Source organism: Paenibacillus sp. MABNR03 (assembly GCF_050455445.1).
Lineage (GTDB): Bacteria > Bacillota > Bacilli > Paenibacillales > Paenibacillaceae > Paenibacillus > Paenibacillus xylanilyticus.
Window position 1 is genome coordinate 173,015 of sequence record NZ_JBCIYR010000002.1, and the last position, 230,686, is coordinate 403,700.

Genomic DNA, 230,686 nt, shown 5'->3' on the forward strand with positions numbered 1-230,686 from the left:
GCGGGCAAACCATCTGCTGACGTTAAAGCTTCGCATGTAGTTGTTCCTCCAACCGTTGTCGCATCTGTATAAGATCGGGATCGTAGACCATGTCCGAGTGTCTCGGACGGGGCAGAGGCACCGTGATGTCCAGCAGCTGCCGACCGCCAGGAGTCAGAAGGACAATCCGGTCACTTAATAACAGGGCTTCTTCGATATCATGCGTGATGAACAGCACCGTTTTGCCGAGGCTTTCCCACAATTCTAGCAGCCAGCGATGCATCTCCCGCTTGGTCATGGCGTCAAGCGCGCCAAAGGGTTCGTCCAGCAGCATCAGCTGTCCTCCTGTCAACAACGTGCGAAGCAGGGCAACCCGCTGCTTCATGCCGCCGGACAGTTCGTCCGGGTAGGCATGCTCATAGCCGGATAAGCCGAATCTGTCGAGTCCGGCCATAATGTCAGCGCGCAGCTTCACCTTGTCCTGCTTCCTCGGGGCAAGCTCCGAGGGAAGCAGGCAGTTCTCCATAACCGTCCGCCAGGATAACAGCAAATCCTTCTGCGGCATGTAGGCGACTCGACCAAGTCGCTGTCCTGGCGGCACCCCAGCAATTTCGATCGTGCCGTCTGTCGGTTCAAGCAAGCCTGCCAGCAGCTTGAAGAGTGTACTCTTGCCCGACCCGCTGGAGCCGATCAGCGAGACGAATTCTCCCTTTTTTACACACATCGACACATTGGAGAGCACGGGGGAATGTCTCTGATCCGGAAAAGTAAAGGTCATGTTGTCAATCTGTACATCGTTGCTCATTTGGTTTCTTGACCCCCTTGGAATAAAAACTGCCTGAAAGGAAATGCACGTTATTTGCGATCTGTATGTAAGTAAACGCGAAAAAGCCCGCCCATTTCCGGAGAAATGAGTGGGCCTGTTAAGTTCAACCGATATTCATGTTCATATGAATATGAAAAAATCCGTTAACTGAAAGTCCGCTCCACTTCCCTCCGCTGGTATGATCCAGATCAGGTTCAAAGGGTCCGAATACATTCATTCGTCTCAGCCGCAAGGCTCCCCTAGTGCAATCGTTCAAGATATGCAGTTGTGTACACAGCATATATCACATTCCCGCGAGATGTAAAGAGGGCGGCTTAAAAGAAGTGTGCGTAAAGAAGTTAGGAAAGTGACCTATTCTAATTGTTTGAATGTAACAGTGAATCAAGCTCACCGATCAGACGGGCAATCTGTTCAGGTGTGCCAATCGTAATCCGAAGCCAGGAAGGCATGCCGAATTCGGCACCGCCGCGGACAGAGATGCCTCTGTTTAACAATTCTTTGGTAATCGGGCCACTATCCTGCAACAGATCCACCATCATGAAATTCGTTTCGGAAGGGATGTAGGGTAACTTCCAATGATCAAAGGACTGCATTAACGTTTCCCGTCCCTGACGATTGTAGTGCAGGCAATGAGAAACAAATTCATGATCATCCAGGCTGGCTGAAGCAGCGGCTTGGGAGGTGGCCGTCAAACTGATGGGCAGCTTGACCCGGTTAATGCCTTCAATGATGCTTTCATTCCCGATGCCATATCCAATTCGCAGGCCGGCAAGTCCATATATTTTGGAGAAGGTTCGCAAAATAATCAGATTATTATACTGCTCCAGCAGCTTAACCGTATCAGGATAATCTTCACTTTCCGCAAATTCATAATACGCTTCGTCCAGGACAACCACGACATGGGAGGGCACATGTTCGAGTAAACCAAGCAGGGCATCTGCCGTGAAAATGGTTCCGGTTGGATTATTCGGATTGCACAGCCAGATGATTCGGGTAGAAGCATTGATCCGCTGCCGGAATTGCTCCAGGTCCAGTGAATGGTTGACCAAAGGCACTTCATGAATAACCCCGCCTGCCAGCAGCGTAGCGCCCTTATACCAGTTAAAGGAGGGGACCGGAATGAGTGATTCCTCGCCGGGATTAAGAAAGGCTTGGGCGGTAAGGGTTAGGAGCTCGAATGATCCACTGCCAAATACCAGTTGGGAGCTACGCACACCCAGACGTTCCGCAAGTTTGTCACGCAGCAGTTGGCTGGAACCGTCGGGGTATTGAGCCAGAAGATCGGAGCTCAGCGATCTGACTGCTTCCGCTGCCAGGGGAGAAGAGCCAAACGGATTCTCGTTCGCTGCAAGTCGATCTACACTTTCCAGTCCCAATTCCCGCCGGATCTGTTCCATGGATTTGGCAGGTGTATAAGCCGGAATTTGATTTAACAGATCTTTAACAGGAGGAGAGGGAACGGTTGAGAGGGATTGCATAATCATACCTTCTTTCCAGTGGAATTAGATCGAGAATGATATCTGTTTCTGGGCTATCTGCTGTGGTGTCTCTTGTGGAGGAGTCAACAAGCGATTTAGAATAAGATTTTCAAAATGAGCAAACCCGCTGTCCCGAACACGTGGACGCTCCAGCGTAATTCGGGTATCCATCGTTATATGACCATCCTCGATTAACAGTACCCTGTCAGCCAGCGCAACCGCCTCACTGACATCATGAGTGACCAGAATGACAGTCAGATCTTCTTCTACCCACAAGCGTTCGATTAATTGCTGCATCTCAATTCGGGTCAATGCATCCAATGCACCCAGCGGTTCATCCAGCAGCAGTAAACGCGGATGACTTGCGAGTGCCCGTGCCAAGGCAACACGTTGTTTTTGTCCGCCAGATAATACCCCCGGCCAGTCACCTTCACGCTCTCCAAGTCCTACATTGCGAAGTGACTGGCGTGCATTTTCCTTGTTCTTGTCTGGGATTCCCAGCCGTACATTGTCGAGCACGGATTTCCAAGGCAGCAGTCGGGCTTCCTGAAACAGAAACCGTGTCTCTGGTGCTGTACTGCCAAGCTTTCTGTTGCCCAGCATAACGCTTCCGGAAGAGGGGTATTCCAGCCCGGCGATCAGACGCAGCAAAGTGCTTTTGCCACAACCACTTCGTCCAACGATGGCTACAAATTCCCCTTGTCTTACATTGACATTGATGTCGGATAGAATTGTCCGCTGATCATACGATTTCTGAACCCTATCTACTTGAAGAAAAGGACTGATCTGACTTGTGCTCATGGATCAATTCACGCTCCTTTGGCTTTACTTGCGGGATAGAGCCGGGTTCCAGCGCAGCCAGCGCCGTTCCAGCCATTTGGCGATGGTATCGGACAGCTTGCCCAGCAGGGCATATAGCAGAATGCTTAAGACGATTACATCCATCTGCATGAATTCCCGCGCATTCATCGCCATGTAGCCAATCCCCGCATCCGCCGCAACCGTCTCGGCTACGATAAGGGTCAGCCACATAATGCCAAGTGCATAACGAATACCCACGAGAATGGAAGGCAGTGCACCAGGTAGGATAACGTCTTTATAAAGGGACCAACGGCTGAGGCCATATACTTTGCCCATTTCAATCAGACCGGGATCGACCGATCGTATGCCGTGGAACGTATTCAGATATACCGGAAAGAATACACCCAGGGAAACGAGAAATAATTTTGCTTCTTCACCGATCCCGAACCACACAATAACGAGGGGGATCAATGACAGATGCGGAATGTTACGAATCATCTGTACCGAGGAGTCGGCGATCTTTTCCGCAAGGGAGGAGATGCCGTTCAGCACTCCCAGCAGAAAACCCAGACCCCCACCAATGAGGAATCCTCCCAAAGCTCGTCTGGCGCTAATACTGATATTGTTCAGTAGTTCACCGTTACCAAGCAGACGAATGAAGGCCTCCAGTACTTGAGCGGGACGGGGCAAAATATTGGCTGCAACAACTCCGGATGCAGTCAGCCATTGCCACAGAGCCAGAATGAGTAGTGGTACAACAAAAGGAATGAACTGGTTAAACCATGCCCGGTTAAAGGTTTTGGACCGCACGTTATGCCTACCTCCTTGCTTCCTTCGTTATTGACTACCTGGAGCTGGAAGTTGATCTTGAAGTGCACCACTCCAGAATGTGCTCACATCGACTACCTGCCCAAAAATTCCCGCTTGCTGAAACGTATCTGCTACGTCCTGTTCGGACTTGATGGCCTCATCAGAAATGGCAACAATACGTGATGGGCGTTGTGCTTCTCCATCCGTGTAGGTTTTAAGGGCTTGTTCCACCGGCTGGTGGGTATTGTCTGCTGTAATTTGAGCCCACGCATCCTTATTGGCACGAGCCCAATCATTGAATTTGTTGATTCGCTCCAGATAATCGGCTAGGGCCTCTTTCTGTTCCGCATTTGCAATAGCCTGATCGGACGCGGCTACAAGGAAGCTGCCTGACAGGATATCTTTGGCGCTGGCGAGCGTTGTTGCTTCATTCTGATGTGCGGAGATGATGGCATTGCCGTAACTGGCAAGGGCATCCACTTTCCCGCTAATCAGGGCGCTGAGTCCGTCGGCTGTTGAAAGTTCGACCGGACTGATTTCACTCCAGGTTAGTCCGGCTTCCTCCAGCATTTTGAGCAGGAAATAGTGGGCTGTTGTATTTTTTACGAAAGCAACTTTCTTGCCTTTCAGGTCAGCAACTGATTTGATAGAAGAACCTTTGGGAACAACGACCTCCTGATTTAAGGTGCTGCCTTGTTGTACCGCAATAATTTTGAAGTTTCCACCATTGGCAGCCTGAGATGCAAAAATGGGCGGAATTTCACTGGTCACACCAAAGTCCAATTGATTTGCAGCCATCGCTTCGAGGATCAGGTTACCTCCCTGAAATACGTTATAAGTGACTTTATAGGGGGTGTCATCGAGTCCGGCGGCTTTTAGCCCCAATTCGAGATTGCCCCATCCGGTCTGACCAACCCGAATAGTAACGTCTTTATTCGAAGCAGCTGATGCTACTGTCGGTGTTGTGCCTGTACCGGCGGCCTGATTATCAGTTCCGGCAGAGCAGCCGGAAATCAGCAACAACAGAAGCGCGCTCAGAAAGGCAGTTAAGGGAAGAGTGTACTGGCGGTTTGGACGGATCATAGGGAGGAAACCTCCTTGGTGTATGTACTGCTTTCACTAGACTGACTGGATTCTATGAATGTTTGGCCGATGCGGTCTGCCTGAAGGATGGCTTCGGTTACCTGCGCCGTGCTAACTCCGAAGGAGAGATGTGCCGCACTGCCTTCCCGCAGCTGTAGTCCTGCTGCAATGTGCGCAGCAGCTTTCTGAGGCTGTTGTTGTATGCCGAGTTGGGCAAGAGTGATAGGCAGATTCAGCTTATGTAACAGAGTGGTCAGCTCCTGAAGCTCATCCCCTGCTTTGCCTTCAAGGATCCACTGGGTGAAAAGTCCAAAGGCTACCTTTTCTCCATGCAGTGAAGCGTGTGTTTCGGGTAATTTGGTGAGGCTATCATGTAGCCCATGAGCAATTGCGGCATGAAGTGATCCATCGCTAATGCTGCCTACAAGGCCTGCGAGCACAATAATGGCGTCGGCAACATCACGGAATTGAGGTGTACTACCGGTTGTATCAGTGGATTCATAGACATCGATGGCGTGCGCTTCGAGAATATGGAGTGCAAGCTTGGCAGTGCTGACACTGTTTCGGAGAGTGAGGCTGGTGGCGTTGCCACTTAGATTAACGGCGAACTCATGCCATTTTACGAGTGTGTCACCGATCCCAGCGGCCAAATACCGCCTTGGTGCACTCGCCAGAATATGAGGATCAGCCAGAACAAGATTAGGCGAACGGCGCAGCGGACGATATCCTGCAGATTGGCCCTGTTCATCATAGAGCACGGTTAAGGCAGACCAGGCAGCGCAGGTTGCAGCAATCGTTGGGACCGTTACAATGGGCAATTGGGCTTGCTCGGCCACCGCTTTGGACAGATCGAGCACTTTACCACCACCGACGCCGATAATCAGATCAACATCCAGATCGAAAGCTTGCTGCGTAAAAGTATCAATCTGGCCTATCGTAACCTCACCGTAAAACAATTGCACATGGAACTTGATCTTATGCTCCTCCAGTGAAGGAAGAAGGTAAGGCTTTACGGCTTTTAATGCAGACTCACCGGCGATGATCAGAACATGCCGCCCAAGCTGTGCAATCCGTGGACCACTTTGCTCAAGAATGTTAGCTTCGTGTACATATACTGCAGGTGCCTTAACAGTAATCATGAATACACTCTCCTCATAGCTTATTATTCTTACGTTTTAACTTGGTTTTAAATTGTTTAGATTCTAGCATTGCGTTTCGGCAACCACAATAACCCGGACAATCAATACATCCTATACTTCGATTGAAAGAATCTATAGGTGAACGTAATTAATGGATTCGAGGAGAAAAGGAAATTAACAGGCTGGTCGATTTACCTTGGCTTCCTAACCCGATATAATGGTAAAGGCGCATATGAGCCGGATTATAAATGAGGGTGGGACTGTTCTCCCTCCTAAGCAGAATGGGGACCCCGAGTTGAAAACGTTCAAAAAAGTATATATTGAAATTACAAGCATATGTAACCTGGCATGCAGCTTCTGTCCACAGACCAAACGTGCCAAAGGATTCATTGACCCTGAAGTCTTCAACAATATATTGGATCAGATTAAACCACATACCAAACATATTTATTTGCATGTCAAAGGGGAACCGTTACTTCATCCGAAAATTGATCTGTTACTGGATTCCGCGCACGAGAAGGGATTCAAGGTTAACATTACAACGAACGGTACGCTGCTGCCCAAAACCCAGCACAAGCTTCTTGGCAAACCGGCCTTGCGGCAAATGAACTTTTCGCTGCACAGCTTCGATGGGCACGAAGGGTCGACGGACCGTGAGGGGTACTTGAGCAACATTTTATCCTTTGCCCGGGAAGCTGTGAAACACAATGTGATCATCTCGTTCCGACTCTGGAACCTGACGCAGGATAACTTTACGAATGCCCAGATGAATCGCAATCGGGAAACCCTGGAGGTACTGGAGCGCGAGTTCAACCTGGATTTCCGCATTGAGGAAAAGGTGGTTCCAGGCAGCGGCGTCAAAATCGCGCCGAATGTGTACCTGAATCAGGATCACGAGTTCCAGTGGCCAAGTCTGGATGCACCGGAAGATGACGGCAAAGGCTTCTGTCATGCGCTGCGAAGTCAGGCAGCAGTTCTGGTGGACGGAACGGTTGTCCCATGCTGTCTCGATGGCGAAGGCGTCATTAATTTGGGCAACGTTCACGAGAAGTCATTCTCTGAGATTGTCGAAGGCGAACGAGCGAACAATCTGGTTTATGGTTTCTCCAAGCGTGAAGCCGTAGAGGAACTTTGCCGGAAATGTGGATATCGCCAGCGGTTTGGAGCTTAATGAAATAAAATATATTTAAAAGCGTGCTCTTCGAATTTTGTTTCGATGTGGCACGCTTTTTGCTTTTTTATAGCAGAATAGTTTAGATAATAAAAATTGAAATCAATTCAGGATAACAACTTTTTTGTAAAATCATAGTTTAATAAGCTTGTTTTTACGAGTTTACATGGTATTATTATCCTATTGATCAGGAGGTGATGTAGTTCCATAGATTCATATATTATTGTTTTTACCTACTAGAAGCCTACTGAGGAGTGTGTTTTAGTTTTGAATTCAAAATGGAAAAAGTTTAATCGCAAACTATCGTTAATGCTTTCTACGTCGTTGGTTGTCTCCATGTTAGCTCTTAATTTATCTGTATCGGCAGAAGTGGCTGCATCTAAAACTTCTTTTACTGATATTGATCATTCGTATGCCAAAACGGAAATAACCAAATTAGTGGAACAAGGAATTCTGACAGGTTTTTCGGATGGAACCTTTAAGCCTTCTGATTCCGTAACACGAGCTCAATTGGCAAAAATTATGGTCGGTGCACTTAAGTTGCAGCCTGATACATCTGAAGCAAGCCAATTCAAGGATGTAAAGGAAGATCAATGGTATGCCGGCTATGTAGGTGCACTGGTCAAATCCGGGATTGCTCAAGGCACTTCCAAAGATAGCTTTTCACCTAATAAGAACGTGACAAGAGAAGAATTAGCTGTATTTTTCGTTAGAGCTTTTGGTTGGAACCAACAAGACGTAACGAGCCAAACCTCCAAACCTCAACTTTTTGATTTGGATCAAGTATCGAACTGGGCGAAAGATTCTGTATCATTGGCTTACCAATCTGGCTTCATCAAAGGATTACTTCAAAAAGATGGAACAGTAAAATTTAATCCTTCAGGAATAGCAGATCGCCAAGCGTTAGCGAGACTTGCCTATGAATTCGTAATGAATAAGTCTACATATGATAGTTACATGACTCCGGCCAAGACAGAGGACGGAACTGAAGATTCTAACGAAGCAAAACCGGAAACGACAAAACCTTCTGAAGGCAGCAGTAAAGGAAATAGCGGCAGTAGTTCCGGAGATAAAGGGAACGGTAGTAACAATGGTGGAAATAATGGGGGCGGGGAACAAGCGCCTAGTAAAAACCTCACCTCTCCAGGTGTGTATACTCTTGGGGATGTAACTGGGAATGTAACCATTAGCTCTCAAGGTGTCACTCTAAAAAACACTAAAGTAAACGGTAATCTGAAAATACTTGAGTCCGTAGGAAACGGTGATGTAACTCTTGATAATGTTAATGTTACGGGAACCACTGAGATTCAAGGTGGAGGCCCTAACAGTATTCATGCGTTGAACTCCGTTCTTGCAACAGTGATTGTTGACAAAGCAGATGGCAGTATTCGTTTGGTCCTTGAGGGTGGAAGCGATGTTCAGCAGATTGAAATTAGATCTGGTGCGATCGTACAGAATGTTTCCACGGGTGAGGTCGGACCGATCGATATCGCAGAGTCGGTTCCGCATAATGCTTCGGTAGTGCTGAGCGGAAGTTTCGACTCCGTAATGGTTCATGCGGAGCAAGTTTCAGTGGAATTTGGAGATAACTCCACCATTGGCAATCTCGAAGTATTCGAACAAGCATTGAACACCGTGTTTAAAATTAACCATGGTGCTGTAGTGAATCGGGCGATATTGAATGCAATCGTACAATTTTCTGGAGAAGGAACATTATCTTCGGCTCTGGTCAATGTAGAAGGCATTGATTTCAGTCAACTGAGTCAGCCCCCAACCATTGAAGCAGATCCTACAGTGACTAGTGTAGTTTATTCGCCTGAAGCAGCAGAGTTTTCAGCAATTGATTCGACACGTCAGATCGTGCTCGCGGGCAATGCTGGCTCAGCGTTCAAAGATATTACTTCCTTTGCAACATGGAGTGTCGACGATAGCTCCATCGCCGTCGTTAACTCAGGCAAGATTCAAGCCAAAGGTAACGGTACGACAGTTGTGCAGGCCAAATATGGAGAGTTCGAGATCCATGTTCCAGTAACTGTTGCAGTTTATAACGAAGGAGCAGCCTATCCAACACTCACAGGGATTCAAGTTACCAATGGAAGTGCAACATTGGAGTTTACTGAAGGTTTTGATATCTCTGAACTAACAGCAGATGATTTTGTAGTTCATGCCTATTTGAATGGTGCGGAACAACAATTGAATAATTTGCAGTACGATAATGGCGAGTTTACTTTTGACGCTGTTAACAGTTACGGGTCCACATTATACATCACTGTAGAGTCTGATGTTGATAAAACACATTTTGCAGGAAGCCAAAGTGGTGCAATCAAGCTGACCGGATTCGGCGGTCACATCAAGGATGTTGCTGGAGAAGCGGTTGCCAATTTGCAAATTTCCTTTAGAAAAGGCCTGGATAACAAAACAGGTGAAATTGTTGGATCCGTTACTACAGATACTTATGGAAACTATCAAATTTATCTTCCACCAGGCATCTATACAGGTGAACTCGGAGGGGGAGATACGAAGTATATTAAAACGTATCTCATTGGTGTTTCCGCAGTAAATGTGGAGAATAAAAATGAGAATCAAACGGCTATAGAAATACCTACGCAAGATGAAACACGCATTGTATTGACTTGGGGGAAAGACCCGGGTGATTTGGACTCACACCTTGTAGGTCCTGCAGGTGACAACGGCGTGTTCCATACGTTCTTCGCGGATAAGCAATACTATAACAATGACGAACTTATGGTGGATCTGGACTTGGATGATGTTACGTCCTACGGACCTGAAACGACAACAATTCGTCAATTGCTGCCTGGGACGTATACGTTCTACGTGCATCATTTTTCAGGTGCGAGTACAATCAAGAGTTCCGGAGCCAAAATTGAAGTGTTCCATGGAGCAGTTGCTACACCGAGTGCATCGTTTACGGTAGAGGAAGGAAGCGGTAGCGAAATATACTGGGTCGTTTTCAAAATGAACGTAGCAGATAACGGTACAGTAACATTTGAGACTGTGAATGAATTTACAGATACTAACCCGCTCTATTCACTTCAACCATCCATTGAAAATAGTGGTGAAGAATTGTAGATAGAAATAGCAATTGGCAACCATGATGACACTGTAGTATCTATAGAAACCCTGTCTTTCATAGACCAGGGTTTCTTTTTTTGTTCTACGGATTTTTTACTGGTTGTAAATAGAGCACACCCGAAGTTGAGATCAGCACATCTCATGCGGAGGCGATTAGCTGAGAATGCGGAGACAGCAGGCAGCAAGCCGCAATGGATACACCTAATCTAATGATTATTATCGTTACACTCCTTTTTTGGTAGGATCAGGATAGGTTCCAGAGCAGAGGTGCACCTCTGGGGTTCCGGGAAGACAAGCTGGCTTGAACACCAATATATCTGAATAAGGGAGGATTTATGCATGAAAAAAATGTTAGCGTTGCTGTTGTCCGCAGGTCTGGTCGCTTCCGTATTTGGTGCATTACCCGTGTCTGCTGCTCCCGAAATTGTAAAGACAACGATTATCGTCAAGAAGGGCGAAACTTATGATGGTAAAGGAAAAAGTGTAGCCGCAGATCCAAACACATTGGGAGATGGTAGTCAGGCCGAGAACCAAAAGCCCATTTTCCGTCTCGAGGCGGGAGCTACACTGAAAAATGTAGTCATCGAAGCACCGGCAGCCGATGGTGTACATTGTTATGGCAACTGCAATATTCAGAATGTGACCTGGAATGATGTTGGGGAAGATGCACTTACGCTTAAATCTGCGGGGACTGTAAATATTACAGGCGGGGCAGCATACAAAGCCTACGACAAGGTATTTCAAATGAATGCATCGGGAACGATTAACATTAAAAATTTCCGAGCTGATGATATCGGCAAGCTGGTACGCCAAAATGGGGGAACCTCTTACGCGGTAACGATGAACGTAGACAGCTCGAATATCTCCAATGTCAAAGATTCCATTCTGCGCACAGACAGCAGTTCTACAGTGGGCAAAATTACGAATACCCGTTACTCCAAAGTACCTACGCTGTTCAAGGGATTTGCTTCAGGCAAAACAAGCCAATCCGGAAATACACAATATTAAATATCAGGATTATAAAAGGTGTCCGCGAGGATGCCTTTTTTTGACGTATAAAGGTTATGCTGTCATGCCAGAATACTGCCTGTAAGGGATTGCCACAAATACCCATGTGGTGTACATTAGTAGCAATGAAATAAAGTGAACCGGGAGCTCAATGAAGTTGGGCTGAGATTGCGGCCTTGTGCCGCTGACCGTATATCTGATCTGGGTAATGCCAGCGTAGAGAACATGGATTCATGATGAGTACCTTGTGTGGAAAATTGGAACGGATCATCTCTGATTGCGAGCGGGAGTATGCTTGCTGGTGAAAGGACCCGCTTCGATTTTGTTCTGCATGGCTCGAATCGTGATGATTGTATACTATACGTATGGCCTGCCCGGAACCGGGGAGGCTTTTTTGTTTTCATTCTATAACCCGTGGGGAGCAGAGGAAGGAAGTAGAGAACATGTCAACAGCAATACGCAGCAACAAATTAAAGTTAACCGATATTTTGGTGACCATTGTAATCGCGGTTGTATTCGGGGTCATCTACAAAATATGGGGACCGACGTATGATCTGATGAAGCCTTTCGGCGTTCACGCGGAACAGATGATTTATGGCATGTGGTTTATGGCGGGCACGTTCGCCTATATCATCATTCGCAAACCGGGGGTGGCCATTCTGGCTGAAGTCGCGGCTTCAACCGTGAGTGCTTTTCTCGGGAGTGAATGGGGGATGTCTACTTTGGTGTACGGTTTGCTGCAGGGCCTTGGAGCAGAAATCTTCTTCGCCGCGTTTTTGTACCGGAAAACGAATCTGTTCGTTACCTGTCTTGCAGCCATCGGGGCAGCAGCAGCCTCTCTTTTGCTGGACTACCAATACGGTTATATTGATTCACTCTCCGCGTGGAACTATACGCTGTTTATCGGTTTCCGCTTCATTGGAAGCATCCTGATTGCCGGTGTGTTTGCTTATTATCTTGCCAAAGCATTGGAACTCACAGGCGTCACCCGGTCTTTGAGACCTGTCTCCAAGCAGGATTATGAGGCATTGGACTAAATGAACGGAGAAGGGAATTCGCAGGCGGTAGGTGTCACCAATCTTAGATGCAAGTTCCCGGGAGAGCAGGACCTGGTATTCCAGGGCTTGTCTCTCTCTGTGTGTAAAGGGGAAAAAGTGCTGCTGCTCGGGCCAAGCGGCTCAGGCAAGTCCACGCTGCTGCAAATTTTGAGCGGCCTCATTCCGCGGTCTGTAGAGATACCGATGAAATGTGATGAGATCCAGGTACCCACCCAGTCGGGTATTGTCTTTCAGGACCCGGATACCCAGTTTTGCATGTCCTATACGGATGAAGAGATTGCCTTTGTACTCGAAAACCGGAATATTCCACGGGAACAGATGCCGGATCTAATCCAGCAGGTTCTGGAGCAGGTAGGGCTTTCTATTGAACATCATCGTGTATTGATTCAATCCATGTCACAGGGTATGAAACAGCGCCTTGCCATCGCCTCGATCCTTGCCATGGAACCGGATGTCCTGTTCCTGGACGAACCAACGGCACTGCTGGATGATGAAGGAACAACTCAGGTATGGAATACGGTGAAGCAGATCGCACGGAACAAGACGCTCATTATCGTGGAACATAAGATTAGTGAGGTTGTGGATGTGGTTGACCGAATCATCGTACTGTCGCCCGATGGGAAGATCGTGGCAGATGGCCCGGCGAATCAGGTGTTTGCCAATGAACGGAATATGCTCAGGGAGTACGGCATCTGGTATCCGGGTGTGTGGGAAGAACGTGGAGCAGGGAGGATGGAAGAAAAGACACCTATTTCTGAAAAGGATCTCACATATCCGCCCTTCGTTTGTGTGGATGCCGAGAAGGGTGATTCCAAGGCACCTGGTTCACTCCAGCCTGCACTGGAATTGAAGCAATTCACCGGATGGCGCGGGAAGAGCCCGGCAGTGCAGATTGATCAGGCTGAAGTGTTTCACGGAGATTGGGTAGGGATCGTTGGAGCCAATGGCGCCGGAAAAAGTTCATTATTGCTTTCCCTGATGAATATCCTGAAAACGACGGGTCATTATCGTGTGGAAGGACAGCATCCAGGCAAGACCAGAGAGCTGGCTGACCGCATCGCATTTGTTTTTCAGAATCCGGAGTTCCAATTTGTTACGAACTCGGTTTTTGATGAGGTGGAATTTTCATTGCTCGGCGGAGAGCTTACTGCGGAAGAACGGCGTGCCCGGACCCACGATATGCTGGAGCAATTTGGACTGGGAGAGCTATACGGGCGGCATCCGTATCAGTTATCGATGGGACAGAAACGCCGTCTGAGCGTAGCCTCTGCCATGGTTCGGAAACAGCGGATATTGCTGCTGGATGAACCCACATTCGGGCAGGATGCACGCAATACGTTTGCGATGCTGGGACAGCTGGAGCGTCTGCGACATGAGGGGACGGCCATTGTAATGGTTACGCATGATCAGGAGATCGTAAACAGATATTGTACTAAAGTGTGGACCGTAGACGAGGGGAGGGTTGCGCATGCAGCTGTCGTTTCCTCACCGTGAAACCTGGCTGCACGCCGTCAATCCGGGACTAAAAGTTATTTTTCTGACGCTGATGTTTGTCTTGGTTATCCTCATTCACAATCTGAACGTTATGGTTAATGTAGCTGTTGTGATGCTTCTGTTACTATGCTGGACGGGTCACCCTTGGTACCGATTGCTCCTGTATGCATCGCCCTTTATATTGATATTTATCTCCACCTCTACAGGCATGATGATGTTTGGTAAAGGTGAGACAACATGGTATGAATTTGGATTGATACATATCACGGAAGAGAGCTTCTATCGTGGACTGCACCTGGGATTTCGATCTCTGAGTATGGCGGCTGCGGGGCTATTGTTTGGTCTAACTACCCGCCCGGTTCGTTTATTCTACTCCCTCATGCAGCAATGGCGGCTTCCACCCAAGTATGCCTATAGCTTTCTGGCCGCAATGCGCATGATTCCGATCTTGCTGGATGAGTTCCAGACGCTGCGTTATGCGATCCGTATTCGCGGCACGCAGCAGCGTGTCTCGCACTGGAACGTATACGGAACATTGAAGCGTTATGCCATTCCCCTGCTCGCGCAGAGCATTCGGCGGGCAGAGCGGATGGCAATCGCCATGGAGGCAAAAGGGTTCGCAGATGGCGCAAGCCGGACGTATTACATCCGGATCGGGTATTCCCGGGCGGATCTATGGTTTGTATTATATTTTATCGCGTTTCTTACCATAGCTTATACGTTAGGCTGGGCCTTCCCTTATTACCCGGCAATGTTGGATGTTAGGTGAGAGTGGACAGGAGATATTTTTCGCAGAGGTAGTAACTTTTTCTTCTTCAAAACGTCCTTAATGGAAATAACTTCTAACGGATGGAGTGAACAGACGTGAAGACAGGCGGGAACTGGCGCAAGAGGGGTTACCAATGGATTAGCATGACCGGCGTAGCCGCTCTGATGGTTACGGGATACTTGGTGCTGGATTTAAACGTATCCGCAGGTGAAGGGAAGGCCTCAGGCTCAGTTACTCAAGCCTTAGCGGCACAAGTAACCTATAAAGTTGGGGAAACCGTAACATTGGGGAAAGGCCTGCCTTTGTATGCCCAAACGGTTGATAATAGCGTTCCCGTTGATCTGATGAGAATACAGTACTATACGTCCAGTGAAGAAAAAATAAAAGTGCACACTGTTCGGGGAGAATGGCTCAGGTTCAAGGATGACAGTCGAGGGGATCACTGGGTACCTGCATGGTATGCATCCAAAGAGAGCAAAACCTTGAAAAGGTCCACTCCGCAAAATTTTACACTCCGAGCAGGCAGTAAGTTGTATCTGTATCCTGGGAGCCAGACAAGCTGGGCTTCTGCGGATGCTCTAACGGATCATGCCCTAATCGTTGCAACGACGAAGGACTGGTATGGAATATCGATTGCTCCGCGTATCTGGAACAAAGAGTCGAATGTATATCGTCCGGCAATACTCTGGGTTAAGGCGAAAGATGTACAGCAGCGTGCCTATGTAGCTGACGCCTGGTTTGGGGATCAAGCTTCCATGTCTACAACAGATGTGCGTCATCTGACGGATATTATGCTCAGCAAAACCACAACCTCCAAACAAGTCGCACAATGGCTTGGCGAACCGGATTGGAAAGAGAATTCCCAAAATCTGAATGAAACCAATTATTCCATGAGCATTGGACAGACCTGGCGATATGAACGGGAAGATGCACAGTTTCTGGTGACATTCAACAAGGCTGGCAGACTGATGCAAACACGCTGGAACCTAACGCTGGATGATCGAAACAATGTCGTACCTTCCGATTGGCATTTCAGCCGTTCTGACGACTATCAATTCACAACCAAAATTCTCGGCAAAACGCTGCCTTCATCTTTGCCCTGGAAATCAACATGGACCAATCAGGGAGAGTTAAACTATCCTTTTCTGCAAGCAGCAACGGAAGATGTACTCCTGATGAAAGGCGACGATGGTGGATTTAGCGGCATGCATTACGATAAGTCGGTTTATGCCCTTGATCGACGTACAGGCAAAAAATTATGGGAAATACACGCAGGATTCGGGGCACTCCAAGCATATACGGATACCAAGCGCGAGGGTGTAACCCTCTATACGTCTTATGCTCCGGGAGATAAGGAATACAAGGACCGCATACGTCACATTAAACTATCGGATGGGAAAGTGATATGGGAGTACAAGCCGGGCTCCAAACTGTCACTTCGTGGGATTACAGCTGCGAAGAATGTCGTGGTAGTGGATAGTCCGGTTAAGGAAGGCTCCAGTCAGGGACGAATAAAGGTGCTGAATAGCTCTAGTGGAAAAACACTCTGGACAAGGAAGTTAAGTGCCGGATATCAATTGTTCAATCAGTCGGCAGATGACCCGTATGTCATGTACTGGGAGAAAAATCAGCTGATTGCAGCCGACTCGCTTTCAGGCCGAACTGTATGGAGCATCAAGGTAGGGAAACCCACTGTGGATTATATCGAGAATGATCCGTATTTCGACGGAATAACCCGTCTTGATCCGTTCACGGAGGCACTGTCTGAACGTTGGATGCTGCTCGGGGATCAGTGGGTGTTAGTCGATCTGACTTCAGGCAAGAAGCTCGCTCACTTCCCGGCCAGGAACGGGCAGCGTTTCGAAGTGTTGAATGATGGCATGCTGCTGATCCGGGAGAACAAGAAAGGCGATCACTATGGAGACTATTTCGATTTTACAACTACACTGTATGATGCCAAGAACAACAAAAAAAGGTGGACATTGAACGATAAAGTTGAACGGGGGCTTGTGGAAGGTGATCAATTATTTGTGATCAAAAACGGTTACCCGGCTGCGCTGGATTATCATACAGGGGAGACGCGCTGGAATGCACAAAACACCATCTCCTCCTTGAAGTACCCCACTAACCAGGGAAGTTACCTGTTGATTGACGATCAACTGCTGTTACCCATGGGTGAGGACCTGCTGGTCATGAACAAAGAGGATGGTACGCTCATTGGTCGCGTGCATGACGTAGTCATGGGATCACCGGAACACCGGGACAGGGACGCCAAGAATGGAACCATGAATCGGGTAGGGGATGAAGTATACATCGGTTCGTCGAACGGACGATTTAGCTTATATAATGCAGAGGAGTTAAACACAGATATCTCTCGCTAAGGCTTGTCTCACAACGAATGTTGCATTATTATAAATGAACAGGATTGCTCGCGCTCCGGTTATCGGCTGTGCGGGCTTTCTTTCATGTGTTCTCGAAGAACCATGCACGATTAATCGCAGGAGGATTCTCCATGATTTCATTATATGGCGTAAGCAAGCGTTATAACGAACGCGGGTCCCGGGCCGATCAGGGATTCGAGGCGTTAAGCTCTGTCTCGCTTGAAGTGGGACAGGGGGAGATTCACGGTATCATCGGCTCCAGTGGTGCAGGGAAATCGACGCTTCTTCGCATGCTTAATGGGCTCGAAAAACCGGATACGGGTGAAGTAACCGTTGGTGGACAGCACCTGACACGAATGAACGAACGCAGTCTTCGTCAGGCGCGCCGATCCATTGGCATGATCTTTCAGCATTTCAATCTGGTGAGCAACCGGACGGTTAGCGGCAATGTGTGCATGCCTCTTGAACTGGCGGGTGTATCCCGGAGAGAACGGGAAGAACGTGGACTTGAGGTGCTGAAGTTTGTAGGTTTAGAGGATAAGGCGAAGCAATATCCTGCCCAGTTAAGTGGCGGACAGAAGCAGCGTGTGGCGATCGCAAGGGCTCTTGCGAGCCGGCCCGATGTACTGCTCTGCGATGAACCGACATCTTCGCTCGACCCACAGACGACGAATGGTATTCTGGACGTGCTGCGTCACGTCAATGAGACGCTGGGCGTAACTATTGTGCTGGTTACACATGAGATGGAGGTTGCGCGAAGACTCTGCCACCGGATTTCTGTTATGAAGGAAGGACGTATTGTCCGGACGCTGACAGAAGCCGAAGTTCGCAGCATTCCCGCACCACAGCCCGATTTGCTGACATCCCTGCTCACTGGTGAAGAGGCGGCGACGGCGGGAGTGGAGGGCAATGAATGATGATACCTGAATCCGTGTTGAAGTATCAGCATGAAATATGGCAGGCCATCGGAGAGACCTTTGTCATGGTAGGGATCTCGATCGCGGCAGCTGTTCTGATCGGCCTTCCGCTAGGCACCCTGCTGTATCTGTTCAGAAGAGGGCAGCGGTATCAGAACCGGCCCCTGTTCACGATTTTAGGCAGCCTCGTAAATATCATTCGTTCGTTCCCGTTTTTGCTGCTCGTTGTATTCATGATTCCGTTCACACGAATGATCGTTGGAACGGCGATGGGAACGCTCGCGGCGGCTGTTCCACTCTCGGTCATTGCCATTGCCTATTATGCGAGATTGGTGGAACAGGCCCTGCTCGACGTGCCCAAAGGTGTGGTTGAGGCTGCATCATCCATGGGTGCATCGACGATGCAGCTTGTGCTGAAATTTTTGTATGTGGAAGCACGTTCAGGTCTCGTATTGGGGCTGACCACAGCGACGATCAGCTTTATCTCCTATTCCACGGTGATGGGCATTGTGGGCGGTGGAGGCGTTGGTGATTTTGCCATTCGGTACGGATATCAGCGATTTGAGACAGATCTCATGGTATTTACGATCATTGTTATGATCATTCTGGTACAGATGATCCAGTTTACCGGAAGCAGACTGTCCCGCTGGCTCGACCGGAGATCATGACGAAACACAGGGTTTACAGATGAGAAGAATTCAGTATCGCACTACAGATTACATGATGAAGGGGTTAAACGCAGATGAAAGCAAAAATGGTACTTATGCTGCTCGCAGTTATGCTGGTTGTAGCCGCGTGCGGTAAAAAAGAAGAGACACCTGCTGCAGAAGGAAGCAATGAAGGTAGCCAAACCACACAGGAAGTCAACTTGAAAGTAGCTACATTGATTCCGCCAATGACAGATGTGCTTGATATTGTGAAACCTTTGCTGAAAGAAGATGGCGTTAATCTGGAAGTAGTTGTTCTTTCCGATAACGTTCAACCGAACACTGCACTGGCGGACAAGGAAGTGGATGCAAACTTCTTCCAGCATGTACCTTACATGAACCAATTCAACGAAGCAAATAACGCTAATCTGGTCGCTGTACAGCCGATTTACAACGCGATCTATGGCGCTTATTCCAAAAAGTATAAATCCATCGATGAACTGCCTGAAGGAGCAACGGTGGCTATTGCCAACGACCCGTCCAACATTGGACGTTCCCTGGTCATGATGGAACAGAACGGCCTGATCAAGCTGAAAGAAGGCGCCGGTTTCAATGCAACACAATCAGACATCATCGATAATCCAAAAAACTTCAAGTTCCAGGAAGTAGATCTCCTGATGCTGGCCCGCATGCTGGATGATGCAGATCTGGTTGCCATGACACCAGCGTATGCAAGCCCGCTGGGACTTACACCGAAGAAGGATGCGCTGTTCACGGAGAAGGATGATTCCCATTTTGCCATCACCCTGGTTGCACGTGAGGACAACAAGGATTCCGAAGCAATTCAGAAGCTGGCAAAACGTATGGCAGGACCTGAAGTGAAGGCCTTCTTTGAAGAGAAGTATGCTGACATCGCGATTCCGGCGTTTGAATAAAGTTTAATGTGAATAAAGTGATCAGTACCTGATTCAAAAGGACTGACTGATCAATAAGAAGATCCGAGCGGAACCCGCCCGGATCTTTTTTATTGTTGATTATACGTGTTGTTGTAATGCTTAAACGTTAGGATTAGAGTGGCGTTCCTTCTCCCGTTCCATAAGGCGCATCAGTTTCCGCTCGGTTGCTGTATCCTGTGCAGGTGTGTATATGCTGCATCGCAGATCTGTACTTCCCTGAACCTGTAATGAGGTGAGGTCAAACAACATCTTGCCTGCTCGGGAATGTCTGAATTCGATCAGAACATCCGGGGCGCTGCTCACACTGCTTTGTTTCCACAGGGACTGAAATTCCGGATATCGATCCATCATTTCGTTCAGAAATAAATTGTACCATTCATCATCTACATATTGACCGTAATAAGCACGGAAGATCGCAAGGTATCCGAGAACAAAATCCTCCCAGTTTACCGCCAGTCTTCGGAATTCCTTCCGTTCAAACAATAGACTGATCATGTTTCGCTGTTCGGCAGGAATCTGCTCAAAATCGATGAAGACATGGCGGGCTGCGTCATTCCAGCCAACGATGTAACAGCGGCGGTCCGAAATGATGGTGGGACAATTCTGGAGCTCCTGCAGTATCTTTTGCAAGGAAGGGTGAAGCTGATAAGGTTCTTCTTCTCGGATGTGGAGCTCTGAGTAATGCTCCATGGCTAGAGAGAACAAGTACTTTCGTTCATCCGAGGTCAACTTGAGGGCGGACGCAATGTTATCGAGTACCGAATGGGATACCTGGATATCCCTTCCCTGTTCAAGCCAGGTGTACCACGTCGTGCTTACACCCGCCAATTGCGCTACTTCTTCTCTTCTCAAACCCGGTGTTCTACGCCGGGTGCCTTCTGGCAATCCCACCGCCGCCGGGGCAATTTTGGCACGTTGTGTTTTCAGAAATACGGATAATGCCTGAAGCCGGACATCCTGGTTCATCTCATTCCACCTCAACCTCGTTTATCATGGTAGTCATTATACTATTATAATTGACAACTTGTAATAGGATATTGCACGTGCCAATATAAATGCAGAAGTTCAGTTGCAAGCAAGAAGTGTCCAAGGAGGATGATTGGTATATGGAACGCGAACGGGTTGTTATTACAGGAATGGGGATCGTCTCACCACTGGGTAATGATGTAGATACATTTTGGAACGGGCTTGTGCAAGGGAAATCGGGCATAACACGTATTGATGCCTTTGACACAACTTCATATAAAACAAAAATGGCCGGTGTCGTCCGGGATTTTGACGGGGAGGGGCGGTTCGGACGCAAGGAAGCCCGCCGTATGGATCGATTTTGCCAATTCGCTGTAGCAGCAGCTGACGATGCCCTCGTGCATTCGGGTCTGGATATGGAGAAGCTGGACAGGGAGCGAGTAGGGGTATACATTGGATCCGGCATTGGCGGCATTCAAACACTGATGGAGCAAGGAAAGCTGCTGTCAGAACGTGGTCCTGGCCGGGTCAGTCCAACCCTTGTGCCCATGATGATTTCCAATATGGCAGCTGCCATGGTGAGCATGAAGTTCGGATGCTGGGGACCAACCCTTTCACCCGTAACTGCCTGTTCCATTGGCAATACTGCCATAGGGGAAGCATATCGGCTCATCCGGGACGGAGGCGCAGATGTGATTTTTGCCGGGGGTACAGAAGCTGCCATCACTGAAGTTTCACTGGCGAGCTTCGGTAATGCGACTGCATTATCGACAAGAAATGAAACCTATGAAACGGCGAGTCGACCCTTTGACGCAGGGAGGGACGGATTTGTTATGGCAGAAGGGGCAGGGATTGTAGTCGTGGAATCACTGGCACACGCACGGGCCAGAAATGCTCAGATCCTTGCCGAGATTGTTGGGTATGGAGCCAGTTCAGACGCATATCATATGGTTGCGACCCACCCGGAAGGACGCGGAGCATATCTGGCCATGAGAGCTGCGCTGGCTGATGCGAAGCTTCAGCCCCATGAGGTGGATCTGATCAATGCCCATGCGACCAGTACCGAAGCGGGAGATCTCTCGGAGACCAGAGCGATTAAACAACTCTTCGGTGAAGCTGCTTATCGCATTCCGGTAACGGCTAACAAGTCAATGACAGGACACATGTTAGGAGCTGCTGGTGGAGCTGAGGCCATCTCACTGATCCAAAGTTTGCAGCATGGACTCATTCCACCAACGATCAATCAGGAGCAGCAGGACCCGGAGTGTGATCTGGATTACGTGCCAAATGAAGCGAGAGAGGCTGAAGTGCAGGTTGGCATGTCCAATTCTTTTGGTTTTGGCGGGCATAATGCCGTCGTTGTCTTTCGTAAATATTCATCCTGACAAAAAAGAGAACAGCAGCAGCCAAGGGCTGTGCTGTTCTCTTTTCAGGTTATGATGCAGTTACCATATCGTTTATGAAGTGAGGGATGTGGATTCCGTTTTGCTTGTGAAGGAATTTTTCAGCCATTGGCCGCGCCATTTGGACTGCATAATCAGTACCAGCAGCATGGATGCGGCAGCGATAAGACTGAGGATAACGAATCCTGGTGTATAGGATTGGTAGGAGCTGTACAGTTGACCCAGAATCAGCGGAAGTGCATATCCGCCCAAGCCTCCAGCTGCGCCAACAATCCCGGTCATCAGACCGATCTCATTGCCGAATCGTTGTGGAACCAGCTGGAACACGGAACCATTACCGGCCCCAAGACACATCATGCCCAGGAATAACATGACGACGACAACGGGAAGGGGCGGGAGGAAAGACACGCCTACAAGCATGATGCATGCACCAGTATAAAGGAATGTCAGCATGCGTGTACCCCCGATTTTGTCTGCCAGGTAACCTCCGACAGGTCGGAAGAAGCTGCCCGCTATGACGCAAAAGGTTGTGATATCGGCGGCGCGAACAGGGGACAGGCCATACTGGGTGTTAAAAAAGATGGTCAGATAGTTACACAACCCGACAAAACCGCCAAAGGTCACACAATAAAATGCACAGAACACCCAGGCATCTCTTTGTTTCAGCAATGTGCCGTATTCAGACAGCTTCTTCGGTGCTGGTCGGTGGGGACTGTTACGGGCAAAGATGGAGAACAGGATGAACACGACCACGATTGGAATGATGGCAAGCCCGAATACAACTTCCCAGCTGCCAAAATGAGTTGCCAGCCGATTGGCAAACAGGGTAGCAAGTACTGTTCCGCTATTACCTGCTCCGGCGATCCCCATGGCAAGTCCCTGATGCTCCTTGGGATACCATTGTCCTGCCAGGGGTAGAGCAGCGGCAAACGAGGCGCCAGCAACACCGAGCAGAAGAGCAACCACGTACAATTGGCTTAGCGAGTCCACCCACAGCCAGCCCAGCAATAGAGGGACAAGCGTTACACCCATACCAATCTGCGCCGTGAGCTTTGGACCGATATAATCGGACATAAAGCCAAGAACGAGTCTAAGAATGGAGCCACCAAGGATGGGCAGTGCCACCAAATTGGCTTTTTCCAAGGGGGTCATCGGGTAGTCCATTGCAATAACAACCGCAAGTGGGCCCAGCATGCCCCAGATCATAAAACTGATGTCAAAATACAGAAATGCCCCGAAGAGGCTGGGCTTATGCCCGCTCTTCCAAAAACTTTTGCTCTCCATCATTTAGCATCGCTCCTCATCCAATAGAATAATCTTAACCTGTCTATGTGCATGTTTAGGCAGAAAAAGGCCGCAATTCGTCCAGATTTGAACGATTTGCGGCCTCATTGCCGACAGGCAGGACACGTCATTGTGTTCCCGCACCTGATTTGATCACAGCACTGTGATTTTGATTCAAATTATAAAAAGAGAAATTGTTTGTGTCAACAAAAATAACATAAATTTTAAAATAAATTGTTCAGGAACATAAATTCATATTTTAGTGTTAATTTTGTTGACATGTAATAAAGATTGCCGTAATCTGAATTTAATATGAACTCACACAAAGGCGTGTAAGTTCCGGAGGCAACGGTGCCCTTTTCCTAATGAATGGAGAAGGGATTTTTCTGTTTATTTTTAAATCGACATGTAACAGAGACAGGGGGCAGCCCATGAGCAAGAAAAAACTGGTCGTTATCGGCAATGGCATGGCAGGTGTTAGGTGTGTGGAAGAGATTATTGCGCTTTCTTCGGATACCTATGAGATTGTCATCTATGGGGATGAACCGCGGCCCAACTACAATCGGATCATGTTATCGAAAGTGCTGCAGGGAGAGCATGCGTTACAGGACATTATCATTAACGATTGGACCTGGTATGAGCAGCATGGCATTCGGCTGTGCACGGGCGAGATGGTCCACAGAATCGATACGCAGGCCAAAACCATTGAAACGGTATCCGGGATAAAGGAATCTTACGACATTCTGATTTTGGCAACAGGGTCCGCTCCTTTTATTCCGCCTATTCCGGGTGTGGATAAAGAGAGGGTAATGTCCTTCCGGACCATAGACGACTGCACACGCATGTCCGAATATTCCAAGGAGCATCGTAAGGCAGCCGTCATCGGTGGTGGATTGCTTGGATTGGAAGCTGCGCGTGGGTTGCTGCATTTGGGTATGGAAGCCGTAGTCGTGCATAACGCACCCTATATTATGAATCGGCAATTGGATATGCAGGCAGCGACCATGCTTCAGCGAGAACTTGAAGCGCAGGGCATGACATTCCTATTGGCCAAAAACACACAGAAAATTGTTGGCCGGTCACAGGCTCAGGGACTTCTTTTTACGGATGGTTCAAAGCTTGAAGCTCAGGTTGTCGTTGTCGCCGTGGGCATTCGTCCCCATGTTGATGTGGCCAGGCGGAGCGGAATCAGGACCAATCGGGCTATTGTGGTCGACGACTATATGCGTACGAGTGTGCCGGATGTGTACGCCGTTGGGGAATGTGCTGAGCATCGGGGAATCAGTTATGGACTTGTTGCTCCCTTATATGAACAGGGCAAGGTCCTCGCACGCTGGTTGTGCGGACAGGAGACAACAGAGTACGAAGGTTCCATTCCATACTCCCAGCTGAAGGTATCAGGTGTTGATGTGTTCTCGGCCGGCCATATTAGCGGAGACGGAATGCAGACGGCTGTACAGATGCTTGATGGCATTCGCGGAACGTACAAAAAAGTATTAATGAAGGATGGGAAAGTAAGTGGGGCGATCCTGTTCGGGGATACAACGGAAAGCACAAGCTTACTGGGTCTTGTTCAGCGGGGGGCTGAAGTTACTGCGCTGGCTCCCCGTGAAGATGGCCCGGATCCTGCAGAGATGGCTGCAGCGGCATTGCCTGAACAAGAGACGGTATGTGCCTGCAACAATGTAAACAAGGTGGCGATTATGAGAGCCATTCAGGATAAGGGGCTGCAAACGGCAGAACAGGTCAAGGAACATACCAAAGCCTCCGGTTCCTGCGGCGGATGTCGCCCTATGGTCGCAGCACTTGTGAAGCATACCCTGAATCTCAAGAAAAACGGCGGTGATGCAAACGGAGCGGTAACAGCAGCAGGAGCAGTGAAGTCCTTAGAAAGGCCTGTTTGCAGTTGTACGGACCTGGGTCATGCCTCGCTAAAAGAAGCTTTGGATCCGATGTCTTCTGGAGATGGCTGTCTGCTTGAATCTTCAGCAGATCGCGTACGTGAGATCAATAGGAGTGATGAAATGAAAGGGATCATGCAAAGGCTGGACTGGAAAACAGAAGAAGGCTGCCGCATCTGCCGTCCTGCACTTCGTTATTATGTGCTGATATCCAGAAGGCAGATGAACGTGCAGCAGCTTGACCAGGCTGAGACGTGGAACGATAAACATCGGGGTACCTTTACGGGTATCGAAGTCCATACGGATGAGCTGAAGTTCGAATCGTTGGCAGAGCAGCTTCAACTCAGGTGGAGAGGGATAGAAATGCCTTCTCCCGTGAGAGTGGCCGTGTCTGCCGGAGCCGATTCCTGGGTAAGCCCCATCGTACAGGATACTGGCTTGCAGCAATCTCCTGCAGGCTGGGAAATTTACGTGGGTGGTCATGCAGCACATCCGGTGAAGGAGGGGAGGCTCCTTGGACTTGCCGAGATGGAAGAAGATGCAGAACGGCTCTTCTCGGCATGTATGGAGTGGTATCGCCGGACGGCCTGGTACGATGAACCCCTCTGGGCATGGGTAGAGCGATTAGGATTCATGTCGATTCGAGAGAATTTATTGGATGAACAATTCCAGTATGAGCTGGTGGGCAGAGAAGTGGGCGAAGTGACTTTTACTTGATTGAAAGGCGGGGATGGAAATGAAATCGTCAGCTGAGTACGGTTCGGCTGGTTCGAAGCTGTATGTACGGGAGACACAATGTCCTTATTGCAGCGTGCAGTGCAAAATGACCGTCGAAGAAGTTGCTGGACCAATTGCTGGTGAACGCCGTGCCATGTACACGGTTGAAGGTGTACCGAATGAGGCTTCACAGGGAAGATTATGCGTCAAGGGCATGAATGCGCATCAACATGCACTTAGTGGACAGCGACTCCTGAAGCCGCTCATTCGTCGGAATGGTGAGCTGGTACCGTGTTCATGGCCTGAAGCCATTCAGCTGATTACGAAACGCTTTGCCAGCCTTCGAGATCGACACGGAGCAGATACCATTGGAGTATATGGTGGAGGCTCTCTGACCAATGAGACGGCCTACTTGCTTGGTAAATTTGCAAGAGTTGCGTTAGGTACACGATACATTGATTATAATGGACGGTTCTGTATGTCTGCCGCCGCATCTGCCGGAAGTAAAGTATTCGGTATGGACCGGGGTCTGACGTTTCGATTGTCCGATATCCCGCGGGCTCAATGTATTGTGCTCGCAGGGACCAACGTTGCGGAGTGCCAGCCAACCCTGCTGCCTTATTTCAATCAGGCGAAGGAGAACGGGGCTTACATTATCGTTATTGACCCACGCAAGACGGCCACTGCAGCGATCGCTGATCTTCATTTGCAGGTCAAGCCGGGAATGGACGCACTGCTTGCGAACATCATGCTGAAAATAATTATGGAAGCCGGTCTGGTGAACGAGCAGTTTATCGGGGCCAGAACCCATGGGTATGAGCAGCTGCAGAATGCACTGAGCGAGATTGATCTGGAAGAAGCCGCAGTACAATGCGGGGTGGACCTGTCTCTGATCCGCCAGGCTGCAATGGCCTATGGTCAGGCTGAGACAGGCATGATAATGACTGCACGTGGAGTGGAGCAGCAAACGGATGGACATCTCGCTGTCCGGCATTTTCTTAATTTGGTACTGGCAACCGGGAAAATCGGCAAGCCTGGCTGCGGCTACGGCGCAATCACTGGACAGGGAAACGGACAGGGCGGAAGGGAGCATGGACAGAAGGCTGATCAGCTGCCGGGATATCGCTCCATAGAGAATGAGCAGGACCGTGCATATGTAGCAGCAGTCTGGGGAGTGGAGCCTGAAAGCTTACCGGGAAAAGGCGTATCCGCCTACGAAATGATGGAACGGGTTCATGATCAGGAGATTCGTTCCCTGCTTGTGATGGGCTCCAATCCGGTCGTATCCAATCCCAATGTACGTTTGGTAGAAGAGGGACTCCGCAAGCTGGAGTTTCTGGTCGTGGCGGATATGTTTCTGTCCGAAACGGCAAAAATGGCCGATGTGGTTCTCCCGGTCACGGCTTATCTGGAGAACGAAGGCACGCTGACCAATCTGGAGGGCCGGGTTCTTTTGCGTGAACAGGGCAGACCGGCACCTGGTGAAGCACGCCATGATTGGGATATTCTATGCTCCATTGCTGACGGACTCGGCAAAGCTCCCTATTTTCAATATGGATGTGCCGAGGATATTTTTAACGAACTGAGGATGGCGAGCCGGGGCGGGATTGCTGATTATTATGGAATGACCTATGAACGTTTGCGAAGGGAAGAAGGGATCTATTGGCCTTGCTCTTCTCTGGAAGATACGGGGGAAGGCCTGCTGTTCGTTGAGCGGTTCGCCCATGATGACGGCAAGGCTGCATTTACAAGCGAATTGAGCCCGGGCTGGCAAGATGTATCCCGTGAATTCCCTCTGATTCTGACCAATGGCCGCGTTCTTCCGCACTATCTTACCGGCGTGCAGACCCACCGCAGTCCAACTCTGGAAGCCCGTGAATTGGAGAATTTCGTTGAACTACATCCGGCAGCAGCTGCCCGTAATCGAATTATGGATGGTGAGTGGGTAGAGATTCAATCCGTGCATGGCAGCTTTAATGTTCGTGCCCGCATCAAAGAAAATATTCGGGAAGATACGCTGTTTGTACCGATGCACTGGGGAGGCATTCAAAACGTCAATCGGGCGACAAGACCTGATCTGGACCCATACTGCCGTATGCCAGGCTTCAAAACGGCTGCTGTAACGATTCGTCCAATGCGATTGGCCAGATGATCGAAGTTATGTTTCCTTAACACAATGCAAGTCGGATAGACTGCTGAAGTGGCTGGGAGTTCCAAGGTTATTGGAACAGCCCGGCTTTTTTTTGCGTAAGTACGTTAAAATGCAATAGTGCGGAGGGTTCAGGTAAACATGAGAAATGGCTCATGATTGTGGAAGAGATATTGGTTATTATGCTAATAAGGGGTACATGTGTACGTATTTTTTTTGTTTATTCGATAGACAGAGACGTTATTAGTAGTTCAATTTATATAGAAGAAGCGGAGGAGAGCGTAGTGAACGTATGGGTTACGGTCAAAAGCCTGGGCAAGCGTAAACCCGCAATTGCCAAGCAAAGGGCAGAACTTCCGGAAACAACCGGAACGTTACGCCAACTAATCAAGAGCATGGTACGTTTGCAAGTCAACGCTCTTCAGGACAAGCAGAGCAGTGCAGAACTGCTCACTTATCTGATGCCTGAGGATATTCAGGTACAGGAATCCACCGGAAAAGTAGGATTTGGGACGGTGTATAACGAGGTCATGCCCGATCTGGAGCAAGCGGTGCAAACGGCTGTGACAGCACATGAAGATGGGCTATACAAAGTGTTTCTTAATGATGAGGAAGTGCAGGACCTGGATGAACCATTGGAGCTGCAGGAAGATGACGAATTGGTGTTCGTTCGATTTACCATGCTTGCCGGACGTCTATGGTAGTGAGTGATAAGGAGGAGATTGGATGAATCAGAACGATAACGAACAGGTATATATCAAGAGTCTGCAGGAGAAGGCAGTGTCTTTGAAAGGTATAGAGCAGGAGCTCGCGGGATATGTGGTGGAGATGGCCGGATTCACTTATTTGCGCGGAGACGAAAAAGCATACTTGAATACAGAACAGATCCTTCGGGACCGGGCTGCCGAAACGCAGAATTCCTTATTTGAGCCTTTACTGAATGTACTTGGGCATCTGGTGAATGAACCGTTGGTGGAACGATTCCGTTACATTGCTGACCGAGCCACAAATTACCCGTACAGCATCATGTACGAGCGCCGACCATTTCGAAGTTTGGATCCTGAACTGCATATTGGACAGGTCATCCGCAAACTCATTGGTTTGATGCGTATGGAGATACAGGAGTTCTCCCTGGACGAATATGTATCGCTTCGTGAATACAAGTTTGATTATTTGTATGAAATCCGATCTGTACTTCCGGATTGTATTGCCTATGAACTGGACCATCTAAACGGGGGTATGAAGCAGGCATTGCATGAGATCATTTATGGCGACAATCAGTCGGCATTACTCACGGGTGAGATGATCAAAGGCATATTCATGAGTGACCAGGCAGAGGCGTACCAAATGGTGGGTGAACTGCTTGTAGCAGCAAGACTGCAGGAAGGATTGCGTCAGAGTATCGTTGAACGGATGGATGAAGGAACAATTGAGGCGTTTGTATACATATTAAAAGTAATTATCGATCACAATTTAATTCGTTTCAGTTCGGTGGTTAGGGCACTGGCCGTTTGGACAGGTATCGGGATTGACGCAGCGAATGCTCGCGTTGCTGCACAGTTAATCGAGCAGGCTTACGAAGCATTGACCGATACAGGCGTACGTGAAACTTGGATGCAGGATTCGAATGCCAATAAGTTATTTATTAGTCTGTGGGCGACAGCCGTCATTGAAGAGAACAATTTGCAGGATAAACTGATCCACATTATGGACCATGGTCCGTTGTACCAGAAGATCGTCGCTCAATATGTACTAGCGAACAGCCAGAATCGAGAACTGCGGCTTAACATTGCACGTCGTTATCTGGCGGTGCAGGATTTGGAGCTGCTGCATTGGATTGTCCAAAATTATGATGCAATGTATATGCACAACTGGCGTTTCGAGAATGGGGAGAATCAGCGCAGTATCTACATTTCGCCATTGCCTGTTTTTGCAGACAAGACGATACGGCGTCATGACTTCGACCAGTTCAAACAGTTGCTGGCCCTCATTCCCCAGGGAGGGGAAGGTGGACAGTCTGGAGTTCTTGAATATGTCCATTACCGGGTTGATCGGGATGATGTGGTCAAAAAAATGCTGTATCTGGCTGCCTACGATATGGACCCCGACTGGATCGGGGAAGTCATCGCGGTGAAGGACAAGCTGAGCCCGGAACTTCGAGGCGAGCTATTGTCCCAGTTCGTTCAGCACCCCGAAAACGAGGTGCAAAGACAGTTTATTTTTGATAGCCTTTCCGACAAAAGTATAAATAATCGTGAGAGTGCCCTTGCCAAAGCGAAGCAGCTCACCTTAACAGGCGAAGAGCTGAAGCAGATGGAGGCTTTACTTAAACTCAAGACCGGATCGCTTCGCCAGAAGGTTATTCAGGTGCTTTTACTGCAGCCTGTCGAACAACTGAAGGCTTCCGTAGAACGTTTACTGCAAGCGAAGAGCGAACTGCAGCGTCTGGGTGCGCTGGAACTGTTGACGGAAATTGCGGCAGATCCGGAACGGACAGACCAGCACGAGCAATTACAACCGTTAGCCGGACTGATCCAGAAGCCTACGTCGAAGGAGCAAAAACTGCTGGACAAGCTGACGGAGGAGGGCAGCCGATATACTGCTTCGAACGGTTTTGGCCTGTTCGACCCATCCCGGGTGGAGCCACTGCTGCAGGAGAAGCGTGATCTTAGTGGCTTCAGTCCCAAGGATATCTTCACCCTTTCGCTGGAGAAGGCTAAACCCTTTATGGAAGGATTGGACGCTCTGGTTCATCAGCACAGGGATCATGAGTATGAGGTGGAGTATTATGCGGGCTACCGAGAGACGCTCTTGATCGGAGCCAGCCTGCGCTCCATGGTGTCTTATGCGGAACGGAACAATATGAAACAGATGGAGCAATATCCTCTTCACGAAGTATGGGAGGAGTATGTTGCGCAAAGTGATCTGAACGGCCCTGAACTGATGCAGCTTTATTTTGTTTTGCAGTTCAGTACACTGAACTGCAGCTTAAATGAACATTACAGTTATTATCACGATCAATATGATTATAACGAATTAAGCAAGATCCCGTTATTGGAAGGCTGGCGCAAGTCCTTTGCCGAACAGACATATCCGCTTGTCTATATGGAAGAACTGAAACAAATGGCGGCTTCGCTGACATATAAGGATCAGGTGGCTGAATTGATCTCGGCAGCGTTCAAAGACAGCAACCCGGCAGAAACGTTTGAAATGGCGGAGAAGACGTGGGCTTCCATTATCGCAAGCATGCCGGAGGAACAACTGGAGAAGGAAACCGGAATGCTTCATATTCTGACGGAACGGTGGAACTATCTCGTAAGAAGCAGAATATACGATGATGCCAGTTTCCAAAGATTTTTCCAAACGGCTTATCAGTTTATCAACCTTGTGGGAAATACACAGCGTTTCTCCCTGTTATCATTCGAGGATTACCTGCGGGCATTCAAATTGCGTTTGATTGATGATCAGACCATGTACCGTCAGCTGCTGACGGGCGGGGATCGCCTCACATTTATTCGTGATTTGACATGGGCACGGACGGAAGGCATCACAGATGATCCGGAACTCGTAGAATTACGAAATACCGTTGTTGAACGAATTTTGGAGATTGAATTGACACGAGGCGAGCTTTCGACAGAAGTCAGCACACTGGCAATGAAATTTGGAAGAATTGAAGGTATGGAACACTGGGTGCATCTTGTCTCTGCCATGGATAAGGATACCTTTGTACGAGGCTATATTTACAGCTACGGAGATAACACAACACGCAAGGAGACGTTCAGTCATCTGATTCAAGTCTGCCATCCACGGGATGGTGAAGATGAGAAGCTTCTGAGACAATTACTTGAGCAGCATCCCATTCCGGAGAAAAAGTTATTGGAAGCTGCCATGTATGCACCCCAGTGGATGGAGATCGTATCGAAGTATCTGGGATGGGAGGGGCTCCGCAGTGCGGCGTGGTACTTCCATGCCCATATTAACGAACGTTTTACGGCTGAAAAGGAAACCATCGTCGCGCACTATTCACCTATATCACCGCAGGAATTCAACGACGGGGCATTTGATATTGCCTGGTTCGAGGAAGCTTATGCAGCTGTCGGCGAGGAAAGATTCAATCTGTTATATGACTGTGCCAAATATATATCCGGCGGATCCAATCATCGCAGATCCCAGTTGTTTGCCGATGCAGCGTTAGGAAAGCTTCAACTGGAGGATATGCGTCAATCCGTGCAAGACAAGCGTAATAAGGATCATCTGTTAACGTACAGTCTGATTCCATTCCAAGAGCAGCAGGAACAGGATCTGCGTGAACGATATAATTTTATTCAGAAATTCCTGCTTGAGAGCAAGGAATTCGGAGCCCAGCGCCGTGCCAGTGAAGGTGCCGCAGCACAGATTGCTCTTGGCAATCTTGCCCGAAATGCAGGATATACGGACGTCACCCGGCTGATCTGGAATATGGAAGCGAGCAAGCTGGACGAGATGAAATCCTATTTTGAACCAAAGGCTCTGGATGAGACAACGACAGCACAATTGGTCATTGATGAGGAGGGTCAGTCTGAGCTTGTCCTTGTAAGTAAAGGTAAGTCGCTCAAATCTGTACCTGCGCGGTTCAAGAAAGACGGATACATTACGGAGTTGAAGGAAATAAAGGGCGATTTGGTTCAGCAATATCGCCGGGCAAGACAGGAATTGGAGCGTTCCATGACCGCAGAGACTGCCTTTACCGTCCAGGAAATTGCCAGCCTCATGCAAAATCCGGTCATTCGGCCGTTGATTCGTACGTTGGTATTCCAGTCAGGAGAGCGTTTGGGGTATTTTGATAGGAAGACAAGTGGAGGTTGCCTCATTGTACCTGGTCAACAACATGCGACGCATTCATTGACGGATCAGGATAACCTGGTGATTGCACATCCACTGCAACTGCTGCACAGTGGCACGTGGAGCGAGTTTCAGCGGGATCTGTTCACCCGTCAGGAACGTCAGCCTTTCAAACAGGTTTTCCGTGAGCTGTACCTTCCCAATGAAGACGAACTCGCGAATGGAACCGTATCCCGCCGATATGCCGGGTATCAGATTCAACCGAAGAAAGCCGTTGCCCTGCTCAAAGGACGTCAATGGACAGTCAGTTATGAAGAAGGGCTGCAAAAGGTCAGCTATGAGCATAACCTGATTGCCAATCTGTATGCCATGGCAGACTGGTTCTCTCCGGCAGATACGGAGGCACCTACGCTGGAGACGGTACAATTTTATGACCGCAAGACGTATAAGCCGGTAGCCTTGAAAGATGTACCGCCACTCTTCTTCTCAGAGGTCATGCGTGATGTTGATCTGGTGGTCAGTGTTGCACATGTGGGCGGGGTTGATCCGGAAGCCAGCCTGACAACCATTGAAATGCGCCACGTCATTGTCAATGAATCCCTGCGTCTGCTCAAGATCTATAATGTTCGTCTGGATGGAAATTATGCACGGATCGAGGGTGCAATCGGCGAATATGCGGTTCATCTGGGCAGCGGCAATGTATTTAAACAAGCAACAGGTGCACTTTATATCGTTCCTGTGCATAGTCAGCACCGAGGAAGAATATTCCTTCCGTTTTTGGATGAAGATCCGAGAACGGCTGAGATTTTATCCAAAATCATGCTGCTGGCAGAAGATACGAAGATCAAGGACCCACAGATTCTTGCACAGCTGAGAGGCTAGAAACAGCACAAGGTAGACAGGACCAGATCAAACAAGACCCGTTCAAGCAGGACAAGTTTGCATAGATGTATCGGTTTAAGCAAGCTCTGCAAAAAAAAGTTACGATAATACGTTAAGTAATAAGTGGAGAAATAGCAGCCGGAGTACCTGTTAAAAGGGACTTCGGTTGCTTTTTATTTTCGAGGTTGAATGGACGTGTACCGTGCATCCGGTTTCAAATAGACTTTGGGCCCAGAGAATCGAGACAGTTTCCTTGTTTTGATAATTAATTGAATAAATTGTAAAGTTGGATGTGGGACATATCGACTGTTTTTAAAAGTGAATGTTTTGTATGATTTACGTTACAAAAATGTAAATAATTCGTTTTCATATATTGTTATCCGCATTCATCTGGACATAATGCCTAAGAACTAGTTCACTCCATTCGGCCCTATTTCCAAATTTAAGGGGATGCATTCTGCCAAAAGGTCGGCTATCGTAAGGAAGCGAAATTGCTCGCTCGCTAATTGAGCTGCACTTTTCGCAGTGATGTGCAGGGCTGCCTGAATGCTTGAAAGGCTGGGACAAGCCAGTTTGCATTCCCTTGTATACATGTATTCAATATGCATACGAGAAAAATGATCAAGAGAGAAGGAGAGCTTACAAACATGAACAGAAGACTCAACCTGATTTTCCTCAAACGATGGTTTATGCTGTTAATCATCGTGGCGGTTGCGGCGATGCCGCTGCACGCCTTTGCCGCAGAAGCGGAATCCGGGGCAGACCGCCCATGGATGAATAAGTCACTGTCTGCGGAGGAACGTACCGAACTGCTGCTCAAAGCGATGACGCTGGAGGAGAAAGTCGGATTCGTTACCGGTAAAGTAAATAACTATTATGGTTTCTATAATGATGGACTGGAGCGCCTTGGCATTCCGGCATTACAGATGGCAGATGGACCGGCAGGGGTGCGGGTTGCGAACCCGGATATTCAGGACAAAAAGTCCACAGCACTGCCTGCACCGATTGCCCTCGCAGCATCATGGGATACCGATCTTGCCAAGAAATATGGTGACCTGATCGGGCAGGAAGCCCATGACACAACACATAATGTGGTACTGGGCCCTGGCCTGGATATCGCACGTACCCCTTGGGGTTCCCGTAACTTCGAATCCCTTGGTGAAGATCCGCTGCTGGCATCCGGCATGGGTGCGGCATATGTAAACGGGATTCAGAGCAATCCGGTTATTGCTACCGCAAAGCACTACATCCTGAACAATCAGGAGACAGAACGTTTCACCACCAATGCAACAGCCAGTGAACGTGCCATTCAGGAGATTTATACACGTCCGTTCAAGGCGGTGGTGGAGAAAGCGGATCTGGGTTCTGCAATGTGCTCGTTTAACCAGGTTAACGGTACATATGCTTGTGAGAACAAGGAGATGCTGACCGATGTCCTCAAGGACCAGTTCGGCTTCGAAGGGTTCGTCATGAGTGACTACGGTGCCAACTTCAGTACAGTGGAATCCGCGAACGCGGGTCTCGATCTGGAAACACCGGGTGAACCATATGGCAAATGGGGAAGCAAGCTGCTTGAAGCCGTGAACAAAGGTGAAGTCAGCGAACAAACCATTGATGAAAAGGTCAGACGGATCTTGCTTCAAATGTTCGAAAAAGGGCTGTTCGATAACCCTGTAACCAATACACAAATCAATGCGAAGGCAGATGGGGCTAAAGCACGTGAGTTTGCGGAAGAGAGCATGGTTCTCTTGCAAAATAACGACAACATGCTGCCACTGTCGAGCAAAAATCTGAAGTCTATTGCAGTGATCGGACCCGATGCGGATACCGCATCCGCAGCCGGTGGTGGTAGCAGTCTCGTTAATCCGACCTATACGGTGAGCCCGCTTGAAGGGATTCGTAACCGTGCAGGAAACGGTGTAGATGTGCAATATGCAGCCGGAACCGATCCGATCTCGGCAGGAGATGCGTTTAACGGACCGTCCGCGGTACCATCCACGCTCTTGTCTCCAGCGGGTGCTAACGAAAGTGGTTCAGACAATGTGAAAAACGGATTGCATGCCGAATACTGGACAAACAAAGATATGGAAGGCAATCCTTCTCTGGTTCGTACAGATAATCAGGTCAACATGAATCTTGGATTTTACAACTATGAAGGCTTCAATGCACAATCATCCAAGCTTCCAACGACGCCTACGGAGTTCAATGGCAAAATGTCCGCCCGCTGGACAGGTTCCATTAAGGCACCGAAAACAGGTGATTACAAACTGTCCCTGACCAGTCTGGGTTCTGCAAAACTATACGTGGATGATCAGCTGCTGGTAGACAATCAAGGTGCGAAACTGAGCACTACAAAGAAAGAAATTACGCTTAAAGAAGGCGAGTCTCACAACATTCGGATTGAATATCGTACAGATTTCCCGGTACAATCCAGTAATGACATGGGTGCCCAAGTTCGTTTCGGATGGGAAGCTCCTGAAGATGCGGTGGATGCCAAAATGCAAAAAGCTGTCGATCTGGCCAAAAAATCGGATGTCGCGGTTGTCGTGACACGTACGTATGACAGTGAAGGTTATGTAGACCGTTCCGATCTGGAGCTGCCAAATAACCAGGAGCAGCTGATTCGCGAGGTAGCGGCAGCCAATCCGAAGACGATTGTTGTACAAATGAGTGGTCGCGCCGTTGAAATGGACTCCTGGCAGAAAGAAGTGCCATCCATCGTTCAGGCTTGGTATGCAGGTCAGGAACAAGGTAACGCTGTGGCACGTGTTCTGTTCGGTGATGTGAATCCATCCGGTAAATTGCCGGTGACGTTCCCATCTGACGATTCACAAACACCGGTATCCACTGCGGAACAATTCCCGGGTGTGAATGGTGTGGGTAGTTACTCCGAGGGTATCTTTGTAGGCTACAAAGGATATGACAAAGAAGGCATGACACCGGCGTTCGCATTTGGACACGGGCTGTCTTACACCGATTTTGACTACCGTAACCTGCATGTGAAAAACACAGGTAAAGGCGACGATGCTACCGTAGAAGTGTCCCTGAACCTGCGCAATACAGGTAAAGTTTCAGGTGCAGAAGTTGTACAAGTGTACGTAGGCAATCTGCCAACGAGTGTGGAAACACCGGAAAAACAACTTGCTGGCTGGGCCAAGGTCGATCTGAAAGCAGGCAAGCAGCAGCGTGTCAACATTAAGCTCGATCGCAGTGCACTATCCTATTGGGATGAAAAGTCGAATGAATGGGTAATGCCTAAAGGTAAAGTATCTGTTTATGTCGGTAGTGCATCAGATGATATTCGTCTGACAGGCAGTGTGAATATCGGAAGCAAGTCCGGTAAATAAAAGGAAGAAGCAAAGAGTCGTGGCCGAATGGCCGCGGCTTTTTCCACACTTGGAGAGGAGCGTGACATAAGATGAGCTCGCGATGGAGAGAGAAGAAAACAGGGTGGATTATCCTGTTGCTCGCTGTATGCATTGTGGCTGGCTTCGGCAGATGGTGGATGACAAACCGCACCGAAGAGGACGCCATCCCTCCACCATTAGAGAAGAAACCAGCAACAGCTGAAGTATGGCTGACAACCGGAGATCATCAGCATTTGCTGGAACCGCAGCAGCCGCTCCCCTGGATTACATCGGAAGCGAATGATTCCGAAGCAGAATTCACCATAACCATTGATCCGTCCCAAACGTATCAGACCATGGATGGGTTCGGTGCTGCAATGACAGGTTCATCCACCCACTTGATCAACCAGCTTCAGCCAGAGCAAAGAGAACAATTGCTGAAGGAGCTGTTTACGGCAGAAGGCTTGAATTTGGATATGGTGCGTCATACCATTGGGGCTTCCGATTATTCGGTGGATGCATCCGGTCAGCCTTCAAGTTATACGTATAATGATATCGAATCCGGTACCGATTATGATATGAATCATTTTTCGATCGACAAAGACCAGGAAGTTGTGGATATGCTCAGACAGATCATTGGATTAAAGCCGGATATCAAGGTTATGGGCACACCCTGGACCGCTCCAGCCTGGATGAAATATGGCGAGAATACAACGAATGGCTGGTATTTGGATTACAGCAATCCTAAGGTGTATGAAGCGTACGCACGCTATTTCGTAAAGTACATCCAAGCCTATCAGGCCCAGGGTGTGCCCATCTATGGAATGACCTTGCAGAACGAACCGGAGTTCACCTCGCCCAACTATCCGAGCATGAGTATGGGAGCCGAAGAACAGGCCATGTTTATCCGTGATTATCTTGGGCCGGCCATGCAAGAGGCAGGACTGGATACACGAATCATCAGTTATGACCATAACTGGGATCAGGCAGTGGAATATACAAGCAGCGTGCTTGGGGACGAAGCGGCTGCACAATACACGGATGGCTCAGCCTTCCATTGTTATGAAGGGGATCCGGCCTCCATGTCGGAAGTGCATGATCGCTTTCCGGATAAAAATATCTATTTTACCGAATGCAGCGGCGGGGAATGGAGTCCTGATTTTGGCGAAAATCTAAGCTGGCAGATGTCCAATCTGATGATCGGTGCTCCGCGAAACTGGGCCAAAAGCGTCCTGCTCTGGAATATCGCGCTCGATCCGCAAGGCGGACCTACGAATGGTGGCTGTGCGAACTGCCGGGGAGTGGTGACAATCAATCCGGAGAATGGGGACGTGACCCGCAATGTGGAGTATTATGCGCTTGGTCATGTTAGTCGTTATGTACGTCCGGGAGCCTTAAGAGTGGATTCGACCGAAGAACGGGGCAAGCTTGAGAACGTTGCTTTTCGTAATCCGGATGGCACAATGGTGCTGGTTGCAGCTAACACAGAGAACGAAGAAGTTATTTTCCGAGTGGACATGGAAGGAAAGACGTTTCAATACATGCTGCCATCCCAATCCGCTGCCACGTTTCGTTGGAATCTAAATCTGGTCAAGGATAGCCTGAGTAAGGATAAATGACAAGCATAAAGATGAATAGAACCATTTCGATCTAAAATGAAAAATTGGAAGTCGCTTATTGGATTTATGCAAAATGCTCATATAATAGTCACTATAGGAAAGGGGCGAAGTGAAGATGGCAATTATACCATACCGAGAGCAGGATCATGCCAAGCTGGTTTCCATCTGGGAACGTGCTGTAAGGGCAACCCATACGTTTCTGGCCGAAAAGGATATCGTTTTCTATAAGAGTGTGGTGAGTGAGGCCTTGGCAGACATGGAAATATGGGAAGCGGTAGACTCAGCGGATGAACCGAATGGTTTTATTGGGATGGACGGCAAGCACATTGAGATGTTATTCGTGGACGGGGACAAGCATGGACAAGGTCTCGGACGGATGCTTATTACGCATGTTATTCAACTTAAGGGTAATGATCTCAAAGTGGATGTGAATGAGCAAAATGAGGGTGCTGCCCGGTTTTATGCCCGAATGGGGTTTATACAGACCGGCAGATCGGAACTGGATGGATCAGGCAATCCTTTTCCCCTGTTACATCTGGAGATGAAAAAGAAATCCTCCGCAGCCAACATCTTGAGATGAGTGGTTGCGGGGGATTTTGCTACACGAATTAATGTGTTTCATCATCAAGAAATGGTTTGTTCACCGCGTAATACATGAAGCCCATCAGCAGCACGCCTCCCACCAGATTACCGAGGGTTACCGGAACCAGGTTATGGATGACTCCGCCAAATGAGATCGTTCCCGGATGGTTCAGCACGAGTGCAATCGCAAACGTACACATATTGGCTACGCTGTGCTCATACCCCGAGATGAAAAAGCAGAAGACAAAGAGCATCATGGCAAACATTTTGGCCCCGTTCTCCTTCATGAACATCGGCACGAAGAACGCAAGGCATACGAGCCAATTACACAGAATTCCCCGGAAAAAGAGCTGCATCGCCGGAGCCTCCATCTTGTGCTCCACCACACTTAACAGGAACCCGTTGACCTGAGATGAATCGAATAACCCTGTCAGATAGATTAATAGAGCAAAGACAGCAGCGCCCATCAGGTTTCCGCTGTAACTGGCAATCCACAGCTTAACCACTTCGAACCAGCGCAGCTTCTTTCTGAGTGCAGCGTACGTGTAATAAAACGTATTCCCGGTAAACAGGTCCCCCCCGCCATACGCAATCAGGATAATAGCCGCTCCAAACGTAAGTGCTGCCATGGGGTATGTAAATGGGGACTGCTCCATATAAAAGAAATTTCCTGTCTTAAAAGCCACGATTACCCCAAATCCGATAAACATGCTGGCCAGCATGGAGCGTGCAAGGTACCGGATCAAACTTTGTTTGTAGATCTTGTGCTTCTTCAAGGCTAGTTGTTCAACGTTGCGTAAACCTTCCGTTTCCATAATTCGCCTCCGTTTCTCGGTGTAATGTTTACATTATAACGAAAATTTGGAAGAGAGGTGGTATGAGTTTAACTACCACGGCAAAAGTTTAACTAAACAACCATTAAAATCAGGCTGTTCATTGTTATTGAATTCATATCAGACATAGCCGATCGTTCACCTCCTGAAGAACTAGAATTGGGACGGAAGCTGAATGGGGCGAGCAGCTAGCGCTTCTTCTACAATCTGCTCAGGCGTCAGGTCTCGATTATCCCAAAAAATCAAATTACTGATCTCCGCATGAGGGACCTGCAGCTGCAGCTCAGTTAGAATGTCATCCAGTTCCGCTTCGGTCCCTTCAGCATTCATCAGCTTCCGAACCCAATCTACCAATTGTGAATGGTCAGACATAAACAATACCTCCTGAATAATTCATAGTATTACTTAACTAGACTTACACAGTTTAACGCCCGCGTACAACTCCGTTTTCCATAATTATCTTTCATTTTCCAAGTGGATGATTGCATAAACTTACAAATCTCGCCAAGTTCATTTCATTATAACGAATTCTACGACAGAGATACGTTATTTTTAAAAAGAAATCGACGTAAATTTTGATGTGAACACACATTATAAAGGTATATATTGTTTGCATTATTACGACACTTATTTGCACTTAGTTCACTAGAGTTTTCTGATTTTTTTGTATGCGTTGACATAAATCAATGTTAACAGAAGTGATCGTCGAATTATCATTAATAACCTCCTTTTAAATGGGTATTTTGTTAATCATTTTGTTCAGAATCCGTTCAGAGTTCCTTGTTAGAATATGGGCCGAAAAGGAAGTTTTATGGGGAGGAACGGACAATGAATCACGACTGGAAAAAGATGCTGCTTACCGTCACGGTCATCGGAATGCTGTGGGGGAATCAGAACGTCAATGCAGCAGAAGATCAAACAGGAGGAGCAAACAAAATATCGTCTGTTTTTACAGATGAAACCGATATTCGTTCCACTTCCCTGCAAGCCGTGCAAGAGGCAGTAAACCAAGGCTTAATCTCGGGTTATCCGGATGGCTCATTCCATCCACGCCAGTATTTGACCCGGAGAGAGATGGCTGTATTGCTGGCCAAAGCATCACAGTTACCCCTTGAAGAATCAATGGATGCTCGCCTTAAAAGCACAGACTGGGCAGCTCCTTATATAAATGCTATTCGTAAAGCGGGCTGGATGACTGGCGATACTTTGGGGAATTTTCGTGCAAATGATCCAATTCGCCGGGAAGAGCTTGCTTCCATATTGGTAAGAGTTACGGGCACACAAGGAATCAAGGGAGGTCAGCAACAGACGATCTCAGATGAATCCCTGGTGAGCAATTGGGCCAAAGAACAGGTGCAAACTGCACTAAAGCTCGGTTTAATGGAATCCAATGAGGGCAGATTTGAATCCAAGGCTTTGGTTGAACGGCAAGATATTGCGGAGATCCTGGTGGATGTGTTTCAGACAGGAGAGCGGACAGCTTCCTTAACCGAATTGGATGGAGATATTGCATATATCGATGGGCGCCCTTTTGTAATTGGGAAGGAACTGCAAGGCATTTTGAATGAAGGAAACAAAGAAGCATTACAGAATGCTGTGGTTACCTATGATGCACGCACACGCAATCTGTCCTCCTTATCGGAAATCGAGATTACACAGGCGGGTACAGCTGCTGATCCCGTGACTTTGGATCTGAAGGGTTCATCCTATAAGGGTGTGATTTCAGTCTCGGCAGATCATGTGATTTTGAAAGCTGATATCTTGTCCCAAGTTGTTTTGAAATCTGGATCAAGTGCATTAACCATCGAAGGTGATGTTGATGAAGTAACTGTCGATACCACCGACAAAGTAACGGTTCAGGGAAGTGGAACGTGGAAACAGCTTGTACTGAAAGACGTGAAATCGTTAATTCAATTACCTGCGAGTGTGAAGACAGAGAAAGTAATTCTTCCAGAGGGCGGAGTACTATCACAGATCATTCGCAATACGCCTTCGACAACGGGACCATCCACGTCTACAGGGACAAGCACTTCAAATTCAGGTTCAGGTTCATCAGGACCATCAACACCAGACCCAACGCCGACGCCGACACCGGAGCCAACACCAGACCCAACGCCGACGCCGACACCGGAGCCAACACCAGACCCAACGCCGACACCGACACCGGAGCCAACACCAGACCCAACGCCGACGCCGACACCGGAGCCAACACCAGATCCAACGCCGACGCCGACACCGGAGCCAACACCAGATCCAACGCCTGCTCCGGAAGATCATCCTCCAGTGGCTTCAAGTGTTCTGATCTCCGGCAGCAAGCTGGAAGCTGGGGAGACTCTTTCGGGAAGGTACACCTATGATGATCAGGACGAAGATGTGGAAGGTGAAACGACTTTTAAGTGGTATAGGGTGGATAACGACGGTGTCAGCAATCAAACTTTGATTATTGGTGCTAATGAGAAGGACTATACGCTGACAGCCGAAGACAGTGGACATAAAATTATTTTCGAAGTTACGCCTACAGATAACAAAGGCGTGCATGGTTTGCCAACAACCACAGTCACAGATATCGATATTTCCGATCCTGCACCTCTGATCACAGGCCTTTCGGCAAAAACGCCGGAACAGCAATCTTATTTTAATGCTCCGTATACTCCAAGATCGGATGACAAAGACATCGCTACAGCAGTTTTGTGGAGAACAAGTTCTGATGGTTTGAACTATCAGTCCCCGGTTTATGAGTTCCAGTCGACAGACTACCGCCTGGGCAATACGATCTCAATGGACGGTAACTATAAACTTGTCGTAACAGATAAGGGTGGAAACGAGACAACCGCATATTTCACCATAGACCGAATGATTCCAGCGGTTACCGAGGTTGTTCAATCGCAGAATTACGAAAATGATCCTTCTATGTATGATCCTGGTGACGTTATTACGGTCAAATTCAACAACTACATTAAAAAGTTTGATTCGTATGACGAAATGTCTGGGACTGGCAATGCCGCCGAGGCGAAGGGGCTGACTATGGCAGCGCTTGAAGCGGCGGCGCAGCAATCCGGGCACAGCTTCGGAGAAGGAGCGCAATTAACAGCTACTTCTTACATTCCGGTCAATCCACTTTATGGGAATGAGTTTGAAATTACGCTTGGTGAAAATGCTAACCTCCCGATTACAGGATTTGAGCTTGAGCTGGATGCAGCAGATATTTATACTCCATCCAAAACACAAGCGCCAGGTGATACAGTCTCCATAGCCATTCCTGCTCTGGAACAGATCAACCACGCTCCGGTCGTGAACGAGGCTTGGACTGCCCCTGAATTTACGGTAGGTGAAGCTGGAAGCCTGAGTCTAACCGGACTGTTTACAGATGAGGATGCAGATGATGTACTAACTTATTCAATTGAAAATTTGACTCCAGCGATTGCGACAGTTCCGGAAGATTCGGGAGATTTGTTGACCATTACCGCTATTGCAGCAGGTACAGCGGAATTTAAGATTACCGCCAGCGATGGAAAGTCGCAGAAGGATACGGTAATTCAAGTTACGGTGAAGCCGGCAGTTGAGCAGGCAGCTCCTTTTATTTCAGAGATGGTTTGGGGAAGCGATGAGGATATTCAAGCAATCGAGCTTTATAATCCAACGGATTCACCAATCTCACATGTAAGACTGACGATAGGAGGGGATGAAATTGTTTTGGACGAATCCTTTTCAATCCCTGCACACGGGGGGCGTGTAATTGCTGACTGGAATAGTGGCTTAGAATCGAACATTGAGGCAGAAGTATACTATGCTGTTACCGACATGAATTTTGATCCTGACGGAACGGAGCCGCTTGAGGTTGTTTTTTTCATAAATGGAATTCCACTGGATTCCTCAATGTTGTACCCACAACAAACCATGCGCAGAAAAGCAGGCATCACAAGAGGTGCCGCCGCTTATCAAGAGTCGGAATGGGACATTTACCCTGTAGATACCATGGACGGACTTGGAAGTTACGAATAAGGAGAGGAATTATCAATGGACAAGTCAGCAAGCATAAAATATTTCTTGGCCGCGGTCTTAATGACCGCGTCCGTTTCTCCTTTTTCGACGGTCAGTTATGCGGCTACGAGTCAGACACTGAGCGATCTGGCAAAAGTCTCTTCGGATCGGCAGGCCGAAATCACACAGGCGGTGCAGCAAGGACTGCTGGTCGGTGACCCGGACGGCAAGTTTCGACCGTATGACAGTATTACCCGGCAGGATATGGCTGTAATTTTGACTAGAGCACTTCAGCTGCCGACGGTTCATGCCAGAACTTCCGAATTTTCGGACGTAAAACAAACCAATTGGGCCGCTTCTTCTATTGCAGCGGTACAGCAGGCCGGTTTAATGACCGGCAACAACAAGGGGCAGTTCCGCCCTAAAGCTGCCATAACGTACCAGGAATTAGCCGTAGTGTTGAGCCGAGCCGTTCAGTGGAAAGCATCAGGAGAAGAAAATCAATCGAATAACGGTAAATTGAAATCGGCTGCACCATGGGCTTGGGATGCCCTGAACCTTTCACTTGCAGAAGGTGTTTTTAGCGAATTGGAGGTATTGAATGCCGATCAACCGGTGCAAAGACAGGTACTTGCAGGTATTTTGTTAAATTCCTTTTTCCCGGAAGATCGTGCAGCAACGCTGCAGCGAATTAACAATGGAAGCGTACAAATCAACGGCATTACCTATTCGCTTTCCAATCGGGTGAAAAGCCTCCTTGATCCTAGCAATGCGAAAGTGCTGGATGGTGCGAAAATCAAATTTCTAGCCGAAGGCCGGACTATCAGTAGCATAACTTCGCTTGAAATTATTGCAACCGGTTCTGCACCTAAGGGCGGACAAGCTGAGTTTACCGGAAACCTTAAGCTGGATGGCAGTGGGGCAACGCTGGATGGAGATCTGAAAATTTCTGGCGATTATATTTCGGTTTCAAATTTAGAGGTACATGGTGACTTTGAGATTTCTTCAAAACTTTCTCACGATTTTTTCTCAAAGGATTTGAACGTAACTGGACAAACGAGGGTTTATGGCGGTGACAGCAACACCGTTGTCTTTGAGGATGCCTCTCTTGGCCAGGTGGAAGTGAACAAGCAGGACGTGCACGTCGAAGTCACAGGCAGCACCACGATCGATAAAATGGCCCTCCATTCGGATGCGTCGCTTACCTTCGGCGATTCTGCATCAGTCGAACAAGTTAGCCTTCTGGATGGGGCTGGAAACGTCGCACTATCCGGAAACATTGGCACCCTAGAGCTGGCAGGAAGCCAAAACGTTACCCTTGCCGGGAACGCCAATATTAATGAAGTTCAGGTCAACGGTTCGGGTGCCGCTTCGATTAACCTCACAGGCAGCATTCAGCAGCTGAAGGTTAATAATCCAGATGCCACAGTAGCCGTAGGAAACAATACAAAGGTTGAAAGTGTTTCTTTAGGTACGAACGTATTGGCGTCTGCTGTAAGCGGGGTAACTCCAGCATCGGAAACGCCGTCAGCTCCAGCGTCATCAACACCAGCACCGGTTGTCAACCAGGCACCAGTTGCAACTCGTGTTTTGGAGGACCGAACCATCTCGATCTCAGATGGAGTTGTTGTCGATGTAACAGGATTATTTAGCGATCCGGATAACGATAAGCTTACCATTGGCGCACAAACCTCGAATAGAAATGTTGTTAGGACAACATTGAGCGGCAACAGCTTAACCCTTACCCCTGTCGCTGAAGGTAGTGCGATGGTAACGCTTCGTGCCAGCGATGGAAAAGGACATTTGGCTAGCACCTCTTTTAATGTCACTGTAGTGGATGCTCCAGCTACACCGATACCAGATCCAACACCGACACCAGAACCAACGCCGACGCCAGATCCAACACCGACACCAGAACCAACGCCGACGCCAGACCCAACGCCGACGCCAGATCCAACGCCAGCACCGGATCCAACACCGACACCAGATCCAACACCGACGCCGGACCCAACACCGACACCAGATCCAACGCCGACGCCAGACCCAACGCCGACGCCAGATCCAACGCCAACACCGGATCCAATACCGGCACCAGACCCAACGCCGACGCCAGATCCAACACCGACGCCGGACCCAACGCCGGCACCAGATCCAACACCGACACCGGATCCAACACCGACGCCAGATCCAACACCGGCTCCCAATCAAGATCCTGTGGGAATGGATATACCGGACCAAACTTTGGAGGTAGGAGCTCCGGCAAAAGATATCGAATTGACGCAGTATTTTTCGGACCCGGATCAAGATCTGTTGACGTTTTCAGTGTCAGTAACGGATGAGCAAATTGCCACTGCTGTTGTTAACGGCAGTACATTAACGATAACGCCTTTGACAGGCGGTAGTGTAGTTATTACCGTTACGGCATCAGATGCCAAGGGAGGTTCTGCAGCAAAAACCATTAACCTCACAGTCATGCCGAAAGCTCAAAATTCGAATGCTGCTCCAGAGGTAGTGGCAGCCATTCAGACCCAATTGCTAAGTCCGGGTTATACAGATGAACGGAGTTATGATGCTTCCCAGTTGTTTAGCGATCCGGAAGGAGATGCAATGACTTATTCGGCCGTTTCAAGCGATCCGGTTGCTGCTCAGGTCACTGTGGATGGCAGTACGATTACGTTGTCTCCTGGAACGGCAGGGCATGCAGGGGCGGCTGTAGTTACCATAACGGCTACAGACAGCCACGGCAATCAGGCGACTTATGACTTAAATGTAGTGGCTGTTTCCCTTGTTGACAAAGGATTTATTCCAGTCAATACAAAACAAGGGGTACCTAGCCTTACAGTGGATCTGAGTTCTTATTTCCCGACAGATTCAAGCCTGCAGCAATATTGGGCGACACCGGCTCAGACCTTAACAGGTCCTACGCCTATGAACGGGAAAGTTTGGAATGCTTCTCCAATGAACATGGATTACTGGATTGTTGGTGCTAACTATAAAGCGGTTTTAATTCGGGTTTCAGTATCGGCTCAGACTAATTCCAACGCTTACTTCAGCCAGTATATTGACGGAGGGGGTTACAACAAAACGATTCAAATCATGAATCCTTATTTCGGCACAAGTCAGAAGTTCGTAGGCTTCTCGCTTGAAGTTAAGCATTACAATCCGGCGACGAACCAAACAACCAGTGAAACCTACAAAATATTCGATGGCTTACCTTTGGACCAAATAAAGGATCTGAAATACGTTAATTCTATAGACCGTGCATTTTATGATTTTTTTGATCTCATCCCAACTACGTATTACAACAATGAACTTATTCTGAATGTTCCCGGTTCGAAATTAACGGCCATCATTCTGAAGAAAGACGGTCAAATCATGGATGTTCTGGGAGATCCGAATGGTCAATTGGAAATTCTGCCGAGTGGCGGAACGATTATTCGCAAGAGCGCGATCCACAGCTCCTCACCAATATATAACTTGCCGGGTGAGTGGAATTTGTATCCGAAAGGAACTTACCAATATTACGACCAGCAAACGCCATAAGTGACTTATGAATCATCTATTGCAGCCCCCATCTTGGGGGCTGCTTATTTATCTTTGGTTAAAAAAGACTTAATCTACACAACTCGATGGGTTGAGCACTGTTATTAATAGTGAGATGCGAAATTCAATTTCTATTTTTAGTAAAGGAAGGTTTGATCATGAGCATGTGGTTCATACCCAAACTATTAAGTGCAGCGTTCATTGCTTTATCTGGTTCTCTTTCGGTTCCGAATCAAGATCATACAGTGTTGGCCGAGATCAAAGAAAATCATCACGAGATTACATTAAACACATCAACCAAACCTGTTCAAGGAATGTACTCCGGAATCACCGTCTCTTGGAATAACCGAACGAAATCTTTTCCGTGGGAAAACATCAGCGAACCAGCTTTTTACCCAGAAGTCGAAACGAGCAATATCGATGGGAAAGGTCAGGACGAAGCAATTATTATTCTTACCACTGGGAAGGGCATTGGGGCACGGGCTTCAGCGGTTCATGTGATAAAGGATGATTGGACAGAGATTCCCGTTGGGGACGCGGTAACCAAAGCTAAAAATGCGTTGGCTTCCATGTATAAGGAGCACACAGCAACTGTTGAATACACGATGAATATCGCAGGGAACGAGTATGTCTATTCCTATCCTATTGAAGACGCAGAAATGTGGTTTAAGCAGGCAGTTGTGGGCAATATTCTGAGGTACCGGGTTCAGGACAACAAGCTGATTGCTGAAATACCGGTGCAAGTTTCTCCGGGTACGTATACAGGTACGATTGAAGTTGAATTCAGGGAGTACAATGGTGAATTGATTCCCTCAGAAGTCAGTTACATAGAGGACTTCTGAGTCAGTAACTATGTTACACCGGGCTCTCTTGCTTAAATATGGCGCCTGCAACTTCGGTGATCCTGCCCTGTATTCTGTAAAAGAATTGGACTGGGCATACCCCGCATTTGTGGAGGCGTACCGTGAATATAAGAAGGAGTATGACCGGTCTGATGACCTGAACCCGTGCACCTCATTTCAATGGATTAATGGAGATGCTGGCCGAGTCTGCGATATGGGCCCAGGAACAGATGAATGAGTTCAGGTGACAGATTGCTCTTGAATGTATTTGCGATAGAGGGCAGGTGTAATCTCTTCAAACTTTTTGAAAATTTTAATAAAATATCCCGATTCGTTAAACCCCAGCTCATCACTGATCTGTGATATCGGCATGTCGGTAACCTCTAGCAATTGTTTGGCCCACTTGATTTTGAGCTTGGCCAGATAAGTCGTAAAATTTTCCCCTGTCTCTTTGGCGAACAGTCTGCTGAAATAACTTGGACTTAGGTGGCACAGTTCTGCCATTTGTTTCAGTGTGACCTGCTCACTCTTGTGGCTGTGAATGTATTCAAAAGCTGGCTGCAGTGCCGGACTGGTACATGCATTGTCGCTGGGACTGCTTTTGAGATAGGCATCCGCAATGGCGTTGGTCATTTCTTTTTTGATGGATTCAATATTGCGAATGGAATAGCCCGGCAGAATGGTCGAAAGATTAACGGATTCCTGAGACCCTGAGGCCTTTTCGAACATCTCTACGAGCAAATTTTTATTGAGAGCTTCCTCTACAATATAGTTGCAGAGAAGGGACAGCATATTGGAGATTTTCACGATCTCTTCATACGTCATTACAGGCAGTTGGTCATAATCATCCTGTAGTTCCTGCAGCTTTGCTTCATGCATGTGCACATTTTTGGAAGAGACGATCTGTTCCAGATCAGTGCCTTTATCTCGATCTGCAAGTTTAACTTGCCCTGCCAGCACGGCGCCAATGTATTTGCCATCAATGGTGATGGGAATGGCAATATCAATAATATTGAAATGACACAGATATACATAGGGTTCATTTAACCTAACCGCTTCCAGACCGCCGCGTGAATCACATTTTTGGCAGTAGGGAAGCAGTTCGGGATCTTTGCGTACATTCTGGCAAAATGCCTGACAGCTGCTGTGGCTGGTCACTGGAATGCCTTTGTAGTCGACCGTCAGGATGGCCAGTTTGGTTACGGTAGCGAGTGAATCCTGTAGACGCTTCCATTTATTCAGGTCGAGAATTTTATTGATGTGCAAATATTCTTTAATCATTGGGTGGAACCTCCATACGAACCTGATTGCCGGCTCTGGGCCGTAAAAAGGTAGCAACTTGTACATATTAAAATGAGAGGCGAGCGGGTAATGTAAGATCATGTCAGCATTCAACGATCCAATGACAATAAGATACCATGAATTCAGAAAAAAGCAAAAAATTACGATTGAAAATTATAATAATTTGTTATCAAAGTCCACTGTTTCACGAGCATGCATGATATATATTTAGATTAATTGTGAACAATTAAAATTTGATGTTTATACATCAAACACCATACTAACTACGCTATAGGAGGCATATATCATTATGAGAAAAGCATTTATCAGCCCAACCAAATACGTACAAGGCGAAGATGAATTGTTGAACCTCGGTTACTTTGTGAAATCCTTTGGAGATTCCGCATTGTTGATTGCACATCCCGATGATGTACAGCGGGTAAAAGCAAAGCTTGATGCAACAGCTAAGAAATTCAATATTACCTTTGTTGAAAGCGGTTTTAGAGGGGAGTGCTCCCGTCAGGAAGTTGCTCGCCTGCAGGAAATTGCGAAGGAAAAAGGCTGTACATGCACCATTGGTCTTGGTGGTGGTAAAGCTATCGACGCAGCCAAATGCGTAGCGGAAGGCGAAGCATTGATCATTTGCCCGACCATTGCTGCAACCGATGCACCAACAAGCCACTCGGCGGTATTGTACACACCGGAAGGCTCTTTTGATGACTATGCTTATTTCAAACAAAGCCCAAGCGTTGTGCTGGTGGATACAACCGTAATCGCTAACGCACCAACACGCTTCCTGGTGTCCGGTATGGGAGATGCGCTCTCTACGTACTTTGAAGCAAGAGCAACAGCAAAATCGTATTCCCGTGTAAACGCAAGTCTGCCAATGGGTTCCCGCGAAGGATATACTCCGTCTGCTGTAGGTACGAATGCAGCACTAGCGCTGGCAAAGTTGTGTTATGAAATGCTGCTGACTGACGGAGCAAAAGCAAAAGTAGCCAGCGACAGCAATGTGGTGACTCAAGCGCTAGAAAATATTGTTGAGACCAACATTCTGTTGTCAGGTCTTGGATTTGAAAGTGGCGGTCTGGCCGCGGCACATGCAATTCACAACGGTTTGACTGTTCTGGAGGGTACGCATCACTTCTTCCACGGTGAAAAAGTATCATTTGGTACGATTGCACAGCTCGTCCTTGAAAATGCACCGACTGAAGAGCTGCATGAAGTCATGGACTTCTGCATCGCCGTGGGACTGCCTGTAAGCTTGGCGGATATCGGTGTAGATACCATTACGCAAGAAGAGCTGCTCAAAGTGGCCGAGATCGCTTGTATTCCGGAAGAATCGATTCACGCCATGCCGTTTCCAATCACCGTTCCTGAAGTGGCTGCAGCCATTGCAGCGGCTGACCGTATGGGACGGGAATACAAAGCTCGCCGGGAGGCGAAGTAATGAAGAAAATTATCAATCAGGCTGAAAATGTAGTGATGGAAATGTGCAACGGGATTGCGCTGGCGCACCCGGAGCTGGAATTTTTGAAAAAGTATAAAGTCATCAAACGCAGAGAGATTAATGCTGACAAAGTCAGCCTCATCAGCGGCGGCGGAAGCGGTCATGAACCGGCTCACGCAGGTTATGTGGGAAATGGCATGCTGGATGCAGCGGTATGTGGAGATGTATTCGCATCTCCTTCTCAAATCCAGGTGTATCAGGCGATCAAGGCAACAGCGAGCAACAAGGGCACGCTGTTGATCATCAAAAACTACAGCGGCGACATGATGAACTTCAAGAATGCGGCACATCTGGCTGAAGAAGATGGTATCGACGTACAGTATGTACGTGTTGAGGACGACATTGCTGTACAGGACAGCTTGTATACGGTAGGACGCCGCGGCGTTGCGGGAACGGTACTGGTTCACAAGATTGCCGGAGCAGCAGCCGAAGAAGGCCGCAGTCTGGCAGAAGTGAAGTCCGTTGCCGAGAAGGCAGCTCAGAACGTACGAAGCATCGGATTCGGATTTACGTCCTGCACCGTGCCTGCCAAAGGTACACCAACATTCGAAATTGCGGACGATGAGATGGAGTTCGGTGTGGGAATCCATGGTGAACCGGGCATTCGCCGTGAGAAGATCGTTTCTGCCGATGAGCTTGCGGGCCGTATGGTTGGAGCGCTGCTTGCCGATATGAAGCTGGATGGTGACGCATCCGCCGAGATTGCGGTGCTGGTGAATGGTTTTGGCGCAACACCGCTTCAGGAATTATATCTGCTCAACAACTCGGTTCAGCGTGAGCTTGCAGGGCGTTCGGGTCTTCATGTAGCTACGACTTTTGTTGGTAATTACATGACCAGCATCGATATGGCTGGCGCATCCCTGACAATCCTGAAGCTGGATGATGAGCTGAAGTCCCTGCTGTTCAAGGAAAGTGATACACCTGCGTTCAAAGTATCTGGTCCTCCAGTAGCGCAAGTTGCCTATTCCGAAGCATTGGAAGCAGTCGTGACTGAAGATGTGCCTGTATCTTTCGAAGTGGAGACCCCTGCAACGTCTGCGGTAATCAACAACAATCAATTCTCCCTGGATAATATCGTCTACTTGATCGACAAGATGGGCGAGATCATCATCAAGAATGAGGTGCCGTTCTGTGAACTGGATTCCCATGCAGGCGACGGTGACTTCGGCATGAGTGTGGCGAAGGGCTTCCGTCAGCTGAAACGCGAATGGAAGCATATCATCAGCGAAGAGAAGAGAAACATCGGTTCGTTCCTGGATGCATGCTCGCTCGTAATCATGGAGTATTGCGGCGGAGCCTCCGGTCCCATCTGGGGTTCGGCATTCCGTTCGGCGGGCAAGGCAGTAGGCGATAAACAGGAGTTGAACGTCTCTGAGTTTGCCGAGATGATGCAAGCAGCGGTGCAGGGCATTCAATCCACGGGTGAGCGCTCCTTCGGACGCGGGGCGGTTGTAGGTGACAAAACTTTGATCGACGCACTCGTTCCGTGTGCAGATTCCTGGACACAAAGTGCTAGCTCTGGCGATGACTTCAAAACAGCGTTTGCTAAAGGAGCGGAGGCTGCAGTTGAAGGCGCGAAGAAAACCGAAGATATCGTGGCACGTATGGGCCGCGCGGGCACGGTTGGGGATCGCAGTCTGGGCTATCCGGATGCAGGCGCGTATGCGCTTGGTGTTATTTTCACAGAACTCTCCGAGTCGATGAAATAGATGGTTGCTCTACTTTCAAAAGAAGAGGTTAAGTTGAAGACAGGTCGTTCCTATAACTAGGACGGCCTGTTTTTTTTGTGTGTTAGTGTTAGAGTCAGCGAGGATAGGGTAACTTTCTAATCCTTGTGGTGCAAGCCTTCTTGATTTTTTCGATATTCTGAAGGAGTACATTTTTTAATCCGCTTGAACGTTTTGGAAAATAAAAGAACATCCTTATATCCAACAGATCGAGAGATGTCACCGATTTTGAAAGTGGAATTAGTCAACAAAAAACATGCTTTATCCATTCTCAGATTTAACAAGAACTCTTGTGGTGATTTATGAAGACTCTGCTTAAACAACCGGTGAAGATAGGACCGGTCAATAGAAATGTACTTAGCAATATCATGGATTGTAATATGATGCGCATAATTTTGTTCAATGAATAGCAATGCATCTTCGATATATTTTTGTTGTTTGACATCACTGGCAACTTCGCGATTGGGGTAACTTTCACAGAGTAGAAATAGAAATTCGTACAGTTTGGATGTTAATAACAGATCTTTATTAGCAACCTGTTTGGATGCCGCTATGATACCGTCTATACAATGAATAAGCTCATGATCTTCACTAAACGTAAAAATCGGATGGTCCATGGATAGACTGGACCGGTTTAAATATTCTTTTGCTTTCACTCCACTGAAGCCAATCCAGGCATATTCCCATGGGTCTGCAGCATCTGCCTCATAATAAACCAGATGGTTGGGTGTAATTAGGAACCCGTCACTTTTCTCCAAATGGAAGGTCCGATCTCCAACTTTATATATTCCTTTTCCCTTAAGGATATAGTGAACAATATATCCGCTTCGAATTGCTGGACCATAGGAGTAACTGCTGACACATTCCTCTCTTCCACATGTATATAAATTAAGATCTAGATTGTTGAGATACTGATTGGAAAAATTCAACAGCATCATATCACCTCGAATGTTGAAAATTGCTACATGTTATCACATCGTACCATAATGAGTCTACATGCTTCCATATAAGTGAACATTTAAAACGATTAGTATACATGTATAAGCAATATATATTTCTCAATCGTTTATTAAGTTCAGTTAAACATATGGGAGGAAATTATGTCTATTTACATCGATGATGAACATCTCATATTTCATTTGAAAAGCAAGAAGACCAGCTATGTTATGCAGGTTACCAAAGGGGGATATTTAAGCCATTTATATTGGGGGAAAGGCATTAAAACCTATCGAGGCAGTAATCAGATTATATATATTGATCGAGTATTTTCACCTAATCCGGATAGTTCTGATCGGACATTTTCGTTGGATACGCTCCCCCAAGAGTATCCTGCATACGGCAATGGTGACTTTCGGGTTCCCTCTTATCAAATACAACAAGAGAATGGTTCGACTGTCACAGACCTACGTTACAAAGGACATCGATCGTATAGAGGGAAACCAAAATTGAAAGGGCTGCCATCTACTTATGTAGAGACGGACAATGAGGCCGAAACGTTGGAATTGATTATGGAAGACAAATTATTGGGGCTAATTGTCACGTTAACCTATAGTCTGTACGAGGAACGGGATGTCATCACCAGGTCAGTTCAATTTGAAAATCAGGGCACACAGAAGATGAAATTACTCCGAGCCTTAAGCGCAAGTGTGGATTTTCTGGATGATGAATACGAACTTATGACACTGTATGGTGCTGCTCAAAATGAAAAAAATATAGAAAGGCGCAAAATTGTATCTGGAATTCAAATGGTCGACAGCTGTCGTGGTGCCAGTAGCCCTCAACAAGCGCCATTTATGGCATTGGTCAAAAAGGAGACCAACGAAGATCACGGAGAGGTCTATGCATTTAACCTTGTGTATAGCGGGAATTTCACAGCGCAGGTACAGGTTGACCCGTACCGGACTACCAGAGTTTCCATAGGGATAAACCCCTTCGATTTCTCGTGGTTACTGGAGCCGGGAGAGGCCTTTCAAACTCCGGAAGTTGTCATGGTTTATACAACGAGCGGATTGGGGGATATGTCCAGAATCTATCATGAATTATATAGCCAGAGATTATGTCGGGGCACGTATCGTGACACATTACGACCAATACTCATCAATAATTGGGAAGCGACGTATTTTGATTTTACCGCAGATCAGATTGAGAAAATTGCAACTGAGGCAAAAGAGGTAGGGATCGAGCTGTTTGTCCTGGACGATGGCTGGTTCGGAGAACGTAACGACAGTAAAAGTTCTTTGGGCGATTGGGTAGTCAACACACAAAAGCTGCCACAGGGTCTATTCGATCTTGCCAACCGGGTCTGCAACCTGGGTATGGCGTTCGGAATATGGTTTGAACCGGAGATGGTTTCAATAAATAGCGATTTATATAGAAGTCATCCTGATTGGTGCTTGCATGTACCAGATCGCCCACATACATTAGGCCGGAATCAGCTTGTATTGGATTTATCAAGACAGGAAGTCTGCGATTATTTAATTCAGGCGCTCACAGATATTCTATCAAGTGCTCCGATAACCTATGTCAAATGGGATATGAATCGCCACATGACAGATATCGGATCATCCGCGTTAGAGCCTGAGCGACAAAGGGAAACAGCTCACCGCTATATGTTGGGATTGTACAAAATCATGGAAGAAATCACTGCAGCATTTCCAAACGTGTTGTTTGAAAGTTGTTCAAGTGGTGGAGGGCGCTTCGATGCAGGCATGCTGTATTATATGCCTCAGACGTGGACAAGTGACAATACAGATGCGATTAGTCGATTGAAAATCCAGTATGGGACAAGTCTTGTATATCCGCCAATAACCATGGGGGCACATGTTTCATCTGTACCTAATCATCAAGTAGGCAGAGTAACCCCTCTGGATACCAGAGGATATGTTGCTATGGCTGGGAACTTTGGATATGAACTGGACTTGACGAAATTAACAGAGCAAGAAAAAGAATCGGTTAAGCAGCAAATTGCCCTGTATAAAGAGATTCGCCCACTCATTCAATTTGGCAGATTCCACAGAATCGTTAGTCCGTTTGATAGCAATGAAGCCGCATGGAGTTTTGTTTCAAGAGATCAAACCGAAGTTGTACTGAGTTATTTTACAGTATTATCTCAGCCGGCGGCTCCTGTTCAGACCGTTAAATGCAAAGGGCTCAACCCCGAATTCATCTATAAAAATATCGAAACCGGAGAGTTATTCGGGGGAGATGAGTTAATGCATGTAGGCCTTACATTTCCGCGGAAGAAACAAGACTTCACTAGTCGATTCTGGCGATTTAAAAAGCATGAATGATCCATTGATTTGAAATAACCGTGTAAACCGATATTTTATATTTGGAAAGTGGGATGTTGTTTTGAGAAATCCTTATAAACTGTCATATCATATTGAGCCGGAAAGAGGTCTGTTGAATGATCCAAATGGTCTGATCTGGTTCAAAGGTACGTATTATTTTTTTCACCAATGGAATCGATTTGATACGAACCATAGTTACAAAGAGTGGGGATTGTTCACATCAACGAATATGATCGATTGGACCAATCAAAATACGGCTATTCTCCCGGATCGACAATGGGATCGTAATGGAGTCTATTCAGGCAGTGGTATAGAACATGAAGATGAAATGTATCTGTTCTACACAGGTAATGTGAAGAATAACGGAATCAGAAAGAGCTATCAATGTGTGAGTAAATCTGTGAATGGTCAGACTTTTGTGAAAGAAGAGAAGGTAATCGAAACGCCTGCAGCGTTCACAGAACACTTTCGTGATCCCAAGGTATGGAGGGGAAGTGACAGATGGTGGATGATCGTTGGTGCTCAAACGAAAGAGCGAAAAGGCGCAGTGGCTCTCTTTTCTTCAGGTGACTTGTCGGAGTGGACGTATGAAAATATTTTATATGATCAACAGTTGGACAACATGTGTGAATGCCCGGATTTATTCTCCTTGAATGATAGGACCGATATATTGGTCTGTTGTCCGCAGGTAATTCCAGAAGAAGAGGCCGCAACAGGTATAACAAGTTATGCAGCCTTCCTGTCTGGGCAATTTAATGAGCAAACCAAGCAATTTAAGCCGAATGGGTCGTTAGCATTGATTGACTATGGCTTTGATTTCTATGCACCCCAAACATTTACTGACCATAAAGGCAGACGAATCATGGTGGGGTGGATGTCTCGGATGTCTGAGGAAGAGGAACAGCAATGCCCTACTAAAAAATACGGTTATATCCATTGTTTGACCTTACCTAGGGTTATAACTTGGGAGAATGACAGACTAATACAGCTTCCTATCGAAGAAGTGAAACAATTAAGAAAAACGGAAAATACTTTTACTTCTCGTCTGGGAAATTTTGAGTTGGATAGCGGACGGTTTGAACTGGAATTGCGAAGAGAGGACAGTATAAGTGATTTTTATCTTTCTCTAAGAAATGGCGCGATTGAGATTCGTTATATTGGAGAGAAGAATGAGTTTTCGATTACAAGGATAAATTGGGTCAACCATACAAGAGAAACGAAAGTAAACGAGATTCAAAACTTATCACAAATGAGCCTTTATAGCGATAACTCGACCATTGAGGTTTTCGTGAACCATGGTGAATGCGTTTTCTCATCGAGGTATTTTACCGAGGAACATCAGTTACGTGTTGAATATCAGGGGTTGCAGCATAATGGCAAACTTATATATTACTCAATCTAAGGAGAAACTCATATGAAAGATCAGGAATTAGCCAAAAGGATTTTGGAATTAGTAGGCGGCAAAGAGAATATTCATTCGGTTGAACACTGTGCTACACGGTTGCGAATCATGATCGCGGACAAGGATAAAATTAATGATGAAGAAATGGGGAATCTTCAAGGGGTAAAGGGTAGTTTTTTTAATTCAGGTCAATATCAAATCATTCTTGGAACTGGCTTAGTTAATAAAATTTATGCAGAAGTGATGAAGTTAAGGGATGGTACAATACCAGCAGAGGCTCCCGTGAAAAAAGAGGGCAATCGCTTTCAGCGTGCAGTTCGGATATTCGGGGATATTTTTGTTCCAATTATACCCGTTCTCGTAGCGACAGGATTATTTATGGGGTTAAGAAGTTTGCTGACTCAGGCCGCCGTATTAGGTTTAATTGGGTTAACACCTGAGAATGTTCCAGAGGAATTGTTGCTTTTTACACAGATTCTCACAGATACTGCATTTGCCTTTCTGCCAGCCTTAATCTGTTGGTCCACATTTAGGGTGTTTGGTGGCAGTCCGGTTCTGGGGATCGTGCTTGGGTTGATGCTTGTTAATCCGGCCTTGCCTAATGCTTACGCTGTAGGACAGAACCTGGCAGAACCCTTGGTATTTTTCGATTTTATTAAAGTGTTGGGATATCAGGGTTCCGTGTTGCCAGCATTTATTATAGGTATTGTGGGTTCTAAAATAGAAAAGTTTCTACGAACAAAAATTCCGAATTCACTTGACCTTATCTTAACACCGTTCTTAACACTGCTTATTTCTATTGTACTCGCACTATTTATGATTGGTCCGATTTTCCATGAGATTGAAATATTTGTTTTGCATGGAGTTGAATTCTTACTCAGATTACCGTATGGACTGGGAGGCCTTCTTTATGGTAGCTTCAGTCAATTGTTAGGTATCTTTGGAATTCATCATATTATAAGTTTTCTGGAAATTAACATGCTCACGCAAACAGGTTGGAATATGTTGAATCCGATTTCACCAGGGAATGTTGCGGCAGCAGGAGCTGTATTGGCAGTAGCGATCAAAACAAGATCACAAAAGTTAAAACAAATTGCATATCCTTCCAGTTTTTCAGCAGCCCTCGGGATAACGGAACCTGCAGTATTTGGTGTAACGTTACCTCTAGTAAAGCCTTTCATTATGTCGATGATCGGTGGAGGAGTCGGTGGATTTCTAGCTTCTATTTTACAATTAAAAGCTACAGGCATGTCGCTAACAGGTATTCCGGGGATATTGCTCTATTTGAATAATCAATTACCTCTGTATATCCTGGTCAATGTCGTTGCTTTTGCGGTTTCATTTAGTCTGACTTACACGATAGGCTATCGAATCTCAGGCGATAACTCAGATTCCGTAGCCAAAGGTAAAAAGAACTCGAATATCGAAATAATTGAGATCGCTTCCCCGATTAAAGGACATGCAGTATCTCTGGAGTTTGTACCGGATGAAGCCTTCTCAAGTAAAGCCATGGGGGATGGCATGGCAATCATGCCTTCCGAAGGAAAAGTGACTGCACCATTTACAGGTAAGGTCATGCATATTATGGAAAAGAGCAAGCACGCTATAATCATTGAGCATGCTTCAGGTGTCCAGTTACTTATACATGTAGGCATAAATACGGTTTCCCTGAAGGGGAATGGATTCCGAAGCTATGTACAATCAGGCGACATGGTTCAGGCAGGACAATTGATGCTGGAATTTGATATGCCTGTGATTCAAGACGCGGGTTATCTGGTGATCAGTCCGATCATTATTCCGGATGGTCAAGAGAACATTCAAAAAGTAGAATTGCTAGTCGCCAATGAAAGTAGTATTGATGGTCCGATCATGCGTATTTCCATACAGTCTGCTGTATAATACGTTTTTGGATAAGTAATCTTTGGAGACAAGGGTTAACCAGAATATTCTGGTTAACCCTTTTTATTATCATCATGAGGTAACGATGACCTAAGACAGAAATTGGATTAGGTGTGCCAGATAGTGTAATCTGGAGATTATGAAAACCCATTTGAAATGAGAAGGGATTAGGATGATTCATGACGCAAAAAATCTATTATGACTCTGCTTATACAAGAGAGTGGCATACAACGATTACAGGCAGAGTGGACAAGGAAGATGGCGTCTATGTCACGCTCGCGGAGACAGCTTTTTATCCGCATGGGGGTGGACAACCGTGTGATCTAGGACAAGTTGGCGGTATCGCGGTTTTGGACGTAAACATCGAAGATGGAGAAATATGGCATAAGGTCGAGCAGGCACCTGAACAGAAGGAGGTGCACTGCGAAATTGACTGGGAGCGCAGGTTCGATCACATGCAGCATCACACAGGGCAGCACTTATTGTCAGCCATCACATTGAAGCTGGCTGATGCGATGACGCTCAGTTTTCATCTGGGCACTGAATATGCCACGATCGATGTAGCTGTAGCTGAACTGGGACCGAATCAACTGACAGCGATCGAGCAAGAGGCGAACCGCCAAATTTACCGGAATGCCCGCATCAGCAGCTCTTGGGTCACTGCTGAAGAAGCAGCCCGTCTGCCGCTCGTGAAGCAGCCTTCCGTTACCGAGGACATCCGCATTGTTGAAATGGAGGGCGTGGAATACAACGCTTGCGGCGGCACACATGTAGCGGCAACAGGTGAGATTGGCATCATTAAGCTGCTGAAAACCGAAAAGGTAAAGGGAAGCACGCGCATCTACTTTAAATGCGGATTCAGAGCATTAAACGAATTTGCAGCAGCACAGCACGTGTTAAACGGGATTTCGGTGAAATTAAAAACCAGCAGAGAAGAACTGCTTGACCGTATCGACAAAATGGAAACAGATCAAAAACAGCTTCTGTCTGAGCTGAGTGCGGTCAAAGCCACCAATGATACCTACTATGCGCAGGAATTGTTGTCTGCACGGGAAGGCCTGGTCATTGCCCAGGTGTTTGAAGACAAATCCCTTAAGGATATGCAGAGCTTGGCGACCAAATTGACGGAAGAACATGAGGGGATTGTGCTTTTTGCCAGCATATCGGAAGCCAAAGTCGTTCTGGCACAGAACGGGCAGCCGCCTGAGTGGTCTTGTGGACCGTTCTTCAAAGGCAATCTCGGAGCCTACCAGGGCAAAGGTGGAGGCAGTGACAGAATGGCTCAAGCTGGCTTTGCCAGCAGTGAAGATGCCCTCGCCTTTTATGAATTTACGAAGGACCAGCTGGGACATCACTAAGTTGGGCTTTTTCCTAAGATAAGGCATACAGAGTTACGGAGAGCACGTCACGTTGTGGCGTGTTCTTTCACATGAGGGGAAGCCCCGCGCGAAGTTGGGCCAGGATATATCCTGCCATTTTCCTATGTTGTTCTCCGAATTAGAACCAATTAACAACCCAAATCATTCAAATCAATTTTACTTTGATAGAGCGGCTCAAAGAATGGCCAGATGCCTAGTTAAGGAGGGCGGTGTATTTCCTGAGAAAATGACATTTGAATCCTAAGGAGCTGACCTTGATTTGCTTTTTGCCTCACAAGGTTTTTTCTACGGTGGGGTTACCCAGTGTCGAGTAAACCCATCATTCAATCAATAACACATCTAACCCATGTAATTCCTGTGTGACTTCATTGGGATATCCCTAATTGGCCGTGAACGTCAGCGGGAATTAAGAAGAATCAAGCTGACGCTCACGTGCAGGAATTAGATCTCGCTCACTAGATCTGATCAATTACAGCCCCCAATTGTGCATCCTTCTACAATTCTGCAGATGCCTGTGTCAGGAGACCGGCCAGCCATTTGTAATCCGGAGTATCCTTTTCTTTGATTTTAATCGTTTTGCGTTCCTCCGGGCCCTCGAATATGCCGTCTGGCAGTTCCAGTCCGGTTGCATTAAAAATGGTGAAGGATACCGCCTGCTTGGATGGAGAGATGACCGCGGCATATTTGCCGTTTTTCAGAAAGTGTGGCTTCTTGTACTGCATGCGCTCCTGCACGTCCGGGATGGAATCATGCACCAGCTGCCGCAATTGTCTTACAACGTCAACTTGCCACGGGATTGAGATTTGTTCCATAAAATCTGTAACTTCTGCATTCAAGGTCATACTGTTCCCTCCACCTTTGTTGGATTGAGTGCTTCCCATTCCGGCTTCAGAATGCCCATCATCAGGCGGTCATAACGCCGTCCATCACGGTAAACTGCTGAGCGTGCGCGTCCTTCCAGTTGAAAGCCGGCCTTTTCATACGCACGAATACCTTTTGCATTATACGAAATGACGTCCAGTCCCACACGATCCAGATTCAGTTCATGGAACGCATATCGCAAAATCAGATTCAACGCTTCCGTTCCATACCCTTTGTTGCGATGTTCGGCAAGTCCGATGCCAATGGCAAGCTGTCCGCAGCGGTTGTTCCATTCAATGCTGTGAATGACAACAAAACCGATCAGTGTATCGTCCTCATGTGTCCTGAGCCTGAAGTACACTTCTTTGTTTTTCGTTTCGCCCTCATCTTCCAATTGTTTCTCTGAATAGGGGATGGCGATATCGGTATCCACATTTCGAAGATACTCCGGATCTTCATTCCATTGCAGCATCGTCTGAACGTCTTCCGCACGTGGCGGTGTCATTTTTAATCGTTTGCTATAAAACAGGTTGTCCGTTGTCAGAGTCATGTTGATCTCGCCCCTTGGAATCAGATAGCCTCATCATACTGGAAAATTAAGGGGATCACAATACGCAGTTCAGTGGGTTTCCGGAATCTATTGTCAGCAAACCTGCCACAGTAGTAAGATGAAATTATAGGTTTAAATTCAGCGATGGAATATACCAAAATTGTCGGCAGGAGTGGTTGTTATGGAGATCAGAGTGGATGACTTGAGTGGGGATCAGGTCAAAGGATTAATCGCGGAACATTTGCTGGGTATGGCCGAAGATTCGCCGCCGGAAAGCATTCATGCGCTGGATCTGGATGGATTGAAGAAACCCGAGATTACATTCTGGTGCGCTTGGGAAGGTGATGAACTGCTGGGATGCGGAGCCATGAAGGAACTGAATGTCGAGCATGGAGAATTGAAATCGATGCGTACGGTTAATGCCCATCTCAGAAAAGGAGTAGCAAGACAAATCCTGACACACATTATTGAGGTTGCCAGAAGCCGGGGGTACAAGCGGATCAGCTTAGAGACCGGATCGATGGATTCATTTATCCCGGCACGCAGGATGTATGAAGACTTTGGCTTTGAATACTGCGAGCCTTTTGCAGATTATATATTGGACCCGAACAGTGCGTTCATGACGAAGGAGTTATCACCGCTCGGTTAATCCCCTAGTTGTTTCAATCTCGTTTTCAAAAGGGTAATCAACCAGGATTCTGTCTTCACAGGATTCTGGTTTTTTGACGTGGCCGCATGAATTGAATGAATTTGCCATAAGGAACTTCTGTGCTGAGGCATGAACAATAGGGTATACTGGAAATTATGTTATAAAAGCTTGAGAGAAGAATTACAGACGTTGTTGACATCAGGAGGACTTGAATTGGCTCAGACAGAAGGAACATTACAGAAAAAGCTTAAACCAAGACACATCAGCTTCATGGCCATGGGTGGTGTCATTGGAACCGGGATTTTCAAAGGAAGTGCCGAAACGATTGGGCTTGCAGGTCCGGGAGTAATCCTAACGTACATTTTTGCCGGACTATTACTGCTCGTTGTGATGGCTGCAATGGCGGAGATGGCCACTGTCTACAAAAACAAAAACATGAAAGACTTCGTGCAGGAAGCCTTCGGCAGCAGGGTATCCTTTGTGATGGGATGGATGTACTGCTTCCTATGGTTATCCGTGTGTGTCATTGAGGTAATCGCTGCGGGGAGCTTTTTGCAATATTGGTTCTCGGAAGTGCCGCTATGGATGCTGAGTCTGGCGTGCGCCGCATTTATTATACTCGTTAATCTGCTGAGTGTTGGGGTGTTCGGGGAGTTTGAATTTTGGCTGGCAGGCATCAAGATTGCCATGATTATTATTTTTATCATCCTGGGTACTGCATTGATCTTTGGCATTATTCCAAGTGATAACACGCCTTATCTGCATAATTACACGCAAGCCGGAGGTTTCCTTCCGAATGGGTGGTCATCGATCTTCTCCGCGCTCCTGGTTGTGATGTTCTCATATGGAGGCTCGGAGCTCATTGGTCTCACACTGACCGAGACGGAAAATGCGGACAAGGTGATGCCCAAGATTGTGGGCAATTTCATGCTGAGAATTATTTTGTTCTTCACGCTGCCCATCCTCATCATTTGCGGTCTGATTCCGTGGAATGAGCTCGGACCGGAGAGCAGCCCGTTTGTACAAGTACTGGCTTCCACAGGACTGCCCGGTGCAGCGCATATTATGAACTTTATTTTGGTGACCGCCGTTCTCTCTGCTGCAAATTCGGGCATCTACGGTGCATCCCGGATGCTGCATTCCATGGCGGTGGGCGGTGAAGCGCCTAAGGCGCTGTCCCGAACGAATCGTAGCGGCAGCCCGGTGAATACGTTGCTGGTTTGCTCCGTCATTTTGCTCGGAGGTTCCATGCTGGGACTGTTCGCTCAGGATCAATTATTCCGCGTATTGCTCGCAGTGCCCGGGTTCGTCGTGATGCTTGTATGGATCTGCATTGCCACTTCCCAGTTAAAATTGAGGAAGAGATACCCGGTCACACCGACATTCAAAGTCTGGGGATTCCCTTACGTAACCGGACTGGCCGTAATGGCGCTTGGTGTAATTGCGGTGATGTTCATATTCGATGAGGGCAATCGGTTCAGCATCAGTATCTGCCTCGGCGTTCTTGCCGTATTGATCATCTGGTCCTTGATCCGGTTCAGGAAGTCGAGTGGACAGGAAGTTTAAGGTTTGCAGAAGTATGATTGATGAGTAGAGGTATGTATCTCTAAATGGACCAAACATCTCGGCATTGATGCCGGGATGTTTTTTTTATGTGCAAAGGAATGAGCTCAGAGAGTTGAGATCAGGCGGCAACGTGGACTCGCTCTTTCAAGTCTTTTCTATGTTGAAAAGTGAGGCGGAGATCCTTGGCCAGCAAGAAGTCTCTAGAGATCATTGAAACCAGATATGAAAATAGAAGTATATATTTAGAAGAATTAAATATTTTAGTTATCGATTGGAAGAAGGGGGAGGTGGACGAAGCAACATTTTAAATAAAGTTTGGTTACGAAGGACTAGCAGGGGGAGAGTTTAAGCAGAAGTGTAATTCAAATGAACGGTGTGAGTTTTTATGTGATGATTAAATTTGTGTTTGGATACAACCATAGAGGGAGGACGAGTATGCCATTCATTGGAGGAATCATTTTAGTCTTTATCTTAGCATTTATTCTATGGTCATTAATGTTCCCGTTATTCAATATGGTAGGTAGTAGAGTCCTGAAAAGATACAACAAATTCAAACAAGAGGAGAATGTAAATGAAGAATCTAAAGACATTTAAGGTAGGAGCAATTGCAGTAGCTTTAGTGATTATTGTAGGCGTACTATTGGTGAGTTTTTTTGTGACACGAATTCCTAACGGATATGTTGGCGTTGTCTATTCACCAAACGGGGGCGTAAAAGATAATACGCTGAGTCAGGGATGGAAGTTGGTTGGTGCTTTTGATAAGGTGACAAAATATCCAATTCGAATTCAAACCGTTGAATACAAAGATATTCAGATTGCTACTTCTGACGGAAAAAACATCACAATCGATTTTGCGTACAATTATCAAGTAGAACCAAGCCAAGTGTCTTCGATCTTCAATACTTTTGGACCAATTAGCATTCAAGAAATTGAAGATACATATTTGAAAACACGTTTTCGTGATGCTGCCCGGAAAGGTATTTCTAAATTTACTGTAATTGATGTATATGGAGAAAAGTCATCTGAGGCCGGTGTAGACGTTCAACAACGTTTCGCAGACGATGTCAAAGAGCTAGGATTCATTGTATCTAATGTTACCGTTGGTGTTCCTCAACCAGATGCTAAAACCCAAGAAGCAATTGATAAAAGAGTTGAGGCATCTCAAGAGTTGGAACGTAAAACGACTGAGCTTGAAATTGCTAAAAAAGAGGCAGAACGGAAACGTGTGGAAGCACAAGGTAATGCAGACAAACTATTGATTGAAGCAGAAGGTCAAGCCAAAGCAAACAAAGAGCTTCAACAATCACTTACAAGCCAACTTGTTCAATACGAGACGATTAAGAAATGGGATGGTGTGCTTCCATATGTCAGTGGATCAAATACACCAATGATTCAGTTACCAACTGCACCTACAAAGACAGAAGAGGTGAAATAATTGGGGGGAGTTTTCTCCCCAACGGAGACATATATATTCCTTATATATCCAACTGAGAGGTAATTCAATGAATCAACTTAACATTTTACCCTCTGAACCATTCAACGAAGAAACTTTTGATCAGATCCAGCAGGAGCTGGTGCAACGTATAAACTTACAAAACAGCTTCAACAAGGAAGACATTCGTCTCGTAGCAGGAGTGGACCTGGCGTACTGGGAGGAAGAGGGACGAACACGGGCCGTGTGCTGTATTTGCGTAGTGGATTATATCACCCATGTGATCGTGGAGACGAAGTCATTGCAGGATGAGATCAAGGTGCCGTACATCGCTGGATACCTGTCATTCAGAGAACTGCCGCTCATTTTGGATACGTTTAACCAACTGGAGAAAGATCCGGATCTAGTCATGTTTGACGGGAACGGATATCTGCATCCGCGGCATATGGGGATCGCCACACATGCTTCGTTTTACCTCAACAAGCCTACAATCGGGATCGCCAAAAGCTATCTCAAAATTAAGGAAGTAGATTATGAGATGCCTGCCAATGAATCAGGGGCATTCACCAATATTGTCATTAACGATGAGATCTATGGACGAGCACTTCGAACACACCAACAGGTCAAACCAATCTTTGTTTCCTGCGGCAATGGGATTGATATCGATACGTCTACAGAAGTGACCCTGGCGTTGATTAACAAAGAAAGTCGGCTGCCCATCCCTGTAAGACAGGCTGATTTGGAAACGAAAAAGCACAGAGCAGCACGAAGACAAGTGGACGACACTGAAGGCAAACAGGGCCACCATTAAACGGATAGTTCCAAGAAGTGGCCCGAACTTCCATTTTGCTGGGGCATCAAACGAATGAGATGAGCGAGGCCGTTAGAAAAGTAAAAGTAAAGATATGTTACGAACGAGAAGGTACCGAGGCTGCTGGAGACAGGATGTGAAGAGACATCCCCAGCGTATGGCGTACTTTTTTGTTTTGATGGGCATGGATGTTGTAGCGGGTTTCAAGAAAACCCTTAATTCTTTAAGTAATCCAGCTCGATCGCCTGCCTGAACTTCTGGGCAAACCGCTCTGCGGCTGCGGCGACCTCCTTGGACTCGGTTTGTACGAAGCCGATTTGCATCTTGGGCTGGTCGATGGAGGCAATCTCCACCATCTTCACCAGACCTTCCTTCCATAACGAATTTTGATAGAAGGAGAAGTCGTGACCGATGCTGGCTGCTATATTGTTTCGAAGAACCGTGTTGATCGCTTCCGAGTTGTTTGTTTTGAAGAGGATGGACAGCGCTCCATAATCATACGTAAAATCCTGAATGAAATCTTCAATGAAGCCATCGCGGTACAGCGCTAGAGGATGCTCCTTCAGTTGATCAGGCGTCACCCGGTTAAGCTTGGCCAGATCGGACTGATGGTGGGTGCCTACAACCAGTTTGCCGGAATACATTGGGCTGAAATGCAGTCCATCGAATTCACGCAGCTGTTTCGTGTAGATGGCAATGAAACCAAGGTGTGCCTTGTTGTTCCGGATATCTTCGATAATCTCCATGGAGCCTTTCTCTTCAATGGAGATATTCAACCGGGGATGCTCCCGCTTCATATCGGCAGTGGTCTGGACAAGGTAGTGCATGACACTGGGAAAGGTTGATACATGCAGGTCGCCTGTCAGGCAGGACGCTTCCGCATTCAGCGATTTCAATTCATCGACCCGCTGCAAAATGTCCAGCGCCTTGGCAATGAATTGTTTGCCTTCCGCTGTAGGGTGAGTCCCCTGCCGGGAGCGTTCGAACAGAGTCAGGCCAAGCTCCTTTTCAAGACGATGGATAGATTGACTGATGGCTGATTGTGTAACATGCAGGTGCTCCGAGGCGGCGGAGAAGGATTGTGTTTTGGCAATTTCAACGACATATTCAAGCTGTTCCAGATTCATGGGTTCATCTCCGTTTTAGCATTAGTTCTACTAATATTAACATTAGTATCTATAAATATGAATAATACGTGAACGGCGATATAATATATAGACGAGCTATTTTATAAGCTTAACTAAGGGGATGAAATTCATGAAAGCAGCAGTATGGTATGGCCATAAAGATGTTCGAGTGGAAGAACGTGAAGTTCCGGTTGCTGGGGCGGGACAAGTCAAAATTAAAGTGGAATATGCCGGGATCTGCGGCAGTGACTTGCATGCTTATCACCATGGTGTAGGGATTCAGGAAGGCGAAAATCACCCGCTCTCAGGTCAGAAGGCACCATTGACATTGGGACATGAGTTTGCCGGAACGGTTAGTGAATTGGGAAGTGATGTAAGCGGTATCAACGTAGGGGACCGTGTCGTTGTAGAGCCATTGTATCATTGCGGCAAATGCGAATACTGTATCCAGGGACGCTATAATCAGTGTACTCAATTCGGATTCGTTGGATTGAACGGTGATGGGGGGTTTGCCGAATATGTTGTTGTTGAGGCGTATATGGTACACCCATTGCCAGACAACGTTTCTTTTGAAGAAGGCGCACTTGTCGAGCCTACAGCCGTGGCGTTCCATGCCGTTCGTCACAGCAAACTGAAAGTGGGGCAGAAGGTGGCCGTGTATGGTGCAGGTCCAATCGGGCTGCTGACGATTCTATCTGCAAAAGCCGCTGGTGCTTCGACGATCTATGCGGTTGACGTGTTTGAGGAACGCCTGAACCTGGCAGCCAAGCTGGGAGCGATTCCGGTGAACAGTGCCAAAGTAAATGCAACGAAAGTTATCCTGGAGCAATCTGGCGGAATTGATGTTGCCTATGAAGCGGCAGGGGTACAACCAACGATGGACAGTGCTGTAGCGGTAGTCAAAAAAGGTGGAGAAGTAGTTGTTATCGCAGCCATCCCTAACCCGCTGCAGGTGAACTTCTTCGATCTTCTGGTGAAGGAAGCGAATCTGACGGCAACACTCGCGTATCGTCACATTTTCCCTGAAGTGATCTCTCTCATTGCTGAAGGAGCACTCGATGTGAAACAGGTCATCACCAAGAAAATCAAACTGGATAACATCGTGGAGGAAGGGCTTGAGCTGCTGATGAGCGACAAGAGCCATGCGAAAATTTTGGTGAAAATCGGTGGTTAATAAGCACATTTTGAATGAATAGATTTCAATGAACAGCCGCTCGTAATGAGCGGCCTGTTCTGTATTTAACGATTATATGTGCAGAAACTCATATCCTCGTTCGTTCATTTTCCTGCGGTTATGCCCCTCATGTCACAATCCCAGATGAATCACGAATCATAACGATAACAAATGGCGTTGCCTCCACTGTTACGCGGACTGAATTCTTCATCCTCCACAAAACCAAAACGTTCGTATAAACGAATGGCATTAACCATCTGTCCGCCCGTAAACAGATATACCTTGTCTTTGCCCATGTCTTTGGCTGATGCAACACACTGACGAAGGAGCTCGCGGGCAATGCCGTGTCCTCTCCATTCTGGATCCACGCCAAGCAGGCGAATAAACGGATAATCAATAGGGAGTTCAAAGTTGGGATAGGCCTTATGTGCCGTTTCGAACAATTGCACCGTGCCTACGACCTGATCGTCCACTTTGGCGACCCACAATTGCGCGAGGTAGGGGTTATCTAATGATTCCTTCATATCTTTTACGTAGGCTTCCCATCGTTCCTGATCCTGAAAGGTGTCCTTGTACTCCGCGTAACTTGCAACGAGGATATGTACAATCTCTTCATGGTCAGCTTCGGAAGCGGGATGAATCGTGACTGCCGTTGTCGTCATTTCAATTTCTCCTTCGGAAATGGGGTGGATGAAATATAGTTATTCCACATCGTAACACAACTAATTTGATCGGAATAATCAAAATTTTCTATAGATTACGTATGATTTTCTATGAGTAAGTCTATGCCAACATCTTCTCTTCTCATACGAATCCAGCAATTATAAACGATTGAGCTGGGTGGAATACAGGTTGTTGCGATATTCGGTTGGCGTATTGCCTTCGTACTGCTTGAACATGCGAAGGAACAGTTTGTAATCCGAGAATCCGCATTGCCCGGCAATTTCCTTTACACTAGCATTGGTATTGAGCAGCAGCTGTTTGGCACGGTTGATCCGCTCGGTGAGAATGTACGTTTTCAGGCCGATGCCTTTTTCGCGTTTCACCATTTTGGAGATATAGTCCTTGTTAAAACTGAAATGCTCCGCAATCTTGCCTACCGTGATATCCGTATGAAGATGAATATCAACCCATTTGCAGATATGGTCAACGACCGCATTATGGGGCCGATAACCAGCCTCCGCGTTTCGCTCAAGCTCTTTTAACAGCAGCAGAAGTGCCGCTTCTGCCTCTTCGGGAGAGAAGGACGAGACATGTAGCAGCTGCTTGAACAGCTGATTGGCCGTCGAGGGCACCGGGATGGTCGCATGCGTTGGATAACGGTCGAATCCTTCGGTTAAAGGTTCGTAGTGAACCCAGTAAAAGCTGACGGGAGCATCGCTCATCTGGTAACCATAATGGGTATGCCCCGCTCGCAGAAACAGCAGATCATTGGCACGAACCACATAATACCGATCTTCCTCCGCAATATACATCTCGCCTTCCAGCATCAAAATGATCTCATGCACAGGCATGATCCGCTTCATATGTGTCCAATTGCCTTCCGTAATGAACTTGCCGCACAGATAATATTGGATTGGCTTTTGCATAAGACGGATTTATCCACCTTTTCTTGGATTATGAGTCTGATGTAGTTGTATTTTATTTGATAACATGTGGTTAATCAAGGATTGACATGAGGCAGTAATCATACAGTGTATAAATGGAAACACGGATTTTACCCTTTCAACCTGCTTCGGAAAAGCTATTAAAAGTCATCATATCATTACATAACGAGGAGGAATATGAACCATGATTGAAACGAAAAAGGGATTTCTGGGTCCTGAACATGTGCATTTGTTAAACGGGGTTTTCCAAACATCCCAACAGGTCGGGGAACGGTACCTGTTATCACTGGACATCGATCGGTTCCTGGCCCCATGTTACGAGGCACACGGATTAACCGCAAAGAAGGAACGGTATGCCGGCTGGGAAGCGCGGACGATCAGCGGACACTCTCTTGGACATTATCTGTCTGCTCTTGCTGTAACTTACCAGGCGACAGGCAATGAGAAGCTCAAACAAACACTGGATTACGCCGTCACCGAACTTGCAGGAATTCAGCAGGCGACAGGCAGCGGATATATCGGCGGTTTGACCGAGGAAGCCTTTGATGCGGCGTTCCGGGCCGAGCGTATTGGCAGTTTTGATATCAATGGATTCTGGGTTCCGTGGTACAGCGTACACAAAATCTATCGCGGTCTTATCGACGCTTACAAGCTTACGGGCAATCAGCTGGCCCTTGATGTGGTTACCCGGTTCGCGGATTGGGCCGTGGCGGGCATGAGTAGCATGACAGAGGAACAGGTACAGACGATGCTCCAGTGTGAGCATGGCGGCATGAACGAAGTGTTCGCTCAGTTGTACGGAATAACGGGTCAATCCGTTTATCTCAATATGGCCAATCGGTTCACCCACCAAATGATCCTTGAGCCCTTGGAGCAAGAGCGGGATGATCTTCAGGGCAAACACGCCAATACTCAGATTCCAAAAGTAATCGGCGCGGCCGAAATTTATAACCAGGATCATTCGCATGAGAGCTACCGGACGGCAGCGGAATTTTTCTGGGACACAACGATTCACCATCGCTCCTATGTGTTCGGCGCCACGAGCATCTCGGAACATTATGAGGCGAAGGGAATGGAGAGCCTTGGTATCAAAACCGGAGAGAGCTGCTGTACCCACAACATGATGCATCTGACGAAACAACTGTTTGCCTGGAACCCGGACAGTGCCTACATGGACTATTATGAAAACGCCATCTATAATCACATCCTGGGCACGCAGGATCCCGATACAGGCAACAAAACGTATTTTGCTTCCACGCTTCAGGGTCATTACAAAATCTACGGGACACATGATACCGCATGGTGGTGCTGCACAGGGTCAGGGATGGAGAATCCCGGCAAATACGCCGAGGCGATCTATTTTGAGGATGAACAGGACCTGTACGTGAATCTGTATATCGCCTCCCAGCTGGACTGGGCGTCACAGGGCTTATCCTTGAAGCTCGAAACCGATTTCCCTTATTCGGAAAAAGTAAACCTGACGATCACCGGAGGCCATGCCTCGGCCAATCTAAGATTACGCGTGCCCTCATGGCTGCAGGAGCCAATGACGGCAACCGTCAATGGGGATACGGCACATCTGTATACTCGGATGGAACCCGGATATCTCTCCATCGAACGCACATGGTCCGCTGGCGATGTCATCACCATCACCCTGCCGATGTCACTGCGCCAATACACGTCCAGGGATGATACGCACAAGGTAGCGTTCCTGTATGGTCCCATCGTGCTGGCAGGTGCACTGGGAAGCGAAGGGCTGCCGGAAGATACCATTGTGGATGAGACGGCCCTGAATCCGAAGACAGCACCCGTACCCGTGATCTGGACGGAGAAGGAAGATGTCACTGAATGGATCAGAGAGGTGGATTCGGGAACGTTAACTTTTGAACTCAGCAAGGATGTGACGTCTACAGGTGAAGCTGTGAAGCTGATTCCGTTCTACGATGTGCATCATGAGTTTTATACGGTATATTGGCCGTTTAACGATGAAGGCGATGCGCTGGAGAAGGAACTGAATGATATCACCATCGACAGGGTGCAGCCGGACGGCCAGCAGGACGAGATCGGGCATCATCTGGATAGCAACTGCCGTGCAGAACACCATAACGGTTCATACACGGACAGCCGCAACAGGCTGCATATGTGGCGGGAAGCCTTTGGCGTCAGCGGAGCATATTTCAGTTACCAATTGGCTGTAGATGGTTCCGGTTCGAATGTTTTGTGTGTCGGCTATTGGGGCGGGGATCATTCACCATTTGAACGGGAAGGAACGCGGTATACCAGAGAATTCAGCGTTGTTGTGGATGGAACCGTAGTCGGCCAGCAGCGAATTCATATGAACAAGATCGGTGAAGTGTTCTATGCGACCTATGATATTCCTGAGACGGTTACCTCCGGTAAGGACAGTGTGACCGTTACGTTCCTGGCCATTGGTGATCATGGGTGCGCAGGGAAAGTCGTAGAGGTGCGTACAACCCGAAGCAAGCCAAAATCCTTGATCTCATAAATCGGCATCGAATGGAAATCAGCAAACACAAGGGTATAATGATTATACAAAGTCGATTAGGGATCAGGGAGGTTGAATGTGTGGCAAAACCGGATGACAAAAGTATCTATAGCTTTCAGGATTGGCTGACCTGGGAAGGAGCATGGGAACTCATTAACGGCAAAGCCTATAATACGTCCTCAGCACCGACCTCCAGGCACCAATTTATTGTGGGTGAGCTGCACTTCTCCTTGCGAACTTTTTTGCAGAACCAAAAATGCTATGTGTTTGTTGCACCCTTCGATGTGTATTTTAGCGAAAATGAACAATACGATACACCAAATCATGTTGTACAGCCAGATCTGTCCGTCATTTGTCCCAAGGACCAAATCTCCAAAAATGGCTGTCACGGTGCACCGTCTTTGATCTTAGAAGTATTGTCTCCTTCGACTGCCTTGAAGGATTTTAATGAGAAGTTTAATTTGTATCAGAAATATGGTGTGCATGAATACTGGATTGTCGATCCTGGCAACCAGACTGTACATGTTTATACGCTAGAGGATGGAAGCTATCAGGATCGTAGATTGTATACGCAAGATCAGACGATTCAATCGAAGCTGTTCCCGGAACTGGCGATCCCTTTTCAGCAGCTGTTCAGGCTGGAATAGAATATATATGGAAATACTCCGGCGCTCTGCGCCCGGAGTATTTTTTTATGTCTTTTTCCTGCTCGTCCTATATAAAAAATGACACGCAATCTCCACATTCCACGTATTACCTGTAAATCTTTCTTTTTCCGTTACCGGATAATTCCGAGTTTTTCTTCGTCCATATTGGACCCGTTGTCATGAGATTACAAAATTTGTCCACGTGTCCCTGTAGATGAAATGGGATGAGCCTGCGCCACGTATATTTATGAATATCCATATTCACCGACCCGAATGAGGGCAACATCATGTACAATGAAGGATATATCCGATGGTAAATATCGACAATCGGTCCATCATATAGCGAGAAAGGAGGTCAGATCATATACGATGACCAAGTACATAAAATGGCTGGGCCTGATCTTCGGCGTTGTCGTCATCAATGTTCTTTTGTTTTCGCCAGGATTCATTGGACTTGGCTTCAGTGGTGGGGCTTTTGCAACGGCGCTGACCGTAACCCTTCTGTTCGGGAGTGTAATGGCTCTCTTTTATGGAAGTTACACTCTGCTGTTTAAACAGCCCGTGGTCTTGCCCGTTAAGCAGATCGAAACCCATGAAGATTATGTGGAAGCACTGTCCTTTTATAGACGCATTAAAGTGCTTGAAGAAGATATTACGCTGGGATTGTCCCAATTGAGCCGGATGAAGAAGAAGAAAGAAACGCTCCTGAACGTGCTGAATCAGCGGTTCGATCCGGGGGAGCTGAGCTATAAGAAATTTGCCTCCGTCACGCTAGAAGTGGAGAAGCTGCTGTACCTCAACATTCGAAGCGTGCTGAACAGACTCCATGTATTCGATGAAGCCGAATACGCCGCATTGATGAAATCCAAATCCTCCAAGATTCCACCAAAATTATTTCAGGAAAAAACCAAAGTGTATAACGACTATCTATCCTATGTGAAAGACTCGCTCCATACCAATGAAGAAATTCTACTCAAACTCGATCAGCTGCTGCTGGAAATATCACGCCTGGACAGTTTTGAAGCCGGGGATATCGAACAGATGCCCTGCATGCAGGACATTGATCAGTTAATTAAGCACACCAAATTATACAGACAGTGAGGGGTTGCATCTATGGCGAAGAAAGGGAAGTTTTTTTTCATATCGGTTGTGATGTTGGTACTTGTGTTCGGCCTGGTCTATGCGGGAATCACACTGACATCGAACTTCGGTAAATCCAGTACACAGGTGACAACGGAGAACGCAGGCAAAGAGTTGGGCAAGTTGTACGCGGACATTGCACCAGCAACGGCTGAACCCGTGAAGGGACAGATCGATCTGGATCCGGTTGATGTGGCAGAATCGCTGCCGGACATCTCCAAGTTCCCGATTACCGTTGAGAATACGACGAATGAGTATGTCGAGATTTTCTCGTCCATCGAAAAATCCGGGACTGGGGCAGACGGCTGGCTAACCGAGGTCAGTGAAGAATTCAACAAGGCTAACATTACAGTGGGCGGTCAACCGGTATCGGTAAAGATCCGCAATATTGCATCCGGAACAGCAGCCGATTACATCAAGTCCGGCAAATACGTACCCGATGCATACACGCCTTCCAATGAACTGTGGGGAGAGATGGTTGCCGCAAGCGGTGTGAAGACCGAAAAGGTATCCGAACGCCTGGTGGGGAATGTCCCCGGGATTGTTATTTCCAAAGCGAAATATGATTCGCTCGTTGACACGTACGGTTCCGTCAATGTAAAAACGGTCACCGAAGCGATTGCCAATAATGAACTCGCAATGGGGTATACCGATCCGTTTGCCAGCTCTACAGGGCTTAATTTTCTCGTGACAGCGCTGAATACGTACGATAGCTCCAATCCGCTGGGGGAGAAAGCGATTGAAGGCTTTGAGAAATTCCAGGCCAACGTACCGTTTACGGCTTCCACAACCATTCAGATGCGTGAAGCGGCGAAATCAGGTCGACTGGACGCCTTTGTGCTCGAATACCAAACGTATGTTAACACCGCTGATCTGAAAAGCGGATATGTCTTTACACCATTTGGCGTAAGGCATGACAGTCCGCTGTATGCACTGGGGCAGCTGCCGGAGAACAAACAGGAGATCATCCAAAAGTTCGCGGAATTCGTCACCCAGGCGAAATATCAGCAGTCGGCGGAAGAGTTCGGATTTAACGGTTTGCAGGACTACAAGTCCGAGCTGGCGACCGTCGATGGTGGCACGTTATTGTCCGCACAGAAAGTATGGAAAGAGAAAAAGAACGGCAGCAAACCGATCGCGGCTGTATTCGTGACCGACGTATCCGGAAGCATGGATGGGGAGCCGCTGAACCGGCTGAAGGAATCCCTCCGCAAAGGTCAGAAATATCTGGGCACGGACAACAGCATTGGCCTCGTTTCGTATTCCAGTGGCGTAACCGTAAACCTGCCGATTGCCAAGTATGATACCAACCAACAGTCCATGTTCGTGGGGTCCGTGGATAGTTTGCAAGCAGGCGGCGGTACGGCGACCTTTGATGGAATCGTTGTAGCGATGAAGATGCTGGAGGACTATATGGCCGCTGATCCGAACGTGAAGCCGCTGATTTTTGTGCTGAGTGATGGGGAGACCAACGAAGGACATACACTGAAGGATATTCGTGAACTGGTAGAGACATATCAAGTGCCAATCTACACGATCGGATACAACGCAGACATCAAGGCTCTGGAGAGCATCTCCAGCATTAACGAAGCGGCCAGCATCAACGCCGATACCGACGATGTCGTGTACAAGATCGGAAACCTGTTTAACGTGCAGATGTAAATTTAAGGGGGAATTTGGATGTCGTTTTCGATGGAGATACCCAGCCAGAAGGAAATTCAGAAGGTCATAGAGGAAGAGGTGAAGCCCGTCCCGGCCGAGGTGGCAGAGCTGCAGCAAGTGGCAAACGCCAACGTGGAGATGATCATGTCGCTGGATTTGGAGTCACTGGATAAACGCAAGGAGATTTTGCAATCCATTGAAGGCTTTGGCATGAACACGATGAGATCCTCTTCGGAGAAAAACGCGCTGCTTCAAGTCTCTGTTGGACATCTGTCCAAGACAGGAGACGAAGGCGGTCAGGTTGCCAAAGGCCTGACCGAGCTGCACATGCAGTTGAAGGATCTCGACCCCAGCGTGGTCGACTTCGCCAAGACCGGATTCCTTGGCAAGTTGTTCAATCCGCTGCGGGCCTATTTTCTCAAATACCAGAAGGCCGATGCGGTCATCGCTGACATCGTAACTTCCCTGGACAAAGGCAGAGCCACACTTCGGAACGACAATACAACGTTGGAGATTGAGCAGCAGACGCTGCGAGAACTGACCAAACGGCTGCAAAAAGAAATCCAGCTTGGTGTGCTTATGGATGAGTCGATTGACGGACAGATCGAGGCCGCCAAGGTCCGGAATGAGGACCCGGAGAAGGTCCGTTTTATCACCGAAGAGGTTCTGTTCCCGCTGCGACAGCGTGTCATGGATCTCCAGCAGATGCTGGTCGTGAATCAGCAGGGCATCATGGCAATTGAGGTGGTTATCCGCAACAACAAGGAACTGATTCGAGGTGTGGACCGTGCCAAGAACGTGACGATCTCGGCATTGAAAATTGCCGTAACCGTTGCCAGTGCGCTATACAATCAGAAGATTGTTTTGCAGAAGATCGAGCTGCTCAATCAGACGACCAACGATCTGATTGCAGGCACGTCCAAAATGCTGAAGGATCAGGGGATTGCCATCCAGAAGCAGGCGTATGAAGCCAGCATCTCCGTGGATACGATGAAACAGGCGTTCACCGATGTGCTGTCTGCGCTTGACTCCATCAGTCTTTATAAGCAGGAAGCTCTGCCAAGAATGCGGGAGACGATTATCCAGTTTCGTGAGCTTGCTGACACCGGCGAGCAGCAGATCCAGCGGTTGGAGAAAGGGCAGAAGCTGGGGCTGTAATCATAAGAGAGAAATAAATACGCCGTAGATTGTTATCTTTATTTATAATTAGAAAAAGCGACCGTTTAGCATGGGGAATGGTCGCTTTTCTGGGTTTCTATGAAGATGGATACTAGCTGCCATACCCCAAACTTCTTGCATAAGCGTATAACTGTTCTTCACATTGCTCCATTAGAACACCAGCGGTGTTTACTTTGGCATTACCCTGTTTTAGTAACGTGTAATTCACTTTGTTCTTGGATACTGCCTTTTGGTACAGGAGGTACCCCTCGAGCTGAGTGTAGCTTGCCTTGATAAAATATGTCGTGGATTTTCTTGATTTTCGGGTTGGTAGGCTTGATTTGTTTTGCCTTGGATACCAATTTCGTATAATTGGGGATCACCGTATTTGTAAGTTTAAGATACATGGACTTGCGATTCGTTGAAGTTACCTGGGTGTCGATGCTTTCCAAAGCGGTAAAGGCTTTGGCCTCATAAGTTTCAAGAGCAAATAACTGAGTAGTGTACTCTTTAAATTCTTCATAACTCTGATCTGAATATGTAGAGGTTGCTGCATTGGCTGCATTGGCAGAAGCTGCTGGAGAGAGAAGCACTCCGCCAATCAAAACAAAACTGGTAAGCAATGATATAATCCACGACTTCTTCACTTGTAATTGTCATCCTCCTTTAGTTTTTATTCCATTGGATAACCTAACATATAAATACCAGAAATTACAGGAATGTATTTACATCATTTTGGTGGGAAAAGCTTTCTTGAAATTCCTCTCGATCAACATACTATAGGGAAGTATAGCGATATTAATTTTCTTTCAACACGACGTTGTCAGGCCTGTAATGAATGATCTTGAACAACTCTTCGGCCATGTAGACGGGGCTGTGCTTGAAATCCTGTCTGATCCACTCCAAGATCATGCCGAATATCGCATGAGACTGGTAGCTTGCCAGCAGTTCAGGGTTAATGTGCTGTGGGAAGATGTGATTCAGATCCTGTAAGGAGAGATCCCGAAGAACATCACAGATCATGCGTTGAAAGTTGGAAGAAGCCTCTGATTTCACAACCAGCGTGTAGAATTGTGCGTGCTGGTGCACATGCTCAAATATGGTGATTGCCGAAGACGGCATCAGACCAACCTCGAACTCTTTCATACCCTGATAGGGTTTGCGAAAAGAAGTCACCAGATCCTGTATCACATCATCGATGATTTCGTTGAACAGGTCTTCCTTGTACTGATAATGTCTGTAGAAAGTACCTCGATTTAGGTCGGCTCGCTGCACAATATCCGTAATGGAAATTTCCTTAAAGGCATGTTTTTGCATCAAATGGATGAGTGCATCCTTCAATGCAGCTTTTGATTTCTTGATTCTTCGATCCATGGAATTCGGAATTTCAGACATCTATTTTTCTCCTCTCCGGGTTACTCTATCTTTTAAAGTACATTCAGGCTTATAAGTGTTGTTTAACGTACAACTGGACAAGCTTTTACTGATTGAAGTGAAACGCTATGACTTATTATACTAAGGATAGGAGTTAATGAACATTTGTTTGTTAACTTATTGTAAACGAATACACAAAGGAGGATACATGAGATGAAACTTCAAGATAAAGTAGCTGTGGTTACAGGCGCAGGTTCAGGTATGGGGAAAGCAATCGCCACGTTGTATGCACAAGAGGGTGCCAAAGTGGTTGTTTCAGATATTAACGAAGAATCCGCACAGACGGTTGTTAATGAGATCAAAGCCCAAGGCGGAGAAGCCATCGTGGTTCTGGCCAATGTGGCCAAAGAGGAAGATGTGCAAAACCTGATTGATACAACGGTCAGCACGTACGGTACCGTAGACATCCTGGTGAACAATGCAGGGATTATGGATGGCATGGAGCCGGCTGCTGAGGTAACAGATGAAAAGTGGGAGCGCCTCTTTGCAGTGAATACCACAAGTGTAATGCGTACTACGCGCAAAGTCCTTCCCATCTTCCTGGAGAAGCAAAACGGTGTCATCGTTAACGTTGCTTCGGCAGGCGGATTGCATGGTGGCCGTGCGGGAGCTGCATATACGGCATCGAAGCATGCTGTGGTCGGCCTTACCAAAAATACAGGGTTTATGTATGCAGGGCAGGGCATTCGCTGCAACGCCATCGCTCCGGGTGGGGTAGCAACAAATATCAGTTCCTCCATGGCAGGGATCAGCCAATTCGGTGCGTCCAGACAGCAGCTGGGCATGGCGATTAACCCGCGCATAGGAACAAGTGAAGAAATTGCCAAGGTAGCCCTGTTCCTCGGCTCGGACGAGTCCAGCTTCGTGAACGGAACGGTGATTGAAGCCGATTCAGGCTGGAACTCTTATTAATCCGAGAACGGAATGAAATAGGAATTACGGTATGTAAACAGGAAGCCGCATGTGTGCGGCTTCTTTTTTTTCTGCCAGAGACCTTTAATTGCAGCATCTTGGTCTAAATAGGACAAACGTTTGCATTGATGCAATGAGCTTCATAAATGGTTTAAACGGATGCCGGCTTAGACTTCGAAAAGAGAGAAGATTCGCGCACAATCAGACGATGCGGAATAATGACCGGATTTTGAGGCAGTGCTTCCCTGTTCAGAATTTTTAGCAGAACTTGAACTGCAGTATAACCGAGCTGGTAGGTTCCAATGTCAATAGAGCTTAGCGGTGGAGAAGCCAGTTCCGATAAGGCGATGTTGTTAAAGCTAACGACGCTGATGTCTTCCGGCACACGGTAACCAAGTTCGGCAAGAGCTCTCAGCACCCCGAAGGCAACATTGTCATCAATGACAACGATCGCAGTAGGTCTGTCCGGCAAGGCCATGAACAGCGACATGGCCCGAAATCCGCTCTCCTGTAGAAACTCGCCTTCCACAATCCAGTCGTTATTCGCGTGCAGTCCCGCTTCGGCAAGCGCTTTTTCATACCCTCGCATGCGATCATGCGATAACGTAATGTCCGGTGGGCCGCTGACGAACCCGATTCGGGTATGCCCCTGGGCGATTAAATGCTGGGTCGCATCATAAGCGGTCTGCACATTATCGTTATCAACCATGGGTGCATTCGGATGAGCCTCGCTGCGCCCGATCAGCACGAAAGGAAACTTTTCCTCTTCCAAAAAGGAAATGATCGGATCGTCCCGTTTGGAGCCGAGCAGCAGAATGCCATCCACTCTCCGGCCATGAACCAAGCGGGATATCGCATGTAATTCACTGTCAGTGGACGTTTCGGTGGTCAGCAGCAATTCGTAATTCATGCGGGTGGCATGCGTAATGATTCCCCGCAGCAGTTCTCCGAAAAAGTAATTCTGAAACAGCTCTTCTGCAGGGCGTGGAAGCATAATGCCAAGGGTTTGAGTCGTTTTGGACACCAGGCTCTTGGCCATGATATTGGGATGATAATTCAGCTCTTTCATAATTTGCTTCACTTTGAGAGACGTCTCGGTGCTGATTCTGGGATGGTTGGAAATCACCCGTGAAACTGTAGAAGGGGAGACACCCGCCAATTTGGCAATATCTTTGATAGTAATCATGTAAAAAATCCCTTCTGATCAATCATTTCAACATTCTCCTATGGTAATCCAACAGATTCGATAAATCAATTGCAAACTGCAGCATACGGGATGCATCGGAAGTAAAAATAAGGAAGAAAGAGTCAGAACAAGGAAACAGGAAGTTACTGGATCTAGAACAAGAAAAATGGGTAAAATTGAGCGAATATGGCTTGTGCAAACGTTTGTGCAAAGAAAGACTCGTATTGTATGATGTGATTGTTGTTATAGCGCTTACATGAGTGGTTTTTACTTACATCCGAGAGTGTTTCCCCCTGAATACATAACTTCGAAGTAGACTTGTCGTCCATCTGAGCAAACGTTTGTACTAAAGCGAATATGGATTGCAAAACCTGTCATCACACGCAGACCAAAGGGAGAAAAGCGCAAGATTTTTGAACCAAACAGAGGGAAGGGGACATTTTACATGAGAAAATGGCAAGGGGCAACATTGTCCGTTATGATGGCCTTTACACTGGCCGCGTGCTCTGCTGGAGGCGGAAGCACCTCTCCGACGACGGGGACGGGGGGCGAGAATGCAGGGGAGGTTGTAGAGCTGACAGCTGAGAACCTTCAGCCAGAAGAAGGCGCTACCCTCGTTATCTGGGAAGATAAGAACCAACAGAGTTTTGTGGAAGAGAGAGCCAAGAAGTTTGAAGAAAAGTATGGGGTAACCGTCAAAATGGAGGAGCTGCCTCCGACAGATCAGGTAACCAAACTGACTACGGATGGCCCGGCAGGCCTGGCAGCAGATGTTGTTGTGTTCCCGCACGATAAGATTGGAAGCGCTTCAGAGGCAGGGCTTATTTTGCCGAATGATATTTTTGAAGCGGAAACAGTAGCGAACACCAGCGAAAATGCGCTGAAGGCCGTAACGTTTAAGGACATATTATACGGATATCCGTACAGCGTGGAAACGTACGCCCTCTTTTATAACAAGGCGCTTTATCCTGAAGCACCGAAGAACTTTGAGGAAATTGTCAGCTTCGCCAAAACCTTTAATGACGTGAAGTCCAACCAATATGCCCTGATGTGGGAATTGCAGCAGTTCTATTATAATTATGCCTTCCTGGCTTCACAGGGTGGTTATATTTTCGGGGATAACGGAATGAACAGCGAAGATCTCGGTCTGAATAATGAAGGAGCCCAGAAGGGTGGAGAGTTCTTACAGACGCTGAAGTCGGAAGTGCTGCCGCTCAAGATGGGTGACGTGAACTATGATATCAAAAAAGGACTATTCTCCAGCGGTAAGCTGGCTATGGACATCAACGGTCCTTGGACCATTGCCGATTATCGCAATGCGGGCATTGACTTCGGCGTTGCACCACTCCCTGCGATCGATGGTAAACCAATGACATCGTTCTCCGGAGTCAAAGCCTATTATGTGAACGCATTTACCCAATACCCAAATGCAGCCAAACTCTTCGCGGCCTTCCTCTCTAACGAAGAAGCCCAGATGGCCAACTTTGAAATGAATGGTACACTTCCAGCCAACTCCAACGTGGCAGCTGATCCGAAGGTGCAGGAGGATCCGATCAACAAGGCATTCCTCGAGCAATTCAATAACTCGACGCCAATGCCTTCGCTTCCCGCAATGGATAGTGTCTGGGGCCCGATCACTTCAGCTGTTACCGATATATGGGATGGCGGCAAAGATGTGAAGGCATCGCTGGATAATGCTGTGAAGCAGATTCAGGAAAGTCTGGCAACGGTTCAATAAACGGATGAAGCACCAGGTTTGGAGAAGGTGGGGAGGAGAGAGCGAATGAAACAACAGCATGTCCCGTTGTCTGTTAGGCCCAACAGGGAAAAACAGCACCGGATGACAGCGGCCATATGTTCGATCATACTGCAAGGTCTTGGACAATTGTACAATCGGCAATGGATCAAGGGGATTTGCCTACTGTTACTGGAGGGGGCAGGGCTTGCGTACCTGCTTCCCCGCCTGTCACAGGCCGTATGGGGAATATGGACACTTGGGGAAAATACGCAGCGCTTTGTCAAAGTGAATGGGTCCACGGTGCTTCAACGGGGTGACCATTCGATCTTTTTATTGTTAGACGGAATTATCGTACTACTGGTGTTTTTTGTGTTTATCCTGATCTACATCCTGAACATTCGCGATGCGTATTACACAGGACTTGCGAGGGAGGAAGGGAAGAAAACACTGGGAGCGGCAGCTTCGCTCAGAAATATGATGGACAAAAATTTCCCGTATCTGTTTTTGTCCATTCCGGCTTTGGGGGTTCTTTTCTTCACGGTTATGCCGATCCTGTTTACGATGACCCTCGCGTTTACCAACTATTCGGCACCGGATCATATCCCGCCTGCCAAACTCGTGGATTGGGTAGGGTTCAAGACTTTCAGTGATCTGATTCAGCTCAAATCATGGAGTCATACCTTTTTTGGTGTATTAACGTGGACAGTGATATGGGCGATTTTGGCCACGGTGACCACTTATTTTGGCGGAGTGCTTGTGGCGCTGCTGATCGAGCAGCGGGGCATTCGGTTCAAAAAGCTGTGGCGGACCATATTTATTCTCCCTTATGCCATACCACAGATCATTTCCTTGCTGCTCATGCGAAATCTGTTCAATGGCCAGTTCGGTCCGATCAATACGTACATGAGGGCTTTTGGTCTGGAGGGGCTGCCCTGGTTGACCGATCCGTTCTGGGCCAAGGTTACCGTTATCGTGGTTAACATGTGGATCGGTATTCCGGTCAGCATGGTGCTGATCCTCGGCGTCTTGACGGCAATTCCGCGTGATCTGTACGAGGCCGCTGAAGTGGACGGAGCATCCGCATTCCAGAAATTCCGGATCATCACGATGCCATTCATTCTTTTTGCAACAACTCCGGTGCTGATTATGCAGTTTGCCGGAAACTTCAACAACTTTAATGTTATTTTCCTGCTGACCAACGGGAATCCTCTACGCGGCGACTACCAGTATGCAGGGGCAACAGACCTGCTGGTGACCTGGCTTTACAAGCTCACGCTGGACAACAACAAATTCAATATGGCTTCAGCCGTAGGCATCATCATCTTCGTCATTATTGCGTCGTTTTCCATCTGGAATTTCCGCCGCTCCAAATCGTTTAAGGAGGAGGACATGATTCAATGAAGAAACGCAATAACCCGATGCGCCTAACTCTCAGTTATGTGTTGTTGATTATCATCGCCGTTGTCTCCATTTATCCGGTGTTGTGGATCTTTCTCTCTTCTCTGCGACCGGGGGCGGCGCTGTACAGCGAGCGCTTATGGCCGGAAGCTTTCACTCTGTCCCATTACGGAGAATTGTTCAACAACCCATCCTTTATGTACGGCAGGTGGTACCTGAATACGCTCAAAATCGCCTTTTTCACCATGATTTTCTCGACACTTATGGTTACACTCGGCATGTATGCATTATCCCGTTTCCGGTTTCGGGGACGGCAAACCATTCTCTCCACCATGCTGATTCTCGGCATGTTCCCAAGCTTTATGAGCATGATCGCGATCTATATCATTTTGCTGCAGATCAAATTGCTCGACACCCATGCCGCGCTGATCCTTGTATATTCTTCGGGGGCAGTACTGGGCGGATTTATCGTAAAAGGGTTCTTCGATACGATTCCTCGCAGTCTGGATGAAGCAGCACGCATTGATGGCGCAAGTCATCTGAGGGTATTTACCAGCATCATCCTGCCATTATCCAAACCGATGCTGACCTATGTGGCGCTTACCAGCTTTACTGGCGCGTGGATGGATTTTATCTTCGCCCGGCTTGTTTTGCGGACGAAGGAAAACTGGACGCTTGCGGTAGGCATGTGGGACCTGGTCAACCGGTACCAGGACAGTAACTTTACGATGTTTGCTGCAGGGGCCGTACTGATTGCAATTCCAATTACATTGCTCTTTGTATTCCTGCAGCGTTTCCTTGTTCAAGGACTCACTACAGGTGCATCCAAAGGATAATTTTATGCCTTTAACAGCATAGTCAGCCGCCATAATAACGGCCACTCATTCAGGCACTTCCGTGATGTCATGTCTTTCGTCGACTGGCATTGCAGCGGAAGTGCCTGATTTTGCATTGATTCTATTCCGCTGAGCTAAAGTGATTTGTGGCTTATGGGCAAGTTGATTGTGGTTAGCCTGTGTGGGCTCTAAGCCACGTCTCGATATTGCCCCTGCTGCACTAACTGTCCGTGTAACTCATTCTGATCGACGACCCGGACCTAACGTTGAACAGCAAAACCCGGAGCGTACACTGTATAAGTGTGGCTCCGGGCTTTATGAATGATGACTATGAAATAACTATTGCCAGTTCACGGTCACTGTGGCTGTTCCGCTGGTTGGTGTGGTAAAGGTGTGATTGGAGCCACCCTCCCATGTAATGGTTGCGCCGTTCTTTTTGAAGAATTTGAACTCCAGCTGTTTCCCGGCAGGCACGCTTACATCATAATACCATGTCGGGTAGGCATGAATGACCTGATTGAAGGCTGGCCCAATAGCTGCTGCACCTGTGGTCCAGTTCCCCAGTTCTCCCACATTTCCTGTCAGGTAGATGTTCTCACCTAGAGCAGTGGTGGCATTGTTAATCACGAAACGTACGGACACCTGATCACCGCTAAGAATGGTGAAATCGTTGTAGGCATTGCTGTTCACACCATTTGCAGCCACTTTGACTGCGTAATCACCAGCTGCTGCAGCAGGAATGGTGACTTTGATTTGAGTGTCTTCCCAGGATGTGATGGCCGAGCCTGTAACAGCTGTTGTACCGAAGTAAACGGTGCCTTTGGTGGAACCAAATCCGCGTCCATCAATGGTAACCACATTACCTGGTTTGCCCATTACAGGACCCACATGTCCAATGCTCGGTGTTGTTTCGCTAGTGGTATACTCCCAGACTGCCGTAGCTCCTGCCGCCAGCGTGAAGGAAGAGACACTGCCTCCGCTGGAAGTGATGTTGCTGCCATTAAGTGCGCCGCCCAGTACATCGTTATAAGTACCTGTTGGGAGCGAAGTACTCAGGTTCGTGATGTTCGCTGAAGCTGTGAGATTGCGGTTGACGGCAACGACGGCCACACTGCTGCCAAATTTACGTTCATAGATATACACGTCATTGTTGATCCAGCGCTGCTGAGTGGAACCGTAGGCAATGGCCGGATTGGTTTTGCGTAGGGGTGCGAGCTTGCTGATGACGTTGAAAGCGGTGGTGGATTTGGAGAAGGAAGGCATTTTGCCCCGGTTGTCAGGGTCTCCGTTCCCTGTCAAATACTGCTCGGTACCATAATAGATGGCAGGTACACCGCGTGAGGTCAGTGTGAAGGCAAGAGCCTGTTCCAGACGGCGGTTGTTTACTGCACTTGTTTTGAAACGATCCATATCATGGTTATCGATAAATGTGACCTGGTCATTGACCTGGTTGTAGTCAGCTGCTGTAGCCGTAATCATGGAATCCAGCGCGTACATGTTGGACGTGTTGTCCCTGAACACGTTGCGGACAGCCGAGTTGAAACGGAAGTCGAGCAGGCTCATGCCGGATTCGTTGGCAAATTCCGTGTTATCCGCATCTGGTGCAGCCGATCCCAGGAACCATTCACCGAAGGTAAACACCGGTTGGTGCGCATAGATGGATGACATCCAGTTTTTTTGCCAGCCCTGAGGCATGTGCTTCACTGCATCGACCCGGATGCCGTCCACGCCCATATCCAGCCACAGCTTGATTGCGTCTTTGAAGTATGTATCGATCGTGCTGTTATTGTGATTCAGATCGGCCAGATCGTAGAGGTTTTTGTAGATGCCATTCTCAAGGGTGGAGAAATCAGAGCCGCCATTGTGGTGGAAATAGCCGTTCGTATCATTGGTGTATCCGCCAACCAGGTTGCCGTTATCGTACAGCTTGCCATTCTCGGCAAAAGAAGTATCGGTTTCCATGGCAGGCGAAGTATGGTTCGGTGCAAAATCAATAATGATTTTGATGCCTTTCGCATGAGCGGTCGTAATCAGATTTTGAAAATCGGTCATGGTCCCGAAATACGGATTGGTCTTTTTGAAATCCCTTGCCCAATAGCCGTGATAGGCTGTGTTCGTTACGCCGCTGTAGTTAATGGTAGCGAAGATGTTCTCCACAGGTTGGGAGATCCACAGGGCCGTGACGCCCAAATCGCTGAAATAGTTGTCATTGATTTTGTTGATCAATCCCTGCCAGTCGCCTCCGCAATACAGCTTCAGGTTGCTGCAGGTCGCATCATAGGCGGCTCCAGTAGGGTTATTGGAAGGATCACCATCCAGGAAGCGGTCGGTGAAAACTTGATAAATAACATCGGTACTGAAGTTCTGCTTGTTGGTGACAGCGGTATCCGGATCGGCATAGATCGCGGAAGCTGGCAGGAAAGGCAAAGCGCTGCCGGCAAGCAGGCTAAGGGTTAGCGTGGTACTGAGGAGAACGCGTTTGGCCATTTGAAACATGGTAATCCACCCTTCGTGAATGTAGTAGTTTTCAACAAAAACAACTCATCTGGCTCTGAATAATAGCGCTTTCAAGTATAAAAAATGATATTCAGTAGGTTGTAGACTTCCCTCCTTTGACACGCCAACAACCCCGGTACCTCCTTCGGGAGTTACCGGGGTTGTCCTAAACCACTGGGGTTTAAAAGCATGGCCCTCGAGTTATGATCACAAGGTTATCGTAAGAAATATTGGATCTTATGTCAATAACTTTTTTAAGAGAATTATTTTTCCAGATATCTGTGGGTTATCTATAATGAAAGCGGACTGAACGTGCTCAGTGTCCAGCCCGCTTTTTTAGTGGAAAGGGAGGAGAGGCAGTGACAAAATTGATACGCTGGTTCGCAATGGCGGTTGCGTGATGCACACATAACCTGTATTAATGCTTCATGGTGTAGTCTTTGAGGAAGAACCCTGTCAGGCCTCCGCAGGCTGTTTCACATCGAGCTGCAAGAGGGAGAAGCTGTATGCTTCCAGCTCCAGAGACAATTTATTTTGCTTTGCTTCTATAGAAGTGGCTGTAAACAGATCGCGCCAGACGCTCTGATTGGTCAGCGGCAAGTCTATGCTGCAGGATTCTTCACCAGCGTTCAGCACAATGAGGAAACGTTCACCCGCAGCTGAATCCACCCGTTCCATTGCAATACATGGATCTCCAGCTTCGGCATGAAGTATCTTCAACTCGGTGCTGCGCAGTGCAGGGTGCTCTTTGCGCAAGGCAATCGTCTGCTTAAAGAAATCAAGAAGTTCAAGATTTTGTTTGGTTTCATCCCATTCCATGCATTTGCGGCAGCCAGGATCATAGCCGCCATCCAGGCCCACTTCGTCTCCGTAATAGATGCAGGGTGCACCTGGATACGTGAGCAGCAGTGTAACGGCAAGCTTCATCTTGCGTACATCCCCGTCACACAAGGTCAGCAGTCTGGGTGTATCATGGCTGCCCAGCAGATTGAAGGCAACCTCAGTCACTGGCCGGGAATAGGCTGCGAGCAGTTTACCGATCTCATTGGCGAAGCCCAGTCCGTCCAGTTTGCCGTGAACGACATAGTCTAGTACGGAATTGGTGAATGGGTAGTTCATCACCGCATCGAATTGGTCTCCCTGCAGCCACATTAGTGAATCATGCCAAATTTCGCCGAGCAAATAGGCGTCAGGCTTGAGTGCTTTTACCGTTTGACGGAATTCACGCCAGAACTGATGATCCACTTCATTCGCTACATCCAGTCGCCATCCGTCGATATCCATCTCCTCAATCCAGTAACGTGCCACTTCCAGCAGATAAGCCTTAACCTCGGGATGCTCCGTGTTCAGCTTCGGCATGAGCGGTTCAAACGCAAAGGTATCGTAGGTTGGTATGCCATCTTCAATGCGTGGCGGCCAATCCCTCACGTAGAACCAGTCAGCATAAGGGGAAGCTGCTCCGTTTGCGAGTACGTCAGCAAAAGGAGGAAACTCTCTTCCGGAATGATTGAATACGGCATCCAGAACAACACGTATGCCGCGCTGATGACAGGCATCCACCAGTTCCTTCAGTTGTTCATTGGTTCCAAAATGCGGATCCACCTTCATATAATCGGCCGTGTTGTATTTGTGATTGGTCGTAGCTTCGAACAGGGGGCAGAAATAGATCGCATTCACGCCAAGCTGGCTCAGATGATCCAGATGATCAAGCACCCCTTGCAGGTCACCGCCAAAGAAATTCACCGGTGTAGGCTCACCTCCCCAGGGCTCGGCGTTTTTCGGACTAAGGGATGGGTCGCCATTCGCATAACGTTCAGGGAAAATCTGATAAAATACAGCGTCCTTGACCCAGGCAGGCGGTTCAAAAATGTCGACCGGATTCATGAATGGAAAATCAAAGAACTCCAGCGGATGATCCGGCAGGGCGTCCTCGAATCCCCGTTCGGTCATCCATACATTGTTCTCTCCCTCGACCAGCTGGAAGCCGTAACGCAGTCTCCGGTAGGGAGGCTGGGTCTCGACTTCCCAATAATCGAACAGCTCATCCCGGGCAAAGATTCGCATGGGGGTGTGGGTGATGGTTTGCTCCCACGCATACTTATCCCCGGTGATGGCAATGACGGCGTCCAGATCCCCGCGTTTGGAACGAAGACGAAGGTGCATGGTGGAGCGGTCGTAGGCATAGGACCAGTTCAATTTGGGACGGTGGTAAATGGCTTCAAGAATCATGTTGAATCACTCCTTATAGATGAAATTCAGATGACTTCGGCCATGAAAACGCAAAAAAGGCACAACCTCCATTGTTCACGAGGTTGTACCTTTCGGCAGCATAGCCTTTTGATTATACGGCTATTATACGAATTATCCCGGCAAAAGAAAACACTTTTTTTTCCTGAAATCTCATTTTATTTAAAATGAAAAACCAGTGCTGTTATCATACCTTTACCCAGGTTATCCGACTGGAGTTTGCTTCATTAAAAATCATAGCCCAGTTCTTTGGAGTATGCTTGGATTTCTTTTTTGTATTGCTCAAGGATTTTGATGCCTGTGTCAATTTTGGCATTGCCTTGCTTCAGAAGGGCACTGTTTACTTTTGTTTTGGAAACGGATTTCTTGAACAACAGGTATCCTTCAAGCTGTGCGTAGCTTCCTTTGACGAGTTTGGCATGGATTTTTTTCAGTTCCGCATTCTCCGGCTTGATCTGCTTCAGCATGGACACATACTTGGTGTAATTGGGAACCGCAGTATTGTTCAATTTCAGGAAGATGGATTTGCGGTTGGCGGATGTAACATACGTGCTGCCAATGGAATCCAGAGCCTTTTTCTCATAAACCGTTGTTTTCTCCAGGGCGAGCATGTAGTCCAAAAAATCTTCCTCGTCAGCGCTAGGAATCGGCTCTTGTTCCGACGTGTCCACTTCCGTGTAGTTATCTTCCGAATATGTAGTGGTGGTGTCTTCCGCTGCAGCTGCATAGGAACCAGCAGGAGCGAATACCCCGCCCAGCAAAACAAAACTCATAATAATCGATAATACCCAAGATCTCTTCTTCATGTTCCATGTCCCCTATCTATAGATGTGATTTTATTCCAATGGATAATCTAACATAGACCTACAAGATATTACAGGAATTGATTTACAGAATAATGGATATCTTCTTTGTTTCCTGAATTTGAATCCTAAGACTGACCTTAAAGATATTAAAAATAGGTATAAAGGAATATCCATATGTTCAAATATGAACTCTCAGCCGGAGAAGAGCACTGGTCATACCATCCCAAGAGGAGAATCACAGGTGTGGATTGTTCATATATTCTCACCAAAATATGCATAAAATTGACGTACTAGGATTGGTCAGATGGTATAATCGGATGGAGTGTTAATGTCTCGCCGCATATATTCCGAAAAGGTTATCGGTGCGGATCTTTATTCTTTTGTAACCGCAATCATAAATCACACAGAAAGTGAGAATAGCGATGAACCAGAAAAAGCTTTTTAATGATGGATGGCAATTTGCCAAGAGCAACCTGGATGTTACGGGGCCTGAAGGACTGGCGTTTGAACCTGTGGAACTTCCCCATGACTGGCTGATCTACAATACACTCGACCTGTACGAGGACAGCATTGGATGGTATCGCAAGACATTCCCGTACACGAAGGATGAGCAGCAGCTTCTGCTTTGTTTTGACGGCGTTTACATGGACTCTTCCGTTTATGTAAACGGCCAACTGGTAGGGGAATGGAAGTACGGATATTCCGCCTTTGAACATGAAATCACGAATGCATTGGTGGAAGGCGATAATGAGATTGTCGTGAAAGTGGTTCACCAAAGTCCCAACAGCAGATGGTATTCCGGGGCCGGGATCTATCGTAATGTATGGCTCAAAACGAGAGACCGCAATCACATTGTGACCGATGGCATCTATGTCTCGATCAAGCAGCAGCCATCGGGCTGGCAGGTTGAATTGGATACGGAGCTGAACCTTGATCAGAACGCACAGCTTGTGCATACGATCCGGCATGAGGGTCAGGTCATTGCTTCCAACAAAGCGGAGGTTAAGGCAGCTGCTGATGGAGATGCGAATGCAGTAACGGACAGTCAGCAGCTCGTGGTGGAGAACCCGAAACTGTGGAGCACGGATGAACCGAACCTGTATGAACTGGTAACAGAGCTGCAATTGAGGGGTCCCGACCAAAACGTGCAGACCATCGAGTCGGTATCCCAACGTATCGGCTTCAGGGACATCAAGCTGGATGCGAATGAAGGGTTCCACCTGAACGGGGTCAAAATGAAAATGAATGGTGTGTGTGAACACCATGATCTGGGCGCGCTCGGGGCCGCTTTTAACCTGACTGCACTTCGCAGAAGATTCAATCTATTGCGGGACATGGGCGTCAACGCCATCCGGACCGCGCACAATATGCCTGCCAAAGAATTCATGGAGCTCGCGGATGAGATGGGCATGCTAATCGTCTCGGAAGCCTTCGATATGTGGGAAAGAGCCAAAACGCCATATGATTATGCGAGATTTTTCCCGGAATGGGCACACACCGACGTGAAAAGCTGGGTGAAGCGGGATCGCAACCATCCAAGTCTGGTCATGTGGAGTATTGGTAACGAAATCTATGATACCCACGCAGATGAGCGGGGACAGGAAGTCACCCGGATGCTGATGGATTATGTACTGGAATTCGATCCAAAAGGCAATGCAGGCGTAACCATCGGTTCGAACTATATGCCTTGGGAAAATGCGCAAAAGTGCGCGGATATCGTGAAGCTGGCTGGCTACAACTACGCGGAAAAGTATTACGATAAGCACCACGAAGAGCATCCGGACTGGATCATCTATGGCAGTGAGACATCTTCGGTTGTACAGAGTCGTGGAATCTATCATTTCCCGTTTGAGCAATCCATCCTGGCAGATGATGACGAGCAGTGCTCCGCGCTGGGGAACAGTACGACAAGCTGGGGCGCGAAATCGGCAGAATACTGTATTTTGGCTGAGCGGGATCGACCGTATTCACTGGGGCAATTCCTGTGGACCGGGTTTGATTATATCGGGGAGCCGACGCCATATCATACGAAGAATTCCTATTTTGGACAGCTGGATACCGCAACGTTTCCGAAAGATTCCTACTATATCTACCAAGCGGCCTGGACCGATTACAAAAAGAGTCCAATGGTGCATCTGTTCCCTTACTGGGATTTCAGCCCTGGTCAGCTGATCGATGTACGCGTGTGCAGTAATGCGCCGAAGATTGAATTGCAGCTGAACGGCAAGACAATCGGAATGTATGATATTGATCATGCGAACGGCACCCAACTGGTCGGCTGGTGGAAAGTGCCGTATGAAGAGGGTGAACTGAAAGCGATCGCTTATGATGAAAACGGCAGCGTGATTGCAACCGATGTGCAAAGATCCTATACGGATGCGAAGAAGGTTCGTCTGCAGGCCGATAAGGGTCAACTGCAAGCGAACGGTACCGATCTTATTTTCGTGGAGATCCAAGTGGAAGATGAAGCTGGAAATCTTGTGCAAAATGCAAACAACCGTGTACACGTCAATGTGACAGGTGCTGGACGTTTGCTCGGTCTGGATAACGGGGACAGTACGGATTACGATCCATACAAAGGACTCAGCAGAAGATTGTTCAGCGGCAAGCTGATGGCGATCATTGGGGCAACCCATGAGCCGGGCAGCATCCGGATTGAAGTGACTTCCGAAGGATTGGAAAGTGCAGTGGCTGAGTTTGAAGCGAAAGCAGTAGATGGCGAAGTAGGGAGTGCATCCGCATCTGTTGCAATTCAGGGACAAACCGCGTTGACGAAGAACGAGGAACGTCCGGTGCTCACTGGACGCGCACAGGAGATTCCTTTGCGGAAAATCGAGATTATTAGCATAGCGGGGCAGGCATTCGATCCGTCGACCCAGGAAATGGTGGTTACCGCCAAGCTGTATCCAGAGAATACCTCCTACCGTAACATTGAGTGGGCTGTTGTGAACGATGCCGGCATTGAATCCAACATTGCGAAGGTCGAAGCAAATGGACTGGAAGCACGCGTGTCAGCGCTGGGCGATGGTGAATTCCGTCTTCGGGCAACGAGCAGTAATGGTACGGATAAAACGAAACTCATCTCGCAGCTTGAGTTCAAAGCAGCGGGTCTGGGAACAGCCTATAAAGATCCGTATGGCTTCATTACTGGCGGACTGTACGATTACACCAAAGGTGATGTCGGGAACGGTAATGAACGCGGTGTAGCGACAAGCCGGGATGGAGAGACACATGTGGGCTTCCGTAATATCGACTTCGGGCCGTACGGCTCCGATACGATTACGATTCCGATCTTTGCATTGTCGAGTGAGGAGTACTTCATTCAGATCTGGGAAGGCATGCCGGATGAAGAGGGAAGCACAATGCTTGCAGATGTGGTGTATGACAAAGAATCCAGATGGAATGTATATCAGGAGGAAACGTACCAACTGTCCAAGCGACTGAGCGGGATTACGTCGATCTGCTTTGTAACGAAGCAGAAGATTCATATCAAGGGTTTCTCGTTCGAGCGTCAGAGCCGTGCATTCGAGCAGAACACGGCCGCTTCTTGTGATCATCTCTACGGTGATACGTTCAAGATCCAGGATGAGTATGTCGAGGGTATCGGGAATAACGTATCGCTCGAGTTTGAAAATATGGACTTTACGGCAAAAGGTACATCGAAGCTCGTCATCTATGGCCGTTCGCCGATTGATAAAAACACGATCCATATCCGCTTCGCAGGTGAAGAAGGACAGAGCAACCAGCTGGTTGAGTTCACGCAGTCCGAAGGGTATGAGGAGCGGGTGTTTGAGCTTGAGCAGGTATCAGGCGTGCAGAAGGTAACCTTTATCTTCCTGCCGGGAAGTCAGTTTGACTTTGGCTGGTTCCAGTTTGAGAAGTAAGTGGTTTTAAGAGATACACGGTCTTATAGTAGAGTAATTTAAGTAAAATAAAATTAAATCCCCTTCAAGCTGTGTGATTTAAGTTCCAATGAACCTAAACCGTACGCGTGGAGGGGATTTTGGTATGTAAAATATTCGAGAGATTAATGTTTAGCGGAATTGTTCTGCACGTATGGAGAGGTCCATTTCATGCCCTATTCTGCTGTAGATGTATACTTTGACACTAGTGTCCTGTAAGGCAAGGAGATTCACGGTTTTTTCACTGTTTTTGCTGATCGTGGTCTCTATAGGCTCACTGTAGTCGTCGACATACAGGTTCATATACATGGGATGATTACTATGATTTTCAATGATGATGTCCGCAAGTGTTCCATTGTCAGCAACCATCGTGAAGCTGCCGGTGTATGCTGCACGGCCTTCATGATGAGTCTGAAGAATGAGAAGAGCATTCGGATCTGACTTCATGGGAGCTTCTGCAGTGTTGACGATCTTAGGTAGCGGTTCAGCGGGTACGGAACGTTCTGCATCAAGAGTATTTGTAGGCAGCAGCAGGACAGATAAGACCATCCCTGCACTTATCATTTTTTTAAACCACATTAAAGTAATCCTCCTGGAAATTCGTGAGATTTCAATTTCATGTTGCTATTTAACACTTTTAATCGTTAACATCCTTTTTTTCACATCCCAGTTCACATCCAAACCCAGACCCTCGAATACTTCAAAGGGTACGGTTGTTGCACCCGAATAATTGCTTATCGGTTCTGGTAATGAGATGGATTGAGCTGCAGAGGATGTCGCAGATTTCACGATTGCCTTCGTCTCGTTTGGACGGATTGTGAGGGTATGATCCTCATATTTTAACGTATAACCTTCAATTAAACCGTTCGCCATGTGAACTTCAAATGTTGCATCAATTGCTGCAGCTAAGGCTTTGACGGGAACTTGGACGGTATTTGAGGTCTGGACAGCTGAATACATGGACTGGAACAATTCATCGTTAATATACACATCGGTGCCGAGCTTGGCCTGAACGGGTTTGTAAACCATGCCTCCAGATGACGTTGCAGGTGCCCCAGCCTCCTGATACTTGTCACCTCCCCAACCCCAGACAGTTCCATCAGCGGAAAGCGCAAGGCTATGATAATACCCTGCCGAAACATCAGTGATACCGGACAAATGATTTACTTTGCCTTCTTTACCTGTCACCGTACGCCCGTAGCTATACACGTCTCCAGAAGTGGTTAACAAGAGTGTATAGTACGAATTTCCGTCCAGCTTCTTTACACTGAGGTTGTGGTGGAAAGCAAGTGGTTTGCCTTTTTCGTCCAGACCCCAGACTTTCCCGTTCTGATCCAGTGCAAGCAGGGACGTATCTGACCTAGTGATTGAGGAAATGTTGGACAGACCCTTTAACTTGGTTGGTTTGGACGGGGATTTGCCAGGTTGGTTTGATTCGTTCCATGTCCATACGGAGCCATCCTTCTTCAAGGCATATCCTTGTTGGCCAGCTGATCCTACCTGGATGATATCTTTCAATCCACTTATTGCCTGTGGACGGTGCCTTACTTCAGAATCGATTACTTGAGCCCCTGGGCGCTGCCATGACATGACCGTACCGTTCTGGAGAAGGGCGATGTTGAAAGAACCAGCCACCACATCCTTCGCAGAGGTGATGCCTTCGACTTTGTAGGGGAGTTTACCAGCACCCCATTCCCAGACGGTTCCATCCGCCTGAACGGCTGCATTATTGCCACTGCCGGAGGCTGAAATGCTCGTAACATGCTCAAGCCCCGGAATACGAATCGGACTGGACGTATGGCGGTAGCGTATTTTTTCACTGACACCAAGCTCTCCGAACATATTGCGACCCCAAGCCCAGACGGAACCGTCACTTCGCAGTGCGATTGTATAATAATAAGCACCTTCCATAGCGGTATAGTGAAGTTTGTTTTCTGTGGCTGTTGGTGTGGTAAGGACGGTAGATGTACTGCCGGATGGCAACGGATTTGTTGCTGCATATGATATGGAGCCGTGGCCCAGCCCGGTCAAAAGGATTGTGGTTAAACAAGTAGAAGTGACCGCGAGGCGCCATCTACGATCTGTGTTACTTTTTACACAGGAATCAAGCTTTAAGGGGGATTGTTCTTGTACCGCTTTATGATCAGATGGCTTCAGCCAGCGCATGAGATTCGCCTCTTTTTCGTGTGGAATTTGGGGTCAACCACATTTCTATCTTTGTAAACGTTCAAAGGAGTAAAGTAGTTACAAAGAAATGATAAAATTCCTTTATATTGAAAATGGACACAGACCGGAAGTAGCAGGATGGATTCAAACGAGATGCAGTGCCAGATCAATATTGCTCAGAATTTCATATGGATGATCCGCGATTATCAGCATATTGGAATCAATTGATCATGAGAAAAAGATACGGGTTAGCTATACTTTCTTGTATAGTGGAAAAGGGGATATCTGGAATAATGCTGAATCGTTCAGCGAATTATCAGGCATTAGTTTACATTAAATCTCGACTCAATCATGATCCGGATAGGTTTATATGAGTAGCCACAATCAGGAGTATCCAGGAAGGAGAGAGAGTTCATCCTGTGAAGCAATCTTTGTTGTCATTCGCACATACAGCTTTCGCTCATGATGAGGCCAAAGTACAAGAACAAACGACCATGCTGCAGGAAGGTTGGATTCATCGTGCTGGCGAACAATTGATGTGGGTGCTGCTTGCTGTGTTCGTACTGCAGTTACTGTTCTGGATTCGAGATCGACTGCGCAAAGGTACATATACTGACGAGGAAGTGGAGCAAGCTGATCCGTTGTTTCTTGCCTATCTGCGGAGTAAGGGGAAGATCAAGCTAAGGGATACACTGGCTTCCTTGTTTGCCTTAACCCGCTCAGGTGTGTTGTCCATGCGAATCGTACAGGCTAAGAGTCGGTACCGGGAGGACAAGTACGCACCGGACGTAACGCTGGAATATCGGCATGAACTTCCTACAGCGGAGGTGACTGCTGATGAGAAAGAACTCATTCAATGGCTGCTGAAGGACTACGGTTTCGCTAACCGGAAATTTCGTCTGGATGAACTTGCGGGCCCAAGCTCGAAACAAAGCTCGCAGACGGAAGAGATGCAGCATTATCGCCGCAAGGAGAAGGCACTCGGACAGGGGCTACAGCGGTGGACAGCTCAGATCCGTAAGAATAGAGATTGGGAGGGTCTGGTTCGTACACCGATCCTGCTTCGATTGCTCGTTGGCATCGTGTTTCCGCTGTTATGGATTCTAACTGGTTCGTTGTGTATGACAGAAGAATTAAGCATTGAAGAAGGCATTAGTTTGGGCGTTTCGTTGTTGCTATGGTTGTTTGCTGTGAGACGAATACGTTTCCGTTGGCCGTTTCATATGGCAGGAGTAGGACTACTAGTTGCGATTACCCTGGCGGAGCCGAGTGATTCAAGAGGATCAGCAGCGATGATTCTAGCCGTCATACTTACATTACTGGTCCGCATCATACTGCCAGTAAGGGAGATTGCTCCTTCAGCCCGAGAATGGGCAGCATCTGTGAATCGCTGGCGCAGACGGTACAAACAGGGCATTCCAGCAGATCGTTTGCATGAGCCTGCCGAGACGATGGAACGCATTCTGCAGACAGCATTGGTTCTGCGGATTGGTTCACGCTGTGCGCGCAAGACAGATTGGAATAAGCTTGAGGATCATACAGATCCTGAATTGAGTCTGCTGGTACAGCTTAAGAGCGAGAGAACAGCCGTCCCAGCAGACTCATCTCATTTGCACACACCAATGTTGCGGTTGACACTGCATCGTCGTGAAGATTACCGTCCCCTACTCGCGGCAGAGTATCCTTACGAACGTTTGAATTACATTGCAGGAAGTCTGGAATCCGGTTCGTATGGAAGTAGCTCGGTAGACAGCGATAGTTCCGATACGAACGGAAAGCAACATTCGCGTGATCATGTTGGGGGCCATCCCGGTGGGCATGGTCATGGAACGGATGGAGGAGGTTCCGGAGCAGCCGGTGACTCTGGTGGTGGAGACGGAGATTAGGGCTTCATCAATATTTTATTCGAAAAAAAGGCGAACCAGAGCTTCTTCACACAAATATTTGAGTGACGAACAAGAAGGAGGTAGGCATGATCATTATATATGGCAGTTCACCGCTGGATGAGAAGAAGGTGGACGAGAGTTATGAAGAGGAATATGAATGTACGAAGCAGCTTGGCTTCGAGGTGGGGCTGATTAACTTGGAGGATCTCATGGTGAACCAGCGTCCGGATCTCGCGACCAAGCGACTCAGGAATGCTCCGGAGCCGGAAGATGTACTGTACCGTGGCTGGATGTTGAAACCTCAAGAGTATGCACGACTATATGAAGCGCTGGCCTTGAAAGACCTCTATCTGATCAACACACCTGAACAATATAAACATTGCTACTACTTGCCTGAGTCATATGAAAAAATCAAGGGACACACGCCGCGTTCGGTCTGGGTGCCGATGTCCGAGGTAAAAGATTCCCCGGATGCCATTCAGACAGCGGTGAGCCAGTTCGGAGAGCAGCCCATTATTGTGAAGGATTATGTGAAATCCCGTAAACACGAGTGGAAGGAAGCCTGCTTCATTCCAAGTGCTGTGGATGATGAGCATGTGAGGCAGGTCGTACATAACTTTATAACGTTACAGGGCGAAGACTTGAATGAAGGGCTCGTATTCAGGGAATTCGTTCCGCTCGAGTTTCTGTCCTACCACGACCAGAGCGGCATGCCATTGTCCCGGGAGATGCGGGTGTTTATTTTGGATGGGAAACCTGTCTATATATCGAACTATTGGGACGAAGGACAGGATGCGGCGTTCATGGAAGGATTAGGTTCATTTATGGAAATTGCTAGAACGATTGAAAGCCGCTTCTTCACGATGGACTTCGCCAAGCAGGAGGGCGGATCCTGGATCATTCTCGAACTCGGCGACGGTCAGGTGGCAGGATTGCCGGATTATGCGGATCCATTGAGATTTTACGAGCATTTGAAGAGAGCATTCGGATAGACAACAAGAGAGAGTTAACTCATGGTGATCATGAATTAACTCTTTTTCAGTTTTGGTTCATATTGAGAGTGAGTGTTAAGTTCAGACGGTGCGGATTCCTCAGACAATTCAACTGAAAAGTACAGTATGATGGGGAGAACGAACACAATAAGGCCGATGATTATAGCAATGATGATACTTTTTTTGTTCAAGTGGGAATGCTCCCTTCTGGAAAAAAGTTTAGCTTATTGGATCTGTAACATATATTAACCAGTTTATAAGTTTTGGGAGTGATTTTGGGTGTGGAAAAGGTATGGGATACTGTGTCTGTTGGTTCTACTGATGGCAGGATGTAGTTCGGATAATAGAGAGAAAGCCATTGAATATCTGACCCAGTATCAAGTTAATGATGCTTCACTAATTGTGTTTACGGATAAACCCGCAGAGCGCTCTTTCATTACTGATTTGCAGACGAACATGGATTATATTAGTAATCAGAAGCTAAGGGAAGAAGGACCAATCACCAATGTGAATTTCTATAATGTTCGCGACGATCAACAATTCAATTATGAACAGATATTTAATATGAGCACTTATCCGTACATGATCCTTTTTGAAAAAGGTGAGATTACTCTGGAAACACAGGAACCAGAAGAGATCGTAAAGTATTATGAAAAGGATTAAGAGGTAAGAAGTATAACTTCCTTAGCTGAATTGGTGAAGAGGCCTGAAGATGGTATGATTCAAAATGAAAAATTGGAAGGGCATTAAGAACTTGTTGTTAGACTAGATGGTGATACACCTGAATTACAACAAGCTTTTAACGCAGCCTGCTATTCAATCATTAGAATTTAAATGGATAAATCTTTTTTCAACTGGTGTTGATGTAGAGGAGGAAGATGTGCCCATGATTATTGATGTCTAAAAGAATGGGCAGAAACGAATTTAAACGAAGAACAAAAAAATAAAATATACGAAAGGATAGCGGGACTTCGAGATATTTTACCGCGGGCTTTCCAACGTAAAGAGGTAATTGTGTTTATAGGTTAGGAATCTTTATTCTAGACACTATCAGTTGTAGATGGATCTACTTTAAAAGTATAGGAAATAAGAATAATCTATAATATTTTACATTCCACGTTGAGTTGGATTAAGGAAGTGAAAACGCTCTATCCAGAATAGTCAGAGTAAAGACAGATAGAATTCAAGCTAAGATTTGATTGTTTTGTATGAGAGACATTCTTACAAAGTAGTTGTTATGGTGATGTTTAAAACAACGAGAGAAAATAGCTGTAATGAAACATGTGTGCATTTATGCGAAAAGTTATCTCCTAAAGGATGTAGCTGGACTGCCTTCTAACCTATGAGAAAATGAATCCCTCGTTTGATTCCAATCCTCTTTCTGACTTGTTAAAATTTAGGCATATATACTATGGTCAGGTTGGCGGTGAAGATGGAATGCAGCGAATTGAGGTTCATCCCGATGTATTAGAGGAGAAAGCACGGCTTGTTCAACAGAAGAAGCAGGAACTGGAGCGGATCGTCTGGGAACTGGAAAAATCAATCTACCTGTTGCAATCTGATTGGTCGGGTGTTACAGGGGAAAAATTCTTTTGGGACTTTATGCAAGTGAAAGAAGTGTTCCCTACGACACTGAGTCTTTTAAATAAAATTCAGGAGTATTTTAACTATGTAGCAGATAATTTCAGGACAACTGATGGCTCAGGCGAGGTCGCCTTGTATATTCCTGAGGAACTTAAACAGACCTTTGCTAAGGGGCTTGCGGATGGTTCAGTTGGAGAAACGGTAACCGGAATAGGGCAGACGGTGGAGGCCTTCGCCGATAATCCGTTAAGTACGGTGGGCAGTCTGGCCTATGCCTTGACTTTAGGTAAGGTGGTCGATGCTGGCAGAGGGATTAAGTTTGCTTGGGATGCATATTGGGGTAACGGTACGGCCAGATCTGATGTGGAGCAATTTGTAGAAGAGCAGAAGAAACAGGTCAATCAGGATGGATTGGGCTATTACAGCGGCTCGATGGCAGGTCAGGTACTGGCCTATGCTTTCTTCGGCAAAGCGTTTCGGGCTGTTGAGAATAAGCATAGCGATCTGGGAGGATCGGGTGGAGGTAAGTCGGAGTCGGGTGAAAAGGGAAGTCCACCTAAAATCAATGAACCTGTAAAGACTAAAACTAATAAGGGAATAGAGGTTGAATTCACTAATCCCTCAGGGAATACAATTAGCTGGGTTGATCAAAACCCTAAAAATATTCCAAATGCAATTGAAAGTGCGATGAATAGTAGGAATTCCGGCAAAGCAATTGAAGGTAAAGTAGGAGATTTTGTTCAGGGAAAAGTTGAAGTTACAGGATTTGGACTAAAGTTAGATAATATATCCACTGGCAAACCTGCGGGAGATATTGATGTTATGACACACAATCAAATCATAGAGGTTAAGAAGTCAATATCTTCTGTTAAAATGGATCAAATCGATAAGTACGTTAATCCAAATAACTCTCAATTTTTTAACTATGAGGGAAGAAGGGTCGTGCTGTATATTGATGAAAGTTTTGATACCGCAAATAAGCAAACAGATAAAATGATTAAAGAATTCAATAGTAAAGGTGTAACTGTTGTGAATTCACTCGAAGAGCTAGGAGGAGTATTGAAATAATGGGAATGTCATCTTTTGTATTATTTAAACGTGGAGAAAGCATATCAGCAAGTAATTTATTGAGTACTATTAATAATATATGTATAAAAGAGAAACTTTTATTTGATAACGATGAAGAAACTTACAATAGCGAAGGTTCATTAAAATATACTCGACTATATATAAGCGACACGCCATTCAAGGAAAATTACGCAAGGACGCTTAGCTTTAGTGTATATGATGAACCATATGAATTTCAAACCGTTACTTATGACTGGGATAATACGCAAAATGAATATTTTAAAGCAGTAGTTTCTGATGACTTTGATGATAATGAGGATTTATTATTTAAATTCCTTTTTGCTTTTCTGAGCGAATTCCCCGATGCAAGAGTATGGATTGAGGAAGATTGGTTTTACAATTTGGAAGATATGAAAAAGATAAAGGCATCCTACAATAATAATTGGTGTTATATTAATCCAAACAACGTTTAAGTGAAACACAATAATTAAGATTCAGGCACTTCTACCAGACCACAAGTAGAGGTGCTTTTTCCTATGAAATCAAACAACTAATGAAATCTTCCACATGTTGGACGATAATATAGAAGAAGCAATATATAGCTATAACCTGTACATACAGACTAATCCACAACCATCCTACACCCACACGAGGTATTTCCATGAAACAGGGCATATATGAACAGCTTATCAACACCATCACCAGGCAGGAGATTTCTGCTCTGAACCCGGATGTGTATGACGTTGGGACCGAGAAGTTGGATGCGGAGGAAGCTCGGAAACTACTGTCCACGTATTTGGCTGCGGTAACCCGGCGAGCACTGAAGATTGTGAGAGAACAAACCGAAGACAGTGCAGCAGTACTTGCGCAGATCCGCACATGTAATGAAATTATTGCTACTTTGAAAGGTACGCTTGGGGAAGAGGAGTATAGCGAGTTGCAGCTGGATGAGCAGGGAGAGGTACTGACCCATGTGTATTCCAAGCTGAACAGTATTCGGGCTGTACGGGATTCGAAAATTATTCGCCCAGATACACCTATCGCTCAAAGCTCATTATTTACAGGCGCGAAGTCCGAGCCGAGTATGCTTTTGGAGTTGCAAAAAGAGATCGTGACAGCAGACCGGATCGACTGGCTTGTGTCATTTATTAAATTCAGCGGGCTTCGTCTACTTTTGGAACAGCTTCAGCAATTCACGGCGGGCGGTGGGAAGTTGCGGATTATCACGACTACCTATATGGAAGCAACCGACCTCAAGGCCATTACCGAACTCAGCAAACTGCCTAACACAGAGATCCAGATTTCCTATGATACCAAAGTGACACGACTACACGCCAAAACGTACATTTTCCACCGCGATACTGGATTCACTACAGCTTATGTTGGTTCTTCCAACCTGTCCAACCCGGCGCTAACCAGTGGTATGGAGTGGAACCTCAAGGTGACGGAGAAGGATTCACTCGACGTGCTTCGCAAGATTGAAGCGACCTTCGAGAGCTACTGGAATGACCGCGAATTCACGCGATATGTGGCTGAGGATGAGGAACATGAGGCACAGTTAAAGGCGGCTCTGAATCGTAAAAAAGATCAATCCAACCAGTTTCATCTCGACATCCAGCCCTTCGATTATCAAAAGGAAGTGCTGGAACAGCTGCACGCCGAGCGTACGCTGTATGGACGAAACCGTAACCTGATCGTTGCTGCCACAGGCGTTGGCAAAACGGTTATCTCAGCCTTCGACTACAAGCGATTCCTGGCAAGTCACACGGGAGCAAAAATTCTATTTGTCGCACATCGAGAAGAAATTCTGAAACAGAGCCGTGATACGTTCCGGTACATCCTGAAGGATATGAACTTTGGCGAGCTGCATGTGGGGAACCATCGGGCCGAGGCGCTAGACCATCTATTTATTAGCATTCAGAGCCTTAACTCCATGAAGCTGACAGAGATCACAAGTCGGGATTATTACGATTACATCATTGTTGATGAATTTCACCATGCGGCAGCACCCTCGTATCAAAAGTTATTGTCACATTATGAACCGCAGATTTTATTAGGACTAACAGCGACTCCTGAACGGATGGATGGCAAAGATGTTACCGCCTACTTCGATCATACGATTGCCGCCGAGATTCGTCTGACCGATGCGATTGATCGGAGGCTGCTGAGCCCATTTCAATACTTTGGCGTAACCGATACCGTGGATCTATCCCAAGTAAAGTGGTCGCGCAAAGGATATGACCTTAATGAACTGGAGAAGCTGTACACTCACAACAAAATCCGTGCCACTCAGATCATCTATAGCCTGAACAAATATGTGACTGACCTTGAGGAGGTAAAGGGACTTGGGTTCTGCGTAGGGGTGGATCATGCGCTGTATATGGCAAAAATCTTCAACGAAGCGGGCATTCCATCCATGGCCCTGCATGGCGGGTCGAGCGAGCAGGAGCGTCATTCCGTGAAAGGGCAGCTGGTGAGAGGGGAACTGCACATGATTTTTGTCGTGGACCTGTACAATGAGGGCGTGGATATTCCGGAAGTGAACACCATCCTGTTCCTGCGTCCTACCGAGAGTCTGACCGTATTCCTGCAACAGTTGGGTCGTGGACTACGGATTGCGGAGGGCAAAGAGTGTCTAACCGTTCTCGACTTCATTGGACAAGCCCATCAGGAGTACAGCTTCCAGGACAAATTCAGGGCCTTGATCGGCACAACCAAACACTCCATCTCGCACTACGTCGAGAACGGCTTCTCGAATCTGCCTCGCGGCACATTCATTCAGTTGGAGAAACAGGCAAAGGATTACGTCATGCGTAATCTGAAGCAGATGAGCCGTAATCGCAGAGCGTTGATCCAGAAGCTGCAAACATTCCAGCAAGACACGGGATTACCGCTGACGCTGGCTCATTTTGTGGAACATCACGGAATGACACTGGTTGAATTCTATGGCGGGCGTTCGGGAAAAAGGTATTTCCGCGGTATGTTGGCCGAAGCTGGATTGACAGAGCCTATCGAGAATGAGCAAGAGGAATATATCCGCAGAATTCCATCTGTGCTGACGATCAACTCCCGAAGCTGGCTAACGTTCCTGATCGACTATATTGAAAAAGGGAAAGAACCCACGACCGCTGATGAACGTCGCATGTTGATCATGTTCTATTACACCTTCCATCGGGCTGCACCTGAGAAGCTGGGACTGAACAGTATCGAAGACGGTGTGCAGCGTGTACTGTATTGTGAGGCATTCCGGGCAGAGCTTGTGGATATCTTCAAATATAACTTGGCTCATCTGCGATTTGTGGATAAAAGCAATTCATTCCCGTACACTTGTCCACTGGATATCCACTGTATGTACTCCATTGACCAAGTGCTCGCCGCCTTTGGTTACTGGAATGCCGAGCAATCACCTGCCTTCCGTGAAGGCGTGAAGTATTTTGCAGATGAACAGACCGATATCTTCTTCATTACGTTGAACAAATCGGATAAGGATTTCTCACCATCCACATTGTATGAGGATTATGCGATTAATGAACGTTTATTTCATTGGCAGACACAGAGCCGGGTGTCGGAGCATACGGCTACGGCGCAACGGTATATTCATCATCGGGAGACGGGCAACCGGATTGCGTTGTTCGTGCGGGAGTATAAGGAGGAGCATAACTATACATCTCCGTTTGTGTTTCTGGGCGAGGCGGATTATGTGAGTCATGAGGGGAATAAGCCGATGAGCTTTGTGTGGCGATTGCGGGAAGAGATGCCTGCGAAGATGGTGGCGGTGGCGAATAAATGTATTGTTTGAAAACTAGCAGTATTAGAATATGTATGGAGGCAAGGTCATGTGGGATAGAATGTTGGATTGACAATTTTTTAACTAAGTTAGGCGGAGTTGGCGCGGGTGTTGTCTCTTCTTAGTTTTATTTGGGTTTTTTTGAAGAAAAGTCAGGTAATATCATCATTAAGTGGCTATATCCGTATGAGACACGTCAAAAGTGTCTGCGTGATGAAGCCTCGATGCTTAAAGAGCTCGAAATACTGGTTTTCAGAAGTGACTAAATATATGTTATCTCTGAATATGGAAATCTCACCTTGCTAAGGTGAATGGGTTGTCTGAACATGAGTTTCTCCAATTGAAGAGATAAACACTTATATTGAATTTGGGTGCGGATCTATATAAGATAGGAGGGAGCCAGTAGGACCCGTCCGTTCATGACGTCTTTACCCAGTTTGCCTGACGCTTTAAAGAGGGGGGATAAGCGTTGAAATCATTCCTTAAACACAAGAAGATATCGAATGTTTTCAATAGTAAATATTCAGCTTAGTTGCAAAATAAAATCAATATTATTGCGCGGGGGGATCTATGTACTATGAGCATGTTTCATGTTGGTGTAATTAGGAAGTACTTGTTAGAAACATTTGATGGGCTTATTGATCTTGAGGACTACAAAACAAAATCTGCAGAAGAAAGAGAAGATGCATTTTTGACTCGTGCACTTGCTGCATATACAATTATGGCTCTGAGCGAAACTACGCCAGAAGAAGCAGCAAACGCCGTTACTGATGGGTACAAAGATAATGGTATTGATGCAATTTATTTCAACTCTAAAGAAAAGATTTTGTATTTGATCCAAACTAAGTGGAAAAAAGATGGGACTGGAAGTGTTGTGCGTGGTGATTTTCAAAAGTTTCAACAAGGAATAAAAGACTTAACTTTTCCTAGATTCCATCGCTTCAATGAGAAAATACAAAACAGACAGCCCGAAATAGAAGCTGCCTTAACTGATGCGGGAACTAAGTTTATGATACTCTTGGTCTATACTGGTCAAGAAAGTATTAGTGAAGATATTATTGAGGATAGCAACTCATTTTTAGAAGAATTAAATGATGCATCGGAGTTTGCAAGTTTTAAATCATTAAAGCAATCTAGTATCTATAATATGATTGCAAAGGGTGCTCAAGGTCAACCAATAAATCTTGACATAGCACTGAGTAACTGGGGAAATGTTGAAGAACCTTACAAGGCCTATTATGGTCAGGTTGCAGCAAGTGATGTTGCCGTTTGGTGGGAGGAACACTATCCTCAATTATTTGCACCAAATATTAGGATGTTTCTCGGAGATACAGATGTAAACAACAGCATTATTAAAACACTAAAAGATGAGCCTCAGAACTTTTGGTATTATAACAACGGGATAACCGCCCTATGTTCAACCATAAAGAAAAAGCCAATTGGTGGCAATACAAGAGACGCAGGCATTTTTGAGGTCGTAGATATGGTTATTGTTAATGGGGCTCAAACAGTTGGTTCAATTGCTAGCGCCGCTCGAACTGCCGCAGAAAAAGTGGAACTTGCAAGAGTACCGATACGATTTATTTCTGTAAAAGATAGTCCAGAACATTTTGCAAAGAATGTCACTAGAAACACTAACACGCAAAACAGAATAGAAAAAAGGGATTTTTTAGCATTAGATCCCGAACAAGATAGAATTAAAGATCAGCTTAACCTGCATCAAGTATCGTATGTATATAAATCTGGTGAAACAGGAAATGGTAATGTAAACTCCTTTGATATATTGGAAGCTACTGTTGCACGTGCGTGTTATCAAGAAGACATCGATTTGACTGTACAAGCCAAAAGAGAAATCGGTAAACTTTGGGATGATATTACCAAAGCTCCTTATAAGATTTTATTCAACCCCTCTGTTGACGCTATTCAATTATGGAAGTTAGTACAAGTATTACGTGTAGTTGAAAATGACCTATCACAAAAACAATTAGCATGGACTGGACGAGAGAAACTTTATGCATATCACGGGAACCGTTTTGTAATTCATCTTGTCTATCGTGAAGTGGAAGAAATTATTAAGTCAAGCAATATGATCTTGACTGATGAAGATATAGAAAATATTAAAATAGCAACTGATTCTACCATATCTAAACTCATGGACATAGTTGAAGGAGAATATTCAGATTCGTTATTGGCAAGTCTATTTAAAAATTTAACTAAATGTAAAGCTATTCATAAAAAGTTTTTTCCATCCAAAATTGTACGTAAAGCAATAAAAATCCCTCAATAAAAAACTAGTGGTCAACTACTATTTTAAGTACTAGAGATCATTTATGTGTACAAAAACCTAATGAAATTAATTACAAAGGGAACGAATGTACTCATCCCTTTCTTGATAGGGTTGTGGTCAGAGGTCCAAGTCTGTTTACAGATCTTACATGAGAAGAAGCCTTGGTCGAAAGGTTTTTTCTCTATTACAAGGATAAAGAATAAGCGTAGAAACATGGATCAAATACGACAACTACTATCTCTGCAGTTGTGTTAGATAAGGAACAGAGAGACCATAACCATAAAAAAAAGTACTTTTGTAATCCTTTACGACAAATTGATATATTTGAATTGAGGTCTACGTATTTTTCAGTTTAATGTTAATAAAAGCAGTACCTAACCATTCAGCCACTCAAAATACACTTTTAGACCAAGGAATGTCTGTTGGTTTATATACAAGTCATAACAATGACTAAACAAGAGAATATGCTATGTTACTCTTTTGTTTTGTCGGGAATCAATTAGTTAGGATGATTTTGTTTCATTGGAGGGACCATCTCGATTATAAAGGTCGTTTTGGCATTTCTTCAAAAATAGTTAAGAAGGATGAGCCGCTATTGTATAATTTTCGATCGTCAAAACATTAACAGATTAGACATATGTATTAATGACGCTTTTGTGTGTATTTTAATGTCAGTCACAGTTCTAAAGAGATAATTCTCTCAATATCCATGGTGCCTACATAATCTGTTACATTCTTAAGAGGTTGTTTCCCCATAATTCTATTTCATCCGGATCGGATCTCTCCTTTTTGTAATGTTGGCATGTAGAGTTAGAACAATAAATAAAAAAAGTCGCTGCAATGGTCATAACCCTGTCAAGTAGACAGTACAAAAAAAGACAAGATTTAAGCTGCGGCCGTTTCCCGGTATTCTACCGGGGAACGGTCGTTTAGTTTTTTCTGAAATCGGTTTTGGTTGTAAAACAATATGTATTCTCTCACTTGTTGTTCAACCTCTGCTTTATTTGCCGCCTTATTCAAGTATATTTTCTCGGTCTTTAAGTGAGAGAAAAAAGACTCGATACAGGCATTGTCTAGGCAATTTCCACGCCTGGAGTGACTGCCTAGCATGCCGAGCTGTTTCAGTTTACGGTTAAACGGCTTCGAGGTATATTGAAATCCTTGATCCGAGTGCAGGATTACGCCACTTAGATCCACGTGCTGACGGAGTCTATCCAGCGTTTCATGAACTAAAGCAAGGTCATTTCGTTCAGAAAGATGCCACGCTACAATTTCGTTATTGTATAAATCCTGAATAACAGAGAGATACACAAAATGTTCTCCAGCACGAATATAGGTAATGTCGGTAACCAGCTTCGTTCGTGGCGTATCCGCCCGAAACTTGCGCTCAAGCCGATTTGGATTCACCACAGAAGCTTGTTTTCCAAAGAATCGACGTTTCTTTCGAATGACAGAACAGATGCCTAATTGTTTCATTAATCGGTACACCTTTTTGTGGTTGACTCTAAGGCCTTCCCTCCGTAAAGCTACCGTCATTCGAAGATAACCAAAGTAGGGATGCACGCGATGGATGGCAAGCAGGTGTGATTCCAATTCATGTTCTTTTTGTCTACGTTCGCTTGTCGCCTGTCTACTTTTTCTCCACTTATAATAGCCCGAACGGGAAACCGCAGCTAACTTCAAGAGCCAAGCCAGACCATGGCGTGCTCGCAGGTCCTCTATGATTTGAAATCTGGCAGCTTTACTCGTCACTCCTTGTGTAGATTTGGATACTGCTTTTTTAAGTATTCAATCTCCGCTCGCAAGTATGCCATCTCTTCTTCCATACTGGAAAACTTGGTTCTAAGGCGTCCCCGTTTGGATGTAGCAGGTTCTAGACTCATTCCCTGTTTCGTTTTTGCAGCCCATACTTGTACCTGAGATTTATTTTGAATATCCAAACGTTTCGCCACTTCACGTATACTCATGTGTTCCTCGTTGACCAGCCGGGCCGCCTCCAATTTCAATTCCAAGGAGTACCGCCGGAAAGTTTGTCCTTTTTTAGCCATAAAAAATCCCCTTCGTTTGGCAAGATTAAGTCCATCTTAACAGATGTCTTTTTTCTCTTGTCTACTAAAAGGGGATAATACCACAACAGCGACTTTCAATGGGAGAAAGTTTCTTTTCCTCCTCGACCATTTATTCTTCCTTGGTAGTAGTTTGTATATTTTAAATACCTTGATAACATAAATTTTTTTTTTAACTAATAAATCTCATCATCTACACTATCTGCAAAAAGTTTTGAATCTCTCCTGTTTCAGTTTTATTTGAGAAGAACATAAACTCTTGACCTTTAGTAGGGGTTGCAATTGAATAATTTAAGTAATATTTTGTGTAAAGTTGTTTATAATAAAGTTTTTCAATTTCATTAGCAATATCATAAGTAAGGATCCAGTATCTGTTTTTCATCTTTGTTTTTATGATCTTTGCCAATTCAACATGATCTTCATGTGAATAAAAATTAGTGTATAAGTCAGGTCCTCTATCATAATAAGGCGGATCAAAAAAAGTAAGCGAGTATCGCGTTTTCTTAATCTCTTCTTCAATAAAATCCTTTGCATCATAATTACAGACTTTTATTTGATCGGAGTAAGAAGCAATTAACTTAATTTTTTCTATAATAGATTCTTTGTTAAATCGACAATCCAACTTATCAATCTTATCTTGGTTTTTACCACCGATAACACCTGCTTTAATAATTCCTGATCTGTTTGTTCGATTTAAGAAAAGTGTTGAAAAAGCTAGTGATATTTCATCAATACTACCCTTTTGTTTTTGAATTTCTCGTTGTATATACCATTGATTCATATCAATTGGTGTAACCTGAATAAGATGAATTAACCTTTCTGGTTCAGTAACAATAGTATTCCACAAAGCATAAATTCCACGATCATAATCATTAATAATAATTTTTTTTACATCCTTATTTACAAGTAAGCGAAGAGCAACAGCAGCCCCTCCCGCAAATGGCTCTATATATGTTGATATATTATTTATATTAACAAGATGTCTAATATAATTATAAGTTTTATCTTTACCACCAGGATATCTTAAGGGAGATAAAATGGCCATAGTTGTGATCACCTCAGTGTAATAATAGCAGATATCATTCCTACTTGGCCAGCAAAAACTCAAGGTAAGAGTAAGTAGTTATGGAACAATACTAAGATTGGTGTAATTCTTAAATTAACTCTTTCCACTAATTCGTCGTACATGGCAGCATAACTACTATGAGTTATAAGATTTAAGTAATCGTATAATTTGTCAGATTCTATTGAACCTAATAAATTCTTAACAGCCTGGTATCTTAGCTTGTTATCACCATTACATACTTGAGTCAGTAACGTCCTCTCAGATAAATGTTCGACTAAGAAAATTAAATTCTGCTTAGGATTGCCATGGTTTGTAAGGTTTTTTTCTTTTATTACTTTGTCTATTGATAATTCTAACAGCTGCCTGACTGATGAAGCTATCATGTATCTGTAGTCCTGAGCATTCTCCAACGATTGGATCTCATCAATTAACATATTAACATTACTATTTATATTAATATTTACTTCGTCATCAGTAAATGCAGTAAGAGATTTAAAAAACTCATTTTTAGGTTGATTTATTTTGATGCCTTTATTAGATAGAGAAACATTAATTTCAACGCTCTTTGAAACGGAGTGACCGTTATTTTCTAACTTCACCTGTATGGCGTAAACCCCAACTTGTGCATCTCCGGAGAAAATATGTTTCTCTTTTATCAAATTTCCATTCGAATTAAACACTACTTGGTTTAATAAGTTTTCTCCGTTAGAATCAGTCGCAACATCAATTAATTCATTTAAGTCAAAATCATTATACAACTTAAGGGATTTTTTTGTAGATTTTAAGTTTAATATGAGAGCATAGTTTTCTGATTCATTTCCAGCTCTGCTTGCATCAGAGCCAGTCCCAGCCCCAGAGCCAGAGCCAGCACCAGAGCCAACCCCAGCACCAGAGCCAACCCCAGCACCAGAACGAGCATCTGAACCACTCTCATCATTAGCATCTGACTCAGAAACAATGGGTGAAATGTTCTTGAAAAAATTGCTGGCTAAATCAGCAGTATAGACATCGCCGACCGTTGCTTCATTTGATATAAAATATTCAATCATCTCGCAAACCTTATCAAAATGTTTTTTGTTATCTAAGTCCACTTTGATACCACGTTCAAGATTGAATATTCTAGTTCTAATATCCAAATAGCCAAATATACGTTCGAAAGTGGTAGCATAGCCTTTATTATTTATGTTATCAAAGAGCTTTTTATTTTTTATATCGGATTCTAGTTTTCTGTAAATCATATTTCCTATATTGTATTGTTGTCCGATGAATTGAGCAGTAAAAGTGTTTTTTTCATTGGAATCCCAAGTAATCTGACCTGCCCCCGCTTGTTCTCCGGAGTGAAGTTTTATTACATGGTTTGCCATCGCTTCTGGGTTTGTATACACTTTAGCATAAAGAACTAAACTGTTAACATCTATACTATGTTTTACTTTCTCTATGAAACGATATGTGCTTGGATACTTTGTTTTTATAATTTTGGCTGTATCATTAATAAGCAGTTTTAAAGCTGTCAATCTTCTGTTTCCATCATAAACAATGTATTCATTGTTAGTGTGCAGTACTACAAAATCTTGCAGGACACCTTCAGTTTCTATAATATCTTGAATGAGAGCTTCAATTTTCTTAGGACCAACTCTTTTCAAACTAAAAAATGTTAAAATGGCCTCCTCTTCACTATCAACAGGTTTGGGGAATCTAGGGTTTGTCTTTGATAGTCTCAGTTCTGTGGCAAACATTTCTTTGATTATTGGGCGTTCATACATGAATATTAGCACTCCTTACGAACTGGTTCTTTTTAACTATAATAATTTAACGTGTTTCTTTTGTTCTTCTCTTACAACCAACTAAGATCACTATTTTTTCTGTTTTGCTTGTCATGCACATCATGAAAAATTTCAAGGTAATCGAATTTCTTTAAGACATAACTATTGTTTGGTGTTTACCAATTTGGGTCTGTCTCGATGACTATAAATAATTTGTGGAGTATCAGATGGATTTAGTATATTAATCTTATAAATTTGTTCGTATTCATTTTCAATTATATCAATAAATTTAAAACGAATAGTTAATTCACAATTATCTTGAATGGGGATAGGTAAAGAAATATGCTTTGTAAGCATTCCTGTCTGCTGAATAAATGTAACGGCCTGGCTCTGTTGTGTCCAACTATATCCGTCGATTCTTATGTTGAAATCAGCAGCTAAACCTTGTCCAATGTTAAAAATGTTGAGCTTAATAGCAAAATGAGGGTTTTGATTATGGCTATCAAAAAACATCCACGTAATATTTGATAGTGGAACTGATGTAAAGGGGATGATTTCCATTTCTGCATTTAGAAAAGGTATGACTTGATACCTGCGGGCCTCAGATTCACTTTTTTTACCAGATTGCAGTGTTTCTCTGAAAATAAATACAGTGACTGCCGCTCCGATAAATGCACCAGCCAAGTTTCCATAAAAACCAATCCAATCATTATTTTGTACTGTCCTTATCCCCGGTAGAGGAAGTATAAGCAGAGCATTTACAATTATTGCAATTGCTACACTTAAAAAAATGATTATATAAAGAATATTGGAAATAGAAATAGATTCTTTTTTTATTCTTCTATACTTACCAAGCTGCATGATTTATCTCCTTGGCTCAACTCAATCTGGGTTTATAGGATTATCTTTTATAATTACTATTATTGTTCCTCTATGCAAAACAGAAAAACATTAAGAATCACTCTAAAATGCGTTAATTGAATTAAATATGTATTATTTCTGTACTCGATCGTGTTGTATATATGATGTGAGGTTAAGCCTGGGGCACCATAATTTAAAGGTCTAGAGCATATCGAGCCGGGCAGGCATCACATCCATCGATTTTGTTTAGAAAACCTATCAAACTTTATAAAAGAAAAAGAGATGCTATAGGACCTAATAAGTGACTCTTTTGTACTCTCTGTACACCTTCCAATTGGTACTATTATCCTAAATATAACATACAATATCTGATAAATAAATATTTAGATACCATTTATGAACATCTCTATTGATATACTCATCATGATCATCCTGGTGAGTATAAATGTTCACCATAACATATTACGATAAGCTCTGATTGTTACTAAATTTCTCGGTGGTACTGAAGTAAAGGTATCCGCTTTCATTTTGGTAGAAAAGAATAGCATTATCCCCATAGAAAATTTGCTTCTAGACGTGCAAGAAGCTAGTTTGGAAGCAAAGTTAAATTAAGATATTGAGATTCAAGATATAGATTCGGAACAGAATACGCCCTAGGCATTTCGTTCACAGACCAAAAAGAATCAGATCGCGGTTAGATAATTAATAGGATGAGAGTCGGTGTGTATAATGAACCTGCTCCACATCAATACAGAGAATTGGAATGGAGGGATGATGGGTAGATATATTTTAACAAGCTCATTATCGATGGAAGTATATCAAAACCGAAGAGGTCGCGCTTTTGTATCATTTTCTTGTGAGACACTCACTCCTTTTTGAATATTTATGGGCATTTTTATCTCTCCATCCAATCAACTTCTCTATAAAAATCAATCCATCTCTCGCCATAGCAAATGATATAATGACAAAAAGGGAGATTTTAACTCATAGCAGAAAGGATGTTATACCACATGTCTACATACAACAAATTGGTGCGGGACAAGATTCCCCATATTATCACATCCAGTGGTAAGGAATGCCGCACACGCATTCTGGACCCTGAGGAATATAAGCAAGAACTAAGAACAAAGCTGCAAGAAGAATCGAATGAGTACTTGAGCGCTGCGAACGATCAGGAAGCTCTGGAAGAACTGGCCGACATGCTCGAAGTGATCCGGGCGCTGGCGGAGGTGCATGGAGCGAATGCGGCGCAATTGGATAAGCTACGGGCGGACAAGGCTGAGGCACGCGGTGGATTTCAGGAGAGAGTGTATCTGATTGATGTCGACGAAGCTTAACGTTAAACTAATCACCGATAATCTGGCAGATGAACTGATTACCCGGATGCAGCATGCATCCGGGATTTATATTATGACGTCCTTTATTATGCAGTCCGGGGTGAAGTTGCTGGCACCGCATTTAAAGCGTGCCGCTGAACGTGGGGCAGAGGTACGGATGCTCGCAGGAGATTATCTGTATATCACGCAACCGGAAGGACTGCGGGCGCTGTGTGAGGTTGATCCACGGATTGAGGCACGGTTGTGGCGAAGTATGGGAACTTCTTTTCACCCAAAAGCCTATCTGTTCGATCATAACAATGGGGAAGGACTGCTAATCGTCGGATCGTCGAACTTTTCGTTCACGGCGCTGAAGACGGGGTATGAATGGAATCTCGCAATGAATGCAGAGGCAGAACCATATACGTTCCAGATGGCTTTGGACAAGTTCATGCAGAGCTTCTATCATGAGACGACCTTGCCGGTGAACCCGGATTCAATTGCGCTTTATGAAGAAGAGTACCGAAAGTACCACCAGAAGAACCCGGAGATGATCCAGAGGATCACGGAAATGGAAGAAGCGGAGTTTGGCACCGGACTGCCAGAAGAAACAGAGGAAGAAGCCGCCGAGCTGTCGCTTATACCGATCCAGCCGCGGTTTGCGCAGCTCGATGCACTTGAAGCGTTGGAAGGCACGATGGAAGAGCAGTATGACAAGGCGATGGTCGTCATGGCGACCGGGCTTGGCAAAACGTATCTGGCGGGCTTCTTCGCCCAGCGATTCCAAAGGATACTGTTTGTGGCACACCGGGAAGAGATTTTGTTCCAGGCTAAGAAGTCTTTTCAGCGGATTATGCCGGAGCGCAGTCATGGTATCTACAACGGGCAGCATAAGGATGGAGCAGCGGATTGTGTGTATGCTTCGATCTTTACGCTGAGTATGCAGAAGCACCGGGATGGGTTTGCGGCGGATGCTTTTGATCTGATCGTGGTAGATGAATTTCATCATGCGGCAGCGAAGACGTATATGTCGGTCATTGAGCATTTTCAACCTAAATTTCTGCTGGGCATTACGGCTACTCCGGATCGGCTAGATGGCAAAGACGTATATGCGCTCTGTGATGGGAACGTGGCCTACCAGATACATTTTATTGATGCGATCCGGCGAGGATGGCTTGCTCCATTCCAATATTACGGAGTATTCGATGACACGGATTATTCGCAAATTCGCTGGATTGGTACGAAGTATGATGAAGAACAGCTTATGGCGGCTCAGCTACATGAGGAACATGTGGAGAACATCTATTCAGCCTGGACGCGGCATAAACAGACACGAACGATTGGCTTTTGCTCGTCGATCCGTCAGGCAGACTTTTTAGCTGCGTATTTCCGAAGTCAGGGCGTTAAGGTACTTAGTTTGCATTCGCGTACAACGGAGATGTCGCGGGAGGAAGCGATTCGACATCTTGATGCGGGTGAGCTGGAGGTTGTGCTGACGGTGGATCTGTTCAACGAAGGGACGGATATTCCAAGTGTGGATACGCTGCTCTTCGTGCGCCCAACTGAATCACTTACGGTGTTTACCCAGCAGGTAGGCCGAGGTCTGCGGCTGGCGGAGGGTAAATCACATTGTGTCATTATCGACCTGATCGGAAATTACCGAAATGCGGATGTGAAGCTGAGTCTGCTGGATGTGCGTGGCGAGGAGGAACGAAGCGGGAAAGGAATGGATTCGGCTGTGCCGGAAGTTCCAGCCAACTGTGGAATTCATCTGGAGACTCGAGTGGTAAATCTGCTTCAGGAGCTAAGCCGTAAGCGGTTGCCGCGTCGCGAGAAGCTGCAACAAGATTTTCTGGATGTGAAGCGAGAAATCGGGCGTATTCCGACATATCTGGAGCTGCATCTTATGGGACGTTCCAAAAGCATCGGGTATCGGAGCGAATTTGGCTCATATGTTGGGTTTCTTTATTTGGCGGAGATGCTGTCCTCGGTTGAGGAGGAGGTATATGTCCGCCATGAAGCATGGCTTAGGGATGTAGAGAAGACGGTTATGAACAAAAGCTACAAGATGATCGTGCTGCTGTACATGTTGGAGCGAGGCGAAGAGCACTGGATGGACCCAATCACGCCAGGCGAGATGGCTGAGTTCTTCCATACTTATTTAACGGAGAAGGAGTACCGGAAACGGAAGGATTTCTCGGATAAAGACAAGCTTGCGCTCTGGGAGTGGAACGAGAAAACGGCAGCTAGAATAGAGAAATTGATTATCGATATGCCGATGTCCATGTGGAGCGGTACGAAGGGTAGTATGACTCGTTTCGAGGAGGGTGTATTCTCACTGAATCTACAGGTGCAGGATGCGGAAGAACGGTCTCAATTATACCGTTGGACAAAGGAGATATGTCTATATCGGCTGCATGTGCATTTTGAGCGGGGGACAATAAATTAATATAAACAAAGCTGTTTTTGAATTAGTCCATCTGAATTCAAAAGCAGCTTTTTAACTATAAATATGTACGAATTTGCAACTCACTGCGAATTAATCTCTTCTTCACTTTTTCGTTTCTTTATGAAATCCTCCGGTCCACTTTCTGACTTAACTTCGAGAGAAGGGAAATAGTAATATAGAGAAACCTTAGTATAAGGATCCTGTTTAAGGTGACCTTTTAAGACCATAGTTGAGGACATAGGCACATTGATATAAAATTCAGTGAATTCAACTTCAGCGTCATAATATTTTCTGAAGTAGTCTTGACCGATAGGGATTGCCTTTTGATAATACTCCTGCTCTTCTTTATCAGACAGCCCCCCACAAGCAGTTAGTAGAGTGACTAAAACAATAAAAATCAAGCCGTTACGGATATAAGTAAGCAATTGGATTCACACCCTTTATTGGAAAAAAATAAATACTATTGTATACTATACTTCAAAAAGAAGGATACATAAATGAAAAATTACATTACAGAGAAAACTTATCACTTCATTTCCGAAATGGTCTACACGCCAGATTTACAAGCGGGAGAACAACCTAGGGAAATACCGGGTTGGAAAATAGTTAAACCCCAAACCACATTACACGATAAAAAAACAGGGTTTGACGCTGAAGTATTCCATAATGAGAATACTAATCAGATTATTATTGGTTATAGAGGTACAGAGCCGGGAGATCGTCCCTTTAAGGATAAGTTTCCCGATTTAGAGACGGATGCATTGGATGTTGTTTTGGGAAGAGCCAAGCAACTTGAGAATACATACAATCAATCTCAAAGTGGAGTAGAACGGCTCCCCAGCAAGTACGACCAGAATGTAATTAATGAGGGTTATAAGGATACGCAATTTTACCAAGCAGAGGAATTATTCAGAACAGTACAGAAAGAATATCCCACTGCTGAAATAACAACGACTGGACATTCATTGGGCGGCGGATTAGCCGAGTATGTAGCAGTGAGAAATGATCTGTCCGCTGTAACCTATGACCCTGCTAATATATTGCCGGTATTGTCTGATGACATTATTAAGCGAATTGATAATGGGGAATTCAAAGATAAGATTTATTCCATATCACATCCTGGGGATATCGTTAGCTCGGGTATTATAAGTCCTAGGAAAACTGTGGGTACAGGGTTCTTTATCGATAAAACATATAATGAGGCAAACAGAAGAATCTATATACCTATTCTCAAATCTAATAAAAACAGTGAATATAATTTCATGAAAAGTTTCTTGGGTATGAAAGAGAAGTACTACATACCGATTAGCATTCCATTTTTGCATCAAGATCCAATTAGTAAATTCATGAATTCATTTGGAAATGAAAAGACTCATGATCTGAGCTATTTTCAGTTTGATGAACATGGATTCATTCGAAATAAATTGTTTTCAACATCAGATGGAAAACCTGTAACAGGGAATTTGCGTTTCGATGCTTATTTAAATTCTCTGGTTGCCCAAGATAATATGGAAAAAGTATTTGAGCAGCTTTTACATCAATATGGATCTAAAATGGGCGCGTATGGACAATATGCAGCAGCAGCAACAGGAGTAACTATACAACTGTCTGTTGATAATTTGAAGGCAGCTGGACAGAAGATGGACCAGCATGTACAAGAATTTCAGGCGAGTTTGCCAACAACAATTAATTCCATTCTGCGTTTAGTTGAAACGAGTCGGAGTCGGTCATTAGAACCGATTGCAGATCGACTGACACATGATTTACATCATTTTAGTCGCTGGTATGCGGAGGAAGCCCATGCTATAGCTGAATACATTAACAAAAAGGCAGAAGACTTCAGGCTGGCCGACGAGGGATAACAAGGGGGATTAGAGATGTCGGGGAGAATTTTAGTAGAGTTACATGATCTGATACAAGCCGAAAAAGATTTGACTCATTTAATGAATCTGTTAAAAGCGAACAAGGCGCATGTCCAGTCAATTGGGGATAGTATAGGAGACTGGAGAGGTCAAGCAGCAGAAGAACTGAGAAGCAAGATGGCTCATTTTCTAACTGTGTTAACAAGAAGAATTACCGAATTTGAGCATCAACAAATGGATTTAGCAAAGTATACCTACCGTATGGAACGCGCGGATCTTGAAAGGTAGGGTAGTCATCTCTTTTTATCTATTACTGGCTAGATCAGAATTCTCCTTGCCTCACTCCACTACTTGGTGTAAGAAACTGATTACCCGGATGTAGTTCACATCCGGGATTATTAGGTTGACACTTACACACTAGATTGACGGGAGGCTACTTCTCTCACATTTGTAGCTCGAGATAATTTATATTTCCCCAACCTTAACAAAAACCATAATAGCGTCATACAAAAATATCAAAAAATCCTCATCGCCAAACTGCTGAAAATAACCAGCATAGCGGCGATCCGTCGTATACACTTCTGCGATACAGGTCAAAATTTCAGCGTCACACACCATAAATGTCTCAAGGCAGATTTTCCATTCACGAATTAAATGTTGCACCTTAACAGAAGCAGGAGACGAATCCTGATGTTTAGCCAACTCCCGAAATACCTTCTCCATTTTTACCGAGAAACGCTGATATGCTTGTTGTTGCTCTTCTACAGAAAGCTGGTTCACAGTGGCTTCAAAGTCCCGATACTTGTCCGTATCCCCATAGACGAGCTTCGCCTCAGACTCATATTGTTCTTGAATGGACAGGATGGGGGAGTCGTCAAACATGTCGAGATAAACGATATCCGTGCCATCCACATAGTCATCCAATTGGTTGATGATGGTTTCGAGTTTTTGTTTTCGTTGTACGAGTATACTGCGATGCGCTCTTAGAATTTCTTTTTGTTCTTCTTTGGAGAGCTTCATCATGGCTGCAATGTCCTTCAATGAGAAATTCATTTCTTTGAACAATAGAATCGTTTGCAGATTCCCCAGTGCTTCCTGAGCGTAAAACCGATAGCCATTATCCTCAACTTTGCTCGGTTTCAATAGATTGGTTTTATCATAATAATGTAAGGCGCGTTTGGTGACGCCTGTAATCTGAATGATGTCTTTAACGGTGAAATAGGGTTTCTTCATTCCAAAAGTCCTTTGTTTCAGCAAGGATGTCACTTGCCGGAGTGATAGTTGCTTCGGTGATATGTTTGCCTGTTTTGTTCAAATAATATTGGATTAAGTGATAGCCGCAGGCATAGCCAGCAGCATAGGGCATCCCTACGGGAGTGAAGTTTTGCATTCTCGCAAGTTCATCGCCATACAGATATGGATTAATTTGCTCAAAGCCTGTAACATGCAGTTGGTCCTTCATTTTCGGTTTAATGATCGTATTTAGGGTTTCCATATTCGTTTTGGCCACCCAGGGCCCTAATAACTCCTCTCCATACAGGGACGTTGCGAAGCTCTCCGCGAGCCCCTCACTAACGACCATTTCTCCGAGCGTAACCTGCTGGTCCCACTGAATAAACTGATATCTCACATTATGATTGCACTCATGGGCTAACACAGATTGGATACGAGGTAAAGTATACGTACCTGGGATCAGGTTCGCAATAATATAGCCAGGAATTCCACCATCCCCACATATGCCTTCATTCATCTGTAACGTCGGGCTGTTCTGATCTCCTAATAAAATAGTATATAGATATTCCGAAACCGAAAGTTCAATCCCGTTATCCTTAAAGGTGGATAGACTTGTCATAACAGCTTCATGGCATTCTTGCCAAAATGCTTCGGATGAAATGGCTGCGAGCGGTTCGCTGATCTCAGGGGTAATACCTTCAGGAGCTATATTCATAAAGTTATTCATCGTGATCACGTCAAAGCCATGGGTCTCACTTTCTCGAAAGGGGATCTGTTGAATGTTCCACTTTGGCATAAATGGACCCATCATTTCCTGCCGATATAGCTCTAATTTCTCATCTGGTGCAGCATGGATAATCTCTTCATAGATTTTATCCGAGCGTAACGCGGTAATCTTCATAATCAAACTCTCCTTTGTTTAAGCTTGATTTCATTATCAAGTATGACCATACGTAACAGTCAAGGAGAGAAAGCAGAGGGAACCAAAAAAGCCACCCATGAAATTCAGATGGACTGACAGTATTGAAACCGATTCGACACCAAAAATGGATATCTTTGTAGTATAATCCATTTGGTTCTGGATCGGAACCCTGTAACAGAAGAGGAAAGGGGAGATTGGCATTGAAAAAGGAAATAGGTGTGTGGCTACTATGGGGTGCAGTTTTACTTGCAGGATGTGACTCAGTTCCATCAGACGTTGTTCCGCAAAAACAGATCGAGTCTACCACTAAGCAGGTAACAACTCAGCCCAAGCAAGAAACGGATCCAACATTAAATTTGCTCGGATCTTCGGAGGGTGAACAAGTAAAACTTTATGATAATAAGGAAGCAAAAAATTCACCTCATAAATTCACTCTAGAGATAAATGGAAAGACCAAAGACTTTGATTGGTACTATCTTGGGGATATGGGAACGGACCCGCAGGTATTTTATACGGATCTTACGGGGGACGGTAAGGAAGAAGCTGTAGTAATCATTCAGACTGGGAGAGGGACAGGCTTAAATAATTACGAAATCCATGTCGTGAACGCAGATGACTTCTCCGAGATTAAAGTACAGAGTTACGAAGACATCGTAGCGAATTACATTGAATCGCATGTTGCGAAGAACGGAGATGGTACGTTAGCGATTGCAGTTAAAGCACAAGGACAAGCATATAACTTCAATTATGATTTCGATCCAGCTCCGGATTACGATCAAGATGAGCTTGGATTTGGGGGTGTAACGATCTACCGGCTGGAGAATCAGAAAATTCAATTAAATCTCTCCGGATCTGTCGGCATATCTCCTACATATGTGTGTGATTTTAATGTGACCTACGCATATGACCATGACAACAATGAATTTATAGTTGATCAGATTGAAGTTGAACCTGTTGAAAATGGAAAAGGATAGCCCCGTTGCATGACACATCCAGTCATTTCATAAAACGTTTACAAACTTTCAATTCTACCCTACCTTTTCCGGGGCGAAGCTGAGATAATGGGATAGAAATAAGGCATGAAACATTGGCCATACAGCCTCAATCACAGCAGAAAAATAAAGCTACATACCCATAGGAGGAGTAGAGATGACGACACAACCATTACAACTGATCCAGTCCATGGAAGGACAAGCATTGTTTGCCCAAATGTACGGACAGCAGCAGGTAGAGGAACAGACGGCTCGGTACACGAAGCTGAACGCATCGTTCGAACAATACTTTGGCGTACAAGAGGGCAGCAAGTTGTTCAGTGCGGCAGGACGCAGCGAAATCGGCGGTAACCATACAGATCATAACCATGGCAAAGTACTGGCGGGCAGCATTACGCTCGATACGATTGCAGTGGCAGCACCAACCGCGGAATCCGTTATTACCTTTTATTCGGAAGGTTATGACAAGAAATATGTAATCGATCTCACGGACCTGACTCCGAAGGCGGAAGACGACGGTACGACAGCGTTGATTCGCGGTATGGCCGCGGGATTCGGAGAGTTTGGATATAAGGTAGGTGGCTTTCAGGCGTACATCTCCAGTAACGTGTTCTCGGCATCGGGATTAAGTTCGTCGGCGTCATTCGAGATGCTGATTTGTACGATTTTGAATCATTTCTACAACGAAGGAACGCTGGATGTTGTGGTGATGTCCAAGATTGGTCAGTATGCGGAAAATCAATATTGGAACAAACCGTCCGGACTGCTGGATCAGATGGCTTGTGCATATGGTGGTCTGATTGCGATTGATTTTGAAAACCCGGCTGAGCCTGTCATTGAGCCTGTCCAATGGGACTTCCAACAGAATGGCTACTCTCTGGTGATTGTAAACACAGGTGGAAACCACGCGGATCTGACCGAAGATTACGCTGCTGTGCCTTATGAGATGAGAGCGGTTGCTCAAGCACTGGGCAAAGAATATGTTCGGGAAATTACGGCAAAGGCGATTTATGCAAACCTTAAGAAGGTCCGTGAAGCTGCGGGAGATCGTGCGGTGCTGCGTGCGCTTCATTTCCTGGAGGAGAACAATCGGGTGGATGGTCAGGTGCAGGCGCTGCGGGAGGGACGTTTTGCAGATTTCCTGAATTTGATTACGGCGTCCGGGAACTCTTCCTGGAAGTGGCTCCAGAATGTATATCAGAGTGGTTCCGTGAAGGAACAGGAGATTGGGATCGCACTTGCACTAACCGAAAATTATCTGAAAAACTTTGGCGATGGCGCCTGCCGCATACACGGTGGTGGTTTTGCCGGAGTTATTCTGACGATCCTTCCTAACGAAAAAGTGGAGGAGTATATGTCCTGGATGCATGGCATGCTCGAGACGCCAATTATTGTCGTTAATGTGCGTGCACAAGGTGCAGTGTGCCTGAATGCCTTGATCGACAACGCGGGCTAAGGCGGTCACTTGTAATAATTCGAGGTAACCATTAGCTCGGTACCAATAAATATTAGTTCATTCATGCATAGCGGTTCCTCATCTTGACGTGGGTCATGGGAGAGGGCCGCTTTTTGCTATGTTCAATTCTCTATAAAAAGTAAAACTTTGAAGGTTGTTACCGTGTTGATAAGGTAGTGCTTTCAAATTGAGGGATTAAGTGTTGATGTATTGAACATGCATCAGAATGTTATTGCAATATATTTTCGCATGGGGGGATATGGAGAATGACTACAACCACAGTGTCAGGGCAGGAAGAGGAGCGCTTATATGAAGAGCTGTGGCGTGCGCTGGAAGATGTAGAAGAAGGCGAGGAGCGGCAAAGAGTTTTGAAACGCATGATCAGGCAGCTCAAGTTCGCTAAGTGGCAAAAAGAACGAATGCGTAAGTTCAATACCTACTGCGAAAATGTAAGGCCGGCAACACTTTGGATTATTTTAGGTACAGGGGCGCTTACACCAGTTTTGTTATTTAGCATGTTCATATGGGTGTCGCTGTGGGTGGAATGAGGTTGGAGAGTTTACTTCTTTAGATCAAGAAGCTCTTTGGGCATCCGCTGGAAGGAATTTGTGATCTGTGAACTGAACGTCCACTCCATAGTTCTCTTTAAAATAGGCAAGGCGCACTTGCTGGGCTTTCTGTACAATTTCTTTTTTCTCGTCTGACGTACATCCGGCAAATACAAAAGCGCATATGCATAAAAATGAGAATGTAAACGTGAGATGCTTTTTACTGAGAAGGTTCACTTGATTACTCCTTACTGAAGAGGTTTGATTTCATCAGGTACTGAGCCTGTTTTGACTTCATAGGTATCATAGTCCACCAAGGCGAATATCTCCTGATCTTTATTTCCTTTTACATATCCCGTCAGTGATACCGTATGAGACAAATCAGCCGGAATGAAATTCAACATCAATTCCATAGGTCTCTTTAAAATGGGCAAGGCTCACTTGCTGGGCTTTCTGTACAATTTCTTTTTGCTCGTCTGACGTACATCCGGTAAATACAAAAATGCATATCATTAGAAATATGAATATAAGATACTTTTTATGGATCATGTTCACTTGATTTCTCCTTGCATTAATTGCACAAGCGATAACTGTAAATAGAGGTGGAGAGTTTTTTGTTAGCTGCGAGTGCTTAATAGAGAATTACTCCTTTTTTAATTCTTCCGGAAGAGAAACGGTTTCCACTTTTAGCGGATCGTATTCTACAAGTACAAATACCTTTTCAAAATTCAATCACTCCATCTCAAATAACAACGATGTAAACCATTCATATATAACATATTATAAGTTTAATTGGAATTACATAGGAAAAAAGAACCGCTAGCAATCGGATTTAGCATTCCGACCTTAACGATTCTTTGAGTTAGACTTATGTTAGTGCGACACTTGCTAATGCTTACCATCTAAGGTTTGCACCTGTCCTTGCATATACTGATGATATTCACGGAAACTGCTGATGTGATGCAATGCATCGGTTTTGGATGACTGGGTCTTGATTTTTCCGTTTCCTGGGTTGTTCTTCATTTGAGTCAGAACCGTTTTGGATCCTTCGATATCACTGGACATTTCCTGAATTCGCTGGAGCAACGCCGGATGTCCTTCGTGTTGAAGCATCTCAGCGAGGGGTCTCATTTCCTCAAGTTTTTGGCTGGATCGTTCGAGCGTGGTCATCACCTGATCCCCGTCGGTTTTCGCACTCAACGAAACCATCCGGTGAATATGATCTTTCTCCATTCGCTCAAGCGCCTCCAGATGGGAAGCTTCCAGTCGTTTGGGATCGTTCCAGCTCTCGGTTTGAACCCCTGGTTCATTTTGCTGTGATGCCTGGTTTGCGTTATTCCCGTTATTCCCACATCCCCATAGTAAAGATGAACAGGTCAGGATTGCACCGACTGCAATGATGCTTTTCAAGCTCATATTGTCACTCCTTCAATATTTTCCTGAAGGTAGTATGAGCTACAGCCATCAGAATCATGCCTGCTTGTTTCACTTTTTTACTAAAAATTACGCATAACCCCAAATATTCTGGTAGTAACAGCCCATGTTGACTTTGTATTAATTCAATTTATAAGGTTGAAATTGCAGACTATTAGCTTATTTTTGCAGGCCTGCATTTTCGTCTATGTGGTCTTGATTTATAATAAATTTATTTGAATAAAAGGTAATTATTCCAAATGGACTATATCTAGCGGTTGAACAACGTGTTCGATAAGTTTTTTTCGGTCCATATCTAACGAAGTAAGGCGTATTTAATCACTTTTACCTGCAAATCAAGGGAGGGCTATGCACATCTACAACAACCCGATCTGGCGCTGGACCTTTACGCTGCTGTATCCCGCCATTATTTTCATCTATCAGAGCTGGGGGCCAATATTGGATTCGTGGGCAGTTCCCATTATCTTTGTTGCTCTATTTTGCTTTCTGTGGAGCGGGATTGAGGAGATGTTTATTTCGACCGGACTGACCTGGTTTGTGGCTATTCCGTGCTGGTGGTATTTTATCGAGCGTCCGAAGCCGTCTTTCGGTGCGGAGCATTTTGCGGCACATTTATGGTTAATCGTCATCATCTATATCGTTGTTGTCCTCATTCCCCAAGCGCTTATTCTGACCACGCGTTTGCGGATCATGGATTATTTGAATAAAAAGTGAGATAGGAGAGGGCAGCTGTTTGCCTTCTTCTTAGATCATTCAACTCATGCATTGGAGAGATGTAGATTTGCCAAATAAAGACCTAGATCGAAGCAAAGAAAGAAGTTTTTTGTACATTATGATATTCACTTTATTATACGGTTTGACGTTGCTGCTCTGGCCGTTGATCGCTTTTGCCATGGGAATGTCGCTCGCTGCACCGACACCTCCCGAATACGAGGTCGCAAGCCGTCTGGAAGGTACACTGCTTATGACGTATCCCATCGGTGTTATTGCAGCTATAATCTCGGGTTGGGCATCTTATCATGCGAAAAGATATATCTTTCCTTACTGGATCATGCAGCTGCCTCTGTTATGGTTTGCGGCCTGGATATTGGTAAGTTACTTAGGAACAGCGCTATCTGAGGTGCCATTTTTACGGTAGTCTTAATATACATAGCGTTACAACCCAGGGAGGGATGCATATGAATCGCATAAAACGAGTCAACAAACCATATTTCATCTTTCTGCTCTGGAATGTACTTATGGTCTTTGTCGTACACGGGTTAACATTCCATCATGAACCTGGCAAAGGAGTTTCCGGCAACGGTAATCCGGGAGTTCTGGTTCTCTTTCCATCCCTTCTGACATTTGTAATCCTATGTATCTGGACAGTATCACTGTCCAAATGGTGGCTATATGATCAGCGCCAGTACAGGGGTGGGAAAGTATACATAATGGTGCTCCTCTTTGCCATCCTGCTGTGTGTACTGTCTGTCTTCCTGGAGCTTCAAATGATCGAGAATTTACGCATACAGCTTCATGGTTTTACGAATGACCCGGATTCGGCAGTGTACCGTTTTGGCTGGTTGAACCAGTACACGAATACACTTTTTTATAACCTTCCGATCCTGCTGTTCGGGCTGTCATTTTCTACATTGATTGGCTGCCTTATGGAACGGAGGGTGCATAGTAGCAATCAATGAATCCTATCTTCATCTTCCATACCTGAAATGAAAATAATCCGAGTATTAAACAAAAATCCCCTTATTCCGGCTTCAGCCAGACAAGGGGATTTTGCTGCCTTGCTACACTTTCCTGCGGAATTTACCCGTATAAGGAATGGTAATTTTAACTTTCAGCTGCTGGATTGAATCCTCCGTAAGGATCATCTTGGAGCCATCGTCGGAAAGCTTGCGCCACAGGCTCGGATTTTTGCGATATAGCTTTTCCTCAAGGCCATAGATATCGACACCGCGTTTCAGTCCCTGACGGTACGTTTGCAGGATCTGATCCCGTAACGTGTTCTCGCTGAATTGGACCATCTCATCATAGGAGATCGGGTTGAGGTATTCATACAAGGCTGTCAGGTACTTGGCATCAATGTTGAAACGAACTTCATTGCCTTGAATGACAGGCTCAATCTTAAGGCTGGGCAGGCCGACACTAAGGACCCCATAAATGGTTCCTTCATTTTCAATAGCAAGTGGTGCGCGCCGCAGATCCTTGAGCAGCCAGTGGTATCCTGGGAGTTTAGTGCGGGACAAATATTCAAAGTTATTTCCGGTTCTTTCGAAAAAAGCTCCGTCGATCACAAATAGTTCATGACTCTTTTTGTTCTGCGACCAATGATCCTTGTTCAGGGCAATACATGGAAGATAGGTTGTCGTGGACGGATCGTTATGGGTAGCAATCAGCTTGAAGCTGAGCACCGGAGGAAAGAGCGACTCCTCCAGAAAACTGGGAAGCGGGTTATGCAGAATGCTGTCCAGCGGCGACATATTGTATATGGACGTAGCACTTAGAATATCTTCAAGCGGTTCACGAGTGCCGTACACCCAAGTCGTATATCTTGATTCAGGGAAACGTCCGAGCATATCAAACACATCCTTGATATGATTGCTTGTCAGAATATTTTCGGCCATAACGATGGCCGTCACATGTCCCCAGGCAATATGGAGCTGGGCACTGCGGAACAGTTCATTTACAGCCAGATTCAATGTTTTCCCCGCTGCATGTCCCACCCATATGGGAGGAGGCTTCTCATTTTTGGTTGAACTCTCACTTTTGGCTACACTGGCAAAGTCCATAGTCTGTACGTACACTTGATACATTCCGTCCTTATAATCGACGCCGATCGCTTTGGCATAGTCGACCTGTTGAATCTCATAGGCACTCCAACACCCGCTGGTAACGATACACAGAGCAAGACTAAGCAGACCTAACGAACATCGGCGTATCTGCTGTTTCATCAATCATTACCTTCCTTGCGAGGCTTCTGCGTTTCGAGATATACGGGTCTGCGTTTCATCCAGCCCTTCGGCAGCTTGAACATGGAGGCGAGGGCCTGTTTGATATTCAGCGGACTCAGCGGGGTCAGATAAGGGATGCCGAATGACTTCAGATCGGTCAGATAGATCAGGAACAGGATAATGGACAGAATGAACCCATATATACCAAGGGATGCTCCCAATACATAACAGAAAAAGCGCAAAATCAGAACCGAGCTCGTCATGACCTGATTCACGATCGTTGCCCCGGCGACGACCGTTACGGCAATGACGACAATCATGAGCGGGGAGACCATGCCCGCACGAATGGCTGAATCCCCGATGATCAATCCTCCAACGACGGTCAGCGTCTGACCAATGGCGCTGGGAAGCCGTACCCCTGCCTCCCGGAACAGCTCCATCAAAAGCATAATGAGAAACATTTCTACACCCGATTCCATAGGCAATCCCATTCGTCCAACCGAGATCGTGGCTACCAGCGGGAAAGGCAGCTGGTCCATGTGAAATGAAGTAAGGGCAATATAGAAGCCAGGCAGGAATATGGTTACCAATAGTCCGATAAAGCGCAGCATACGGCCCATATTCACCGAAAGAAATGGAAAGCTGGCATCCTCGGGTGATTTGAGAAGCAGAAACAGATTTACCGGGCCAATGATGACGCTTGGATTGCCATCCACAATGAGGACGAAGCGACCGTTCTGTAGACATTCCGCTGCAAAATCGGGTCTGCCCGTGTAATGGGTTACCGGAAACAGGGTGACTTTCGAAGGCGACAGCAATTCTTCCAGCTCATTTGCGGTCAGGATTCGTTCCGTATCAATTTTGCGCAGCCGATTCTTGACATCATCGATCAGATCAGGGTTTGCAATGTTTTTGATATACATCAGCGCTACTTTGGTCACCGAACGTGAACCGATTAATTCAATATTGCAGGCCAAATCGGCTGTCCGCAGACGTGTGCGAATTAACGTGATATTGACGGACAACCGTTCGATAAAGCCGTCCCGGGCTCCGCGGATGGATACTTCAGTCGTGGATTCTTCTGGTGTACGGGTAGGGATATTGGAAATATCCATGCTCCACATCGTCTGAAGGGAAGGGATACAGATGAGCATATGCCCCTCAAATACCCGCAGGGACATCAGTCTCGTTCCCAGAGCCTTATCCTGCAAATCCATGCGGGTCCATTGAAGGTTGATGGATCTCTCAATATCGGATGTACGAACAAAGTGAGTACTCTCGTAGGCCCGCGTCAATTCGGGAAGAATAATATCATAGATGGATTTGCTGTCCACCATGCCGCTGCAATACACGATGATGATCTGTACGGGAGACTCCCCGATCATATGGCTGCCGATGATAACATCGTCTGATCCGGCAAAAAAGGTCGTCAGGTTGTGTTCGTTGATACGAAAAGACTCATCCGGGTGAAGATCCTTCTGGGGTGTGGTTGTGATCGGCATGGGCAGGAGCCTCCTTGTCTTTTTTATGTATGAACGCGGCCAGGGTCAACAGAACTGTGACAACCGACACATAGGCGAGCATTACGGGAAACTGAATGTGGTTCACATAATAATCGACATAGTCAATTCGCCACCACTGTACGGCCACAAAACACATGATGAATGCGACGGACAAAACAGCGATGTATCTCTTTCGGGGTCTGCGAAAATCGAGCAGATCCACAATGAGATAGATGGAGATAGCCACTCTGGCAAAAGAACCACTCAGCCATTGATAGATGGATAGGAAATCCACGTGCTGGAACAGTTTCCCGATATTGACCAGCTTCCATTGTTCATAGGGGCTGTTTCGCTGCTTGGCCGCTTCCTCCGGACCGAATTCAACAATAGCTCCCAGAGTAGGGCCTATCGCCATAGTAATCATGAATAATCCCAGCAATAGAATATGCCACCAGCGAATTTTGCTTTTGACTTTGTGCTGAAAGAGCATCAATATCCAGATCTCCATCAGGCCTGCGAGCGAATAAATCATGCCTTTCAGAACGGGACCGGCACCATATTCCATGATCGGGAACAGCTGGCCATAGTCCTTGTATTTCATGTTGGCTGACATCACGAAGTATCCCAGCAAAATCACGAAAGGGAGCAGGATACTTGAAGTCATGGCAATGGACCGGATTCCTTTGGCAGCCGACCAGGCAGCAACTAACACTCCACCTCCTGCGAGCACGTATGTCGGGGTGAATTGCAGATAAGTGGACACCGTCCAGTTCGTTGTCTCATATAAGGTATGTGTTCCGAGTGCAAGCAGCAGAAGTGAGGCAGAAATACGGAAGATCCAGGAAGGGACAATGCCGAATTCCCGCGTAATCCAGTCCGTCAAACGCTGTCCCCTCACCCGGCGAATGATCACGAACAACATACATAGAAACAACATGAAGAAAGGCGCAGCAGCCGCTACGGATAACCAGCCGTCTCTGCCTGATCCAGAATGGCCGGAATAGACAGAACATGGCATACAAGTCCGGCACTGAGCAAAATGATGGAAAAGGAAAGCCATATCGTGATTTCACCCTTTTCACGGCTCATGGGAATCCTCCTTTCCGTCCAAGGAAGTTTCCGTTAGGTTGTACAGCATATGGGATTTCGATTCCTCTTATCTGCTTTTGAAGCAATTGCTTCATATCATGGCGAACGGACAAATTTTGTCTCCATTTCCGGGGTGTTTGCCATAATGCTGCACATCTTCCCGGGTAGAACGGACATATATTTCCTGCTTCACATCTGCAAAAAATGTCCCTACTGTGCCTGTCATCCAGGGTTTACCGTTAAGGTACATCGCAGACAAGAGGAGGACGATGCGAATGAACTGGTGGTCTTCAAACCGGCTTCGCCTGATTCAAAACAATCTCCGCGAGATTGACGCGGACATGAATGTGGACCTGTTGATGAAGGAGCTCCAAGAATTCCAAGCCAATGTGCTAATGATGAATGCAGGAGGAATGTTTGCCTTTTATCCATCTACATTGGAGCATCAATATGTTACGCCTTATCTTCAAACCGATTTGCTGCAGGAGGCGATCTCGAAGAGCCATAAGCTTGGAATGAAGTTTATTGCCCGCTTCGATTTCAGCAAAGCGCACGAATCGCTGTTTGAGGCACATCCGGAATGGTTTTATCGTGACCGTAACGGACAGGAAGTGAATTACTACGGGATTGTGCATACGTGCCTGAACGGGGAATATCAGCAGGAGAAGTCCATCGAGTCAATTACAGAAGTGCTTGAGAAGTATCCGGTAGACGGCATTTTCTTCAATATGTTCGGTTACCAGCACTGGGATTACAGCTGGAACCACTATGGACCTTGTTATTGTGAGAATTGCAGGCGTCGTTTCCAGGAGGTTTGCGGGGCTGAACTGCTGGACTATACCGGTCCGGAGCATGAATTGCATACAGCGTATCTTCATTTTCAGGAGGTTACCTCCCGAGAGATTCTGAACAAAATCCATGACGAGGTAAAATCCCGCTGGCCTCATGTGGCGATAAGCACCTACCATCCGTATCAAGTCGACATCATTCGTAAGGAATCGAATACATCGCTCACCCGAAGCTTGCCCTTATGGCCGTATTCGGCCTCAGAGAATGTAGCTTCTGTAGTGAGCAGCTGGGACGATAAAAGGGTCAGCAATTGCAGCATCAATGCCATAGATCTGACCTATCGATTCACGGGTGTCTCACCCTATGAGACGGAAGTAAGGTTATATCAAAATATCGCCAGTGGATCCGGGCTCGACTTCTGCATTATTGGGGCGTTCGAGGGGTACCCGGATCGAAAGAACTTTGCGGCAGCCCAGGAGATATTCCGATATCATGCAGCACATGAACATATCTATGGGAGTCTCGCTACAATGGCTGAAGTGATCTTAATTAAACCGAAGGCAGCTGAAGCGTGGACCGAATATTTGGGACTGTTCAAAATGTTAAAAGAATCTCACGTACTGTTCGATGTCATCGTTGAAGATCAGATAACAGCCATGAGGCATAAGCTGGCTGCGGTGAAGGCGGTCATCCTGCCTGGTTTGCAAAGACCCCAACCAGACACCATAGAAACGCTGGGCGATTTGCTCAAACAAGGAGTTGCACTGCTTGCTACAGGAAATGCTTTACGCGACGATGCAGAAGCGTTGTCTGGCTGGTTTGGTGCAGTTCATACAGGAGATACCGACATGCTTCCTGCTGCATACCTTCAAGTGTCGGATGCAGATCGTTTTCCCAGTCTGAAGGAGCGGGAATGGATCACGGTTAGCGGTGGTTTTGCACATGTGCAATTTGATCCCTCCAAAACAGAGTGCTGTATGCCTTATATTGAACCTGCATCCTTTGGGCCGCCGGAACGGGCGTATGGACACCGAGTGGGCGAAAGCTACGGACTGGGGATATCCAACCCGGCAAATGGAGGTACAGCTGCCTATTACACATGGAACCCGGGTGTTCTGTATTACAGACACGGCTTCGAAGACCACAAACATGCCGTGACGGATGTTCTGACTCGGTTGATAGGTGAGAGTCTATTGAAGACGGGGCTGCCTGCCAGTACGGAGCTGTTTCTGAATCGGACGGACCAAGGGCATGTGCTTCTCCAGCTTCTGAACTTGTCCGGCTTCAACGGAACGACATACATGGAAGCGATACCGCTATTCGACCAAATCATTGAGCTGAACACGATGGGGACACCTGCTCGTGCCTACTCATTGTGTTCATCGGAGGCCATTCCAATCAAAGTCGTGGGGAGCAGCGTAACTCTAAGCATTCCCAGGCTGAAGAGCTATGAAGCCATTGTGATCGAGATGGACCCTGCCCTGAAGAAAGAGGTGACATAAACCGATGAAACCCCAGATAACGACGGTGAACCGTGCGACGGGCAAGCTGCAATCGGGCAGTCTTCTGTCACGAATGTATAAACACCGTATGATCTATTTGCTTATTTTGCCGGGGCTGCTGTATTTCCTGCTGTTCAAGATCGTGCCTCTCTGGGGACTGCTGCTGGCTTTTCAGGATTACAATCCGTTCCTCGGGTTTACGGGAAGTGAATGGGTGGGATTCAAGCATTTTAATGAACTGTTTGCCAGCTCCAACTTCTACATCATGCTGCGTAATACACTTGCCATTAATCTGATCGCGCTGGTGTTCCATTTCCCGCTGCCGATCCTGCTCGCCTTGATGTTAAACGAAATTCGGCATGAGACGTTCAAACGAATCAATCAATCTATTGTGTATCTACCTCATTTTCTATCATGGGTCGTCGTTGCCAGTATGACGTTTTTCCTGCTCTCGACGGACGTGGGGATCGTGAACAAGCTGATTGCACAGAGCGGTAAGGACACGATTTCATTTCTATCGGAACCGAATTATTTCTGGGGACTGCTTACAGCTCAAAGCATGTGGAAGGAAGCCGGCTGGGGAACGATCATTTTCCTCGCAGCCATGGCGGGAGTGGACCCTCAGCGGTATGAAGCTGCTGTTGTCGACGGGGCCGGACGTTTCCGGCAAATCTGGCATATTACGCTGCCTGCCATCCGCCCGACCATTATCATTTTGCTAATTCTTCGCCTGGGCAGCATGGCCGATACGGGTTTTGAACAAATTTTGCTGATGATGAATCCGCTGGTTCGTTCGGTTGGAGAGGTGTTTGATACGTATTCCTACACGTATGGCATATTGCAAGGCAAGATCAGCATTGGGGTTACCGTAGGGCTGTTCAAGGGGCTGGTCGGATTGTTCCTGATCGTGGCGGCCAACAAAATTGTGAGAAGACTCGGACATGAAGGGATTTATTAAACTTGGAGGGTTGTTGTTCTTTCCTGAACAGGAGGATAGGTTATGAGCTTTGTTGTGCAGAAAAAGGGGCTGACGCTCTTTGACTGGATCAATTACAGTCTGGTTGCTTTAATCTCGCTGGCATGCATATTCCCGTTTTTGTATGTATTCAGTGTGTCGTTTACGGATCCGAAGGTGTATGTGCCGCTCAAGTTTTATCTGTTCCCGGAGAAATGGTCGCTGGAATCCTATCGATATATTTTATCGACCAACAGTTTTATCAATGCCTTTAAAAGCACGTTGTTTATTACCATCGTAGGTACCATACTGAATATTATCGTATCCTTCACCATGGCTTACGGGTTAACCAAGCGATCTCTGCCCGGGCATAAGTGGATTATGGGATTGGTGATTTTCACATTGGTGTTCAGTGCGGGGATTATACCGAATTATTTGCTCGTGAAAGAGCTGGGACTGCTGAACTCGTACTGGTCCATGATTCTGCCTGGACTGACGAATGCCTGGAGCCTGATTGTGATCAAAAGTTTTCTGGAATCCCTTCCTTCCGAATTGGAGGACGCGGCACAGATTGATGGATGCAGTGATCTCACAGCGTTCTTTCGGATTATTGTACCGTTATCCATGCCAGCGATTGCTACGTTTACACTATTTTTTGCAGTAGGACACTGGAATGCGTATTTCAATGCCTTAATCTATTTGTCCGATTCGAGCAAATGGACGCTGCAGCTGCTCATCAAGACGCTGGTCATTGATTCAAATTCCGTCGCCGTAGCACAGGCAGGCGCAAGTGATGAAAGTGTAGTGCCGCAGGAGACCATTCGAATGGCATCGATCGTACTCGCAATGGTACCAATTCTGATCGTGTATCCATTTTTGCAGAAGCATTTTGCCAAAGGTGTCATGATTGGTTCGGTCAAAGGCTGACTGTTGATGAAGTTGGGCTATTGCCTATGTATAAATGCAAACGCTTACTATATTTCTGACGATAAGGGAGATGACGGCGAATGAACAAGATCAACAAACGATGGACAACATGGCTGTGCATGTTCTTGGCAGTATCCATGCTGGCAGCATGTACGGGAAACAGCGGTTCCGGTGAGACCACAGGCAGCACGAATAGCGGGGAGTCGGGTGGCGATCAGCCGCTGGATATCAAGATGTTTGCAGGCTTGTACAATGAAATTCCCGATATGAACAACGAATACTGGACCGAATGGGAGAAACGTACCAACGCCAAACTCGATATTGAGTGGGTCCCTTCGGGAGATCTGGATACAAAGCTGGATTTGCTTCTCGCCTCGGGCGATCTGCCGGAAGTGGTGGCCTACCAGAATCAGATTCGCCCAACCCTGATTACCGCGATTAAAAATGGTGCTTTTTGGGACCTGACTCCTTTTCTTGGAGATCTCAGTGAATATCCGAACCTGAAGGAGAACCTCGCGCCCGATGCTCTCAAGTACCTGTCAGTGGATGGGGGGATTTACGCCGTTCCACGCTCCCGTTCCCGAGTTGATGGAGGACTGAAAATTCGGGAGGACTGGCTAAAGCAGCTGAATCTGCCCATTCCCAAGACATTCGAGGAATATAGAGAAACCCTGAAGAAAATTGTGGACAGTGATATGGATGGCAATGGAAAAAAGGATACGGTCGGCTTGTTGTTTGTCAACAATCCACCAGCCATGTTCCAGGCCGGATTCGGGGCGTATAACCCGACCTATGATAACGATGGCGGGCTCATGAGCCCCGGTTTAACACCACAATATGTGGAGATGGTCGAGTGGTTCCGCGGACTGTACGCGGATGGGCTGCTGTCCAAGGAGTATGCCGTTATGAAGGAGAGTCAGGCAGAGGAATTGTTCAAGACCAACCGGGCCGCGTCCTACGGACGTCCGATCTGGTGGGATCATGAATGGGAGCAGGCCATGAAACAATCCGGGCAGCCAGATGCCAAAATTCTGAACTTGTCACTGACGGGTCCCCATGGGGATGCAGCGGTCGGACTGGAGACCGGAGTTGCGGGCGGTTTCTATATTTCGAAGAAGGTGCCAGAGGAAAAGGTGAAGCAGCTTCTGAAGTATTTTGACATGACCGCTTCTCAGGAGATGACGGATTTCGCCTACTATGGAATCGAAGGCACGCACTATACGGAGAAGGATGGACAGAAAGTGCTGACCGAGCAGGGTGTCAAAGAAGTCAACACAACCAGCAAAGGGGCGGGAGTGCTCGCGTATGCCAAATGGGGCAAGGTCATTAGTGCTTCCGGCGACAAAGCTTATAATGATGCCAAAATCAAGGAAGTGGAGAACTTCGACGAGATTGGAAAGATCGACTTCTATCGGGTGATTACCTCAGAAGCCTGGAGAGAGACGTGGCCCAAATACGGAGACGAGTACAGTTCCATGATGACGAGAACGATTGTAGGACAGATCAGTGTGGAAGAATTCAAGGCCTACGTGGACAAATTGAACAGCCAGCCAGACATTAAGCAGGCATATCAGGAAATGGCAAAAGCCTATGAGCAATTTAATCAACAATAACGAAGTAGAGGAGAAGCGATGAAAACTCCAAACCCCAATGATAAGGAACAGCGTCCCTGGTGGCAGCAGCCACTGCGTATCATTCAACCGAACATGCAGGTAAAGGACACCGGGAAGATTGATCCCGAACGTCTTGCAGATCAAATGCTGGAGATGGGTGCCAATGCGATGGTGTTTAATGTGGGTGGAATCTACGCCTGGTACCGATCCGATGTGGCATTTCATGTGCACAATGAATACTTGCCCCGCGGCAGCGATCTGCTGCGGGACATGATCCGGAGCTGTCATCAGCGGGGGATTCGCTTTATTGCCCGCTTTGATTTCAGTAAGGCAGAGGATTCGGTCTATTTGCAGAAACCCCAGTGGTTTGTGCGCAGGGAAGGCGGGCAGCCGGATATTATCGGAGCCACCCGTCCAGGGGCTTGGCCTCTTCTGATGTCGACCTGCATTAATGGAGGTTACCGTAACGAAGAGCTGGCTGTTCCTGTTATCCGTGAAGCACTGGAACGGTATGAAATTGACGGTGTCTTTTTCAACGCACCAGGATATGTATTTTGCCAATGCTCCAAGTGTCAAAAGAAATATAAGGACATATATGGCACAGCGCTGCCGGAAACTTCTGCGGAAATGGCATCTGATTTTGCAGCCCGCTGTTTTGATGATAATCTGGGCCGGATGTATGAGGTAATCAAGGCGGTCCGGCCCGAAGTGCCGATGATTCTGTACTATAATCTGCATCGGGATAATCTGGAGAAACGAGTCTCTATCACCGATATGCTCTGTACCGAACCGCAGGACGTCTTGTCACTTGGTCACACTCGCATCCCGGAGTTTTGGCAGCCAGCACTCAGTATTAAGGTGGGGCGGTCCGTTCCAGGCCGTCCTGATCCTTTCGGGATCGTTCACTCTTGTCCAGGCATGGACTGGCGTCACACCGGGCTCCCGCCTGCCGAATACCGGTTCTGGCTCTCGCAGATCCCTGCCAATGGCGGCCAGCTCTGGCATTCATTAACCGGAATCCCGGATACGATTACCGATAAGCGCATTTTGCGTACCGTGACGGAAGTCAACAGGGATGCGGCGAAGCTGGCTGCTTGTATGGATGGGGCGAAGCCAATGAACCAGGTGGCGATCATGTGGAGTGCCAATCGTTCAGCAGAAGGCTTGGCTGAGGCACTAATCCATAAACATATCCCGTTTGATGTGATTTTGCCTGAACAGATGGCGAGCGTGAACCTGCATCTTTATCCGGTTGTTCTCTTGCCTGAAGGATTTGCGTATTCGTCCGACTTTGCAGAGTTGCTCCACGATTATGTGAGTCAGGGTGGCCGCATTATTGCAGAGGGCGAACTGCCGAAGGATGAGAACCCGAATGAATATGTGCTGACGGACCTGTTTGGTATTTCCGGGGAAATGCAGGAGAGTGAGGATTTGGTTGCTTCATACCTGCGGTTTGAACAAAGGCATTTTACAGGCAAAGAAGTGAACCCGCTGCAGCAGAAGCTGCAGGAGACCGAATTAATACCGCATCGCGGCAGGGTCATCTATTGTCAGCCTATCGATGCAGAGGTGCAGGTCCTGGCTACGCTGGTCCCCCCATTTTCCCCATTGGAAAGTGTCGGAGCTCCTCCAGAACGGGCATCACTGGCCGTAAAACAGACAGAACTGCCACTGGCGCTGCTGAGAACGTATGGAGCAGGGAAGACATTATATTTCCCTTTTTCACTCAGCAGCCTGATACAAGAATTTAAATTGGAGGACCACTTCAGATTGTTTGCCAATGCTGTAGATTTGCAGCTGAACGACAGAGCTCTGGTATCGATCACAGAAGCACCCGGATTACAGCTGACAGTTTTCCGCAAGGATCACAACCTGCTGATTCATCTGGTAAACGGAGCAGGGCGCAGACCCTTGTCATCCGTACTTCCGTTACACGATATGGTTATCACGGTCCGTTCAGGGGAGGGAAGTCCCGCCGGCGAAGCTGAAGCATTGATGGCTGGAGTACATCTGAAGACGGAGATGATCGGAAGTGAACTGAAAATTAACGTGCCTACGCTGGACGTTTGGGAGTGTATCCGGGTACCTCTCTTGATATAATGAACCCGAACAGTTTATGGCGAGATGAGTGCAGGACAGCAGCAGACGGGGGTGATTCCATGAGGCGCATGATGCAGACCATCCAATCAGCGCTTGACCGCTGGTTCGCAACGAATGGTTATCTGAAAAGACTGATTTGGTTGGGGTGCATGTCGGTGGTCATTCCGGTCGTGCTTGCCGGAAGCGCTTACTATCATTTCTCCATGATTAAATTGACCGAACAATTCCAGGATAACAATATGGCCTCATTGAATTTGCTCAAAGACAGGGTGGAGAATATTCTAACCAATATGGAGCATGAATCCATGCAGCTTGCCAGTGGTCCGTTAATGCGAAATGCACTGGGGAGTACCCATTATGAGAGTGATTACTTTCTCCATCTGGATCTGCTTGATCTGTTTCAACTGCATAAAAACACCAATAACTTGATTGAAGAAATGATTTATTTTGACGCTAAAACGGATATGGTGTTGTCCCATTATTATGGATTGGTTTCGCTCGCAGATTACAAGGAGAAGCAGGATATGAAGGCTGCACTTGAAGGGAACACACAGGCAGGGTGGGCGTACCTGCCTCAATCCGGAGAAGCAGGCTACATCTCCTATGTCAGGAAACTGCCCGTCATGGGCCAGGGGGAGCCGCGAGGAGTAGTTATCTTGCAGATGAAAGAACAGGAGCTCCGGAGTTTGCTCCGCAGCTATTCCGTCAGTCTGGAGGATCAGTCTCTGGCCATTCTTAATGCAGACCAGCAAATTATTTTGCACACCGACGGGCCTGGCGAGATCGGCAAAATGGCATCGGAGGATGCTGTGCTGCAGCAGATCGCATATGCAGAAGGCAGGGAACGGTCGGGTCATGAAGTGCTGAAGGGTGAACACGGCAATGAGCTTGTGGCATATGCCTCGGCATCGATGGGGAGGACGTATGTGTCCCAGCTCCCTGAGCGGGAGATGATTGCCCAATTGAACTGGATTAAGGTATTAATCCTGATTTCGGTATCCATCTTTGTGCTGGTAGGCATGCTGCTCACCTGGTTCAGTTCACGACTGGCCTATAATCCCATCCAACAGCTGCTGCGATACGGGGAAAATTTGCGCAGGAACGGGCATGAATCTTCTCCGCAAGGAAACGAAATTGAATATATCAGGTCATCACTCAGCTATCTCAATGAACAGACGGAGACCCTGAATCGGTATATCGAAGGCATACAGCCCGATCTGCGCGATCGTTTTCTGCAGAAGTTACTGCAATTTAGCGGTTCATGGAGCGGCAGCAGGCTGGATGAAGAATGCGCCAGACATGATGTGCCAACAGAGGGGCAATTTCTGGTGCTGGTTGTCAAAGTCGAGAATCTGGTGAAGAAAAAACGTTTCTTGCCCAGCGAAGGACCGGTGATTGTATTTGCGCTGAGAAATGTAATGGATGAGCTGCTCAGCCAAGAGCATGACTTGAGGGGATATGTCGTAGACAAAAATGACAGTGACTCGGTAGCCATACTGCACTTCAATCCGGAGATACCTTCTTCTGAAGCAAGACAGAGGGTATGTCGTTACGCTGAGGATATTCATCATGCCCTGGACCAGTATTTATCCTTTTCAGCTGCAGTGGGCGTGGGGCGTCCCGGTCAACTTGCTGGCGTAGCGGAGTCTTTCCGCGAAGCCCAGCTCGCCCTGCAATATCGGTTATTTGACGATGCTGAGAATGTTCTGTTCTATGAAGATATTCTGGCCACCCAGCGTAATCCGGTCTTTATGTATCCCCGGGAGATGGAAGAGGAGATCCTTGAATCCCTATGGAATGGAATGCTTCCCCATGCGGAAGATGCGCTTCACAGGTTTTCCAAAAGAGTTCGTTCCTCCGAATCTTATACTGTCATGATCCAGGGGTATCATATGCTGCTATCGGCGATCATTCAATCCATGGAAACGAAGGGTCCCGGCATGCTGGAACGGCTGGGCGGGAATCTGTTCGATCAGCTTCAGGAGAATCAGACATCGAAGGAAATGCACGACTGGTTTATCGGTGTGCTGTTTCCGTTATGCATTGAAACCAGTCAGGATCTCCGCACCAATTCTTCCCGTCTGATCGTCCAGCGGGTCTGTGAACATCTGAGCAGCAGGCCCGAAGGATTGCAGTCATTATCGGATTGTGCTGAACTGGTGAACGTCAGTCCTTCCTATCTGAGCAGGCTGTTCAAGAAGGAGATGGGGGTATCCTTTATCGAATACTTAATGAATCTGAAGGTGCAAAAAGCGAAGCAATTGCTGCAGGACACCGATTATACCATTACGGAAATTGCCGAACAGGTAGGGTATTCCGAACGTAATTTGAACAGGGCATTTCAGCGTTTCGTTCAGATGTCGCCTAATCAATATCGGATGTCGGTCCGCTAGATTTGATGCAAATGATAGACGGCGGCGTACGAAAGCTATAACATACAGATATAGCGATCCAAGACACAAAAACATAGAGAAACAAGGAGGAAACCTACGATGACAAATACGACGAAGGCACCTGGAGAAACGAAAGTTGGCTTTATCGGTACAGGCGTTATGGGCAAAAGCATGGCAGGTCACATCCAGCAGGCGGGCTACCCACTGCATGTTTATACGCGTACGGCTGCCAAAGCGGAAGCATTGGTGAATGAAGGGGCCGTATGGCATGACACACCAGGAAAACTTGCAGCGGGGTGTGATGTCATTATCACTATGGTAGGGTATCCGAAGGATGTAGAGGAAATCTATCTTGGTGAAGATGGTCTTGTGGCAAACGCCAAGCCAGGTTCAACCCTGATTGATATGACAACCTCCAGCCCCATGCTGGCTGCTCGCATTTTCGAGGCTGCAGAGGCCAAGGGACTGCATGCTTTGGATGCACCGGTATCGGGTGGAGATATTGGCGCACGGGATGGCAAGTTGTCCATCATGGTTGGTGGTACTTCGGAAGCATTCGAAGCGGTACGTCCGCTGTTCGATTGTATGGGCACCAACATTGTGCTGCAGGGCAAGGCTGGTTCAGGCCAGCATACCAAAATGTGTAATCAGATCGCCATTGCATCCGGCATGATGGGTGTGTGCGAAGCACTTGCTTATGCCAAAACATCGGGTCTGGACGCGGAAAATGTGCTGAAGAGCATTGCGACCGGAGCAGCCGGAAGCTGGTCGCTTAGCAATCTCGGTCCGCGCATGATCAAGGGTGATTTTGAGCCTGGATTCTATGTAAAACATTTTATCAAAGACATGGGGATTGCCCTTGAATCGGCCAAAGCTATGGGCATGAAGACGCCGGGTCTTGCGCTCGCGGAATCCCTCTATCAGGAAATATCCAGAAACGGTCTGGATGAGAAGGGTACACAGGTGCTCTATACGTATTATCTTCAAGCTTAATTGAAACTTATCACAAGAAGCAGCGTGTTCTTTTTCTTAGATGGAGAGGGAATACGCTGTTTTTTTAATTTTTGGCCTATCACATGCGTCTAAAGTCACAGTATTGGTTAAATATTCTCTTATACTTTGGTTTATAAAAGAGAAATAGGCCTGTCGCCCTTTAATTTCACCCTACTTTATCCGACATAAGTAATAGAAGTTTACATAATGGAAGTGCAAAGATGTCGTTCAACTGTCGTAACGGTCCCCTGTAACTCATACTATATTAGAACGGAGCTTGCCCATGTTCAAAAAAATCCTGTCTCTGTTCAAGACACAGCCAGAGCTTGCCAATCCGATTACAGCTTCTGCCGGAGCGATGCCGGCAGCTAGTCCAGCGCCTGCACGACTGGTCCGGAGCCGTCGCAAATCCAAGTCAAAATCCAAACACGAATCGGACTGGATCAGAGAGCCGGAAGAACCGAGCACAGCAGATCGGTTGTACAGTCTTCCAGGGCAATACAAGGTCCTGAATGATCTGCTCGTTCCCAATCCGAAATCACGTTCGGGCTATTCCCAGATTGATCATGTTGTCATTGGCCCGCGGGGGATCTTCGTCATCGAAACCCGCAACCTGACGACAGGTGAGATTCGTGGAGGCCGCAGAGAAGCCAATTGGACCGTCAGCACCAGCCGAATCAAGATGTATAATCCTCTGATGCAGCATCGGGGCCATGTTGAGGCCGTTCATGCACATCTCGGAGATTATAAGCGTATGCGCCTGATTTCGATGGTGACCTTCACCAACCGCTGCCGAATCAGCGTGGATCCTGCAGTGAGATATGTAAATTCGGATGAACTGGTAATTTATGATCATGAATTGGTCGAAACCATTCTGCGCAAAACGGAAAAGCTTGAGGCAGATGTTCCTGAGACGTTATACAAGGAACAGGATATTCAGGCCATCCATTCCTTGCTCTCCGCAGCCAATTGCACGGAAGCACAAACCCGAGCAGAACATATAGAGAAGGCCAAAGGTATTAAATAGCTTTTTGCAGACACTGTTATCCTTCGGGATGACAGTGTTTTCTTTGTACTTTGGTTGGGGAATCCAGTCATGACAGCTCACAGAGACAGGTACATCGTCGTATACACCCAAAATTTAACTTATGATAGAATGTAGACCAATGCTTACCTGTGAATATGGCATGTTATCCGAATGTAGATCATATATGGAATATGAATTCAATTTTACATGCCATGGTTAATGTAGTTTATATGCATACATAAGATAAGGGGAAGATTATGCCATGAGATGGACACAACCGATTCGGATGTTTACGGCGATATTCAGCTTGGCTGCGGTTCTGACCGCATGCGGCGGCGGGGCCAAGGAAACTGCCAGTCAAGAGCCTGTTCAGGAGGCGGGTACTGATGCGACAGCGAGCAGCAGCACCGAGCAGTCCGGAGCCGAAACTGCAGCGGCAGAGGAGATCGGGAGTAACACTTCGGAACCAGCCTCCACTGCTACGGAAACGTTGAAAGAACTGCAGGACGAATACGCGGACAAGCTTGGTTATATTCGCATCCCCCTGGACGATCATCCGGTTCGCCGGGTCAGTGAGGAAGGTTCCAAAAATATTAACGTTGCCAATTACAGCGATACAGTGGTGGATATGAATGCGGAGGTGCCGATTCATGCCAATACACAGCGTTTGATTGATGACGCATTTCCCTTTTTTACGACTGTGCAGGCACCTGACGTGTCTTATATAACCTGGGAGGAAGCCACCAATCTGGAACGGGCGATGGTCAAAACGCTGTTTATCTCGCGTGAAGGTCTGCTGATTACTGAAGATGCCATGAATAACAAGGATTACAGCAGCCAATCGTTTCAGGACTCCATGGATTTCTTCAGAGTAACCGCCAAATTTGAATCCATGGCCCCGGTTGCGCAGCACCCATATGACATCACCTTAAGCCAGCTCTATGACAAGGCCCGCAAATCATGGGGCAAGCTGGCAGCCATGGACCCCGAGCAGGATGAGGCAGCGTTTGCCGAGATGTACAAGACGGCGAGAACAGACGCCAATAACGCCATGGGGCTGCTTAACATTTTGCTGTCCACGAATGAGGAAGAGCGCATGGAGCAGACTTACGGAAAATAGAAAAGAAGCTAGCCAATGTATAGACTTGCACGAATATCTTCACCAAAAAATAAAGAAAGGTCCATCTGTGATAAGCAGAATGGACCTTTTCTCGTAATACCCCCATTTAAGGCAGATGAATGGTTTGAACATGATCGGTGTGCATAATCAAGGTATTGCCCTCTGCTTCAACCAGTTCAAGTAAATTGTTGTCTGCAGCTTTCAGTAATCCAGCCCGATATGGCTTGTCACCCAGATTCAGGATGACAAGTTCACCAACCATTTTCTGAAGCTGTTGTTCCAGTGTACGGGAAAGGGGCATGGACGCAGGCTGAATGGGGAAATGCTGCTGACTTAGGGAATAGGGTGTGCTGTTTGTCGGAGAAGGTATAATGTATTTCAGATGATTGATGGAGACGTAGACCGCATGATGTAGTGGAGAGAAGAATATGAAGTAGTCGTTCATAATATTCGTAATATAACCATGCAGTGTGCGTCCGCCTATCGAAATTTCACTGAATCTTCCACGGGCATTCATCAATATTTTGCGATACGATATATTGTTGTGATCCATTTCGGGATCAGGCGGTGGTACGTTGGTAGTGGAGCTAGTATCCTCCGCTTTATTCACATGCATGGATTGAAGGTGATGAAGGGGCACATAGGTGAATCGCTGTTGTCCGTAAACCACAATCAAGTCCTGACCCATATCAATAATCTCACCCTGAATCGGAAATTTACAGCCGGATAATTCCAATTCGATGGATTTTCCAAGCCACATTGTTGGGAATTTCACAGTATACCTCCTCTCAATATAGAATAGAAGTCCAAATATATAGGGAAAATAGGCTGACAATTAGACTAATTGGTATCACAATAAAGGTGACTTTCATATACTGTTTCCAAGAGACTCGCACATGGTGGGTCTTTAAAATATACATCCAGATCAACGTTGCTAGGGTGCCTATAGGTGTCAGTAAGGCTCCAATATCACTTCCCAGAATGTTGGCAAGATAGGCCAGATGCAGCTGTGTATCACTTAACTGAAGATCTGTTACTGCAAATGTTCCGATCATCACAGAAGGCAGGTTATTGAACAGATTGGATAATAGAGTAAGCATTAGCCCTGATACAGCAATGAGGCTGGCGTTACCACCTTCTACCAAAGGTTGCATCCATTGAATGATAGTAGCTGTCATTCCAGCCCGATGAAGACTATCCACAATAATATAAATGCTGAAGGCGAAAAGTAGAATATGCCAGGGCGTTTGAGTGATTACATCCTTAAGTCCAGTCCGGGTGCGATACCAACGCACAGCCAGCATAAGAACAACACCTGTGATCGCGACAACCTCCATACGAATGCCCCATTGCTCAGCGAGAAAGTATCCTGCACGAATAAATACGACAATTCCGATACAGACTCGAAACAGCCACCAGTCCACCTTCTTTGCGCTATCGGTTGGTTGCGTCTCCTGATCTCCTGTTTGCAGCGGATGATACCCCGAACCGGATGGAGATTGCAAGGATATAGGGAAGTGATGAATAACCTTGGGAATACTTTTTCGAAAATAATAGAATAGCAGTACCGTCATCACAATAATTCCCAGCATCGATGGCACAAACATCATCTGGGTATAGGTGTTTAGGTTCAAACCTACCATTTGCAAAGCGATCAGATTGGCGAGATTACTAAGTCCGATTGGCGCACTGGATGCTGTAGCGATGAGCGCCCCTGAGATCAGGTAAGGTAATTGCTGGTGCATTTTCAGGCGAAGTATGGAACAGATTCGCAGGATAATTGGAGTTGTGATCAGTATGCTGCCATCATTGTTGAAGAAGACCGTCATGAGAAAACAGAGTAATAGAATCAACCAGAACAGTCGGAAGCCGGAGCCTCGTGCCTTTTCGATCATATTGATAGCGATCCAGCGAAAAAAACCGATGCTATCAAGAATAATCGACATAACAATGGTAGAGAGAATGGTTACGGCTGCCCCGGAAACAATCCCGAAGATGCCAACGATATGAGCGAAACTGCTCACGCCAGTTAAAACGAGAAGAAGGGCGCCTAGCGAAGTAGGAATGGACTCGTTTAATCCGCCAGGCCGCCACATCAGGAAAATGACAGTGATCATAAATACCCCGAAGGTTAACCACAATTGATAATCAGGCATTTACTGTGATTCACCTCCCAGGGGGAGAAGTCCTGGTGGAGATTGAATCGAATGTTCATGGGTTGGAGTGGGCCTTCCAGGTAAAACGATCCAGTATAAAGGCGCACCGATCAAGACAACGGCAACGAAGATCAACATGAGTATTCCCCCCTTTAAACTGGTTGATAACCTAAGCTGTTACGTGATCATTAAGATCTCTTTTTACCGCCGGATCTGTTACCGCCGGATTTGTTACCGCCAGACTTGTTGCCACCAGATTTATTGCCTTTGGACTGATTGCCTTGATTGCCGCGTGAACGATTGCCCTGAGCTCCCTGGGAACGGTTACCGCGTGATTGATTGCCTTGAGCACCTTGCTGTGCACCTTGGGAGCGATTCCCCCGGGAGCGATTCCCCCGGGATTGATTGCCTTGAGCAGCCTGATTACCCTGGGAACGATTGCCGCGAGACTGATTGCCTTGAGCAGCTTGGTTGCCTTGGCTCGTATTGTTACCATTGTTGTTGCTGTTGTTGGAGTTATTGTTATTGCTGTTATTATTGTTGTTACTACCGCGTACAAGGGATACGGATTTCACATGCTGCATGGGAATGCGGACAATTTCCTGATTTTTCAAAGTCATAATTAACTGGTTCTGATTGGCATCGGCCAGGATGCCTTCGACTTTTTCAGGACCCCCCCGGTTAATCTGAACACGACGGAAGCGGAGTGCTTGCATAACGCCCAAAAACGAGTTGGATGGAATCGGGTTCTCCATGGCTGCATTTCTGTTTCCGCCGGAACGACCTGTGTCTGTTATGCTTTTGACATGTGTTTCATTGACATAGACAATTCCTTCCTTGCAGTTCATCGCCATATAGTCCCACCGTACGTCCATTAAGGTGCCCTGTACGGCATCTGGGCCTCCCCGGTTAATCTTGATTTCTCTTCCCAACAAACCTCTCATACCCTGACCGTTCATAGACATTGTGTTGTTCCCCTTCCGTGATATAAGTTCAGATGGACAAAAATGGCGGATGTTTTGATGATCCCTTCCATTCGTCATTCGTGTCTGTCTGTAGTTTAATCATATGTAACATGCTATTTTGGGGGACTAGCCTGACAACCATTTCTATACTATTTTGGCTATAATCTATGAGAAGAAGGCAATGTTCATAGATTAATGGCTCGAGTATTCCGCATTCCGGAAGGCCTGACTTGTTGGTGTTTTGAATAAACTGTGTATCAGCCCTTACGGCTTGCTGTGCTCCTGCATAGGATGGTGTAACAGCCTACGGGCAATCTCACAGGTCTTCGAAAGGCGGATGGAAATGGCTTTACCTGTTTACCACATCACTGTGTCCGATAACGAATATCAACAGTTAACATCGAACATCTGGTCAGATACGTTTGTGAACGGAACGATGCAGATGGACGGCAAACAGCTTCCAATCCGGATTCGATACCGGGGAGGACACACACGTGGCTATGTCAAAAAATCATTTGAGATTCGAACGTCCAGCCGGACTTTCCATTTTAACGCTGAGTACGATGATCCCTCCCTGCTGCGCAATGCACTCTCTTTCCGTTTTTTTGAATCCATTCGTGTCCCGGCTCCGTCTACACAGCACTGCATACTTTATCTGAACGGGCAGCTCAGGGGAGTCTATGTGCGAATTGAGGGTGTTAAATCGTTCTTTTTTCGGCAGCGAAAGATACCTGTTCGAAGCATTTTCTATGCAGTGAACGATCAGGCAGGATTTGCGATTGATCCGAACTCGGATGAAACAGACACCGATCTACTGTCCGGATATACTCTGATTCGCGGTAAGGACGAGGACCGTACGAGGCTCCGTAACTTTATCCAGCAGCTGAACACGAAATCCAGGCAGGAATTGCTTCGCTATTTGCAGTCGAGAATCGATACGGACAACTATTTGCGCTGGTTGAGTGGAGCTGTACTTACAGGGAATTTCGATGGTTTTCATCAAAACTACACCTGGTATGAGAAGATCAAGACCCGGAAGTATGCCATTTTACCGTGGGATTATGAGGGAACCTGGGGAAGAAACTGTTACGGAGCGAGAGTGAACCCTAACCTCGTTCGAATCCAGGGTTATAATAAACTTACAGGACGGCTGCTGGCCTTTCGCCTTTTTCGTCAGCATTATAAGAGAATGATGAAGCAGCATCTGACGAACGCTTTTACAGAGAAGCGGATTATGCCGATTGTATATCGATTGCACAGCCAGATTCGTGAAGCGGTGGAGCAAGACCCCTACATGAAGTGGCCCCTGAATGTTTTTCACGGTGAACCGGAAAAGATTCGTACCTATGTGGCAGAGCGCCGGGAGCATTTGCAGAAGGAATTACATCGATTGTAGATGTCACAATAGAGGAAAGTGAGAAGCTTTGACCATCGTAAGAAAATGGTCAGGGTTTTTCTGTTTTTTTAAACAGGGGTGTGATATGTTTTTAGGGATAAGATGGGGACGGAATATGGGTGAGGTGCGTGTACAGGATGTGGTGGATCAACTTTTGTAAACGCTTTAAATTTAGGACGAAATTAGTCTTGTTTTTGTCAGCAGCGACGGTATTGATTTCGGGAGTTACGGGACTGATTACGTATCGCATACATATTGCTCTTTTCAATGAAGAAGTCAGTCGGCAGTACAGTCTTACAGCTGAGCAGATCCTTGCACGCCTCGATTCCCGGGTGAACGACATGTACAAAGTCACGGATTACATCACACTGAATCCCTCCGTGAAAAATGCCATCAAGGCACAGGCCGCAGGCATCTCTTCCTATGATCAGATGAAGCTGGAAGATGAACTGGATGATCAGCTGTACCAGGTGCGGCTCGATGCACCGGAGATTATGGGGCTCCGCATTTATGATCTGAAGGAAAACATATTCAATCTTGGCGCCTTTGCGGGGTCGTTTCAACAGATGGATCCTTCCTATCTGGCAGAGATGGTTCATAGACTGGAAGGAACGGGCGGCGAATACGTATGGAATCGCCTGGGACCGGATGCCTTCCTGCAAGAGGAACAATCCAATTGGATTTTGGCGGGACGCTTAATGCGTTCTGTTGACTTGGAGACTTACGGAGTGATGTTAATCCTGTTTAATACCTCGCTGTTCGAATCGTATCTTAAAGACCTGCGGCTAAATGATGAGGTTGCTGTTTATCTGTTTGATGCTGAAGGGGATCTTCTATATGCATTTCATAATCAGGATGCAAACCCGCCGCCGCTTGCACAGCTGAGCATGGGAGCAACCGAAATCAGGGATGAGCAGGGAACCACCCATTTGTATACCAAACAAACCTCGGATAAGGCTCACTTCACGCTGGTCAGCAAGGTATCACTCGCTCAGATTCAGAACAAGGGAAAGATCATCGTAAAAGTTGCCGTGTTCTCTGCGGCAGCCAGCGTATTATGCTCCTGGTTTATCATCACCATCATCAGCGGAAGATTGCTGCGTCCGCTGGCGAGCCTGGTCAACGCAATGAAGAGAGTGCGTGATGGGCGGTTTGATACAAGGGTCCGAATTGAGACCAAGGATGAACTGGGCTTCATCGGTGAACGGTTCAATGCGATGGCATCCCGGATCGATACGCTGATTCATGAGGTATACGAGCGGGAACTCAGTGAAAAGGAAGCCGAGCTCAAGGCCATTCAAGCCCAGCTGAACCCTCATTTTCTGTATAACACACTAAGCATGTTTTTCTGGAAGTTCTATATGCTGGGCGATGAGAAATCGGCTCGCCTGGTCACAGCCTTGTCCGAGATGCTGCAATATACGTTGGAACCGGTGCAGCGACTAACGACACTTCAGGATGAAATGACGCAAATTGATCATTACCTGCAGATTCAGCAGGCACGGTATCAGGAAGCATTGTCGATTGAAATTTCTGTTCCTGCGGAATTGCTTCGCTGTCAGGTGATCCGATTACTGCTCCAACCCATCGTGGAAAATGTTTTTGTTCATGCCTTTGCTGATAAAAGGGATAACCGGATCTTGGAGATTCGGGCTTCGCAGCCATCGGGAAATGAGGCCGAACCGGACATGCTCATCATCGAAATTTCAGATAACGGCTGCGGCATGGACACATCGGTCATTGAACGCATTATGGCGCCGGTGGCGCATGCGGATGAGGAGCGTCAGCACATTGGCATGAGAAGTGTACTTAGACGAATTGAGCTGATTCACGGCGAACCCTATGGTGTCCAGATCGAGTCGGCTGTTGGCGTAGGGACGCTTGTACGTCTTCGTTTGCCATATCAGCTCGGAGAGGGAGTCATGTCTGGGAATTCGGATGGCAGAGAGGAGAAGGTTCAGTGAATGGGCGAATGCTCGTGGTAGATGATGAAGCGTTATTTCGTCAGGGATTGATTCATCTGGTTCGCAACAATCCCCTTGGCTGGGAGGTCGTTGGTGAAGCTGCAGACGGAGAAGAAGCGATACAGGTGGTAAACAGCTGTACACCTGATCTGATTATTACGGATATCAACATGCCTGTGATGGATGGCCTGGATTTGGCCGAACGCATACACGAGAGCGGACAGGACATCATGATTATCATTTTGACCGGGTATCGTGAGTTTGAATATGCACAGCGTGCCATCCGTTATGGGGCGATTGAATTTTTGCTGAAGCCATTTTCCCTTGATGAAGCGTGTCAGGTGCTGCGCAAGGCCCATGAACGGTATCGCCGGAAACAGTCCGACATCCGGATCAGGGAACAATACAGCCAGGTGGACCGGACAGAGAGACTGCGCGAGGAACTGACTTCGCTGCTGCTGGGCCATCAATTCGGGGAGATGATTATACGGCTGGAGGGATTGCTTGACGAAGCCTCCGAAATGCCGCTGCCGCAATGCAAGGCCGAGATTCATGTGCTCATGAAGGTCATGACGGACCTGCTTATACAGCAGCTGCAGCCGCAGGAGTCGGGTGGCTTTGACCAATTTGGTCCAGATCCGCTGCTCTGGATTCATACCGTTCCTGAGGCGATTGCCTGGGCCCGCTGCAAAAGCGAAGAATGGTTGGACTTGATGATGCGGCACACACAGGAACAGCAGGATCATGTAATTACACGTGTCATTCAGTATATTGATATGAACTATTCCAGGACTTGTACGCTGCAGGCCGTGGCTGCCCATGTTCATGTGACCCCCAACTACTTAAGCCATTTGTTCAAAAAGGAGACCGGACAGGGCTTTAGCCAGTATGTTAGCAAACGCCGGATCGAGAAGGCGAAGCTGCTGCTGCACAGCACCCGGCAGAGCATGGCGGACATAGCGGAACAGACCGGGTTCGATAACTCCAGCTACTTTACAACCGTATTCAAACAGATGACAGGATTGTCGCCCCGAGAATACCGCAAGCAGCCAAATGGAAGTAACAGCGAATAGCCATCAGCCTTTATCTGGTTTGTAGCCAAAGTTAAAGAGAGTTTATTTTTTTATAACGTCACGTTTCCAGCGACGGCCCCATCATGTGGGGTTATTTTTGTGTAGAAATTTAAAAAAGAATCGTTAAATAACAAATGTTTGCGCTTACATTTTTATCTAAAATACAACTATAGTACATCAGCAGGCAGAGAGGAGTGATAAACATGAAGGGGGAACTGGCCGCAGGAACGCCGTCTGGATTACAACCGCCGGACAGCGAAATCAAACATCGGCTCCGGCAGCAGCGGCTGCGAAGGTTCAAGACCAATATTCCGTTAATATTGATGTTTATTCCGGTCATTCTGTTTTACCTTACCTTTCGTTATGCACCGATCGGAGGCCTGGTCATGGCCTTCAAGGATTATAACTTCTATGACGGGCTCTGGCACAGTCCCTGGGTAGGCTTTCAGCATTTCGAGACACTATTTAGCGATCCACGGACGGTGGAGATTATCCGTAACACCTTGTTTCTCAGTTTGCTAAGCATCATCGTAGGCTTTCCCATTCCGATCATCCTGGCCATTATGCTGAATGAGGTGCGAAACATGGCCTTCAAGCGGACGGTGCAGACCGTGGTCTACATGCCGCACTTCTTCTCCTGGGTCATTATTGCGATGATGATCATGACCGTCTTCTCCTTGGAAAATGGAATCGTAAACCGCTGGGTCGAAGCCTGGACGGGAGCTCCTTATCCGTTCATGTACAACAAGGGCTCATGGATTGCCGTGTTTGTCGGCTCGGGAATCTGGAAGGACATGGGCTTCAATGCCATCATTTTTCTGGCGGCACTAACGACCATTGATCCGAGCCAGTATGAGGCTGCACAGATGGACGGGGCGAGCAAGCTGCGGCAGATCTGGCATGTAACGCTTCCGGGCATACGCTCCACCATTATTCTGCTGCTCATTCTGTCGATGGGACGGGTGATGGAGGTTGGGTTCGACCAGGTATATATGCTTCAGAATTCCAATGTCAACGAGGTGGCGGATGTCATCAGTACGTATATTTACCGCACGGGTCTTCAGGGAGCGCAGTTCAGCCTGACGACGGCGATGGGATTGTTCGAATCATTGGTCGCATTTATTCTCATATTCTGTGCGAATTATATCGCACGCCGATTTAACGAAGGTCTGTGGTAGGGAGGGAGAACAGCATGAGAAAAACCAGAGGAGAAAAAGTCTTTTATCTGATCAATTATGTATTGTTAACATTGGTTGCCGTCAGCTGTATCCTGCCCCTCCTGAATATCATTGCCTTGTCATTCAGTGATGCGCGAGCCGTCGTCTCCGGCAACGTGGGGTTATGGCCGGTTGACTTCACCTGGTTTTCGTACCACAGCCTGATTACGGGAACGCCAATTCTGAATGCGTTCTGGAACAGTGTGGAGATCACATTAATCGGTACAGGGCTGAGCATGGCGGTGACGATTATGGCGGCATATCCGCTGTCACGCAGGCATTTTTACCACCGCCGCTTTTTTACGATGGCGATGGTGTTCACGATGATTTTTAACGGCGGACTCATTCCGACTTACTTGGTCGTCCAGAATCTCGGTCTTGTGAACAGCTATGGGGCACTCTGGCTGCCAGGATTGGTGAGCACGTATAACATGTTGATCATGCGGTCCTATTTTGAAAATTTGCCTGGGGAAGTGGACGAGGCCGCTCGCATCGACGGCTGTGGTGAGCTGGGGCTGCTGTTTCGAATTGTGCTGCCATTATCCAAGCCTTTGCTGGCGACGATTGCCCTCTTTTACGGTGTGGGGTACTGGAATTCATTCATGAGTGTGATGATTTATATCAATGATACGTCCAAATACAACATGACTGTACTGGTCCAAAATATGATTATGTCCAATCTGAACGTACAGGATTTTACCGATCCAACGATGATCTCCAATCTGACGCCGGAAGGCATCCGGGCAGCGGCGGTTATCGTGATGGTCATTCCCATTTTGGCGGTATATCCGTTCTTGCAGAAGTACTTTGTCAAAGGGGTCATGCTTGGTTCGATCAAAGGTTAAGAATCGCTGTGAGTTATACCGTGTGGGTTCATATTACAGGAGAGAAAGAGGGTCTTATCTATGGCGTTTACGAAGAAGGCATGGATGAAGTCGGGTCTCGTTCTGGGCTTGATCGGCGGAATATTGGCAGGATGCACAGGGGGAAGCGGCGGCAGTGAGCAGGCTGAAGGTGAAAGCGGCAGGGGGAATATCACGTCAACGATCTATGATCGGGGGGCGGTCCCGAGCGGCATGGGCACGATCGAAGACAACATGTGGTCCAAGTGGATCAATGAGAACGGTCCGGCCAATGTGAAGTATACCGCTGTTCCACGGTGGGAATCCCAATCCAAGCTTAATGTACTATTTGCTTCAGGCAGCGCGCCGGATGTCATTTTCGAATTCGGAACGCCCATCCGCAATACCCTGTTTAATCAAAAACAGCTGATGCCGCTGGATGACCTGATCGAGAACTCCAGCGTGGAATACAAAGCGCTAATGGAGAAATACCCCCAGCTGAAGAAGGCCGGCATCAAAAGCGATGGCAAGTTATATGAAGTCGGCCGCATGAACGAGGTGTTTCCGCTGACGAGCTTTTTCATCCGGGAAGATTGGCTGGAGAAGCTGAATCTGGAGGTGCCGACGAATGAGGAAGAGATGCTGGCAGTGGCCAAGGCCTTCACGGAAAATGACCCTGATGGGAACGGAGCGAATGATACATATGGCATCGGCGGGTTCCAGTTCGGGGATACGGCGGGTCTGTTCCGCTATATGTTCAACGCCAACTGGGTTAACGTGGAGGAAGGGGAGATTGTGGTCGGACCCAACAATATGAGGGAAGCGACTGCATTCAAACGTGCCTTGTATGAAGCCGGCGTGGTGGATAAGGATTTTCTGACCGACAAGGACGGCGCCAAGGCGAAGCAGGATTTTCTGAATGGCAAAATCGGCATGTATGCCGCCATGACTTCGGATTATACGGGATTTGCGGCCAAGGAATTGGATACGCTGATGCAAAATGTTCCGGAGGCCAAATTAAAAGTCATCGCTCTGCCAACCACTTCGGTAGGACAGTACACGATGGTGTGGAACAATCCGGTGCAGATGACTGCTGTCGTGAATGCACGCGCCAAAAATCCGGAAGCGGTCATGCAATATATCGATTTTCTGACCAAAACAGAGACGGGCCGAACCTTCAAAAATGGATTTGAAGGTACACACTACACCCTGAATGATCAAGGCTGCCCGCGCATCTCGGATCAGGAGAAATACAAGCAGGAGATCAGCTGGGCAGGGGACTATGCCATGATGTACAGTCGCTTGGAGGAAGGCAAATGCGGATACACTGAAATGCTGTTCAGCGAGGAGATTCCGTCCCAGAAGGAAGGGCTTCGCCTTTTCAAAGAAGCGCGGGAAGTATACATGACGGATCTTCCGGTGGGCGAGGGCGTGACTCACTCCGAACATATGCCGCAGCTGCCCAAGGAGCTCCAGGTGAAGCTCACCAATGTGACGACAGCCATCAACGATATTTTCACCCGTTCCATCATTGGCGGCAGCAAGTATACGGTTGAACAGGCTTCTGCGGAAGCACAGCAAAAGTGGGAACAAGGGGGCGGACCGGAGATTGAAACATGGTACAAGGACTGGTGGAGCAAGGAGAAGGATAATGTTCTGGTCTGGGATGATTTCTATGAAATCTATGAACAGCAGCAGGCGGATTTTAAGAAGTCGGAGTGAATGGAATCTCTGGATCAGTTCTTGATCAGTTTTGATAGGAATCAATTTTAATTAAAGTTAATGATTAAGCCTGGGATGCTGCCCAGGTTTTTTTGTCCTGAATGGATATCCTCTTGTTCATTTCAGGTTAATAATGAAAAGGAAAGAAGATATTAACGATTTGAACGAGTAAAATGCGATATAATAATCGTATTGGGTACGTGAAATTTTACATAGAGTTAAAGAAAGAGACTAACGGAGCTGGCTGCGTAGACACAAAAATGAGTCACGGTAATCAAGCGCTCCGGGCCGGAGGAATGGTAATGATCAAGCTGTTGTACTACTTGAAGAAGTATCGGGTTGCCGCAATCGCAGCACTGGTCATGATGCTGATTGAGCTCGCAGTGGAACTGGCTCAGCCATACCTGATCTCCAAAATCATTGACAACGGGATCCAGCAAGGCGATCTGTCCGTCGTTTGGTTATGGGGCGGCGTTCTCGTCGGCAGTGCCGTAGTGGCATTTGCGGCCGGAATTGCCAGTTCGTTTTTTGCATCACATGCGAGTTTGGGGTTCGGATTCGATCTGCGTGAGAAGCTGTATGACAAAGTGCAAGCGCTCTCGTACGCCGTATTTAACCGCTTTGCCACGTCATCGCTGATTACTCGATTAACCGGAGATGTAACCCAGGTGCAGGATACGGTATTTATGAGTCTGCGGTTCATGACCCGTGTGCCGCTCGTGGTGATCGGAAGCATGATTATGGCCGTCGTCGTGAATCCAAGGTTGGGGCTGCTGCTGGTGGTAATGGTCCCTGTACTGCTCGTATTTGTCATCTGGATGATCAAAAAGGCCGCGCTGCTGTTCCGCAATGTGCAGCGCAGACTGGATGCCGTCAATGGAGTCATCCAGGAAAATCTGACAGGCATTCGGCTGATCCGGGTGTTCGTCCGGATGGGCCATGAGATTGAGCGCTTTGCCGGATTCAGCGGCAAGCTGATGAAGGGCACTATCTCCGCGCTGCGCCTGACGGAGACGACCATGCCATTCATGCTGCTCATGATGAATGGCTGCATCATCGCCGTCCTCTGGTTTGGACGGCGCGACATCTCCACCGGCAATGCAAGCGTTGGTGAAGTGGTTGCGGTCATCAACTATTTGCTCCGCACCATTGGTGCCATGTCTGCTTTGTCCTGGATTCTGGTGACATTCTCCAGAGCCAGTGCTTCGGCGCAGCGGATTAACGAAGTGTTTGACACAGTGGATACCTCGGAGACTGCTCAGGAGACATCTTCAGCACACAATATGGGTTCTGGAGAGAAGAGTAAACGGCCTAAAGCTGTTCAGGGTGCAGTTGAATTCCAAGGTGTAGGGTTCAGCTATCCAAACAGTGATATTACGGTCTTGGAGGATATCACGTTCTCCGCCAAGCGAGGAGAGCGCATCGCCATTATGGGAGCGACAGGTTCAGGTAAATCCTCACTCGTACAGCTTATTCCAAGGCTGTATACCGAGGAACGGGGCAAGGTGTTGATTGATGGCACCGATGCAAATCAACTGGACATTCCCACATTGCGAGGAGCAATTGGTTATGTACCGCAGGAAGTTATCCTTTTCACGGGTTCAGTGAGAGATAATATTGCCTGGGGACGGGAAGATGCAACGCTGGAAGAGATTAAGGAAGCCGCGAAGCGTGCCCAGATTCATGACACCATTGAGAAACTCCCGAATGGATATGACACTCAGTTGGGCCAGCGCGGGGTTAACTTGTCAGGTGGCCAGAAGCAGCGTCTGTCCATTGCGCGTGCATTGATTCGCCGCCCGAGTATTTTGATTTTGGATGACAGCACGAGTGCACTCGATGTGGCGACTGAAGCGAGGTTGCTGGACGCCCTGGAAGAACTGTCCTGTACAACGTTTATTATCACCCAGAAGATCAGCTCAACCACCTCTGCGGATCTGATTTTGCTGCTGGATGATGGGCGATTGATTGGACAAGGCAAACACGAAGACCTGATGGATTCGTCCGAGCTGTATCGCCGAATCTACGGATCACAATACGGGGAGGGTACACCACATGTTCAAAGCGTTCATTGAACCTTTCCGTCAGCCCCCGCCACCACTTGATCCCAAAGCGCTAAAAGCAGGTGGAGGCCGCAAGCCGAAGGCGCGGGCCAAGAACTGGTCCGGCACACTGGGCCGGATCTGGACGTATCTGGCCCGCCGCAAAGTGAAGCTGACGCTGGTGCTGCTGATGGTATTTGCCAGTTCCGCTCTGGCTTTGCTTGGTCCGTACATGGTCGGTGTGGCCGTGGACAATTATATGGATGGAGAAGCGACAAGCTCCAGCTGGATGACGTTTCTGCTGGGTCTTGCAGCGGTGTATGTGCTGTTCTCGCTCACCTCCTGGCTGCAAAATATATGGATGATTGAAATCGCGCAGGAGACCATCTTCCGGATGCGTTACGATCTGTTCTCCCATCTGCACAAGCTGCCAATTCCATTTTTCGGCAAGCGTCAGCAGGGTGAGATTATGAGCCGGGTCACCAATGACATTGAGAATGTCAGCGGGACGCTGAACAGCTCGGCCATTCAGATTTTCTCCAGTGTGTTGACGCTGCTTGGAACGTTTGGCGTGATGCTCTGGTTAAGTCCATTGCTGACCTTGCTGACGTTTATCGTCGTACCGCTGATGGCGATTGGCATGCGCTGGATTACACGCAGAACCGGACCGCTTTTCAAAGAACGTCAACGTAACCTGGGTGAACTTAACGGGTATATCGAGGAGACCTTGTCCGGACAACGAATTATCAAGGCCTTTTCCCAGGAGGAGCGGGTGGTTCGCGGATTCGAAGAGCGGAATACCCGAATTCGGGTATCCGGTTTTTGGGCACAGACCATTTCCGGTTTTATCCCCAAACTGATGAATGGATTGAATAACCTGAGCTTTGCAATCGTTGCAGGGATCGGTGGTATTTTGGCCATCCAGGGTACTGTTACAGTTGGGGTCATTATCATCTTTGTGGAGTATGCTCGTCAGTTCACTCGTCCGCTCAATGACCTGGCGAACCAGTGGAATACGCTGCTGTCCGCGATTGCCGGGGCTGAGCGGGTTTTCGAAGTATTGGACGAGGATGAAGAAGCGAAGGATGAAGGGGCTGCAGTATCTCTGGAAAAGGTTGAGGGTGCGGTGCGCTTCGATAAGGTTTCCTTCGGATATGATGAGGGACGCAATATATTACATCAGATCAGCTTTGAGGCGAAACCGGGTGAGATGATTGCACTGGTCGGACCGACGGGTGCCGGGAAAACAACCTTGATTCAGCTGCTGTCCCGCTTCTATGATCCGACTGAGGGCATGTTGACCGTGGATGGCCGGGATATTACCACCATTCGTCGTGAAAATCTGCGTTCTCACATGGCGTTTGTCCTTCAGGATTCATTCCTGTTCCAAGGGACGATTCGGGAGAATATTCGTTTTGGCCGCCTGGATGCAACAGACGAGGAAGTCGAAGAAGCTTCAAGGCTGGCCAATGCCCATTCGTTTATCATGCGCATGAAGGATGGGTATGACAAAGTGCTTCAGGCTGATGGAAGCGGCATAAGTCAGGGACAGAAACAGCTGCTTGCCATTGCACGGGCCATTTTGGCCGATCCGTCCATTCTCGTATTGGATGAGGCGACCAGCAGTATCGATACCGTTACGGAGATCAAAATCCAGGAAGGGCTGCAGCGGCTGATGCAGGGCCGTACCAGCTTCGTCATTGCCCACAGGCTGAACACGATTCGGCAGGCAGACCGAATTCTGGTGCTGAAGGATGGGCAACTGCTGGAACAAGGCTCGCATGAGGTGCTGTTGGAGCAGGGCGGCTTCTACAGCGAACTGTATCACAGCCAGCTGCGCAAGAAAGCGCAATAGTTGCCTATGGATCAGCGGATTATATAGCATTGAATATTTATCGTTACAACAAAAGAAGAGCAGGGAGGGGGGATAAATGCCCTTCTTTCCTGCTCTTTGCTTATTTCTTGAATGAGAGAAATCATTCGCGTTTATTTCGTCACACTGCTTAGTTTGTAGGCACCGTCTGTCAGCCGGTTTGTATTGGCAAAATCCACACCAGGCTTGTTGGTTTCCGGATTAATGATCGCAATCGCGATATCATAGGTTCCGGCAGCAAGGCCTGAGACCGGAATGGAGTCGGTCAGGGTGTAGGTACCCGTTTTCCATGTGGTCAGATTGACGGTAGTTGTTTTCTTGGCAACCACTGTATTGCCGCTGCGCAGCTGAATCTCAACAGGCCAGGCAAAAGGGAAGTGCTGAACGCCTTTGTTTTCCACTTGGATTGTTGCCGTAAAGGTGTTTCCGCTAATGGTGGAAGGATGGGAAATTTCCTTCACAACAAAGTGATAACCCATTCTTTTCTTGAGTGCATCGATATTCGCCTGCAATGCATGGTTCAAAGGAAGCGAGGCTGGTGAGTTCGGCCCCAGCCAGCTAGGCTTGCTGAGCTCGGTTTGGCGCAGGGTTTCCGTGAATCCACTGCCGCTGGTCAAGGAAGCCAGCATGCCGGAAGCTCCCCCGTAAAATTCTCCACCGGAGATTCGTGTGTCCCAGAAGTTGGCATGTGCAGGCTGCTGCTGACCGATATCATCCCAGTACCCATTCTGGGTGCCCGTGTACCATCCCCAATCCGCATCAAAGCTGTCTTTATGCCCGAAGACATCGTTGAACATGCCCATAACCATGCCTTTATTGTTGGTTTTGGCCAGAGCAATGCTGCGCCGGATCAGCACCTGCATTTTGTCCTCTTTGCCGGCAAAGGCATCAATGTAGTGCTGGACGTACTTGTTGGAGATGTCATTGGTAGGGAAAGCGCCTGTGTAGTTGGTTTCACCATTTGGACCGACATAAGGCCAAGTATGGAACTCGCCCCAGTGTCCAAGGGAACCAATCTGGATAAAAGCAATCGGCCGATCATTGGTGTTATACCTGGCGGCGATGGCCTCTATGGCCAGTTTATGCCGTTCCTGCAAATAGGTAGAACTGTAGTTGGGGGAGAAGCCCATGTTGTTGCCTGCCCCCATCCCCCCGGTCGTATCGTTATATGGCATTCCGGGAGAAACGCCTTGGCTAACCATGTCATTGTATAGCCAGTCGGGAATATCCCGATGAGCCTGGCCTGTAGGACTGTCGAGAATGAAGCGCAGCACCACTTTGACGCCCTTGCTTTTCCAATAGGCAAAGTTGTTGGTTGCTTCAATTGCACTAAAATCATAGGTGCCTTTGGTAGGCTCAAGTTCCTTCCAGGTTACCCCGGCATACACGAGCCTGTGCGGCTGTTCATAAGTGGTGCTCTTGGCGGAAGGTGCCCAGCCTTTGAATGGGTTATTGAGCGGGCTGTCAAGCTCTACCGGATTTACAACCGTGTTGTTACCCGAACCGCCACCCGATCCACCCGAGGTCAGCAGGTAAGCGGGCAGCGTCTGTCCCGCGGCAGGCAGCCTGGATGTATCGGAACTGTTGTCGATATAACCGACCCGGACCGTGCTGCCAGCATTGATCTGCAATGCAGCCAGAGGAATAGCCACTTCAATCACTGAAGAACTGCGATAGAATTGTACACTGGTGAGTGTGCTGCTAAAATTCCAGCTCCAGTCGCTTCCGCTGCCAGTGTAGGCATACAAGCTAGTATTTTCGAGCAGCCACTCGACACCTGTCGTTCCCCAACCAGAAGCCTGGTAACCTGTTGTGGTATTGTTATCGGTATTAATCCAGAAGTTGCCCATCGATGTACTCAGCCCCGAACCTTGAACGAGCAGGTAGAGGTTCGTTCCATCATTCGTCAGTTTGAGTGTTTGAGCTGTGCCGCTATTGGTCGCAAGCGTCCCAACAGTGCTCCAATCACTGACGTTGCCATCAATGGTAACGGCTGCAGCGGCAGCCTTGGGCATTGCTCCAGCAGGCAGTATTAAGGTGATTAGGAGAACAAAAGTCAAAAAGAGTCCAAGAGTCAGCTTGCTTCTATCCAACAATCTTGTCATCGAATCCCTCCTGAGTAATGAATTTCTGAAAATTCCGGTATTGAAATCGTTGTTCCTCCTCAATGGATCATTCACGATGGGGGAGGTTACTTCTTCGGTTCATCTCCTTCCTGTTCGCAAATATCGCGAGATAATAACGTATTATGTAAATATCATGGTAGCTATTGTAGGGAAATGCACTTTCTGAGTCGCAATGTATTTTTTGCGGCAAATATAAAACGTGGTTTTCTGTGTTGTTTTCCGCGTATAAATTGCATTATAGGGGATGTAATGGCGAGATACAACAGAAAATTTTCCATAATTTATCTGTTTTTTTTGTGTCTTATTGTAAGGAAAATGCGTAGTGTTTGTTGTAGAGATCATCTGTACTGAAATATTTTTGCCGCAATTTTTAGTTTTGGTGATCCAATTATAAAATAATAACTTTAAAATGTAAACGCTTTATAATGTATTATACAAACAATTAATCTTTATGGATACTTAACTTGTCTATTAATTTGTATTGCCGCAAATAAAATAAAAATTTAGCCAAAATGGATTGACAACAACTAAAAACTATTTTACTATCGTTACATATTCGTAATCCTGTAAGGTTTCTTTACATCAGAATTGCAGGATGGCATTTGCCGCAAAATTAAGAGCAACGGAGTGTGTGAGCATGGGGAAGATAAAAATGGCGTTTATCGGTGTGGGGGATATGGGGTCGCACCATTGTATCGGTTTTGATCTGCTTGAGGAATGTGAGGTTCGCTATATCTGTGATATGAATGAGGCCAATGTGGCGCGGACCCTGGTTGAACTTAAGAACAGCAACCCTGATGTATTGAAGGATTATCGTGAATTGCTGCATAAAGAGGATTTGGACGCGGTGGTCATCAGTGTACCCAACTATTTGCACCGTGAAGTGGCGGTTGCCTTTTTGGAAGCTGGCAAGCACGTATTCCTTGAGAAGCCGGTTGCTCATACGATTGAGGATTGTGATGCCATTATCCAGGCAGCCGAAAATGCTGGACGTGTTTTGCAGATCGGACTTGTGTATCGATATTCCAATCTGTATCGCCGGATGGCGAGAGAGCTGGAGAGTGGGCGTCTTGGCGATGTGAAGATGATGTGGTGCAAGGAATTCCGTGATCCGTTTCCACCGGCAGATTGGTTCTATGACAAATCCAAGTCTGGCGGAGCCATCGTAGAGAAGGATTGCCATCACTTTGATATTTTCAACTGGATGATCCAGGCGAACCCTGTCCGTGTTTTTGCCTCGGGTGGACAGCATGTCATGAAGCAGGGCGAGCCCAACCGGATTGAGAACTCCTACAGTCATTATCCGGCCAAACAGATTTCCGATACCTCAATTGTGGACCATGCGTTTATCACCATTGATTATGATAACGGCAGCAAGGCCAATCTTGGTCTGTGCATGTATCTGAAACCCCGCAATCTGATGGGGGAGGGACTTGAGATTGGTCTGATCGGGGAGAATGGCGGCCAGATGGTTGCCCGTAATGACAAGACCATTGATATCGTCGGCGGTCAGGACTGGACCCGAGATCACCTGGACATTGATGTGACCTCCGATTCCATCATGGGCGGACACACAGGGGGGCAGACCCAGCGAATTGATTTTCTGAAATGTGTGCAGGAAGGCAAATCGCCTTTTGCTAGTGCGCAGGTTGGCCGTAACGCTTTGTTGATTGCCCTCGCGGCAGAGAAATCCATCGTGGAAGAACGGTATGTGTATTTAGAAGAAATTACAGGCTGAGGGGTGTCATCATGAACAGATTGAGAAAATATGACACACTGCTGTTCTTTCTCTTCATTTTGCCTTGGATCATAGGCTTTATCACCTTTTTCCTGTTTCCTTTTGGAACATCCGTATTTTACGCATTTACGGATGCCAGACTTCCCGGAGCAACCAATTTCAACTTTGTCGGTTTTGATAATTTTACGCACATGATGGATGATCCGATCTTTTTGAAAAGTCTGCTGAACACGATGTATTTTGTTGTATTCGGTGTTCCCATCGTCACGGCCGGCATGCTTGGTCTGGCGATGCTGCTTAATTTTAATGTCAAAGGGATCGCGCTGTTCCGAACCTTCTTTTATCTCCCGACGCTGGTGCCGATCGTAGCAACGGTCATTATCTGGCGGCTGGTATTCAATTCGGAATTCGGCATATTGAATGCCGGACTTGGTGCTCTCGGTCTGGGCAAGATTGACTGGATCGGCGGAGAGCATACCATTAAGCCTGTCATTATCCTGCTTCAGGTCTGGATCTCCGGCAGCGGGGTGCTGATCTTCCTTGCCGCCCTCAAGAATGTTCCCAGGCATCTGTACGAAGCGGCGGCCATCGACGGGGCAAGCGGCATTCGGCGATTTTTCCGCATCACCTTGCCGATGATTAGTCCTTCCATTCTGTTTGTCATCATTATTCAGACGATGTATAACTTTCAGATGTTTACGGAAGCATTGCTGCTATCCAAGGGTGGGCCGAATTATTCTGCTTATACGTTTGTCTACAACATTTACAAGTCCGCATTTACCGATTTGAAGTTTAGCATGGCGATGACGCAGTCGATTTTCCTGTTCGCCGTGATCTCGCTGGTCACCCTGATTCTGATGAAAGTTTCCAACCGCTTTGTGTATTACGAGGGAGAACGATAGGAGGAATGCTGCATGAATACCCGAAAAGTAGCGGTAAAAGCGTCCCAATATACATTGCTGATCGCGGCGTTGATGCTGTTTGCAGGGCCTCTTGTATGGATGCTCTCAACCATGCTGAAAACCAAGGCGGAGACATACAAGGTGCCTCCGACAATACTGCCGGAACAATTCAGTCTGGAAGCATTTGAACGATTGTTTGCTGTGCAGCCCATGATGTGGCAATGGATACAGAACTCATTTATCATTTCGTTTTTTGTGGCGGCAGGAGCGGTTGTATCCAGCTCGCTTGTCGCTTACGGTTTCTCCCGTTTTGCAACCAAATACCGGGATATCCTGTTTCCTGTTGTCCTGGTTACATTGATGATCCCTCCTTCCATAATGATGATTCCCTCGTATGTCCTTTTTTCCAAATTGAACTGGATCGACACCTGGCTGCCGTTAATTGTTCCATCCTGGCTCGGAGGTGCTTATTACATCTTCCTGTTTCGGCAGTTTTTCATGACCATTCCCCAGGAGCTGGATGAAGCTACATATCTCGACGGCGGCAATCGCTGGACGGTGTATGCAAGAGTCATTATGCCGCTCTCCAAACCCATTATTATGACGACCATCATTTTTGCCTTTGTGAACTCCTGGCTCGATTTTCTGGGGCCGTTCCTGTATATCAAAAACGCCGAGATGTTCACGCTGAGTGTGGGACTGCAGCTGCTGATTGGTCAGACAAGCCAGGATTTGCCAGCACTTGCCGCAGGAGCATTCATCAGCATTGTTCCCATTGGCTTGCTGTACTTGTTCGCACAACGCTACATCGTTGAGGGGGTGGTGCTCACGGGCACCAAAGGATAGATGGGCTGCCTGCTTTCCGGTTTTCAGAGTGAGATGACTATTCGATATGATGTAAAGGGGAGCTGTATATGAGAGGAAAAAGCAAACGGCTGTTCAATGTGTGGGCACTTGTACTTGCCACGATGATGGTCATCAGTGGATGTGGAAATGGTGAATCATCAGAAGTGGCCAGCTCCGGCGGTTCCGGAAGCAGTGGGGGAGAGCCTGTAACCATCACATACTCCCAGTGGGGGACGGCAGAAGAGCTTCATCGGACACAGGAATTATTGGATCAGTTTATGAAGGAGAACTCTGATATTACGGTTAAGCTGGAGGGCAAGGATTGGGGCAGTTATTGGGATGGATTGACCGCGAATGCAGCGGGCGGCACGCTTCCTGACGTATTCAAAACCAGCTATGCCTATGTGGAGAAGTACGCCGAACTCGGCATTTTCAAGGAACTGGACGGCTTGCTTGCTGATAACCAGTTTGATCTGAACAACGTGGATCCAAGTCTGCTCGGTCTACATCAATATCAGGGCAAACAAGTATCCTTGCCCATCGATGCCAATGTCATCGTCTGGTATTATAACAAAGCCATATTTGAGAACGCCGCAACGAATCCTCACAACGCTCCAGTTCCATCGCTTGAACCGACGTGGAATGAAATCACTGATATTGCAACGAAGATGACACTCGACAAAAATGGGAAAAGTGCGGATGAGGCGGGATTTGATGCTGGCAATATCGTACAGTGGGGCATGTCGGTTTCCCCGGGATCCACAATGGATTGGTTCCTGGAGCCAGCGCTCTGGTCCAACGGCGCCAAGCTTGTGAATGACGATGGCTCGCTTGCGCTCGAAACACCGGAAGCAATGGAAGTGCTGAACTATTTTATCGATTTGACCAAAAATAAAAAAATTAACACCACCCCTGCTCAGATTGAAGGGTTGGGAGGACAGGTTAACCTCGCAATCACTACGTCGAAGGTAGCGATGAATCCGGGTGGCAGCTGGAATACAACCAACTACCAGGAGGCTGGCGTGGAATACGGCATTTCGTATCTGCCCAAATTCAAAACCAACCAGACCGTAGTTCAGCCTGCCGGACTTGCGATCAGCTCCAACACCAAACACGAAGAAGCGGCCTACAAGCTGCTCGCTTGGCTCGCCGGACCGGAGGGCCAGACCGAACTGGCGAAGCAAGGATACTCCATTCCGGCCAATAAGGCAGCGGCAGATGCCTACATTTCCACTGTTGGCGAAGATAATAAAATCTTCCTGGACGCGCAGCAGTACGGCATTGTTTCACCGTTTACGACGAAGAAAACCGATCTGGTATGGACGTATGGTGAGCAATCCCTTAAACTTCCGCTTGCAGGAGATGGGGATCTCAAGGCAGCGCTTCAGGATCTCGCGTCCAAGATGCAATAAATCGATAACGAGAGAGTTTTCGTTGTAGATTTGCAGAATATAAAAGTAGTATTCGGCGGCAGTCATGGGAAAGAAACAGCCCAAGGCTGCCGCTGTTCATTTTTCATTTTTTGCATAGAGAGCTCATGTGAAGCCTGATGTCAGAGACCATAAACCTTAGAGCGCATTGACTTCTTGCAAGGAGAAATATAGAATTATATTTGCCGCAAATTTGTGTTTGCAAGAATGAAATTGCCCCAATATCCATTGGGTTTGAATAGAAGGCTAGAGGAAAGGTGGGGCTTCATATTGGCTAAATTGAAGGACATTGCAGAACGCGTAGGGGTATCCATCTCGACCGTTTCACGTGTAATGAAAAATGATGTCAACCGCTCTGTGAGTGAAGAGACCCGCAAGAAAATATGGGAAACGGCAGAGGAACTGGGGTATCGTTCACAGCGTCCCGTGAAGAAAAAGAAAATGGAACCCAAAACGTCGTATGCGATCGGCTGCGTTGTGGCCATTCCGCAGAACAAATACAACAGTCCTTATTTTTCGGTCATTATGGAAGGCATCGAGAAGCAGTTGGCTGAATCCGGCATGCGCCTGGAGTTTGTGTACAGCATAGAGAACGATGGGGATACTGTGCAGCTGCAGTCTCTGGTGAAGGAACATCGGATTGATGGCATGATTGTGGTGGAGCGAATTGACCCGGAAGCGTATCGCTGGCTCAAGGCCAATGTGCGCTCTGTTGTGGGGGTGGATATCACGGACCCCGACATTCCTGTGGTGGGTTATGACCGGGAAGCGGCTGCGAGAGAGGCGACGAATCATCTGATCGCCCAGGGTCATCGCCTGATTGCCTATGTTGGCGGCGCGGAATACAAAAATGATTTCCGGGCGGAAAAACGTTTCCTTGGTTACCAGCGGGCGATGAATGAGGCGGGGCTTCCGATTGACGACGACTGGGTCATTGATGTGAAGTGGGATGTATCGCTGAGTTATGAACTGACCCGGAAGGCATTTGCCAACAATGAGAGCAGACCTACTGCCATTTTTGCAGCAAGTGACATGATGGCCATTGCTGCGATGCGGGCAGCAACCGAGCAAGGTCTACGCGTACCGGAGGACATCGCCTTTTTCGGTGTGGATAATATTGAAATATCCGAATTCACTTCTCCACCGCTGTCGACCATCCATGTACCTAAACTGGAGATGGGGATGTTCGCGGTCAAGCAGCTGCTGGATTATCTGGATCATCAGCATGAAGTGGCTGTCAAAGTCATCATTCCGTACCGCTGTATATTTCGTCAGTCTTCCAATAGCAAGCGGGAAAGTGATTCGGTCTAAACTTAGGCCCATTTTTGTTGGTAATCCCGTTACATAGTGAGAAGATCATTTGATTCACAAGTGTTAACCGAAGAGTTCCCTCATCCAAGACTGGATGAAGGAACTCTTTTTTTATAGCATTCGGGATAATTTCCGGTACTCCCGAGGGGATATCCCTTCATGTTTGCGGAAAGTGCGGCTGAAATAATGAATGTCCGGGTAACCACTTCGTATGCCAACGACCTCGATGGAACAGTCCGTTTCCCGCAACAATTTACGTGCTTCGCTCAGACGGATGGATTGAATGTATTCGTTTGGGGGCATGCCGACCATCTGTTTGAACAATTTGGCCATGTGATCCACGCTCAGATTCAATTGTTTGGCTATGCCCGAATTGGTCCAAGGCTCTGAAGGAGCTGCTTCGATCTGTTTCATGAGCTCGCGCAGCTTGTCTCCGTGAACGGAAACATGGCGAGACGAGCTCAGGTACGGAGAACGCAGCAGATAGGTAAGCAGCTGCAGCATCAGTGCTTTGCAAATCAGTTCATATCCTGGTGGACGCATCGTAAATTCATGAACCAGCTGCTCCATCAGCTGAACGGCAGCAGAGGACGGTGTATAGACTGGATTCGCAGATAACGGTGTCATCCCTTCTGCGCAGGCTTCCGCGGCGAATTTATGCAGCTGAACATGGTCTTCGTTTACAACCATATCCGCCTCGGTCTGTATGGTCAATTCATTAAAAAAGTCAAAGTGAATGCCGATGAAACGTGTCTTCGGATGGGATACGGCTTCATTCTGATGATAGACCCCGGACGGCAGCATAATGAGCTGTCCCGCCTTCAGTGTATAGCGTGTATCGTGCATGTAGGTTGCTGCTTCGCCCTCACAGACGTACAACAGTTCAAAATCATACAATCGCCGCCTTGGCAGCTTACCTGGAGGGAGAGTCTGGAACTGCGCGTAGTGAACAGTGGGAGACCATTCCCTGTAACTGGCGATTCTTTTTACTGGATAATCCGTTTGGGGGAGGGACACGGGCTCAGCTCCTCTCTTGTGCAATTCAATGACATGATCATTAAAAACAAAACGGAATTGTACAAATAATCTCTTGATCTTCTAAATAAAATTCGGAATGATTCATCTATAATACAAGTATTATCACATGTTCAACCCATAGTTACAACATCACGGATTAAGTCAAAAGGAGTTGAAGTGGATTGAACACTTTTTCCGCGGAACGAAACCCCAGATATCGCTGTAACGCATTCGCGTTTATGGCAGCGGGTGAGTTTCCTGCTCCTGATGATTGGGAGAAGTGTGTGCCGCTGAAATTGGTCGATACAGTGACGGGCCTGCCTCCTCTGCAAGCCACAGAAGTGCGCTTGGGCTGGAGTGAGGAATACCTGCATATCCGTTATGTATGTCAGGACCCCTATGTCGTATCCGACTTCACGGAACGAGATCAGCCTTTGTATGAACAGGACGTTGTTGAGATTTTTATCGACGAAGAAGGCGGTGGCCTGAAGTATATGGAGCTTGAGGTCAGCCCGCACAATGTTGTATTCGATGCCTTTATTCATAATGTCGATGGAGCTGGTTTGAATCTGAAGGCAGACGTCACTTGGCAGATGAAAGGGCTTCGAACAAAGGTAGAAACGGATGATCAAGGCAACCGGGTATACTTTATCCACATTCCATCCTGTAATTTCAAGTCACCTCTAACTTCGGGATTGTGCTGGAAAGTGAACATGTATCGCATAGACGAAAATGAGCAGGGAGAACGGGAGTACCAGGCTTGGCAGCCTACTGGTGCCATTAACTTTCATATACCTGCCAAGTTTGGTCTGTTTCAACTGGTATAGGATCGCCATGCCAAACGAAAACAAAGGATATGATGAGGAGGGATTTGAGATGAAAAAAGGGATTAACATCTGGTCGTTTCCAGGGGACTGGGCCATTGCAGATTGTATTAAGACAGCCAAGGAGGCTGGTTTCGATGGAATTGAGCTTTCGCTGAATGGGGAAGGTGAGCTAAGCCTGTCTGCTACAGATCAGGAAGTCCGCGATATCCAGGGACGTCTTGAAGAGGCTGGGCTGGAAGTTGCAGGCCTGGCGACTGGATTATACTGGGATTATCCGATGACGAGTGCCAACCCGGAAATCCGTACCAAAGCACTGGATGTGTGCAAAAGACAGTTGGAACTTGCTTCGGTATTTAGCGTGGATACGATCCTGGTTATTCCTGGTGCCGTAGGAGTTGATTTTATCCCTGACAGCGAAGTGACCGATTACGAGGTGGCCTATGAGCGGGCCCAGGAAGCTATTGCCCACCTGCTGCCGTATGCTGAACGTGCCGGAGTGTCGATTGGCATTGAAAACGTATGGAACAAGTTTCTGGTGTCACCGCTTGAACTTCGTACGTTCATCGATTCATTCCAGTCCGAGTATGTAGGTTCCTACTTTGACGTAGGCAATGTGGTGCAGAATGGCTATCCGGAACAGTGGGTTCGCATTCTCGGACACCGGATCAAAAAGGTACACTTTAAGGACTATCGCCGGCAAGCGGGCGGACTGCATGGTTTTGTTGACCTGCTGGCTGGGGATGTGAATTATCCTGCAGTTATGGAAGCACTGCATGCCATCGGATACGACAATTACGTCACGGCGGAGATGATTCCCCCATACACCCATCATTCCCAACAGATTGTCTATAACACATCGAGAGCGTTGGATGCCATCTTGGAGAGACCCATCCAATAAAATCGTATAACAACGAATAACAGAACTCATTATTTTGATATTAGGAGGCAAACACATGTTAAAAGTGGGTTTGGTTGGTTTCGGATTTATGGGACGTATGCATTTTGATAACTATGTACGCCTCGCCTCGGAGGGGGAGCCTGTAGAACTCGTCGCCATCTGTGATTTGAAAATAGAGGAACTGAAGCATGGGAAAGCAGCCGGAAATATGGCGACAGAGCAGGAGATCTATGACCTTACACCTTATCGGCTGTATGATGATATCGCTGTGATGGTGGAGCAGGAGGAACTGGATATCATTGATATTACATTGCCTACGCCGCTGCACGCGGAATTAACATGTGCCATGTTGGAAAAGGGCATCCATGTGCTGTGTGAGAAGCCGGTTGCACGCAATTCAGCGGATGGGTGGAAGATGGCACATGCCGCCAAACAGACTGGGAAAACACTGATGATCGGTCAGTGCTTGCGCTTCTGGCCTGCGTATGACTATCTGAAATCCGTGGTGGAAGACGGTCGTTATGGAGCGGTAAAGGCAGGCTATTTCTTCCGTGGTTCAGGTTTGCCTCAACCATGGTTTCTGGATGGAGACAAAAGTGGTGGCTGCATTTTGGATATGCACATTCATGATGCGGACATCATCCACTGGCTGTTTGGCAAGCCGGATCAGGTTTCCACACTCGCTCGTAACGTGATTCCAGGAAGCGGCTATGACACGGTATCGACCCATTATGTTTATCCTGACGGCAAGGTGCTGAATGCACAGGCGGATTGGACGCTGGAGGGGGATTATGGTTTCTCGATGACATACCGAGTGAATTTTGAGAAGGGGAACCTCGTTTTCGAAAACGGTGAACTCAAAGTGAACCCGAATGACGCTCCAGGTTTTGTTGCCGATCTTTCCCCGGACTCGGGATATTATCACCAGATCCGTTATTTTATCCGGTCGGTAGCAGAAGGGAAGCCTGTAACGGTATGCACACCGGAGAGTGCGGTTGGCAGTCTTGAAATCATTGAGGCGGAGATGCGTTCTGCGGATGATCGGGGTGCGCTCGTATCGCTCGGGGAGAAGGCTGGCAGCCTGACAGCGGAGGCATAGTTTATTCTGTAATGTGAAATTAATCCATGACGATCTGTCATCATGTGGATATACTGGAATGAGATTGTTTTTCCGGGAGGTCCCTTGTCATGAAAAATCGTACCGTGGCGTACTGGCTCTTATTTATCAATGCGATCAATCTAATTACTCTGGTAGCCTATCCATATATGCTGTTTATGAGCTTCTATATGATTGCAAGCAGTAAAACAGACGATTATATACTGGAATATATTGCCGCAGGGGTACTGGCTACCTATCCGGTCCCGGTCCTGGCATCGTTCACCTGCTGGGCGTTCTATAAGAACTATAAGTTCAAGACTGCGCTGGTCATGGCAAATTTGATACTGATTTGGGTGGCCATTCTTTTGCTTGCGGCGCTTGCCTCTACCCTGGTCTAGACTAATGAGAAAAAGAGCAGAACCTTCCTATACGAAGGTTTTGCTCTTTTCTTTTGGCTATCTGCCAACAACTCTCCAATTATTGGCCTGCTCCACCTTCAAAGGCTGATGCCTGCGGATATAATCCTCCACCAGTGCTGCCATATCGGTGGCGCCTTCGTGCAGTACCTTTTTGCCAGGGTACATCGCGTAGTCTCCGCCACCTGCCGCACGATAACTGTTCATCACCACCGAATATGTATCCGTCATCTCAAGCGGTTTACCTTCACGTTCCAGCCGGATCACACGATTCCCCACAGGCTCTGATATATCCAGCTCGTATTCAATACCTGCCCACATGTCATAGTTATAATGCTGCGGTTTCGGGGTCATGTAAGCCGGATTGACCATCACCTTGCCAGAAGCATCCACCTCAAAGTAACGAGCCGTTTGCTCCAGTGCATCCCGAATGTCCTGACCGCTTAGCTCCAATACAGTCAATGTGTTGGGATAGATAAAATTGGATAACACATCCCGAACCGTAATGTGGGGTCCGAAGCCCCGAGCTTCTTCACTGAGTAGTGCCGTATTGGAAAGCTCAGCCCCGGTCGCTTCCATCTGTACCTGATGCACAAAGTCAATGAAGGGATGTGCCGAGAGCCGCAGAGCAGTGGCATCGTTGATGGACAGGTCCCCGGCTACCTCGCCAATCGGCTGGTCGAGCCAAGCCTGAGCCGCGTTTTCCAAGTCTTCCGTAAGATTCATGACGACAGCATCCGGCTGTACGTTACTGTTCTCATCCAGAAGCAGCAAACGAGCTTCTTTCTCGGTAATCTTCCACGTTCCGTCCGAATGCTGCTCTAACTGAACGGTTACTTGTCCAATACCGCTGCCGCTGAAGCCGGGTTGAATGACGGTCACGCCATGAATTTCGGCGGTAAGCTGACGGTGCTGATGCCCGGTCAGAAGTACATCAATGCCTTCGATGTCACGACAGATGGCATAGCCCTGGTTTTCTCCGGTTAACCGCTCGGCAGGCTCCCCCGTCTCCAGATCACACTCAAACCCGCCATGATAGCTGACCACCATCACGTCCGGCCGCTCATGCTCGCGAATGTAACCAACCCATTTCCGAATGGTCTCCAATGCGTCAAGGAACTGCAAGCCTTCTATATTTTTTGGATGCTCCCAGTTCGGGATATAGTGAGTGGTTGCACCAAGCAGGGCTACTTTAACACCCGAAGATAATGTCTTGATGAGATAAGGAGGACCATACGCCGGTACCTCCGGCTGTTCACTGCTTACAATATTGGCAGATAACCATGGGAAATGGGAGGCTTCAACCGCTCCGCGCAGCAATTCCTGACCATAGTTGAACTCGTGATTGCCCATTACAGCAGCATCATAGCCGAGTTTATTCAGAACAGTGATGAAGGGATGAGCTTCGTGATTCGTAACCAAGGAGGCCGCATACGAGGCCAGAGGAGAGCCTTGCAGCAGATCCCCGTTATCCACCAGCATTAATTCGGGTGACCGTTCACGCTCCTTGCGAATCAGGGAAGTGAGCAGAGCAAGCCCTGCCGGGCGGTACGCATTGGTATTGTAATGGATGGGGCGGATGGCCCCGTGCAGATCGCTAGTGAACAAAATGTCGAAGCTGGATGTATTCGTTATGGATGTCATTTTACAATCTCCTCTAATATATAAGTTTAAACATAAGGGATTACAGGCTGTTTTGCCTATAAATAACGAGTGAAGACCAGCCTCTCTACCTATATCTTCAACCATAATGAGCCTATTCTAACAGATGAAAGTCTCTCTGACAGCCTGACAAGAAACTTTACAAAACTCCAAATTTCGTTTCACATCGCGCAAATATTTGCCAATTATAGTAGACAAGTATTGAAAAATAGAAACTCTTTGGAGGGTGTTCGCTTGAAGAAGTCCGCTTTATTTTTACCATTGTTGATTTTGGTTTTGTTTCTAAGTGCTTGTGGGTCAGGCAGTACATCGAGTTCGACTAACGAGGCGAATTCGAGTTCTAATGCTTCCGGTACATCTACCGATACGGCAGAAACAGACAAAGCAGCCGAAGGTTATGTACCAACCGAGTTGACTGTGCAGTTCGTTCCATCCCAGAATGCAGACACGCTTGAAGCCAAAGCGAAACCACTGGAGAAATTGCTGGGCGACAAACTGGGCATTCCGGTAAAAGTCAGCGTATCCACTGACTACAACACGATTATTGAAGCGATGGCTTCCAATAAAGTAGACGTAGGCTTCCTGCCACCAACGGCTTATGTACTGGCGAAAGAAAAAGGTGCAGCACAAGTTATTCTGCAGGCACAACGTTTTGGCGTAAATGATGAGACAGGTGCTCCTACTGAAGAATTGGCTGATTCCTATAAATCCATGTTTATCGTGAAAAAAGACTCGCCGATCCAATCCATTGAAGAACTGAAAGGCAAAAAGATTGCCTACCAAAACGTAACTTCTTCCGCAGGTTATGTATGGCCGGCAGGTCTGTTGCTGGACAGAGGCATTGATCCATTGAAAGACGTAACACCTGTAACGGTAAAAGGTCATGACCAAGGCGTTATTGCTGTATTGAATGGTGACGTGGATGCAGCTGCCATTTTCCAAGATGCACGTAACACGGTTTCCAAAGACTACCCAACCGTATTCGAAGATACACGTGTACTGGCGTTCACGGAGCCGATTCCCAACGATACGATCGCTGTACGTACAGACATGAATGCTGACTGGACAACAAAAATCAAACAAGCGTTCATCGACATCGGTAAAGATCCGGAAGGCCATGAAATTATCAAAGAAATCTACACGCATGAGGGCTATGTAGAGTCCGATGACAGCAAGTTCGAAATCGTTCGTCAATACGGCGAAAAAGTAAAAACCGAGTAGTCGTTTTTGATCAAAGCAGACATTTGAAATACCAGATTGTCATTAGCTTTTATTGTATGGAACAGATGTATTCGCAGTGCGGACAGGCCAGTTCAGCGTGATATACGCTGCGCTGGCTTGTCCCGTTACTGCAGGTCTTGATTGGAATCTATGAATGAAAGAAGGATAAATGCCATGATTGAGCTTCGCAATGTAACCAAAACGTACGCAAACGGCACCAAGGGCCTGAATAATATCAATCTCACCTTTGAACAAGGTGAATTCATTGCGGTGGTAGGATTGTCCGGTGCAGGTAAATCCACGCTGCTGCGTTCCATTAATCGTCTCCATGATATCAGTGACGGAGAAATTTTGATCAACGGCAGTTCCATCACGAAGGCGCAGGGCAAGCGATTGCGCATGATTCGCCGGGATATCGGCATGATCTTCCAAAGTTTTAACCTGGTCAAACGATCCAGTGTGCTCCGCAACGTTCTGGCAGGACGCGTAGGTTACCATTCCACAATGCGTACCATTCTGGGCCGTTTTCCAAAAGAAGATACGGAACTCGCATTTGAGGCGCTCGAACGGGTGAACATTGCAGAGAAGGCTTACTCCCGTGCAGATCAGCTGTCCGGTGGACAGCAGCAGCGTGTGGCGATTGCCCGTGTACTCGCACAGGAAGCAAAAATCATTCTGGCTGATGAACCGGTCGCTTCACTTGACCCGCTCACAACCAAACAAGTTATGGATGACCTGAAACGTATTAATCAGGATCTTGGCATAACCACGATCGTTAACCTTCACTTTATTGATCTGGCAAGAGAGTATGCCACGCGCATTGTTGGCTTGCGTGCAGGTGAAGTCGTGTTTGACGGTCCTGTGGAAGAGGCAACGGATGAGCGCTTTGCCGAAATTTATGGCAGACCGATCCTCGCAGACGAGTTATTGGACAAACAGGCTGTAACCGAGCAGGGAGAAGTTTTGGTATGAAGGGGCAGTCTGGCGCTTCACTTCATAAACCGCTGACGGGAGCAGGGAAGGAGCCTGGTTCCGGACCAGGGCAGGTCGTTCATCGTCCCAAACCGCCCGGCCGCACCAAGCATCTGCTTACGCTAGTCATCATTTTGCTGCTGCTCTGGGCTAGTGCCAAACAGACCGATGCCAGCTTCAGCGAGCTGATCGAAGGATTCCCCAACATGCTCGATCTGTTGAAGGACATGTTTCCACCAAGATGGACCTACTTCGATAACATCGTACAGGGCATGCTGGAAACCATTCGTATGGCTCTGATCGGTACGACCATCGGTGCCATTATTGCCATTCCGGTATCGATCATCTGTGCCGGAAACCTGATGCCAAGCCGCTGGATTTACTACCCGGCTCGTTTTGTACTGAACCTGATTCGTACCGTGCCTGATCTGCTTTTGGCCGCACTGTTTGTCGCTGTATTCGGTCTGGGTCCGATTCCTGGTATTTTGGCGCTTGCTGTATTCTCGGTAGGATTGATTGCCAAGCTGACCTATGAAACGCTGGAAACCATTGATCAGGGGCCGCTGGAAGCAATGACGGCTGTCGGTATGAATCGAATTCAGCTGATCGTCTATGGCGTGGTGCCACAGCTGGCTGCGCAGTTTACGTCCTATGTCCTGTATGCCTTTGAAATCAATGTGCGCGCGGCTGCCATTCTTGGATTGGTAGGTGCGGGAGGTATCGGACTGTATTACGAAGCAACGCTTGGATTCCTGGAGTATGACAAAACGAGCGTGATCATCCTCTTTACCCTTGCTATCGTCCTGATCATCGATTATGTAAGTACTAAGCTGCGGGAGAAATTGCTATGATGAAAAATGAAACGAGCGTCATCCGGCGCAAACCTCGGAAAAACCCGCTTCGCTGGGTCATTGTTTTGCTGCTCATCCTATTATATGCCTGGGCACTGGCGGGTGTACCGTTCACCGGCTTCAAGGAAACAGCTGGCCAGATTATGAAGGCAATTATAGCCGGGATTTTCTCGCCAGACTGGAACTTTGTCTATTTACCGGAAGGTGAAGATTTGCTGCGAGGATTGCTGGACACGCTGGCGATCTCCATCCTGGGAACCGTCATTTCGGCTGTACTGTGTATTCCTTTCGCCTTCTGGTCTGCCAGAAACATGAGCCGCTTCCGCGGAATCTCGGGTGCAGGGAAAATGGTCCTGAGCTTTATTCGTACCTTTCCCGAAATCATTATGGCTTTGCTGTTTATCAAGGCCGTAGGACCGGGTTCCTTTGCGGGTGTACTCGCACTTGGACTGCATTCCATCGGGATGCTGGGTAAACTGTTCGCTGACGAAGTGGAAAATATCGATTATGGTCCTTCTGAAGCGCTGCTCGCTTCGGGAGCCACTCGTATGCAGCAGCTGTGGTTCGCCGTACTGCCGCAGGTGCTGCCTGGATTCCTCAACTATACGTTGTACCGATTTGAAATTAACGTACGTTCTGCAACCATTCTGGGTGTAATCGGGGCAGGGGGGATTGGTACACCTCTGATCTTTGCGCTTAGCACGCGGAACTGGCCGCGAGTGGGGATTATCCTGCTGGGGATCATTGTGATGATTACGATCATTGACCTGATCTCGGGGTACATTCGGAAGAAGCTAGTATAAATTATAGAAATCTTGGATTGTGCACGGTTCTTCAATCCATTTCAATTCAACTCCTGTTCGAGCACTCATTACACTGCATGCACCTTGACTTTCACAGAAAAAAATAAAACCGAGACCATGCAGCCCAGTTATTCGGGCTATATGGTCTCGGTTTTTGTGTAATTTCTTAGCTAGCCAAAGGCAGTGCTTTGGATACCTGAACCGTAATCGTTTCGGTGCTTGTCACACCAGCTGCATTGACCAGCTCAGCACGGTACGTATACGTTCCGTTGGCACGACCGGACAGGTCTGTTGCCGCGCTTTGAGCAGTTGGTGTTGCAGCGTTCAACGTTTGGGTATCGATCAATACATCATTCTCATAGAGGCGATATTCTGTTGCGTTCGTACCCCACCAGAGATTCATGGTGACTTTATAGTTGCCATCGCCATCCCAGTTGTCTTGGGAGAGGACTGCTTTGCCTGGAGCAGCATGGGCCACTTGAACGGTCAGCACTTCACTGCGAGTTGAACCGCTGGCGTTGGTTAGCTCGGCTACATACGTATAGGTGCCATTGGCTTTGCCAGTAATACTGGTTTTAGCAGATTGTGCTTGCGGAGAAGCACTGGTCAGCGCTTGCGTATCAATCAACACGCCGTCTTCGTACAGTTTGTAGCTTGTTCCGTTTTCACCCCACCAGAGGTTCATGCTAACGGTATATGAGCCTTCAAGCAGACCGTTGGTATGACCATTGTTGGAGGAAAGCACCGGTTTACCCGGTGCGCCCACTGCAGGAGTGGAAGGTTGCTCACCTTCGCCTTCATCTACGGCAGCTGCAAAATCATCCAAGCTTCTAGGTTTCAATTGATATACATCCTTGAAGATGGCAGCAACACCCGTAACATTAATTTTGTCGCCTGCTGCATAAGGGAAGCTCGTTTCAGTTACCCCTGTGCGTGTATCGACACGTACATGCGTGCTTGTCCCGTCCGCTGCAACCGCGTCGAATTCAAACGAGCCAACAGGTGTTGCACTGACAATGTTTTCAACAGTTACGTCTTTCAATTGGATCAGTTGTCCCTGATTTTCATCCGTTACTGTAGCTGCTTCAACTGGAGCCGGGATATCAGCTGTTCCTGTTTTCTCAAGCGCAACAATGTCAGTCAGTTCGAACTCAGAGTTGTACAGTGCCGTAGCAGCTGTAATTTTAACTTTGTCTCCAGCGTGGAAACCGCTTGTGCTTTGGAAGACATACAGTCCGCCCGTTTCATCCTGCAGGTAGAAGGATTGTCCGCCAAATGCGCCTGGTTCCGTAGTCACAACGCCTTCAACGGTTACGGTTGTTCCGGCTGTTTTGGTACGTGCTTCAGCAATCGTGATTGCTGCAGGAATCGGACCTTCTTCTTCAGGAAGCTGTTCTGCTGGAACATTGCTGATTGTGACGGCATTCGTAATCAGATTGCTGCCGTTCAAGCGAAGACGCAAGTTCGCTGCACCGGATGTTCCTGGCTTGATGCGAACGTTCAGATCCTTGATAGCCCGGCCTTTGCTGTCGGAAGTTACGCTAAAGGTGGAGCTGTAGCCGTATGAAGTCGGCCAAGTGCCATTTTCATTCTGAATCATGGCCACCTGGGTTCCGCCAGTCAGATAGATTCCTGCACTGTACCCGGATACGGTGGTGTTGGCAGGCATATTTTCCACGACAATGCGAATCTGGAAGTCCTCTGCATTAGGCAGTGTATCCTGTTTCACGAAGCTGTAGGAAGCGTTGGCGCTGGAAGCAGGCCCGCCATAGGAACCTGGCTTGAAGGTGGAGCGGTCATACCATTTGTACCCTGCAGCAGGTGCAGACCAAGGTTCAGCCTGTGGCTCAGTGGAAGCGGCTGGTTCCTCGAATGGCAGCAATGCTGTTGGGTTATCCAGTTCCAAGCCGTTTACTTGGGTCAGGTCCGTATAGCTCTCTTGTGTAGCGAGCCAGTTGATCGTGTTCACAAGCAATACACCGTCATCGACTTCCTTGAAGCCATCATACGTTGTTTTACGAGCGCCCGTCTCTTCACGCAAATATTTTGGCGATGCATCTTCTACCGGAGAGGAGTCCCCGATAAAGGCAGCTTTACCTGCGCCCAGCTTGGATACGGCTACGTAAGGACCTTCTTCAATCCCGCCGCCATTGTATACGCCCTGATCGACAGCATTAGGCCATGCTGCATTCGTTTTGGGCAGGTATACGATACCTTTGGCTTTTGTTGGATCGGTGATAGCCAGAGTGGAACCTGCGTGCATCGCTACAGCAGATACACCTTCCGTAATGCCAAACGCCTGTTCCGAAGGAACGATATTGGTGGCATTAATGTCGCCGAGTGCGTTATAACGGAAGCGTACACCGAAATTCTCGGACAGCCAGTCTGTGCTGGTTACATTTTGCATGGCTTCGGAGTTACGTTCCTCTGCACTCATGCCTTTGGCAGGATCTTCGAATGCACCACGGCGATAGCCGTTGAACGCTTCGGAGCCGTCCCAGCGGTTTTTGTTCCGGTCAGCATTGTAGTGGTCACCGATGAAGAAAATGCTTCCGCCTTTTTCAACGTATTCTTTCAATGCTGCCTGCTCTGTTGCCTTGAAAGGAACGTTAGGCTCAGCAATGACAAATACGTTGTAATCTTTCAGATCATCATAGGTAAAGGGAGTGGCTTTGCGCAGCTCTTTTACATCATATCCGTCATTTGCGAGTGCATTACCGAAGTCAGAGAAACCTCCGTCAATAACCCAATCTGCTGCTCCGGCTGTCTGTGCATGTGTATTGTCAAACAGTACCTTTTTGCCTGCATTTTCGTTCACAACTTTCGCCTGGATAAACGGTGCCGGATCCGTTGGTCCCTCTGCATGAACAGCAGCATCTCCATTCCATAATCCGACCTGAAGCGGTAAAGCCATAGACAATGCAAGGAGTGATTTTAACCATATTCCTCGCATGCGTGTTATTTTACCCAACCAAATCCCTCCCAAATATTAGTTGATTCATAAGTTCGTCCATATTCTATCACACCAAAATCTCACATAGTCATAACAATTTGTAAAAAATACCTCGAGTTTTGTAAAATTGAGCCATTGGTCATGCGTCAAAACGATAAGTTGCGATAAAAGCTTACATGAGATGTTTATTCTTATATTTAAGCAAACAAGCCATCTTATTATGAGATTACTCAATTGGAGCCCGGCGACTTTTTTTTACCCGTATCAAGGATCGAGGCCACCAATCTTAAAATGAGATTTCGATGACATGTGAAAGGTAGTGGAGGAGACGAAGTCGATTCTGGAGAAGCGTAGCGTTCGCCTTTATCTCCGGATTTCTCCCTTCAAAAAGGGAGATGAGGAAACAGGGGATAACAGCGATGGGAAGAACGATTCGTAAACGGAACGGTTGCTCGTAGAACATAGGGAACTTATTTTTGAAAAAAAGTCTCAATAAAACACTGAATATTGATCGTTTTGAACGGATATTTGCCTATGTCAGGGGAGACAGGATGTCTATAATAGTACCCGTTGGGTGAGATAACACTGCTCAGAAAGGATTGAAAGGAGGACGGCGCTCTGGCGCTCTGGCAGTCGGGTAAGCAAGTTACCTTCTTTTATTTTTGTAAGCGCAATCATAAGGATGTGCGATCTGTTTAAAACAAGATAAGCATCACCTATTCTGTCACAAGGAGAGTGAAGGTTGATGAATTCGAACAAAACAGTGTGGGTACATAAGGAATCGGTTCCCCGTGTACAGACCAATCGAAGGAAGGCACGCATGCCGCTTGCAGCCAAGGTGTTATCTTCTGCACTCAGTGTCGCTTTGCTTATAGCAGGAACTGCGGGGACAAGCGGAGCTGCCGCTTCAAATGGCAGCAGCGCAGCAGAGGCCAACCTTCAATCACACAAGGGGGGCGGTTCGTTGAAAGGGATTCAGCTCGAATATCTGGATCGGGGGCTGGTGGCAGCATCAACATCCGAAGGTGTTTTCCTAAGCTGGAGACTCCTTGGGGATGAGGCAACAGGTTACAGTGACAAAGGGCTGACAGGCACGAACTTCAATATTTATCGTGACGGCAAAAAGATTGCTACGGTCACAGACAGTACGAATTATGTTGATCCGGCAGGCAAAACGTCTTCCCGCTATGAAGTGGCCGCTGTGAACAATAAAGGAAAAGAAAGCAAACGCAGCAGCTCCGTCAAGCCGTGGGCAAACGGCTACATGGATATTCCGCTGCAAAAACCGGCTGACGGTGTCACGCCTGCGGGAGAAGTCTATACGTACTCCGCAAATGACATGACCGTAGGGGATGTGGACGGGGATGGACAGTATGAATTTTTCGTGAAATGGGACCCTTCCAATGCCAAGGACGTATCTCAAAAGGGCTACACCGGTAAAACGTACGTAGATTGTTACACACTGGACGGACAGTTGTTGTATCGGATTGATCTGGGGGTCAACATCCGTTCGGGTGCTCATTATACACAGATGCTCGTTTATGATTTTGACGGGGATGGCAAGGCAGAGTTGATGTTCAAGACCGCACCGGGTACCAAGATCATCAAATATAACCCAAAAGGCAAAGTGACGTCCGAGAAATTCATTACGCTTCCAAAAGAGGATCGCAAAGCGGGATATTCCAACGAAGATGACTACCGTTTAAGTGCTGACGGGTACTATGATCACGTGGTAGACATGTTTAAGAACTGGCATAAACATGCAGAGGTCGTGAAGGGGAACTGGCCTGCTACACTGGAGGAAGCCTTCGGCATCGAGAAGAAGTACGCCTATCCATTGTCCCAGCAGGATGCCGAGAGTCTGGCGGATTACTTTATTGATGTCTACGCTCCAAGCCGCAGTGACAAGAATGAGCTGCGCAAGTTTGAAGGTTTCATCCTGAATGGTCCTGAGTATGTAACGGTATTTGAAGGAAAATCAGGCAAAGAACTGGAGACCATTCCTTATGAGCCGGAACGGCATGATGATGGTCTGATGTGGGGCGATTATGCGATGGCGCGTATCGAACCGGGGAACCGGGTAGACCGTTTTCTGGCAGGGGTGGCCTATTTGGATGGCAAGAAGCCATCTGCGATCTTTGCACGCGGATATTACACTCGTTCCACTATGGTCGCTTATAACTGGGATGGCAAGAAGCTCAAACGTGAATGGAAAGTGGACAGCGGCTGGACACCGATGAAAAATCCGTTCAACGACGGACCGCATGGTGTAGATGGTACAGATCCGGAGTATGGCTCTATTACCACTCAGGGTGCACATTATTTCAGTGTGGCTGATGTCGATGGAGATGGCAAACAGGAGATTGTCTACGGTTCAGCAACGATTGACCATGACGGTAGTGTGCTGTACAGCTCAATGGACCTGATGCCTGCCGAGAGTGCTGCACCGGGAACTATGGCCCGTCTGGGACATGGAGACGCATTGCATGTCGCGGATATTGATCCGGATCGTCCGGGACTTGAAATCTTCATGGTTCATGAAGGCGGTTCGTGGGCTCCATACGGATATTCCTTGCGGGATGCCAAGACCGGTGAAGTGATCTATGGCGGATACACGGGGAAAGATACCGGACGCGGCATGGTTGGGGATGTAGACCCAACTCGTCGAGGTTTGGAGACATGGGCCGTAGGATTGTGGACAGCCAGTGGTGAGAAAATAAGCGATAAGGCGCCTGGCACAAATATGAATATTCGCTGGGCAGCAGATATGACCACCCAGATTGTGGATGGTGCCATTGATGTCACACCAACCATCAAGGACTGGAATCGTGGCACGCTGCTAACCGCTGCCGGAACATTAACCAATAATCATACCAAAGGGACGCCTTCTCTCGTGGCCGATATCTTCGGGGATTGGCGGGAAGAGATGCTGGTGAGAACCGAGGACAGTTCGGCAATCCGCATCTACCTGAGTACCGAGAAGACAGACCGGAAGCTGTACACGCTAATGCATGATGCGATGTATCGCGTTGGCATTGCCGGACAAAATAGTGGCTACAACCAACCGTCCTATCCGTCCTTCTACATGGCATCGGATATCGACTGGCCGAAGGTGACGCTGCCCAAGTTCTACACTCCCCAATCAGGTAAGGGTGGAAAGTGATTAAATCCGATTAACAAGTAATATTTCTATTAAACGAAGTAGCTCTGGAATACCCTCATGCGTTTGGCGTATGAGGGATTTCAGAGCTTTTTGACATTTGAGTGGGAATTCCTCTGATCAGACCATCAGCACCATACGATTTTCTTTTCAACACCATTACTATTCTATTCTTTCTATAAGTTCAAATGATCTGTCGAAGCGAGCGCTTCGATCTTGTAGTTTCCGTTATCATGGATCAGTGTAGTGATGGAACACTCGGGAATAAGACGATTTTGCATGGCTATAAAATGGGAATGCCAGACGTTAAGCTCACGCTCGGTAAAGGTTTGTATAAGAAAATCGGTAATAAGTCCGCCATGTGTAACTACAATGATGTTACTGTTTGCCCGCTCGTTATAAGCCAATTCGGTAAGTATAGAGGCCAAACGTTCACCAGCCTGCTTTGCCGAATCACCCACGGGTGGGATGTATTCCGGATTAGCCGTACATTGATCCCACATCGCAATGAATTGTTCAAGGGTCTGATCAGGGCAATCCCCCCAGTTCGCACGTTCACGCAGGCGGAAATCCTCGATCACAAGGGAATGAGTATGATGGGCAAGCTTTTCGGCGGTTTCTACTGCTCTTCGGAGTGGGCTGGAGACGATTTTGGTAATGGGAAGGGGAGCTTTGGCAAAATGCAGTGCGGTTGCTTCGGCTTGCAATGACCCTTCAGCAGTGAGGGAGACATCGCCGATGCGCCTTTCTTTTAAACCATGCCTCACCAGATGAAAGGTAGTACTCATGACATGGACCTCCTTATGTTAGGTAGTTTATATCGAACAACAATTAGATTATAAACTAATTATATATATATCTAATCAAATAATACAGTTATTTTGAGCTCGGGTAGTTTTAATCCAGCAGACAGAATTGCTACAATGGTAAAAAGTGAGGATCGCTGCAGCAATGGAGGTATGGATATGAGCACGAAGCGTTGGACGGGGAGCCTGTTTCAGGAGGAGCTGCGAACGGAGGACTGTGGGCCTCGTTTTTACGCATACTATTATAAGCAATGGGACAATTACAGCATGGCTTATCACGATCATGACTCGACTGAAATCATGTATATCATTTCGGGGATGTGCAGAGTGGATGTACTGATGCCGGATGGGAGTTCGGAGCAGGCTGTACTAAAAAAAGGTCAGTTCATTCTACTGGATGCAGGTGTACCGCATCGTTTGCTGGTCGAAGATGGTGTGCCTTGCCGGATGCTCAATGTGGAGTTTGGTTTTGCCGGCTCGGGGCCTGGACAACCCTCCATTCGTCAGCTCGCACGTGAAGAAGAAGAGGTCGATATTTTTCTGACTCATGCCTCGCCGTATCTGGTGCTGCCTGACCCGGAAGAAGTGTATCACATTATGAAAAGTCTGGTGCTCGAACTGGACCAACGTGGTCTAATGGAGCAGGGAAGTTCGGCTATTCCGATGAAGATCATTCCTCCAGATGAACGGTCACATCATCGCGAAGCCCGGAATCTGAAGTCACCGGAACAGGGGACACTGGTCCGTACACTGTTTATCCAGCTGCTGGTCCGGGTTGCGCGTCTGCGTGGGGAAATGAGCCGGAGTGCGCTGGATCAGACGGAGCTGTATGTAAAACGCACCATTGAATTCATGCATCACAATATGGATCGCAGCATTCAGATGAAGGATATCGCAGCAGCCGTCAATTTGCATCCGGGCTATTTACATCGTATTTTTCGTCAGCACACGCAGCGGACACCTACCGACTATCTTACGATGCTTCGAATGGAGAAGGCCAAGATGCTGCTGCAGCAGACCAATATCCCGATCTCTGAAATTCCCGATTATGTGGGGGTGGGCAGCCGTCAATATTTCCACATGTTATTCAAAAAATATACAAGCCGGACTCCAGTTGAGTATCGGTCCATGATGGAGCGGCATGTCAGCCAGTACCCGCCGGAGGGATGAGTCGATTATGGTTATCCATTGAAGCATGCCAAGACTGGAGCGGGTCGTAAAAGTTAGGATTTTTGACAACCTGATCTGGAACAGGTCATGATTTTGATAACGCTTCCCTAGTTCCGGTTGGTACAATGATTTCATGAAGTGAGGTCATTAACCGAAGCACATCGTTTCGGATTACGGGAGGGCATGTGAATGTCGTTTAAAGTGGCGTTTATCGGGGCAGGAAGTATCGGTTTTACACGGGGGTTGCTGCGGGATTTGTTGACGGTACCGGAGTTTAACAACATAGAGATTGCGTTCTGTGATATTAATCAGCACAATCTGGACATGGTGACAGAGCTGTGTCAGCGGGATATTCGGGAGAACGGACTGGATATTCAGATTCAGCCTACCACAGACCGGAAAGAGGCGCTTAAGGACGCGAAGTATGTACTGTGTACGATTCGTGTCGGGGGGCTGGAAGCATTCGCAACGGATGTGGACATTCCGCTCAAATATGGGGTGGATCAATGTGTCGGCGATACGTTGTGTGCAGGGGGCATTATGTATGGACAGCGCGGCATTGCCGAAATGCTGGACATTTGTAAAGATATTCGCGAACAGAGTGCACCGGACGTACTGCTGCTAAATTACTCTAACCCAATGGCCATGTTAACGTGGGCTTGCAATAAGTATGGGGGCGTACGTACCATCGGATTGTGTCACGGTGTACAGCATGGACATCACCAGATTGCGGAAGCTTTTGGATTGAAAAAGAGCGAAGTGGATATTATCTGTGCCGGCATTAACCATCAGACTTGGTATATCCAGGCTTCTCATCAGGGGAGAGATCTTACGGGAGATTTGCTTGAAGCCTTTGAAAAACATCCGGAATACAGTCGTACCGAGAAAGTGCGGATCGACATGCTGCGCCGCTTCGGGTACTACAGCACGGAATCGAACGGTCACCTGAGTGAATATGTACCTTGGTACCGGAAACGTCCGGAAGAGATCAAGGACTGGATTGATCTGGGCAACTGGATTAATGGCGAGACGGGTGGATATCTGCGGGTATGTACAGAGGGAAGAAACTGGTTTGAGACTGATTTCCCGAACTGGATGAAGGACGAACCCATGAGATTCATTCCGGAAAAACGGGGCGAGGAGCACGGTTCCTACATTATAGAAGGGCTCGAGACAGGACGTGTATATCGCGGACACTTCAATACCGTTAATAACGGTGTAATCTCCAATCTGCCAGATGATGCGATTATTGAAGCACCGGGATATGTGGATCGCAACGGCATCTCGATGCCGCATGTCGGTGATTTGCCACTTGGCCCGGCTGCAGTGTGTAATGTAAGTATTTCTGTACAACGGCTTGCCGTTGAAGCGGCTGTGAACGGAGACGACAAGCTGCTTCGTCAAGCATTCATGATGGATCCGCTTGTGGGTGCCGTTTGTAATCCAAAAGAAATTTGGCAAATGGTGGACGAGATGCTGGTTGCACAAGCACAGTGGCTGCCGCAATATGGTGAAGCGATTGCGGCCGCAGAAGCAAGACTCGCTGCTGGCAATCTCATTCCTACGAAGGAATATGAAGGTGCAGCACGTCTCAAAGTGAAAACGGTGGAAGAAATGCAGCAGGATCGTGATGCCGCCAACAAAAATGCGGGTGAATCCGATAAAGGGAAAGACCGCGAGAAAGTGCAGCAATAGTCGTAAAGTTATCTAGTCAGAAGAATTTACCAACAAAATTGCACCATGACAAGGCCTACTCCGATGTTGAAGGGGCCTTGTGTTGTTCTATTTTTTTCAACGAGACGAACGACAAAAGCAAATGAAGTATCCCGAACACCTCCCTAATATATTCCAAACGAAACGCAAGGGAAGAATGTTGCTCAGCAATGAGCAGGCACGAATTGAAGACGTTTGATGACCCTGTTCAATGGGATTCCGTGTTACGTTCGTAGCTGGAGGAACCAGCTAAAATCCAAGAGGCCATTTTCACAAATTGTTGACAATTAAGGCGCATCAAATATAAGGAAACGGACAAGATACTCGACTCTTCTCCCATGCTATGTTATTATAAGTCTCTGATAACGTGGTAACGAACTAAAGCGTTTGGGTTTTGGTTACAGACATGGAGGGTACGAGAGATGAGAAAAAAAGCGATATTACTATTATTTATCAGCATATGCATGATCGTTGTAGCTGGTTGTTCCAGCTCGGGAAGCAAGGACGACAACACCATTATTGTGGGGATTGATGATAAATTCGCTCCCATGGGTTTCCGGGATGAACAAAATGAAATTGTTGGCTTTGATATTGATTACGCCAGAGCCGCAGCGGAGAAAATGGGTAAAGAAGTTACCTTTCAGCCGATCGACTGGTCTTCGAAAGAGTCCGAGCTGAACAGCGGCCGGATCGACATGATCTGGAATGGTTATACGATTACGGACGAGCGCAAGGAGAAAGTGCTGTTCACGAAGCCGTATCTGGAAAACAGTCAGGTAGCGATTACTCTGGCAGATTCCCCAATTACGAAGCTGGATGAGCTGGATGGCAAAAATGTGGGATTGCAGGCACTGTCCTCAGCGGCAGATGCGCTGGCAGCGAGTCCCCTGAAGGATAAAGTGAATGCTTCCGAATTCAAGGATAACGTGCTTGCACTGACGGATCTGAAGACGAAGCGCCTGGATGCGGTTATCATCGATGAAGTGGTGGCGAGATATTACATGTCCAAGGAAGAGGGAACATTCAAATTGCTGGATGAATCCCTTGCTCCGGAACAATATGGTATTGGGATCAAAAAAGGCAATGAAGAGTTGCTCGATCAGCTGCAAAAAGCACTGGATGAGCTGAATGCAGACGGAACGGCTGCCGAGATCTCAACCAAGTGGCTGGGTGAAGACAAAGTGTTGAAATAGACAGGCTAGTGCCTGACATACGATTGGAAACAAATATGACCCCGTATTCCATGTTGGAGCAGTGACTCCAAAGGAGTGCGGGGTTAACAGATTAGAGGAGACAAAAATCATGAGTTGGGATTATATTTCTACTATTTTGAAGCCTATGCTCGAGGGAGCGCAGACGACCATTTTCCTGTTTTTGGTCGCCATTGTGCTGTCCGTACCGTTGGGTTTTGCTGTTACACTGGTCATGAGGAGCCGATTCAAACCGCTCGCATGGCTGGCACATACGTACGTCTATGTTATGCGGGGAACACCGTTGTTGCTGCAGATCCTCTTTTTCTGCTTTGGTCTTCCACTGCTTCCAGTGATCGGTGAGTATCTGGTATTTGACCGGCTCGTTGCCGCTGCCATTGCTTTTATTCTGAACTACGCGGCGTACTTTGCCGAAATCTTTAGAGGTGGTTTGCTCTCCATCGACAAAGGGCAGCATGAAGCTGCACAGGTTCTTGGTTTAACGAAATGGCAAACGATGACCAAAGTGATCATTCCACAGATGATTCGGGTGGTATTGCCTGCAACGGCGAATGAATCCATTACTTTAATCAAGGATACGGCTTTGTTATATGCGGTGGCGGTTCCTGAATTGCTCTACTACGCTCAAGCCGCAGTGAACCGGGATTTGCAGCTGGTCCCTTTTTTCGTCGCAGCGATCATGTACCTGCTGATGACATTGGTGCTCACATTGCTGTTCAAGGCATTGGAGAAGCGGTTTTCATTTGAATAAATTAAATCTGATCAATCAAAGGACTGTCTGCATATGACACATATTATAGAAGTAAATCAGTTAAGAAAATCTTTTGGATCACTCGATGTACTGAAGCAGGTATCCTTCAACGTGGCGCCGGGTGAAGTCATTGCTGTGATCGGCCCATCCGGCTCGGGTAAAAGCACGATGCTGCGCAGTCTCATTCATCTGGAAGATATCTCCGGTGGAACGATTCGCATTCAGGATCAGACGCTGGCTGACAATGGCCGTTATGCTGGAGCTGCGGAAATTCGCAAGATCACAGATCGTATGGGCATGGTGTTTCAGCATTTTAATCTGTTCCCGCATCTGACCGTACAGGCGAATCTGGAACTGGCACCGAAGACGTTGAAAAAGGAAAGCTCAAGCCTCATCCGCCAGCGCAGCCTGGAATTGCTCGGCAAAGTGGGGCTGTCCGACAAGGCGGATGCCTATCCGGCCAATCTGTCCGGCGGACAGAAACAGCGCGTAGCGATTGCCCGCGCATTGATGATGCAGCCGGACATTCTGCTGTTCGATGAGCCGACATCGGCACTCGATCCCGAGTTGACCGGGGAAGTACTGCGAGTGATCAAAGAGCTGGCGCAGGAGAATATGACGATGATGATCGTCACGCATGAGATGAGCTTTGCCCGCGATGTTGCAGATCGGGTCTTCTTCATGGATAACGGCGAAATTGCCGAGGAGGGCCCGCCAGAACAGATTTTTGGCAATCCAAAGTTGGATCGCACACGGACCTTTCTTCAGCGGGTGGAAGTAGATTCTTAAATCCAAATGAAAATGAAAAAAAAGTGGTGTTCCATTGAATATGGGAGCATCACTTTTTTTTGGTTCAAGCTATTTAAGAGATATACCCGTCAAAAAACCACTCCCCTTCAGGTGAACGGATGAAGGAAAACTCGTACTCGATTTTTCCCTCAGAACCTTTTGTCGTAATAGTTCGGGCAATAAAAAGCATGAAGTGGTCTGAATCCTTTTGATCATAACCTCTGAACTCGAACTCGTCCCAAAGCATGCTCTTAATGAAATCAGCTTCATAAGAAGAATCTCCATGTCGAACAACAAATGCATTTCTGCTAGAGGTTATCTCCACATTGGGAGAAGATACGGACTCGATATAAGCGGTATCTTCTGATTCCATGGCAGCCATGAGTTTAAACGTCATATTCAGGGTCTCTCTCAGGTTTGTCCTAGCTTCCTCTTCGTTTACGCTTTCCTGTAGGAAAGTAACTTGTTCCTGCAGGCGAGTGTTCTCTTCTCTCAGTTCCTTGATAGTTTGGGTCATTTCGGCGTTCTGCTCGCTCAACTGAGTGTTCTCGACAGATGAACCGGGTTCATCGCAGCTTGTTAGTAATAAAGCGGCGGATACGAATAAAAGAAATCTTTTAAACATGATAACCCTCCTTATACTGGAAAATAGTAACATACCTTCTCTGGAATTACATGATTTAATCGACTCCAGATGTCCAACAGAACATATCTACCTTCCGCCAGGTGACGTGCCGATGAGCAGTTCACGAAAGGAGATGTTTAGTAAAGGTGAATAGCTTAAGGTTACATTATTACAAATTTATTAATATATATATTTATTTTCCATAGCGACATCATTCCCCTTACTTCGACAAGGATATGCATTTATTATGAGGTGGAGGATAGTGTTTGAATCCAGAATGGCTATGCAGCTTATTCTTTTGAAAGGAGGTTAATATATCCGTTCATAAAGTAATAAAAACCTTTACGTTAGTAAATGTATTGGGGAAAGAGAGAAAATTTATTTTTTATCTCAAATTATGAAAGCGCTTCAAAACTTCGATATATACAGAATTATTATTATCTAATTTGCTATATGATCACGCCACTATGAAGGGAGATCGATCCGATCATGCAGTGTATGTACAAGTTATGGAACAAACTGGGCACAATGATTCTCGTTTTTGTCCTTTTGGTCGTTAGCGTAGGCAGTGGAAATGCATTAGGGGCAGCAAGTTCATCGACAACTTCGAATACAACCCGGGTGTCCGTACATGACCCGTCCATTTATTATGATTCGTCCACGAACAAGTATTACATTTACGGCTCGCATCTGGCTCAGGCCAGCAGCACGGATCTCCGAAACTGGTCTTACGAGGGAACGCAGGGGTATGCCAACAGTACCTTATATGCACCCTCTACCTTTGAAGGCTACTATTACATCAAAAATAAAAACAGCAACCTATACCTGGATGTCACCGATGGCTCATCTGCTGATGGGACAGGCATTCGGCAGTGGTCCTATAACGGGTCCGACGCGCAGAAGTTCAGAATTATGCACTACAGCAACGGGGATTACTATCTCCTTACCGCCAACTCGGCCTATAAAAGTGCCATTGACGTCAATGGCGGCTCGGCTGCCGACGGTGCTCTCATTGAGCAGTGGGCGTATTGGGGTGGTACCATGCAGTTGTTCCGGATTCAGCAAAATGCGGATGGCTCGGTTGCTTTCCTGACCAAGGTTTCCGGATATACCAGTGCGCTGGATGTGGCGGACGGAAGCACGACTGCCGGTGCCAATGTACAGCAATGGAACTACTGGGGCGGGGATATGCAGAAATGGGAGCTGGTCAAAGCAGGCGGAACCGGGAATGCATCCCGAAGCTCGGGTGCTGCCTTGACATCCGCTCTGGCTGTATCCTATGCCTGGGCCGGTTATAACGATCAGGACAGCTCCGGCGGTCACGCGGTATGGGCGCCAGCATCGCCGATTTACAATGCTTCTTATACGTGGGCGGACGGCTCCAAGGGCGCCTACATGTTGTATTACTCCACTTCTTCCACCTATATTCGCTCAGCTATCGGTTTTGGTGTATCCAAGTCCGTTAAGGGACCCTACGAGTACATTGATACCATCATCTACTCGGGATTCACAAGCGGAAGCAATCCGATCACGACTACGTCATCTCTTGGAACAAAAACCGTAAACACATGGTACCAGAATACCAATATTCCCGAGCTGATTGACAAAGGGACGTTGTCTGGCACGCGAAGCGGCTGGTTCCTGAGCAATGGCGGATTCAATAATACACTGTTTCCCAACGCGATCGATCCTACCTTGACCTATGACAGTTCCGGCAAACTGTGGATGAGTTACGGATCCTGGTCAGGGGGAATCTATATTCTTCAAATTAATCCGGATACAGGCCAGCCGATCTATCCGGGAACGGACAGCGGCAATACGGACCGTTACTTTGGCAAACGCATTGCGGGAGGTTATGGGAAAACGGGAGAAGCTCCCTATATCGTGTATGACAGGGATGCAGGTTATTACTACCTGTATGTAACGTACGGCGGATTGGCCAATGAGGGCGGTTATCATATCCGCGTGTATCGTTCCACCACGATTGACGGAACATATACGGATGCTGCTGGCAATCAGGCCGTATATGCGTCTGCTTCGGTTGATCAGTCCACTCGCGGCGTGAAGCTGTTCGGCAACTATACGCTGTCGGGCATACCGCTTGGTTACAAATCGGGAGGACACAACTCCGCATTTGTCGATACGGATGGCGCAAGGTATCTGATCTATCATACCCGTTTCAATAACGGAACCGAGTATCATGAGGTTCGTGCGCACCAGCAATTCCTGAATGCCGACAAATGGCCGGTGACAGCCGTGTACGAATTTTTGGGAAGCAGCATCTCTTCCACGGGTTATAGCGCAAGCGACATGACGGGAACGTACCAGTTCGTTAACATGGGGCTGGATGCATCCATTAGCGGCGTAGGCATGCTTCCGACCCAGAGCGTCACGCTGAATGCCAACGGAACGATATCCGGTGCGGTAACAGGTACATGGTCGAATACTTCCGGTACGTATTACTGCACGATGGTGATTAACGGTGTAACGTACAAAGGTATATTCTTTAAACAGAAAAATGAGCTATCCAGCCATAACGAGGTCATGACCTTCTCGCTGATTGGTTCCAATAATCAATCGATCTGGGGTTCCAAATAGAACACCCGATTAGACGATACAAGCACTAAGTCGTGTCATGGATGATGGAAGCCCAAAACCATTTTCGAAATAGAAAGACTCACAAGACTGGCCGGGAGGCCTGATGCTTCGTGAGTTTTTTTTATATTCAAAAATACGATGTACATTCAAAAAAATAAGGTGGCTAAGCGTGAAGTCTGGAGAGGGTAAAGTAATGAAGCGTACGTTAGACACGAACCTCATTTAAGATTCACTAAAGGTTTGTCCCCTACCATGGTTGCATAAGCCTCAGGTGCTTAACAGAAACCAAGAAGGAGGATTTATCACTTGATTAATTTACTACAAAAAGTTGCAGTAACGGCACTGTCCGTGACAATGGTGACGTCGTCGTTCGGCCTGATCGCTAGCCCTAACGCAGCGTATGCCGCAGAGGATACAGCCGCTACAACGACCAGCACAGGCATTACACAAGCGTACGAATCATTATTCCAGACAGATAATGTCATTGATATCAACGTTACGATTGATGATGCAGACTGGGAGAGCATGCTTGAAAGTCCGCTGGATAAGGATTATAAGAAGGTCAGTGTGGAAGTGGATGGCAACAAGCTGGATAATGTCGGTTTTTCCACGAAAGGCAATCTGACACTGAAGTCCGTGGCATCCATGGAAGATTCGGACCGTTACAGCTTCAGACTGAAGTTTGATAAATACGACAAGACGCAGACCCTGCTTGGTCTGGACAAAATGGTACTGAACAACAACTACGCGGATCCATCGTACATGCGTGAAGTTCTTCACTATGAAGCGCTGCGCAGTATTGGTATGGATGTACCGATGACGAACTACGTTAACCTGTATGTTAACGGCGAATTGGTTGGTTTCTATACAGGTGTTGAAGCGGTGGATGACAGCTACCTGGAGCGGAACTACGGTGAAGATTACGAAAACGGTGTTCTCTATGATACCGACGAGAGAAGTTATCTTCAATATGAAGAGGGCAGCGACTACAGCACACTCACTGAAGATTTGGGTACGGACGAGAATAAAACCAAACTCAAAAACTTTATCAAAACGCTGAATGACATGCCTGAAGGAGAAAAAGGCGATATCGAGAGTGTGCTTGACGTTGACTCCGCACTTCAGTATATCGCAGGGAACATGGTTTTCGGCAACTATGACAGCTATAACGGCGACAAAGGGCACAACTACATGCTCTACAGCGATGCCGATGGCAAGTTCACGGTTGTACCTTGGGACTTTAACATGTCCTTCAATGGGTATTCGGGTGGAGGCGGACGTGGAACAACGACAACCGGATCCACTACGACCAACACCAATGCAACGAACGTATCCGTGGACGAGCCAGTATTGGGCATCAGCATGGAAAATGTACCGATGATTAACAACCTGCTTGCCGTACCGGAGTATAAAGAAAAATACTTGAGCTACGTCAACGAGTTGACGGACTACCTGGAAGGCATCCAAGACCGTATTACAGAACTTGCTGATGTCATCCGTCCTTATGTAGAAGCAGATCCAACCAAATTCTACACGACCGAACAGTTCGAATCCAACATCGCTTACTCTGCTAACGCTGATGCAGCAGGCGGCATGGGTGGAACACCGCCGGAAGGATTCGATGGCATGACGCCACCAGAGGGCATGGAAGGTATGACGCCCCCTGAAGGTTTCGAAGGCATGACACCTCCAGATGGAATGACACCACCCACACAGTCGGATGGGGCAGCGGGAACAGAGATAACAGACACCACAACAAGCACAGGGAATACCCAAACACGTCCTGGCGGTAACTTTGGCGGTGGCGGAGGCGGCATGGGCTCCATGGCAGCAGGATCGCTGACGACATTTGCCCTGAACCGGCTTGCCAATTTGCAAGAGCAGCTTGGACGTGAAGTGACTCCTTTGCCTGAGACTACGGAAGATACAGGCTCGGAAACTTCTTCTGAAACGGGAACAACGGTTAAAACCATTTCCGTCACGCTGGATGGTCAGGCGATTACGTTCCCGGATCAGGACCCGCTGGAGCAAAATGGGCGAGTAATGGTACCTGTAAATGCAATCCTTGAAGCGCTTGGTGCAGAGGTGACCTGGAACAAAACAGCGAAGACGGTAACGGCTGTTTTGAATGACCAAACCCTTGTACTCCAGATTGGAAGCAGCACGGCAACGGTTAACGGGGAGACGATTGATATCGATGAGCCAACCATTATCCAAAACAGTCGCACACTGGTGCCTGTACGCTTCATTTCGGAAGGACTCGGATTAACAGTGGATTGGGATCAATCTGCTGCACAAGTAAGTCTTACATCCAAATAATCCATATTGGGGAAAAGGGATTCGATGAGCGCATCGAGTCCCTTTTTTTGTTTCGCTTCTTCCTATGTCTGAGTTCACCTGCCTAAATCAACATCGGAGGTATACTCTAGGACATCTTCTTTTCTTGCAAGAATTGAACTTCGGCCCTTGATATCAAATTTTGAATATGACTATTGATCAATAATTCTTCAGGATAGGTCATTGAATCAAACAGTCAGAAACCTTACTTTTAAATAACAATAGAAAACGCTAACAAAACAGAAGGAGTGGTGTTTTAATATGCGATGTCTGGAATTTCACCTTGCAATTTTGTGATAAATGCAGGTTTGGGAAGAGCATAGGGTTTTTGTATTAAATAAGAATAGATCAGTAATTCCCTCCCCAGTTTTTTTGACTGTAATCAGGATTTTAAGTTCATTCGTCAAGTTACAACACCAGCCATGGCCTAAGTCCAAAGGAGGATAAATATGAGAAGATTTTCAGCCATTCTATTCATCGGGATATTAATGACAGCGCTCACCGCTTGTGGAGGAACCGGTAATCAGGCGGAGGAAAACCCTGCGGGCAGTAATAATCCGGGGCAAGAAATTTCTGGCGACCTTACCGTATTCGGGTGGGGCGGCGGTGAGGAGCTTCAGTCCCGGAAGGAAGCAACCAAAATGTTCAAGAAGCTTTATCCTAAAGTGAAGGTGCATGAAGTTTGGCTCCCTGCAGATAACATCGATGTTAAGCTGGATGCAGCTCTGGCTGCGGGAAATGCCGGTGATGTGATTATGATGTCTCCAGACTGGAAAGGGTTAAGATCCAAGTGGTTCGAAGATTTGAATCCTTATATTGAAAAGGATCAATTGGACCTCGAAGCTTTGTTTACGCAGGGAGTTGACGGAGGATATGTAGATCCGGACGGTACACGCAAAGGTATGCCGACAACAGCCTCGGATTTTATGATTGCGTACAATAAAGACATTTTTGACAAGGCCGGTATCCCATATCCAACAAATGACTGGACCTGGGATGATTTCTCAGCAACAGCCAAGCAGGTCTCCTCGGGTGAAGGAGTAAACCGGGTCTACGGTATTGTGTCCCATTGGATTTGGCAAAGCTTCGCTCCCTTTATATACGGCGGGATGCCATATAACGAGGATTGGACCAAACAGACGTTGGATGATCCCAATACCCTTAAGGGTTACCAATTGTTCGGCGACCTGGTGAACGCAAAGGCAATGCCGGATGACGCAGCCGCCAAGAGCATGCCCATGGACCAAATGTTCGCCGCAGGTAAAGCTGCTATGTATCCGCTAGGTGTATTTGAAGCTTCGACGATCGCCAAAAATATCGGATCAAACTTTAAATGGGGAATTGTGATGCCTCCAAAAGATCCGTCCGGAAAGACCGTAAACATTAAATTTCAGACCGGCTTCGCCATGAATAAGGATTCTAAAAACAAAGAAGCTGCTTGGGCTTATATAAAAACCGTATCCCTGAATAAAGAGGTAGGCGATTTGTACAGTAAGGTAAATCTGCCTGCGGCGAAAGAATCGGCTGAAAGTACGTTTGCCAATTTGAAAATTGAAGGTACAGATATCTCCATGGTGGATTTTGTAACGGGGCTGCAGGATGCCATAACTTTCCCTTGGGGAGGCTCCATTGCCAAGGCAGGGGATCTCTACGAGCAAACCTGGCAGCAGGTCACCGTTCAGGGGAAATCGGCTGAGGAAGCGGCCAAAGCCTATACTTCACAAATCCAGGCCGCTCTCGACTCCATCCATCAAAATAAATAATAGAAGAACAACACCCGGTTTAACCAAGGGGGAGATCTTTTCCCCCTTTCTATCATAATCCGGTCTCAAATGGAGGCATTTATGGAGGCGAAAGAATGAAGGCTCGAAACAGCAGCAGTGAAAAAAGGGAGGAGAAACCATTTTTCCTCTTTATCTCGCCATGGCTTTTGGGTTTTTTAATATTCACCTTATATCCCATGGCTTATTCCATCATTCTGGTTTTCACAAATATGGATATGACCGGCTCAGGCGAATTTATTGGTTTAGATAATATCATCAGGGCCTTTACACAGGATCCGCTATTTTATCGTTCTTTGCTGAACACGCTATATTTTGTGGTGGTTTCCGTTCCGGCCAGTTTGCTCTTGTCGTTTCTGATTGCTCTTCTGCTTAATCAAAAAATTAAGGGGGTTGGTTTTTTCCGAACCAGCTTTTATATCCCTTATATCACATCCGGCGTTGCGGTTACCTTACTTTGGGGTTGGATTTTTAATGCTCAATTCGGGCTCGTTAATTATTTCCTTTCTCTCTTCGGCATTACAGGACCGAATTGGTTAAGCGATGCCAAATGGGCAATGCCGGCAATTATTATTATGGGGGTCTGGACCATCGGAAATTCCATCATCATTACACTGGCGGGGCTGCAGGATATTCCGGAAGCCCTATATGAGAGCGCTGAAATGGATGGAGCAAGCAGTGTAGTTAAAATTACGCGGATTACCCTGCCCCTGATAACGCCAACACTTTATTTTAATCTGGTCATGGGGATCATCGGTGGTTTCCAAATCTTTATGCAACCTTACATCCTGACCGAAGGCGGCCCAAGTTACTCCACCTATACGTACATGATGCATATTTATAACAGCGGATTTAAATATAACGAGATGGGTTACGCCTCTACTTTGGCCTGGTTATTATTCATCGTTATTATGATCATCACTCTAATCGTAAACCGGACCTCCAGATACTGGGTTTATTACGATAACTAATTTGGGAGGTGCAGCCATGGAGGCTTATTATAAAAGTAAAAGAACCAGCGACCGGATCAGAGTCAGCTTGAGTTATGTCGTATTGACGATCGTTGCAATCGTATTTATCTTTCCGTTTATATGGATGCTTTCCACCGCTTTTAAAATCCCCTCGGAAGCTTATACGCTCCCTCCCAAAATCATCCCGGGAACGTTTACGTGGGATAATTTCATTCAGGGCTGGCAGTATGCGGATTTCACACGCTATACATGGAATACCTTAATCGTAACGGGGCTGGCAACGTTTGGGACGGTTCTTTCCGCTTCATTTGTAGCCTATGGCTTTGCACGATTTAAATCCAGATACAGCGGATTGTTATTTACCATGGTGCTTGCTACCATGATGCTCCCCAGTCAGGTGACTCTCGTTCCTACTTACCTGTTGTTCACCAAACTTGGCTGGCTTGATACCTTGATGCCTCTTATCATTCCCTCCTTTTTTGGGGGAGGCGCGTTTAACATTTTCCTTCTTCGACAATTCTTCAAAACGATCCCGAAAGATTTGGATGAAGCCGCCTATATTGACGGTGCAAATGCCTTCCAGATTTATTACAAAATCCTGCTGCCGGCAATCAAACCGGCTTTGATTACGGTGGGTCTCATGTCGATTACCTTTCACTGGAATGACTACATGTCTCCGCTAATTTATTTGAACAGCGATGAGAATTTCACGCTGGCTATCGGTCTGCAGTTCTTCCAGAATTCTTTTGGCTCCTCGCAAATACAGATGTTGATGGCGGTTTCCCTGATCACAGTTATTCCTGTGCTGATCCTCTTCTTCATCGGACAAAAATATTTTGTTCAGGGGATTACGATGACCGGAATCAAGGGTTGATCTCATCGGAATCGGCTGTGCCGACAGTTAAGCTGCCAGTGTGTTTGTGAAATCTCTTTGGCGACGAACCGGTCATTTGTTTGAACTGCCTGGAGAAATGCTCCACATTACGGTAACCGCACCGGTCTGCAATCTCCGCAACCGTGTAAAGATGATGTCTGAGGTATTCTTTGGCTAAGCGAATTCGACTATGAATAACATCATCCATACACGAGAGACCAAACAATTTCTTGTAAATTAACTGCAGGTATCCCGGACTGATGCTAATGATTTTAGCCATTTCCGATATTGTCCAAGGGTGGCTGGGATTGTTGTGGATCGCCGCCCGAAGCTTTAAAAGATTATAGTGCTGAGGACTAATTTCCTCTTGAAAGTAAGACTCAAGCAGTTTGTTGAAAAGGGTCCGGAGCAGACAATCTATGGATGATTCCCTGTAGTCTTTTTTGAATGAATTCTCTACGACAAGCAGTTGGAATAGCTTGTGGCAATATTCGGGGTCATCCAAAGGAAAAGGTTTGCCAAATGGAAGCGAGGTTTCGGTCACGTAAGGTTCATCGCTTTCAAAACGAATCCAGTCATTAATATATTGCTCTGCACAGGCACGATAATAAACTTTTTGATGCGGCTCAAAAAGAACGGCACAATGGGGTGGGTAATCCTTTAGTTTTCCATCTACCCAGAACTGAGCGGGAGTCTGTGTGATAACCAAAAGCCAGCAAGGATGCCCTTCGGGAATATCAAAAACAAAATTGCTATTATGTGCTGCGTCATACTCAACGTAAAAAATGTTTGTCATTGTTCTTCACCTTTACCATCTGGGTTTGTCAAACGGACCATGTAAGTTAGATCGTGTTATAGATCAATTTATCTTGATTAATAGAATAGAAAAGTAGGTAAGCGTTTTAGTTGTTTTCTATTATAGGGATTTATTTTCAATTAATAAATTGCATAATTACTTTTTACGAGGAGTGTAGCTTGAATGAAGAAGCAGGGGTTAAATCCATACCTTCCATCCTGGGAGTACGTCCCTGATAGTGAACCTTATGTGTTTGATGGCAGAGTTTATGTGTACGGGTCGCATGACCGGTTTAACGGACATGTCTTTTGTTTAAACGACTATGTATGCTGGTCCGCGCCAGTGGACGACTTGGGGAATTGGCGAAATGAAGGTGTGATCTACCGAAAAACAGATGATCCGCTAAATCCGGATGGCAGTATGTGCCTGTATGCACCAGACGTTACGGTAGGTCCTGACGGACGTTATTATCTTTATTATGTGCTGGATAAAGTGCCGGTTGTTTCTGTGGCTGTATGCGATACACCTGCCGGCACATATGAATTCTACGGTTATATAGAATATGCCGACGGCACCCGACTGGGAGAAAGAGACGGGGACGAGCCGCAATTCGATCCCGGTGTGTTGACGGAAGGACTGCAAACGTATCTGTATACCGGCTTCTGTGCGCCCGGAGACCAATCGAGACATGGCGCGATGGTGACAGTGCTTGGTCCGGACATGCTGACGATTGTGGATGAGCCCGTATTCGTCGCTCCTAGTCAACCCTACAGCGAGGGCAGCGGATTTGAAGGACATGAATTTTTTGAGGCATCTTCCATCCGGAAGAGAGGGGAAATCTACTACTTGGTTTATTCCTCGATCGGCATGCATGAATTATGTTATGCTACCAGCAAATTTCCAAACAAAGGGTTCGAATATCAGGGCGTAATCGTTAGCAACTCCGATCTACATATTGACTCCTATAAACCAGCTGACAAGCCGATGTATTATGGCGGCAATAACCATGGCAGTATTATCGAAATCAACGGGGACTGGTATATTTTTTATCACCGCCATACAAACGGGGATGCATTCAACCGTCAGGGCTGCATCGAACGGATCTCTTTTCACGAGGACGGAACCATTCCTCAGGCGGAAATGACTTCCTGCGGCCTGAATGGGGAGTCTCTTCGAGGAAAAGGGGAGTACCCGGCATACCTTGCATGCAATCTTTTTACGAAAGATGATCAAATGTATACAGGAGGTTTCGGAGAGGGAGCGTGGCTGGACAGCCGCTTTCCGAAGATTACCCAGGATGGAAGAGATGGCGATGAAGAGACCGGATATATTGCCAATATGATGGAATCCGCCACGGCAGGTTTTAAATATTTCGATTGTAACGGAATCCGTCAGGTCACGGTCAAGGTGCGCGGATATTGTAATGGAGTCTTCGAAGTTAGAACCGCATGGGACGGTCCAGTGCTGGGAATGATTCCGGTACATTTTACAAATGATTGGAAAAAATACAAGGCTGAGATTACCGTTCCGGACGGCAGACAGGCTTTGTATTTTACTTACAGGGGAGCGGGAGGCGCGAGCTTGGCTTCATTTACATTAGAATAAACGGCGGAACAGATTCGACCTGCGTACAAAACAAAGCAGCTGCTGGTAATCCAGCAGCTGCTTATTTCATTTGGACAGGATACTTCAATCATCAGGATGAGCGGCTGCCGCAGCTTGCTGTGAATGGCTGCGAAATTCGCTTGGTGCGATACCGGTCCACCGCTTGAATTGCCGGCTAAAATGCGCATTGGTCTTATACCCCAGCATCATCGCAATGTGGTCAATGTTTAGGTCTGTTTGCTTTAAAAGCCGCTGGGCTTCGTTCAGAAGAGTTTCTGATAAAAACTTGCGTGGTGCTGTGCCATATACCTGCCGAAAGATCCGATTGACCTGCGACGGGCTAATGTTTAGCGACTTGGCAATGTCTTGGATCCAAGTTCGCTCGCTATCCCGAATTTCACCATGAAGATGGATATATCTTACGGAATCCTCAATGTGCTCGGCAATTTGACGGGCGATGGCTTCTTTTCTGGATAAGGTAACGGATGCGTTCTGAGATAACTGGCCGACCAGGGAGCCGAGCAATTCGAATACGGCAGCATGAACCTTCATCTGTTTGGAGGAAGACAGCGGAATGGACAAGTGCTCTGTGGCCAGATCATACAGTGTACACAGTGAAGTGGACAACCCCAGAGCTAAAGTCGAATCTGCCGGATAATAAATATCCTTGCAGCGATTGAGTTCTCTGCAAAAGGAGGTGTCGTGTACGCTGAAATGAACCGAAAAGTAAGTGAAGCCCTGCGGTCCGGCACCGGTGCAGGAATGGGTCATACCGGGGCGGATGAACAGAAGGTCTCCGACAGACTGACTGTATAGTTGTCCGTTGACCACCATGTTCATCTGACCATCCAGCATCCAGTGGATTTCATACATGGAATGCTCATGGGACGGATACGTCCAACTGGAATCTACTTTTCTTGCATGCAGCCCCAATAATTGAAAAGACATGCGAACATCGGGCAGACGGCCTAAATATACGGCTTCCGAGAGCTTGGTCACAGGAACCTCCTCGTCATGTTCTGTATTCCAACATCTTACCGTTTCGTCTATATCAATTGAACTAACTATTTACACAGAAACGGAGAGGACAGAAAAAACCTGAAAAAGCGAAGCGGTCGCCTAAAAGCTTTCTGAAAGAAAGCTGCATCGGAAGCATAAGCTATCACCGGATTTTCCCCTTATGAAGAGGGAATCAAAAAAATCTGGGGATAACAGTGATTGGAAGGTTATTCTGTCATCGGAGTGTCCGTGTAAATCATCTTTAGTTCAACTGATATAGATTCATCTTAACAGAAAAATAATGCGTGAAAAGGGTAAGTCGTCGGAGTGATTAGAACATCGTCATGAACCATAGCTGGTGCTATGGTAGTAGTATCAACCCGATGGGGAGAATGGGGGCAAGCTTGAATGAGAATTATTCGATTTCTGGACGGACAAGAGAAGTGGCTGGCAGCCGTTACGGATGATGAAAAGGCCTATCGTTTGCCACAGGCGGATTTTATGACTCTGATCTATCAAGCGAGGGAGCAGGGAATTTCTCCAGTTCAACTGGTTGAAAGCGCTTTTAAACCGTTAAACGAACTGACCGATGATTGGACTTCATTGCATCTGATCACGCCAGTGGAAGCTCCGGAAGTATGGGCGGCGGGTGTGACTTATCAGCGGAGCCGGGAAGCGCGAAACTATGAAGCTACGGATGGAAAGCTGGATGCGGAGACCTTTTACGATAAGGTCTATGATGCAGAGAGACCGGAGATCTTTTTTAAATCCACAGCAGCCCGGACCGTCGGACCGAATGAGGCTGTCACGCTGCGCAGTGACTCCAGTTGGCAGATCCCGGAGCCTGAGCTGGGATTGGTGCTTGCCTCTGATGGCAGCATTGTTGGCTACATCGTTGGCAATGACATGAGCTGCCGCGATATCGAAGGGGAAAACCCGCTGTATCTGCCGCAAGCAAAAATATGGCGCAATTCCTGCTCCATAGGTCCGGCCATTCGTCTAGCGGAAACGGTGCAGAATCCTTATGAATTCAGTATCGTCTGTCAGATCTATCGCGATGGAGAAATGGTTGTTAAGAGTGAAGCGAGTACGAGTGAATTAAACCGGAAGCTGGATGAGCTGGTCTCTTTTCTGGCGAGGGACAACGATCTGTTCGACGGCACGGTACTTTTGACAGGCACAAGCATCGTACCACCCAATGAGTTTACGCTTGAACCTGGGGACCGTATTGAAATATCCATTAGTAATATCGGGACACTGATCAATCCTGTCATATCAAACTAGTATATAAGGAGGATGAATGCTATGACCGCATTTCAGGTAGAGCAGACATACAGAAATTATATAAACGGGGAATGGGTACAGGCTGTGTCCGGAGAAACCGAACCCAGCATAAATCCGTCGAATCGGAATGAGGTCGTTGGGTATGTACCAGACTCCGGCGTAGAGGATCTGAACCGGGCTGTTGCAGCTGCGAAGGCAGCAGCGAGGGATTGGCGGAGGTTAACCGGTGCGGAGCGCGGTAACTATCTATTTCAGGCGGCGAACGTGCTGGAACGCCGGGCCGATGAGGTTGCGGAGGCGATGACAAGGGAAATGGGCAAAACACTTCCTGAAGCCAAAGGAGAGACGATGCGCGGAGTTGCGATCTTAAGGTACTATGCCGGTGAAGGAATGCGAAAAACCGGTGATGTCATTCCTTCGACCGACAGCGAAGCGCTGATGTTTACAACCCGTGTACCGCTAGGCGTTGTGGGCGTTATTGCTCCGTGGAACTTCCCTGTAGCGATTCCCATTTGGAAGACGGCCCCGGCCCTGATTTATGGCAATACGGTTGTATTAAAGCCCGCACAGGAGACCGCAGTCACTGCGGCTAAAATAATGGAATGCTTTGAGGAGGCGGGCATTCCGACTGGCGTTCTCAATCTGGTATGCGGGAGAGGCTCAGTGATCGGTTCTGCACTTGCTGAGCATCCGGATGTGGGTGGAATTACATTCACAGGTTCCAATGAAGTGGGCAAGCGGGTCGGCTCCGCAGCGCTGGGACGAGGGGCCAAGTATCAACTTGAAATGGGCGGGAAAAACCCGATCATCATTGCGGCAGACGCTGACTTGGATTTGGCTGTCGAGGCCACGATCAGCGGTGGCTTGAAATCGACGGGCCAAAAATGTACGGCTACCAGCAAGGTCATTATTGAACGAAAAGTATATGAAGCCTTTAAAGAAAAGCTCCTCTCGCAAATCCAGGAGATTCGACTGGGTGACGGCATGTCTTCCGGAAGCTGGATGGGTCCATGTGCGAACGAAGGACAGCTCAAGACCGTACTGAGCTATATACAAAAAGGACAGGATGAAGGAGCCGTTCTGCTGGCTGGCGGAAAAAGGGCCGATGGTCCAGGGCTTGAAGAGGGATTTTATGTTCAGCCGACCGTATTTGAAGGGGTCGAATCGCATATGTCCATCGCCCGGGAAGAAATTTTCGGTCCAGTGCTTGCCTTGATTGCGGTGGATTCCCTCGAAGAAGCTATAGAGGCCGCTAATGATAGTGATTATGGCTTGAGCGCTTCCATCTATACACAAAATGTCGGAGCCATGCTGTCTTTCATCCGGGATATGGATGCAGGATTGGTACGGATTAATGCGGAAACGGCCGGCGTAGAGCTGCAGGCTCCGTTCGGTGGAATGAAGATGTCAAGCTCGCATTCCAGGGAACAGGGGCAAGCGGCTATCGAGTTTTTTACAGCGATCAAAACAGTCTTTGTGAAGTCATAAACGGTGGGAGGGTCTCATGTACGAACAGATTATGGCGATTATGGGGGAGAAAGAGTCCGACTGCTTTGATATCATGGCACTTGCTCCAGGGGCAGCAGGACGTCTGCCTTTAACCGATGATTTGCTGCGAAATGCTCCAAGCGGCGACTTGTTCGGCATGTCCCAGAATGTTGGAATGGGCTGGAAGCCCGGAGAATTGAACGGTAAACAGTTTCTGATCTTAAGTACGCAGGGCGGTATCCGCAATGAGGATGGCAGTCCCGCAGCTCTCGGTTACCATACGGGCCACTGGGAGGTCGGCTTGCTGATGAAAGCTGCTGCAGAAGAACTATCGAGTCGCGGAGGGATTCCGTTTGCCGGATATGTCAGCGACCCTTGTGACGGCAGGTCACAGGGAACAACCGGCATGTTCGACTCGCTCCCGTACCGGAATGATGCCGCTCTGGTGTTTCGCAGACTGATTCGCTCGCTGCCAACACGTAAAGGCGTGATCGGCGTCGCAACGTGTGACAAAGGTCTGCCAGCGATGATGCTCGCGCTTGCGGGCATGCCGCAGCTGCCAGGCGTGATCGTACCCGGTGGCGTCACACTTCCGCCTGTCGATGGAGAGGATGCTGGCAAAATTCAGACCATCGGGGCACGGTATGTCAGCGGTGAACTCTCTTTGGAAATGGCGTCGGAGTTAGGATGCCGTGCTTGTGCAACACCGGGGGGAGGATGTCAGTTTCTGGGAACTGCGGCAACAGCCCAGGTTGTAGCAGAGGCAATGGGGATGACGGTACCGCATGCAGCGCTTGCACCTTCCGGGCAGCCTATCTGGTTCGAAATGGCACGCCAATCCGCACGCGCACTGATCAACATGGAGTCCCAGGGGATGAAAATGGCGGATATTGTTACAGATGCGTCGGTTCGCAATGCCATGACCGTTCATGCCGCTTTCGGCGGATCGACCAATCTGCTTCTTCACATACCGGCTATTGCCCATGCAGCGGGTTTAACCGTGCCCACGGTACAGGACTGGATACAGGTCAACAAGAATGTTCCAAGACTGGTTAGTGCTCTGCCGAATGGACCGATCTTCCACCCCACCATTCGGGTTTTTCAGGCCGGAGGTGTCCCCGAGGTCATGCTCCACCTCCGACAGCTTGGCTTGCTGGATGAGTTTGTACCTACAGCGACAGGTACGTCATTGGGCGAGGTGCTGGATTGGTGGGAATCGTCGGAACGCCGTCATCTCATGCGCAAGCAATTGAAAGAGAAGGACGGCATTGATCCGGACAGTGTCATCATGAGTATAGAACACTCGCAGCGTCTTGGGATTTCCTCGACCGTGACATTTCCAACCGGGAATATCGCTCCCGAAGGCTCTGTCATCAAATCGACATCCATTGATCCTGCTGTGCTGGATGAGCATGGCGTGTATCGCCATCGTGGCCGGGCCAAGGTGTTTACAACTGAACGTGAGGCGATTCGTGCGATAAAAACAGGCGGTGTACTGGCCGGTGACGTTGTGGTCCTGCTCGGACGTGGACCCTCAGGAACCGGGATGGAGGAAACGTATCAGCTTACGTCTGCGCTCAAGCATTTGCCTTTTGGAAAATATGTATCGCTCATCACCGATGCCCGATTCTCCGGTGTGTCCACCGGAGCTTGTATTGGCCATGTTGGCCCCGAAGCACTGGCAGGCGGGCCGATCGGCAAGCTGCGAAACGGAGATTTGATTGATATTGTCGTGGATCGGGGCACGCTGGAGGGTAGCGTAAACTTTGTTGGAGAAGGGGAGACGGAGGTTTCGCCGGAGGTAGGAGCTCTCATCCTGGCACAAAGGACCTTTCATCCGGATATGCGGCCTGATGAAGCGCTGCCGGATGATACCAGACTGTGGGCTGCGCTGCAATCGGTCAGCGGTGGTACGTGGAGAGGAAATGTGTACGATGTAGACCGGATCATAACCGCCCTGGAAGCTGGCAAAAAAACACTGGGATGGTCATGAAATCTTATCTTCTGTTATACTTTCCATTATTTTCATACCGGAGGTTGCTACTATAATGAATATGATCACCAACCCCATTCTTCGCGGCTTTCATCCCGATCCGTCCATATGCAGGGCGGGGGAAGATTATTATATCGCTACGTCCACCTTTGAATGGTTCCCGGGTGTACGGATTCACCATTCCCGGGATCTGGTTCATTGGCGACCGATATCTTCTCCGCTAACCCGCATCACACAGGTGAACATGGAAGGAAACATTAACTCCGGAGGCGTATGGGCTCCCTGCCTTAGCTACGACAACGGCATGTTCTACCTGATTTACACCGATGTCAAAAGCCGGGTAGGCGCTTTTAAAGATACCCACAATTACCTTGTGACAGCCACGGATATCGAAGGCCCTTGGTCTGAGCCGGTGTATCTGAACAGCAGCGGCTTTGATCCTTCCCTGTTTCATGATGACGACGGACGGAAGTGGCTGGTCAATATGATTTGGGATCACCGTAAGGGCAAAAACCGGTTTTCAGGCATCGTTCTCCAGGAATATTCCGTCCGGGAACAAAAGTTGGTTGGGCCTGCTGTTAATATATTTAAGGGAACCGAATTAGGACTGACGGAGGCGCCGCATCTGTATAAGCACAATGATTATTATTATTTAATAACGGCTGAAGGGGGAACCGGTTATGAGCATGCGGTTACAGCAGCACGTTCCCGTACGCTACAAGGCCCTTATGAGGTCGATCCTTCCAATCCGATCCTCACGTCATACGGAAGGCCCGATTTAGATCTGCAAAAGGCCGGTCATGGCAGTCTCGTCGAAACGCACACTGGAGAGTGGTATATGGCCCATCTGGTTGGCCGGCCCGTGAATCAAAAGTTTTGCATACTAGGACGTGAGACTGCTCTTCAGCTGTGCACTTGGAGCGAGGACGGCTGGTTGAAGCTTGCGACCGGTGACCGGTATCCTGAGGTCCAGGTGCCTGCACCGAAGATCAAGGCACATCCATTTGAACCAGCAGCGGAAATGGACCACTTCGATCAATTCGAGCTCCGGAACGATTGGAATACACTTCGTATACCACCGGATCCGACCTGGCTGAGCCTGAAGGAACGTCCCGGTTACTTGCGCTTACGCGGAATGGAGTCCATGAGCTCGACGCACAGGCAAAGCATGGTTGCCCGGAGACTGCAGGCTTTTGAGTGTGAAGCCGAAACCTGTCTGGAATTTGCGCCGGACCATCCACAGCAAATGGCCGGACTGATTCTGTACTACGATACCAAAGACTATCTCTATTTACGGGTAACTTTTCATGAAGTGAAGGGACTGTGCTTGGGCATTATTCAGTCCAGGTACGGGATATATGACGAACTAATGGAGGATATCCCGTTAGAATCAGTGAACCGGATCCGGTTAAAGGTTGTGTTTAAGTACGATCATGCCTGCTTTTTCTATGCGCCAAATGATGACCAGTCCTGGTATCCAGCAGGCGGGTGGTTTGATATCACGCACCTGTCAGATGAATCTCCGGAATATATCCGATTTACGGGAACCTATATTGGTCTTTGTGTGCAGGATCTTGGTGGGACCCGGAAGCACGCTGATTTTGATTACTTTGTATATAAAGAAGGGAACAGCCGAACGGTCTACACCGATACGGATATGCTCCCCTCATAATTGAAACCCAAACAAATAAAGAGGCGGCCTCCCTATGAAGGGAGCCGCCTTGTTGTTGCTTTCACTCTTATATGAATTCAGACATATCCCTTTCACCTGTTTAGGGCATTGGAATTTCCAGACAGAAGGACATTCTCACACGATTACGGAAAACACGGAAATGTTTTGGTTTTTTCAATGAAAAATTGTGACAAATATCACTGAAAACTTATAAATAATGTGATTGTCCCTACCGATAACACTATAGTTGATATTCGAAATGAATCGAAATTCGCTTCAATATTAACTCAATCACATAGGGAAATGGGTGGCTCAACACATGCGGAGCATGAGCATCGGTACCAAAATCAGTTTGATCGTTATCAGCATATTTATCGTATTTTCCACAGCAGTAGCGTTAAGTGTCATTCTGGAAATGAGGCAGGGGATTACGACATTTGCCACGGAAAAGGCGAAGCGGGATTTGGAGATGGCGAATCAAATCATTACATACAAACACCCCGGCGACTGGGCCATCAGGGATGGACAGCTCTACAAAGGAGACACATCCATGGAAGGCAACTTCGATCTGGTGGACGAGATTGGCGAGGCATCAGGAGATACGGTCACCATTTTTCGTGGCGAAGAGCGCGTGGCAACCAACGTGATGATGGATGGAGAACGTGCTGTCGGAACAAAAGTATCGGAACAGGTCGCCCAGACCGTTTTACAGCAGGGTGAAAAATTTTACGGGGAAGCCGTTGTAGTCGGCCAGAACTACCAAACGGCCTATCAACCGATCAAGGATGCATCCGGGGAAATCATCGGGATCCTCTATGTAGGGGCATCCCAATCGCTGATCGATGTCATTATCTCCTCATTTTTCAAAACCTTCTCGATTGTAGTCCTGCTGGCGATGGCGGTGGCCATTATAGCGGTTATCCTGTATGTCCGCCGGGTGAAGTTAAGAATTGAACGAGTGTCCATGGCGATTAAACGTGCGGGCACAGGTGACTTTACTCAGCCGATTGTCGACAACGTCAAGGATGAGATTGGCATGCTTGGCGCTGGATACAACGAGATGAGAAGCAGCTTGAAGACCATTATTCAGGGTGGACTTCAGGCTGCAGAGAAGGCTGAGCATTCGACTGGACTTCTCTTGACCATTGCGGAACAGACGGCACGGGAATCAGAACAGATTGCCTCGTCAGTGGAACAGGTCGCCAGAGGAGCAGAGAGCCAGACGATCAGTACCGGAGAAAATCTGCAAGCCATGGAGGAGGTGGCGATCGGAGTACAGCGGATGGCAGACAGGGCCTCCAGCATCTCTGAATCAGCCCTGTATTCACGCAGGCAGGCAGAAACCGGAGGTGAAGCGGTGCAGCTGACCGTTCAGCAAATGTCGACGATCGAATCCTCTGTTACCACAACGGATGAAGTCATTCGCATGCTGGAAGGGAAGTCAGCCCAGATTAGCCAGATGGTTACCACCATTCATGAGATTGCCAACCAAACGAACCTGCTCGCTCTGAATGCATCGATCGAAGCGGCGAGAGCAGGGGAGCATGGCAGAGGGTTCGCCGTAGTGTCTACCGAGGTTCGCAAACTGGCTGAACAGGCCGGAGATTCTTCGAGTCGCATTGAGGAACTGGTGAAAGCCATGGAACAGGACATGCTGCAATCGCTATCGGCCATGTCCAGAGTGAAGGAGGAAGTGCAGGAAGGGCTGCGCTTGACTCGCGAGACAGAACAAAACTTCAGCCTGATCCGGGACACGAACCTGCAGATCGCTACGGAGATTGAGGACATGGCTGCGACGAGTGAAGAGATGTCTGCAGGCGTAGAGCAGATTGTTGCTTCCGTACATGAAATTGCACGTCATGCCGAGACAGCCAGTGCCAATTCGCAGCAGGCTGCCGGATCTGTTCATGAACAGCTGAAATCAGTGGAACAAATCAAGGCCTCTGCGGCTGTATTGTCTGATGTTTCGACAGAGCTGCAAACCTCACTCAGCCCGTTTAAGATCTGATATCTGTTACAATGGTGGAAAAAGGAGGAATAAGTATGGCTCCCGATAAAACAAAACTTTTTCCCAACGATAACATTCGCACCGTTTGTTATATTCAAAATTTGCCGCCCCGTCCTAACGTGGACATCGGTGACTATACCTACTATAGCGACAATAGTAATCCGCCTGAACATTTTTATGACCGAATTCTGCATCATTATGATTTTCTGGGGGATCGCCTGGTGATCGGCAAGTTTTGTGCGATTGCAGAAGGTGTGACCTTCATTATGAATGGTGCAAACCACCGGATGGAGGGCATGACGACCTATCCTTTCAATATTTTCGGTGGAGGATGGGAAAAAGTGACGCCCACTCTGGATCAGCTGCCATTTAAGGGCAATACCGTACTGGGCAACGATGTATGGCTTGGGCAAAATGTAACGATCATGCCGGGTATCACAGTCGGAGACGGTGTGATCGTTGCGTCCAATTCGACGGTTACCCGGAACATCGAGCCTTATGTCATTGTTGGTGGCAATCCGGCCAAGCCGATCAAAAAGCGCTTCGACGACGAAACGATTGAACTGCTGCTGGAACTGAAATGGTGGGATCAGGATGAAGAGTGGCTGGATACCCATTTGGAACAATTGGTTTCCACATATGACCTGCAGATATTGAAGGAACTTTTGAATAAGAAATAGGATTGGTTTCGAAAAGAAAACGAGGCAGCAGCTGGTTCCTGACGGAGCCGGCTGTTTCTATTTGAACACCATATGCCTATGCCCTGTGGCCTAGCTGCAAGAAATAATGTCTCAACATTGAGGAAAGAGATGGAATGTTTCGTGTGATATACCTCATAGAATATCGTTAAGTAAGCGCTTCCAAATACCAATATGAATTCACGGAGGGGTTCAGGATGCGAGTCAAGAGTGCTGCAAAACCGCTCATCGCCCTGTTATTATCGGCTGCTTTATTTGCCGGATGCCAAAGTGTTCAGCCACCGTCGGTAAGTGAACCGCAAGGAACGGTAGATCCGCCTGCTACGACCACTCAAAATGAACCAGCACCTCAAACCAACAAGGAGACCCCGCGTAATGAGACGCTGTACGTCAATGGACTGCAATGGGGGCCGCCAACCAACTTCAATCTGCTCAGTGGTAATCCCGCCTTTCCTGTAAATTACGGAAACTCCAGGGAATTGGTGTATGAGACACTGTTTATGGTAAACCAGTTGGATGGCGCGCTTGAGCCGCTGCTCGGCAAGAAGTATGAATGGACGGATGACACCACGCTGCGAATTGAGCTGAACGCGGATGCCAAGTGGAGTGATGGGACAGCTTTTACGGCAGACGATGTTGTGTACACTTATGAGCTGGGCAAAAAATACGACATCAACTGGAGCAGTTTTTGGACCTACATCCAGGAAGTAAAAGCGGACGGACCGCAAGGCGTTGAGATCAAGCTGAACCCTGATAATCCCAATAAACTAACGGTGCTGGATAGTATTGAACTGATTCCCATGCAGCCGAAGCATATCTGGGAAGAGATTGAGAAGAAGAATAATAACGATCTGACCGCGATCCGCAAAGAAATTAACGACAATCCGGTGGGCACCGGAGCTTATAAACTGCATTTCTACAATGATCAGAAAATCACGATTATCCGTGACGACAACTACTGGGGACAGAAACTGTTCGGTAAACTGCCTGCACCCAAGTACATCACTCATGTGATCTACAAGGATAATGCCGCAGGTGATCTGGCGTTCAAGAGCGGCCAAGTGGACGTCTCCCAACAGTTTATCCCGCAGGTGTGGAAAATGTGGGAAGGCGGGGCTCCGATCAAAACCTACCTGAAGGATGCGCCATATTATCTGCCGGGTTCCATGCCAAGCATTTTCTTCAATCTGTCCAAGGCGGGACTGGATAACGCAGACGTTCGCCGGGCCATTGCGATGAGCATCAATTATGACAAAATTTCCGAATTGGCGATGAGCGGATACTCTGCACCGATGCAGCCTTCCCTGACTCTGAACTCGGATGCCGAGTCCAAATACGTTGATCAGAATGCGATCAAGTCGCTGCAATGGACGACGGATATTGAAGGAGCGAACGCGCTGCTTGACCAGATTGGGGCCACCAAAGGCAAAGACGGTATTCGTGTCCTGAACGGAACGCGCCTCGGGCCTTTTGAAATCGAATGTCCGTACGGCTGGTCAGACTGGAATGCTGCCCTGGAGATCGTCGCACAGAGTGCCAAGGCGATTGGCATTGAGATTCGAACCAAATTCCCGGAATCCCCGGTCTGGACCAATGATCTGCAAACCGGCAAATTCGATATCATCATGAACACACCTGCGGGCGGAGTGAGTCCGAGCCAGCCGTGGAACCGCGCCATGACCATTATGTACTCCAAAGGAGTCGCTCCACTCGGCGAGATGGCATTCTGGAATTGGGGCCGTTATCAGAATGACCGTGCAGACGCAATCATTGAAGAGATTCCTTCCGTGTCGGACGAAGCAAAACTAAAAGCATTGTACACCGAGCTCAATACGATCTGGCTGAAAGATATCCCGTCCATTCCACTGATGTACAGACCTTGGGTGTTTGATACCGTGAATGAATCCGTTTGGAAAGGATTCCCGACCGAAGGGGACGGCACCAACATTCCACCGCAGATTTCAATGGATGGCGCAGGCATTAAGGCCCTTTACCAAATTCATAATTAAGCGATAAAAGAACGTGCTCACCTGAGCACCAATATGACCTTATCCGTAAAATTCGGGGGGTGCTGATCCAATGAATGCCTACGCCAGATATGTAGCGAAAAAAGTGTTCTGGTATGGCTTGACCCTGATCATTGCCATTGGATTGAATTTTATTCTGCCAAGATTAATTGAAGGCAACCCGGTGAGCATGATCGCTTCCAAAATGACCGCAGGCATGACCGATTCGGACTCCATCAAGCGGGTGTATGAGACCTTTACCGTTGAATTTGGTATCGATCAACCGCTGTGGACCCAGTTCGGGATATATCTGAAAAATCTGTTCACAGGCAATCTCGGCACATCCTTCGGACTATATCCAAAGCCTGTGACGGACATTCTGGCCTCCGCCGTCCCTTGGACGGTGGGGCTTCAACTTCCGGCCATCCTGGTCGGCTGGCTGGTGGGTAATCTGCTCGGTGCGATTGCAGCATACCGGAAGGGTGTTTTTGATAAAGTGCTGTTCCCGGTGGCCCTGTTTATCAATTCCATTCCTTTTTTTACTCTGGCTATTATTATGCTGTATGTCTTTGCTTTAACACTGAAATGGTTCCCACTGTCCGGGGGATATGACTTCCAGATGGTGCCGCAGTTAAGCTTCGACTTTATCATGTCGGTCATACGCCACCACACCTTGCCGTTCCTGTCCATAGTGCTGGTGACCATCGGAGGTCAGGCCATTGGCATGCGGGAGATGTCCATTTATGAGCTGAATTCGGATTATGTGCTGTACAGTAAACTGCTTGGCATCCGCGATGGCCGCATTGCGCGCTATGTGTTCCGCAACGCCATGCTGCCGCAAATTACTGGACTCGCACTCTCCATAGGCACGATGGTTGGTGGATCGCTGATCTGTGAAATTGTATTCAGTTATCCAGGCATTGGGACATGGCTGTTCACGGCCATACGTCAGCTGGATTATCCGCTCATTTCGGGATGTACATTGTTAATTGCCATCGCCGTACTGCTGGCGAATTTCACGATCGATGTCATTTATGGCTTTATTGACCCACGCATCAAGGCTGCTCAAATGGAGGAACAATGACATGAAGCATTCGATCTCTATTTTGCTGAAGTCGCCCAAGTTTATGATTGGTGCGGTGACTTTTGTAGGCATGCTGCTGCTTGTGACCATCTATCCGCTCATTAATCGCAGTGACCCGCTGGAGATGATTGCAATGGCGTTTCAGCCTCCTGGGGATGGATTGCTGCTGGGATCGGACAATTTCGGGCGCGATATCTTTTTGGAATTAATGTATGGCATTCAGACCTCCATACGGGTGGGATTGATTGCGGGTGTTTTTGCGACGGTGATTGGGCTGGTCATGGGCTTGGTCTCCGGGTATATCGGGGGCATGCTGGATAATTTTCTGACTGCGGTCACAAATATTTTCATCGTGATTCCATCATTCATCATTTTGATTCTCATCTCGGTCAGTATCGATTCCCGCAGCTCCCTCGTGACGGCCATCATTATCGGAATTACGAGCTGGCCATGGACAGCTAGGGCGGTACGCGCTCAGACGACATCCTTGCGCAGCCGGGATCATGTGCATATTGCAAAGATTTCGGGACATAGCACACCGCGCATCATTATCCATGAGATTCTGCCGTATATCGCGTCTTATGTAGTCATGGCTTTTGTGCTTCAGACAGCCTCGGGCATTTTGTCCGAAGCCTCAATCTCGATGCTGGGTCTCGGTCCGTATAACACAATATCACTCGGCATTCTGATGAACTGGGCACTGGTGTTTGAAGCCCCGGTGGCAGGAGCCTGGTGGGCATTTATCCCTGCGGCATTTGCCATCGCTGTCATTACGTTCTCGCTCTATCTGATGAATACAGGCATGGACGAAATCTTTAATCCGAAAATAAGGAGCTAAGACCATGAACCAACCTATACTTCAGGTCAGCGGCCTCAAAACCTATTATCGTACCCGGCTCAAAGAGAACGTTTTTGCGGTCGACGGGGTCGAGTTTGGACTGAAAGAAGGGCAGACGCTGGGCATTGCGGGGGAGTCCGGCTGTGGCAAATCAACACTTGCGCTCAGTCTGATGGGTTTTTATTTCCCACCCCTCCATTATGGTAGTGGTTCGATCCAAATCAATGGCACGGATATTATGCAGCTAAACAAGGAACAGCTTCGCTCCCGTATTCTGGGGAAGGAGATTGCCTATATTCCGCAGGCCGCCATGAATGCGCTGAATCCCACACTGCGCATTATCCGATTCATCGAAGATATCATGAAGGAACATCGCCCGGGGATGAAGCGTACGGAGGTACGGAAGATGGCAGCCGAGCGCTTCCAATCGCTGAATCTGTCCCCGGACGTGCTGGATATGTATCCGAATGAGTTATCCGGTGGCATGAAGCAGCGAACGGTGATCGCGATCTCCACCATTTTAAACCCCAAAGTGCTCATTGCGGATGAACCGACATCCGCCCTGGACGTGACTTCACAGAAGGCGGTCATCCGCCTTTTGAAGGATTTGCTGAAACGGGAAGTCATTAAGTCGCTGATATTTATCACCCATGAGCTGCCGCTCCTGTATCATGTCACGGATGAGATCATGGTCATGTATGCCGGGGAGATTGTCGAGCGGGGAACGGCAGAGCAGATGATTTTCAATCCGCTGCATCCTTATACACGTAAGTTGATGGGATCCATTATTGTGCCGGAAGAGGGGATGAAGGAGCATAAACTTGCTGCCATCCCGGGAGCCCCGCCGAATCTGAAGCATGTGCCCGAAGGCTGCCGATTTGCAGAACGCTGCACGCTGGTTACGGACGACTGTCGTCAGGGCAAGATTGAGAACATCCATGTGGATGAACGGATCTATCGCTGCCTGCTGACACCGGAAATCCTGGAGCAGATCAGGAAAGAGGAGCAGCTTGATTAATGACTCCCGAAAGGAGTGAACCCGCATGGCGATGGGCAAAGTGCTGATTAGCGGCCGTCATTTGACGAAGGTATACGGTACAGGCAACCGTAAAAAGGCGGCGGTAGACGATGTCAGCTTTGATTTTCACCAAGGCGAGATTATATCGATTGTTGGCGAGAGCGGCAGCGGCAAGACCACGCTTGCGAAGATGATAATGGGACTGCTTAAGGAAACAAGCGGGGCCATTGAATACAATGGAAAGCCGAGACAGCTGAGGCGCTATCGTGAACGTAAAGCCTATTGGAAGGATATTCAGGCCATTTTCCAGGATCCATTTTCATCGTTCAATGTCTTTCATCGGGTAGAGAAGCTGCTCGTGGATTGTATCAAACTTCAAGGATTGAAGCTAAGTGATGATGAGGAATACGCCAAAATGAAAGAAGCCTGTTCCTTCGTGAACCTGAAGTTTGAGGAGTTGTACAACAAATATCCGTTCGAGCTGTCAGGTGGACAGATGCAGCGGCTGATGATTGCCCGGATCTTCATGCTGCATCCGAAAGTGCTGATTGCAGATGAACCAACCTCCATGGTGGATGCCTGTTCACGTTCCACGATTCTGGATATGCTGCTCAAGCTGCGTGATGAGAATCGAATGACCATTGTGTTTATCACCCATGATGTGGGTCTGGCTTATTATGTGAGCGACACGATCTGTATTATGGAACATGGGCGGATGGTGGAGGCAGGAAAAGCGGAGGAAATCATTCACCATGCGGAGCATCCTTATACAAGACAGTTGATTAACGATGTACCCAAGATTCATTCTCCCTGGGTGCTGGATTAACATAAATCAAGCCCTGGACCGGATGACAGCGGAACAGGGCTTTTGTAGTCCAATATGAAAGGGTTCGTTCAGCGAGTGGGTGGTGGTAGGGTCTGCTCAGACTCTGCTGATGGGGCTGTTGAATGGGTGTGATCTTTCGCGTTATCCTGGTTCGTCTGCTTGCCGGAATAATAGTTAAGAATATCATCAACGGTAGAAAATACGACATTTACATTATATATATTGTTGTTTGTTTGAATGAAAACCTTCTTTCCAATACAGGGTTTGCTGCCTTAATTAAGTGCCTCTTTCATGGTTAATCCTGCTGTAAATACGGGAACTTTCCCTGCAGGAAGCTGGATTTCTTTGCCCGTTCTCCGACTTCTGCCCATACGCGCTTCACGATCACGTACCTCGAATTTTCCGAATCCAACAAGCTGAACTTCCTTGCCTTCTTTTAAAGCCTCTAAAATCGAATCGAGTACGACAGTTACGGCCTTTTCAGCGTTCTTCTTGGAGAAACCGCCAGATTTGGCTACTTCGGCAATCAATTGTTCCTTATCCATGTGTAATCCCTCGCTTTGTTTGATTTGGTATTCGGTCGGACTGTGATCTGGTAGGTCAGAAACGGAATAAAAACAAAAAGCTGCCTGTAAAGGCAGCTTGAATATAATTAGATGACCGTAACGTTTTCAGCTTGTGGTCCACGGTTACCTTGAGTTACTTCGAATTGAACGCGTTGTCCTTCATCCAAAGTTTTGAAACCGTCGCCTTGAATTGCGCTGAAATGAACGAAAACGTCATTTCCTTCTTGAATTTCGATAAAGCCGAAGCCTTTATCCGCGTTAAACCATTTCACTGTACCTGTTTGCATGTGATTCCTCCAAAAAAATAAGTTTTTTAAACGACCATTTTGATTAGGGCTAATGAGAAATTAACACTGATCAGGTATATTCAAACCACAGACTTGATGTCCGCTAATGTATCGATTAATATGATAATACCATGTCCGCTAATATAAGTCAAGATTTGGAGGTTTTTTTAAATGAGCAAGGCATCTGGGGTTCCGGCACAAGGGGAATTGGTTGTTCAGGAGTTCATACATATGCTTACGAATAAGGGAGAGCTAACGCCCAAAACATTAAGGGAATATGCGAGTGATCTGAAACATTTTATCGAATGGTACAAAGGAAGTGCAGCTGCAAAAGAACATCTCATGCGAATTGAAGACGTGGATACATCGACGTTAACGAGCTACCGGGATCATTCACAGAATGTGCTGCAGTTGAAGCCATCGACCATTAATCGCCGACTTATCACACTGAAGCGTTTCTTCAAATGGGCTGCAGCGGAATCCAGGATCAGCAGTGATCCTTCCAAACCTCTGAAATTCATTCCGGAGGACAAGGTGAGCCCTCGCCGAATGACAGCCATGGAAGAACAATCATTCCTCTCTGCGGTCGAACAGGGCAACTCACTTCGTGATCAGACAATCCTGACCCTCATGTTCCATACGGGTTTACGGACGATGGAGGTATGCAACCTCGAGCCGGTTGATATTGAACTGGGAAAACGAAGTGGGCAGCTTACCGTGCGAGCCGATAAACGAAACGGACAGCGGAAAATCCCATTGAACAAAACGTGTAATCTGATGTTGAAGAAATATATGGCAGGTTTGGATCCGCATAGCCCTTACCTGTTTCCTTCCGAGAAGACCAACGATCGTCTGACCGAGAGGGCACTGCGCCATTTGATTAAAAAGGTGATGACTGCAGCCGGACTGGAGGGGCTAAGTTCACATGATCTGCGTCATCGGTTTGGCTATGCCATGGCAGAGCGAACTCCACTGCACCGTTTGGCGGAAATAATGGGGCACACCAATCCGGACACAACGATGATTTATGTAAAAGGTTTGAATGTTCATCTCTCAGAGCAAGAAAAAGATAGCTCACCATCTGAAGTGGATTGAAGGGCGGGAAGGGTCTATCATATTCGCAATGATTCTGTTAAAACTGGACTTAAGTCAAGAAGCCCTGAACTCTTTAAGCGGATCAGGGCTTCTTGACGATCTGCGTACCACTTTCAAGCCATTTGCGCTTGCCATCTTGATCCAGTTGTTTCTCCATTGTAATGATCGCATAGGTACCATCATGCTTTTCCCAGAACTGAATTGCTTTTGAGTGGTCAGGATTGAGGAGAAGAGCAGGCAGGGTATCTCCATTTTCAAGTAAAGTTCTGCGGGTATCGCTGTAATAGAGATCAATAAAGGAGGAGCGCTCTTTGTGGGGAATCTGATGTATAGCATGCTCCAAACTATAATATAGCTTCCATTCATTTAGGTTTTCCTTATCATCATCACTACCCATCACTCTATGAATTGCTTTTAATCCCCCGCTCCACGAGCGTGTTAATTTATTTCTCAATTCCTCAGAATGATCTTCCCACCTTGATGATTCCGTGGACGACTGGAGTCGTTCGGAGCGTATAGTTTCCGTGATTGCCCCACTACAGAGCAATATTGCACCAATTCCTGTGGTTACCAACCCTGCTTGTAATCTATTCAATGGAATGACACTCCCTTCTCGCATTTTTTGAACAGAATAGATGACTATAATTTACCATAAATATAAGATGTAAGTAATCGGAATAGGAGTTTGGAATCATTTAAAGTAAGCGGTTACATAAATGAAATAATATTGTATAGTATGATGGCAACCTTGGAGGAATGAGCAGAATTGAATTTAGCAACATGCTGACATATGGCTTGTGGCGCGCAGCCCACTCAAATAAAGGGAGGAATTCGCAAGTGTACCGGGTATTGCTGGTGGATGATGAAGAGGATGTACGCGAAGGGCTGGTCGTAGAGGTGGATTGGGAAGCACTGGATCTGCGGATTGTCGGCCTTGCAGAGAATGGCCGCGAAGCGTTGGAGATGGCCGAAAGGGTTGAGCCGGATATTGTGGTGACCGATATCAGCATGCCGTTTATGGATGGACTCGAGCTGGCACGAAGATTGCGGGAACGCAATCCACTCGTGAAAGTTGTCATTTTGACAGGCTATGATGAATTTGATTACGCCAGGCAGGCCGTCTCACTGAGTGTGGACGAATATTTGCTGAAGCCGTTCTCCGCCGGACATCTGACGGAACTGCTGACCCGTCTTCGGGCGCAAATGGCATCTGAAGTGGCAGAACGCAAAGATGTCCAGCAGCTGCGGGATCATTACTATACAAGCCTGCCGCTGGTGCAGGCCGATTTGATGGCTACCCTGCTGCATCGGCAGAAGCCGCCTGCGTACATTCATGGTCAAGCGAAACAATGCGGGCTGGATTTGCAGGGTGAGCGGTACGGGGTATCTGTTTTAACGCTGCATTTGGAGGGAGACGGGAAAAAGAATGGTGGCCATGAGGGTACGTTTAAATCGGAATTAGCCGGTGCAGGCCAACGATCGGTGGAAACGGATAAACATGAAACCGGAGGATCATTGCGTCAATCCGAGGATGCGGAGCTGAAGCAGTTCGCTGCACTTAACATTGCATCAGAGGTGTGGACGGAACATGGGGCAGGACATGCTTTTATGCACCAGGAGGCCATTGTTCTGCTTTTTGTTGACCGATGGGGTCATCCGGAGGGGGAGAAAAGACAGCAGCAGGCACTCGAAAATGTCATCCGGAGCATGAATCATTACTTGCGCATCCCGGCCACAGTGGGGTCAGGGGCAATGGTGGATACACTCACGGATGTGAAACATGCTTATGAAGATGCACTGCTGGCGCTCGACTACCGACTTGTGCCGGGAACCGATTCACTCATCTATATTGCGGATGTGGAGCGGCAGACTGCAGGCAAACTGCGTTTCGACGAGTTGAAGCAGCAGGCACTGACCCGCTGTCTCAAGGCAGGAACCCAGGTAGAGCTCGAAGACGCCCTGAGGATCATTTTCCGGGAAATTACGGTAGAGCATGGACGAGGTGACATCCAGCTATATCTGATTGAAGTTTTAACAACGGTTTGGAAGGCGGCACAGGCATCGGGAGAGGACATGGAAGATATCTTCGGTGCAGGATTTCAGTTGTATGCGGATTTGTTCCGTTTACCTGGATTATTCGAGGCACAGAGCAAAGTGCGGGATGTCTGTATGCTCGTACAACATCGGATTGCCAGCGGACGCCAGCATGTGTACAAAGATATCGTGGAGCAAGCGCTGCTGTTTACGAAGGAACATTACGCCGATCCTGATCTGTCCATACAGAAGGTATGCGGCCATCTGCATATCAGTTCAGGGTATTTTTGCGGTATTTTCAAAAAAGAAGTGCAGCTTACGTTCCTGCAGTATCTGATGCAGATCCGTATGGAGGCGGCCAAGGAACTGCTTCGCTCCACGGAGCTGAAGTCGTTTGAGATCGCGGAACGGGTAGGCTTCGCCGAACCGAATTATTTCAGCTTTTGCTTCAAGAAACATATTGGCATTTCGCCGAAAGAATATCGCAAGCAATCCGCGCTGACAACCAGTGATGGTGCAGAACGATGAGAGCGTTTGCCGGACGGATGGGACAATTATGGCTTAGAATGCGTTCCCGTCTTCGGTCTTCAAAGGTTAGCAGTATCCGGTCGATTATCACGTGGTCCTTTTCCATCTTCATCGTACTGGTGCTCACCGTGATGGCGCTGCTTCTGCACGATAAATTCACACAAGCTGCCGAACGCAGCGCCGAACTGACGACGAGACAGATTGTGGATCAGGTCAGTTACAACCTCGAGGACTATGTCCGGAGCATGTCGCATCTGTACCGGGCCATTGAGGAGCATATGCTGCGGGACGGGACATGGGAAGGGGAACAGGTGGACAAACAGCTTGATACACTGCTCAGCAGCCGGGAGGACATTATCTCGATTACCCTGCTCGATTCCAAGGGCGAGCTGCTTAAGAACAGACCTACGGCAGATTTAAAACCAAGCGCCCATGTGACACAGCAAGGGTGGTTTCAATCTGCGCTCAGAGTGCCGGACCATCTTAGTTTTTCACTGCCTCATATCCAGAATATGTATGCCGGGCCCTACAAATGGGTCGTATCGATGAGTAAAGGGATTACGGTGCGGCAAAACGGTCAGGATCGGCAGGTGATTCTACTGGTGGATATCAACTTCAAACAGATGGATGAACTGAGCCGGCGGGTCAGTCTGGGGCAGCGGGGATACGTCTACATCATCGACGAGAGCGCAGGCAATATCGTTTATCATCCGCAGCAGCAGCTGATGTACATGGGACTCAAAAGTGAAAATATCGAACAGGCTTTGGTCGCCACGGGCAGTTATGAAGATGAAGCCGATGGACAGAAACGGCTGAATACCGTGAAGTCTGTTGCCAATATCGGATGGAAAATCGTTGGAGTGGCCTACCTGGATGAAATTATGACGACCCGCCAGGAGGTCAATGGCTATCTCATCCGGGTGTTGCTGGTTGTTTTGGTGCTCGTCATTCTCGTATCCATGCTGCTCTCTTCCAGTTTGACACGCCCGATCCGGCGCATGGAACGGAAGATGAAGGCTGTGGAACGAGGGGATTTCAACGTGGAATTGACCATCCAAGGACCACTTGAAGTGGAGCGGTTATCCCGTCGTTTCAACCTGATGGTGAACAAAATTCGCACCCTGATGAATGAGATCATTCATGAACAGGAACAGAAACGGCGTCTCGAACTGGAAGCGCTGCAGGCCCAGATTAATCCTCATTTTCTCTATAACACATTGAATTCTGTCGTGCGGATGGTGGGCATGAGTCGTAATGACGAAGTAATTACCATGATCACCTCGCTCTCCCGTTTGTTCCGCATTAGCCTCAGCAAAGGTAAGACCATAATTACCGTCCGCGAAGAGCTGGAACACGCACATCATTATCTGACGATTCAGCAGATGCGATTCAAGCGCAAATTCCGGTTCAGCATCGATGCCGATGAGGATATATTGGATTGCCTGACACTGAAGCTGGTACTTCAGCCGCTGATCGAGAATGCCATCGTGCATGGTATCGAGTATCACACAGAGGAAGGCTGTATTGAGATCCGTGTTTATCGGGAAAAGGAGATGCTGGTGTTTCGCATCACGGACAATGGTGTCGGCATGACAGCGGAGCAGGTGTCAGGACTACTGGGTGGCAGTCCCATCGTCAAGAGTGGTGCGGGTTCAGGTGTAGCCGTGCGCAATGTGCATGACCGAATTCGGCTCTACTATGGGGAAGACTGCGGCCTTGAGTTCGAGAGCGAACTGGAGGAAGGAACGACAGTCTGGATTCGGATTCCGATTCAATGCGAACGGGAGGAAGGCAAAATTCATGATGAAGAACAAGGCTAACAAGGCGTCCATTGGCAGGATGGTCAGTACAGATCCATTTAATGAGTTCAGTCCGTCCATCCTCGGTGTACGCAGCTTCATGGGGATCGTTGCAGTAAGCTGCTGTCTGTTCCTTGGTACAGCCTGTGGTATATCCAATGCGGATTCGGTCCAGCCACCACCTCGTGTCGCTCTGATTACGCCTGCAGGAACAGGTGAACTTGCCGAAGCCATAAGGCTCGGAGCAGAAGCAGCGGCCAAGGAAAATGGGGCTGAACTGATGACCGTGGAGGCTTTTCCGTCTGAGGCGCCAACCCATGCACCAGCCAATCCTGATTCGATGATCCACCTAGAGATGGAGCTGCAGGAATTATCCGGGCAAGGTGTCGGGGCGTACAGTTCACGCGAACAGGCGCAGATTCGGGCGGTCACACAGGCATTGGAGCAGGGGGCTTCCGCTTTGCTGGTTGATCCACTAAGTGAGGAGGCGCTAAGCGAGATCATTCAGAAGGCACAGACTGAGAATGCAAGCGAAATGAGTATTCCGGTCATTGTTCTCAACGATGAGTTTCCCGTGAAGGGCATAACGAGTGTGATTTCTATGGACAATGTGGAGGCCGGACGCCAGGCAGGTGAAGCGATGGCCGAACTTCTGGGAGGGCGAGGCAGCGTAGCTTTGCTGGGGCCGGATCCGGTGAATCCAGGGCTGATCCACCGGGAGCAGGGAGTCTTGGAAGCACTGGAGCAGTATCCTGAGATTCAGGTCGAACCCAAATCCGTATGCGGTACCCGGGATGTGTGCTGGCAGGCAGCGAAGCAGCTGCTGGATGAGCAGCAGGTGGACGGCTTCATTGCCCTTCAGGAACCGGCCTCTCTGGGCGCAGCTGATGAACTGCATCGCCGCAAGCTGGAACATCAGGTCAAGATCGTTGGTTTTGGCAGTGAACAGCAGCAGCTGGAGCAGCTGCAGGAAGGGGTGTTCCAGCACCTCATTGTGCAAAATGGCTTCAGCGCAGGTTATCTTGGATTGAACCAGGCGGTGGCACGGCTGAATGATCAACAGGTCCAGACGAGAGTAACTTTGGAAACGAAGCTGGTAAGCACCGATAATATGTTCTGGATGGATAACCAGAAGCTGCTGTTTCCTTTTGTGCAATGAAGACGGAAGACATATATCAACAGAGGAAGATTTCGATAAAACAGATGAAGATATTGTATTCGAAAATGGTGTAAACCCTTTCATAATAAAGATATCGGTGAAGCCGAATGAACTTGGGGGAGGTCATTAGGATATGAAGAAAACGTGGATGACATTGCTGCTTACCGCATTTATGGTTGCTGCGGCTGGTTGCAGCAGCGGCGGGGACAGTGCGGGCGGAAGTACAGGAACGGACACAGGAGAGCAGGCAGCAGGAGGTACGGAAACGCCGAAGATTGGTGTCGCGATCTACAAATTCGATGATACGTTCATGACGGGCGTACGGAATGCCATGACGGCAGCGGCAGAAGGCAAAGCCACACTTGATATCGTGGATAGCCAGAACGCACAGCCGACCCAGAATGAGAAAGTGGATCTCTTTGTATCCAAGAAATACAGTGCCATGGCCGTAAATCCGGTGGATCGGACGGCAGCAGGCGTCATCATTGACAAGGCCAAGGCGGCAAGCATTCCTGTCGTTTTCCTGAACCGTGAACCGGTAGCCGAAGACATGAACAAATGGGATAAAGTCTACTACGTGGGCGCCAAGGCTGAAGAGTCGGGTACGATCTCCGGCCAGCTGATTGTGGATTACTGGAAGGCCCATCCGGAAGCGGACAAAAACGGGGATGGCAAACTGCAATACGTCATGCTGAAAGGGGAGCCGGGCCATCAGGATGCCGAGCTGCGGACCAAATATTCCGTACAGGCGATCCAGGATGCCGGTATTGAAGTAGAGGCATTGGCGGAAGATACGGCGATGTGGGACCGGGTCAAAGGCCAGGAGAAAATGCAGGCATTTCTCGCTTCCCATGGCGACAAAATCGAAGCTGTGCTTGCCAACAACGATGACATGGCACTGGGTGCCATTGAGGCATTGAAGGCAGCAGGGTACTTCAAGGACGGCAAAGCAATGCCTGTTGTAGGCGTGGATGCGACGGCTCCTGCCATTCAGGCACTCCAGGACGGCACGATGCTGGGGACCGTATTGAATGACGCCAAGAACCAGGGCGCTGCGACAGTGGCTTTGGCTTCCGTGCTTGCTAAGGGTGAGACGCCTACGAAGGAAAATACGGGGTATGACATTACGGATGGCAAATATGTCTGGATCGCCTACAAGAAAATTACGAAAGACAACATTGCCGACGCCCAATAACAGCAGCAGAGAGGGACGTCCGTCTTACAGGTGGCGTCCTTTTTTCTGGGCATATGGAAGGGAGGAACCAACATGGAATCACCTTATCTGCTGGAGATGGATGGCATCTCCAAGGCATTTCCGGGTGTTCAGGCACTTAGTCAGGTTACGCTGAAAGTAAAGCCAGGAACGGTCCACGCCCTGATGGGGGAGAATGGAGCAGGCAAATCCACACTGATGAAATGTCTGTTCGGCATGTATCGACCGGACGAAGGGACGATCCGAATCGAAGGAAAAGAGGCAGACATTCCGAATTCCAAAGCGGCGCTGGAGCATGGGATATCCATGATTCATCAGGAGCTGAATCCGGTGCCTTACCGTCCTGTGATGGAGAATATATGGCTGGGGCGTTTTCCAATGAGAGGGTTACTGGTCGACGAGAAGAAAATGTATGCCGATACCCTGGACTTGTTTGAGGATCTGAATCTGGATATTGATCCGAAAGCGCAGGCAGGAACATTATCCGTATCCAAAATTCAATCCATGGAAATTGCCAAAGCGGTCTCTTTTCATTCCAAAGTCATTGTCATGGATGAACCGACTTCGTCCCTGACAGGCAAGGAAGTGGAACAGCTCTTTGCCATTATTAATGAGCTTCGGAGCCGCGGCGTATCGATCATTTACATCTCGCACAAAATGGAGGAAATTCTTACGATTTCGGACGAAGTGACCATCATGCGTGACGGGTTCGTCGTCGGTACCTGGGATGCGGCTGAGCTGACCACGGATCTGATCATCACCCGGATGGTTGGGCGTGATCTGGACGAACGTTTTCCGGAAAGGACCAATGTTCCGGGAGAAGTGATAATGAAGGCAGAAGGCCTGACTTCGAACCAGCCTCAGTCGTTCAAGGATATAACGTTTGAGCTCCGAAAAGGCGAAGTGCTCGGCATTGGCGGGCTCGTTGGAGCGCAGCGGACGGAACTGATTGAATCCCTGTTTGGGCTCCGCGGACTTGCTTCAGGTACGATCTCCATTCACGGACGCAAAGTGAAGATCAACTCACCAGCCGCAGCGAAACGTCATAACATGGCTTTGCTGACCGAGGAACGGAGGGTTACGGGAATTTTTCCGGTGTTGTCGGTGTATGAAAATACGATTATTGCGAGTCTGGGACGATATCGAAACCGAGTGGGACTGCTGGATGAGAAAAAGGGGCGCGAAGAGGCACGGGAGCAAACCCAGAAGTTCAGAACCAAAACGCCTTCGGTTAACACGCTGATTCGCAACCTCTCTGGGGGTAATCAGCAGAAAGTACTTTTGGCGCGGTGGTTACTGACCGATCCGGAAATTTTGCTGCTCGATGAACCGACACGAGGCATTGATGTGGGAGCCAAGTTTGAAATTTATACCATTATTACCGAACTGGCCCGTCAGGGCAAAAGCATTATTATGATCAGCTCGGAGATGCCTGAACTGCTGGGCATGTCGGATCGGATCATGGTCATGAGCGAAGGAAGGCTGACCGGTATTGTAGAGGGAGCCGAGGCAACAGAGCAGGAAATTATGAGGCTGGCCGCTCAGCAGCGGATGGCTTAGACAGGAGGGAACAGATGAACACACAAGTAATCAATCAGGTGAAGCAATATGTAACGCAGCGCGCCATCTTTATCGTACTGATTTTGCTCGTCATTGGTATTGCCATTGCCGATCCGAACTTCCTTGCATTCTCTACGCTTCGGGATATTTTACAGCAATCCTCCACTCGGGCCATCATCGCACTGGGGGCGGCCTTCATCCTTGTCACCGGTGGAGTCGATCTGTCTGCAGGACGGGTGGTTGGTCTGACGGCAGTGGTATCTGCATCGATGCTGCAGATTGATGAGTACGCGAATCGGTTCTTCCCCGATCTGCCACAATTGTGCGTAGGATTGCCTATCGTTATCGGAATTGTAGCCGGTCTGGTCGTAGGGCTGGTGAACGGAATTATTGTAGCCAAATTGCACGTACCTCCTTTTATCGCGACATTGGGAACGATGGTAGCCGTGTATGGTTTGAACTCGATTTATTTTGATACAGAGCCGAATCAGTCACAGCCGATTGGAGGACTCAGACCAGACTTTACGGTTATCGGATCGGGATATATTGATCTGGGCGGTGGTTATTCGATCCCTTATATTGTACTGATCGCGATTGCTGTCGCGTTAATCTGTTGGGTCGTTTTCAACAAAACCCGTCTGGGCAAAAATATGTACGCCATCGGCGGTAACATTCAGGCAGCGCATGTATCAGGGATTCATGTGGCACGCAATCTGATCGCCCTGTATGCCATTGCGGGAGCGTTGTATGGGCTGGGTGGTGTGCTGGAGGCAGCACGTACGGGTGGTGCAACGAATAACTACGGCAACATGTATGAACTGGATGCCATCGCGGCATGTGTTGTGGGTGGAGTTTCCACTGCAGGAGGCATAGGTACAGTCCCGGGTGTTATGGCAGGTGTTCTCATCTTCGGGGTGATCAACTACGGCCTCACCTTTATCGGTGTAAGCCCATATTGGCAGCTGATTATCAAAGGATTGATTATCGTTGCGGCTGTTGCATTTGATATCCGTAAATATATGGCGAAGAAATAGTTATGTTAATTAGTAAGAAAGAAGAAGCCAGCGCTCTGGAACGTCAGAGCGCTGGCTTCTTCTTTATGAATGAATGATCCAATTTAGCACTAGAACTAATGGCCCCAAGATACAGAAGATCAGCATGAATCGAGCGACATTGAATGCAACGCGGGTACCGTAATGATAATCATATTTTCGAGCAATCACCACAGCAGGCACCCAGAAAAATGCAGTTGCTACAAAAGGCAAATGGAGGCCGTCATTTCCATTGCTATAGATTGGCCAGTTCATCTGATGAAAGAGATAGTAACTGAAACGAAAATCCTCAGGTCCCCACGCATAATTAAATGCAAATCCCAAAGCTATGACCAGCAGAGAAAATGTGCCCAAACCAATTGGTTTTCTTTGTTGTATCATGAAATCTCCTTCACATTCCGGATTTTATTGAAAATAAATCCATTATTGTAGTATAACATACCGGAAAAAAGATGAAATGTGTT

At 47.4% G+C, this 230,686-nt stretch carries 174 protein-coding genes and 1 riboswitch (1 of these 175 only partly in view); of the genes, 120 read left to right on the top strand and 54 right to left on the bottom strand.

Going from position 1 to position 230,686, the window contains the following annotated elements; translation table 11 throughout:
* The 7 genes from AAIH57_RS09525 to AAIH57_RS09555 all read right to left on the bottom strand — a co-directional run.
* A protein-coding gene (locus tag AAIH57_RS09525; protein ID WP_430021454.1) for an ABC transporter permease crosses the window boundary here: on the bottom strand, positions 1-36 show its start. The gene continues 777 nt to the left of window position 1, outside the view; only the first 36 of its 813 coding nucleotides appear in the window; its start codon is at positions 34-36; its stop codon lies beyond the left edge, outside the window.
* Positions 23-784 (bottom strand): ABC transporter ATP-binding protein, encoded by a 762-nt coding sequence (locus AAIH57_RS09530; RefSeq protein ID WP_175397734.1) that lies wholly within the window; start codon positions 782-784, stop codon positions 23-25. Before AAIH57_RS09530 ends, AAIH57_RS09525 begins: the two co-directional genes overlap by 14 nt.
* Positions 785-953: 169 nt before the next feature.
* Positions 954-1,056, bottom strand: a riboswitch (TPP riboswitch).
* 105 nt (positions 1,057-1,161) lie between these two features.
* The gene (gene hisC, locus AAIH57_RS09535; protein WP_430021455.1) at positions 1,162-2,283 is read right to left on the bottom strand and encodes a histidinol-phosphate transaminase; all 1,122 of its coding nucleotides are present in this window, start codon (positions 2,281-2,283) and stop codon (positions 1,162-1,164) included.
* A gap of 24 nt (positions 2,284-2,307) precedes the next feature.
* Positions 2,308-3,084 carry an ATP-binding cassette domain-containing protein gene (locus AAIH57_RS09540; protein ID WP_430021456.1) on the bottom strand — a complete coding sequence of 259 codons (777 nt, stop codon included), beginning with the start codon at positions 3,082-3,084 and terminating at the stop codon, positions 2,308-2,310.
* A 24-nt stretch (positions 3,085-3,108) separates the two neighbouring features.
* Positions 3,109-3,894, bottom strand: a complete 786-nt coding sequence (locus tag AAIH57_RS09545; protein WP_430021457.1) for an ABC transporter permease subunit — start codon at positions 3,892-3,894, stop codon at positions 3,109-3,111.
* A 27-nt stretch (positions 3,895-3,921) separates the two neighbouring features.
* Positions 3,922-4,977, bottom strand: a complete 1,056-nt coding sequence (locus AAIH57_RS09550) for an ABC transporter substrate-binding protein (RefSeq protein ID WP_430021458.1) — start codon at positions 4,975-4,977, stop codon at positions 3,922-3,924.
* Entirely contained in the window at positions 4,974-6,116 is a 1,143-nt protein-coding gene (locus AAIH57_RS09555) for an iron-containing alcohol dehydrogenase family protein (RefSeq protein ID WP_430021459.1), read from the bottom strand. Before AAIH57_RS09555 ends, AAIH57_RS09550 begins: the two co-directional genes overlap by 4 nt.
* A 295-nt stretch (positions 6,117-6,411) precedes the next feature.
* Between AAIH57_RS09555 and AAIH57_RS09560 the strand changes: the two genes are divergently transcribed.
* From AAIH57_RS09560 to AAIH57_RS09605, 10 genes are all read left to right on the top strand, one after another.
* Positions 6,412-7,287, top strand: a complete 876-nt coding sequence (locus tag AAIH57_RS09560) for a radical SAM/SPASM domain-containing protein (RefSeq protein ID WP_095288619.1) — start codon at positions 6,412-6,414, stop codon at positions 7,285-7,287.
* Positions 7,288-7,554: 267 nt separating this feature from the next.
* On the top strand, positions 7,555-10,377 hold the full coding sequence (locus AAIH57_RS09565) for an S-layer homology domain-containing protein (protein WP_430021460.1): 2,823 nt from the start codon (positions 7,555-7,557) through the stop codon (positions 10,375-10,377).
* Positions 10,378-10,719: 342 nt separating this feature from the next.
* Positions 10,720-11,388, top strand: a complete 669-nt coding sequence (locus tag AAIH57_RS09570) for a pectate lyase (RefSeq protein WP_175397729.1) — start codon at positions 10,720-10,722, stop codon at positions 11,386-11,388.
* A gap of 443 nt (positions 11,389-11,831) precedes the next feature.
* Complete coding sequence (locus AAIH57_RS09575) at positions 11,832-12,425, top strand: ECF transporter S component (RefSeq protein WP_430021461.1); 594 nt, start codon at positions 11,832-11,834, stop codon at positions 12,423-12,425.
* Complete coding sequence (locus AAIH57_RS09580; RefSeq protein ID WP_430021462.1) at positions 12,426-13,940, top strand: ABC transporter ATP-binding protein; 1,515 nt, start codon at positions 12,426-12,428, stop codon at positions 13,938-13,940.
* On the top strand, positions 13,915-14,709 hold the full coding sequence (locus AAIH57_RS09585; protein ID WP_430021463.1) for an energy-coupling factor transporter transmembrane component T family protein: 795 nt from the start codon (positions 13,915-13,917) through the stop codon (positions 14,707-14,709). The genes AAIH57_RS09580 and AAIH57_RS09585 overlap by 26 nt, the downstream gene beginning before the upstream one ends.
* A gap of 95 nt (positions 14,710-14,804) precedes the next feature.
* The gene (locus tag AAIH57_RS09590; RefSeq protein WP_430021464.1) at positions 14,805-17,090 is read left to right on the top strand and encodes a PQQ-binding-like beta-propeller repeat protein; all 2,286 of its coding nucleotides are present in this window, start codon (positions 14,805-14,807) and stop codon (positions 17,088-17,090) included.
* Between the two features lie 131 nt (positions 17,091-17,221).
* Positions 17,222-18,007, top strand: a complete 786-nt coding sequence (locus tag AAIH57_RS09595) for a methionine ABC transporter ATP-binding protein (RefSeq protein WP_175397723.1) — start codon at positions 17,222-17,224, stop codon at positions 18,005-18,007.
* The gene (locus tag AAIH57_RS09600; RefSeq protein ID WP_175397722.1) at positions 18,004-18,675 is read left to right on the top strand and encodes a methionine ABC transporter permease; all 672 of its coding nucleotides are present in this window, start codon (positions 18,004-18,006) and stop codon (positions 18,673-18,675) included. Before AAIH57_RS09595 ends, AAIH57_RS09600 begins: the two co-directional genes overlap by 4 nt.
* Positions 18,676-18,749: 74 nt before the next feature.
* Positions 18,750-19,589, top strand: a complete 840-nt coding sequence (locus tag AAIH57_RS09605; RefSeq protein WP_175397721.1) for a MetQ/NlpA family ABC transporter substrate-binding protein — start codon at positions 18,750-18,752, stop codon at positions 19,587-19,589.
* Between the two features lie 120 nt (positions 19,590-19,709).
* Here AAIH57_RS09605 and AAIH57_RS09610 read toward each other — a convergent pair whose 3' ends face one another.
* Entirely contained in the window at positions 19,710-20,576 is an 867-nt protein-coding gene (locus AAIH57_RS09610; protein ID WP_175397720.1) for a helix-turn-helix transcriptional regulator, read from the bottom strand.
* Positions 20,577-20,716: 140 nt separating this feature from the next.
* Here AAIH57_RS09610 and fabF point away from each other — a divergent pair, with 140 nt between their 5' ends.
* The gene (fabF, locus tag AAIH57_RS09615; RefSeq protein ID WP_430021465.1) at positions 20,717-21,961 is read left to right on the top strand and encodes a beta-ketoacyl-ACP synthase II; all 1,245 of its coding nucleotides are present in this window, start codon (positions 20,717-20,719) and stop codon (positions 21,959-21,961) included.
* A 72-nt stretch (positions 21,962-22,033) separates the two neighbouring features.
* Here the strand turns inward: fabF and AAIH57_RS09620 are convergent, their stop codons facing one another.
* Entirely contained in the window at positions 22,034-23,263 is a 1,230-nt protein-coding gene (locus AAIH57_RS09620) for a nitrate/nitrite transporter (protein ID WP_175397808.1), read from the bottom strand.
* Positions 23,264-23,694: 431 nt separating this feature from the next.
* Here AAIH57_RS09620 and AAIH57_RS09625 point away from each other — a divergent pair, with 431 nt between their 5' ends.
* From AAIH57_RS09625 to AAIH57_RS09655, 7 genes are all read left to right on the top strand, one after another.
* Positions 23,695-25,881 (top strand): FAD-dependent oxidoreductase, encoded by a 2,187-nt coding sequence (locus tag AAIH57_RS09625; RefSeq protein ID WP_430021466.1) that lies wholly within the window; start codon positions 23,695-23,697, stop codon positions 25,879-25,881.
* A gap of 19 nt (positions 25,882-25,900) precedes the next feature.
* Positions 25,901-28,033: an assimilatory nitrate reductase catalytic subunit NasC gene (gene nasC / locus AAIH57_RS09630; RefSeq protein WP_430021467.1), complete on the top strand. Its 2,133-nt coding sequence runs from the start codon at positions 25,901-25,903 to the stop codon at positions 28,031-28,033.
* Between the two features lie 281 nt (positions 28,034-28,314).
* On the top strand, positions 28,315-28,734 hold the full coding sequence (locus AAIH57_RS09635) for a hypothetical protein (RefSeq protein ID WP_430021468.1): 420 nt from the start codon (positions 28,315-28,317) through the stop codon (positions 28,732-28,734).
* Between the two features lie 22 nt (positions 28,735-28,756).
* Positions 28,757-33,733, top strand: coding sequence for a DUF4132 domain-containing protein (locus tag AAIH57_RS09640; RefSeq protein ID WP_430021469.1), 4,977 nt, complete (start codon positions 28,757-28,759; stop codon positions 33,731-33,733).
* 647 nt (positions 33,734-34,380) lie between these two features.
* On the top strand, positions 34,381-37,080 hold the full coding sequence (locus tag AAIH57_RS09645) for a glycoside hydrolase family 3 C-terminal domain-containing protein (protein ID WP_430021470.1): 2,700 nt from the start codon (positions 34,381-34,383) through the stop codon (positions 37,078-37,080).
* Positions 37,081-37,151: 71 nt separating this feature from the next.
* Positions 37,152-38,699 carry a glycoside hydrolase family 30 protein gene (locus tag AAIH57_RS09650; RefSeq protein WP_430021471.1) on the top strand — a complete coding sequence of 516 codons (1,548 nt, stop codon included), beginning with the start codon at positions 37,152-37,154 and terminating at the stop codon, positions 38,697-38,699.
* Positions 38,700-38,814: 115 nt separating this feature from the next.
* The gene (locus AAIH57_RS09655) at positions 38,815-39,279 is read left to right on the top strand and encodes an acetyltransferase (protein ID WP_430021472.1); all 465 of its coding nucleotides are present in this window, start codon (positions 38,815-38,817) and stop codon (positions 39,277-39,279) included.
* Between the two features lie 28 nt (positions 39,280-39,307).
* Here the strand turns inward: AAIH57_RS09655 and AAIH57_RS09660 are convergent, their stop codons facing one another.
* Positions 39,308-40,096 (bottom strand): formate/nitrite transporter family protein, encoded by a 789-nt coding sequence (locus tag AAIH57_RS09660; protein ID WP_095361044.1) that lies wholly within the window; start codon positions 40,094-40,096, stop codon positions 39,308-39,310.
* 171 nt (positions 40,097-40,267) lie between these two features.
* Entirely contained in the window at positions 40,268-40,486 is a 219-nt protein-coding gene (locus AAIH57_RS09665; RefSeq protein WP_175397710.1) for a bacteriocin immunity protein, read from the bottom strand.
* A gap of 456 nt (positions 40,487-40,942) precedes the next feature.
* Between AAIH57_RS09665 and AAIH57_RS09670 the strand changes: the two genes are divergently transcribed.
* The 4 genes from AAIH57_RS09670 (at position 40,943) to AAIH57_RS09685 (ending at position 48,718) form a co-directional block, all read left to right on the top strand.
* The gene (locus tag AAIH57_RS09670) at positions 40,943-44,116 is read left to right on the top strand and encodes an S-layer homology domain-containing protein (protein WP_430021473.1); all 3,174 of its coding nucleotides are present in this window, start codon (positions 40,943-40,945) and stop codon (positions 44,114-44,116) included.
* 15 nt (positions 44,117-44,131) lie between these two features.
* Positions 44,132-47,638, top strand: coding sequence for an S-layer homology domain-containing protein (locus AAIH57_RS09675; protein ID WP_430021474.1), 3,507 nt, complete (start codon positions 44,132-44,134; stop codon positions 47,636-47,638).
* A gap of 158 nt (positions 47,639-47,796) precedes the next feature.
* A complete protein-coding gene (locus tag AAIH57_RS09680; protein ID WP_430021475.1) occupies positions 47,797-48,480 on the top strand; it encodes a hypothetical protein in 684 nt (227 codons plus the stop codon).
* 10 nt (positions 48,481-48,490) lie between these two features.
* A complete protein-coding gene (locus tag AAIH57_RS09685) occupies positions 48,491-48,718 on the top strand; it encodes an SMI1/KNR4 family protein (RefSeq protein ID WP_430021476.1) in 228 nt (75 codons plus the stop codon).
* 2 nt (positions 48,719-48,720) lie between these two features.
* Here the strand turns inward: AAIH57_RS09685 and AAIH57_RS09690 are convergent, their stop codons facing one another.
* Positions 48,721-49,761 carry a PocR ligand-binding domain-containing protein gene (locus AAIH57_RS09690; protein ID WP_430021477.1) on the bottom strand — a complete coding sequence of 347 codons (1,041 nt, stop codon included), beginning with the start codon at positions 49,759-49,761 and terminating at the stop codon, positions 48,721-48,723.
* Between the two features lie 310 nt (positions 49,762-50,071).
* Between AAIH57_RS09690 and AAIH57_RS09695 the strand changes: the two genes are divergently transcribed.
* Both AAIH57_RS09695 and dhaK read left to right on the top strand, forming a co-directional pair.
* On the top strand, positions 50,072-51,211 hold the full coding sequence (locus AAIH57_RS09695; protein WP_430021478.1) for a glycerol dehydrogenase: 1,140 nt from the start codon (positions 50,072-50,074) through the stop codon (positions 51,209-51,211).
* Entirely contained in the window at positions 51,211-52,980 is a 1,770-nt protein-coding gene (gene dhaK, locus AAIH57_RS09700) for a dihydroxyacetone kinase subunit DhaK (RefSeq protein ID WP_430021479.1), read from the top strand. The genes AAIH57_RS09695 and dhaK overlap by 1 nt, the downstream gene beginning before the upstream one ends.
* A gap of 116 nt (positions 52,981-53,096) precedes the next feature.
* Here dhaK and AAIH57_RS09705 read toward each other — a convergent pair whose 3' ends face one another.
* On the bottom strand, positions 53,097-53,933 hold the full coding sequence (locus AAIH57_RS09705) for an AraC family transcriptional regulator (protein ID WP_430022117.1): 837 nt from the start codon (positions 53,931-53,933) through the stop codon (positions 53,097-53,099).
* Between the two features lie 165 nt (positions 53,934-54,098).
* On the opposite strand from AAIH57_RS09705, the gene AAIH57_RS09710 reads away from it, so the two are divergent.
* The 4 genes from AAIH57_RS09710 to AAIH57_RS09725 all read left to right on the top strand — a co-directional run bounded on the left by AAIH57_RS09710 (position 54,099) and on the right by AAIH57_RS09725 (position 60,947).
* On the top strand, positions 54,099-56,288 hold the full coding sequence (locus AAIH57_RS09710) for an alpha-galactosidase (protein WP_430021480.1): 2,190 nt from the start codon (positions 54,099-54,101) through the stop codon (positions 56,286-56,288).
* A 61-nt stretch (positions 56,289-56,349) separates the two neighbouring features.
* Entirely contained in the window at positions 56,350-57,690 is a 1,341-nt protein-coding gene (locus AAIH57_RS09715; protein WP_430021481.1) for a glycoside hydrolase family 32 protein, read from the top strand.
* A gap of 12 nt (positions 57,691-57,702) precedes the next feature.
* Positions 57,703-59,589: a glucose PTS transporter subunit IIA gene (locus AAIH57_RS09720; protein ID WP_430021482.1), complete on the top strand. Its 1,887-nt coding sequence runs from the start codon at positions 57,703-57,705 to the stop codon at positions 59,587-59,589.
* Between the two features lie 179 nt (positions 59,590-59,768).
* Positions 59,769-60,947: an alanyl-tRNA editing protein gene (locus AAIH57_RS09725; RefSeq protein ID WP_430021483.1), complete on the top strand. Its 1,179-nt coding sequence runs from the start codon at positions 59,769-59,771 to the stop codon at positions 60,945-60,947.
* 515 nt (positions 60,948-61,462) lie between these two features.
* Here AAIH57_RS09725 and AAIH57_RS09730 read toward each other — a convergent pair.
* The gene (locus AAIH57_RS09730) at positions 61,463-61,804 is read right to left on the bottom strand and encodes a DUF1801 domain-containing protein (RefSeq protein ID WP_413035276.1); all 342 of its coding nucleotides are present in this window, start codon (positions 61,802-61,804) and stop codon (positions 61,463-61,465) included.
* Positions 61,805-61,806: 2 nt separating this feature from the next.
* The gene (locus AAIH57_RS09735) at positions 61,807-62,379 is read right to left on the bottom strand and encodes a GNAT family N-acetyltransferase (protein ID WP_430021484.1); all 573 of its coding nucleotides are present in this window, start codon (positions 62,377-62,379) and stop codon (positions 61,807-61,809) included.
* A 181-nt stretch (positions 62,380-62,560) separates the two neighbouring features.
* Here AAIH57_RS09735 and AAIH57_RS09740 point away from each other — a divergent pair, with 181 nt between their 5' ends.
* The 4 genes from AAIH57_RS09740 (at position 62,561) to AAIH57_RS09755 (ending at position 66,837) form a co-directional block, all read left to right on the top strand.
* On the top strand, positions 62,561-63,028 hold the full coding sequence (locus AAIH57_RS09740; RefSeq protein WP_175397700.1) for a GNAT family N-acetyltransferase: 468 nt from the start codon (positions 62,561-62,563) through the stop codon (positions 63,026-63,028).
* 213 nt (positions 63,029-63,241) lie between these two features.
* The gene (locus AAIH57_RS09745) at positions 63,242-64,594 is read left to right on the top strand and encodes an amino acid permease (RefSeq protein WP_175397699.1); all 1,353 of its coding nucleotides are present in this window, start codon (positions 63,242-63,244) and stop codon (positions 64,592-64,594) included.
* Between the two features lie 571 nt (positions 64,595-65,165).
* Positions 65,166-66,029, top strand: a complete 864-nt coding sequence (locus AAIH57_RS09750) for a prohibitin family protein (RefSeq protein WP_175397698.1) — start codon at positions 65,166-65,168, stop codon at positions 66,027-66,029.
* Positions 66,030-66,096: 67 nt separating this feature from the next.
* A complete protein-coding gene (locus tag AAIH57_RS09755; RefSeq protein ID WP_430021485.1) occupies positions 66,097-66,837 on the top strand; it encodes an endonuclease V in 741 nt (246 codons plus the stop codon).
* A gap of 215 nt (positions 66,838-67,052) precedes the next feature.
* On the opposite strand, the gene AAIH57_RS09760 is transcribed toward AAIH57_RS09755, so the two are convergent.
* A complete protein-coding gene (locus tag AAIH57_RS09760; protein WP_175397696.1) occupies positions 67,053-67,964 on the bottom strand; it encodes a LysR family transcriptional regulator in 912 nt (303 codons plus the stop codon).
* 130 nt (positions 67,965-68,094) lie between these two features.
* Between AAIH57_RS09760 and AAIH57_RS09765 the strand changes: the two genes are divergently transcribed.
* Complete coding sequence (locus tag AAIH57_RS09765; protein ID WP_430021486.1) at positions 68,095-69,138, top strand: 2,3-butanediol dehydrogenase; 1,044 nt, start codon at positions 68,095-68,097, stop codon at positions 69,136-69,138.
* Between the two features lie 149 nt (positions 69,139-69,287).
* Here AAIH57_RS09765 and AAIH57_RS09770 read toward each other — a convergent pair whose 3' ends face one another.
* Both AAIH57_RS09770 and AAIH57_RS09775 read right to left on the bottom strand, forming a co-directional pair.
* Positions 69,288-69,800: a GNAT family N-acetyltransferase gene (locus tag AAIH57_RS09770; protein WP_430021487.1), complete on the bottom strand. Its 513-nt coding sequence runs from the start codon at positions 69,798-69,800 to the stop codon at positions 69,288-69,290.
* Positions 69,801-69,959: 159 nt separating this feature from the next.
* Positions 69,960-70,727: an AraC family transcriptional regulator gene (locus AAIH57_RS09775; RefSeq protein ID WP_430021488.1), complete on the bottom strand. Its 768-nt coding sequence runs from the start codon at positions 70,725-70,727 to the stop codon at positions 69,960-69,962.
* A 202-nt stretch (positions 70,728-70,929) separates the two neighbouring features.
* Between AAIH57_RS09775 and AAIH57_RS09780 the strand changes: the two genes are divergently transcribed.
* From AAIH57_RS09780 to AAIH57_RS09800, 5 genes are all read left to right on the top strand, one after another.
* Positions 70,930-73,251 carry a beta-L-arabinofuranosidase domain-containing protein gene (locus AAIH57_RS09780; RefSeq protein ID WP_430021489.1) on the top strand — a complete coding sequence of 774 codons (2,322 nt, stop codon included), beginning with the start codon at positions 70,930-70,932 and terminating at the stop codon, positions 73,249-73,251.
* An 80-nt stretch (positions 73,252-73,331) separates the two neighbouring features.
* Positions 73,332-73,898 (top strand): Uma2 family endonuclease, encoded by a 567-nt coding sequence (locus tag AAIH57_RS09785; RefSeq protein ID WP_430021490.1) that lies wholly within the window; start codon positions 73,332-73,334, stop codon positions 73,896-73,898.
* Between the two features lie 369 nt (positions 73,899-74,267).
* Positions 74,268-74,999 carry an NfeD family protein gene (locus tag AAIH57_RS09790; protein WP_430021491.1) on the top strand — a complete coding sequence of 244 codons (732 nt, stop codon included), beginning with the start codon at positions 74,268-74,270 and terminating at the stop codon, positions 74,997-74,999.
* 12 nt (positions 75,000-75,011) lie between these two features.
* Positions 75,012-76,700 carry a vWA domain-containing protein gene (locus AAIH57_RS09795; protein WP_175397691.1) on the top strand — a complete coding sequence of 563 codons (1,689 nt, stop codon included), beginning with the start codon at positions 75,012-75,014 and terminating at the stop codon, positions 76,698-76,700.
* Between the two features lie 18 nt (positions 76,701-76,718).
* Complete coding sequence (locus AAIH57_RS09800) at positions 76,719-77,858, top strand: toxic anion resistance protein (RefSeq protein ID WP_430021492.1); 1,140 nt, start codon at positions 76,719-76,721, stop codon at positions 77,856-77,858.
* A 200-nt stretch (positions 77,859-78,058) separates the two neighbouring features.
* Here AAIH57_RS09800 and AAIH57_RS09805 read toward each other — a convergent pair whose 3' ends face one another.
* Together AAIH57_RS09805 and AAIH57_RS09810 are read right to left on the bottom strand one after the other, a co-directional pair.
* Complete coding sequence (locus AAIH57_RS09805) at positions 78,059-78,505, bottom strand: hypothetical protein (protein WP_430021493.1); 447 nt, start codon at positions 78,503-78,505, stop codon at positions 78,059-78,061.
* 151 nt (positions 78,506-78,656) lie between these two features.
* Complete coding sequence (locus AAIH57_RS09810; protein ID WP_430021494.1) at positions 78,657-79,253, bottom strand: TetR/AcrR family transcriptional regulator; 597 nt, start codon at positions 79,251-79,253, stop codon at positions 78,657-78,659.
* A gap of 192 nt (positions 79,254-79,445) precedes the next feature.
* On the opposite strand from AAIH57_RS09810, the gene AAIH57_RS09815 reads away from it, so the two are divergent.
* Entirely contained in the window at positions 79,446-80,204 is a 759-nt protein-coding gene (locus AAIH57_RS09815) for an SDR family oxidoreductase (RefSeq protein WP_413034963.1), read from the top strand.
* Positions 80,205-80,355: 151 nt separating this feature from the next.
* On the opposite strand, the gene AAIH57_RS09820 is transcribed toward AAIH57_RS09815, so the two are convergent.
* The gene (locus AAIH57_RS09820; protein WP_430021495.1) at positions 80,356-81,390 is read right to left on the bottom strand and encodes a LacI family DNA-binding transcriptional regulator; all 1,035 of its coding nucleotides are present in this window, start codon (positions 81,388-81,390) and stop codon (positions 80,356-80,358) included.
* A 445-nt stretch (positions 81,391-81,835) separates the two neighbouring features.
* Here AAIH57_RS09820 and AAIH57_RS09825 point away from each other — a divergent pair, with 445 nt between their 5' ends.
* From AAIH57_RS09825 to AAIH57_RS09835, 3 genes are read left to right on the top strand one after another with little or no spacing between them, the layout of a single operon-like run.
* Positions 81,836-83,128, top strand: coding sequence for a sugar ABC transporter substrate-binding protein (locus tag AAIH57_RS09825; protein ID WP_175397685.1), 1,293 nt, complete (start codon positions 81,836-81,838; stop codon positions 83,126-83,128).
* 45 nt (positions 83,129-83,173) lie between these two features.
* Positions 83,174-84,529 carry an ABC transporter permease subunit gene (locus AAIH57_RS09830; RefSeq protein ID WP_430021496.1) on the top strand — a complete coding sequence of 452 codons (1,356 nt, stop codon included), beginning with the start codon at positions 83,174-83,176 and terminating at the stop codon, positions 84,527-84,529.
* Positions 84,526-85,362 (top strand): sugar ABC transporter permease, encoded by an 837-nt coding sequence (locus tag AAIH57_RS09835; RefSeq protein WP_413034959.1) that lies wholly within the window; start codon positions 84,526-84,528, stop codon positions 85,360-85,362. The genes AAIH57_RS09830 and AAIH57_RS09835 overlap by 4 nt, the downstream gene beginning before the upstream one ends.
* Before the next feature lie 339 nt (positions 85,363-85,701).
* Here the strand turns inward: AAIH57_RS09835 and AAIH57_RS09840 are convergent, their stop codons facing one another.
* The 3 genes from AAIH57_RS09840 to AAIH57_RS09850 form a co-directional block, all read right to left on the bottom strand.
* Positions 85,702-87,849 carry an alpha-amylase family glycosyl hydrolase gene (locus AAIH57_RS09840; protein WP_430022118.1) on the bottom strand — a complete coding sequence of 716 codons (2,148 nt, stop codon included), beginning with the start codon at positions 87,847-87,849 and terminating at the stop codon, positions 85,702-85,704.
* A 465-nt stretch (positions 87,850-88,314) separates the two neighbouring features.
* Positions 88,315-90,087 carry an alpha-glycosidase gene (locus AAIH57_RS09845; protein ID WP_430021497.1) on the bottom strand — a complete coding sequence of 591 codons (1,773 nt, stop codon included), beginning with the start codon at positions 90,085-90,087 and terminating at the stop codon, positions 88,315-88,317.
* Positions 90,088-90,332: 245 nt separating this feature from the next.
* Complete coding sequence (locus AAIH57_RS09850) at positions 90,333-90,911, bottom strand: hypothetical protein (protein WP_430021498.1); 579 nt, start codon at positions 90,909-90,911, stop codon at positions 90,333-90,335.
* Between the two features lie 422 nt (positions 90,912-91,333).
* Here AAIH57_RS09850 and AAIH57_RS09855 point away from each other — a divergent pair, with 422 nt between their 5' ends.
* Entirely contained in the window at positions 91,334-94,795 is a 3,462-nt protein-coding gene (locus tag AAIH57_RS09855; protein ID WP_430021499.1) for a glycoside hydrolase family 2 TIM barrel-domain containing protein, read from the top strand.
* Positions 94,796-94,945: 150 nt separating this feature from the next.
* Here the strand turns inward: AAIH57_RS09855 and AAIH57_RS09860 are convergent, their stop codons facing one another.
* The gene (locus AAIH57_RS09860) at positions 94,946-95,392 is read right to left on the bottom strand and encodes a hypothetical protein (RefSeq protein ID WP_430021500.1); all 447 of its coding nucleotides are present in this window, start codon (positions 95,390-95,392) and stop codon (positions 94,946-94,948) included.
* Positions 95,393-95,437: 45 nt separating this feature from the next.
* Complete coding sequence (locus AAIH57_RS09865) at positions 95,438-96,979, bottom strand: stalk domain-containing protein (protein WP_430021501.1); 1,542 nt, start codon at positions 96,977-96,979, stop codon at positions 95,438-95,440.
* A gap of 419 nt (positions 96,980-97,398) precedes the next feature.
* Here AAIH57_RS09865 and AAIH57_RS09870 point away from each other — a divergent pair, with 419 nt between their 5' ends.
* The 7 genes from AAIH57_RS09870 (at position 97,399) to AAIH57_RS09900 (ending at position 108,583) form a co-directional block, all read left to right on the top strand.
* The gene (locus AAIH57_RS09870; RefSeq protein ID WP_430021502.1) at positions 97,399-98,865 is read left to right on the top strand and encodes a hypothetical protein; all 1,467 of its coding nucleotides are present in this window, start codon (positions 97,399-97,401) and stop codon (positions 98,863-98,865) included.
* 86 nt (positions 98,866-98,951) lie between these two features.
* Positions 98,952-99,857, top strand: coding sequence for an ATP-grasp domain-containing protein (locus tag AAIH57_RS09875; protein WP_430021503.1), 906 nt, complete (start codon positions 98,952-98,954; stop codon positions 99,855-99,857).
* A 279-nt stretch (positions 99,858-100,136) separates the two neighbouring features.
* Entirely contained in the window at positions 100,137-100,520 is a 384-nt protein-coding gene (locus AAIH57_RS09880) for a hypothetical protein (RefSeq protein ID WP_430021504.1), read from the top strand.
* 774 nt (positions 100,521-101,294) lie between these two features.
* Positions 101,295-102,509 carry a WXG100 family type VII secretion target gene (locus AAIH57_RS09885; RefSeq protein ID WP_430021505.1) on the top strand — a complete coding sequence of 405 codons (1,215 nt, stop codon included), beginning with the start codon at positions 101,295-101,297 and terminating at the stop codon, positions 102,507-102,509.
* Positions 102,509-102,982, top strand: a complete 474-nt coding sequence (locus AAIH57_RS09890; RefSeq protein WP_430021506.1) for a hypothetical protein — start codon at positions 102,509-102,511, stop codon at positions 102,980-102,982. Before AAIH57_RS09885 ends, AAIH57_RS09890 begins: the two co-directional genes overlap by 1 nt.
* A gap of 188 nt (positions 102,983-103,170) precedes the next feature.
* A complete protein-coding gene (locus tag AAIH57_RS09895; RefSeq protein WP_430021507.1) occupies positions 103,171-106,308 on the top strand; it encodes a DUF3427 domain-containing protein in 3,138 nt (1,045 codons plus the stop codon).
* 565 nt (positions 106,309-106,873) lie between these two features.
* Positions 106,874-108,583: an AIPR family protein gene (locus AAIH57_RS09900; protein ID WP_430021508.1), complete on the top strand. Its 1,710-nt coding sequence runs from the start codon at positions 106,874-106,876 to the stop codon at positions 108,581-108,583.
* 885 nt (positions 108,584-109,468) lie between these two features.
* Here AAIH57_RS09900 and AAIH57_RS09905 read toward each other — a convergent pair.
* From AAIH57_RS09905 to AAIH57_RS09920, 4 genes are all read right to left on the bottom strand, one after another.
* Positions 109,469-110,631, bottom strand: a protein-coding gene (locus AAIH57_RS09905) for an IS3 family transposase (RefSeq protein WP_430021509.1) whose coding sequence is annotated in 2 segments (ribosomal slippage) — positions 109,469-110,367 and positions 110,367-110,631 — 1,164 coding nt in all. Because the reading frame shifts where the segments join, the coding sequence is not laid out codon by codon here.
* A 211-nt stretch (positions 110,632-110,842) separates the two neighbouring features.
* Complete coding sequence (locus AAIH57_RS09910; protein WP_430021510.1) at positions 110,843-111,694, bottom strand: DNA adenine methylase; 852 nt, start codon at positions 111,692-111,694, stop codon at positions 110,843-110,845.
* Between the two features lie 59 nt (positions 111,695-111,753).
* A complete protein-coding gene (locus AAIH57_RS09915) occupies positions 111,754-113,478 on the bottom strand; it encodes a ParB N-terminal domain-containing protein (RefSeq protein ID WP_430021511.1) in 1,725 nt (574 codons plus the stop codon).
* Between the two features lie 162 nt (positions 113,479-113,640).
* Positions 113,641-114,339: a hypothetical protein gene (locus tag AAIH57_RS09920; protein WP_430021512.1), complete on the bottom strand. Its 699-nt coding sequence runs from the start codon at positions 114,337-114,339 to the stop codon at positions 113,641-113,643.
* A gap of 1,010 nt (positions 114,340-115,349) precedes the next feature.
* Here AAIH57_RS09920 and AAIH57_RS09925 point away from each other — a divergent pair.
* Positions 115,350-115,676 (top strand): nucleoside triphosphate pyrophosphohydrolase, encoded by a 327-nt coding sequence (locus AAIH57_RS09925; RefSeq protein ID WP_430021513.1) that lies wholly within the window; start codon positions 115,350-115,352, stop codon positions 115,674-115,676.
* Positions 115,660-118,104, top strand: a complete 2,445-nt coding sequence (locus tag AAIH57_RS09930; protein ID WP_430022119.1) for a DEAD/DEAH box helicase family protein — start codon at positions 115,660-115,662, stop codon at positions 118,102-118,104. Before AAIH57_RS09925 ends, AAIH57_RS09930 begins: the two co-directional genes overlap by 17 nt.
* A gap of 80 nt (positions 118,105-118,184) precedes the next feature.
* Here the strand turns inward: AAIH57_RS09930 and AAIH57_RS09935 are convergent, their stop codons facing one another.
* On the bottom strand, positions 118,185-118,529 hold the full coding sequence (locus AAIH57_RS09935; RefSeq protein WP_413034941.1) for a hypothetical protein: 345 nt from the start codon (positions 118,527-118,529) through the stop codon (positions 118,185-118,187).
* 72 nt (positions 118,530-118,601) lie between these two features.
* Between AAIH57_RS09935 and AAIH57_RS09940 the strand changes: the two genes are divergently transcribed.
* Entirely contained in the window at positions 118,602-119,966 is a 1,365-nt protein-coding gene (locus tag AAIH57_RS09940) for a lipase family protein (RefSeq protein WP_430021514.1), read from the top strand.
* A gap of 15 nt (positions 119,967-119,981) precedes the next feature.
* A complete protein-coding gene (locus tag AAIH57_RS09945) occupies positions 119,982-120,254 on the top strand; it encodes a hypothetical protein (protein ID WP_430021515.1) in 273 nt (90 codons plus the stop codon).
* A 177-nt stretch (positions 120,255-120,431) separates the two neighbouring features.
* Here AAIH57_RS09945 and AAIH57_RS09950 read toward each other — a convergent pair whose 3' ends face one another.
* Together AAIH57_RS09950 and AAIH57_RS09955 are read right to left on the bottom strand one after the other, a co-directional pair.
* Entirely contained in the window at positions 120,432-121,199 is a 768-nt protein-coding gene (locus AAIH57_RS09950) for a MerR family transcriptional regulator (protein WP_430021516.1), read from the bottom strand.
* Positions 121,174-122,100: a DUF2268 domain-containing protein gene (locus AAIH57_RS09955; protein ID WP_430021517.1), complete on the bottom strand. Its 927-nt coding sequence runs from the start codon at positions 122,098-122,100 to the stop codon at positions 121,174-121,176. The genes AAIH57_RS09950 and AAIH57_RS09955 overlap by 26 nt, the downstream gene beginning before the upstream one ends.
* 215 nt (positions 122,101-122,315) lie before the next feature.
* Here AAIH57_RS09955 and AAIH57_RS09960 point away from each other — a divergent pair, with 215 nt between their 5' ends.
* The 3 genes from AAIH57_RS09960 (at position 122,316) to AAIH57_RS09970 (ending at position 125,117) form a co-directional block, all read left to right on the top strand.
* Entirely contained in the window at positions 122,316-123,095 is a 780-nt protein-coding gene (locus AAIH57_RS09960) for a hypothetical protein (protein WP_430021518.1), read from the top strand.
* 175 nt (positions 123,096-123,270) lie between these two features.
* The gene (locus AAIH57_RS09965; protein WP_430021519.1) at positions 123,271-124,569 is read left to right on the top strand and encodes a galactokinase; all 1,299 of its coding nucleotides are present in this window, start codon (positions 123,271-123,273) and stop codon (positions 124,567-124,569) included.
* Between the two features lie 266 nt (positions 124,570-124,835).
* A complete protein-coding gene (locus AAIH57_RS09970) occupies positions 124,836-125,117 on the top strand; it encodes a hypothetical protein (RefSeq protein ID WP_430021520.1) in 282 nt (93 codons plus the stop codon).
* A gap of 248 nt (positions 125,118-125,365) precedes the next feature.
* On the opposite strand, the gene AAIH57_RS09975 is transcribed toward AAIH57_RS09970, so the two are convergent.
* On the bottom strand, positions 125,366-125,524 hold the full coding sequence (locus AAIH57_RS09975; RefSeq protein WP_430021521.1) for a hypothetical protein: 159 nt from the start codon (positions 125,522-125,524) through the stop codon (positions 125,366-125,368).
* A 481-nt stretch (positions 125,525-126,005) separates the two neighbouring features.
* Positions 126,006-126,533, bottom strand: coding sequence for a hypothetical protein (locus tag AAIH57_RS09980; protein WP_175397659.1), 528 nt, complete (start codon positions 126,531-126,533; stop codon positions 126,006-126,008).
* Between the two features lie 366 nt (positions 126,534-126,899).
* Between AAIH57_RS09980 and AAIH57_RS09985 the strand changes: the two genes are divergently transcribed.
* The 3 genes from AAIH57_RS09985 (at position 126,900) to AAIH57_RS09995 (ending at position 128,230) form a co-directional block, all read left to right on the top strand.
* Complete coding sequence (locus AAIH57_RS09985) at positions 126,900-127,265, top strand: hypothetical protein (RefSeq protein WP_175397658.1); 366 nt, start codon at positions 126,900-126,902, stop codon at positions 127,263-127,265.
* 118 nt (positions 127,266-127,383) lie between these two features.
* Positions 127,384-127,689, top strand: a complete 306-nt coding sequence (locus tag AAIH57_RS09990) for a hypothetical protein (protein ID WP_430021522.1) — start codon at positions 127,384-127,386, stop codon at positions 127,687-127,689.
* A 40-nt stretch (positions 127,690-127,729) separates the two neighbouring features.
* Positions 127,730-128,230: a hypothetical protein gene (locus AAIH57_RS09995; protein ID WP_430021523.1), complete on the top strand. Its 501-nt coding sequence runs from the start codon at positions 127,730-127,732 to the stop codon at positions 128,228-128,230.
* A gap of 102 nt (positions 128,231-128,332) precedes the next feature.
* On the opposite strand, the gene AAIH57_RS10000 is transcribed toward AAIH57_RS09995, so the two are convergent.
* The 4 genes from AAIH57_RS10000 to AAIH57_RS10015 are packed head-to-tail and all read right to left on the bottom strand — an operon-like array spanning position 128,333 to position 132,087.
* Positions 128,333-129,496, bottom strand: coding sequence for a Ger(x)C family spore germination protein (locus AAIH57_RS10000; RefSeq protein ID WP_430021524.1), 1,164 nt, complete (start codon positions 129,494-129,496; stop codon positions 128,333-128,335).
* Positions 129,496-130,998: a spore germination protein gene (locus tag AAIH57_RS10005; protein WP_430021525.1), complete on the bottom strand. Its 1,503-nt coding sequence runs from the start codon at positions 130,996-130,998 to the stop codon at positions 129,496-129,498. Before AAIH57_RS10005 ends, AAIH57_RS10000 begins: the two co-directional genes overlap by 1 nt.
* On the bottom strand, positions 130,955-132,016 hold the full coding sequence (locus tag AAIH57_RS10010; RefSeq protein WP_430021526.1) for a GerAB/ArcD/ProY family transporter: 1,062 nt from the start codon (positions 132,014-132,016) through the stop codon (positions 130,955-130,957). The genes AAIH57_RS10005 and AAIH57_RS10010 overlap by 44 nt, the downstream gene beginning before the upstream one ends.
* Positions 131,956-132,087, bottom strand: a complete 132-nt coding sequence (locus AAIH57_RS10015) for a hypothetical protein (protein WP_430021527.1) — start codon at positions 132,085-132,087, stop codon at positions 131,956-131,958. Before AAIH57_RS10015 ends, AAIH57_RS10010 begins: the two co-directional genes overlap by 61 nt.
* Positions 132,088-132,362: 275 nt before the next feature.
* On the opposite strand from AAIH57_RS10015, the gene AAIH57_RS10020 reads away from it, so the two are divergent.
* From AAIH57_RS10020 to AAIH57_RS10060, 9 genes are all read left to right on the top strand, one after another.
* Positions 132,363-134,378: a family 10 glycosylhydrolase gene (locus AAIH57_RS10020; RefSeq protein WP_430021528.1), complete on the top strand. Its 2,016-nt coding sequence runs from the start codon at positions 132,363-132,365 to the stop codon at positions 134,376-134,378.
* 4 nt (positions 134,379-134,382) lie between these two features.
* A complete protein-coding gene (locus AAIH57_RS10025) occupies positions 134,383-135,336 on the top strand; it encodes an ABC transporter permease (RefSeq protein ID WP_095288712.1) in 954 nt (317 codons plus the stop codon).
* A 42-nt stretch (positions 135,337-135,378) separates the two neighbouring features.
* Positions 135,379-136,260: a carbohydrate ABC transporter permease gene (locus tag AAIH57_RS10030; RefSeq protein WP_347382608.1), complete on the top strand. Its 882-nt coding sequence runs from the start codon at positions 135,379-135,381 to the stop codon at positions 136,258-136,260.
* Between the two features lie 80 nt (positions 136,261-136,340).
* Positions 136,341-137,873, top strand: coding sequence for an extracellular solute-binding protein (locus AAIH57_RS10035; protein ID WP_430021529.1), 1,533 nt, complete (start codon positions 136,341-136,343; stop codon positions 137,871-137,873).
* An 18-nt stretch (positions 137,874-137,891) separates the two neighbouring features.
* On the top strand, positions 137,892-139,973 hold the full coding sequence (locus AAIH57_RS10040; RefSeq protein ID WP_430021530.1) for a family 10 glycosylhydrolase: 2,082 nt from the start codon (positions 137,892-137,894) through the stop codon (positions 139,971-139,973).
* Positions 139,974-140,032: 59 nt separating this feature from the next.
* Complete coding sequence (locus tag AAIH57_RS10045; RefSeq protein ID WP_430021531.1) at positions 140,033-142,366, top strand: helix-turn-helix domain-containing protein; 2,334 nt, start codon at positions 140,033-140,035, stop codon at positions 142,364-142,366.
* 99 nt (positions 142,367-142,465) lie between these two features.
* The gene (locus tag AAIH57_RS10050; protein WP_430021532.1) at positions 142,466-143,359 is read left to right on the top strand and encodes an NAD(P)-dependent oxidoreductase; all 894 of its coding nucleotides are present in this window, start codon (positions 142,466-142,468) and stop codon (positions 143,357-143,359) included.
* A 283-nt stretch (positions 143,360-143,642) separates the two neighbouring features.
* On the top strand, positions 143,643-144,386 hold the full coding sequence (locus AAIH57_RS10055; protein WP_430021533.1) for a nuclease-related domain-containing protein: 744 nt from the start codon (positions 143,643-143,645) through the stop codon (positions 144,384-144,386).
* 262 nt (positions 144,387-144,648) lie between these two features.
* On the top strand, positions 144,649-145,506 hold the full coding sequence (locus tag AAIH57_RS10060) for a hypothetical protein (protein ID WP_430021534.1): 858 nt from the start codon (positions 144,649-144,651) through the stop codon (positions 145,504-145,506).
* Positions 145,507-145,612: 106 nt separating this feature from the next.
* Here AAIH57_RS10060 and AAIH57_RS10065 read toward each other — a convergent pair whose 3' ends face one another.
* The 3 genes from AAIH57_RS10065 to AAIH57_RS10075 form a co-directional block, all read right to left on the bottom strand.
* The gene (locus tag AAIH57_RS10065) at positions 145,613-146,281 is read right to left on the bottom strand and encodes a DUF2642 domain-containing protein (RefSeq protein ID WP_312884333.1); all 669 of its coding nucleotides are present in this window, start codon (positions 146,279-146,281) and stop codon (positions 145,613-145,615) included.
* Positions 146,282-146,294: 13 nt separating this feature from the next.
* A complete protein-coding gene (locus AAIH57_RS10070) occupies positions 146,295-147,662 on the bottom strand; it encodes an arsenic transporter (protein ID WP_175397644.1) in 1,368 nt (455 codons plus the stop codon).
* A gap of 188 nt (positions 147,663-147,850) precedes the next feature.
* A complete protein-coding gene (locus AAIH57_RS10075) occupies positions 147,851-148,627 on the bottom strand; it encodes a DUF6897 domain-containing protein (protein WP_430021535.1) in 777 nt (258 codons plus the stop codon).
* 343 nt (positions 148,628-148,970) lie between these two features.
* Between AAIH57_RS10075 and AAIH57_RS10080 the strand changes: the two genes are divergently transcribed.
* The 8 genes from AAIH57_RS10080 to AAIH57_RS10115 all read left to right on the top strand — a co-directional run bounded on the left by AAIH57_RS10080 (position 148,971) and on the right by AAIH57_RS10115 (position 160,738).
* Positions 148,971-150,023, top strand: coding sequence for a CotH kinase family protein (locus AAIH57_RS10080; protein WP_430021536.1), 1,053 nt, complete (start codon positions 148,971-148,973; stop codon positions 150,021-150,023).
* A gap of 188 nt (positions 150,024-150,211) precedes the next feature.
* Positions 150,212-151,987 (top strand): sensor histidine kinase, encoded by a 1,776-nt coding sequence (locus AAIH57_RS10085; protein WP_430021537.1) that lies wholly within the window; start codon positions 150,212-150,214, stop codon positions 151,985-151,987.
* On the top strand, positions 151,984-153,060 hold the full coding sequence (locus AAIH57_RS10090; RefSeq protein ID WP_430021538.1) for a response regulator: 1,077 nt from the start codon (positions 151,984-151,986) through the stop codon (positions 153,058-153,060). The genes AAIH57_RS10085 and AAIH57_RS10090 overlap by 4 nt, the downstream gene beginning before the upstream one ends.
* Positions 153,061-153,263: 203 nt before the next feature.
* Positions 153,264-154,238 carry an ABC transporter permease gene (locus tag AAIH57_RS10095; RefSeq protein ID WP_175397978.1) on the top strand — a complete coding sequence of 325 codons (975 nt, stop codon included), beginning with the start codon at positions 153,264-153,266 and terminating at the stop codon, positions 154,236-154,238.
* Between the two features lie 14 nt (positions 154,239-154,252).
* Positions 154,253-155,122: a carbohydrate ABC transporter permease gene (locus AAIH57_RS10100; RefSeq protein ID WP_413034905.1), complete on the top strand. Its 870-nt coding sequence runs from the start codon at positions 154,253-154,255 to the stop codon at positions 155,120-155,122.
* A 60-nt stretch (positions 155,123-155,182) separates the two neighbouring features.
* Positions 155,183-156,841 (top strand): extracellular solute-binding protein, encoded by a 1,659-nt coding sequence (locus AAIH57_RS10105; protein ID WP_430021539.1) that lies wholly within the window; start codon positions 155,183-155,185, stop codon positions 156,839-156,841.
* Between the two features lie 302 nt (positions 156,842-157,143).
* On the top strand, positions 157,144-158,916 hold the full coding sequence (locus AAIH57_RS10110) for an ABC transporter ATP-binding protein (protein WP_430021540.1): 1,773 nt from the start codon (positions 157,144-157,146) through the stop codon (positions 158,914-158,916).
* Positions 158,897-160,738: an ABC transporter ATP-binding protein gene (locus AAIH57_RS10115; RefSeq protein WP_430021541.1), complete on the top strand. Its 1,842-nt coding sequence runs from the start codon at positions 158,897-158,899 to the stop codon at positions 160,736-160,738. The genes AAIH57_RS10110 and AAIH57_RS10115 overlap by 20 nt, the downstream gene beginning before the upstream one ends.
* 131 nt (positions 160,739-160,869) lie before the next feature.
* Here the strand turns inward: AAIH57_RS10115 and AAIH57_RS10120 are convergent, their stop codons facing one another.
* A complete protein-coding gene (locus AAIH57_RS10120) occupies positions 160,870-162,861 on the bottom strand; it encodes a DUF4832 domain-containing protein (RefSeq protein WP_430021542.1) in 1,992 nt (663 codons plus the stop codon).
* 658 nt (positions 162,862-163,519) lie between these two features.
* On the opposite strand from AAIH57_RS10120, the gene AAIH57_RS10125 reads away from it, so the two are divergent.
* From AAIH57_RS10125 to AAIH57_RS10145, 5 genes are all read left to right on the top strand, one after another.
* Positions 163,520-164,620, top strand: coding sequence for a Gfo/Idh/MocA family protein (locus AAIH57_RS10125; RefSeq protein ID WP_430021543.1), 1,101 nt, complete (start codon positions 163,520-163,522; stop codon positions 164,618-164,620).
* 11 nt (positions 164,621-164,631) lie between these two features.
* Entirely contained in the window at positions 164,632-165,522 is an 891-nt protein-coding gene (locus AAIH57_RS10130) for a carbohydrate ABC transporter permease (RefSeq protein ID WP_175397985.1), read from the top strand.
* A gap of 12 nt (positions 165,523-165,534) precedes the next feature.
* Positions 165,535-166,368: a carbohydrate ABC transporter permease gene (locus tag AAIH57_RS10135; RefSeq protein WP_430021544.1), complete on the top strand. Its 834-nt coding sequence runs from the start codon at positions 165,535-165,537 to the stop codon at positions 166,366-166,368.
* A gap of 68 nt (positions 166,369-166,436) precedes the next feature.
* On the top strand, positions 166,437-167,780 hold the full coding sequence (locus AAIH57_RS10140) for an ABC transporter substrate-binding protein (RefSeq protein ID WP_430021545.1): 1,344 nt from the start codon (positions 166,437-166,439) through the stop codon (positions 167,778-167,780).
* Between the two features lie 288 nt (positions 167,781-168,068).
* Entirely contained in the window at positions 168,069-169,109 is a 1,041-nt protein-coding gene (locus tag AAIH57_RS10145; RefSeq protein WP_175397988.1) for a LacI family DNA-binding transcriptional regulator, read from the top strand.
* Between the two features lie 111 nt (positions 169,110-169,220).
* On the opposite strand, the gene AAIH57_RS10150 is transcribed toward AAIH57_RS10145, so the two are convergent.
* The gene (locus AAIH57_RS10150) at positions 169,221-170,126 is read right to left on the bottom strand and encodes a helix-turn-helix domain-containing protein (protein WP_430021546.1); all 906 of its coding nucleotides are present in this window, start codon (positions 170,124-170,126) and stop codon (positions 169,221-169,223) included.
* A 182-nt stretch (positions 170,127-170,308) separates the two neighbouring features.
* Here AAIH57_RS10150 and AAIH57_RS10155 point away from each other — a divergent pair, with 182 nt between their 5' ends.
* The 4 genes from AAIH57_RS10155 to AAIH57_RS10170 all read left to right on the top strand — a co-directional run bounded on the left by AAIH57_RS10155 (position 170,309) and on the right by AAIH57_RS10170 (position 173,348).
* On the top strand, positions 170,309-170,953 hold the full coding sequence (locus AAIH57_RS10155) for a carbohydrate-binding family 9-like protein (RefSeq protein ID WP_246311040.1): 645 nt from the start codon (positions 170,309-170,311) through the stop codon (positions 170,951-170,953).
* Positions 170,954-171,002: 49 nt separating this feature from the next.
* Positions 171,003-171,851, top strand: coding sequence for a sugar phosphate isomerase/epimerase family protein (locus AAIH57_RS10160; RefSeq protein ID WP_430021547.1), 849 nt, complete (start codon positions 171,003-171,005; stop codon positions 171,849-171,851).
* A 55-nt stretch (positions 171,852-171,906) separates the two neighbouring features.
* Complete coding sequence (locus AAIH57_RS10165) at positions 171,907-172,950, top strand: Gfo/Idh/MocA family protein (protein ID WP_175397991.1); 1,044 nt, start codon at positions 171,907-171,909, stop codon at positions 172,948-172,950.
* A gap of 89 nt (positions 172,951-173,039) precedes the next feature.
* Entirely contained in the window at positions 173,040-173,348 is a 309-nt protein-coding gene (locus AAIH57_RS10170) for a hypothetical protein (protein WP_175397992.1), read from the top strand.
* Positions 173,349-173,405: 57 nt separating this feature from the next.
* On the opposite strand, the gene AAIH57_RS10175 is transcribed toward AAIH57_RS10170, so the two are convergent.
* A complete protein-coding gene (locus AAIH57_RS10175) occupies positions 173,406-175,010 on the bottom strand; it encodes a bifunctional metallophosphatase/5'-nucleotidase (protein ID WP_430021548.1) in 1,605 nt (534 codons plus the stop codon).
* A 252-nt stretch (positions 175,011-175,262) separates the two neighbouring features.
* Between AAIH57_RS10175 and AAIH57_RS10180 the strand changes: the two genes are divergently transcribed.
* From AAIH57_RS10180 to phnE (AAIH57_RS10195), 4 genes are all read left to right on the top strand, one after another.
* Entirely contained in the window at positions 175,263-176,249 is a 987-nt protein-coding gene (locus AAIH57_RS10180) for a phosphate/phosphite/phosphonate ABC transporter substrate-binding protein (RefSeq protein ID WP_175397994.1), read from the top strand.
* A 174-nt stretch (positions 176,250-176,423) separates the two neighbouring features.
* Positions 176,424-177,221 (top strand): phosphonate ABC transporter ATP-binding protein, encoded by a 798-nt coding sequence (gene phnC / locus AAIH57_RS10185; protein ID WP_430021549.1) that lies wholly within the window; start codon positions 176,424-176,426, stop codon positions 177,219-177,221.
* On the top strand, positions 177,218-178,072 hold the full coding sequence (gene phnE, locus AAIH57_RS10190) for a phosphonate ABC transporter, permease protein PhnE (RefSeq protein WP_430021550.1): 855 nt from the start codon (positions 177,218-177,220) through the stop codon (positions 178,070-178,072). The genes phnC and phnE (AAIH57_RS10190) overlap by 4 nt, the downstream gene beginning before the upstream one ends.
* A complete protein-coding gene (gene phnE, locus AAIH57_RS10195; RefSeq protein ID WP_175397996.1) occupies positions 178,069-178,875 on the top strand; it encodes a phosphonate ABC transporter, permease protein PhnE in 807 nt (268 codons plus the stop codon). Before phnE (AAIH57_RS10190) ends, phnE (AAIH57_RS10195) begins: the two co-directional genes overlap by 4 nt.
* 166 nt (positions 178,876-179,041) lie before the next feature.
* Here phnE (AAIH57_RS10195) and AAIH57_RS10200 read toward each other — a convergent pair whose 3' ends face one another.
* Positions 179,042-181,846: a DUF5689 domain-containing protein gene (locus tag AAIH57_RS10200; RefSeq protein ID WP_430021551.1), complete on the bottom strand. Its 2,805-nt coding sequence runs from the start codon at positions 181,844-181,846 to the stop codon at positions 179,042-179,044.
* A gap of 802 nt (positions 181,847-182,648) precedes the next feature.
* Here AAIH57_RS10200 and AAIH57_RS10205 point away from each other — a divergent pair.
* Positions 182,649-184,991: a rhamnogalacturonan lyase gene (locus tag AAIH57_RS10205; protein ID WP_430022120.1), complete on the top strand. Its 2,343-nt coding sequence runs from the start codon at positions 182,649-182,651 to the stop codon at positions 184,989-184,991.
* 173 nt (positions 184,992-185,164) lie between these two features.
* Here AAIH57_RS10205 and AAIH57_RS10210 read toward each other — a convergent pair whose 3' ends face one another.
* On the bottom strand, positions 185,165-185,776 hold the full coding sequence (locus AAIH57_RS10210) for a histidine phosphatase family protein (protein WP_430021552.1): 612 nt from the start codon (positions 185,774-185,776) through the stop codon (positions 185,165-185,167).
* Positions 185,777-185,953: 177 nt separating this feature from the next.
* Here AAIH57_RS10210 and AAIH57_RS10215 point away from each other — a divergent pair, with 177 nt between their 5' ends.
* From AAIH57_RS10215 to AAIH57_RS10235, 5 genes are all read left to right on the top strand, one after another.
* On the top strand, positions 185,954-186,964 hold the full coding sequence (locus AAIH57_RS10215; RefSeq protein ID WP_175397998.1) for an AraC family transcriptional regulator: 1,011 nt from the start codon (positions 185,954-185,956) through the stop codon (positions 186,962-186,964).
* Positions 186,965-187,153: 189 nt separating this feature from the next.
* Positions 187,154-188,659: an alpha-glucosidase/alpha-galactosidase gene (locus AAIH57_RS10220; RefSeq protein ID WP_430021553.1), complete on the top strand. Its 1,506-nt coding sequence runs from the start codon at positions 187,154-187,156 to the stop codon at positions 188,657-188,659.
* Positions 188,660-189,099: 440 nt separating this feature from the next.
* On the top strand, positions 189,100-189,870 hold the full coding sequence (locus AAIH57_RS10225) for an amino acid ABC transporter substrate-binding protein (RefSeq protein WP_175398000.1): 771 nt from the start codon (positions 189,100-189,102) through the stop codon (positions 189,868-189,870).
* A 109-nt stretch (positions 189,871-189,979) separates the two neighbouring features.
* Positions 189,980-190,639, top strand: coding sequence for an amino acid ABC transporter permease (locus AAIH57_RS10230; protein ID WP_413034889.1), 660 nt, complete (start codon positions 189,980-189,982; stop codon positions 190,637-190,639).
* A 33-nt stretch (positions 190,640-190,672) separates the two neighbouring features.
* Positions 190,673-191,428 (top strand): amino acid ABC transporter ATP-binding protein, encoded by a 756-nt coding sequence (locus AAIH57_RS10235; RefSeq protein WP_175398002.1) that lies wholly within the window; start codon positions 190,673-190,675, stop codon positions 191,426-191,428.
* 73 nt (positions 191,429-191,501) lie between these two features.
* Here AAIH57_RS10235 and AAIH57_RS10240 read toward each other — a convergent pair whose 3' ends face one another.
* Positions 191,502-192,053, bottom strand: a complete 552-nt coding sequence (locus AAIH57_RS10240) for a hypothetical protein (protein WP_175398003.1) — start codon at positions 192,051-192,053, stop codon at positions 191,502-191,504.
* Between the two features lie 489 nt (positions 192,054-192,542).
* Between AAIH57_RS10240 and AAIH57_RS10245 the strand changes: the two genes are divergently transcribed.
* The 5 genes from AAIH57_RS10245 (at position 192,543) to AAIH57_RS10265 (ending at position 200,614) form a co-directional block, all read left to right on the top strand.
* Positions 192,543-194,651: an RICIN domain-containing protein gene (locus tag AAIH57_RS10245; RefSeq protein WP_430021554.1), complete on the top strand. Its 2,109-nt coding sequence runs from the start codon at positions 192,543-192,545 to the stop codon at positions 194,649-194,651.
* Between the two features lie 306 nt (positions 194,652-194,957).
* Positions 194,958-196,970: a CotH kinase family protein gene (locus AAIH57_RS10250; RefSeq protein WP_430021555.1), complete on the top strand. Its 2,013-nt coding sequence runs from the start codon at positions 194,958-194,960 to the stop codon at positions 196,968-196,970.
* Positions 196,971-197,437: 467 nt separating this feature from the next.
* Positions 197,438-198,751, top strand: coding sequence for an ABC transporter substrate-binding protein (locus AAIH57_RS10255; protein ID WP_430021556.1), 1,314 nt, complete (start codon positions 197,438-197,440; stop codon positions 198,749-198,751).
* A 95-nt stretch (positions 198,752-198,846) separates the two neighbouring features.
* Positions 198,847-199,740: a carbohydrate ABC transporter permease gene (locus AAIH57_RS10260; RefSeq protein ID WP_430021557.1), complete on the top strand. Its 894-nt coding sequence runs from the start codon at positions 198,847-198,849 to the stop codon at positions 199,738-199,740.
* A gap of 16 nt (positions 199,741-199,756) precedes the next feature.
* Positions 199,757-200,614, top strand: a complete 858-nt coding sequence (locus AAIH57_RS10265) for a carbohydrate ABC transporter permease (protein WP_217506551.1) — start codon at positions 199,757-199,759, stop codon at positions 200,612-200,614.
* Here the strand turns inward: AAIH57_RS10265 and AAIH57_RS10270 are convergent.
* The gene (locus AAIH57_RS10270; RefSeq protein WP_175398009.1) at positions 200,604-201,410 is read right to left on the bottom strand and encodes a helix-turn-helix transcriptional regulator; all 807 of its coding nucleotides are present in this window, start codon (positions 201,408-201,410) and stop codon (positions 200,604-200,606) included. The genes AAIH57_RS10265 and AAIH57_RS10270 overlap by 11 nt on opposite strands.
* Positions 201,411-201,593: 183 nt before the next feature.
* On the opposite strand from AAIH57_RS10270, the gene AAIH57_RS10275 reads away from it, so the two are divergent.
* Positions 201,594-203,015, top strand: coding sequence for a family 43 glycosylhydrolase (locus tag AAIH57_RS10275; RefSeq protein WP_430021558.1), 1,422 nt, complete (start codon positions 201,594-201,596; stop codon positions 203,013-203,015).
* Between the two features lie 84 nt (positions 203,016-203,099).
* Here AAIH57_RS10275 and AAIH57_RS10280 read toward each other — a convergent pair whose 3' ends face one another.
* The gene (locus AAIH57_RS10280; protein ID WP_430021559.1) at positions 203,100-204,014 is read right to left on the bottom strand and encodes a helix-turn-helix domain-containing protein; all 915 of its coding nucleotides are present in this window, start codon (positions 204,012-204,014) and stop codon (positions 203,100-203,102) included.
* Positions 204,015-204,422: 408 nt separating this feature from the next.
* Between AAIH57_RS10280 and AAIH57_RS10285 the strand changes: the two genes are divergently transcribed.
* The 11 genes from AAIH57_RS10285 to AAIH57_RS10335 all read left to right on the top strand — a co-directional run bounded on the left by AAIH57_RS10285 (position 204,423) and on the right by AAIH57_RS10335 (position 218,929).
* Entirely contained in the window at positions 204,423-205,298 is an 876-nt protein-coding gene (locus AAIH57_RS10285; protein ID WP_430021560.1) for a fumarylacetoacetate hydrolase family protein, read from the top strand.
* Positions 205,299-205,319: 21 nt separating this feature from the next.
* A complete protein-coding gene (gene gucD / locus AAIH57_RS10290; protein WP_430021561.1) occupies positions 205,320-206,786 on the top strand; it encodes an alpha-ketoglutaric semialdehyde dehydrogenase GucD in 1,467 nt (488 codons plus the stop codon).
* Between the two features lie 16 nt (positions 206,787-206,802).
* Positions 206,803-208,779: a YjhG/YagF family D-xylonate dehydratase gene (locus tag AAIH57_RS10295; protein ID WP_430021562.1), complete on the top strand. Its 1,977-nt coding sequence runs from the start codon at positions 206,803-206,805 to the stop codon at positions 208,777-208,779.
* Positions 208,780-208,834: 55 nt separating this feature from the next.
* Positions 208,835-210,451 carry a glycoside hydrolase family 43 protein gene (locus tag AAIH57_RS10300; protein ID WP_430021563.1) on the top strand — a complete coding sequence of 539 codons (1,617 nt, stop codon included), beginning with the start codon at positions 208,835-208,837 and terminating at the stop codon, positions 210,449-210,451.
* A 319-nt stretch (positions 210,452-210,770) separates the two neighbouring features.
* Positions 210,771-212,459 (top strand): methyl-accepting chemotaxis protein, encoded by a 1,689-nt coding sequence (locus AAIH57_RS10305; RefSeq protein ID WP_175398015.1) that lies wholly within the window; start codon positions 210,771-210,773, stop codon positions 212,457-212,459.
* Between the two features lie 35 nt (positions 212,460-212,494).
* On the top strand, positions 212,495-213,139 hold the full coding sequence (locus tag AAIH57_RS10310) for a Vat family streptogramin A O-acetyltransferase (RefSeq protein ID WP_430021564.1): 645 nt from the start codon (positions 212,495-212,497) through the stop codon (positions 213,137-213,139).
* 215 nt (positions 213,140-213,354) lie between these two features.
* Complete coding sequence (locus tag AAIH57_RS10315) at positions 213,355-215,166, top strand: ABC transporter substrate-binding protein (protein ID WP_430021565.1); 1,812 nt, start codon at positions 213,355-213,357, stop codon at positions 215,164-215,166.
* 70 nt (positions 215,167-215,236) lie between these two features.
* Positions 215,237-216,247: an ABC transporter permease gene (locus AAIH57_RS10320; RefSeq protein WP_175398018.1), complete on the top strand. Its 1,011-nt coding sequence runs from the start codon at positions 215,237-215,239 to the stop codon at positions 216,245-216,247.
* 1 nt (position 216,248) lies between these two features.
* Positions 216,249-217,085: an ABC transporter permease gene (locus AAIH57_RS10325; protein ID WP_175398019.1), complete on the top strand. Its 837-nt coding sequence runs from the start codon at positions 216,249-216,251 to the stop codon at positions 217,083-217,085.
* A 4-nt stretch (positions 217,086-217,089) separates the two neighbouring features.
* Positions 217,090-218,103, top strand: a complete 1,014-nt coding sequence (locus tag AAIH57_RS10330) for an ABC transporter ATP-binding protein (RefSeq protein ID WP_175398020.1) — start codon at positions 217,090-217,092, stop codon at positions 218,101-218,103.
* A gap of 25 nt (positions 218,104-218,128) precedes the next feature.
* Positions 218,129-218,929, top strand: a complete 801-nt coding sequence (locus AAIH57_RS10335; RefSeq protein WP_175398021.1) for an ABC transporter ATP-binding protein — start codon at positions 218,129-218,131, stop codon at positions 218,927-218,929.
* 272 nt (positions 218,930-219,201) lie between these two features.
* Here AAIH57_RS10335 and AAIH57_RS10340 read toward each other — a convergent pair whose 3' ends face one another.
* Together AAIH57_RS10340 and AAIH57_RS10345 are read right to left on the bottom strand one after the other, a co-directional pair.
* Positions 219,202-219,582, bottom strand: a complete 381-nt coding sequence (locus AAIH57_RS10340; protein WP_312884350.1) for an HU family DNA-binding protein — start codon at positions 219,580-219,582, stop codon at positions 219,202-219,204.
* The gene (locus tag AAIH57_RS10345) at positions 219,582-219,782 is read right to left on the bottom strand and encodes a cold-shock protein (RefSeq protein ID WP_175398023.1); all 201 of its coding nucleotides are present in this window, start codon (positions 219,780-219,782) and stop codon (positions 219,582-219,584) included. Before AAIH57_RS10345 ends, AAIH57_RS10340 begins: the two co-directional genes overlap by 1 nt.
* 171 nt (positions 219,783-219,953) lie before the next feature.
* On the opposite strand from AAIH57_RS10345, the gene AAIH57_RS10350 reads away from it, so the two are divergent.
* On the top strand, positions 219,954-220,877 hold the full coding sequence (locus AAIH57_RS10350; RefSeq protein ID WP_430021566.1) for a tyrosine-type recombinase/integrase: 924 nt from the start codon (positions 219,954-219,956) through the stop codon (positions 220,875-220,877).
* A gap of 82 nt (positions 220,878-220,959) precedes the next feature.
* Here AAIH57_RS10350 and AAIH57_RS10355 read toward each other — a convergent pair whose 3' ends face one another.
* On the bottom strand, positions 220,960-221,472 hold the full coding sequence (locus AAIH57_RS10355) for a hypothetical protein (RefSeq protein WP_430021567.1): 513 nt from the start codon (positions 221,470-221,472) through the stop codon (positions 220,960-220,962).
* A 161-nt stretch (positions 221,473-221,633) separates the two neighbouring features.
* Between AAIH57_RS10355 and AAIH57_RS10360 the strand changes: the two genes are divergently transcribed.
* From AAIH57_RS10360 to mglC, 6 genes are all read left to right on the top strand, one after another.
* On the top strand, positions 221,634-223,439 hold the full coding sequence (locus tag AAIH57_RS10360) for a response regulator transcription factor (RefSeq protein WP_430021568.1): 1,806 nt from the start codon (positions 221,634-221,636) through the stop codon (positions 223,437-223,439).
* Entirely contained in the window at positions 223,436-225,259 is a 1,824-nt protein-coding gene (locus AAIH57_RS10365; RefSeq protein ID WP_175398027.1) for a cache domain-containing sensor histidine kinase, read from the top strand. Before AAIH57_RS10360 ends, AAIH57_RS10365 begins: the two co-directional genes overlap by 4 nt.
* Positions 225,240-226,397: a substrate-binding domain-containing protein gene (locus tag AAIH57_RS10370; RefSeq protein ID WP_246311043.1), complete on the top strand. Its 1,158-nt coding sequence runs from the start codon at positions 225,240-225,242 to the stop codon at positions 226,395-226,397. The genes AAIH57_RS10365 and AAIH57_RS10370 overlap by 20 nt, the downstream gene beginning before the upstream one ends.
* A 133-nt stretch (positions 226,398-226,530) precedes the next feature.
* Positions 226,531-227,592: a galactose ABC transporter substrate-binding protein gene (locus AAIH57_RS10375; protein ID WP_430021569.1), complete on the top strand. Its 1,062-nt coding sequence runs from the start codon at positions 226,531-226,533 to the stop codon at positions 227,590-227,592.
* A gap of 72 nt (positions 227,593-227,664) precedes the next feature.
* Positions 227,665-229,170, top strand: coding sequence for a sugar ABC transporter ATP-binding protein (locus tag AAIH57_RS10380; protein ID WP_430021570.1), 1,506 nt, complete (start codon positions 227,665-227,667; stop codon positions 229,168-229,170).
* A gap of 14 nt (positions 229,171-229,184) precedes the next feature.
* Entirely contained in the window at positions 229,185-230,204 is a 1,020-nt protein-coding gene (gene mglC / locus AAIH57_RS10385; protein ID WP_430021571.1) for a galactose/methyl galactoside ABC transporter permease MglC, read from the top strand.
* Between the two features lie 63 nt (positions 230,205-230,267).
* Here mglC and AAIH57_RS10390 read toward each other — a convergent pair whose 3' ends face one another.
* Entirely contained in the window at positions 230,268-230,603 is a 336-nt protein-coding gene (locus AAIH57_RS10390) for a hypothetical protein (protein WP_430021572.1), read from the bottom strand.
* Positions 230,604-230,686: the final 83 nt, after the last annotated feature.

Bases quoted from the DNA above. Each gene is read 5' to 3' on its own strand.
- AAIH57_RS10080 (WP_430021536.1), top strand. From the start codon at position 148,971: ATGGCTTTACCTGTTTACCACATCACTGTGTCCGATAACGAATATCAA.
- AAIH57_RS09685 (WP_430021476.1), top strand. From the start codon at position 48,491: ATGTTACACCGGGCTCTCTTGCTTAAATATGGCGCCTGCAACTTCGGT.
- AAIH57_RS10110 (WP_430021540.1), top strand. From the start codon at position 157,144: ATGATCAAGCTGTTGTACTACTTGAAGAAGTATCGGGTTGCCGCAATC.
- mglC (WP_430021571.1), top strand. From the start codon at position 229,185: ATGAACACACAAGTAATCAATCAGGTGAAGCAATATGTAACGCAGCGC.
- AAIH57_RS09995 (WP_430021523.1), top strand. From the start codon at position 127,730: ATGAATCGCATAAAACGAGTCAACAAACCATATTTCATCTTTCTGCTC.
- AAIH57_RS10115 (WP_430021541.1), top strand. From the start codon at position 158,897: ATGTTCAAAGCGTTCATTGAACCTTTCCGTCAGCCCCCGCCACCACTT.
- AAIH57_RS09890 (WP_430021506.1), top strand. From the start codon at position 102,509: ATGGGAATGTCATCTTTTGTATTATTTAAACGTGGAGAAAGCATATCA.
- AAIH57_RS10100 (WP_413034905.1), top strand. From the start codon at position 154,253: ATGAGAAAAACCAGAGGAGAAAAAGTCTTTTATCTGATCAATTATGTA.
- AAIH57_RS10370 (WP_246311043.1), top strand. From the start codon at position 225,240: ATGATGAAGAACAAGGCTAACAAGGCGTCCATTGGCAGGATGGTCAGT.
- AAIH57_RS10360 (WP_430021568.1), top strand. From the start codon at position 221,634: ATGAGCAGAATTGAATTTAGCAACATGCTGACATATGGCTTGTGGCGC.
- AAIH57_RS09810 (WP_430021494.1), bottom strand. From the start codon at position 79,253: ATGTCTGAAATTCCGAATTCCATGGATCGAAGAATCAAGAAATCAAAA.
- AAIH57_RS09720 (WP_430021482.1), top strand. From the start codon at position 57,703: ATGAAAGATCAGGAATTAGCCAAAAGGATTTTGGAATTAGTAGGCGGC.
- AAIH57_RS10235 (WP_175398002.1), top strand. From the start codon at position 190,673: ATGACACATATTATAGAAGTAAATCAGTTAAGAAAATCTTTTGGATCA.
- AAIH57_RS10120 (WP_430021542.1), bottom strand. From the start codon at position 162,861: ATGACAAGATTGTTGGATAGAAGCAAGCTGACTCTTGGACTCTTTTTG.
- AAIH57_RS10390 (WP_430021572.1), bottom strand. From the start codon at position 230,603: ATGATACAACAAAGAAAACCAATTGGTTTGGGCACATTTTCTCTGCTG.
- AAIH57_RS10215 (WP_175397998.1), top strand. From the start codon at position 185,954: ATGAGCACGAAGCGTTGGACGGGGAGCCTGTTTCAGGAGGAGCTGCGA.
- AAIH57_RS10055 (WP_430021533.1), top strand. From the start codon at position 143,643: ATGTTCAAAAAAATCCTGTCTCTGTTCAAGACACAGCCAGAGCTTGCC.
- AAIH57_RS09605 (WP_175397721.1), top strand. From the start codon at position 18,750: ATGAAAGCAAAAATGGTACTTATGCTGCTCGCAGTTATGCTGGTTGTA.
- AAIH57_RS09550 (WP_430021458.1), bottom strand. From the start codon at position 4,977: ATGATCCGTCCAAACCGCCAGTACACTCTTCCCTTAACTGCCTTTCTG.
- AAIH57_RS09680 (WP_430021475.1), top strand. From the start codon at position 47,797: ATGAGCATGTGGTTCATACCCAAACTATTAAGTGCAGCGTTCATTGCT.
- AAIH57_RS09895 (WP_430021507.1), top strand. From the start codon at position 103,171: ATGAAACAGGGCATATATGAACAGCTTATCAACACCATCACCAGGCAG.
- AAIH57_RS10335 (WP_175398021.1), top strand. From the start codon at position 218,129: ATGGCGATGGGCAAAGTGCTGATTAGCGGCCGTCATTTGACGAAGGTA.
- AAIH57_RS09555 (WP_430021459.1), bottom strand. From the start codon at position 6,116: ATGATTACTGTTAAGGCACCTGCAGTATATGTACACGAAGCTAACATT.
- AAIH57_RS09740 (WP_175397700.1), top strand. From the start codon at position 62,561: ATGGAGATCAGAGTGGATGACTTGAGTGGGGATCAGGTCAAAGGATTA.
- AAIH57_RS10165 (WP_175397991.1), top strand. From the start codon at position 171,907: ATGTTAAAAGTGGGTTTGGTTGGTTTCGGATTTATGGGACGTATGCAT.
- AAIH57_RS10070 (WP_175397644.1), bottom strand. From the start codon at position 147,662: ATGCCTGATTATCAATTGTGGTTAACCTTCGGGGTATTTATGATCACT.
- AAIH57_RS09945 (WP_430021515.1), top strand. From the start codon at position 119,982: ATGTCGGGGAGAATTTTAGTAGAGTTACATGATCTGATACAAGCCGAA.
- AAIH57_RS09670 (WP_430021473.1), top strand. From the start codon at position 40,943: ATGAATCACGACTGGAAAAAGATGCTGCTTACCGTCACGGTCATCGGA.
- AAIH57_RS10275 (WP_430021558.1), top strand. From the start codon at position 201,594: ATGAAGAAGCAGGGGTTAAATCCATACCTTCCATCCTGGGAGTACGTC.
- AAIH57_RS10330 (WP_175398020.1), top strand. From the start codon at position 217,090: ATGAACCAACCTATACTTCAGGTCAGCGGCCTCAAAACCTATTATCGT.
- AAIH57_RS10380 (WP_430021570.1), top strand. From the start codon at position 227,665: ATGGAATCACCTTATCTGCTGGAGATGGATGGCATCTCCAAGGCATTT.
- AAIH57_RS09600 (WP_175397722.1), top strand. From the start codon at position 18,004: ATGATGATACCTGAATCCGTGTTGAAGTATCAGCATGAAATATGGCAG.
- AAIH57_RS09925 (WP_430021513.1), top strand. From the start codon at position 115,350: ATGTCTACATACAACAAATTGGTGCGGGACAAGATTCCCCATATTATC.
- AAIH57_RS09690 (WP_430021477.1), bottom strand. From the start codon at position 49,761: ATGATTAAAGAATATTTGCACATCAATAAAATTCTCGACCTGAATAAA.
- AAIH57_RS09985 (WP_175397658.1), top strand. From the start codon at position 126,900: ATGCACATCTACAACAACCCGATCTGGCGCTGGACCTTTACGCTGCTG.
- AAIH57_RS09570 (WP_175397729.1), top strand. From the start codon at position 10,720: ATGAAAAAAATGTTAGCGTTGCTGTTGTCCGCAGGTCTGGTCGCTTCC.
- AAIH57_RS10255 (WP_430021556.1), top strand. From the start codon at position 197,438: ATGAGAAGATTTTCAGCCATTCTATTCATCGGGATATTAATGACAGCG.
- AAIH57_RS09790 (WP_430021491.1), top strand. From the start codon at position 74,268: ATGACCAAGTACATAAAATGGCTGGGCCTGATCTTCGGCGTTGTCGTC.
- AAIH57_RS10030 (WP_347382608.1), top strand. From the start codon at position 135,379: ATGAGCTTTGTTGTGCAGAAAAAGGGGCTGACGCTCTTTGACTGGATC.
- AAIH57_RS09610 (WP_175397720.1), bottom strand. From the start codon at position 20,576: ATGAACCAGGATGTCCGGCTTCAGGCATTATCCGTATTTCTGAAAACA.
- AAIH57_RS09865 (WP_430021501.1), bottom strand. From the start codon at position 96,979: ATGCGCTGGCTGAAGCCATCTGATCATAAAGCGGTACAAGAACAATCC.
- AAIH57_RS09540 (WP_430021456.1), bottom strand. From the start codon at position 3,084: ATGAGCACAAGTCAGATCAGTCCTTTTCTTCAAGTAGATAGGGTTCAG.
- AAIH57_RS10170 (WP_175397992.1), top strand. From the start codon at position 173,040: ATGAAAAATCGTACCGTGGCGTACTGGCTCTTATTTATCAATGCGATC.
- AAIH57_RS10125 (WP_430021543.1), top strand. From the start codon at position 163,520: ATGGGGAAGATAAAAATGGCGTTTATCGGTGTGGGGGATATGGGGTCG.
- AAIH57_RS09860 (WP_430021500.1), bottom strand. From the start codon at position 95,392: ATGTGGTTTAAAAAAATGATAAGTGCAGGGATGGTCTTATCTGTCCTG.
- AAIH57_RS09735 (WP_430021484.1), bottom strand. From the start codon at position 62,379: ATGACTCTGACAACGGACAACCTGTTTTATAGCAAACGATTAAAAATG.
- AAIH57_RS09930 (WP_430022119.1), top strand. From the start codon at position 115,660: ATGTCGACGAAGCTTAACGTTAAACTAATCACCGATAATCTGGCAGAT.
- AAIH57_RS10135 (WP_430021544.1), top strand. From the start codon at position 165,535: ATGAATACCCGAAAAGTAGCGGTAAAAGCGTCCCAATATACATTGCTG.
- AAIH57_RS10225 (WP_175398000.1), top strand. From the start codon at position 189,100: ATGAGAAAAAAAGCGATATTACTATTATTTATCAGCATATGCATGATC.
- AAIH57_RS09955 (WP_430021517.1), bottom strand. From the start codon at position 122,100: ATGAAGATTACCGCGTTACGCTCGGATAAAATCTATGAAGAGATTATC.
- AAIH57_RS10285 (WP_430021560.1), top strand. From the start codon at position 204,423: ATGAGAATTATTCGATTTCTGGACGGACAAGAGAAGTGGCTGGCAGCC.
- AAIH57_RS10105 (WP_430021539.1), top strand. From the start codon at position 155,183: ATGGCGTTTACGAAGAAGGCATGGATGAAGTCGGGTCTCGTTCTGGGC.
- AAIH57_RS10020 (WP_430021528.1), top strand. From the start codon at position 132,363: ATGAACTGGTGGTCTTCAAACCGGCTTCGCCTGATTCAAAACAATCTC.
- AAIH57_RS09855 (WP_430021499.1), top strand. From the start codon at position 91,334: ATGAACCAGAAAAAGCTTTTTAATGATGGATGGCAATTTGCCAAGAGC.
- AAIH57_RS10265 (WP_217506551.1), top strand. From the start codon at position 199,757: ATGGAGGCTTATTATAAAAGTAAAAGAACCAGCGACCGGATCAGAGTC.
- gucD (WP_430021561.1), top strand. From the start codon at position 205,320: ATGACCGCATTTCAGGTAGAGCAGACATACAGAAATTATATAAACGGG.
- AAIH57_RS10045 (WP_430021531.1), top strand. From the start codon at position 140,033: ATGAGGCGCATGATGCAGACCATCCAATCAGCGCTTGACCGCTGGTTC.
- AAIH57_RS10205 (WP_430022120.1), top strand. From the start codon at position 182,649: ATGCCGCTTGCAGCCAAGGTGTTATCTTCTGCACTCAGTGTCGCTTTG.
- AAIH57_RS09800 (WP_430021492.1), top strand. From the start codon at position 76,719: ATGTCGTTTTCGATGGAGATACCCAGCCAGAAGGAAATTCAGAAGGTC.
- AAIH57_RS10095 (WP_175397978.1), top strand. From the start codon at position 153,264: ATGAAGGGGGAACTGGCCGCAGGAACGCCGTCTGGATTACAACCGCCG.
- AAIH57_RS10320 (WP_175398018.1), top strand. From the start codon at position 215,237: ATGAATGCCTACGCCAGATATGTAGCGAAAAAAGTGTTCTGGTATGGC.
- phnE (WP_175397996.1), top strand. From the start codon at position 178,069: ATGATGAAAAATGAAACGAGCGTCATCCGGCGCAAACCTCGGAAAAAC.
- AAIH57_RS09950 (WP_430021516.1), bottom strand. From the start codon at position 121,199: ATGAAGAAACCCTATTTCACCGTTAAAGACATCATTCAGATTACAGGC.
- AAIH57_RS09755 (WP_430021485.1), top strand. From the start codon at position 66,097: ATGAATCAACTTAACATTTTACCCTCTGAACCATTCAACGAAGAAACT.
- AAIH57_RS09965 (WP_430021519.1), top strand. From the start codon at position 123,271: ATGACGACACAACCATTACAACTGATCCAGTCCATGGAAGGACAAGCA.
- AAIH57_RS10015 (WP_430021527.1), bottom strand. From the start codon at position 132,087: ATGAGCCGTGAAAAGGGTGAAATCACGATATGGCTTTCCTTTTCCATC.
- AAIH57_RS09845 (WP_430021497.1), bottom strand. From the start codon at position 90,087: ATGATTCTTGAAGCCATTTACCACCGTCCCAAATTGAACTGGTCCTAT.
- AAIH57_RS10245 (WP_430021554.1), top strand. From the start codon at position 192,543: ATGCAGTGTATGTACAAGTTATGGAACAAACTGGGCACAATGATTCTC.
- AAIH57_RS09770 (WP_430021487.1), bottom strand. From the start codon at position 69,800: ATGACGACAACGGCAGTCACGATTCATCCCGCTTCCGAAGCTGACCAT.
- AAIH57_RS10040 (WP_430021530.1), top strand. From the start codon at position 137,892: ATGAAAACTCCAAACCCCAATGATAAGGAACAGCGTCCCTGGTGGCAG.
- AAIH57_RS09840 (WP_430022118.1), bottom strand. From the start codon at position 87,849: ATGGCCAAACGCGTTCTCCTCAGTACCACGCTAACCCTTAGCCTGCTT.
- AAIH57_RS10000 (WP_430021524.1), bottom strand. From the start codon at position 129,496: ATGAAACAGCAGATACGCCGATGTTCGTTAGGTCTGCTTAGTCTTGCT.
- AAIH57_RS10240 (WP_175398003.1), bottom strand. From the start codon at position 192,053: ATGTTTAAAAGATTTCTTTTATTCGTATCCGCCGCTTTATTACTAACA.
- AAIH57_RS10375 (WP_430021569.1), top strand. From the start codon at position 226,531: ATGAAGAAAACGTGGATGACATTGCTGCTTACCGCATTTATGGTTGCT.
- AAIH57_RS09725 (WP_430021483.1), top strand. From the start codon at position 59,769: ATGACGCAAAAAATCTATTATGACTCTGCTTATACAAGAGAGTGGCAT.
- AAIH57_RS09650 (WP_430021471.1), top strand. From the start codon at position 37,152: ATGAGCTCGCGATGGAGAGAGAAGAAAACAGGGTGGATTATCCTGTTG.
- AAIH57_RS10305 (WP_175398015.1), top strand. From the start codon at position 210,771: ATGCGGAGCATGAGCATCGGTACCAAAATCAGTTTGATCGTTATCAGC.
- AAIH57_RS10295 (WP_430021562.1), top strand. From the start codon at position 206,803: ATGTACGAACAGATTATGGCGATTATGGGGGAGAAAGAGTCCGACTGC.
- AAIH57_RS10050 (WP_430021532.1), top strand. From the start codon at position 142,466: ATGACAAATACGACGAAGGCACCTGGAGAAACGAAAGTTGGCTTTATC.
- AAIH57_RS10005 (WP_430021525.1), bottom strand. From the start codon at position 130,998: ATGCCGATCACAACCACACCCCAGAAGGATCTTCACCCGGATGAGTCT.
- AAIH57_RS10230 (WP_413034889.1), top strand. From the start codon at position 189,980: ATGAGTTGGGATTATATTTCTACTATTTTGAAGCCTATGCTCGAGGGA.
- AAIH57_RS10345 (WP_175398023.1), bottom strand. From the start codon at position 219,782: ATGCAAACAGGTACAGTGAAATGGTTTAACGCGGATAAAGGCTTCGGC.
- AAIH57_RS09815 (WP_413034963.1), top strand. From the start codon at position 79,446: ATGAAACTTCAAGATAAAGTAGCTGTGGTTACAGGCGCAGGTTCAGGT.
- AAIH57_RS09830 (WP_430021496.1), top strand. From the start codon at position 83,174: ATGAAACAACAGCATGTCCCGTTGTCTGTTAGGCCCAACAGGGAAAAA.
- AAIH57_RS10325 (WP_175398019.1), top strand. From the start codon at position 216,249: ATGAAGCATTCGATCTCTATTTTGCTGAAGTCGCCCAAGTTTATGATT.
- AAIH57_RS09675 (WP_430021474.1), top strand. From the start codon at position 44,132: ATGGACAAGTCAGCAAGCATAAAATATTTCTTGGCCGCGGTCTTAATG.
- AAIH57_RS09910 (WP_430021510.1), bottom strand. From the start codon at position 111,694: ATGGCCATTTTATCTCCCTTAAGATATCCTGGTGGTAAAGATAAAACT.
- AAIH57_RS10130 (WP_175397985.1), top strand. From the start codon at position 164,632: ATGAACAGATTGAGAAAATATGACACACTGCTGTTCTTTCTCTTCATT.
- AAIH57_RS10160 (WP_430021547.1), top strand. From the start codon at position 171,003: ATGAAAAAAGGGATTAACATCTGGTCGTTTCCAGGGGACTGGGCCATT.
- nasC (WP_430021467.1), top strand. From the start codon at position 25,901: ATGAAATCGTCAGCTGAGTACGGTTCGGCTGGTTCGAAGCTGTATGTA.
- AAIH57_RS09850 (WP_430021498.1), bottom strand. From the start codon at position 90,911: ATGAAGAAGAGATCTTGGGTATTATCGATTATTATGAGTTTTGTTTTG.
- AAIH57_RS09655 (WP_430021472.1), top strand. From the start codon at position 38,815: ATGGCAATTATACCATACCGAGAGCAGGATCATGCCAAGCTGGTTTCC.
- AAIH57_RS09750 (WP_175397698.1), top strand. From the start codon at position 65,166: ATGAAGAATCTAAAGACATTTAAGGTAGGAGCAATTGCAGTAGCTTTA.
- AAIH57_RS09575 (WP_430021461.1), top strand. From the start codon at position 11,832: ATGTCAACAGCAATACGCAGCAACAAATTAAAGTTAACCGATATTTTG.
- AAIH57_RS09765 (WP_430021486.1), top strand. From the start codon at position 68,095: ATGAAAGCAGCAGTATGGTATGGCCATAAAGATGTTCGAGTGGAAGAA.
- dhaK (WP_430021479.1), top strand. From the start codon at position 51,211: ATGAAGAAAATTATCAATCAGGCTGAAAATGTAGTGATGGAAATGTGC.
- AAIH57_RS09640 (WP_430021469.1), top strand. From the start codon at position 28,757: ATGAATCAGAACGATAACGAACAGGTATATATCAAGAGTCTGCAGGAG.
- AAIH57_RS10350 (WP_430021566.1), top strand. From the start codon at position 219,954: ATGAGCAAGGCATCTGGGGTTCCGGCACAAGGGGAATTGGTTGTTCAG.
- AAIH57_RS09825 (WP_175397685.1), top strand. From the start codon at position 81,836: ATGAGAAAATGGCAAGGGGCAACATTGTCCGTTATGATGGCCTTTACA.
- AAIH57_RS10270 (WP_175398009.1), bottom strand. From the start codon at position 201,410: ATGACAAACATTTTTTACGTTGAGTATGACGCAGCACATAATAGCAAT.
- phnC (WP_430021549.1), top strand. From the start codon at position 176,424: ATGATTGAGCTTCGCAATGTAACCAAAACGTACGCAAACGGCACCAAG.
- AAIH57_RS09625 (WP_430021466.1), top strand. From the start codon at position 23,695: ATGAGCAAGAAAAAACTGGTCGTTATCGGCAATGGCATGGCAGGTGTT.
- phnE (WP_430021550.1), top strand. From the start codon at position 177,218: ATGAAGGGGCAGTCTGGCGCTTCACTTCATAAACCGCTGACGGGAGCA.
- AAIH57_RS09710 (WP_430021480.1), top strand. From the start codon at position 54,099: ATGTCTATTTACATCGATGATGAACATCTCATATTTCATTTGAAAAGC.
- AAIH57_RS09695 (WP_430021478.1), top strand. From the start codon at position 50,072: ATGAGAAAAGCATTTATCAGCCCAACCAAATACGTACAAGGCGAAGAT.
- AAIH57_RS09795 (WP_175397691.1), top strand. From the start codon at position 75,012: ATGGCGAAGAAAGGGAAGTTTTTTTTCATATCGGTTGTGATGTTGGTA.
- AAIH57_RS09835 (WP_413034959.1), top strand. From the start codon at position 84,526: ATGAAGAAACGCAATAACCCGATGCGCCTAACTCTCAGTTATGTGTTG.
- AAIH57_RS09915 (WP_430021511.1), bottom strand. From the start codon at position 113,478: ATGTATGAACGCCCAATAATCAAAGAAATGTTTGCCACAGAACTGAGA.
- AAIH57_RS09620 (WP_175397808.1), bottom strand. From the start codon at position 23,263: ATGGAGAGCAAAAGTTTTTGGAAGAGCGGGCATAAGCCCAGCCTCTTC.
- AAIH57_RS10060 (WP_430021534.1), top strand. From the start codon at position 144,649: ATGAGATGGACACAACCGATTCGGATGTTTACGGCGATATTCAGCTTG.
- AAIH57_RS10260 (WP_430021557.1), top strand. From the start codon at position 198,847: ATGAAGGCTCGAAACAGCAGCAGTGAAAAAAGGGAGGAGAAACCATTT.
- AAIH57_RS09990 (WP_430021522.1), top strand. From the start codon at position 127,384: ATGATATTCACTTTATTATACGGTTTGACGTTGCTGCTCTGGCCGTTG.
- AAIH57_RS09775 (WP_430021488.1), bottom strand. From the start codon at position 70,727: ATGCAAAAGCCAATCCAATATTATCTGTGCGGCAAGTTCATTACGGAA.
- AAIH57_RS10175 (WP_430021548.1), bottom strand. From the start codon at position 175,010: ATGACATCCATAACGAATACATCCAGCTTCGACATTTTGTTCACTAGC.
- AAIH57_RS09595 (WP_175397723.1), top strand. From the start codon at position 17,222: ATGATTTCATTATATGGCGTAAGCAAGCGTTATAACGAACGCGGGTCC.
- AAIH57_RS10315 (WP_430021565.1), top strand. From the start codon at position 213,355: ATGCGAGTCAAGAGTGCTGCAAAACCGCTCATCGCCCTGTTATTATCG.
- fabF (WP_430021465.1), top strand. From the start codon at position 20,717: ATGGAACGCGAACGGGTTGTTATTACAGGAATGGGGATCGTCTCACCA.
- AAIH57_RS09970 (WP_430021520.1), top strand. From the start codon at position 124,836: ATGACTACAACCACAGTGTCAGGGCAGGAAGAGGAGCGCTTATATGAA.
- AAIH57_RS09940 (WP_430021514.1), top strand. From the start codon at position 118,602: ATGAAAAATTACATTACAGAGAAAACTTATCACTTCATTTCCGAAATG.
- AAIH57_RS09875 (WP_430021503.1), top strand. From the start codon at position 98,952: ATGATCATTATATATGGCAGTTCACCGCTGGATGAGAAGAAGGTGGAC.
- AAIH57_RS10025 (WP_095288712.1), top strand. From the start codon at position 134,383: ATGAAACCCCAGATAACGACGGTGAACCGTGCGACGGGCAAGCTGCAA.
- AAIH57_RS09530 (WP_175397734.1), bottom strand. From the start codon at position 784: ATGAGCAACGATGTACAGATTGACAACATGACCTTTACTTTTCCGGAT.
- AAIH57_RS10210 (WP_430021552.1), bottom strand. From the start codon at position 185,776: ATGAGTACTACCTTTCATCTGGTGAGGCATGGTTTAAAAGAAAGGCGC.
- AAIH57_RS09920 (WP_430021512.1), bottom strand. From the start codon at position 114,339: ATGCAGCTTGGTAAGTATAGAAGAATAAAAAAAGAATCTATTTCTATT.
- AAIH57_RS10010 (WP_430021526.1), bottom strand. From the start codon at position 132,016: ATGCCATGTTCTGTCTATTCCGGCCATTCTGGATCAGGCAGAGACGGC.
- AAIH57_RS10140 (WP_430021545.1), top strand. From the start codon at position 166,437: ATGAGAGGAAAAAGCAAACGGCTGTTCAATGTGTGGGCACTTGTACTT.
- AAIH57_RS09885 (WP_430021505.1), top strand. From the start codon at position 101,295: ATGCAGCGAATTGAGGTTCATCCCGATGTATTAGAGGAGAAAGCACGG.
- AAIH57_RS09645 (WP_430021470.1), top strand. From the start codon at position 34,381: ATGAACAGAAGACTCAACCTGATTTTCCTCAAACGATGGTTTATGCTG.
- AAIH57_RS10220 (WP_430021553.1), top strand. From the start codon at position 187,154: ATGTCGTTTAAAGTGGCGTTTATCGGGGCAGGAAGTATCGGTTTTACA.
- AAIH57_RS10310 (WP_430021564.1), top strand. From the start codon at position 212,495: ATGGCTCCCGATAAAACAAAACTTTTTCCCAACGATAACATTCGCACC.
- AAIH57_RS09580 (WP_430021462.1), top strand. From the start codon at position 12,426: ATGAACGGAGAAGGGAATTCGCAGGCGGTAGGTGTCACCAATCTTAGA.
- AAIH57_RS10035 (WP_430021529.1), top strand. From the start codon at position 136,341: ATGAACAAGATCAACAAACGATGGACAACATGGCTGTGCATGTTCTTG.
- hisC (WP_430021455.1), bottom strand. From the start codon at position 2,283: ATGCAATCCCTCTCAACCGTTCCCTCTCCTCCTGTTAAAGATCTGTTA.
- AAIH57_RS09820 (WP_430021495.1), bottom strand. From the start codon at position 81,390: ATGATTACTATCAAAGATATTGCCAAATTGGCGGGTGTCTCCCCTTCT.
- AAIH57_RS09705 (WP_430022117.1), bottom strand. From the start codon at position 53,933: ATGCTGTTGAATTTTTCCAATCAGTATCTCAACAATCTAGATCTTAAT.
- AAIH57_RS10365 (WP_175398027.1), top strand. From the start codon at position 223,436: ATGAGAGCGTTTGCCGGACGGATGGGACAATTATGGCTTAGAATGCGT.
- AAIH57_RS09660 (WP_095361044.1), bottom strand. From the start codon at position 40,096: ATGGAAACGGAAGGTTTACGCAACGTTGAACAACTAGCCTTGAAGAAG.
- AAIH57_RS09760 (WP_175397696.1), bottom strand. From the start codon at position 67,964: ATGAATCTGGAACAGCTTGAATATGTCGTTGAAATTGCCAAAACACAA.
- AAIH57_RS09780 (WP_430021489.1), top strand. From the start codon at position 70,930: ATGATTGAAACGAAAAAGGGATTTCTGGGTCCTGAACATGTGCATTTG.
- AAIH57_RS09585 (WP_430021463.1), top strand. From the start codon at position 13,915: ATGCAGCTGTCGTTTCCTCACCGTGAAACCTGGCTGCACGCCGTCAAT.
- AAIH57_RS09980 (WP_175397659.1), bottom strand. From the start codon at position 126,533: ATGAGCTTGAAAAGCATCATTGCAGTCGGTGCAATCCTGACCTGTTCA.
- AAIH57_RS09900 (WP_430021508.1), top strand. From the start codon at position 106,874: ATGAGCATGTTTCATGTTGGTGTAATTAGGAAGTACTTGTTAGAAACA.
- AAIH57_RS10075 (WP_430021535.1), bottom strand. From the start codon at position 148,627: ATGTCTATGAACGGTCAGGGTATGAGAGGTTTGTTGGGAAGAGAAATC.
- AAIH57_RS09665 (WP_175397710.1), bottom strand. From the start codon at position 40,486: ATGTCTGACCATTCACAATTGGTAGATTGGGTTCGGAAGCTGATGAAT.
- AAIH57_RS10300 (WP_430021563.1), top strand. From the start codon at position 208,835: ATGAATATGATCACCAACCCCATTCTTCGCGGCTTTCATCCCGATCCG.